Annotated in this window: 206 protein-coding genes, 5 tRNA genes, 1 pseudogene and 1 riboswitch (2 of these 213 cut by a window edge); of the genes and pseudogenes, 92 read left to right on the forward strand and 120 right to left on the reverse strand. The window is 61.9% G+C overall.

Translation table 11 applies throughout. The features are described 5' to 3' along the window. The 9 genes from V3H56_RS20485 to V3H56_RS20525 form a co-directional block, all read right to left on the reverse strand. A protein-coding gene (locus V3H56_RS20485; RefSeq protein ID WP_042729807.1) for a tetratricopeptide repeat-containing response regulator crosses the window boundary here: on the reverse strand, nucleotides 1–673 show its 5' portion. Its footprint begins 935 nt before the window's first position; only the first 673 of its 1608 coding nucleotides appear in the window; the start codon lies at nucleotides 671–673; the stop codon falls past the left edge of the window. Nucleotides 674–993: 320 nt separating this feature from the next. Then, nucleotides 994–1890 (reverse strand): PoNi-like cognate immunity protein, encoded by an 897-nt coding sequence (locus V3H56_RS20490; protein WP_042728501.1) that lies wholly within the window; start codon nucleotides 1888–1890, stop codon nucleotides 994–996. A gap of 74 nt (nucleotides 1891–1964) precedes the next feature. Then, nucleotides 1965–2879, reverse strand: coding sequence for a hypothetical protein (locus tag V3H56_RS20495; RefSeq protein ID WP_234407984.1), 915 nt, complete (start codon nucleotides 2877–2879; stop codon nucleotides 1965–1967). 184 nt (nucleotides 2880–3063) lie between these two features. After that, entirely contained in the window at nucleotides 3064–3660 is a 597-nt protein-coding gene (locus tag V3H56_RS20500) for a DUF1629 domain-containing protein (RefSeq protein WP_042728502.1), read from the reverse strand. A 61-nt stretch (nucleotides 3661–3721) separates the two neighbouring features. Next, entirely contained in the window at nucleotides 3722–4618 is an 897-nt protein-coding gene (locus tag V3H56_RS20505) for a PoNe immunity protein domain-containing protein (protein ID WP_042728503.1), read from the reverse strand. Continuing rightward, the gene (locus V3H56_RS20510) at nucleotides 4619–13696 is read right to left on the reverse strand and encodes a hemagglutinin repeat-containing protein (RefSeq protein ID WP_338473824.1); all 9078 of its coding nucleotides are present in this window, start codon (nucleotides 13694–13696) and stop codon (nucleotides 4619–4621) included. It lies immediately after the preceding gene. A 47-nt stretch (nucleotides 13697–13743) separates the two neighbouring features. Further along, nucleotides 13744–14262: a toxin-activating lysine-acyltransferase gene (locus tag V3H56_RS20515; RefSeq protein WP_042728505.1), complete on the reverse strand. Its 519-nt coding sequence runs from the start codon at nucleotides 14260–14262 to the stop codon at nucleotides 13744–13746. A 9-nt stretch (nucleotides 14263–14271) separates the two neighbouring features. Next, nucleotides 14272–16053, reverse strand: coding sequence for a ShlB/FhaC/HecB family hemolysin secretion/activation protein (locus V3H56_RS20520; protein WP_047736555.1), 1782 nt, complete (start codon nucleotides 16051–16053; stop codon nucleotides 14272–14274). 280 nt (nucleotides 16054–16333) lie between these two features. After that, nucleotides 16334–16410 (reverse strand) — tRNA-Arg (locus V3H56_RS20525). Between the two features lie 525 nt (nucleotides 16411–16935). Between V3H56_RS20525 and V3H56_RS20530 the strand changes: the two genes are divergently transcribed. Beyond that, nucleotides 16936–17262: an Arc family DNA-binding protein gene (locus V3H56_RS20530; protein ID WP_003178899.1), complete on the forward strand. Its 327-nt coding sequence runs from the start codon at nucleotides 16936–16938 to the stop codon at nucleotides 17260–17262. A 131-nt stretch (nucleotides 17263–17393) separates the two neighbouring features. Here the strand turns inward: V3H56_RS20530 and mgtE are convergent, their stop codons facing one another. After that, nucleotides 17394–18836 (reverse strand): magnesium transporter, encoded by a 1443-nt coding sequence (gene mgtE / locus V3H56_RS20535; protein WP_042728507.1) that lies wholly within the window; start codon nucleotides 18834–18836, stop codon nucleotides 17394–17396. Nucleotides 18837–19158: 322 nt separating this feature from the next. Between mgtE and V3H56_RS20540 the strand changes: the two genes are divergently transcribed. Further along, complete coding sequence (locus V3H56_RS20540) at nucleotides 19159–19662, forward strand: cell envelope protein SmpA (RefSeq protein ID WP_338473825.1); 504 nt, start codon at nucleotides 19159–19161, stop codon at nucleotides 19660–19662. 40 nt (nucleotides 19663–19702) lie between these two features. On the opposite strand, the gene V3H56_RS20545 is transcribed toward V3H56_RS20540, so the two are convergent. The 7 genes from V3H56_RS20545 to ltaE form a co-directional block, all read right to left on the reverse strand. After that, a tRNA-Arg gene (locus V3H56_RS20545) sits at nucleotides 19703–19779 on the reverse strand. A gap of 72 nt (nucleotides 19780–19851) precedes the next feature. Continuing rightward, a tRNA-Arg gene (locus V3H56_RS20550) sits at nucleotides 19852–19928 on the reverse strand. 106 nt (nucleotides 19929–20034) lie between these two features. Next, nucleotides 20035–20125, reverse strand: a tRNA-Ser gene (locus V3H56_RS20555). A 62-nt stretch (nucleotides 20126–20187) separates the two neighbouring features. After that, on the reverse strand, nucleotides 20188–20376 hold the full coding sequence (gene csrA, locus V3H56_RS20560) for a carbon storage regulator CsrA (RefSeq protein WP_003178872.1): 189 nt from the start codon (nucleotides 20374–20376) through the stop codon (nucleotides 20188–20190). A gap of 183 nt (nucleotides 20377–20559) precedes the next feature. Then, on the reverse strand, nucleotides 20560–21801 hold the full coding sequence (locus V3H56_RS20565; protein ID WP_042728509.1) for an aspartate kinase: 1242 nt from the start codon (nucleotides 21799–21801) through the stop codon (nucleotides 20560–20562). An 87-nt stretch (nucleotides 21802–21888) separates the two neighbouring features. Further along, nucleotides 21889–24510, reverse strand: coding sequence for an alanine--tRNA ligase (alaS, locus tag V3H56_RS20570; RefSeq protein ID WP_123578419.1), 2622 nt, complete (start codon nucleotides 24508–24510; stop codon nucleotides 21889–21891). Nucleotides 24511–24655: 145 nt separating this feature from the next. Continuing rightward, a complete protein-coding gene (gene ltaE, locus V3H56_RS20575) occupies nucleotides 24656–25660 on the reverse strand; it encodes a low-specificity L-threonine aldolase (RefSeq protein WP_338473826.1) in 1005 nt (334 codons plus the stop codon). Nucleotides 25661–25865: 205 nt separating this feature from the next. Beyond that, nucleotides 25866–26033: riboswitch (FMN riboswitch) on the forward strand. A gap of 100 nt (nucleotides 26034–26133) precedes the next feature. On the opposite strand from ltaE, the gene V3H56_RS20580 reads away from it, so the two are divergent. Then, a complete protein-coding gene (locus tag V3H56_RS20580; protein ID WP_042728512.1) occupies nucleotides 26134–26640 on the forward strand; it encodes a 6,7-dimethyl-8-ribityllumazine synthase in 507 nt (168 codons plus the stop codon). 251 nt (nucleotides 26641–26891) lie between these two features. Here the strand turns inward: V3H56_RS20580 and astE are convergent, their stop codons facing one another. The 13 genes from astE to acs all read right to left on the reverse strand — a co-directional run bounded on the left by astE (nucleotide 26892) and on the right by acs (nucleotide 42087). After that, nucleotides 26892–27899: a succinylglutamate desuccinylase gene (gene astE, locus V3H56_RS20585; protein ID WP_042728513.1), complete on the reverse strand. Its 1008-nt coding sequence runs from the start codon at nucleotides 27897–27899 to the stop codon at nucleotides 26892–26894. 12 nt (nucleotides 27900–27911) lie between these two features. After that, nucleotides 27912–28199 (reverse strand): hypothetical protein, encoded by a 288-nt coding sequence (locus V3H56_RS20590; protein WP_042728514.1) that lies wholly within the window; start codon nucleotides 28197–28199, stop codon nucleotides 27912–27914. Nucleotides 28200–28268: 69 nt separating this feature from the next. Continuing rightward, nucleotides 28269–29615, reverse strand: a complete 1347-nt coding sequence (gene astB, locus V3H56_RS20595; protein WP_042728515.1) for an N-succinylarginine dihydrolase — start codon at nucleotides 29613–29615, stop codon at nucleotides 28269–28271. A 130-nt stretch (nucleotides 29616–29745) separates the two neighbouring features. Next, nucleotides 29746–31215 (reverse strand): succinylglutamate-semialdehyde dehydrogenase, encoded by a 1470-nt coding sequence (gene astD, locus V3H56_RS20600; protein WP_185057644.1) that lies wholly within the window; start codon nucleotides 31213–31215, stop codon nucleotides 29746–29748. Then, complete coding sequence (gene astA, locus V3H56_RS20605; protein ID WP_042728517.1) at nucleotides 31212–32237, reverse strand: arginine N-succinyltransferase; 1026 nt, start codon at nucleotides 32235–32237, stop codon at nucleotides 31212–31214. Before astA ends, astD begins: the two co-directional genes overlap by 4 nt. 43 nt (nucleotides 32238–32280) lie before the next feature. Continuing rightward, entirely contained in the window at nucleotides 32281–33300 is a 1020-nt protein-coding gene (gene aruF, locus V3H56_RS20610) for an arginine/ornithine succinyltransferase subunit alpha (RefSeq protein ID WP_042728518.1), read from the reverse strand. A 212-nt stretch (nucleotides 33301–33512) separates the two neighbouring features. Then, nucleotides 33513–34733 (reverse strand): aspartate aminotransferase family protein, encoded by a 1221-nt coding sequence (locus V3H56_RS20615; RefSeq protein WP_338473827.1) that lies wholly within the window; start codon nucleotides 34731–34733, stop codon nucleotides 33513–33515. Nucleotides 34734–35142: 409 nt separating this feature from the next. Continuing rightward, complete coding sequence (gene argR, locus V3H56_RS20620) at nucleotides 35143–36123, reverse strand: transcriptional regulator ArgR (protein ID WP_042732895.1); 981 nt, start codon at nucleotides 36121–36123, stop codon at nucleotides 35143–35145. 113 nt (nucleotides 36124–36236) lie between these two features. Continuing rightward, nucleotides 36237–37001 (reverse strand): ATP-binding cassette domain-containing protein, encoded by a 765-nt coding sequence (locus V3H56_RS20625; RefSeq protein ID WP_042732894.1) that lies wholly within the window; start codon nucleotides 36999–37001, stop codon nucleotides 36237–36239. A 56-nt stretch (nucleotides 37002–37057) separates the two neighbouring features. Then, nucleotides 37058–37756: an ABC transporter permease gene (locus V3H56_RS20630; RefSeq protein WP_042732893.1), complete on the reverse strand. Its 699-nt coding sequence runs from the start codon at nucleotides 37754–37756 to the stop codon at nucleotides 37058–37060. After that, nucleotides 37753–38442: an ABC transporter permease gene (locus V3H56_RS20635; RefSeq protein WP_047736556.1), complete on the reverse strand. Its 690-nt coding sequence runs from the start codon at nucleotides 38440–38442 to the stop codon at nucleotides 37753–37755. The genes V3H56_RS20630 and V3H56_RS20635 overlap by 4 nt, the downstream gene beginning before the upstream one ends. 90 nt (nucleotides 38443–38532) lie before the next feature. Further along, on the reverse strand, nucleotides 38533–39306 hold the full coding sequence (locus tag V3H56_RS20640) for an ABC transporter substrate-binding protein (RefSeq protein WP_047736557.1): 774 nt from the start codon (nucleotides 39304–39306) through the stop codon (nucleotides 38533–38535). An 825-nt stretch (nucleotides 39307–40131) separates the two neighbouring features. Then, complete coding sequence (acs, locus tag V3H56_RS20645; protein WP_042732387.1) at nucleotides 40132–42087, reverse strand: acetate--CoA ligase; 1956 nt, start codon at nucleotides 42085–42087, stop codon at nucleotides 40132–40134. A gap of 428 nt (nucleotides 42088–42515) precedes the next feature. On the opposite strand from acs, the gene V3H56_RS20650 reads away from it, so the two are divergent. The 3 genes from V3H56_RS20650 to V3H56_RS20660 all read left to right on the forward strand — a co-directional run bounded on the left by V3H56_RS20650 (nucleotide 42516) and on the right by V3H56_RS20660 (nucleotide 44948). After that, the gene (locus V3H56_RS20650; protein ID WP_042732386.1) at nucleotides 42516–42779 is read left to right on the forward strand and encodes a DUF2790 domain-containing protein; all 264 of its coding nucleotides are present in this window, start codon (nucleotides 42516–42518) and stop codon (nucleotides 42777–42779) included. 497 nt (nucleotides 42780–43276) lie between these two features. Then, nucleotides 43277–44524, forward strand: a complete 1248-nt coding sequence (locus V3H56_RS20655) for a ribonucleotide-diphosphate reductase subunit beta (RefSeq protein ID WP_042732385.1) — start codon at nucleotides 43277–43279, stop codon at nucleotides 44522–44524. Nucleotides 44525–44789: 265 nt separating this feature from the next. Next, nucleotides 44790–44948, forward strand: a complete 159-nt coding sequence (locus V3H56_RS20660; RefSeq protein WP_042732384.1) for a hypothetical protein — start codon at nucleotides 44790–44792, stop codon at nucleotides 44946–44948. Between the two features lie 88 nt (nucleotides 44949–45036). Here V3H56_RS20660 and V3H56_RS20665 read toward each other — a convergent pair whose 3' ends face one another. Both V3H56_RS20665 and V3H56_RS20670 read right to left on the reverse strand, forming a co-directional pair. Then, nucleotides 45037–45396: a helix-turn-helix transcriptional regulator gene (locus V3H56_RS20665; RefSeq protein ID WP_338473828.1), complete on the reverse strand. Its 360-nt coding sequence runs from the start codon at nucleotides 45394–45396 to the stop codon at nucleotides 45037–45039. Then, a complete protein-coding gene (locus V3H56_RS20670; RefSeq protein ID WP_338473829.1) occupies nucleotides 45393–46709 on the reverse strand; it encodes a HipA domain-containing protein in 1317 nt (438 codons plus the stop codon). Before V3H56_RS20670 ends, V3H56_RS20665 begins: the two co-directional genes overlap by 4 nt. A 204-nt stretch (nucleotides 46710–46913) precedes the next feature. Here V3H56_RS20670 and V3H56_RS20675 point away from each other — a divergent pair, with 204 nt between their 5' ends. After that, complete coding sequence (locus tag V3H56_RS20675; protein ID WP_123578430.1) at nucleotides 46914–47903, forward strand: hypothetical protein; 990 nt, start codon at nucleotides 46914–46916, stop codon at nucleotides 47901–47903. Nucleotides 47904–47949: 46 nt separating this feature from the next. Here the strand turns inward: V3H56_RS20675 and V3H56_RS20680 are convergent, their stop codons facing one another. Both V3H56_RS20680 and V3H56_RS20685 read right to left on the reverse strand, forming a co-directional pair. After that, nucleotides 47950–48645, reverse strand: coding sequence for a hypothetical protein (locus tag V3H56_RS20680; protein WP_338473830.1), 696 nt, complete (start codon nucleotides 48643–48645; stop codon nucleotides 47950–47952). 22 nt (nucleotides 48646–48667) lie between these two features. Next, nucleotides 48668–49018 (reverse strand): hypothetical protein, encoded by a 351-nt coding sequence (locus V3H56_RS20685; RefSeq protein WP_047736565.1) that lies wholly within the window; start codon nucleotides 49016–49018, stop codon nucleotides 48668–48670. A gap of 148 nt (nucleotides 49019–49166) precedes the next feature. Between V3H56_RS20685 and V3H56_RS20690 the strand changes: the two genes are divergently transcribed. After that, on the forward strand, nucleotides 49167–49484 hold the full coding sequence (locus V3H56_RS20690; RefSeq protein WP_042729484.1) for a helix-turn-helix transcriptional regulator: 318 nt from the start codon (nucleotides 49167–49169) through the stop codon (nucleotides 49482–49484). Between the two features lie 20 nt (nucleotides 49485–49504). Here V3H56_RS20690 and V3H56_RS20695 read toward each other — a convergent pair whose 3' ends face one another. Continuing rightward, nucleotides 49505–50563, reverse strand: a complete 1059-nt coding sequence (locus V3H56_RS20695; protein WP_047736567.1) for an MBL fold metallo-hydrolase — start codon at nucleotides 50561–50563, stop codon at nucleotides 49505–49507. A gap of 186 nt (nucleotides 50564–50749) precedes the next feature. Here V3H56_RS20695 and V3H56_RS20700 point away from each other — a divergent pair, with 186 nt between their 5' ends. Then, on the forward strand, nucleotides 50750–51358 hold the full coding sequence (locus V3H56_RS20700; protein WP_047736568.1) for a TetR/AcrR family transcriptional regulator: 609 nt from the start codon (nucleotides 50750–50752) through the stop codon (nucleotides 51356–51358). A gap of 31 nt (nucleotides 51359–51389) precedes the next feature. Here the strand turns inward: V3H56_RS20700 and V3H56_RS20705 are convergent, their stop codons facing one another. Continuing rightward, nucleotides 51390–51923: a DUF1003 domain-containing protein gene (locus V3H56_RS20705; protein ID WP_042729487.1), complete on the reverse strand. Its 534-nt coding sequence runs from the start codon at nucleotides 51921–51923 to the stop codon at nucleotides 51390–51392. Between the two features lie 86 nt (nucleotides 51924–52009). Beyond that, entirely contained in the window at nucleotides 52010–52957 is a 948-nt protein-coding gene (locus tag V3H56_RS20710) for a LysR family transcriptional regulator (protein WP_042729488.1), read from the reverse strand. A 14-nt stretch (nucleotides 52958–52971) separates the two neighbouring features. Between V3H56_RS20710 and V3H56_RS20715 the strand changes: the two genes are divergently transcribed. Next, nucleotides 52972–53682, forward strand: coding sequence for a CTP synthase (locus V3H56_RS20715; protein WP_338473831.1), 711 nt, complete (start codon nucleotides 52972–52974; stop codon nucleotides 53680–53682). Nucleotides 53683–53717: 35 nt separating this feature from the next. Here V3H56_RS20715 and V3H56_RS20720 read toward each other — a convergent pair whose 3' ends face one another. Next, the gene (locus V3H56_RS20720) at nucleotides 53718–54047 is read right to left on the reverse strand and encodes a DUF2025 family protein (RefSeq protein ID WP_047736573.1); all 330 of its coding nucleotides are present in this window, start codon (nucleotides 54045–54047) and stop codon (nucleotides 53718–53720) included. Nucleotides 54048–54290: 243 nt separating this feature from the next. Here V3H56_RS20720 and V3H56_RS20725 point away from each other — a divergent pair, with 243 nt between their 5' ends. The 3 genes from V3H56_RS20725 (at nucleotide 54291) to V3H56_RS20735 (ending at nucleotide 57055) form a co-directional block, all read left to right on the forward strand. After that, the gene (locus V3H56_RS20725) at nucleotides 54291–55418 is read left to right on the forward strand and encodes a glycerophosphodiester phosphodiesterase (protein ID WP_047736575.1); all 1128 of its coding nucleotides are present in this window, start codon (nucleotides 54291–54293) and stop codon (nucleotides 55416–55418) included. A 138-nt stretch (nucleotides 55419–55556) separates the two neighbouring features. Next, nucleotides 55557–55862, forward strand: coding sequence for a PepSY domain-containing protein (locus V3H56_RS20730; protein WP_047736577.1), 306 nt, complete (start codon nucleotides 55557–55559; stop codon nucleotides 55860–55862). A gap of 170 nt (nucleotides 55863–56032) precedes the next feature. Continuing rightward, a complete protein-coding gene (locus tag V3H56_RS20735) occupies nucleotides 56033–57055 on the forward strand; it encodes a transporter (RefSeq protein ID WP_042729493.1) in 1023 nt (340 codons plus the stop codon). Here the strand turns inward: V3H56_RS20735 and V3H56_RS20740 are convergent. After that, complete coding sequence (locus V3H56_RS20740; protein WP_042729494.1) at nucleotides 57049–57282, reverse strand: hypothetical protein; 234 nt, start codon at nucleotides 57280–57282, stop codon at nucleotides 57049–57051. The two genes, V3H56_RS20735 and V3H56_RS20740, sit on opposite strands and share 7 nt — an antisense overlap. An 81-nt stretch (nucleotides 57283–57363) precedes the next feature. Between V3H56_RS20740 and V3H56_RS20745 the strand changes: the two genes are divergently transcribed. The 3 genes from V3H56_RS20745 (at nucleotide 57364) to V3H56_RS20755 (ending at nucleotide 59078) form a co-directional block, all read left to right on the forward strand. After that, a complete protein-coding gene (locus V3H56_RS20745; protein WP_185057640.1) occupies nucleotides 57364–57507 on the forward strand; it encodes a hypothetical protein in 144 nt (47 codons plus the stop codon). Nucleotides 57508–57543: 36 nt separating this feature from the next. Beyond that, nucleotides 57544–57774, forward strand: a complete 231-nt coding sequence (locus tag V3H56_RS20750) for a hypothetical protein (protein ID WP_080964305.1) — start codon at nucleotides 57544–57546, stop codon at nucleotides 57772–57774. A 104-nt stretch (nucleotides 57775–57878) separates the two neighbouring features. Next, nucleotides 57879–59078, forward strand: coding sequence for an MFS transporter (locus V3H56_RS20755; protein WP_042729495.1), 1200 nt, complete (start codon nucleotides 57879–57881; stop codon nucleotides 59076–59078). On the opposite strand, the gene arfB is transcribed toward V3H56_RS20755, so the two are convergent. After that, nucleotides 59075–59488 (reverse strand): alternative ribosome rescue aminoacyl-tRNA hydrolase ArfB, encoded by a 414-nt coding sequence (arfB, locus tag V3H56_RS20760; protein ID WP_042729496.1) that lies wholly within the window; start codon nucleotides 59486–59488, stop codon nucleotides 59075–59077. The two genes, V3H56_RS20755 and arfB, sit on opposite strands and share 4 nt — an antisense overlap. A gap of 220 nt (nucleotides 59489–59708) precedes the next feature. Continuing rightward, on the reverse strand, nucleotides 59709–61124 hold the full coding sequence (locus V3H56_RS20765; RefSeq protein WP_047736580.1) for an amino acid permease: 1416 nt from the start codon (nucleotides 61122–61124) through the stop codon (nucleotides 59709–59711). Between the two features lie 756 nt (nucleotides 61125–61880). On the opposite strand from V3H56_RS20765, the gene V3H56_RS20770 reads away from it, so the two are divergent. Further along, nucleotides 61881–62018, forward strand: a complete 138-nt coding sequence (locus tag V3H56_RS20770; RefSeq protein WP_042729498.1) for a hypothetical protein — start codon at nucleotides 61881–61883, stop codon at nucleotides 62016–62018. 92 nt (nucleotides 62019–62110) lie between these two features. Continuing rightward, a complete protein-coding gene (locus V3H56_RS20775) occupies nucleotides 62111–63076 on the forward strand; it encodes a leucyl aminopeptidase (aminopeptidase T) (protein ID WP_042729499.1) in 966 nt (321 codons plus the stop codon). Nucleotides 63077–63345: 269 nt separating this feature from the next. On the opposite strand, the gene rluB is transcribed toward V3H56_RS20775, so the two are convergent. The 5 genes from rluB to V3H56_RS20800 all read right to left on the reverse strand — a co-directional run bounded on the left by rluB (nucleotide 63346) and on the right by V3H56_RS20800 (nucleotide 68250). After that, the gene (gene rluB, locus V3H56_RS20780) at nucleotides 63346–64581 is read right to left on the reverse strand and encodes a 23S rRNA pseudouridine(2605) synthase RluB (RefSeq protein ID WP_042729500.1); all 1236 of its coding nucleotides are present in this window, start codon (nucleotides 64579–64581) and stop codon (nucleotides 63346–63348) included. 372 nt (nucleotides 64582–64953) lie between these two features. Then, a complete protein-coding gene (gene scpB / locus V3H56_RS20785; RefSeq protein ID WP_047736581.1) occupies nucleotides 64954–65901 on the reverse strand; it encodes an SMC-Scp complex subunit ScpB in 948 nt (315 codons plus the stop codon). An 11-nt stretch (nucleotides 65902–65912) separates the two neighbouring features. Next, entirely contained in the window at nucleotides 65913–66611 is a 699-nt protein-coding gene (locus tag V3H56_RS20790) for a ScpA family protein (RefSeq protein WP_172679738.1), read from the reverse strand. 132 nt (nucleotides 66612–66743) lie between these two features. Further along, nucleotides 66744–67373 (reverse strand): L-threonylcarbamoyladenylate synthase, encoded by a 630-nt coding sequence (locus tag V3H56_RS20795; protein WP_042729509.1) that lies wholly within the window; start codon nucleotides 67371–67373, stop codon nucleotides 66744–66746. A gap of 13 nt (nucleotides 67374–67386) precedes the next feature. Next, the gene (locus V3H56_RS20800) at nucleotides 67387–68250 is read right to left on the reverse strand and encodes a PHP domain-containing protein (RefSeq protein WP_338473832.1); all 864 of its coding nucleotides are present in this window, start codon (nucleotides 68248–68250) and stop codon (nucleotides 67387–67389) included. Nucleotides 68251–68337: 87 nt separating this feature from the next. On the opposite strand from V3H56_RS20800, the gene V3H56_RS20805 reads away from it, so the two are divergent. The 11 genes from V3H56_RS20805 (at nucleotide 68338) to V3H56_RS20855 (ending at nucleotide 80797) form a co-directional block, all read left to right on the forward strand. Further along, complete coding sequence (locus V3H56_RS20805) at nucleotides 68338–68934, forward strand: septation protein A (protein ID WP_042729504.1); 597 nt, start codon at nucleotides 68338–68340, stop codon at nucleotides 68932–68934. Nucleotide 68935: 1 nt separating this feature from the next. After that, nucleotides 68936–69235: a YciI family protein gene (locus V3H56_RS20810; RefSeq protein WP_042729505.1), complete on the forward strand. Its 300-nt coding sequence runs from the start codon at nucleotides 68936–68938 to the stop codon at nucleotides 69233–69235. A gap of 107 nt (nucleotides 69236–69342) precedes the next feature. Further along, nucleotides 69343–69753, forward strand: coding sequence for a translation initiation factor 2 (locus tag V3H56_RS20815; RefSeq protein ID WP_042729506.1), 411 nt, complete (start codon nucleotides 69343–69345; stop codon nucleotides 69751–69753). Nucleotides 69754–69760: 7 nt separating this feature from the next. Beyond that, the gene (locus V3H56_RS20820) at nucleotides 69761–70438 is read left to right on the forward strand and encodes a response regulator transcription factor (protein WP_338473833.1); all 678 of its coding nucleotides are present in this window, start codon (nucleotides 69761–69763) and stop codon (nucleotides 70436–70438) included. Between the two features lie 288 nt (nucleotides 70439–70726). Beyond that, on the forward strand, nucleotides 70727–71164 hold the full coding sequence (locus V3H56_RS20825; RefSeq protein ID WP_042731587.1) for a Spy/CpxP family protein refolding chaperone: 438 nt from the start codon (nucleotides 70727–70729) through the stop codon (nucleotides 71162–71164). 66 nt (nucleotides 71165–71230) lie between these two features. Beyond that, nucleotides 71231–72571, forward strand: a complete 1341-nt coding sequence (locus V3H56_RS20830) for a HAMP domain-containing sensor histidine kinase (RefSeq protein ID WP_042731588.1) — start codon at nucleotides 71231–71233, stop codon at nucleotides 72569–72571. Nucleotides 72572–72815: 244 nt separating this feature from the next. Further along, nucleotides 72816–74243, forward strand: a complete 1428-nt coding sequence (locus tag V3H56_RS20835) for a di-heme oxidoredictase family protein (RefSeq protein WP_338473834.1) — start codon at nucleotides 72816–72818, stop codon at nucleotides 74241–74243. A 28-nt stretch (nucleotides 74244–74271) separates the two neighbouring features. Further along, nucleotides 74272–75336 (forward strand): imelysin family protein, encoded by a 1065-nt coding sequence (locus V3H56_RS20840; protein WP_042731590.1) that lies wholly within the window; start codon nucleotides 74272–74274, stop codon nucleotides 75334–75336. A gap of 2 nt (nucleotides 75337–75338) precedes the next feature. Further along, a complete protein-coding gene (locus tag V3H56_RS20845) occupies nucleotides 75339–76436 on the forward strand; it encodes a DUF1513 domain-containing protein (RefSeq protein ID WP_042731591.1) in 1098 nt (365 codons plus the stop codon). Between the two features lie 154 nt (nucleotides 76437–76590). After that, nucleotides 76591–77739, forward strand: a complete 1149-nt coding sequence (locus V3H56_RS20850; protein WP_042731592.1) for an efflux RND transporter periplasmic adaptor subunit — start codon at nucleotides 76591–76593, stop codon at nucleotides 77737–77739. A 13-nt stretch (nucleotides 77740–77752) separates the two neighbouring features. Next, nucleotides 77753–80797, forward strand: coding sequence for a multidrug efflux RND transporter permease subunit (locus V3H56_RS20855; RefSeq protein WP_047736588.1), 3045 nt, complete (start codon nucleotides 77753–77755; stop codon nucleotides 80795–80797). A gap of 279 nt (nucleotides 80798–81076) precedes the next feature. Here the strand turns inward: V3H56_RS20855 and V3H56_RS20860 are convergent, their stop codons facing one another. The 5 genes from V3H56_RS20860 to colR all read right to left on the reverse strand — a co-directional run bounded on the left by V3H56_RS20860 (nucleotide 81077) and on the right by colR (nucleotide 84756). Continuing rightward, complete coding sequence (locus tag V3H56_RS20860; protein WP_042729372.1) at nucleotides 81077–81304, reverse strand: hypothetical protein; 228 nt, start codon at nucleotides 81302–81304, stop codon at nucleotides 81077–81079. A gap of 2 nt (nucleotides 81305–81306) precedes the next feature. Continuing rightward, nucleotides 81307–82017, reverse strand: a complete 711-nt coding sequence (locus V3H56_RS20865) for a lipopolysaccharide kinase InaA family protein (protein ID WP_042729371.1) — start codon at nucleotides 82015–82017, stop codon at nucleotides 81307–81309. 4 nt (nucleotides 82018–82021) lie between these two features. Then, nucleotides 82022–82690 (reverse strand): class I SAM-dependent methyltransferase, encoded by a 669-nt coding sequence (locus V3H56_RS20870; RefSeq protein ID WP_042729370.1) that lies wholly within the window; start codon nucleotides 82688–82690, stop codon nucleotides 82022–82024. Between the two features lie 115 nt (nucleotides 82691–82805). Then, nucleotides 82806–84083 carry a HAMP domain-containing sensor histidine kinase gene (locus tag V3H56_RS20875; RefSeq protein WP_042729369.1) on the reverse strand — a complete coding sequence of 426 codons (1278 nt, stop codon included), beginning with the start codon at nucleotides 84081–84083 and terminating at the stop codon, nucleotides 82806–82808. Continuing rightward, nucleotides 84073–84756, reverse strand: a complete 684-nt coding sequence (colR, locus tag V3H56_RS20880) for a two-component system response regulator ColR (RefSeq protein ID WP_024779529.1) — start codon at nucleotides 84754–84756, stop codon at nucleotides 84073–84075. The genes V3H56_RS20875 and colR overlap by 11 nt, the downstream gene beginning before the upstream one ends. 230 nt (nucleotides 84757–84986) lie before the next feature. Here colR and V3H56_RS20885 point away from each other — a divergent pair, with 230 nt between their 5' ends. Continuing rightward, nucleotides 84987–85730 (forward strand): phosphatase PAP2 family protein, encoded by a 744-nt coding sequence (locus tag V3H56_RS20885; RefSeq protein WP_047736589.1) that lies wholly within the window; start codon nucleotides 84987–84989, stop codon nucleotides 85728–85730. A gap of 235 nt (nucleotides 85731–85965) precedes the next feature. On the opposite strand, the gene groL is transcribed toward V3H56_RS20885, so the two are convergent. From groL to V3H56_RS20905, 4 genes are all read right to left on the reverse strand, one after another. After that, nucleotides 85966–87612 carry a chaperonin GroEL gene (groL, locus tag V3H56_RS20890; RefSeq protein ID WP_042729367.1) on the reverse strand — a complete coding sequence of 549 codons (1647 nt, stop codon included), beginning with the start codon at nucleotides 87610–87612 and terminating at the stop codon, nucleotides 85966–85968. A 50-nt stretch (nucleotides 87613–87662) separates the two neighbouring features. Next, complete coding sequence (locus V3H56_RS20895) at nucleotides 87663–87956, reverse strand: co-chaperone GroES (protein ID WP_042729366.1); 294 nt, start codon at nucleotides 87954–87956, stop codon at nucleotides 87663–87665. Between the two features lie 241 nt (nucleotides 87957–88197). Beyond that, nucleotides 88198–88674: an FxsA family protein gene (locus V3H56_RS20900; protein ID WP_047736591.1), complete on the reverse strand. Its 477-nt coding sequence runs from the start codon at nucleotides 88672–88674 to the stop codon at nucleotides 88198–88200. A 66-nt stretch (nucleotides 88675–88740) separates the two neighbouring features. Then, the gene (locus tag V3H56_RS20905) at nucleotides 88741–89472 is read right to left on the reverse strand and encodes a HugZ family protein (RefSeq protein ID WP_047736593.1); all 732 of its coding nucleotides are present in this window, start codon (nucleotides 89470–89472) and stop codon (nucleotides 88741–88743) included. Nucleotides 89473–89630: 158 nt separating this feature from the next. Between V3H56_RS20905 and V3H56_RS20910 the strand changes: the two genes are divergently transcribed. Then, nucleotides 89631–90389 (forward strand): SDR family oxidoreductase, encoded by a 759-nt coding sequence (locus V3H56_RS20910; RefSeq protein ID WP_047736594.1) that lies wholly within the window; start codon nucleotides 89631–89633, stop codon nucleotides 90387–90389. A 126-nt stretch (nucleotides 90390–90515) separates the two neighbouring features. On the opposite strand, the gene apbC is transcribed toward V3H56_RS20910, so the two are convergent. Further along, the gene (gene apbC, locus V3H56_RS20915) at nucleotides 90516–91610 is read right to left on the reverse strand and encodes an iron-sulfur cluster carrier protein ApbC (protein WP_042729362.1); all 1095 of its coding nucleotides are present in this window, start codon (nucleotides 91608–91610) and stop codon (nucleotides 90516–90518) included. A gap of 314 nt (nucleotides 91611–91924) precedes the next feature. Here apbC and metG point away from each other — a divergent pair, with 314 nt between their 5' ends. The 8 genes from metG to V3H56_RS20955 all read left to right on the forward strand — a co-directional run bounded on the left by metG (nucleotide 91925) and on the right by V3H56_RS20955 (nucleotide 98719). Further along, nucleotides 91925–93970, forward strand: coding sequence for a methionine--tRNA ligase (gene metG / locus V3H56_RS20920; protein WP_047736596.1), 2046 nt, complete (start codon nucleotides 91925–91927; stop codon nucleotides 93968–93970). Nucleotides 93971–94098: 128 nt separating this feature from the next. Further along, complete coding sequence (locus tag V3H56_RS20925; protein ID WP_047736598.1) at nucleotides 94099–94671, forward strand: Rnf-Nqr domain containing protein; 573 nt, start codon at nucleotides 94099–94101, stop codon at nucleotides 94669–94671. After that, a complete protein-coding gene (gene rsxB, locus V3H56_RS20930) occupies nucleotides 94668–95687 on the forward strand; it encodes an electron transport complex subunit RsxB (protein WP_042729359.1) in 1020 nt (339 codons plus the stop codon). Before V3H56_RS20925 ends, rsxB begins: the two co-directional genes overlap by 4 nt. Continuing rightward, nucleotides 95674–96660, forward strand: a complete 987-nt coding sequence (locus tag V3H56_RS20935; protein WP_338473835.1) for an RnfABCDGE type electron transport complex subunit D — start codon at nucleotides 95674–95676, stop codon at nucleotides 96658–96660. Before rsxB ends, V3H56_RS20935 begins: the two co-directional genes overlap by 14 nt. Beyond that, the gene (locus V3H56_RS20940) at nucleotides 96657–97268 is read left to right on the forward strand and encodes an RnfABCDGE type electron transport complex subunit G (protein WP_338473836.1); all 612 of its coding nucleotides are present in this window, start codon (nucleotides 96657–96659) and stop codon (nucleotides 97266–97268) included. Before V3H56_RS20935 ends, V3H56_RS20940 begins: the two co-directional genes overlap by 4 nt. Then, nucleotides 97261–97794, forward strand: a complete 534-nt coding sequence (locus V3H56_RS20945) for an Rnf-Nqr domain containing protein (RefSeq protein WP_047736604.1) — start codon at nucleotides 97261–97263, stop codon at nucleotides 97792–97794. The genes V3H56_RS20940 and V3H56_RS20945 overlap by 8 nt, the downstream gene beginning before the upstream one ends. Further along, nucleotides 97791–98429, forward strand: a complete 639-nt coding sequence (nth, locus tag V3H56_RS20950; RefSeq protein ID WP_047736606.1) for an endonuclease III — start codon at nucleotides 97791–97793, stop codon at nucleotides 98427–98429. Before V3H56_RS20945 ends, nth begins: the two co-directional genes overlap by 4 nt. Before the next feature lie 107 nt (nucleotides 98430–98536). Further along, nucleotides 98537–98719, forward strand: coding sequence for a hypothetical protein (locus V3H56_RS20955; protein ID WP_042729354.1), 183 nt, complete (start codon nucleotides 98537–98539; stop codon nucleotides 98717–98719). 71 nt (nucleotides 98720–98790) lie between these two features. Here V3H56_RS20955 and V3H56_RS20960 read toward each other — a convergent pair whose 3' ends face one another. Beyond that, the gene (locus tag V3H56_RS20960) at nucleotides 98791–99417 is read right to left on the reverse strand and encodes a response regulator transcription factor (RefSeq protein ID WP_042729353.1); all 627 of its coding nucleotides are present in this window, start codon (nucleotides 99415–99417) and stop codon (nucleotides 98791–98793) included. Nucleotides 99418–99868: 451 nt separating this feature from the next. Between V3H56_RS20960 and V3H56_RS20965 the strand changes: the two are divergent. Beyond that, a pseudogene (locus tag V3H56_RS20965) lies at nucleotides 99869–100126 on the forward strand (hypothetical protein); the annotation flags it as partial. A 288-nt stretch (nucleotides 100127–100414) separates the two neighbouring features. Here the strand turns inward: V3H56_RS20965 and V3H56_RS20970 are convergent. After that, entirely contained in the window at nucleotides 100415–101632 is a 1218-nt protein-coding gene (locus V3H56_RS20970; RefSeq protein WP_024779511.1) for an argininosuccinate synthase, read from the reverse strand. Between the two features lie 127 nt (nucleotides 101633–101759). Then, nucleotides 101760–102755: an OmpA family protein gene (locus V3H56_RS20975; RefSeq protein WP_047736610.1), complete on the reverse strand. Its 996-nt coding sequence runs from the start codon at nucleotides 102753–102755 to the stop codon at nucleotides 101760–101762. Nucleotides 102756–102946: 191 nt separating this feature from the next. On the opposite strand from V3H56_RS20975, the gene pyrC reads away from it, so the two are divergent. Together pyrC and rnt are read left to right on the forward strand one after the other, a co-directional pair. Beyond that, nucleotides 102947–103993 (forward strand): dihydroorotase, encoded by a 1047-nt coding sequence (pyrC, locus tag V3H56_RS20980; protein ID WP_042729350.1) that lies wholly within the window; start codon nucleotides 102947–102949, stop codon nucleotides 103991–103993. After that, entirely contained in the window at nucleotides 103990–104667 is a 678-nt protein-coding gene (gene rnt / locus V3H56_RS20985) for a ribonuclease T (protein ID WP_003204947.1), read from the forward strand. The genes pyrC and rnt overlap by 4 nt, the downstream gene beginning before the upstream one ends. Nucleotides 104668–104887: 220 nt before the next feature. Here rnt and V3H56_RS20990 read toward each other — a convergent pair whose 3' ends face one another. Then, a complete protein-coding gene (locus V3H56_RS20990) occupies nucleotides 104888–105490 on the reverse strand; it encodes a peroxiredoxin (protein ID WP_042729349.1) in 603 nt (200 codons plus the stop codon). A gap of 316 nt (nucleotides 105491–105806) precedes the next feature. Between V3H56_RS20990 and V3H56_RS20995 the strand changes: the two genes are divergently transcribed. Together V3H56_RS20995 and bfr are read left to right on the forward strand one after the other, a co-directional pair. Further along, on the forward strand, nucleotides 105807–106025 hold the full coding sequence (locus V3H56_RS20995) for a bacterioferritin-associated ferredoxin (RefSeq protein WP_042729348.1): 219 nt from the start codon (nucleotides 105807–105809) through the stop codon (nucleotides 106023–106025). Nucleotides 106026–106224: 199 nt separating this feature from the next. After that, complete coding sequence (bfr, locus tag V3H56_RS21000; protein WP_042729347.1) at nucleotides 106225–106698, forward strand: bacterioferritin; 474 nt, start codon at nucleotides 106225–106227, stop codon at nucleotides 106696–106698. Between the two features lie 223 nt (nucleotides 106699–106921). Here the strand turns inward: bfr and grxD are convergent, their stop codons facing one another. From grxD to V3H56_RS21015, 3 genes are all read right to left on the reverse strand, one after another. Then, nucleotides 106922–107260, reverse strand: coding sequence for a Grx4 family monothiol glutaredoxin (gene grxD / locus V3H56_RS21005; protein WP_047736611.1), 339 nt, complete (start codon nucleotides 107258–107260; stop codon nucleotides 106922–106924). A 91-nt stretch (nucleotides 107261–107351) separates the two neighbouring features. Next, nucleotides 107352–109460 carry a molybdopterin oxidoreductase family protein gene (locus V3H56_RS21010; RefSeq protein WP_042730402.1) on the reverse strand — a complete coding sequence of 703 codons (2109 nt, stop codon included), beginning with the start codon at nucleotides 109458–109460 and terminating at the stop codon, nucleotides 107352–107354. Nucleotides 109461–109591: 131 nt separating this feature from the next. Next, complete coding sequence (locus V3H56_RS21015) at nucleotides 109592–109879, reverse strand: hypothetical protein (protein WP_042730401.1); 288 nt, start codon at nucleotides 109877–109879, stop codon at nucleotides 109592–109594. 405 nt (nucleotides 109880–110284) lie between these two features. On the opposite strand from V3H56_RS21015, the gene argF reads away from it, so the two are divergent. Both argF and V3H56_RS21025 read left to right on the forward strand, forming a co-directional pair. Continuing rightward, a complete protein-coding gene (gene argF / locus V3H56_RS21020; protein ID WP_042730400.1) occupies nucleotides 110285–111205 on the forward strand; it encodes an ornithine carbamoyltransferase in 921 nt (306 codons plus the stop codon). Continuing rightward, nucleotides 111202–112311, forward strand: coding sequence for an ABC transporter ATP-binding protein (locus V3H56_RS21025; protein WP_338473837.1), 1110 nt, complete (start codon nucleotides 111202–111204; stop codon nucleotides 112309–112311). The genes argF and V3H56_RS21025 overlap by 4 nt, the downstream gene beginning before the upstream one ends. A 135-nt stretch (nucleotides 112312–112446) precedes the next feature. Here the strand turns inward: V3H56_RS21025 and V3H56_RS21030 are convergent, their stop codons facing one another. Both V3H56_RS21030 and ybaK read right to left on the reverse strand, forming a co-directional pair. Then, complete coding sequence (locus V3H56_RS21030) at nucleotides 112447–113229, reverse strand: PhzF family phenazine biosynthesis protein (RefSeq protein WP_047736614.1); 783 nt, start codon at nucleotides 113227–113229, stop codon at nucleotides 112447–112449. Between the two features lie 145 nt (nucleotides 113230–113374). Beyond that, entirely contained in the window at nucleotides 113375–113845 is a 471-nt protein-coding gene (gene ybaK, locus V3H56_RS21035) for a Cys-tRNA(Pro) deacylase (protein WP_047736617.1), read from the reverse strand. Nucleotides 113846–114166: 321 nt separating this feature from the next. Between ybaK and V3H56_RS21040 the strand changes: the two genes are divergently transcribed. The 11 genes from V3H56_RS21040 (at nucleotide 114167) to V3H56_RS21090 (ending at nucleotide 126813) form a co-directional block, all read left to right on the forward strand. Beyond that, nucleotides 114167–115018, forward strand: coding sequence for an MIP/aquaporin family protein (locus V3H56_RS21040; protein WP_042730396.1), 852 nt, complete (start codon nucleotides 114167–114169; stop codon nucleotides 115016–115018). Nucleotides 115019–115096: 78 nt separating this feature from the next. Then, on the forward strand, nucleotides 115097–116602 hold the full coding sequence (glpK, locus tag V3H56_RS21045; RefSeq protein WP_338473838.1) for a glycerol kinase GlpK: 1506 nt from the start codon (nucleotides 115097–115099) through the stop codon (nucleotides 116600–116602). Nucleotides 116603–116691: 89 nt separating this feature from the next. Further along, a complete protein-coding gene (locus V3H56_RS21050; protein ID WP_042730394.1) occupies nucleotides 116692–117447 on the forward strand; it encodes a DeoR/GlpR family transcriptional regulator in 756 nt (251 codons plus the stop codon). A 324-nt stretch (nucleotides 117448–117771) separates the two neighbouring features. After that, nucleotides 117772–119310, forward strand: coding sequence for a glycerol-3-phosphate dehydrogenase (glpD, locus tag V3H56_RS21055; protein ID WP_042730393.1), 1539 nt, complete (start codon nucleotides 117772–117774; stop codon nucleotides 119308–119310). 447 nt (nucleotides 119311–119757) lie between these two features. Continuing rightward, a complete protein-coding gene (locus V3H56_RS21060) occupies nucleotides 119758–120672 on the forward strand; it encodes a glutamate/aspartate ABC transporter substrate-binding protein (protein WP_338473839.1) in 915 nt (304 codons plus the stop codon). 195 nt (nucleotides 120673–120867) lie between these two features. Then, complete coding sequence (locus V3H56_RS21065) at nucleotides 120868–121614, forward strand: amino acid ABC transporter permease (RefSeq protein WP_042730391.1); 747 nt, start codon at nucleotides 120868–120870, stop codon at nucleotides 121612–121614. Further along, entirely contained in the window at nucleotides 121614–122285 is a 672-nt protein-coding gene (locus V3H56_RS21070; RefSeq protein WP_042730390.1) for an ABC transporter permease subunit, read from the forward strand. Before V3H56_RS21065 ends, V3H56_RS21070 begins: the two co-directional genes overlap by 1 nt. Continuing rightward, the gene (locus V3H56_RS21075; protein ID WP_003204983.1) at nucleotides 122282–123016 is read left to right on the forward strand and encodes an amino acid ABC transporter ATP-binding protein; all 735 of its coding nucleotides are present in this window, start codon (nucleotides 122282–122284) and stop codon (nucleotides 123014–123016) included. The genes V3H56_RS21070 and V3H56_RS21075 overlap by 4 nt, the downstream gene beginning before the upstream one ends. Nucleotides 123017–123230: 214 nt before the next feature. Continuing rightward, the gene (locus V3H56_RS21080) at nucleotides 123231–125132 is read left to right on the forward strand and encodes an ATP-binding protein (protein WP_047736619.1); all 1902 of its coding nucleotides are present in this window, start codon (nucleotides 123231–123233) and stop codon (nucleotides 125130–125132) included. Continuing rightward, nucleotides 125129–126457 carry a sigma-54 dependent transcriptional regulator gene (locus V3H56_RS21085; RefSeq protein WP_042731007.1) on the forward strand — a complete coding sequence of 443 codons (1329 nt, stop codon included), beginning with the start codon at nucleotides 125129–125131 and terminating at the stop codon, nucleotides 126455–126457. Before V3H56_RS21080 ends, V3H56_RS21085 begins: the two co-directional genes overlap by 4 nt. Nucleotides 126458–126483: 26 nt before the next feature. Beyond that, the gene (locus tag V3H56_RS21090) at nucleotides 126484–126813 is read left to right on the forward strand and encodes a GlpM family protein (RefSeq protein ID WP_170862026.1); all 330 of its coding nucleotides are present in this window, start codon (nucleotides 126484–126486) and stop codon (nucleotides 126811–126813) included. Between the two features lie 315 nt (nucleotides 126814–127128). On the opposite strand, the gene V3H56_RS21095 is transcribed toward V3H56_RS21090, so the two are convergent. Together V3H56_RS21095 and V3H56_RS21100 are read right to left on the reverse strand one after the other, a co-directional pair. Continuing rightward, a complete protein-coding gene (locus V3H56_RS21095) occupies nucleotides 127129–127743 on the reverse strand; it encodes an NAD(P)-dependent oxidoreductase (RefSeq protein ID WP_042731005.1) in 615 nt (204 codons plus the stop codon). A 103-nt stretch (nucleotides 127744–127846) separates the two neighbouring features. Then, nucleotides 127847–128725 carry an MBL fold metallo-hydrolase gene (locus V3H56_RS21100; RefSeq protein ID WP_042731004.1) on the reverse strand — a complete coding sequence of 293 codons (879 nt, stop codon included), beginning with the start codon at nucleotides 128723–128725 and terminating at the stop codon, nucleotides 127847–127849. Between the two features lie 112 nt (nucleotides 128726–128837). Between V3H56_RS21100 and V3H56_RS21105 the strand changes: the two genes are divergently transcribed. The 8 genes from V3H56_RS21105 (at nucleotide 128838) to V3H56_RS21140 (ending at nucleotide 138966) form a co-directional block, all read left to right on the forward strand. Next, nucleotides 128838–129743, forward strand: a complete 906-nt coding sequence (locus tag V3H56_RS21105; protein WP_338473840.1) for a LysR family transcriptional regulator — start codon at nucleotides 128838–128840, stop codon at nucleotides 129741–129743. A gap of 213 nt (nucleotides 129744–129956) precedes the next feature. Next, nucleotides 129957–131465: a sigma-54-dependent transcriptional regulator gene (locus tag V3H56_RS21110; RefSeq protein ID WP_047736625.1), complete on the forward strand. Its 1509-nt coding sequence runs from the start codon at nucleotides 129957–129959 to the stop codon at nucleotides 131463–131465. 425 nt (nucleotides 131466–131890) lie between these two features. Beyond that, complete coding sequence (gene gcvH / locus V3H56_RS21115) at nucleotides 131891–132274, forward strand: glycine cleavage system protein GcvH (RefSeq protein ID WP_042731001.1); 384 nt, start codon at nucleotides 131891–131893, stop codon at nucleotides 132272–132274. A gap of 10 nt (nucleotides 132275–132284) precedes the next feature. Continuing rightward, complete coding sequence (gcvP, locus tag V3H56_RS21120) at nucleotides 132285–135134, forward strand: aminomethyl-transferring glycine dehydrogenase (protein ID WP_338473841.1); 2850 nt, start codon at nucleotides 132285–132287, stop codon at nucleotides 135132–135134. A gap of 105 nt (nucleotides 135135–135239) precedes the next feature. After that, a complete protein-coding gene (locus tag V3H56_RS21125; protein ID WP_047736629.1) occupies nucleotides 135240–136616 on the forward strand; it encodes an L-serine ammonia-lyase in 1377 nt (458 codons plus the stop codon). A gap of 39 nt (nucleotides 136617–136655) precedes the next feature. Next, entirely contained in the window at nucleotides 136656–137780 is a 1125-nt protein-coding gene (gcvT, locus tag V3H56_RS21130) for a glycine cleavage system aminomethyltransferase GcvT (protein ID WP_123578454.1), read from the forward strand. A gap of 394 nt (nucleotides 137781–138174) precedes the next feature. Further along, a complete protein-coding gene (locus V3H56_RS21135) occupies nucleotides 138175–138387 on the forward strand; it encodes a cold-shock protein (protein WP_042728773.1) in 213 nt (70 codons plus the stop codon). 90 nt (nucleotides 138388–138477) lie between these two features. Next, nucleotides 138478–138966, forward strand: coding sequence for an RDD family protein (locus V3H56_RS21140; protein ID WP_338473842.1), 489 nt, complete (start codon nucleotides 138478–138480; stop codon nucleotides 138964–138966). Nucleotides 138967–139152: 186 nt separating this feature from the next. Here the strand turns inward: V3H56_RS21140 and nadA are convergent, their stop codons facing one another. Beyond that, nucleotides 139153–140211, reverse strand: coding sequence for a quinolinate synthase NadA (gene nadA / locus V3H56_RS21145; protein WP_047736635.1), 1059 nt, complete (start codon nucleotides 140209–140211; stop codon nucleotides 139153–139155). Between the two features lie 392 nt (nucleotides 140212–140603). Here nadA and V3H56_RS21150 point away from each other — a divergent pair, with 392 nt between their 5' ends. The 6 genes from V3H56_RS21150 to V3H56_RS21175 all read left to right on the forward strand — a co-directional run bounded on the left by V3H56_RS21150 (nucleotide 140604) and on the right by V3H56_RS21175 (nucleotide 147519). After that, nucleotides 140604–142379, forward strand: a complete 1776-nt coding sequence (locus tag V3H56_RS21150; protein WP_338473843.1) for a copper resistance system multicopper oxidase — start codon at nucleotides 140604–140606, stop codon at nucleotides 142377–142379. 10 nt (nucleotides 142380–142389) lie between these two features. After that, nucleotides 142390–143289 (forward strand): copper resistance protein B, encoded by a 900-nt coding sequence (locus tag V3H56_RS21155; RefSeq protein ID WP_338473844.1) that lies wholly within the window; start codon nucleotides 142390–142392, stop codon nucleotides 143287–143289. 54 nt (nucleotides 143290–143343) lie between these two features. After that, nucleotides 143344–143730: a copper homeostasis periplasmic binding protein CopC gene (copC, locus tag V3H56_RS21160; protein ID WP_042728768.1), complete on the forward strand. Its 387-nt coding sequence runs from the start codon at nucleotides 143344–143346 to the stop codon at nucleotides 143728–143730. A gap of 4 nt (nucleotides 143731–143734) precedes the next feature. Continuing rightward, nucleotides 143735–144646, forward strand: a complete 912-nt coding sequence (gene copD, locus V3H56_RS21165) for a copper homeostasis membrane protein CopD (RefSeq protein ID WP_042728767.1) — start codon at nucleotides 143735–143737, stop codon at nucleotides 144644–144646. Between the two features lie 157 nt (nucleotides 144647–144803). Continuing rightward, the gene (locus V3H56_RS21170) at nucleotides 144804–145991 is read left to right on the forward strand and encodes a cyanate transporter (RefSeq protein ID WP_338473845.1); all 1188 of its coding nucleotides are present in this window, start codon (nucleotides 144804–144806) and stop codon (nucleotides 145989–145991) included. A gap of 97 nt (nucleotides 145992–146088) precedes the next feature. Next, a complete protein-coding gene (locus tag V3H56_RS21175; RefSeq protein ID WP_047736644.1) occupies nucleotides 146089–147519 on the forward strand; it encodes a hypothetical protein in 1431 nt (476 codons plus the stop codon). 150 nt (nucleotides 147520–147669) lie between these two features. Here the strand turns inward: V3H56_RS21175 and V3H56_RS21180 are convergent. From V3H56_RS21180 to V3H56_RS21265, 18 genes are all read right to left on the reverse strand, one after another. Beyond that, a tRNA-Lys gene (locus V3H56_RS21180) sits at nucleotides 147670–147745 on the reverse strand. Between the two features lie 63 nt (nucleotides 147746–147808). Further along, the gene (gene queC, locus V3H56_RS21185; protein WP_185057645.1) at nucleotides 147809–148483 is read right to left on the reverse strand and encodes a 7-cyano-7-deazaguanine synthase QueC; all 675 of its coding nucleotides are present in this window, start codon (nucleotides 148481–148483) and stop codon (nucleotides 147809–147811) included. A gap of 19 nt (nucleotides 148484–148502) precedes the next feature. Then, nucleotides 148503–149150 carry a 7-carboxy-7-deazaguanine synthase QueE gene (queE, locus tag V3H56_RS21190; RefSeq protein WP_042728763.1) on the reverse strand — a complete coding sequence of 216 codons (648 nt, stop codon included), beginning with the start codon at nucleotides 149148–149150 and terminating at the stop codon, nucleotides 148503–148505. 167 nt (nucleotides 149151–149317) lie between these two features. Continuing rightward, nucleotides 149318–150154, reverse strand: a complete 837-nt coding sequence (gene ybgF / locus V3H56_RS21195) for a tol-pal system protein YbgF (RefSeq protein ID WP_123578462.1) — start codon at nucleotides 150152–150154, stop codon at nucleotides 149318–149320. A 6-nt stretch (nucleotides 150155–150160) separates the two neighbouring features. Beyond that, complete coding sequence (pal, locus tag V3H56_RS21200) at nucleotides 150161–150658, reverse strand: peptidoglycan-associated lipoprotein Pal (RefSeq protein ID WP_003178634.1); 498 nt, start codon at nucleotides 150656–150658, stop codon at nucleotides 150161–150163. 52 nt (nucleotides 150659–150710) lie between these two features. Next, nucleotides 150711–151991 carry a Tol-Pal system beta propeller repeat protein TolB gene (tolB, locus tag V3H56_RS21205; protein WP_172679705.1) on the reverse strand — a complete coding sequence of 427 codons (1281 nt, stop codon included), beginning with the start codon at nucleotides 151989–151991 and terminating at the stop codon, nucleotides 150711–150713. A 17-nt stretch (nucleotides 151992–152008) separates the two neighbouring features. Then, complete coding sequence (gene tolA, locus V3H56_RS21210; RefSeq protein ID WP_042728760.1) at nucleotides 152009–153088, reverse strand: cell envelope integrity protein TolA; 1080 nt, start codon at nucleotides 153086–153088, stop codon at nucleotides 152009–152011. Further along, entirely contained in the window at nucleotides 153088–153540 is a 453-nt protein-coding gene (tolR, locus tag V3H56_RS21215) for a protein TolR (RefSeq protein ID WP_161796096.1), read from the reverse strand. The genes tolA and tolR overlap by 1 nt, the downstream gene beginning before the upstream one ends. 23 nt (nucleotides 153541–153563) lie before the next feature. Further along, nucleotides 153564–154259, reverse strand: a complete 696-nt coding sequence (tolQ, locus tag V3H56_RS21220) for a protein TolQ (protein WP_042728759.1) — start codon at nucleotides 154257–154259, stop codon at nucleotides 153564–153566. After that, complete coding sequence (gene ybgC, locus V3H56_RS21225) at nucleotides 154249–154716, reverse strand: tol-pal system-associated acyl-CoA thioesterase (protein ID WP_003205037.1); 468 nt, start codon at nucleotides 154714–154716, stop codon at nucleotides 154249–154251. The genes tolQ and ybgC overlap by 11 nt, the downstream gene beginning before the upstream one ends. A gap of 127 nt (nucleotides 154717–154843) precedes the next feature. Then, the gene (gene ruvB / locus V3H56_RS21230) at nucleotides 154844–155905 is read right to left on the reverse strand and encodes a Holliday junction branch migration DNA helicase RuvB (protein ID WP_042728758.1); all 1062 of its coding nucleotides are present in this window, start codon (nucleotides 155903–155905) and stop codon (nucleotides 154844–154846) included. After that, on the reverse strand, nucleotides 155906–156514 hold the full coding sequence (ruvA, locus tag V3H56_RS21235) for a Holliday junction branch migration protein RuvA (RefSeq protein ID WP_042728757.1): 609 nt from the start codon (nucleotides 156512–156514) through the stop codon (nucleotides 155906–155908). 112 nt (nucleotides 156515–156626) lie between these two features. After that, nucleotides 156627–157151 (reverse strand): crossover junction endodeoxyribonuclease RuvC, encoded by a 525-nt coding sequence (gene ruvC / locus V3H56_RS21240; protein WP_024776477.1) that lies wholly within the window; start codon nucleotides 157149–157151, stop codon nucleotides 156627–156629. A 195-nt stretch (nucleotides 157152–157346) separates the two neighbouring features. Beyond that, nucleotides 157347–158093: a YebC/PmpR family DNA-binding transcriptional regulator gene (locus tag V3H56_RS21245; protein WP_014339920.1), complete on the reverse strand. Its 747-nt coding sequence runs from the start codon at nucleotides 158091–158093 to the stop codon at nucleotides 157347–157349. 118 nt (nucleotides 158094–158211) lie between these two features. Beyond that, nucleotides 158212–159987, reverse strand: a complete 1776-nt coding sequence (gene aspS, locus V3H56_RS21250; RefSeq protein WP_042728756.1) for an aspartate--tRNA ligase — start codon at nucleotides 159985–159987, stop codon at nucleotides 158212–158214. Nucleotides 159988–160062: 75 nt separating this feature from the next. Beyond that, the gene (locus tag V3H56_RS21255) at nucleotides 160063–160284 is read right to left on the reverse strand and encodes a zinc ribbon domain-containing protein (protein WP_042728755.1); all 222 of its coding nucleotides are present in this window, start codon (nucleotides 160282–160284) and stop codon (nucleotides 160063–160065) included. A gap of 140 nt (nucleotides 160285–160424) precedes the next feature. Then, nucleotides 160425–160769 carry a ribbon-helix-helix domain-containing protein gene (locus V3H56_RS21260; RefSeq protein ID WP_042728754.1) on the reverse strand — a complete coding sequence of 115 codons (345 nt, stop codon included), beginning with the start codon at nucleotides 160767–160769 and terminating at the stop codon, nucleotides 160425–160427. A gap of 220 nt (nucleotides 160770–160989) precedes the next feature. Next, complete coding sequence (locus V3H56_RS21265; protein WP_030140806.1) at nucleotides 160990–161463, reverse strand: Dps family protein; 474 nt, start codon at nucleotides 161461–161463, stop codon at nucleotides 160990–160992. 395 nt (nucleotides 161464–161858) lie between these two features. Between V3H56_RS21265 and V3H56_RS21270 the strand changes: the two genes are divergently transcribed. Further along, entirely contained in the window at nucleotides 161859–162464 is a 606-nt protein-coding gene (locus V3H56_RS21270) for a cold-shock protein (protein WP_042728753.1), read from the forward strand. Nucleotides 162465–162535: 71 nt separating this feature from the next. Here the strand turns inward: V3H56_RS21270 and V3H56_RS21275 are convergent, their stop codons facing one another. Continuing rightward, nucleotides 162536–162742: a SlyX family protein gene (locus tag V3H56_RS21275; protein WP_042728752.1), complete on the reverse strand. Its 207-nt coding sequence runs from the start codon at nucleotides 162740–162742 to the stop codon at nucleotides 162536–162538. A 4-nt stretch (nucleotides 162743–162746) separates the two neighbouring features. Continuing rightward, a complete protein-coding gene (locus tag V3H56_RS21280) occupies nucleotides 162747–163172 on the reverse strand; it encodes an HIT domain-containing protein (RefSeq protein ID WP_042728751.1) in 426 nt (141 codons plus the stop codon). 887 nt (nucleotides 163173–164059) lie between these two features. Here V3H56_RS21280 and V3H56_RS21285 point away from each other — a divergent pair. After that, the gene (locus V3H56_RS21285; RefSeq protein WP_047736650.1) at nucleotides 164060–165406 is read left to right on the forward strand and encodes an OprD family porin; all 1347 of its coding nucleotides are present in this window, start codon (nucleotides 164060–164062) and stop codon (nucleotides 165404–165406) included. Nucleotides 165407–165500: 94 nt separating this feature from the next. Here the strand turns inward: V3H56_RS21285 and V3H56_RS21290 are convergent, their stop codons facing one another. After that, entirely contained in the window at nucleotides 165501–166337 is an 837-nt protein-coding gene (locus tag V3H56_RS21290) for a mechanosensitive ion channel family protein (protein WP_042728749.1), read from the reverse strand. A 144-nt stretch (nucleotides 166338–166481) separates the two neighbouring features. Continuing rightward, nucleotides 166482–166967 (reverse strand): YajQ family cyclic di-GMP-binding protein, encoded by a 486-nt coding sequence (locus V3H56_RS21295; protein WP_042728748.1) that lies wholly within the window; start codon nucleotides 166965–166967, stop codon nucleotides 166482–166484. 141 nt (nucleotides 166968–167108) lie between these two features. On the opposite strand from V3H56_RS21295, the gene V3H56_RS21300 reads away from it, so the two are divergent. From V3H56_RS21300 to V3H56_RS21310, 3 genes are read left to right on the forward strand one after another with little or no spacing between them, the layout of a single operon-like run. Further along, the gene (locus V3H56_RS21300; protein WP_047736652.1) at nucleotides 167109–168026 is read left to right on the forward strand and encodes a putative 2-dehydropantoate 2-reductase; all 918 of its coding nucleotides are present in this window, start codon (nucleotides 167109–167111) and stop codon (nucleotides 168024–168026) included. A gap of 46 nt (nucleotides 168027–168072) precedes the next feature. Next, entirely contained in the window at nucleotides 168073–170109 is a 2037-nt protein-coding gene (locus tag V3H56_RS21305) for a HAMP domain-containing sensor histidine kinase (RefSeq protein WP_047736654.1), read from the forward strand. Nucleotides 170110–170111: 2 nt separating this feature from the next. After that, nucleotides 170112–170693, forward strand: coding sequence for a cob(I)yrinic acid a,c-diamide adenosyltransferase (locus tag V3H56_RS21310; RefSeq protein ID WP_047736657.1), 582 nt, complete (start codon nucleotides 170112–170114; stop codon nucleotides 170691–170693). A gap of 150 nt (nucleotides 170694–170843) precedes the next feature. Here V3H56_RS21310 and V3H56_RS21315 read toward each other — a convergent pair whose 3' ends face one another. The 4 genes from V3H56_RS21315 to secA all read right to left on the reverse strand — a co-directional run bounded on the left by V3H56_RS21315 (nucleotide 170844) and on the right by secA (nucleotide 176610). Continuing rightward, nucleotides 170844–171788, reverse strand: coding sequence for a Nudix family hydrolase (locus V3H56_RS21315; protein ID WP_338473846.1), 945 nt, complete (start codon nucleotides 171786–171788; stop codon nucleotides 170844–170846). Continuing rightward, entirely contained in the window at nucleotides 171785–172417 is a 633-nt protein-coding gene (locus V3H56_RS21320) for a glutathione S-transferase family protein (RefSeq protein ID WP_047736660.1), read from the reverse strand. Before V3H56_RS21320 ends, V3H56_RS21315 begins: the two co-directional genes overlap by 4 nt. A 136-nt stretch (nucleotides 172418–172553) precedes the next feature. Continuing rightward, on the reverse strand, nucleotides 172554–173771 hold the full coding sequence (gene argJ, locus V3H56_RS21325) for a bifunctional glutamate N-acetyltransferase/amino-acid acetyltransferase ArgJ (RefSeq protein ID WP_042731598.1): 1218 nt from the start codon (nucleotides 173769–173771) through the stop codon (nucleotides 172554–172556). A gap of 103 nt (nucleotides 173772–173874) precedes the next feature. Continuing rightward, nucleotides 173875–176610 (reverse strand): preprotein translocase subunit SecA, encoded by a 2736-nt coding sequence (gene secA, locus V3H56_RS21330; RefSeq protein ID WP_042731597.1) that lies wholly within the window; start codon nucleotides 176608–176610, stop codon nucleotides 173875–173877. A gap of 307 nt (nucleotides 176611–176917) precedes the next feature. Between secA and V3H56_RS21335 the strand changes: the two genes are divergently transcribed. After that, entirely contained in the window at nucleotides 176918–177373 is a 456-nt protein-coding gene (locus V3H56_RS21335; protein ID WP_042731596.1) for a DciA family protein, read from the forward strand. Nucleotides 177374–177762: 389 nt separating this feature from the next. Here the strand turns inward: V3H56_RS21335 and V3H56_RS21340 are convergent, their stop codons facing one another. Further along, nucleotides 177763–179253 carry a helicase HerA-like domain-containing protein gene (locus tag V3H56_RS21340; RefSeq protein WP_042731595.1) on the reverse strand — a complete coding sequence of 497 codons (1491 nt, stop codon included), beginning with the start codon at nucleotides 179251–179253 and terminating at the stop codon, nucleotides 177763–177765. A gap of 186 nt (nucleotides 179254–179439) precedes the next feature. On the opposite strand from V3H56_RS21340, the gene V3H56_RS21345 reads away from it, so the two are divergent. From V3H56_RS21345 to V3H56_RS21360, 4 genes are all read left to right on the forward strand, one after another. Next, on the forward strand, nucleotides 179440–181329 hold the full coding sequence (locus V3H56_RS21345; protein WP_047736663.1) for a methyl-accepting chemotaxis protein: 1890 nt from the start codon (nucleotides 179440–179442) through the stop codon (nucleotides 181327–181329). 188 nt (nucleotides 181330–181517) lie between these two features. Further along, a complete protein-coding gene (locus V3H56_RS21350) occupies nucleotides 181518–182639 on the forward strand; it encodes a glycosyltransferase family 1 protein (RefSeq protein ID WP_042732170.1) in 1122 nt (373 codons plus the stop codon). A 16-nt stretch (nucleotides 182640–182655) separates the two neighbouring features. Further along, on the forward strand, nucleotides 182656–183423 hold the full coding sequence (locus V3H56_RS21355; protein WP_042732169.1) for a DUF2334 domain-containing protein: 768 nt from the start codon (nucleotides 182656–182658) through the stop codon (nucleotides 183421–183423). Beyond that, on the forward strand, nucleotides 183420–184415 hold the full coding sequence (locus V3H56_RS21360) for a lysylphosphatidylglycerol synthase transmembrane domain-containing protein (protein ID WP_042732168.1): 996 nt from the start codon (nucleotides 183420–183422) through the stop codon (nucleotides 184413–184415). Before V3H56_RS21355 ends, V3H56_RS21360 begins: the two co-directional genes overlap by 4 nt. Here V3H56_RS21360 and V3H56_RS21365 read toward each other — a convergent pair. Both V3H56_RS21365 and purU read right to left on the reverse strand, forming a co-directional pair. Continuing rightward, entirely contained in the window at nucleotides 184396–184593 is a 198-nt protein-coding gene (locus V3H56_RS21365; RefSeq protein WP_042732167.1) for a hypothetical protein, read from the reverse strand. The genes V3H56_RS21360 and V3H56_RS21365 overlap by 20 nt on opposite strands. A 75-nt stretch (nucleotides 184594–184668) precedes the next feature. Further along, the gene (gene purU, locus V3H56_RS21370) at nucleotides 184669–185517 is read right to left on the reverse strand and encodes a formyltetrahydrofolate deformylase (RefSeq protein WP_003178545.1); all 849 of its coding nucleotides are present in this window, start codon (nucleotides 185515–185517) and stop codon (nucleotides 184669–184671) included. Between the two features lie 306 nt (nucleotides 185518–185823). On the opposite strand from purU, the gene mvaT reads away from it, so the two are divergent. Next, nucleotides 185824–186201 carry a histone-like nucleoid-structuring protein MvaT gene (gene mvaT, locus V3H56_RS21375; protein ID WP_042732166.1) on the forward strand — a complete coding sequence of 126 codons (378 nt, stop codon included), beginning with the start codon at nucleotides 185824–185826 and terminating at the stop codon, nucleotides 186199–186201. A gap of 82 nt (nucleotides 186202–186283) precedes the next feature. Here the strand turns inward: mvaT and sbcB are convergent, their stop codons facing one another. Next, nucleotides 186284–187720, reverse strand: coding sequence for an exodeoxyribonuclease I (gene sbcB, locus V3H56_RS21380; protein WP_042732165.1), 1437 nt, complete (start codon nucleotides 187718–187720; stop codon nucleotides 186284–186286). A gap of 238 nt (nucleotides 187721–187958) precedes the next feature. Here sbcB and V3H56_RS21385 point away from each other — a divergent pair, with 238 nt between their 5' ends. From V3H56_RS21385 to V3H56_RS21410, 6 genes are all read left to right on the forward strand, one after another. Beyond that, the gene (locus V3H56_RS21385) at nucleotides 187959–188684 is read left to right on the forward strand and encodes an RDD family protein (RefSeq protein ID WP_042732444.1); all 726 of its coding nucleotides are present in this window, start codon (nucleotides 187959–187961) and stop codon (nucleotides 188682–188684) included. Beyond that, entirely contained in the window at nucleotides 188681–189655 is a 975-nt protein-coding gene (locus tag V3H56_RS21390) for a stage II sporulation protein M (protein WP_042732448.1), read from the forward strand. The genes V3H56_RS21385 and V3H56_RS21390 overlap by 4 nt, the downstream gene beginning before the upstream one ends. After that, nucleotides 189642–191180 carry a DUF4129 domain-containing protein gene (locus tag V3H56_RS21395; protein WP_212802972.1) on the forward strand — a complete coding sequence of 513 codons (1539 nt, stop codon included), beginning with the start codon at nucleotides 189642–189644 and terminating at the stop codon, nucleotides 191178–191180. The genes V3H56_RS21390 and V3H56_RS21395 overlap by 14 nt, the downstream gene beginning before the upstream one ends. Then, complete coding sequence (locus V3H56_RS21400; protein ID WP_338473847.1) at nucleotides 191177–192340, forward strand: DUF4350 domain-containing protein; 1164 nt, start codon at nucleotides 191177–191179, stop codon at nucleotides 192338–192340. The genes V3H56_RS21395 and V3H56_RS21400 overlap by 4 nt, the downstream gene beginning before the upstream one ends. After that, nucleotides 192337–193341 carry a MoxR family ATPase gene (locus tag V3H56_RS21405; protein WP_042732447.1) on the forward strand — a complete coding sequence of 335 codons (1005 nt, stop codon included), beginning with the start codon at nucleotides 192337–192339 and terminating at the stop codon, nucleotides 193339–193341. Before V3H56_RS21400 ends, V3H56_RS21405 begins: the two co-directional genes overlap by 4 nt. A gap of 175 nt (nucleotides 193342–193516) precedes the next feature. Beyond that, nucleotides 193517–194848: a DUF58 domain-containing protein gene (locus V3H56_RS21410; RefSeq protein WP_042728633.1), complete on the forward strand. Its 1332-nt coding sequence runs from the start codon at nucleotides 193517–193519 to the stop codon at nucleotides 194846–194848. A gap of 516 nt (nucleotides 194849–195364) precedes the next feature. On the opposite strand, the gene V3H56_RS21415 is transcribed toward V3H56_RS21410, so the two are convergent. Continuing rightward, the gene (locus V3H56_RS21415) at nucleotides 195365–195724 is read right to left on the reverse strand and encodes a PilZ domain-containing protein (RefSeq protein ID WP_042728632.1); all 360 of its coding nucleotides are present in this window, start codon (nucleotides 195722–195724) and stop codon (nucleotides 195365–195367) included. A gap of 290 nt (nucleotides 195725–196014) precedes the next feature. Then, a complete protein-coding gene (locus V3H56_RS21420) occupies nucleotides 196015–196386 on the reverse strand; it encodes a tetratricopeptide repeat protein (RefSeq protein WP_123578474.1) in 372 nt (123 codons plus the stop codon). Nucleotides 196387–196720: 334 nt separating this feature from the next. On the opposite strand from V3H56_RS21420, the gene pyk reads away from it, so the two are divergent. Then, the gene (gene pyk, locus V3H56_RS21425; RefSeq protein WP_338473848.1) at nucleotides 196721–198172 is read left to right on the forward strand and encodes a pyruvate kinase; all 1452 of its coding nucleotides are present in this window, start codon (nucleotides 196721–196723) and stop codon (nucleotides 198170–198172) included. A 185-nt stretch (nucleotides 198173–198357) separates the two neighbouring features. Here the strand turns inward: pyk and V3H56_RS21430 are convergent, their stop codons facing one another. The 3 genes from V3H56_RS21430 to V3H56_RS21440 are packed head-to-tail and all read right to left on the reverse strand — an operon-like array spanning nucleotide 198358 to nucleotide 201170. Then, complete coding sequence (locus V3H56_RS21430) at nucleotides 198358–199107, reverse strand: enoyl-CoA hydratase (protein ID WP_047736672.1); 750 nt, start codon at nucleotides 199105–199107, stop codon at nucleotides 198358–198360. 28 nt (nucleotides 199108–199135) lie between these two features. Next, a complete protein-coding gene (locus V3H56_RS21435) occupies nucleotides 199136–200071 on the reverse strand; it encodes an iron-sulfur-binding ferredoxin reductase (RefSeq protein WP_047736674.1) in 936 nt (311 codons plus the stop codon). Beyond that, nucleotides 200064–201170 carry a GGDEF domain-containing protein gene (locus V3H56_RS21440; protein WP_042728634.1) on the reverse strand — a complete coding sequence of 369 codons (1107 nt, stop codon included), beginning with the start codon at nucleotides 201168–201170 and terminating at the stop codon, nucleotides 200064–200066. The genes V3H56_RS21435 and V3H56_RS21440 overlap by 8 nt, the downstream gene beginning before the upstream one ends. Before the next feature lie 421 nt (nucleotides 201171–201591). Here V3H56_RS21440 and V3H56_RS21445 point away from each other — a divergent pair, with 421 nt between their 5' ends. The 3 genes from V3H56_RS21445 (at nucleotide 201592) to V3H56_RS21455 (ending at nucleotide 206459) form a co-directional block, all read left to right on the forward strand. Beyond that, a complete protein-coding gene (locus V3H56_RS21445; RefSeq protein ID WP_042728626.1) occupies nucleotides 201592–203115 on the forward strand; it encodes a fumarate hydratase in 1524 nt (507 codons plus the stop codon). A 250-nt stretch (nucleotides 203116–203365) separates the two neighbouring features. Further along, entirely contained in the window at nucleotides 203366–205132 is a 1767-nt protein-coding gene (locus tag V3H56_RS21450) for an ATP-binding protein (RefSeq protein ID WP_042728625.1), read from the forward strand. Continuing rightward, nucleotides 205125–206459, forward strand: coding sequence for a sigma-54 dependent transcriptional regulator (locus V3H56_RS21455; protein ID WP_338473849.1), 1335 nt, complete (start codon nucleotides 205125–205127; stop codon nucleotides 206457–206459). Before V3H56_RS21450 ends, V3H56_RS21455 begins: the two co-directional genes overlap by 8 nt. A gap of 280 nt (nucleotides 206460–206739) precedes the next feature. Here V3H56_RS21455 and ispD read toward each other — a convergent pair whose 3' ends face one another. From ispD to ispC, 17 genes are all read right to left on the reverse strand, one after another. Next, the gene (ispD, locus tag V3H56_RS21460; RefSeq protein WP_338473850.1) at nucleotides 206740–207447 is read right to left on the reverse strand and encodes a 2-C-methyl-D-erythritol 4-phosphate cytidylyltransferase; all 708 of its coding nucleotides are present in this window, start codon (nucleotides 207445–207447) and stop codon (nucleotides 206740–206742) included. Then, entirely contained in the window at nucleotides 207444–207722 is a 279-nt protein-coding gene (gene ftsB / locus V3H56_RS21465; RefSeq protein WP_003184873.1) for a cell division protein FtsB, read from the reverse strand. The genes ispD and ftsB overlap by 4 nt, the downstream gene beginning before the upstream one ends. Nucleotides 207723–207892: 170 nt before the next feature. Further along, complete coding sequence (gene eno / locus V3H56_RS21470; protein WP_042728622.1) at nucleotides 207893–209182, reverse strand: phosphopyruvate hydratase; 1290 nt, start codon at nucleotides 209180–209182, stop codon at nucleotides 207893–207895. A 252-nt stretch (nucleotides 209183–209434) separates the two neighbouring features. After that, on the reverse strand, nucleotides 209435–210280 hold the full coding sequence (kdsA, locus tag V3H56_RS21475) for a 3-deoxy-8-phosphooctulonate synthase (RefSeq protein ID WP_042728621.1): 846 nt from the start codon (nucleotides 210278–210280) through the stop codon (nucleotides 209435–209437). Between the two features lie 4 nt (nucleotides 210281–210284). Next, entirely contained in the window at nucleotides 210285–211916 is a 1632-nt protein-coding gene (locus tag V3H56_RS21480; RefSeq protein WP_042728620.1) for a CTP synthase, read from the reverse strand. A 274-nt stretch (nucleotides 211917–212190) separates the two neighbouring features. Next, nucleotides 212191–213519, reverse strand: a complete 1329-nt coding sequence (tilS, locus tag V3H56_RS21485) for a tRNA lysidine(34) synthetase TilS (protein ID WP_338473851.1) — start codon at nucleotides 213517–213519, stop codon at nucleotides 212191–212193. Nucleotides 213520–213650: 131 nt separating this feature from the next. Continuing rightward, a complete protein-coding gene (locus tag V3H56_RS21490; protein WP_042728618.1) occupies nucleotides 213651–214598 on the reverse strand; it encodes an acetyl-CoA carboxylase carboxyltransferase subunit alpha in 948 nt (315 codons plus the stop codon). Nucleotides 214599–214748: 150 nt separating this feature from the next. Next, nucleotides 214749–218270 carry a DNA polymerase III subunit alpha gene (gene dnaE / locus V3H56_RS21495; RefSeq protein ID WP_042728617.1) on the reverse strand — a complete coding sequence of 1174 codons (3522 nt, stop codon included), beginning with the start codon at nucleotides 218268–218270 and terminating at the stop codon, nucleotides 214749–214751. A gap of 241 nt (nucleotides 218271–218511) precedes the next feature. Continuing rightward, nucleotides 218512–219156, reverse strand: a complete 645-nt coding sequence (gene rnhB / locus V3H56_RS21500) for a ribonuclease HII (protein WP_161796094.1) — start codon at nucleotides 219154–219156, stop codon at nucleotides 218512–218514. Nucleotides 219157–219167: 11 nt separating this feature from the next. Continuing rightward, the gene (gene lpxB, locus V3H56_RS21505; protein WP_042728615.1) at nucleotides 219168–220298 is read right to left on the reverse strand and encodes a lipid-A-disaccharide synthase; all 1131 of its coding nucleotides are present in this window, start codon (nucleotides 220296–220298) and stop codon (nucleotides 219168–219170) included. 2 nt (nucleotides 220299–220300) lie between these two features. Beyond that, nucleotides 220301–221077: an acyl-ACP--UDP-N-acetylglucosamine O-acyltransferase gene (lpxA, locus tag V3H56_RS21510; protein WP_042728614.1), complete on the reverse strand. Its 777-nt coding sequence runs from the start codon at nucleotides 221075–221077 to the stop codon at nucleotides 220301–220303. Beyond that, nucleotides 221074–221514 (reverse strand): 3-hydroxyacyl-ACP dehydratase FabZ, encoded by a 441-nt coding sequence (gene fabZ, locus V3H56_RS21515; RefSeq protein WP_003184897.1) that lies wholly within the window; start codon nucleotides 221512–221514, stop codon nucleotides 221074–221076. Before fabZ ends, lpxA begins: the two co-directional genes overlap by 4 nt. A 105-nt stretch (nucleotides 221515–221619) precedes the next feature. Next, nucleotides 221620–222675, reverse strand: coding sequence for a UDP-3-O-(3-hydroxymyristoyl)glucosamine N-acyltransferase (lpxD, locus tag V3H56_RS21520; protein WP_042728613.1), 1056 nt, complete (start codon nucleotides 222673–222675; stop codon nucleotides 221620–221622). 3 nt (nucleotides 222676–222678) lie between these two features. Next, nucleotides 222679–223182, reverse strand: coding sequence for an OmpH family outer membrane protein (locus V3H56_RS21525; protein WP_003184901.1), 504 nt, complete (start codon nucleotides 223180–223182; stop codon nucleotides 222679–222681). Nucleotides 223183–223227: 45 nt separating this feature from the next. Next, the gene (bamA, locus tag V3H56_RS21530) at nucleotides 223228–225615 is read right to left on the reverse strand and encodes an outer membrane protein assembly factor BamA (RefSeq protein WP_042728612.1); all 2388 of its coding nucleotides are present in this window, start codon (nucleotides 225613–225615) and stop codon (nucleotides 223228–223230) included. A 74-nt stretch (nucleotides 225616–225689) separates the two neighbouring features. Beyond that, nucleotides 225690–227042 carry a sigma E protease regulator RseP gene (gene rseP / locus V3H56_RS21535; RefSeq protein ID WP_047736683.1) on the reverse strand — a complete coding sequence of 451 codons (1353 nt, stop codon included), beginning with the start codon at nucleotides 227040–227042 and terminating at the stop codon, nucleotides 225690–225692. A gap of 52 nt (nucleotides 227043–227094) precedes the next feature. Continuing rightward, on the reverse strand, nucleotides 227095–228197 hold the 3' portion of the coding sequence (gene ispC, locus V3H56_RS21540) for a 1-deoxy-D-xylulose-5-phosphate reductoisomerase (protein WP_123578482.1). It continues 88 nt past the right edge of the window; the window shows 1103 of its 1191 coding nt (coding positions 89–1191); its start codon lies off the right edge, out of view — the gene reads right to left on this strand; the stop codon is at nucleotides 227095–227097.

Raw genomic sequence — 228197 nt, forward strand, 5'->3', positions numbered from 1 at the left:
GTGCCTTTTCGTAGACCTCCTTGGCCTGCGCCACCTGGCCGCGCTTGAACAGCAACTTGCCCAGGCCCGCATAGGCCCAGGGCAGCGGACGGTCGGCCAGGATGGTGTTGTACAGGCGCTCCAGGGCTTCGTTCTGGTTCAGGTCGCGCAACGCGTCGGCCCGATAGCGCAGGCACAGCGGCCCGTAGCGCGGATCCTGCTTGCACAGGGCGATGCAGGCATTGAGCACTTCCAACGGTTTTTCGCGATCCAGCGCCTGGAGGATCGGCTTGAGCAAAGTCTTGCGCTGCTCCAGCCGTTCCAGCCGCTGGGCCAGGCCGGAGCGGTTGAACGGCTTGGTCAGGTACGCGTCGGGCTCATGCTCCAAAGCGCTGAGCACCATCGCCTGACTGGTCTCGGCGGTCACCATGAGGAACACGCTTTCATGGCTGATCAGCTTCTCGACCATCAGGTCTTCAAGCACCTGCTGACCGTTCTTGCGCCCGTCGCCGAGGTGATAGTCCTGCAGGATGAAGTCATAGCGCTTCTGCGAGCACATGCGCAACGCCACTTCACCGGTGTCGGCGGTATCCACGTCCTTGACGCCCAGCTCACGCAACATGGAGCGGATCGAACTGCGGAAATCCGAGAAATCATCGACGATCAGAAAACTTTTTTGGTGGTACGCCAGCATCGAGGATGTCCAGGCAAGTAAAAAAGATGCGCCCAAACGGGTGCTCATCAGCTTATCGGCCGCAAGTGGCGTTCCGTTAACCGATCGTATGGGAGAGGTTTAGTGCGAGAAAGGCGCCAATGCCAGTCCGCCAGAAGGAACTGGCAGCCCCCAGTGGAATCCGTGGCGAGGGAGCTTGCTCCCGCTGGGGCGCGAAGCGGCCCTTGCCTTGTCGGGCCGCTGCGCAGCCCAGCGGGAGCAAGCTCCCTCGCCACAGCGTGCCCACTTTGGATTCGCTGAAACGGCAGTGCCATGCCCGGCTTTGCTCGTCAGATCGTCACTTAGCGACGTCCCAACAGCCTTCCCCAAAATCCCACTTTAGTCTCCGCGACCACTGGCGCAGGTGGCACGATCTCTTGCCTTACCGGATGCGTACTCGGACCATCGGGCCGGAGTAGATCCCCTGGATAATGCTCAAGCCCCAGGCACTGTGAATCATCCAGCCCAAAAGCCTTCACCGCCGCCACAGCTTCCACGCACCAGCGACCGAAATATGCGCCACCTTCAAAATTCTCGTCGCCATAGGTGTACCAGTAGGGATGCTTGTAACTGACTGCCTGGGGATCGGAGCCGGATTTCGCCCCTGTTCGGACTTCCTGATACCAGTGACTGACAAAGGCTTCCAACTTGGAAGCCTGCGTCTCCACCGGCGCATCCACCGCCGCCAACAGTCGTCCATAAGGTTTGGGATAAAGGAGAGCGGCCCCCACTTTGCGCTCGGGACTGCGACTCGCGATGACCCGGTCGAGCAACACGTCCTCGCCTTCATTGCCGATAAGGGCCAGCAGCCTTCGCCATTGATCATCGGGAATCTCCAGAGCCAACCCCAGGCCCACCAGCCAGAAGCAGACGATGTAATGGTCATAGTTGACGCGCCAGCTGTGGCGGGTGAACTGTTGCTCAGGGGTCCAGACCGATGCACCTAGGCGTTCGGCCTCTTCCCAGGCATCGAGTAGCCCAGGGAAATAAGGAGGCAAGTCGGCGACAGGGCATCCGGCAGAGTAGCGACTTAGCATCTGGTGCCAGTGGTCTTGGGCAATGGTATAGACGTACTGCGGCGCGTAGTCGGGATCGCGTGCCGGGGCCCGCGCGTTCTCCAGCGCTCGGGCAATGCGTTCGTCACCATACGCAACCCATTCAGACCAGTAGCGGGAATCTCCCAGTGGTGCCCGAACCATTTAAGTTTCCTTCACAACCCAATATCGTGGAAATTTCTGGCATTTAAATTAGGAACCAGTAACCACTCTCGCTGCTAAAGTACGAAGAAACCCTCGTAGGCTGCCTCCACCCGCTCAACAAGCTGATCAGAAATGATGCCCACGCTCTCTAACTCGGCAGCTTCGGCGAATAACAAAGGACTCGACACAACTGGCGTAGTCAAACCTAATTGTTGTCGCACACGAAAAATTGCGTGAATCTCTAAAGGTAGCAGATCGAAAGGCGCATATTTGAATTCAGGGTCCCACGCCCCACCGCTGTCCTCAAAATTGGAGAGATGATACTTACATAGTTTTTCCAGCGCTTGAGCGAGCCCTTGCTCATTACTCCATTCGTTTATCACCTCTTGATAAACACCTAAATTCATCGACTTAATTTCTGGAAGCGTCTCTCCTTGCGAATAGACTGAATAAAGCCAGAGCATGAAAGGTTCGAATCGACGCTGTTCAAGATAGCTAGCATCGACAGCGCCATTGATAGCCAGCATCCCGGCCAAAACATCGGCTACGGAGGCGGCCAGGTCTCGACGATCAGCCACTATCAATCCTGCCAATAGGCATCCAGCGAGGCTCAATTGATTAGTCAAATTGGGGACAGTTTTGACGCCTTGCAGAAAACTCGTCTTGGAGAAAGCCTTCGCTTTGAGCATCAGGGCCCAATAACGGTACATCATCGAACGCGAGACGTGCTCCCAGCCAGCGGGATCTCGATCACTAATAGCAACTTCTCCCTGAACACCGTAGTAGGTCGCCAGCATCCCCAACGAATCAGCCACGTTGTCCAATCCACCTAACGAGTCGCTAGCCAGATCCTCATCAATGTAGGCAAGCTCTTGAGCCGTCATGTCTCCCGACTGGGATAGCCAACGTCGATGCTGTTCAAGCAGAGTATTGATTTTTTCCATTTCAGTGCGGTTCCCATGTAACTCAAAAACGTCTTGCGTGCCCAAGGAAAACTCTTAGTACTTCTCCCTTCAAATCAACGCCGATCAAATTTCCGCTCACACTTTCAGGTGATTGCCTAAGTTCAGGCGCTTGGCGGCAGCATCAATTAACGGGGAGTTGGTGTCCGGTTTGGTAGGGGCAAGTCCACTTGCTCCCTCGCACAAAAGGATGGTGTCAAGCTTCATCCCATCAGCAAATAACTTCACCCTCACCATTCACCCCCTCCAATAGCATGCCTCTGAGACCCGCACGCTCCAGCCGAAGCTTCACATCCTCGCTAACGATCAATGCTCCCAAGTGTTTCTTGATACGAAAAATATGTTTTCCCTGGGCCTTGGCAGGATCAATGACAAGATTCAGAAAAACGCTGTATTCGCCAGCTCGATCAGGTCGTACGGGATCATTGACCTCATATTTTTTGAAAGCGGAGCGTGATTCGTCTACGCAATCCAATTGGGTCTCGACAATCATCACATAGTAACGACCATGAGCTTGCTCGCCTGCAACCGACACAGGCTCGAGCACGACATTCATATACGGTTCATCAACATCGGGAAAGCCCAACAATGCATCCCTGGCTTTTTCACTCAAAACCGGCACAGAGGCATAGCCAGCCAAGGAAAAATCCAGACTCCCACCTTCCTCAAGAACCTCAAGGGTGTAGGTACACGGCTCCATGTACTCAGAAGGGGGGTCGATGAAGAGCCAGTTGTTGCAGTGCTTTATATCTCCCAAATACCAGCGTTCAGGAAACTGCACATCTTCCCGCAACAAGTAATACTTCATTTCAGCTCATCGCATGTCGTTGCTTAACTGAAAAAGGGGCCTGTAAACCTGCTCGAAACCGCTAACGACGCCCCAACAACTTCGACCAAAAACCAACCTTATTCTCAACAACCACCGCAATAGGCGCTTCAGCGTCCTGCCTGAGCGGGTGTGTACTCGGGCCGTCGGGTCGGAGTAAATCCCCGGGATAATGCTCAAGCCCCAGGCACTGTGAATCATCCAGCCCAAAAGCCTTCACCGCCGCCACGGCTTCCACGCACCAGCGACCGAAATATGCGCCACCTTCAAAATTCTCGTCGCCATAGGTGTACCAGTAGGGATGCTTGTAACTGACTGCCTGGGGATCGGAGCCGGATTTCGCCCCTGTTCGGACTTCCTGATACCAATGACTGACGAACGCTTCCAACTTGGAAGCCTGCGTCTCCACCGGCGCATCCACTGCCGCCAGCAGTCGTCCATAGGGTTTGGGATAAAGGAGAACGGCCCCCACTTTGCGCTCGGGACTGCGACTCGCGATGACCCGGTCGAGCAACACGTCCTCGCCTTCGTTGCCGATAAGGGCCAGCAGCCTTCGCCATTGATCATCGGGAATCTCCAGCGCCAACCCCAGGCCCACCAGCCAGAAGCAGACGATGTAATGGTCATAGTTGACGCGCCAGCTGTGGCGGGTGAATTGCTGCTCAGGTGTCCAGACCGATGCACCCAGGCGTTCGGCCTCTTCCCAGGCATCAAGCAAGCCCGGAAAGTAGCGCGACAAATCAGCTATAGGATTGCCAGCGCTGTAGCGACGCAGGATCTGGTGCCAATGTTTCTTTGCAGTGTTGAAGGCGTATTGCGGCGCGTAATCCGGGTTACCCGCAGGTTCCCTCATGATTCTTTGAGATTCCAGGAGATAGCCGTCATTGTCCTCGACGACCTGATTCCAATAACTGACATTGCCAAGAGGAGCACGGATCATCTACTTGTTTCCTAGAAGCTTGGACGCTGCAACTGGGTCAGCGAAAAACTTTCCGCGGGCATCCAGTACACCCACTGTGACATTACCAAAAGGGTCGGTATGTACTAACCATTTTTCCACCCGCCCAGCCTGCAAGGCGTTTTCAATACTTTGCGCCATTCCACCGTTACCACTGACCGACTCCAGAATACGATCATAATTTGTGGCAGTCCCCTGCAACCAGCTATCGCTCATCTGCAAACCATCCTTGGTCGGTTTCAACGCAGACGAACCAAACTTGTACTCCACGATCAGGTAATCCACACCCGGCTTGTTGACCTTGTACAGGTCATCAATACCAGTCTGCCCGATGTCCGGCGCTCGGCCGATTTTCTCGGCACCCGGCACCAGGGATTTGATCCGCTCGCCGCCCATGACATCACCGATGATGCTCTTCTGCGCGTTGGTCAACGCCCGGAAATCCATCAGCGGCGTGCCATTGGGGTTGAACTGCCCGCCACGGGCGACCAGCTTGTCGAACTTGGCCAGGCCAGCCATCGCCTCAAGCCCTTCGGCCCCGACCCTGATCCCGGCCTTCGCCAGCGCCACGCCACCTTTGGCGGCGCCGCCAACCCCCGTCGCAATACTACCCACCTGCCAAACCAGTTCGCCAAGGTCCTGGCCCAACTGAACAGCGCGGTCGTCGCCGCCATTTTCCAGGGCATCCTTGACGCGATCGAGTTTGGCGTTGAGTTCATTGACCATGCCATCGCCGAACTGCTTGCGGGCCTCGGGGTCGTTGATCAGGGCCTTGAGTCCGTTGATTCCGTCAATCGGATGAAGAAGGAACTGTGCCAGGCCTTCGACGTCGCTCCATCCCGCCTGCACCAGGCCTTTGCCCACGCCGAAGCGGGTCAGTACGTCTTGCTTCTGGTTGATGTACGCCCATTTGGCGATCACCTGCGCCTTGGCCGCCAGCCCATCGGCTGCGCTGTATTCCTTCTCGGCCTGGACCAGTTGCTGGGTCGCCAGCCAGTTGTTGTCCACCGCCGCGCCAGCCGCGCTGTTGGCGGTGGCCGGGTCGAGCGAGGCGCTGCTCGCGGCCAGCCCGGTGACCAGGCTGACGATCAGGTTTCGCTTGGCTTCGCGCTGGGCTTCGCTTTCGTTGGGGCTGGCTTCGGAGAACAGGCCGGTGAGCAGGCTCGACGCCGCCGCGCCCGCTGCGCCACTGCCGCAGCTCTGACTGCTGGCCGCGGCGCCCGCGCAGGCAACGATGCCATGCAGCGCGGCATGCAGCGGCGAGCCTTCGGTGAGTTTGCCGTCCGCCACCAGGTCGCCGATGTAGCCCGCGCCTTGCTGTTGCACGTAGTTGACCACCAGGCTCTGGACGAATGCGCCGTTGCTGCCGCTGATGTTGCCGCTGGCCGCGCCCACCAGGGCGGTGGTGATCTGGCGGTAGGTGCCGCCCGCGCCCCACTTGTCGGCGATACCGCGGGCTTCGACAGTCAGTCGCTGGGAGTTGTTGAGCAACGCCAACCGCTCGGCATCGGTCAGGTTCGCATTCGGATCGAGGGCCTTGGCCCTGTCTTTCTCGGCCTGGTTGCGCTTGGCATCGACCTCCTTGGCCTTGTTGGCGAGCAAAGTGCTGGCTTCGTTGGCGAACGCGCCGACAATCTCGAAACCGGCCCGGATCTCATCTTCGTCGAAGATCGGCTTGAGCGTGTTGCTGGTATCGCGATCGCTGGAGACGTCGCGATTGAGGCTGGCGACGGTTTGCTCGCCATTCTTGCCGGTGCGCTTCTGCTGCTCGGCATCGTCGGTGATGACGACCGTGCCGCCACTGATGCCGCTGCGGGTGACGCTGCTGGCGTCGTCGCTGGCACTGATGGCAATCGGCATGGTGGCGCTGAGCTCATTGCCGTTCTGCGGCAGCCCGGTGCCCGGGGTTTGCGTGCCGCCGCTGGTGGCATTGCCTTGCTGGTCCTTGCCGACTTCGCGATAGCCGCCCCCGACGCTGACGGAGCTGGCGTCGTACTCGGCCTTGTTCTTGATGTCGCGGCTGGTGAGGCTGGCGGTGACCAGGCGATTCTTGCCGTCCTGCACCGCCTTGTCGCTGCTGGCGATCACCCCGCCGACCAGGTCGGTGTTGCCGCCCACGCGAATGTCGAAGCCCTCGTCGCCGGCCTTGATCCCGGATTGCTCGATCACGCTGGCGTAGTTGGAGTCGATGTCCGTGGCCCCGAAGCTGCCACTCATGCCGTTGACCGAACTCATGCCGTAGCAGAACGGCGGGACACACAAGCTGATGCCAACACCCAGGCTCTTCTCATCGACGACGTAGGTGTTGGTGTCTTGCAGGCTTTCGATGTTCAGGTCGCCGCCGACGTCGGCCAGTACCTGTTTGCCACTGGCCACCGCGCCCTTGAGGTTTGTGTCACCGCCCGAGGACAGCAGCAACTGGTTGCCCGCCTGGACATGGGTATTGGTGTGGGTGAGGCCATCGCCGTCTGCCTGGCCACGGCTGCCGGACGCTCCCAGGTCCAGGGTGAAACCGTTGCGAGCACCGAGGGAAAAGCCGATGCCGATGCTCGCGCTGCTGCCTTTGCTGTCGGTCTCCTGCTTGTCGACATTGCGGGCGGCGAGCAGGTTGATGTCGCCGTCCGCCAGCAGGCTGGCGTTGCGTCCGGCCTTGATATCGCTGCCTTGCACGGTGATGTCGCTGGCCGCCCCCGCGCCAGTGGCACGCAGGCGGATGTCGTTGCCGGCGGTCATGGTCGAGCCGGCCGCGCTGTCGCTGGTGTAGGTAGTGGTGCTTTCGTTTTTCTTGGTGCCCAGCGACAGGCTGATGTTGATCCCGCCGGCCGAGCCTGGGTCCATCGCCACGGCGGTGGCGGCGTTGTTGGTCGCCAGCACGGCGGTCGCGGCGGCCAGGGCCTTCATGCGTCCGTCGTCGGTTTTCTCCGAGGCCCGTTTCATCTGCTGGTTGGTTTGAATCGCGCTGATCACCGGGTTGGTCACGGTGAGGGTGAACCCGGTTTGCTTGAACAGGGTTTCACGCTCGCGTTCACGGGTGTTACGGGCTTCGACGACATCAATGGTCTGCGCCGTGACGTCGATGTTGCCTTGGGGCGCCGACACCTGGCTGCCCACCTGACGGTAACCCTTGCCCGCTTCGATCAGCACATCGCCGGTGGTCGAGCCCACGGTGCTTGCCACGGCCGTGTGCTCCGTGGCGAGGTCCTTGACGCTCTGTTTCTGAGTACCGAGGGTCACGGCGATGCCGCCGCCGCTGAACAGGCCGCTTTTCTTGACGGTCTTGTCGTGGCGTTCGCTGCTGCTGGCGGTGGCCGCTTCGATGTTGACGTTGTTGTCCGCCACCAGGATGGTCTTGGTGGTGGAGACCACGTTGCTGCCACTCAGGTTGATGTCTCGACCGGCCTGCACATACGTCTGCTCGCCACTCAGGGTGGAGCCTTCGGCCTGGGTCTGGCTGACGGTGTCACGGGTGGTGGTGGTCTTGCTGGAGAACCACCCACTCTTGCCTTTGACCTTGTGCGCTTCGTCGGCGAACTGGTAGTTCTGGGCCGTGGTGAGGTTGACGTCACGCTTGGCCTCGGCAAACACCGCGCCCTGCTCGCTGGTCACGTGGGCGGCGCGGGCGTTGAGGTCCTGGCCCGCGCTCAGGCGGACATCGCCCTGGCCCTGGATCAGCGAGCCGACTTCGGTCTGGCTGGCGTCGTTGCGCCAGTTGCTGCTGTTCCAGGTCAACGCTTGCTGATGCGCCTCGCCCACGGTGCCAAGGTTGAGGTTGTTGCCGGCCTCCAGCGACGTGCTGCCGCCCTGGCCTGCATTGACGACCTGGGCCCCGGTGAGATTCAAGTCCTTGCCGGCGCTGACATTCATCGTGCCCTGGGCACCGCTGACGAACAGCCCGGCCACCCGTGACAACTGCGTCCGGGTACCTTGGGCGCTGCTGCTGTCGCGACTGCTGGAAATGACGTTGATGTCCTGCCCAGCCTTCACCGACAGGTTGTCCACGGCGCCGATCAGGCCACCGAGGTTGTTGAGGTTGTCCCTGGCGGTGACCGAGGCGTTGTCGGCCTGGATACGCCCACCCAGGTTCTGAATGTTCTGCGCGGTGATCGCCATGACACTGCGCCCGGCCAGGCTGCCGCTGTTGACCAGGTCGCCGGCGATGTTCAGGTTCAGGCGCTGCCCGGCGATCAGCGCACCGGAGCCGTTGAGGTCGCCTTCCTGGACCCGCACGTAGACCTGCGGCACCAGCACGTTGCGGGTGTCGCCGTTAGGGAGGGTCACTTGCTTTTGCACCAGCCAGACGATGTCACTGGTCAGCTGGGCCATCTGCTCGGACGTCAGCGCCACGCCGGGCACCAATTGCCATTGGTTGGCAACAGTGACGGCGTTGTCGATCAGGGCACGGTATTGCAGTTCATCATTGGCGTAGCCATCGAGGAAACGTCGGCCGGTGAGTTGCGCCACTTGCTCGCGAATCAGCTTCTGTTCGTAGAAACCGTCGCCCAGGCGCTGTTGGGTCAGGGCCGGGTCGACTTGCAGGCGTTGCAGCATGTAGTCCGAGGACAACCAGGTGCGGTAGCTGGCAAAGCGCGGGTCGGTTTCGATCAGATAGCCGCCGGTGTTCTGCGGGTTGGTGTTGAACAGGCTGTTGTTCGGCAACGCCAGGGACGGCCCGCCGCTGCGGATCTGCTCAGCCACGCCTTTACTGTTCAGGGTGGTCTGGGCGGCGACCTGGACGATCGGCGCGACCTGGTGGGTACGGCTGCCCGTGGCGTTGACCGCGCCTGTGGCGGCGACCTGCTCGGTGACGCCCTGGGTGGCGCGCGCGGCGATCTGGGTGCCGGTGCCGTTGCCCGCGGTGTTCTCGGCGAACACGGTCGGTTGCAGGGTGATGTCCTGGATCATCGGCGCCGGCGTGTAGTCTGTGACGGCCGTGCCCTGGCGGTCGCGCCCCTTGCGCTGGATGCGATAGAAGTGGGTGGCGGTGCCGCTGTCGGTGGTGGTGCGCTGGCCCGTCAGCTCAGTGTTGGTCAGGCTGCCGATGTCGGCCTGTAGCAGTCCGCCGGCAATGATCCGGCTCTTGTCGTTGAGCACGTCGCCGGCGCTGATCTGCATCGTCCCACCGGAGAGGATCTGCGCCGGTGCCGAGGTGGCGATCTGGGTCTCCGCCACCACCCGGGTGTAGTCGTAGCGGTTCCAGTTGTCCTCGCGGCCTTCGGGGGTGGCCAGGTAGAGCACTTCGTCGCTGCTGACCGAAACCTGGTTGCCCTGGTAGCGGTTCGTCGAACCGGTGAGTTGGAATTCCTGCAAGGCGGTACGACTGACCTCCACCTGCCGGGTGCTGAAATGCTCGTTGGTGTTGCGCACGCTTTGCACGTTCAGCGACAGGTTGCCGAGGGCCTCGATGGTCGCGCTGGCGTTGGTCAGCATCTGGGCGCGGTCCTGGGCCTTGTCAGCCGCGCTCAACGCGCCGCCGATGGCGAGGTCGCCAGCGCTGAAGATCAGGGCCTGCTCGCGGTTGTCCAGGCTACCGGCGCCAATGTCCAGCGACTCGCGGGCGGCGATGGTCGCGCCGATGCCGTTTTCGTCCCGGTTGTTCAGCGTCGAAGCGCTGATCGCCAGGCGGTCGCCGTAGAGCCGGCCCGTGCCCAGGTTGTTGAGCGAGAGGGCCTGCACCCGCACTTGTTGGCCGTCGATCAGGCCACGGTTGGTCAGGCTGTCGTTGACGGTCAGGCGAACCTGGCCGGCGCTGATCTCGCCGCTGCCGGCATTGTCCAGCGTCTGCGCGCGGACCGTCAGCAGGTTGCCGGCCAGTAATTGCCCGTTGTTGTTGAAGGCGCCCTCGGTGCTCAGGTCGACCTGACCGTTGGCCTGGATCTGGCCGCTCAAGTCCAGGCCGCCTTGCAGCCTGAATGTCAGGTCACCCAGGCTCAGGGCCCTGCCGGTGCCACCGTAGTAGGCCGCATTGAGCGACAGCAGGCTGCCCGCGAGCAAGGTGCCGCCCTGGTTGTGCACGGCCTGGCGCCGTTGCGCCGGGTCACGGTCGCTGATGCTCAAGCCGGCGCCGGAGGAAATCAGCCCGCCTTCGTTGTTCAACGCCTGGCTGATCCCCAGGCTCAGCCCCTGGTCGGCGCGAATCGCACCGGACTGGTTGGAAAGCGTATTGACCGCCAGGCTCATGGCGCGGCCTTCGAGGCCTTGCTGGGTGCCTCGGGTGCCGCCGTTGTCGAGCACGTCGGCGCTCACGTCCAGCGTTCCTGCACTGCGGATCAACCCGCCCTGGTTATTGAGCGTCTCCCCCAGCACCATCTGGACATCGCCGAGGCCTTGCAACTGACCGCCGCGATTGTCCACCCGGGCGCTTTCGACCCGTACGGTTTTCTCGCCGATGATCTGGCCGCCGCTGCCATTGCCCAGGTCGGTGGCCTTGAGCAACAGGGAGCCCTTGGCTCCCAGGAAACCCGCACTGTTGTCGAGGCTGGCCGTGCGGATTTCGACGCTGTCCTGGCCGCTGATCCCTTGGGTGGTGCCCGACTGCAGGTTGTTCAGCGCCTGGTTGCCGGTGTCGATGAGCAGCTTGCCCTTGGCCTGGATCAAGCCGGCGGCGTTATGCAATTGGCCGCTGCGCAGGTCGAGGGTCGCGGTGGCGTTCAGCGTGCCCTGGCTGTTGTCCACTCGGTTGCCGTGGCTGTCCAGGTCCAGGGCGCCGCCGCTGATCACGCCACTTTGGTTGTTCAGGCCCAGGGCCGACAGCGTGATGTCACCCAGCGCTTCAAGACGCCCGCCGCTGTTATTCAGCCCATCGCCGGAGACGCTGACCCGCAGCCCGGACTGCACCGAGCCCAGCACGCCATTGGTGTTATTGAATTGCCCGGCGATGATCTCCATGCGCTGGGTGGCGGCCATCGTGCCGCCGATGTTGTTCAACTGATCGAACGTCGCCCGCAACTCGCCTCCGGCACTCACGGTGCCCTGGCTGTTGTCCAGGCGGGCTCCCTTCACCTGGGCGTTGCCGCTGGCGGCCAGGGTGCCTGAACTGTTGTCGATCCGTTGGCCGGCGGTCACCGTCAGCGCCCCGCCGTCGGTGGCGACGACTTTGCCGCCCTGGTTGTTCAGCGTGCCGACATCAAGGTTCACCGCGCCGGGGCTGCTGACGCGCCCGTCCTGGTTGTCGAAGCGCTCACGGGCGGTCACCTGCAAGGGCTGCGCGCCGGTCTGCAGAATCTGTCCGCGCTGGTTGGACAGGGTCTGGGTGTCGAACGTGATCTGCTGGCCCTGGGTCAGGCCATCGTCCACCACCACGTCGGTGGCCTTGATCGTCACCTTGCCGTTGCTGGCCACGCTGCCTTTGCCACCGGCCAACTGGTTGGCCTGGATATCCAGGGTGCCTTTGCCGGCGTGCTCGACCTTGCCCTTGCCGTTGTCCAGACGACTGGCGCCCAGCTTCAGGTTGTCGGCATTGGAGGCGATGCGCCCGTCGCGGTTGTCGAGGGTCGCGCTGGCCTTGATCGAGGTGTCTGCGGTGCCGGTCTGGATCAACTCACCGCCGGTGTTGGCAATGTTCCGGGCGCTCAATTGCAGGTTGCCGGCGTTGACCTTGGCCGCGCCGGTGCGCAGGGTCTTGGCCGCCGTTGCGCTCAGCACCTGGGTGGCATCGACCTGGCTGCCGGCGAGATTGGCGTCGCCCGTGCTGGCGGTCAGGGTGACATTGCGCCCCTGGGTCTGGCTGCCGCTCAGGTCCAGGTCCGCGGCGGCGACGCTGACGTCCCCGGACGCCAGGTTCTGCCCTTGTGCCTTGACCGTGCCGGCCCGCAGCGCAAGGGTGCCCGCGCCGACCAGCTTGCCGTCCGCGCCGACACCCGCCGCCACGCTGGACGCCTGGGTGCTGCGGATGTTGCGGGCGGTCAGCGTCGTGTGGTTCTGGCTGGCAACGGTGCCGCTGTTGTCGATGTCGCCGGTGCTGTCGAGCGTCAAGTCGTCCTTGGCGTAGAGCGTGCCACTGTTGTCGACCTCGGTGGCCTTGATACGGGTCGCGGTGGCGCTGCTGATCGCGCCCTGGTTCTGCAACTTGCCGTCGGCGCTGACGACCACTTCACCGGCCATGGCGCCAATCTGCCCGGCGTTGCGCACACCCACGCCGGACTCGGTGCCCACCAGCATGATTTTGCCGGCGTACATGCCACCCAGCTTGGCGACGTCGATGGCCACGCTGGGCTTTTCCCCGTCGTCACCGGGCAGTGGCGTGGCCTGGGTGTTATCGGCGTTGACCTGGTTGCGTCCGGTCGTGACCTTCAGGTCGTTGGCCCAGACCCCGGCGTTGACCTGCACGCTACGAGCGATCAGGTCCGTGTAGTCGGTCTCGCGAGCATCCAGGCCCTTGCCTTCGATGTTGATCGTCCCGCCCTGTACGGTGTAGCCGCTGATGCGTCCGTTCTCCAACTGCGCCCGACCGGTGCTGAGGGTCGCCCGGTCGGCATTGATGAAGCCGCAGCCGTTGCAAGTAATGCCGGACGGGTTGGCAATCACCACTTCGGCGCGCTGGCCCGCGACTTCGACATAGCCACGCAGTTGGCTGGGGTTGGCGGAATTGACTTCGTTGAGGATGACCCGCGCGCTGCCATTGCCCAGCATCGGGTTGCCTTCGATCCAGCCGCCCAGTTTGGTCTGGCTGTTGGTCGTGGCGTTGTTGAGGATCACGCCACGGTTGTCGACGTCGAACTGGCTGTAGGTATTGCGCGAAACGCCCCCCGCGCTGGGGGCCTGGATATTCACCTGGGGCGTACCGTTGGCGCTTTCGATCACACCGGGACGCTGGCCGGCCGGCGCGCCGGGATCCGCCACGATGGTCGCGGCCCAGGCAGGCGCCACGCTCAAGGACACCAATCCGATCGCCGCCATCACGGCAAAGCGCAACGGCCCGAGCGTCGCCGCGCAGGCCACCGGTCCCGGCGTCGGGCCGCTACGGGTCCCCGGAGCCTTGACCTGACTGGTGACATTCTCGGCCACCACCATCAGCAGTCCGCGAGCCTTGTTGAAAACGATTCGGTACAGGTGCTTGTTCATGGCAATTCCATTTGCGGTTCTGGCCCGCAATTAACTCGGGGTTAGCGTTACGGTGCGACTGCCAGCGGGTGAGCGGCAAACCAGGCCTTGGCCTGTTCAGGGATGACACCGATCCCTTGGAATGTCTTGACCCGCAGGCCGCGTTCCTCGCCTCGGTGATAGAGCGCACGCCCACACCGGTTGGCGAACAACTGTCGATGCAGCAGGCGGGTGACCACGCCGGTGTGGCCGAACGGCGCCACCCAGTCGTTGAGCCAGAGGCGCTCGCCGCTGTTCCAGTCGGCTTCTGTCAGGGTCAGTGGCGATTGCCTTAGGTAGCGTTGCTCGGTGGCCGCGTCGAGGTTGAGCCAGGACAGGTAGAACACCGGTTTTCCCTGTTCGCTGGCGAGCACGAATTGGCGATGCTTGAGGGCCGGCAACAACAACGTCGGCAAGCTGTGCAACGGCGCATCGCGGTGAGCCTTGGAATGCATCCACAGCCAGGTGGCCGAGCCGAACACGGCAGCCTCGTTCCAGGGCTCATCGATCAAGCCGGGGGCAATGATGTCTAGCGTCTCGAACTGCATGGGATCACCTCAGAATGACCAGATGACGGTGAACGCGCTGGTCACGTTGGCCGTTTCGAAGCCATCGGGCTTCTTCAATGGCGTGCCAAACGACCAGTCATAGGACAGGCCCTTGTAGCCGCCCCGCAGACCTACCACGGCCCCCGCCAGGCGCTTGCCGATCAGGAACTCGCTGGAAGGACCACTGACTTCGCCATAGTCGATGCCGGTGTAGAGCTCCTGGCCGGTCTGTCCCAAAAACAGGCCGACTTCGTTGCGCAGGGTCCAGCCACGGTCGGCGGACAGAATGTTTTCCCCGTCGAAGCCCCGCACGCTGTAGCGCCCGCCAATCGAGAAGCGGTCCTGGGGCACCAGCGGCGTCCGGTTCCATTGCGCGCGCCAGCCGCCGATGTAGCGCAGGCGCTGGTCGCTGACCTGGAACGGCACCTGCAACTGGGCATCGGCAGTGATGATCTGCGAGCGTGAAGTGCCTGCGTCGAAATCTTCTTCGGGTGCCCTGAGCGCGTCATGGGCCCCGGTGCCGCGGCGGTAGGCAGCGCCCAGATCGAGAATCGAGGCGCCGATGAACTCGCGATGGTTCAGCCCCAGTTGCCAGCCGGCCATGCGCCGTTTCTGGTTGCCGATCTCGGTGTCATCGATGAAGTTCTCCGAAGAGCGCGTCCACAGGCTGCCCCACGCGGTGGTCTTGCGAACGGCGTCGCGGTACAGCAGGCGTGACAGGCGCAGTTCGTTGTTACGACTCTCGCCACGGTACTGGTAGGTCTGGTTGGCGCCGGCGACGGACTGTTCGTAGTTGTATTCACTGGTGGTGAAACCCAACTGCCAGTAACCGAACGGCAGCGAATAATGCAGGGTGTTGCCATCGGAACCGCGATGGCCGGACTCGCCGCCACCCAGGTCGTGGTTGACGCTGGCGTAGAACAGGTCGTTGAGCGACAGCAGGTTGTCCAGGGACAGCGACACATTGCCCTGGTACTTGCCGGTGGTCTTGCTGCCCGAATTGTCCACCGACAGGCTGACGCGGGCCGGGAACCGCTGGGTCCAGGCAATCACCACGTCGCTCTCACCGGGCTTGGCGTCGGCGGCACGGGCCGGTGCGATCTGGATATCGGCTTCGGCGGTCGGCACGCGCTTGAAGTTTTCCAGCGCCTGCTCGATGTCCCGCAGGTTGAGCAAGTCGCCGGGACTGGCCGGCATCGCATTCCAGGCATTGGCCCGGGAACTGGTGCCCTCCTGGAAGCGAATCTCGCGGATGCGCCCCGGCACCAGGGTCAACACCAGGACGCCACTGTTCAAGTCCTGGGCTTCGGCAAGCACCCGAGTGGTGACATAGCCAGCCTCGATGATCGCATTCTGCATGCGCTTCATCGTCAGGTTGATCCCGGCGCCCCCCAGGCAACGCCCGATGGCCGGGTCATGCTTGGGGTTGGCGGCGCGCAAGGTCCATTGGAATTTTTCCGACGCCTCGCCAATCAGCCGGATGTCATCGATGGCGAAGCAGGGGCTTTCCTTGGCGGGCAGGCGATCGGCACCTTCCGCGACGGGTGCCGCTTGCAGGCGCACATCCGGCCGGGACTCCAACTGATCACGCAGCACCCGCTCACGCTCACGCTGACGCAGCAACTCTTCCTCCGGCCCAGCCGCCTGCGCAAGGCTCCCCGCCCCCACCGTCCAGGCGGCCAGCAACAGCAGCGCAAGCCGCTGGGCGTTGGGTGAAGAAGAACGAGCGCCGTCGACAGGGCGACGAGCAGTGCGTGATTGACGCGTTCGGCAGGGTGCGGCTGCGCGCATGACACATCCTTGTGGCTTGAGTCCAGGAATACGGTGAGCATCGGCACTGATGCCCCTCAAAAAGGCGCGTAATTAGGAAGTTTCCTACAACGTACCGAGACGGTCAGATTGCCATCAGGTGAGAAAGTTTCGCACCAGGCACACACGTTTGTTACACAGCCGAAAAAATGGGCACTGGTTCACAGCACCGGGCCGCAGGAAGGCCGTGCTGAGGCGACGTCACGCCAATCGATCATGTGAATATAAGAAGGGGGATGCGGCAGGAGGCCGGCTGAAGTAATGGTGTCCCAGGGCAGGTTCGAACTGCCAACCTTCCCCTTAGGAGGGGGATGCTCTATCCAATTGAGCTACTGAGACACGAGTCGACCGCGAGAAACGCGGTGCGCGGAACGGCGTGCATGTTAGCGACCTGCCCTGCGTTTGTCATGTCGTCGCTGTTTTTAAGTGTAGGCAAATGGTGCGGCGGGCCCGCTTCGATGATTCCAAGCGTTGAATGGCAGTCGCCATTCATCCGTCCTTGAGCGGTTTAACCTAGTAAATCGGCCAATTGCCACTATCCTATACAAGACAAGGACAGTGCGTGTTTTTTGTACCAGGCGGGTTATCCGCCAGACGGTATGGCACAACGACACGATACGGCGGTCACACATCCTGACCTGTTGATTTTTCCAACCAGTCCGCATTTTTTGACGAAGGGTACTGGCATAACGCCTTTACGCGGATCAGAATTTGTCACAGAATTGGCGCCAATGATCTGGCAATTTTGAGGCATGATGCGGGCCTCTTAACGATTCAGGTTGAACATTTGGCTTTGGAGCTTGTCCTATCGACATCCTGCGGCCAATCCCGAGAACCGCTCCCCTGAACTAACCGGTTAAATATATGCGCCCATTGAAACAGGCAATTTATTCCAGCCGTACGGCTGACAAGTTCGTCGTACGTCTGCCAGACGGAATGCGGGAACGCATTGCCGAGGTGGCTCGCAATCATCACCGCAGCATGAACTCTGAAATCATCGCGCGCCTTGAGCAAAGCCTGATCCAGGAAGGCGCGTTGGGTGAAGAGTTGAGCATGCGCCTGGACAGCCCGGAGCTGTCGTTGCATGAGCGCGAGTTGCTTCAACGCTTCCGACAACTCTCTCACCGCCAGCAAAACGCCCTCGTTTCGCTGATTGCCCATGACGCAGAGATGGCCGCAGACGCGTCCTGATCGAACGCATGAATCAAAAGCCAGCCTTGCGCTGGCTTTTTTTTGCCCGGAATTTGCCCCGGCGCGTACAAGGGATGAATGCAACGGTGGCGAGGGAGCGAACGCCCTCGCCACCGTGAATCAGGCGAATGTCAGAGCAGGAAGATCGTCGCCAACCCCAGGAAGATGAAGAACCCGCCACTGTCGGTCATGGCGGTAATCATCACGCTGGCCCCCATGGCCGGGTCGCGTCCCATCCGCGCCAGGGTCATGGGAATCAAGACCCCCATCAAGGCTGCCAACAACAGGTTAAGCGTCATCGCGGCGGTCATCACCACCCCCAGCGACCAACTGCCATAGAGCAGATAAGCCACCACACCGATCACGCCGCCCCAGATCACGCCATTGATCAAGGCCACCGCCAACTCCTTGCGCATCAAGCGCGACGTGTTGCCGGTGCTGACCTGGTCCAGCGCCATGGCGCGGACGATCATGGTGATGGTCTGGTTGCCGGAGTTGCCGCCAATCCCGGCAACAATGGGCATCAATGCCGCAAGCGCCACCAGCCTCTCGATGGAACCTTCGAACAGGCCGATGACCCGCGAGGCGACAAACGCCGTGATCAGATTGATTGCCAGCCAGGCCCAACGGTTACGCAGGGATTTCCAGACCGAGGCAAAGATGTCTTCTTCTTCGCGCAGACCGGCCATGCTGAGGACTTCGCTTTCGCTTTCCTCACGAATCAGGTCAACCATTTCATCGATGGTCAAACGGCCGATCAGCTTGCCGTTCTTGTCGACCACCGGCGCAGAAATCAAGTCATAACGCTCGAACGCCTGGGCGGCGTCATAGGCGTCTTCGTCCGGGTGAAAACTCACCGGATCGCTGGCCATGACCTCGGCCACCTGTTTTTCCGGATCGTTGACGAGCAGGCGCTTGATGGGCAGCACACCCTTCAACACGCCGTCGTAATCGACCACGAAGAGTTTGTCGGTGTGCCCTGGCAGTTCCTTGAGGCGACGCAGATAACGCAAGACCACTTCAAGGCTGACGTCCTCGCGGATCGTCACCATCTCGAAGTCCATCAGCGCACCGACCTGCTCCTCGTCATAGGACAGCGCCGAGCGCACGCGCTCGCGTTGCTGGCCGTCGAGGGTTTCCATCAGTTCGTGGATAACGTCCCGAGGCAGCTCGGGCGCCAGGTCGGCGAGTTCGTCGGCGTCCATCTCCTTGGCCGCCGCGAGCAACTCGTGATCATCCATGTCGGCGATCAGGGTTTCTCGGACCGAGTCGGACACTTCGAGCAGGATGTCACCGTCGCGGTCGGCCTTGACCAGCTGCCAGACCGTCAGGCGCTCTTCCAGCGGCAAGGCTTCAAGGATGTAGGCGACGTCGGCGGAGTGCAGGTCATCGAGCTTGCGTTGCAGCTCGACGAGGTTCTGCCGGTGGACCAGGTTCTCGACCCGGTCATGGTGCGGACCTTCCTGGCGATGCGTCAGGTCTTCGACGACCCGCTGGCGCTGCAGCAGCTCGACGACTTGAGCGAGGCGGTCCTGAAGGCTTTCTTGTGTTTTCTTTACTTCTACTTGGGTCATAGGCGAACTCCACTCCCAGCAGTGGAGCACGCCGGAAGGATCAATCAGTCAATTCATGATTGGCAAAACGGGATATTGAGTAACTACTGGGTAAGTCCATGGAGATATTCCAAAGCCCCGGCGGGGCTGACGGGCGCAATCATACACCGCTTGACGCTTTAAAACGTTAAAAAATCATGGCAAGAACAAGCGCTTGCGACACAAACCTGAACCCTGGCTGAACCTGTCCCGTTACGACGACTTATCCTGAAAAGAAAACACGCGCCCTGCGGTAAATGTAGCGGCTACCCTTGTTTTTTTCAGCGCCAAGGAGGCCGCCCGGATGCCTGTCCGCCACTACCTGCTTCTGCTCGCCAGCCTGCCCTGCCTGCCCATGTGGGCGGCCGGGCAAACGGTGCATCGCTGCGAGAACAGCGCCGGGCAGGTGACGTACACAACCCTGAGCTGCGGGCCGGGAGAAAACCTTTCGCTGCAACGGATCAATCCGTATCACCCTGGCACGGTCTCGCCGACGACCGAATCGATGCAGCCGGAAGCCGAGCACCGGCAACTATCCGGCAACAAAACGCCGCGCAAGGAACCGACCGTGGTCGGCCAGTTCGAAGACCGCTGCGCCAACCTCATCACCGCCCGGCAACGCCGCGAAGCCATCATAGGCCGAAGGATTCTCGCCGGCATGAGCCAGCAGGATGTGGAGAGCGCCTTGGGCAAGCCGCACTCGATCAAGGTCAGGAATTCGAGCACGCGGTACACCTACGCAACGAAGAAAGGCCGCAGCGCCGAGATCGTGTTCGATGAGAAAGGATGCGTGAAAGGCAAATCGTAGACAGCAAAAAGCCCGCGTTAAACGCGGGCTTTTTGGTGTTTGGTGCACTCGACAGGATTCGAACCTGTGACCGCTCGGTTCGTAGCCGAGTACTCTATCCAGCTGAGCTACGAGTGCAAGTTGTGGTTTTATACCAGATCACAACTGGTTGAAGCCAAGTTATTTGCATCGCTGCAAAAAACTCTTAAATGGTGCACTCGACAGGATTCGAACCTGTGACCGCTCGGTTCGTAGCCGAGTACTCTATCCAGCTGAGCTACGAGTGCATTTGTTGCCGCGCATTATAGGTCGTCAAATCCTTTTGTAAAGCGCTTTTTTCAGTAATTTCAAGCACTTACTAAACAAGCCAGGTTTGACGCACTAAACGAATAATGGCGGAGAACGGGGGATTCGAACCCCCGACACCCTTTTGAGGTGTACTCCCTTAGCAGGGGAGCGCCTTCGGCCACTCGGCCAGCTCTCCGCAACACGGGGCGTATATTAACCACCTTCCTCCCCGTTTGCAAACATAAAAATCGATAAAAATTAATGGCTTGGTTCGTCGTCCTTCTCTTTCTTGATACGCAGGTAAATTTCCTCCCGGTGTACAGCGACCTCTTTCGGGGCGTTGACGCCGATACGCACTTGGTTTCCTTTGACGCCGAGCACGGTCACGGTGATTTCGCCATCGCCAATAATCAGGCTTTCTGCACACCGACGAGTCAGAATCAGCATACCTTTCTCCTCACGCAATTCAGTTCAGGGACAACAGTCGGCAAAAAAAGGCATTGGACCTGCAACCGAAACGGTCGAAGCCTCCAAGCCTAGTATTGACCAGCGCGGGCAAAAGAACAGTTTTGGGACGCGCCATTCAAAAAAACAAAGGGCGCGGCCCAGCCGCGCCCTCAAGGACAACGCTTACTCGCCCTGTCGGGCAGCGGCGTCGAGTTCGAAAGCCGTATGCAGGGCGCGCACGGCCAGTTCCAGGTACTTCTCTTCGATCACCACGGACACCTTGATTTCCGAAGTGGAGATCATCTGGATGTTGATGGTTTCCTTGGCCAGGGCTTCGAACATACGGCTGGCCACGCCCGCGTGCGAGCGCATGCCGACACCGACGATCGAGACCTTGGCGATCTTGGTATCGCCGACCACTTCCCGGGCACCGATCTCGCCTGCGGTTTTCTTCAGGACCGCTTCGGCAGCCGGGTAGTCGTTGCGGTGCACGGTGAAGGTGAAGTCGGTGGTGTTATCGTGCGAGACGTTCTGCACGATCATGTCGACTTCGATGTTCGCGGCACTGATCGGGCCGAGAATCTTGAACGCCACGCCGGGGGTGTCTGGCACGCCACGGATGGTCAGCTTGGCTTCATCGCGGTTGAAGGCGATGCCGGAAATGATCGGCTGTTCCATGGATTCCTCTTCATCGATAGTAATGAGGGTGCCCGGACCCTCTTTGAAGCTGTGCAGGACGCGCAGCGGAACGTTGTACTTGCCGGCGAATTCGACCGCCCGGATCTGCAACACTTTCGAGCCGAGGCTGGCCATTTCCAGCATCTCTTCGAAGGTGATCTTGTCCAGGCGCTGGGCCACAGGCACCACGCGTGGGTCGGTCGTGTAGACGCCATCCACATCGGTGTAGATCTGGCATTCGTCAGCCTTGAGGGCCGCCGCCAGCGCCACGCCGGTCGTGTCCGAACCGCCACGGCCGAGGGTGGTGATGTTGCCGTGCTCGTCCACGCCCTGGAATCCGGCGACCACGACCACGCGGCCCGCCTTCAGGTCGCCGCGAATCTTCTGGTCGTCGATCTGCAGGATACGCGCCTTGTTGTGCGCGCTGTCCGTCAGGATACGAACCTGGTTGCCGGTGTAGGACACCGCCGGCACGCCACGCTTGATCAGCGCCATGGCCAGCAAGGCGATGGTCACCTGCTCGCCGGTGGAAACGATCACGTCCAGCTCGCGGGGAACCGGTTGCTGGTCGCCGCTGATTTGCTTGGCCAGATCGATCAGACGGTTGGTCTCGCCGCTCATTGCCGACAGCACAACCACCAGGTCATCGCCCGCATCACGGAATTTCTTAACCTTGTCGGCGACCTGTTCGATTCGTTCGACAGTGCCGACCGAAGTGCCGCCAAATTTCTGTACGATCAAAGCCATTTCAAAGCCGCCTCTGCCCATGAAGGGCGCCCAATAATCACAACAGCGACCGGGCCCGCCACTAGACCGCGAACCCGGGGCGCTGCCTTAAATACCCTGCTCTACAAATGCAACGGTCTGGGCCAGTGCCGCGTCCAGTGCGCCGACGTCGGTACCGCCGCCTTGCGCCATGTCCGGACGACCACCGCCCTTACCGCCCACTGCCGCAGCGGCCTGCTTCATCAAATCACCGGCTTTGAGTTGGCCAGTCAGGTCTTTGGTCACGCCTGCGACGAGAACGACCTTTTCCTCATGGACACCGCCGAGCAGGATCACTGCGCGGCCGAGTTTGTTTTTCAGTTGATCGACCAGCGCCAGCAGCGCCTTGCCATCCTGGCCATCCAGGCGCGCGGCCAGGACCTTCACGCCCTTGACGTCCACGGCCTGGGCCGACAGATCGTCGCCCGCGGCGCTGGCGGCCTTGGCCTGCAACTGCTCCAGTTGCTTTTCCAGCAAGCGGTTGCGCTCCAGCACAGCCGACAGCTTGTCGATCAGGTTGTCGCGGCTGCCCTTGATCAGGCTTGCCGCTTCCTTGAGTTGTTCTTCGGCCGCGTTGAGGTACGCCAGGGCCGCAGCGCCGGTGACCGCCTCGATACGGCGCACGCCGGAGGCCACGCCGCCTTCGCTGACGATCTTCAGCAGGCCGATGTCGCCGGTCCGGTTGGCGTGGATACCGCCGCACAGTTCCACGGAGAAATCCCCCATGCTCAGCACGCGCACGCTCTCGCCGTACTTCTCGCCGAACAGCGCCATCGCGCCCTTCTGCTTGGCGGTTTCGATGTCGGTTTCTTCGGTCTCTACCGGGGAGTTCTTGCGGATCTCGGCGTTGACGATGTCTTCCAGCGCCTTGAGCTGCTCCGGCTTGATGGCTTCGAAGTGGCTGAAGTCAAAGCGCAGACGCTGGCTGTCCACCAGCGAGCCTTTCTGCTGGACGTGCTCGCCCAGTACCTGGCGCAGCGCCGCGTGCAGCAAGTGGGTGGCGGAGTGGTTCAGCGAGGTGGCATGGCGCACCTCGGCGTCGACATGGGCTGCCACCGGAGCCGCGACCATCAGGCTGCCGGAAGCCAGCACGCCGTGGTGCAGGAACGCGCCGCCGGTCTTGGTGGTGTCACGCACGTCGAAGCGCGAATTGCCGGCCTGCAGGTAGCCGCTGTCGCCGATCTGGCCGCCGGACTCAGCGTAGAACGGTGTCTTGTCCAGCACGATCACGCCTTCCTGGCCTTCGCTCAGGATGTCGACCGATTGCCCGTCCTTGTAGATGGCCACGATCTTGGCCGAACCGGTGGTACCGGCATAACCGGTGAATTCGGTGGCCACGTCGACCTTGACCAGGCTGTTGTAGTCCATGCCGAAGGCGCTGGCCGAACGCGCACGTACCCGCTGGGCTTCCATCTCGCGCTCGAAACCTTCCTCGTCGAGGGTCAGGTTGCGCTCGCGGGCGATGTCGCCCGTCAGGTCCATCGGGAAACCGTAGGTGTCGTACAGCTTGAACACCACATCGCCCGGCACCACGGTGCCCTTGAGCTCGGCCAGGTCCTGTTCGAGGATCTTCAGGCCTTGTTCCAGGGTCTTGGCGAACTGCTCTTCCTCGGCCTTGAGCACACGTTCGATGTGCGCCTGCTGGGATTTGAGTTCCGGGAAGGCATCGCCCATCTCGGCAGCCAGGGCCGCCACGATCTGGTAGAAGAAGCTGCCCTTGGCACCCAGCTTGTTGCCGTGACGGCAGGCACGACGGATGATCCGGCGCAGCACATAGCCACGACCTTCGTTGGACGGCAGCACGCCGTCGGCAATCAGGAAGCCGCAGGAGCGGATGTGGTCGGCGACCACTTTCAGCGAAGCCTGGTTGTCGTTGGTGCAACCAATGGCCTTGGCCGAAGCGTCCAGCAGGCTCTGGAACAGGTCGATTTCATAGTTGGAGTGAACGTGCTGCAACACCGCACTGATCCGCTCCAGGCCCATGCCGGTGTCGACCGACGGCGCAGGCAGCGGATGCAACACGCCGTCGGCGGTGCGGTTGAACTGCATGAACACGTTGTTCCAGATCTCGATGTAGCGGTCGCCGTCTTCTTCCGGCGAGCCGGGTGGGCCGCCCCAGATGTCGGCACCGTGATCGTAGAAGATCTCGGTGCAAGGGCCGCACGGGCCGGTGTCGCCCATGGTCCAGAAGTTGTCGGAGGCGTAAGGCGCGCCTTTGTTGTCGCCGATGCGCACCATGCGCTCGGCCGGGACACCGACCTCTTTGGTCCAGATGTCATAGGCTTCGTCATCGGTGGCGTAGACCGTGACCCACAGCTTGTCCTTGGGCAGGTTCAGCCACTTGTCGGAGGTCAGGAAGGTCCAGGCGAACGTGATGGCGTCGCGCTTGAAGTAGTCACCGAAGCTGAAGTTACCCAGCATTTCGAAGAACGTGTGGTGACGGGCGGTATAGCCGACGTTTTCCAGGTCGTTGTGCTTGCCGCCGGCGCGCACGCATTTCTGGCTGCTTACCGCACGGGTGTAGGCACGTTTTTCCTGGCCCAGGAAGCAGTCCTTGAACTGGTTCATCCCCGCGTTGGTGAACAGCAGGGTCGGGTCATTGCCCGGAATCAAAGAGCTGGAGGCTACTCGGGTATGGCCTTGCTCTTCGAAGAAGCGAAGGAAGGCTTCACGGATTTCTGCGCTTTTCATTAGGTTCTTCCACGGAGGCTGCGGCCAAAGGCCTGTGCAAAACGTCGACAGACGAAGCAACGGCAAAGGGCCGCATTATATCGGCCCTTCGCCTGGGGTACAGCGTGTTATGCGATAGAAACTGTCAATTGGCTCGCTTGGGCGATCAGTTGCCGGAAAATTCGACGAAAGTGGCGATCACCTGGTCGATTTGCGCGCGACTGACATCCAGGTGAGTCACCATCCGCAGACGTGGCGCAGCACTGAGCTTGATGCCCCGCTCGGCGGTAAACGCCTTGAGCGCCTCGGCGCGCTCGCCCATTTGCACGTAGACCATGTTGGTCTGCACCGGCTCGACCTCATAGCTCGCCGCGCGCAAGCCCTCGGCGAGTCGCAGGGCGTTGGCGTGGTCATCGGCCAGGCGCTGGACCTGATGGTCCAGGGCATACAGCCCCGCCGCTGCCAGGATCCCGGCCTGGCGCATGGCGCCGCCAACCATCTTGCGCAACCGGCGCGCCTTGCCGATCAACTCGACACTGCCGCACAGGACCGAACCAACGGGCGCGCCCAGGCCCTTGGAAAGACACACCGAGACCGAATCGAAATACTGGGTGATGTCCCGCGCATCGACCCCAAGCTTGACCGCCGCGTTGTACAACCGCGCGCCGTCCAGGTGCAGCGCCAGGCCGTGCTCGCGGGTGAAACGCCGGGCCTGGGCCAGGTAGTCCAGCGGCAGCACTTTGCCCTGCATGGTGTTTTCCAGGGCCAGCAGGCGGGTCCGAGCGAAGTGGAAGTCGTCGGGCTTGATGGCGGCAGCCACCTGGGCCAGGTCCAGGGAGCCATCGGCTTGCACTTCAAGCGGCTGCGGCTGGATCGACCCGAGCACAGCCGCCCCGCCGCCTTCGTATTTATAGGTGTGGGCCTGTTGGCCGACGATGTACTCATCGCCGCGTTCACAGTGGGCCATCAATCCCAGCAGGTTGCTCATGGTGCCGCTGGGCACGAACAATGCCGCCGCAAAGCCCAAGCGCCCGGCAAGTTCGGCTTCGAGGCGATTGACGGTCGGGTCTTCGCCGTACACATCGTCGCCGGTCGGTGCGCTGGCCATGGCATCGAGCATGCCGGCGGAAGGTTGGGTGACCGTGTCACTGCGAAGATCGATAACACTCATGAATCTGGCCTCGGGTTCTGGTGGCGGGAATTCCCTTTCGAAGGGCAATTACTGCGGTCATGGGCAGGAATAATCAAGCCTGACCCCAGGAAAACACCACCTGTACCTGAAGATTAATCAAAACACTCCTGTGGGAGCGAGCTTGCTCGCTCCCACAGGAGGTTATGTGTTAAAAATCGTTCGCCGCCACACAGCGTGGCGGCACAAACGTTCTCAGGGCGGGGTGTAATTCCCCACCGGCGGTAATTGCACGCAAGGTGCATAGCCCGCGAGCGCTTGGCGATACACGGCTTCTGCGGTGTGGCGGCAAGGTCAGCAGACCCGGTGTGATTCCGGGGCCGACGGTCATAGTCCGGATGAAGAGAGAACGGGATTGACACCCAAGGGCCGCTTGCGACCGTCTGTTCGCGACGTACCCTCGAATCCCCTTCGATTCATGACGCCCTGTTTTTCACACAAACAGGAACCAGAACATGCAACCCACTGCAATCGATAGCAAAACCAAACACTCGGGCGAGCGCGTCGCGTTCATCCAGGCCTGCTGGCACAAGGAAATCGTCGACCAGAGCCGCAACGGCTTCGTCGCTGAAATGATCAATCAGGGCTATCAGGAAAGCGATATCGACTTCTTCGAAGTCGGCGGCGCCTTTGAAATCCCGCTGCACGCCAAGCTGCTGGCCAAGTCGGGCCGCTACGCCGGCATCGTCGCCGCCGGCCTGGTGGTGGATGGCGGTATCTATCGCCACGAGTTCGTTGCCCAATCGGTGATCAGCGGCCTGATGCAGGTTCAACTGGAAACCGAAGTGCCGGTGTTCTCGGTGGTGCTGACGCCCCATCACTTCCACGCCGGGGAAGAGCACCAGAAGTTCTTCTTCGAACATTTCGTGCACAAGGGCCAGGAAGCCGCGAAGACCTGCGCCGACACCCTGCACAAGACCCGGGCATTGCGCCGTACCGAGCCGCGTGCGGTAGCGGTCTGACGACCCCTTCCCTGTGGGAGCGGGCTTGCTCGCGAAAACGGTGTGTCAGCCGTCGCATAGGTGGCTGACCTGACGCCTTCGCGGGCAAGCCCGCTCCCACAGGTTTTCTGCTTGCCGCAGATATCGCAGCTACCGCAAAAGTAAGTGTGGGAGCGGGCTTGCCCGCGAAGGCATTGTGTCAGCCAACTAAAATGTTGCTGTCATACCGCTTCGCGAGCAAGCCCGCTCCCACAGTTGGAATCCGCCGCCCTTCAGGCCAGGTTCTCGTCAGTCGCCGGCACGATCAGGATCCCGGCCCGCAAGCCGTTCTTGACCTTGGGGTTGGGGAAGATGATGCGGGCGCCCTCTTCCTCGATCACCCAGCGGGTCTGGGCGATGTCTTCGGCCAGCACATAGCCTTTTTCCAGTTCCGAGAAGTTCTCGATGTCCGCCGGCAGGTTCAGGCGAAAGTTGTCGCTGTGCTTGATGATTTCCCGCGCCACATTGAACAGTTGCAAGCCGTCGAGCCCGTCATCCAGCTCTGGTTCGTTGCCTTCGATGATCTGTTGCAGGCGGGTTTCCAGCAGGCTGACGTTGACACCGTCGTTCTGCCCGAATGGCCGCGCCTTGCCCAGCTCCAGGGTGAAAGACTCGGCACCCAGCTGTTCGTAGGTGTAGGCGCTGAAGACGATGGAAGGTTTGTTCTGCAACAGCACCGCCTCCATCCCCGCCGCCCGCAGGCGCGCCAGTTCACGGCGTGAGTGCGGGCGACCCTCCTTCCACGGGTACAGGGCAAACTGCTCGATTTTCGAGCCGCGGATGGCGGTGTGCAGGTCATAGTGCAAGCGACTGCGTTCCGGGCGATTGAAGAAACTGGCGGCCAGTCGCTCCAGTTCGCAGGCGCGCAACGCCTCGGGGCCGCCGCTCAGTTCGTGACGCCCGTTGAACAGCCGGTTGACGTCCTGCTCGACGAAACGCTCGCCCCGCCGAATGGCCTCGGGGTTGCCGAACAGGAACAGAATGCGTGCCCGGGGCTTGAGGACTCCACGGGCGATGTCATGCAGCAAGCGATCGAGCAACTCGATCGGCGCGGTCTCGTTGCCATGGATACCGGCCGACAGCAGCAGGTCCAGGCCGTTATCCCGGGCTTCGGGCGGCTTGACCTCCAGCGCGCCTTCGCTCAACCAGCGCATCCGTACGCCTTCGACTGTCAGTTGAGTCTTCTCCGCCGGTTCACGGCCGGCGAGGGTCAGTTCAAGCAGTTTGCCGAGGGCGAGCATAGCGCGGTTTCCTTAATGGTCGTGGCCGCAATCCGGGCCATGGACATGGTCATCGTCGCCGACGTCCGCCGGTTCCATTTCCAGTTGCAGGCTGACCAGGTTGGTCGCCAATGGACGCAACAACAGGTTGGCGTATTCCTCGTCCCCTTCCTCGACGTCCACGCCGATCAGCAACTGGCCGCGGCCGTCCTGCTGGATCCACAGCTCCTTGCCTTGCCACATCACCGCGACGCGGGTGCAGGAGGTTTCCAGTTGGGTGCCATCGGTGTCTTCAAGAATCAGCTGCAGGCCATCGCTCATGTTTTTACGTTCTCGTCTGGGGATAAGGCAACGCGCCCTGCTTTGACTGTAGTCAGGTCGCGCGCGCTTTCAATTGATCTGGAAAGGATAAACCGCGCCAAGTTTAAGGATTTGTGTCAGTTCATCCAGTGCCGCACGGCATTCGAGCAGCAACTGCGGGTCTGCCAGGTCGTTTTCGGTCATGCGGTCGCGGTAGTGCCGCTCGACCCATTGAGTCAGTGACTCGTACAGCGGCGCGGTCATGATAACCCCTGGGTTGACGGCTGCCAGCTCGGTTTCATTGAGCGCCACACGCAACCTCAGGCACGCCGGGCCACCGCCGTTCTGCATGCTTTGCTTGAGGTCGAAGACCTTCACTTCGCGAATCACCCCGCCCGAGGCCAGCAAGCCTTGCAGGTACTGCCAGACGCGCTCGTTGCTGCGGCATTCTTCCGGCACGATCAACAGCATCGAGCCATCGGCACGCGACAGCAGTTGGCTGTTGAACAAGTAGGAACGGACCGCATCATCGACCGTCACCGCCGAACGCGGCACGCACACGGCCTGGAACTTCCCGCCGACCTTGGCGAGCTTGTCGCCCAGCTCGGCCAGCAGCTTGTCAGTCTCAAGGAAGGCATCCTCGTGGTAGAACAGCACTTCGCCGTTGCCGACCGCGATCACGTCGTTGTGAAACACGCCCTGGTCGATCACCGACGGGTTCTGTTGTGCATACACCACACCGTCCTCGCTCAGCCCGTGCAGGCGCGCGACGGCGCGGGACGCTTCGAGTGTCTGGCGCGCCGGGTACTTCTGCGGGGCCGGGTAACGCATGTCGAAGGCGCTGCGGCCGAACACGAAGAACTCCACGCCGGCTTCGCCGTAGGCGCGGCAGAAACGCGTGTGGTTGGCGGCGCCTTCATCGCCGAACTGCGCCACCGCCGGTAAGGCGGCGTGATGGGCGAAGTGTTTCTGGTCGGCGAACATCGCGCCCAGCACGCGACTGGTGGTGGGGTGCTCGATGCTGCGGTGGTACTTGCAGTTCAGGTTGGCGGCGGTGAAATGCACGCGCCCGTCAGCAGTGTCGGCACTCGGGCTGACGGTGGCGGCGTTGGCCACCCACATGCTGGAAGCCGAGCAACTGGCGACCAACAGGGGCATCGCTTCCTTCGCCGCCTGCTGGATGACCTGGGCATCGCTGCCAGCAAAGCCCAACCGACGCAGGGCAGCCACGTCTGGACGTTCTTGCGGCGCCAGCACGCCTTGCGTAAAGCCCATGTCCATCAGCGCCTTCATCTTCGAAAGGCCCTGCAACGCCGCTTCCTTGGGGTTGGAGGACTGCTGGCTGTTGCTCTGGGACGCGACGTTGCCGTACGAGAGCCCGCCGTAGTTATGGGTCGGCCCCACTAGACCGTCAAAGTTGACTTCATAGGATTTCATCAGCGAGGCTCCACGAGAATCTGTTTTTATAGGCATCAAATAACAACCGCGGCGCGGCTATCGCGAGCAAGCTCGCTCCCACAGGGCCTTGCACTGTCCTTGCGGGAGCGAGCTTGCTCGCGATCGGGGTTCACACCATTCTCACGCCGGGGGTCAGGGCAGCCGGCATGACGAGGCTCGGCGTTTCCAGGGATGCCACCGGGTATGCGCAATAATCGGCCGCGTAGTAAGCACTGGCGCGATGGTTGCCCGAAGCACCCACACCGCCGAACGGCGCGCTGCTGGCGGCGCCGGTCAGTTGTTTGTTCCAGTTGACGATACCGGCACGGCTTTGCAGCCAGAACTGCTGGTAACGTGCCTCCGAGTCCGACAGCAACCCGGCGGCCAGGCCATATTGCGTGTTGTTGGCCTCGGCGATCGCCGCGGGGAAATCCGCGTAGCGAATCACTTGCAGCAACGGCCCGAACAGCTCTTCGTCCGGACGCTCGGCCACGGCCGTCACGTCGAGGATGCCTGGGGTCAGCAAGGCCGCCTGGGCCTGGGGCTGGGTCATGGCCAGCAGCGGCACGGCGCCCTTGCCCAGCAGGTGGTTCTGCGCATCCATCAGCGCTTTCGCGGCGCCGAGGGAAATCACCGAGCCCATGAACGGCGCCGGTTGCTGGTCGAAGGCCCCCACCTGCAGGGCCGCGCTGACCGCCACCAGGCGCGCCAGCAACGCATCGCCCCAGGCGCCTTCCGGCACCAGCAGGCGGCGCGCGCAGGTGCAGCGCTGCCCGGCAGAAATGAAGGCCGACTGGATGATGGTGTAGACCGCCGCCTCGACGTCCGCCACCTCGTCCACCACCAGCGGGTTGTTACCGCCCATTTCCAGCGCCAGGATCTTGTCCGGGCGCCCGGAGAATTGTTGATGCAGCAGATTGCCAGTGCGGCTCGAACCGGTGAAAAACAACCCGTCGATGCCCGGGTTCGCCGCCAGGGCGATGCCGGTTTCCCGCGCACCTTGCAGCAGGTTCAGCACGCCCGCCGGCAGGCCGGCCTCGACCCAGCACTGGACCGTCAGCTCGGCGACTTTCGGCGTCAGCTCACTGGGCTTGAACAGCACGCTGTTGCCCGCCAGCAGTGCCGGCACGATGTGCCCGTTCGGCAGGTGACCGGGAAAATTGTACGGGCCGAACACCGCCACCACGCCGTGAGGCTTGTGCCGCAGCACGGCCGTGGCATCGCCCAGGGGGGCGCTCTTTTCCCCGGTGCGCTCACGGTAGCTCTGGATCGAGATCGCCACCTTGTTGACCATGCTGGTGACTTCGGTGGCCGCTTCCCACAACGGCTTGCCCGTTTCTTCACCGATGCAGCGGGCCAGTTCGTCGGCGCGATTTTTCAGGGTCGCGGCAAAGGCTTCCAACACCTGGATGCGCTCATCCAGCGAACGCCGGGCCCACTCCGGGAACGCCTGGCGCGCCGCCTGCACGGCCGACTCCACTTGCGCCGCCGTGGCACCCTTGCCTGCCCACAACACCTGCTGGGTCACCGGGTTCAACGACTCGAAGACGTCACCCTGGCCTTCCAGCCAACTGCCTGCGATGTACAGCGAATTCATTATTTCGACTCCCGAGCAGCGGACAACGCAACGGCACGTACCTGGTCGCCGGCGTTGAGTTGAAGGCGTTTGGCGGTCAGCGGATCGACCACCAGGGTGCCCGCGGCGAAGCGCGCCGGGGCTGCCGTGATGCGGCAGTCTTCGCGCTTGCGGTTATGGATGAGGAACGGCGTGGCGTCATCGCCCGGGGTGCCGATGGCGAGCACCAGCGCCTGGCTGTCGCGAATCGCGCGGATCTTGCCGGTCTCGCATTCCACGGCCGGGCCGGCGTCGAAAATGTCGACGTAGCCCTGGTAACTGAAGCCTTCGCTCTTGAGCATCGACAGCGCCGGCTCCGTGTCCGGATGCACCTGGCCAATCACGGCCCGGGCGTCTTCGGACAGGAAGCAGGTGTAGAGCGGGAACTTGGGCATCAGTTCGGCGATGAACGCCTTGTTGCCCACCCCGGTCAGGTAGTCGGCCTGGCTGAATTCCATCTTGAAGAAGTGCCGGCCCAGGCTTTCCCAGAACGGCGAGCGGCCGTGGTCGTCGGACATGCCGCGCATTTCGGCGATGATCTTGTTGCCGAACAGATGCGCGAATTCGGCGATGAACAGCATCCGTGCCTTGGCCAGCAGGCGGCCGTTGAGGCCATTGCGGTAGTCGGCGTGCAGGAACAACGAGCAGAGTTCGGAATTACCGGTCAGGTCGTTGGCCAGGAACAGCGTCGGGATCTCCCGGTAGATGTTCAACTCCTGGGAAGCGCTGACCGTCAGGCCGACCCGGAAGTTGTACCAGGGCTCACGCAGCCCCACGGCACCGGCGATGGCGGAGATCCCCACCACCCGACCGTCGTCGTCTTCGAGCACGAACAGATAGTCCGCGTCACCGCGCCCCGCTTCACCGCGAAAGGTCTTCTCGGCCCAGCCGACCCGATGGGCCAGGCGCTCTTCGTTGGCCGGCAAGGTGGTCAGGCCGGTGCCGGTGCTACGGGCCAGGGCGATCAGAGCGGGTAAATCGCTGCTGCGTACGGGACGAACGATCATGCTATCTCCTCAGACGGGCCGCTCACGCCACCCGCGAAACTCATTAAACCGCCACCAGGCGTACGCTGGCACCTTCGCCGACACCCAGGGCCTCGGCCGCTTCCATGTCCAGCGTCACAGGCTTGCCCGGCGCGTAATCCAGCTCCAGCAGCACAGCGCGGTAATCCTGCAACAGGGCATTGGCCACCAGGTATTGCCGGCCGGCGCCCTTGACCGGTTCGCCGATCTTGACCGGCACCACGCGGCTCTGGGCAATCGAGCGGATCCCCGAGACACGGGCATGCAGGGTCGGGCCGCCATCGAAGATGTCGATGTAGTGATCGGTCTCGAAACCCTCGCGCATCAGGATGTCGAAGGTGATCTGCGCGCGCGGGTGGACCTGGCCCATGGCTTCCTGGGCGGCGTCCGGCAACAGCGGCACGTAGATCGGGTAATGGGGCATCAGCTCGGCGAGGAAGGTGCGGCTTTTCAGCCCGCACAGACGCTCGGCGGCGGCGTAGTTGAGGTCGAAGAAATTGCGCCCGATGGCGTCCCAGAATGGCGAATCACCGTTCTCGTCGCTGTAGCCGACGATCTCGGTCACCACCGAATCGGCGAAGCGCTCCGGGTGGCTGGCGACGAACAGCAGGCGTCCACGGGAGTTGAGTTCCGACCACGGCGAGCCGACCAGTTCCGGGACCACGTAGAAGCTGGTCAGCAGGCTGTTGCCGGTCAGGTCGTGGCACTGGGAGAGCACGTGGATCTTGTTGTGGATCTTCAGCTCACGGGAGGCGTGGACGAAGGTTTCATTGCGAAAGCTGTAGAACGGTTCGGAATAGCCCGCCGACGCGACGATCGCCGAACAGCCCGCCAACTTGCCGGTGGCGGTGTCTTCAAGAACAAAGAAATAGCTCTCCTCGCCGTTGAAACTGACTTCGGCGGCAAACGAGGCTTCGCTCGCGGCGATCTTGTCGCTCAAGCGTTCCACGTCATCCGGCAAGGAAGTGACACCGATCGGACTGTCCGCAGCCAGACGCTGTACCTCGCCCAGATCAGCCATTTGCGCGGGGCGCATCACCAGCATGGTGTCACTCCTTAACTTGAAATAAAGGGTTCGACCGAAAGGATCGATACACAAGAAAAAATACCGGGTTTACTGCCCGTCTGTGACCACCGCCCTCTGTGGGAGCGAGCTTGCTCGCGATGGCGGTGGCACATTCAACATTGATGCAAGCAGGACCACCGCTTTCGCGAGCACGCTCGCTCCCACAGTGGACCCGGTTCAGCTGAAATGGATCAAGCCTGGGTCAGCTTCGCCGCAGCCTTCTCGAAACGGTCCAGGCCGGCGTCGATGTCGGCGTCTTCCACCACCAGGCTCGGGGCGAAACGAATCACGTCCGGGCCGGCTTGCAGGATCATCAGGCCTTCCTGTTCGGCGGCGTTGAAGATGTCCTTGGCCTTGCCTTTCCAGGCATCGTTCAGCACGCAGCCGATCAACAGGCCCAGACCGCGCACCTCGGTGAACAGGCCGTACTTCTGGCCGATCTGCTCCAGGCGGGTCTTGAACTTGTCATGCTTGGCCTTGACGCCGCCGAGCACCTGCGGGGTATTGACCACGTCGATCACCGCTTCGGCCACCGCGCACGCCAACGGGTTGCCGCCGTAGGTGGTGCCGTGGGTGCCAACCACCAGGTGCTTGGCCAGCGCCTCGGTGGTGAGCATCGCCGCGATCGGGAAACCACCGCCCAGGCTCTTGGCGCTGGTGAGGATGTCCGGGATCACGTCGTAGTGCATGTAGGCGAACAGCTCGCCACTGCGGCCCATGCCGGTCTGCACTTCGTCGAACACCAGCAGTGCATTGTGCGCATCGCACAGCTCGCGGGCGCCTTGCAGGTAGGCCAGCTCGGCCGGCAGCACACCGCCCTCGCCCTGGATCGGCTCCAGCACCACGGCGCAGGTCTTGTCCGAAACAGCCGCTTTCAACGCGGCCAAGTCGTTATAAGGAACGTGGGTGATGCCGGTGATTTTAGGCCCGAAACCGTCGGAGTACTTCGACTGTCCGCCGACGTTGACGGTAAACAGCGTGCGGCCATGGAAACTGTTGAGTGCAGCGATGATTTCGTACTTCTCGCTGCCATAGCGATCGAACGCCACGCGACGGGCCAGCTTGAAGGCGGCCTCGTTGGCTTCGGCGCCGGAGTTGCAGAAAAACGCGCGCTCGGCGAAGGTCGCGTCGATCAGCTTGTGGGCCAGGCGCAGGGCCGGCTCATTGGTGAATACGTTGGACACGTGCCACAGCTTGTTGGCCTGCTCGGTCAGTGCACCGACCAGCGCCGGGTGGGCATGCCCCAGCACGTTGACTGCGATACCGCCGGCAAAGTCGATCAGCTCGCGACCAGACTGGTCCCACACGCGCGAACCGGCGCCACGCACAGGTATGAAGGCAGCAGGGGCATAGTTGGGCACCATGACCTGGTCAAAATCGGCGCGTTGTACCGCGGCTTGCTCAACGGACATCGGAGTCTCCTGAAGAGAAACACTCGCCTGGAATGGCGAGCGATGAAGGGATTGTAAGGACAGTTTTCAGCCCGGCCTTGTCGCCAAGCGACAACTTCTTATAGCGCCAACCCACGTTTTCAGCGGGTTTACGGCAATGCGACAAATTGCGTCGCAAAGGCGCAGTTTAAACGTTGCCAGGGGGTTTGAGGCACTCGCTTCCACATTTCCGCTGCCAGACACAACTGGAGTCGAGAAGAGCTATCTGTGGCGAGGGAGCTTGCTCCCGCTGGGGCGCGCAGCGTCCCCCAGAAAAGCCACCCGTTCAATCTGACGCGCCGAAGTTACCGTTTGGGTCCGCTTCGCGGCCCAGCGGGAGCAAGCTCCCTCGCCACAGGTAAGTTGCCTTACCACAGGAGCCTCATCTGCCCTAGCCGCGCTCGGACGGCACCGACGACAATTCGAACGGGCTGCTGCTGCGTCGCTGGTTGCGGTCTTCGCGGGGGGTCGCGCCGAAGAAGTTGCGGTAGGCGCTGGAGAAATGCGGGCCCGAGGAGAACCCGCAGGACAAGCCGATCTGGATGATGGATTTGCTGGTTTGCATCAGCATCTGCCGGGCCTTGTTCAGGCGCAGCTCCAGGTAATACTGGCTGGGTACGCGGTTGAGGTACTGCTTGAAGATCCGCTCCAGTTGCCGTCGGGACACGCACACATGCTGGGCGATTTCGTCGGTGGTCAGCGGCTCTTCGATGTTCGCTTCCATCAGCAACACCGCCTGGGTGAGCTTCGGGTGACTGGAACCGAGGCGGTTCTGCAACGGGATGCGCTGGCGCTCGCCGCCCTCGCGGATGCGCTCGACCACCAGCTCTTCCGACACCGCACCGGCCAGTTCCGCGCCGTGGTCCCGGGCCAGCACCGCCAACAGCAGGTCGAGCACCGACATGCCGCCGCAGGCGGTCAGGCGATCGCGGTCCCAATCGAACAGATGGCTGGTGGCAATGACCTTGGGAAAGCGTTCGGAGAAATCATCCTGCCAGCGCCAGTGCACGGCAGCGCGGTAACCGTCGAGCAGCCCCAATTGGGCCAGGGGATAGACACCGGCGGACAAGCCCCCGATCACGCACCCGGCCCGCACCAACTGCTTGAGGGCGCTGCCCAGGGAAGAGGCGAGCACGGTCGGCGGCTCATCGGCCAGCAGGAACAGCTTCTGGAAGCCTTCGAGCTTGCCGGCCCAGGGTTCGCCGGGCAATTGCCAGGCGCCTTCGACCGCCGGCTCGGCTTGCAGGAACGAGAGCTCGTAGACCACCTCTGGATGCACCCGCTGGGCAACACGCAAGGCCTCCTCGGCCAGCGCCAGCGTCAAGGCTTTCGTGCTGGGCCAAATCAGGAAACCAATTCGATGGGCGGTCATGGCGGGCAATCCAAAGCGAAAACAGTGTTAAAGCCAGAAGCGGCTGCAACCAAGTTAGACCATCTGGCGCGCGGTGCGCAGCATGACCTAAATCGGGTGCGAAACGGGAGCGATTACTTGAGGCTGCCCGAAAGAAATTGCTGCAGGCGCTCCGATTGCGGATTGACCAGCACTTCACGCGGGTTACCGCGCTCTTCGACGATACCCTTGTGCAGGAACACCAACTGGTTCGACACTTCGCGGGCAAAGCCCATTTCGTGGGTCACCACCACCATCGTCCGCCCTTCCTGGGCCAGGGCCTGCATCACCTTGAGCACATCACCCACCAGCTCCGGGTCGAGGGCCGATGTCGGCTCATCGAACAACATCACTTCCGGCTCCATCGCCAGCGCCCGGGCAATCGCCACGCGCTGTTGCTCGCCGCCGGACATGTGGCCCGGGTAGGCGTCCTTGCGATGAGCCACGCCCACTTTGTTCAGGTAGTGCTCGGCCTTCTCGCGGGCCTCGGCCTTGGCAACGCCCAGCACATGCACCGGCGCTTCCATGATGTTTTCCAGGGCGGTCATGTGCGACCACAGGTTGAAATGCTGGAACACCATCGACAGCCGCGAACGCATGCGTTGCAGTTGCTTGGGGTCCGCGGCCTTCATCGCGCCATCCTTGCCCGCCACCAGCTTCAACTCTTCGTTGTTGAGCAGGATCTTGCCGGCATGGGGTTGCTCAAGCAGGTTGATGCAACGCAGGAACGTGCTCTTGCCGGAGCCACTGGAGCCGATGATGCTGATCACATCGCCAGCGGCAGCCTTCAGGGACACGCCCTTGAGCACTTCGTGACTGCCATAGCGTTTATGCAGGTCTTGGACTTCAAGCTTGTACATGCGGTCGGTTCTCACAAAACGTCATTCGTTGAGCAGTCGATCGGATCGATGCGTTATCAGTGCTTGCGCGGGGCCAGGTAAACCAGCCAGCGGCGTTCGGCCAGTTTGAACAGGCGCACCAGGATGAAGGTCAGGCACAGGTAGAAGACACCGGCCGTGATGTAGGCCTCGAACGGCAGGTAATACTGCGCATTGACCGTGCGCGCGGCACCCGTGATGTCGATCAGGGTCACGATGGACGCCAGGCTGGTGGTCTGCAGCATCATGATCACTTCGTTGCTGTATTGCGGCAGCGCCCGGCGCAGGGCCGACGGCAGCAGGATCCGGCGATACAGCGTGAAGCGCGACATGCCCATGGCCTTGGCCGCCTCGATTTCACCGTTGGGCGTGGCCCGCAGGCTGCCGGCGATGATCTCGGCGGTGTAGGCACTGGTGTTGATGGCGAACGCCAGGCACGCGCAGAAGGTCGCACTGGACAGCCAAGGCCAGAGGAAGCTCTCGCGCACGAACTCGAACTGTGCCAGGCCGTAGTAGATCAGGAACAACTGCACCAGCATCGGCGTGCCGCGAATCACGTAGGTGTAGAGCCAGGCGCTCATGTTCACGACCGGCTGCTTGGACACCCGCATCAGCCCCAGGGGCAGCGCCGCCAGCAGGCCGAAGAACAGCGACAGCGCCAGCAGCTTGAGGGTGGTCAGCAAGCCACTGAAATACAGCGGCAAGGCTTCATAGATGACGTTGTAGTCGAAGATCATAGATCAGCCGCCCTTACGCCTACCGAGTAGCGCTTCTCAAGGTGACGCAGTGCCAGCAACGAGACGCTGGTGATCACCAGGTACATCGCCGCCACCGCCAGGAAGAAGGTGAAAGGCTCGCGAGTGGCATCCGCCGCCTGCTTGGCCTTGAACATCATGTCTTGCAGGCCCACCACCGAAATCAGCGCGGTCGCCTTGGTCAACACCAGCCAGTTGTTGGTGAAGCCGGGAATGGCCAGGCGAATCATCTGCGGCACCATCACCCGGAAGAACACCTGCAAGCCGCTCATGCCATATGCCATGCCCGCCTCAGCCTGCCCCTTGGGGATGGCCATGAACGCGCCGCGAAAGGTTTCCGACAGGTACGCACCGAAGATGAACCCCAGGGTGCCGATACCGGCCGCCAGCGGATTGAGGTCGATGTAATCGTCATAACCGAGCATCGGCGCCAAGCGATTGAGCAGGTCCTGGCCGCCGTAGAAAATCAGCAGAATCAGCACCAGGTCGGGAATGCCGCGAATGACCGTGGAATACAGGTCGCCCAGCCACGCCAGCCAGCGCACCGGCGAAAGACGCAACGCGACACCGATCAGCCCCAGGACGATGGCCAGGGCCATGGACGACAAGGCGAGCTGAAGCGTCAACCATGCGCCATCGAGGATGACAGCCCCGTAGCCTTTCAACATGATTCAGGTCCTCGAAAATGGGATGAAAAAATGGCGCAAACCGCAGGGAGCCTGGTGCTTGCGCCATTTCTCACGAGTGGCGGGACGGTGTTACTTGCCGTAGATGTCGAAGGTGAAGTACTTGTCCTGGATCTGCTTGTACTTGCCGTTCTCGCGAATGGCGGCAATCGCACTGTTGATCTTGTCTTTCAGGGCGTCGCCCTTGCGCACCGCGATACCGATACCGTCACCGAAATACTTCTCATCGGTGAAGGCCGGACCAACGAACGCGAAGCCCTTGCCGGCGTCGGTCTTCAGGAAGCCGTCATCCAGCAGCGTTGCGTCGGCCACGGTGCCGTCGAGACGACCGGCAGCGACATCCAGGTAGATTTCGTTCTGCGAGCCGTACGGTTTGATCTCGGCACCCAGCGGGGCCAGGACTTCACGGGCGAAACGCTCGTGGATCGAACCGCGCTGCACGCCGATGTTCTTGCCCTTGAGCTCGGTCAGGCCTTCGCTGACCTGGGTGCCGGCCTTCATGACCAGGCGGGCCGGGGTGTTGTAGTACTTGTTGGTGAAATCAACGGATTTCTTGCGGTCTTCGGTGATCGACATGGACGACAGGATCGCGTCGATCTTGCGGACCTTGAGCGCCGGGATCAGGCCGTCGAACTCTTGCTCGACCCACACGCACTTGACCTTCATCTCTTCGCACAGCGCATTGCCGATGTCGTAGTCGAAACCGACGATGCTGCCGTCCGGGGCTTTCGAGGCGAACGGAGGGTACGCCGCCTCGATACCGATCTTCAGGGGCTTTTCATCAGCGAATGTCGGCAGGGACAGCACGGACAGTGCCAGGGCGCCAAGCAGCACGAGTTTCTTCATCTTGGAACTCCATCGGTAAAGGGCAAAAACGGCAGAGTGAGCAACAGCCCAATATGCGAATGAGTGAAACGAATTCCGGTGCTGCGTCCTAGGAAGCGAACGTTTTATTCAACGCACGCCACGACGAGCGAGTGATCGGCATTCTAACGACAGGCCCGAGGCCGATATTTCTTCAATGCGACAACAAATTACAGAAGCACCGAGAAAGCCTTTCAAGGACATTGACAGCCCCGCAAATTCATGCAAGAGCAAAAGAAGGGAAACCGATCTATGCTGCAAATTGCGGGCCCATTATTCGCAAACCCTTCTAATCCGGCAAGCACAGCGTGTCGGCTAATTTTGTCCACGGGCTGAAAATGCCCTGGAACAGGGCTCGGCGTTTCCCATCGCCTCGGACTGGCGCGTTTGGTTACACATTTCGAAACATCGGTAACGCCTGCAAGCGTCTGACGTTGAAGATCGATATTTATTCATTCCTCCTGTGGCGAGGGAGCTTGCTCCCGCTGGGTTGCGCAGCAGCTCCAAAGCCAGATGCCAGATGCCAGATGCCAGATGCCAGATGCCAGATGCCAGATGCCAGAGTCTTTCGGACACCGAACCCTGTGGCGAGGGGATTTATCCCCGCTGGGCTGCACAGCAGCCCCAAGACAGGCGGCTCAATCTGTCTGGCAGACCGAGGTGTCAGGGTTTAGGGCCGCTTCGCAGCCCAGCGGGGATAAATCCCCTCGCCACAAAAGCATCCTCGCCACATGGGAATGCGCACATACAAAAAAAGCCCGGAACGGCTCACACCGTTCCGGGCTTTCAGGGATCACAAATCCGCCGTCAGGCGACGTTCATGGTCTTGTGCGTCTCGATCAGGTGCGCCACCACGCCTGGGTCGGCCAGGGTGGAAATGTCACCCAGCGCGTCGTATTCCGCCGTGGCGATCTTGCGCAGAATGCGGCGCATGATCTTGCCGGAGCGGGTTTTCGGCAGGCCCGGTGCCCACTGGATGACATCTGGCGAGGCGATCGGACCGATTTCCTTGCGCACCCAGTTCTTCAACTCCAGGCGCAGGGCCTCGCTGCTTTCCTCGCCCGCATTGAGGGTCACGTAGACGTAGATGCCCTGCCCCTTGATGTCGTGCGGCACACCCACCACCGCCGCTTCGGCGACTTTCGGGTGGGCGACCATGGCGCTTTCGATCTCGGCGGTGCCCATGCGGTGGCCGGACACGTTGAGCACGTCGTCCACGCGACCGGTGATCCAGTAGTAGCCGTCCTCGTCGCGACGCGCACCGTCACCGGTGAAGTACATGCCACTGAAGGTCTTGAAGTAGGTGTCGACGAAGCGGTCGTGGTCGCCGTACAGCGTGCGCGCCTGGCCTGGCCACGAATCGAGGATCACCAGGTTGCCTTCGGCGGCGCCTTCGATCAGGTTGCCGAGGTTGTCCACCAGCGCCGGCACCACGCCGAAGAATGGACGAGTGGCCGAGCCCGGTTTCAACGCCGTGGCGCCCGGCAATGGACTGATCAACACGCCACCGGTCTCGGTTTGCCACCAGGTGTCGACGATCGGGCAACGTTCCTTGCCGACATTCTTGTAGTACCAGTCCCACGCTTCCGGGTTGATCGGCTCACCCACCGACCCCAACAGGCGCAGGCTGCTGCCATCGGCGCCTTCGACGGCGGCGGTGCCCGACGCCATCATCGCGCGGATCGCGGTCGGCGCGGTGTAGAGGATGCTGACCTTGTGCTTGTCGATGACCTTGGCCACCCGAGTGATGTCCGGGTAGTTCGGTACGCCTTCGAACAGCACCGTGGTCGCGCCATTGGCCAACGGGCCATAGACGATGTAGCTGTGGCCGGTGACCCAACCGACGTCGGCGGTGCACCAGTAGACTTCGCCCGGCTTGTAGTCGAACACGCGCTCGTGGGTCAGGGCCGCGTAGAGCAGGTAGCCGGCCGTGGTGTGTTGCACGCCCTTGGGCTTGCCGGTGGAGCCGGAGGTGTAGAGGATGAACAGCGCTTCTTCGGCGCCCATTTCCTTCGGCGCGCAAACGGTGCCGGCGACTTTCATCAGGTCTTCGTACCAGATATCCCGGTGCTGGTTCCACTTGATGTTGCCCGCGGTGCGCTTGCACACGATGACTTTCTGGATGCTGCTGGTTTCCGGGTTGGTCAGCGCGTCGTCGACGTTGGCCTTGAGCGGGATCTTCTTACCGGCGCGAATGCCTTCGTCGGCGGTGATCACCACTTTGGATTTGCAGTCGATGATCCGGCCGGCCAGGGCCTCGGGGGAGAAGCCACCGAATACCACCGAGTGGATCGCGCCGATCCGGGCACAGGCCAGCATGGCGACCACAGCTTCCGGGATCATGGGCATGTAGATGGTCACCACGTCGCCGCGGTGCACGTCCTGGCCACGCAGGGCGTTGGCGAACTTGCAGACTTCTTCATGCAGTTCGCGATAGGTGATGTTGCGACTCTCGGACGGGTCATCACCCTCCCAGATGATCGCGACCTGGTCGCCACGCTCGGCCAGGTGGCGGTCGAGGCAGTTGTAGGAAACGTTCAAGGTGCCATCGGCAAACCACTTGATGTCGACATGGTGATCGTCAAAGGACGTCTGCTTCACCGTGGTGAAGGGCTTGATCCAGTCCAGGCGCTTGGCCTGCTCGCGCCAGAAGCCATCCGGGTTGACGACTGACTGCTGGTACATCGCCTTGTAGGTCGCCTCGTCAGTCAACGTACTGGCCGCAACCTCGGGGCGAACGGGATACAGAGAAGCCGCACTCATGTTTCTTACCTCGGTGACATAGTTGTTTTTGTATGGTCCCGTTGTAGCCTGGGGCGGGCCTATAGAACCATTCGACGATGGTAGTAACAAGTCCCTACAAAATGTCGGTACTAACGTGCAAGACCACTTTCACAGCCCATTCCCTGTGGGAGCGGGCTTGCTCGCGAAGACAACAGCACAGCCAGAACAGATCCAACAGCCAGCCTCCAACACCAGTCGATTATTACCAAATCAACCAAAAGTCTTTATCAAAACCCAGTCTGTTTGCATCCACCCTGCCCCTCTAGAATCAGCCCCGCCAACCGGCAAACACGATTGACGCAACACAGCCCCCACGAAGGCCGTTGATCAAATTTCCAATACTTGCTCCACACGCAACCCCAAAAAGGTTGCGTGACCCCACTCGACCTCAAAAAAGGTGAAATCAGATGAAAGCTTTATGGGTTCTGGTCCTCGGCAGCCTGTGCGCCACCGCGATGGCAGACGAGGCCCCGAGCGATGTCGCCCAGCAAAAACCCGCCGTTGAGGAGTACACCTACTCCACTCACCTGGACATCGCCAAAGTCATTTCCATGAGCGAGATCCCGAATGTCTGCGAAGTAGTCCCGGCGAAGATGGTCTACGACGATTCCAAGGGCCAGCGCCACATCCTGCGCTACAGCGTGATGGGCAACGGTTGCTCCAACGGCTGATCACTACCGGTATTTTCCAGGGCCCGATTTCGATCGGGCCCGGTTGTGTCTGGAGCCGTCGAAAACCCTTTTCAAACACAACATGTAGTGTAAAAAGGCAAAAACAGCTCATTTTTTGAGCAAAAAAGCCTGCCATCCGACCCAGGCAAAAAAAATCTTCGGCAGCCGGATCCGGCCAAAGCCTTGTAAACCCTCGCTCCAACGCGGATGAGCCGTCCGTCAGCTCCTCCGTGGGCGATTTCGCCGCACCACGTAGGCAAAAAAGTCCTTATAATGCCGCCTTAAACGGGCCTGCAATATTCCCTTACAGGGGATCAAGCCAGCCTGAAGCCCACGCCAAGACCCATGACCTCTTCGCGTTCACCGCCGCTTCAGCACGACCCGTACATTTTTCTGTTTATTGCCTGCGTCAGCTGCAACAAACGATTTTTCCAAGATCCACCGCCGCCAGCCGACCTCCCCCGGGTTGCTGGCCCTCACGCAGGAGACGACACGTCATGCTGAGCTGGGACGAATTCGACAAAGAAGACGGCGAAGTCGCTGTAAAAAGCGCCAATGCCGGCCACGCTTCTGAAGCCAACATGGACCGCCTCGACAGCGCCGGCGGTGCCGCCGCGCTCGAAGCCCGCGCCGTGACGGCCAGCGACTCGGCCGCGATCATTCGCGCCAAGGCCGCCCTCGACAAACTCGACATCGCCGAAGGCCTCGCCGAACTCGAAGGCGCCTCCGCCCGTGTCGCCGTCGATGAAAAGCGCATGATCAACTGCCGCGCCGACCTCAACCAGCTCGTGCCCTTCAAATACGACTGGGCCTGGCAGAAGTACCTGGACGGCTGCGCAAACCACTGGATGCCGCAAGAAGTCAACATGACCGCCGACATCGCCCTCTGGAAAAACCCGGAAGGCCTGACCGACGACGAGCGCCGCATCGTAATGCGCAACCTGGGCTTCTTCTCCACCGCCGACTCCCTGGTGGCCAACAACCTGGTCCTGGCCGTGTATCGCCTGATCACCAACCCGGAGTGCCGCCAGTACATCCTGCGCCAGGCGTTCGAAGAGGCGATCCACACCCACGCCTACCAGTACTGCATCGAATCGCTGGCCATGGATGAAGGCGAGATCTTCAACATGTACCACGAGATCCCATCGGTCGCGAAAAAAGCCGCCTGGGGCCTGAAGTACACCCGCTCGATCTCCGATCCGAAGTTCGAAACCGGCACCCCGGAAACCGACAAGGAGTTGCTGCGCAACCTGATCGCCTACTACTGCGTCCTGGAAGGCATCTTCTTCTACTGCGGCTTCACTCAGATCCTCTCCATGGGCCGCCGCAACAAGATGACCGGCGTCGCCGAGCAGTTCCAGTACATCCTGCGCGACGAATCCATGCACCTGAACTTCGGCATCGACGTGATCAACCAGATCAAGATCGAAAACCCGCACCTGTGGGATGCCGAGATGAAGGAAGAAGCGACCCAGATGATCCTGCAGGGTACGCAGCTGGAGATCGAATACGCCCGTGACACCATGCCTCGCGGCGTATTGGGTATGAACGCGGCGATGATGGAGGACTATCTGAAGTTCATCGCCAACCGTCGTCTGTCGCAGATTGGCCTGAAAGAAGAGTATCCAGGCACGACGAACCCGTTCCCTTGGATGAGCGAGATCATGGACTTGAAGAAAGAGAAGAACTTCTTTGAGACTCGGGTGATTGAGTATCAGACGGGTGGGGCGTTGAGCTGGGATTGATAAATCCTAAGTTGGACCCTGTCATTTGACGCTCGACTAAAAACCCCGTGAAAGCGGGGTTTTTTGCATTTAACTGCCATCGGCGGCGTCATCTTGCCAGTGTTCGGGAGGCGTTTACCTTGTCGCTGTATGAGAGGGTTGGGCGGCTGGTTGTTGAGTGACTACATTTAGTTAAAGAGGGTCTGCTGCGCAGCCCAGCGGGAGCAAGCTCCCTCGCCACGGTGATGGAGCAAGGCTTCAGTCCAACTTCTACTGGAGATATTGAATGGCTAACGCGTTTAAAAGTGAGGCCTTCGAGTCGATTCACAGTTCGGCAGAAGCACTGCTGAAAATCGGCGCTATCGACGAGGCCGCCATGGGCGAGTTCGACGAGGCCTGCATTGGCGAGGCGCCCGCTGAAATCCCGCCTGCTCAGATTGAGTAAGTCTGGCTAGTAGGTGAGGAAGGGCCCTTTACTCATCCGATTAAGCCCTTCCATTCAATTGGCTCGCAGAGCAACCACTCCGCGGAGCTCAACCCGTCGACTTGCGCCGAGGCTTAGCCCCACGAGTCAGCGCGTAAGTGGCCGGCTTGTGCGGCTCAGGCTGCGGCGCATAAATGGGCTGGAGCGCTGTGGTCAGCCCCAGGCGAAGACCGAATTTCCGCAAGATGGATTCGATGGTGCTGAGGGTCGGATTGCCCTTGTCCTTCTCGATCTGGTACAGGGCTTTGGTCGACATCTTGCACATCAGCGCGAAGGTGTCCTGATCCAGACCGGTTACCTCGAGCCTTAACCGGCGAACAGCGGTTCCGAGGGTTTCATTCCCCAGCGCATGCTGCATCGCGATGTCTTCGATAATTTCCTTGCGCCGTTCGGGGGTGTTATCTGTCATCGAAGCCCCCACTCGGCCAGGCGCTTGTCCAGATTGTTCATCGGAATAGACTGAGCGCGCCTCACTTCGTCTGGAAGATCGACCAGCAGATCCGGCAACGCCCGAAACGTCTCAGCCGCTCCGCGCAGACGTTCGAAGAGCACGTCTGTGCTTACCAGGTCCTGAAAGTATCCGCAGATCGTTTTCCAGTCGGGACTTCCCATGTGCTCGGACTCCCATTTAGTGGCTCGCGTAACGCCCTCCGGGTCGAGCACCATCGGCGCGAGGTCGTAGATCGGCGCCAGATCGAATCTGCCTCGATATCTGAAAATGGCCATGTTGCGTCCATGATTGTCCGAGTTCCCAAGGATGCGGTTAAGCACGTCACGGCGCAGATACTCGAACACCAAATCCTCAAGCTCTGCGTCCTGCCCGTTCATGCGCCACAGATTCACCAGACGGCGGAGCACGTCCTCATGGTTCATCCTCGAGCCCGGTTCGGTGTTCCCGCACACCGAATAAATCGACTCGACTGGAATCCTTTCTACCTCGCCGTCAGCGACCCGCCGATCAAAACGTGGCATCCACAGGCTCGGCTTGTCGGCTTCCTCAAGCACCAGCCCATCTGTGGCTATCGTGTTCAAACCAAGCTGAGAGATCGCTTTGTAATAATGGTATTCCGTTCGCAGGATGTTCTTGTCGCGTTCAGTGCCCTGGTTGCGAGCAAACTTTACCAGCCAATGACGGCGCGCATGCTCGTCGCAAAGCATGGCGTCGGCATATAGGTCGCCATCCTCTCCTTCGACCATAATCAGCTTCGGCGCTTCGCCCTGGGCGCCAGTGGCACCGCCTAGGGCAGCGCCGGACTCATAAGCGTATTCGAGAAAATCACTTGTCCTCTCTACGACCTCTTTGCGGGCAAAGGCCTCCTTGCGGGTCTGATCGATTTGCTCGAAAGACTCCTTCACGCGCAAGTGCCCTATAGGCGAAGGGGTGCAGCGGCTCAAAAGGAAAAAGCCCATGTCCATCCCAACCGGTCTTTCTCCACCAAATCGCCGCTGCAACGATTTACGGGCGGCGCCGGCCGGTATGATGTCGTACACAAACGGGGGGTACCCTTTGCTATCGACAGGGTTCCAGCTCAACGGAAGGTTGACGCTGACGGCAGGCTCGAAGAGCGTCTCGAATTTATCGATGAATTCGACCAGGTAACTCTGAGCGTAAGATGCGGCGCAACGCGACTCATCGACCTTTTGAGCGTCCGATACAGAGAGCACCATTGCGTCGTGCCAATGGCCTTTGATATAGGCCTGGATCGTGAGCTGTCCTACCATAGCGCGCCATACAATCGGAATTATGATGCCGACTAATGTGACTCATACAGGCTTTCTCAGCAATATAATTCCGACTAACGACATGCATTTGGAGTTAATCGGCATTTTGATACCGACTCACCTAAGCTCGATAGCCAAATCATTCAGTACTCCCCCACCACCCGCTATTAATACCCTCCCCCCACTCAAGGACCCGAGCCCCTCATGAAATTCGACCTCGCCTACTGCCGCAGCCTCGACGACAAGCTGTCGATCTATGACGTGCGCGATTTGAATTTCGACGAGACGGTGGGCTTCGATTCCGCGAAGGAACAGTTCCAGTGCCCCAACGACGCCTGTCGGGCGGCGTTCGATGCGGCGAATGTGTTGGGGACGTTCAACGCCAAGAATGTGAACTACGTGCGCACGCCGCACTTCAAGAACATTCCCAGCACGCGGCATGTCGAGGGTTGTCCTTATGCGAGCCTGAAAACTCCGACTACCGGCCTGGAGGCGGATGCTGCGCAATTGGATGACGGTCGAGAGGAACACTTCCCTTCGGAGCTATTGCTGACCCGGCGTGAGTATCTGCGTAAGCCGTCCAGCCCGGCAGTGGCGGCAGACGTCATGCGCGAGGAGCGAGTGCCTTCAGCCGACAATAACGTCGAGCACCCGAGCCGTGATTCAGCGCCGGACAAAACCCATGTGTTCGCCCATCCAGTGGAGTGTTTTGTCTCGAACTTCGCGGACAAGGACCTGCTCAAGCGCATGCCGTTGAAGATTGGCGAGCACACGGCGCCCTATGCATCGTTCTTCAAGAAGATCGAATATTTGCTGGATAACAAGGGGCTGATCTACTGGGGCAAGATCAAGAAGATCGAGGATTATCACAGCGCCAGTTTTCGCGTCGATTTCGAGCAAAAGGTCTGGACCCAGCTACCGGGCGAGGTGAAGAAGAAGCCTTATTCGGTCAACGTTTACCTGAGCAAGAAGCTGATCGACAGCTACCGCAAGCGCAAGGCGTTTCTGGAAGAAATCAAGCATGCCGCCGAGAGCGAACGGGATCTGTATTGCTTCTTCTATGGCGTGACACCGGAGCTGAAACAGGTGCCGAGCAAGAAAAACCCCGAGCAGACGTTCGGGGTGTTCAGTGCTCAGATTGAGAATCTGGACCACTTCATTATCCGTGAAGCGCCTGGGTTGGCCGATAACTGATCTCGGCTTGGGCTGACAGCAACCCTACACGCGCCGGTGTTTCAGTTCATAGTCCATCTTGGACAAGCTGCCGCTCAAACGCCCGCATCTCCCGTTTCACTTCCATCCGTCGTTCACGGGCTTTCTGAACGCTGGGCTCATCCAGTCCACCATAACGCCGCAACCAGTGAACAATCATTTCCTCATCTGGGAAGTAATAGTCCTTGTGCCCCTTGCTGCCTCTCGGGGTGTTGTTCATATCACCATCAAAGCGGCCTGCGGAGAATTCATCAGAAGGCAACGTTCCCCACTCAGCGGCGCAATCCTCGAAAACCCAGGAGATTTCATTGATGTGCTTTTGCGCACCGCGATGGCCGCGCTTGTAAAAAACGGACTCATGACAACTTTCCTGGAAGCGGGCCATCATTGGCTCGTCATCGACCCAGTGCAAAAGGTCATATTGCCCGGCGTGGCGCATCAAGCCGTTGATCCAACGCTCGGAAAACCGATGAATAAAACCTTCCACGTCAGCTTTTTTGGCGTCAGCGAAGATCATGCAATAACGGGTTTGCACATGGATGACGAACAACACATGTTTACGTTGGACAGTAATGGCATGGACCAACCACTGTTCTGCGAATCCATCCACCTCATCGTCCTCGATAACGGGTGACGGAGGCTTCTCCACTGGAGTGATTTTCTTGCCTTTGTGCACGCGGCTAAAGAAGTTACAAGCCGCTTCGGTGCAATTGAAGATCAACATGGTGTGCTCTGCTTGAAAAGGACTATGCGTCTGTGGCCCATTCTATTTCATAGGGCTGACGAACAGCGTCGGAAATCCGTTCTCGTAACTCGTCGCTCAGAACCATCAGCTCCTGATCGCTCAGCAGGTCATAGGCGACCATCAGCCTCAAAGATAGGGAAACTTCTTTGCGTCGACGTCCGTTGAAGGCCATCGACAGGTCTTTGTCTCGATTGCGTATGAGACCATACAGCGTTGCGTATCGAGCGTGGGCCGATAAAGTTTCGTTCTGAGCGATCGTCTGGGCATCAGCAAGAACCCCTTTGCAGAAGCGGTCCAGCGCCAGTTCGTAGAGCTCGTTGTAACTTTTCCAGTCACTATCGGAAATAGACATACCACCCCTCCTCCGTTAGACGCCAGGGTACACCGAGCGCTTGGCTGAAGCCGACCACTGGTCACCCATCAAAAAAATGAGATTGATCCGGTTTCAAAACAACTGTACAAAAACACAGTATTTTGAATCCACTGCTTTGGAGCATCCCATGGCCTCTCTCGCACTCAAAACCACCCTGGAACGCATCGCTGTCTATCAATTCACCCCTGCCCACAGCGCGCAAGCCCGCGCCATGCTGGGGTGGAGTGTCGAGGAGTTGTCCCGTCGGTCGGGCGTCTCGGTACCCGCCATCCAACGCTTCGAAGCCGGGGGTGAACTGCTCGATGTAACCCGACTGGCGCTGGCGTTTCGCTTTGAAGCCGAAGGCCTGGTGTTCTTCCCTGGCTTTGCACCGGGGCGTGGCATGAACATCAAGGGTGCTACACCGGACCCGATGGGACGGGCCGACTACGCGATGATCGAATAGCCGGGCCGCTGCGGCGGGCGTCAGGCCGCGCCAGTCTGGTTCTGATAGGCCGACGCCTCTACCTCCAGCCACCAGGCCCGGCCACGGTGCGGATGGGTCAGGGTGAAGGCTTCGCCCATCTGTGGCGTGGTAATGAGCACGTTGCGCTCCCAGGCCAGCGCCAGGATGCGGTCGAAGGGTTCAAACCAGGCATGCATCGCCAGGTCGAATGTACCGTTGTGGATCGGCAGCAGCCAACGCCCACGCAGGTCGATATGAGCCTGCAATGTCTGCTCGGGCTGCATGTGCACGTGAGGCCAGTCGACGTTATAGGCGCCGGTTTCCATCAGGGTCAGGTCAAAGGGGCCGTATCGCTCGCCGATGCGCTTGAAACCGTCGAAGTAACCGGTGTCGCCGCTAAAGAAAATCCGCGCGCCGCCATCGATCATCACCCAGGAAGCCCATAACGTGCTGTTGCCGTTGAACAGCCCGCGACCGGAAAAATGCTGTGATGGTGTGGCGATGAACTCGATACCGTCCACTTCGGTACTTTGCCACCAATCCAGCTGACGCACCTTGCTGGCCTCGATACCCCATTTGACCAGGATGTCACCCACGCCAAGGGGTGTGAGGAAGTGCCGGGTCTTGGCGGCAAGCTTGAGGATGGCCTGATGGTCGAGGTGGTCGTAATGGTCATGAGACAGGATCACCGCCTCGATCGGCGGCAGATCCTCCAGGCTGACGGGCGGCTGGTGGAAACGCTTGGGGCCGGCCCATTGCACGGGCGATGCACGGTCGGAGAACACCGGGTCGGTGATCCAGAACTTGTCGCGCAGTTTGAGCAGAACCGTGGAGTGGCCGAGACGGAACACACTCTGGTTCGGTGCTGCCAGCAGCTCGGCGCGGGTCAGCGGCTGGACGGTGATGGCCCCTGCCGGACGGGTGGTACGGGGCTTGTGGAGGAGCATGTTCCAGATGATGCGCAGCATCTGGCCAAACCCTTCTCGCGGTGTATGGGCGTGATTGTGATACTTCCCTTGTTCGTGTCGGGAGGCCGGGTTGGCAGCTGCGTTATCGGTCGTGGAAGAAGGAATACTCATGGTGCGATAACTCCAGGAACGTCGTCGAATTACGCTTCGTCTTTGTAGGACGTTTGATGGCTGCGACGTGCACGCTCAGCCGTTCGCGACAAAACTACACCACTCGGTGTAGTTTCTAGATTGCATGAATCCCGGGAGCAAGTAAACTGCCGAGTGTAATTTGCCCTTCTCAACCGACGAATGCCCATGACCGTACCGCAGCGCCTCACCGAACGAAAACGCGAAGCCATCCTCCAGGCCGCGATTGCCGAATTCCGCATCAACGGTTTCGAGATCACCAGCATGGACAGGATCGCGGCGACGGCCGGCGTGTCGAAGCGCACGGTGTACAACCACTTTCCGAGCAAGGAAGAGCTGTTTGCCGAAATTCTGAGTCGGCTATGGGAGAGCATCACCGCTGAACAGGAGATGGCCTATGACCCGTTGGAGCCTTTGCGTGAGCAGCTACGTCGGTTGCTGCAAGCCAAGCTACAACTCTTATCGGAGGAAAACTTCCTCGATCTGGCGCGTATCGCCATTGCCGCAACCATTCACTCACCCGAACGTGCCCAAGACATGGTGTCGCGCATGGGCCAGCGTGAAGAGGGCCTCACCACCTGGATTCGCCAAGCCCAGGTCGATGGCCGGCTAAAGCCGGTGGAGCCGGAATTCGCTGCCCAGCAAATGCACGGTTTGATCAAGACCTTCGCCTTCTGGCCACAGATTTCCATGGGGCAACCAAGCCTGACCCATGAGGAGCAAGTGCAGGTGATCGAGTCAGCCCTCGACATGTTCCTGGTTCGCTATCAGGCTTGAGTGCCCACCACCGGGAGTCGCGTCACGAGGGTCATTGCGCCGAGGAAGTGTTCACGAATTTCTGATGCATTTCGGTGGTCAGGCTGTCGATGCGCTCGGTCAGTGCCTTGGTCATTTCCGTCAGGCGGGTGTTCTGCTCCAACAACTCGAGCAACTGCGCCGTATTGTGCGCGGCCTGGGCTTGGCGCTCAGTGTTGGCAATGGCCAGGGCTTCGCGATGTTGCGCATCGGCTTCCGCCTGGGCTTTGTCGCGAGCGGCCTGGCGAGTTTGCGCCAGCAGGATCAGCGGGGCGGCGTAGGCCGACTGCAGACTGAACGCCAGATTGAGCAAGATGAACGGATAAGCGTCGAAATGCACGATGCCCGACAGGTTCAAGCCTACCCAGATCAGCACGATCAGGGTTTGTGCGCCGAGGAACATCGGCGTGCCGAAAAAACGCGCGAACGCCTCCGCTCGCAACGCAAAGCGATCATTCCCGAAGGTGGGTGCCAGATGCGCGTGAGGCCGATGAAAACGCAAGTGATCCACGGGGGCCGCGGGGGTGGATGGGTAAGGGGTCGCCATGATGTTCTCCGCCTGGGGCTGGTGCTGAAGGCACTATAACCGCTGGGCGATCATCATCTATCTCGGCACGCTTGGCTCATGAAACATCAGCGCTGCCGCAAATTACGCCCCAACTCGTCGAACAATGTCACCACCGAACGCAAGGCGCGGCAGTCTGGTCGTGTCAGCAGCCAGAGCGACGTGTCATACCCCGCCAACGGTTCGCCGAAGGGGATCAAGCCCTGGCCTTCACCGATCAGAAAATCCGGCAAGGCGGCGACACCCAGGCCGGCCCGCGCCAACTCGGCGACCGAGAGCATGCTGTTGCAGCGATAGGCTGGCATCACGGCGGGCAGATGTTGTCGGCGCCAGGCCACGGTGGGGTGATCGGGGAGGAAGTCGTCCGGCGCAATCCAGGTCAGGGACGCCAAGTCATCCAGATTCGCGCCGGACAGGAAGACCGGACTCCCGCAGACTCGGTAGACGACACCACCAAGGTGCCGCCCCACCAAATGTTCCGGCGGCGAGCGGGTCAGGCGCAAGGCGATGTCAGCATCGCGACGGCTCAGGTTGGCGAAGTCGTTCGACGTACTCAGGTCCAGGTTCAACGCCGGATACGCGGGCATGAACCGCGCCAGCGCCGGCAACAACAGCACCTGCAGGACCGAGTCGGAGCACGTCAGGCGCACCGTGCCGCTGACGACCTCGCCGCCCTGCTCCACGCCGATGCGTGCCGCCTCCAGGGCCTGTTCGGCGCGCTCAGCCTGCTCGGACAGCGTCTGGGCCAAGCTCGTGGGCAGATACCCGGCACGGCTTTTTTCGAACAGGGGTTGGCCCAGGGCCGCCTCGAGTCGGCGCACCGAACGAAACACGGTGGACACGTCTACGTCCAGCAACCGCGCCGCCCGAGCCAGCGAGCCTCCACGCACCAACGCCAGGATCAGGGAGAGGTCGGGATAGTCCAGTCGATAGTGCGTGGATGCATTGAACACTTGGGTAAACGCCAATATTGATTGCGTGAACGCCAATCTATAGTGGCCGCCAGCAATCAACAAGCGGCGAGATTTCCATGGAAAACCAGCGTCCTTTGCACATCGCCCTGGTCGGCGATCATGACCCACAAATCACGGCCCACCGGGCGATCCCCCTGGCCCTTGAACAGGCCAGCCAGCAAACAGGCCACGGGCCTCGTTTTCAGTGGCTGGCCACCGACCTGATCGAGCACAGCACGCTGATGAACGACTTCGACGGCATCTGGTGCGTACCGGGCAGCCCTTACCGAAATGAAGACGGCGCTTTGCACGCCATTCGGTTTGCCCGTGAACAACGTCGTCCGTTCCTCGGCACCTGCGGCGGTTTCCAGCATGCGGTGTTGGAATACGCGCGCCACGTGATGGGCTGGACCGATGCCGCCCACGGCGAGAACTCCCCCGAGGCTGAACGGCTCGTGGTGACGCCGCTGAGCTGCGCCTTGATCGAAACCCTCGACAGCCTTCAGTTCGACGCGGGGTCACTGATTGCCCGGGCCTATGGACGCCAGACAGCGTTCGAAAGCTATCGCTGCCGCTTCGGGCTCAACCCGGCCTTCGAAAAAGACCTGCTCGGCCAGCGCCTGCACGCCGTCGCCCGGGACTCGACCGGTGACTTGCGCGCGGTGGAACTGCGCGATCATCCGTTCTTTGTCGCGACATTGTTTCAGCCCGAACGAGCCGCGCTGGAAGGCCGCACGCCGCCGCTGGCGAAGGCATTTGTCGAGGCATGCGCCAAGACCCGCGCCTGAGTGTCACCGGGTATCGATCAACTGATCCGTGGGGATCAGCCCTCCACGACCAACTGCCGCACCGCTACGATTTCAGGCAGGTCGGTGCGGGCCATGTAGACCCGCAGCGGATCAGTGAGGTTGATCCGGTCGTCGACATGCTGGTCCAGCAGCAGTTGGATCCGCTCGCGCTTGAGGGCCATGGTGCCGTCTGCCACCGGCCCCCAGACAAATTCACAGGTGGGGATGATGCCGTCGTCGGCCACGTCCATGCCGAAGGCGTCTTCGCTGAAACGCACGATGTACTGGCCGGTCTTGCGGTTCAGGCCGACAAAACCCTTGAGCTGGTCGGCGGCCTGGCAGATGAGTGTCGAAGTGGTGCGCATGGTAAACCTCATGGATGCGTCCCCTGGGGACGGCTGATCGATGGTTTACACGCAGGGCGGCGAATGCTGATTCAAGGTCTCCCTCTGCCGGGGAAACTGGTGCGACCAAGGGTACTGCAAAGCGGTGCGCCAATGCGTGGGAAAAATCTGCTTCGCACGCATTTATGTCGGTATGGCGATAGCGCCGACGGCGTTCAGTTGTTAAAAGATAGGTTTTTGCACACCCACGAAAGGAACTCGAGCATGCCTGTCACCTTCACCCGCAGCGCCTTGATGCTGAGCCTGGTGCTCGGCTTCGGCCAGGCCCACGCCGCCGAAGCGTTGAGCCCCAAGGCCCTGGCAGCTCGCCAGGGCATCCCTCATCCAGCGGTCATCGCCCACCGTGGCGCCTCGTTCGACGCGCCGGAATCCACCGCGGCTTCCTACACGCTGGCTCGCGACCTGGGGGCGGACTACCTGGAACTGGACCTGCAACGCAGCAAGGATGGCGTGTTGTTCGTGCTGCATGACGACAGCCTGCTGCGCACCACGGACGTCGCGAGCAAATTTCCCGAGCGAAAGGACAGCACCGCCAACGCCTTCACCATGGCAGAGCTCAAGACCCTGGACGCCGGCAGCTGGTTCAACACGACCTACCCGGACCGCGCGCGCCCCTCGTTCGCCGGCCTGAAGATCCTGACCCTCGATGAAGTGATCGACATTGCCGAAGGCAACCCGCAGCACAAACCGGGGCTGTACATCGAAACCAAGGAGCCGAAGCTGTTCCCCGGCATCGAGCGTGACCTCAAGGACAAGTTGCAGGACCGTGGCTGGCTGAGTCCGTCCGGGTCCAAGCTTGCCAAGAGCGCCACCGGCGTCGGCCAAGGCAAGGGCAAGGTGGTCTTGCAGACCTTCGAGAAGAGCAGCCTCGAACTGTTGCAAAAAGAGATGCCGAAGGTGCCGAAGATCCTCTTGCTGTGGGTCGGCGAAGGCAACATCGAGCCCAAGTCCAAGGTGCCGTTTGCCGAGTCCGGGGAAACCGACAAGGCGGCCTACTACGCCAAACAGGAACCCAAAGACAAGGCCGAGTTCGAGAAATGGGTCCAGTACGCCAAGGCCCAGGGCGCCATCGGCACCGGGCCGTCCGCCGCACTGACCCATGGCGGTAGCCAGAGTTACGCGGACCTGGTCAAACCCTGGATGAACCAGTACACCCATGACCAGGGCCTGCTGGTGCACGTCTACACCGTGGATGAGGCAGTGGACTTCAAGAAAGTGCTGGATGCCGGCGTCGATGGCATCTTTACCAACCGCGCCAGTGAACTGCTCAAGTACTTCAAGCGTCCCGAGACTGGCAGCGTGGCACAACTGCTGAAAAAGAACGGGTATTGAAACCGAAGAGGCCTTTGGGGAACCACAGGCCTCTGGGTGCATTCCAAGTTATTGCAAATTAAGGGTGAATTAAGTTGCCAGCGTTAGCCTGAACCCACTTAAACGAATCACCCCTTTAATGACACAAGGAAAGCACTTATGAAAACGTTGACTGCCCTCTTTACCGCCGCTGCCCTGACCCTCACCGCCGGCCTGGCACAAGCCGACGTCCGGATCGACCAGATTCCCCAGTTGGTCAAGGAAGGCAAAATCAAGTCCCTTGAGTCGATGAACGCAGAAGCCCTGAAGTTGCACCCGGGCGCGACCATCACCGACACCGACCTGGACAATCACTTCAACGGTTATGAATATGAAGTTGAACTGAAGACCGCTGACGGCAAAGAGTTCGACGTCGACTTCGATGCCACCACTGGCGAAGTTCTGAGCAACAAGCAAGACACTTGATTGACCTGCAAAAAGAGCCGCGCAACTTCCCGTTGCGCGGCTCTTTTTTTTGCCTGGATTTAAACCTGTCGGTCCCCTCACAACTGTCACAAAACCATCAAGAAAGCTTGCGATGATGCCACTCAAGTGAACCTGTAGCCGCGACAGGCACTTCCCGCCAGCGAGCCTTCATGAATCACAGCATCGATCAAAGCCACCGCGATCCGGACCTGTTCGGCCTGCTCTACGGGTTTCGTTTCCGTCCCGGCCAGCGTGGACAGGAAATCGACTCGGCCCAAGCCCTGCGAAGCCTGCAACACCCCCAGGACGCCGATGAGTTCCTCTGGCTGCACCTGAACCTGGCCCATGCCGCGTGCGAGCGCTGGATGAAAAGTCACCTGGCCTTGCCACAGGAATTCTTCGAAGCCCTGCATGAAGGCTCGCGCTCGACCCGCATCGAACACGTGGATTCGGCGTTGCTGGCGGTGGTGAACGACGTGGTGTTCAACCTCAGCAACCTGGTGTCTTCGGACGTCTCCACGTTGTGGGTGTGCGTTCACAGCCGTTTGATCGTCAGCGCCCGCCTGCAACCCCTGCACTCGGTCGACAAGCTGCGCTCCTCGGTCAAGGCCGGCGAATGCTTTCGCTCACCACTGGAGTTGCTCGTGCACCTGCTGCGCGACCAGGGTGAAGTACTGACCCAGATCGTGCGCAAGACCAGCCTAGGCGTCGACCAGATCGAAGATCAGTTGCTGTCTTCGCGCCTGTCCACCAATCGCGCCGAGTTGGGCAGCCAGCGCCGGGTGCTGGTGCGCCTGCAGCGCCTGCTGGCGCTGGAGCCCGGTTCGTTGTTGCGCCTGCTCAACCGCCCGCCGCAATGGTTGCAGAAAGAAGACGTCAAGGAACTGCGCAAATCCACCGAGGAATTCGCCCTGATCATCAACGACCTGACCGCGCTGGGCGAGCGGATCAAGCTGTTGCAGGAAGAGATCGCCGCCAACCTCAATGAACAGAGCAACCGTACCCTGTTCACCCTGACGGTGGTCACGGTGCTGGCCTTGCCCATCAACATCATTGCCGGTTTCTTCGGCATGAACGTCGGCGGCGTGCCATTGGCCACCGATCCCGAAGGTTTCTGGATCCTCGTGGCACTGGTGGCGACCTTCACCCTGATCGCCGGTCGATGGGCGTTTCGCAAGCGACGCGACTATTGAGCCGGTGGCGCGGGCGTTGGCTGCTCGATGCGCCTCTTGATGTTCGCCGGGACGCCTTGTTCACGCGCGATCAACTCACCCAGGATGCCCTGGACGTCGTGCTGGCGTTCCTCGAATGGCTTCATCCGATTGTCGGCGGCCTTTGCAAGCCTGTCGACAAGCTTGCCTTGACCTGTCCAGACAATCCCATCTGTCGGTGCAACAGGATTTAAACGTCTTTTTGTCATTTCTCCTGCTGTATCCTGCCCAGGCTTTTTTAAAAGCGCGGATCTACCAGATCTATCCACAGACTTTGCGAGGAGCGCGATATGCACGAGATCCCTAATCTCCCCTTCCCAAGCCTGCACGACACTGAGCAGACGACCACGCTACAAGCCGGGGGGCCGGCAGACGCCCAGCAACCCGAACCCAAAGAAGCCACTGAACGCCGCCAGGCCGACAGCCAAGACTGATCCACCGCGTAACCAGACCGTGTGGAAAGCGCTAAGATGCGCTTTCCACACTGCCTGAATCCGAGCCCTGCGATGACCGATGACACCTCCCCCTTCAGCGAAGCCCAGGCCAGCGTACTGATCGGCACCGCCGAGAAAATGGTCGAGATCTGGACGCGCTTGTCGCCTGAAAAACAAGCCGCGCTGCTGGCCCGTTTCGGCACCGAGGAAAACGCCCTGGCCGCCCTGGTCACCAGTCACCTGGTCAGCGAACAAGGCACTGACTGAACAAGCCGCCGGGCAAATAGTTTTACTTTTCCGCACCCTGCCCCCACGGTCGCCGTTATCATAAGCAGCCTATCTATTGTTGCTGCTCCGTGGACCCTTTCCCCATGTCAGATTCTCAGCGCCCCCTGGCGGTCACGCTGCAAGTTGTTTCCATCGTCCTATTCACCTTCATTGGTTACCTGAACGTCGGTATCCCGCTCGCCGTGCTGCCCGGGTACGTCCATGGCGAGCTGGGTTTCGGTGCGGTCATTGCCGGGCTGGTGATCAGCGTCCAGTACCTCGCCACCCTGCTCAGCCGCCCTTACGCGGGCCGGATCATCGATAACCTGGGGAGCAAGCGCGCGGTCATGATCGGCCTGGCCGGTTGCGGGCTGAGCGGGGTGTTCATGCTGGTGTCGGCCTGGACGCCGAGCCTGCCGATGCTCAGCCTGGCCAGCCTGTTCATCGGCCGCCTGGTGCTGGGCAGCGCCGAAAGCCTGGTGGGCTCGGGCTCCATCGGCTGGGGGATTGGCCGGGTCGGCGCGGCGAATACCGCCAAGGTCATCTCCTGGAACGGCATTGCCAGCTACGGTGCGCTGGCGATCGGCGCGCCGCTGGGGGTGTGGCTGGTCAATACGCTGGGACTGTGGAGCATGGGCGTCAGCATTATCCTGCTGGCCTCGTTGGGCCTGGCATTGGCCTGGCCGAAACTGGCCGCGCCCATCGTCGCCGGTGAACGCCTGCCCTTCATGCACGTGCTGGGTCGCGTCCTGCCCCACGGCTGCGGCCTGGCCCTGGGCTCCATCGGATTTGGCACCATCGCCACCTTCATCACCCTGTACTACGCCACCCAGCACTGGGAAAACGCCGTGCTCTGCCTGAGCCTGTTCGGCGCCAGCTTCATCGGTGCGCGGCTGTTGTTCGGCAACCTGATCAACCGCCTCGGTGGCTTTCGCGTGGCGATTGCCTGCCTGTCGGTGGAGGTCCTGGGGCTGTTGCTGCTATGGCTGGCGCCCGATGCCCACTGGGCGTTGGCGGGGGCGGCGTTGAGCGGTTTCGGTTTTTCCCTGGTGTTCCCGGCGTTGGGCGTGGAGGCGGTCAACCTGGTGCCGGCGTCCAGTCGCGGCGCGGCGGTGGGTGCCTATTCGTTGTTCATCGACCTGTCACTGGGGATCACCGGTCCCTTGGCCGGTGCCATTGCCGCAGGCTTTGGCTTCGCGTCGATCTTCCTGTTCGCGGCGCTGGCCGCCTTGGGCGGGTTGGCCCTGAGCGTGTACTTGTACCGGCAAGCGCCAAGGCAGCGCGAGGCACGGACGCGCAACTAGAAATCCACCTTGCCGCGTCCGGCCTTGATCGAGCCGCGCTTGGTCTTGGATTCCAGCCGACGTTTCTTCGAGCCCAGCGTCGGTTTGGTGGGACGCCGCTTCTTCTCGACCTTGGTGGCCCCGAGGATCAGTTCGACCAGGCGCTCCAGCGCATCGGCCCGGTTCTGTTCCTGGGTGCGGTATTGCTGGGCCTTGATGATCAACACACCGTCGCTGGTGATGCGGCTGTCGCGCAGGGCCAGCAACCGTTCCTTGTAGAACTCGGGCAAGGACGAAGCCGGGATGTCGAAGCGCAGGTGCACGGCGCTGGACACCTTGTTGACGTTCTGCCCCCCGGCGCCCTGGGCGCGGATGGCCGTCAGCTCGATCTCGGCGTCGGGAATGTGCACGGTGTTGGAAATCGCCAGCATTGGGAAAAGGTCCGGTATTCAGGCCGCCAAGAATACCCCGAATCGCCAGCGCAACACCCATCCTGCTGTGGCATCGGGCTTGCTGGCGACAGCGCTGTGTCAGTCGACGAAGCATTGAATGTAACGACGCTTTCGCGGGCAAGCCCGCTCCCACAAAGGATCGCGTGAGCCAGAAAAACCAGACCCGGCACGCGGCCGGGTCTGGTGTGTTTCGGGGCGCCTACTTGGCCGCTGCCACAGCCAGTTCCTGACGGGCACTGCGCTTGTTCTTGATCACGTAGCACACCCCCATGAACGCCAGCCACACCGGAATCGCGTACACCGAGACCTGGATGCCGGGGATCAGCAACATCACGCCAAGGATGAACACCACGAACGCCAGGCAGATGTAGTTGCCGTAGGGATACCACAGCGCCTTGAACAGCGGCACCTGGCCGGTCTGGTTCATGTGCTGGCGAAACTTGAAGTGTGAGTAGCTGATCATCGCCCAGTTGATCACCAGGGTCGCGACCACCAGCGACATCAGCAGCTCCAGCGCGTGTTGCGGGATCAGGTAGTTCAACAGCACCGCCACCAGCGTGATCGCCGCCGACGCCAGGATCGAGCGCACCGGCACGCCGCGCTTGTCGATCTTGGCCAGGGCCCGTGGAGCATCGCCCTGCTCGGCCATGCCCAGCAGCATGCGGCTGTTGCAGTAGGTGCCGCTGTTGTACACCGACAGCGCAGCGGTCAGGACCACGAAGTTGAGGATGTGCGCCGCCGTGTTGCTGCCCAGCATCGAGAACACCTGCACGAACGGGCTGCCGCTGTAGGCGTCGCCGGAAGCGTTGAGGGTGCTCAGCAGGCTGTCCCAAGGCGTCAGGGACAACAGCACCACCAGGGCGCCGATGTAGAAAATCAGGATCCGGTAGATCACCTGGTTGATGGCCTTGGGGATCACGGTTTTCGGCTTGTCGGCCTCGGCGGCGGTGAAGCCGAGCATTTCCAGGCCACCGAAGGAGAACATGATGATTGCCATGGCCATCACCAGGCCGCTGACGCCGTTGGGGAAGAACCCGCCGTGCGACCACAGGTTGGTCACCGACGCTTGCGGCCCACCATGGCCGCTGACCAGCAGATAGCTGCCCAGGGCAATCATGCCGACAATCGCCACCACCTTGATGATGGCGAACCAGAACTCGGCCTCGCCGAACACCTTGACGTTGGCCAGGTTGATGGCGTTGATCAGGATGAAGAACGCGGCCGCCGAAGCCCAGGTCGGAATGTCCGGCGCCCAGTAGTGGATGTACTTGCCCACCGCGGTCAGCTCGGACATGCCCACCAGGATGTAGAGGATCCAGCAGTTCCAACCCGACAGGAAGCCGGCGAAACCGCCCCAATACTTGTGGGCAAAGTGACTGAAGGAACCGGCCACCGGCTCTTCGACGATCATTTCGCCCAACTGGCGCATGATCATGAAGGCGATGAAGCCGCAGATGGCGTAGCCGAGGATCATCGACGGACCGGCCGACTTCAGCACCCCGGCCGAACCCAGGAACAGACCGGTACCGATGGCGCCGCCGAGGGCGATCAATTGGATATGGCGATTTTTCAGGCCGCGTTTCAGCTCGCCTGAATGCGAGTTTTGTCCACTCATGAAAAGGGTCTCACGCAAGGTTTGATGATGTTCGTAGGACGTTGCCGCTCAAATGGATTTCAAGCAGCGCCCATCAAACCCCAGCGCAGGCACCAGGAATTCAGCGTATTTACAACGGTCATGCGTCACCTGTTTGTTTTTATCTGTGACGAAATCGAACCCGACACGCTTGTGACGTGGCGGAATGAGCAAGGCGGATAACCTTGAAGGTGCGTGGGTACGCGAAGGGTCACAGTAAAACGCGGCGCATTGTACACCGCCGACCTTTTGCCGCCAGACACCCTCACAAGGCATGGCACGCATCTGACCCTGCCCCAGGAGCGGAAACAAGGCGCCCCATTCCCTGGAAAACTCCGTTTGAAGGGCTTGATGGAAGCTTTTTCTTACATTCGTCGGTACAGGTGTTTGGGATCGACGCGGCACTGGCTTTTCGTCAGCTTTTCTTTACAAGGCGTAACGCATTTTTTCCATGTAGGAAATTTCTGTCATCCGTCTGGAAATTGACGGTAGGAAGCTAGCTAATGAATAAACCTCACAGCCAATTGTTTTACCTCAGCAAAAAAACCCGCCGAAAATGGAACAAAAAGTTCATCTGAAAAAATAAAAATTATTTTTTGCATTCCAAAAAACCCTCGACTAGGTTTTCACCGACTTGCCAAGGCATCGTGCCGACAAGTTTTGCGGTGCCCCCTGCGGCCAGTTTCCACTCGCCGATCGGCCCGCTCATTTCCGTAAAAGTCCTCTAGGAGATTCACTATGCAAACACTGGACAAAGACTTGGAAACCGAACTGCAACTGGACGAATGGTTTGAAGCGCCAACCCATGAAGCCGCTGTTGAAATGATGCAAGCCGACGCGGTCGTTCCGTTCGGCACGGCGATGTGGCCTCTGTAGGCACAGCCCGGCGGAGGCGGTCCGGCCGGTCGACTCCGCCACTTTTTGCCGTTGTCAGGGAAGCCAAATAGATTTGTCAGGGAAGAACAAGCATGGACACACAACGAGCCATCTCACATTTCCTTTACTACCTCGATCACCATCCAGCCCTGGCCGGCATCCAGCCCGCCAAGGTCTTGCTCGGCCACACCGCCGACTACGAGGCACTGACCGGCGCCATCGTCGAACAGGCGGGCAGCGGTTCACCTTTGCAGTTCAGTGCCATGCGCCTGGACCTCGAATCCACGGAGCGCCTGTCCAAGGCCATTGCCGACAGCGATCTGTACATTTTCTTCTACGACTCCTCCACCCTGCCCAACCCCCGCCCGGACGGCCCGGACTTTGTTCGCGCGCTGCAAGGCGTGATGGCGGACAACTGGAGGAAATCGCTGCTGTTCAAGGACTACGGCGATTATTTCTACGACACCTTCAGCGTCATCCCCCAGCGGATCGCCGGGCTCAACAGTCACCTGATCCGGCGCATGTCCCAAGCCACGACGTTGAGCTTCCAGGATGAGCACGGCTCGTATTTCGACACGGCCCTGGACAGCGTGAAGAAGTGGACCGACATCAACGGCGTGGGCAACTACGACCTGGCCCCCGGTGAAATCGCCACTCACAGCGACACCATCAACGGCCGGGTCAAATTCGTCGGCACGTTCCTCAGCACCATCCCGTTTGCGCGCAAGTACGGTGTGCTGCAATCGCCGCTGGAGCTGTGGATCGAAGACTCCACCATTCAGAAAATCGCCACCGACGTGCCGGGCCTGGAACACGACTTCAACAAATACCTGGACGCCAATCCGTCCAACCGTCGCATCGAGGAACTGGGAATCGGCACCAATGAAGGGATCAAGAGCCTGTACGCGCGCAACGCCGGCTTCGAGGAACGTCATTGCGGCCTGCACCTGGGGCTAGGCGGCGGGGCCAAGGGCAGCCATCACCTGGACCTGATTTTCGAAAGTGGTGTGCTGGCGCTGGACAATGAAGCGATGTTCGATGGGCGGTTTGTGCTTTAGAAGCCGCTTTAAGGGCAGCTTCGAGCGGCAAGCGAGGGAGGTCTGGCAAAGAGTGGTTGAGGCGGCTGGCCCCTTCGCGGGCAAGCCCGCTCCCACAGTTGATCTCAGTGAATGGAAGATCTTTGAACGCCGCCGCCCCAATGTGGGAGCGGGCTTGCCCGCGAAAGCGGTTTCATCAGCACCCCACCCCTTAAGCCAACCCAAAAAAAACGCCAACCCAACGGTTGGCGTTTTTTCTTGCCGCTTGCAGCTAGAACCTCAACGCGGCCTCACTCGGGCTTGCGGCGCCCGAAGCCTGGACGCTGTCCCGAACCGGCCGGTGCCCCACGACGCTTGCCCGAAGGCGCGTCACGGTCCACCAGCGCGATGCCAGGGCGCTTCTTCGGCGCCGGCTTGGCTGGACGCTTGGTGTCGGCCGGGCGATCGGCAACTGGGGTGCCACGACCTGCCGGAGCACTGCGGCCTTCGCCGCGCTCGGCCCGACCGTTAGCCGGACGCGGGCTGCGTGGGCCGCGCTCGCCATCCTGGCGAGGCGCCGGTTTGCGCGCCGGACGCTCGCCTTCGATCTGCGGCTCGCGCGAAGGACGCGGGCCAGGCGCCGCACCTTCGACTGGCGGACGCAGGGTGCGCACGCGTTCGGTCTTGGCCATCGGCCGCGAGGACTTGCGCTGCATCCGCTCCAGCTTGTCCTTGCTCTTGGCGGTCATCTGCGGCATTGCCACGGGCGTGAGGCCCACTTCGGCAGCCAGGATGTCGACTTCGTACTGGCTCATTTCACGCCAGCGGCCCATCGGCAGGTCGGAGTTGAGGAACACCGGGCCAAAACGCACGCGCTTCAGGCGACTGACCACCAGCCCCTGGGATTCCCACAAGCGGCGCACTTCACGGTTACGGCCCTCCATCACCACGCAGTGGTACCAATGGTTGAAACCTTCACCGCCGGGCGCCTGCTTGATGTCGGTGAAACGCGCCGGGCCGTCTTCCAGCACGACGCCGGCCTTCAGGCGCTCGATCATCTCGTCATCGACTTCGCCCCGTACACGCACGGCGTATTCGCGGTCCATTTCGTAGGACGGGTGCATCAAGCGGTTGGCCAGCTCGCCGTCGGTGGTGAACATCAGCAAGCCGGTGGTGTTGATGTCGAGGCGACCGATGTTGATCCAGCGACCTTCCTTGGGACGCGGCATCTTGTCGAACACGGTCGGACGGCCTTCCGGGTCGTCACGGGTGCAGATCTCACCGTCGGGCTTGTTGTACATGATCACGCGGCGCACCGTTTCGGCGGCCTCTTCGCGCTTGATCACCTTGCCATCGATGGTGATGGCGTCATGCATGTCGACACGCAGGCCCAAGGTGGCGTCTTTGCCGTTGACCTTGATGCGGCCCTGAGTGATCCAGGTTTCCACGTCACGGCGCGAACCGACGCCGATACGGGCGAGGACTTTCTGCAGTTTCTCGCCGGCTGGACGGATTTCCTGGCTGTCGTTCTGGTCTTGGTCTTTCATTCTGGGCACCTCCCGGTGTGGTCGGCCAGGCGTGGCCTGACGCGTTGAAAACAGGTCCATGGCGAAGGGATCGCCAAAGGGTCGCGAATCATACGCTCGTTGAGACGTTTGCGCATCAGAGACTAGCTGATCAATGCAGGCCCGGCGCGTTTTCCGCCGATCGGTGATAACGCCGCACCCTCCAATGTGGGAGCGGGCTTGCTCGCGATAGCGTCATTACCCTCACCCTCTTCGTTGACTGACCCACCGCTATCGCGAGCAAGCTCGCTCCCACAAGGGTTCTGTGGGTATTCGGACCCCATGAACACTGAAGATCAATTGTGGGAGCGAGCTTGCTCGCGATGGCGGAGGTCTAATCACCAAAAAATCGGATCAGTCGTCGAACTCGCGCCGTTCGTTTTCGATCGCTTCAGCCAGGGCGCGGGCTTCGGCTTCTTCGTCGCTCAATTCGAGTTCCGGCGGTTGAAGGGCGGCGACGGCGGCCAGCAGTTTTTCCCGGGCTTCGGCCACGCCGAGGATGTCTTCTTCCGGCTCTGGCTCTGGCTCAGGTTCCGACTCGCTGTCAGGCTCAGGCAACTCATCCGTCTCGCCTTCAGGCCCCGGGCCCTCGCGCAGCAGGTCGTCGAAATCGGTCTTCAGGCCCTCCTCCATGGTGTCCAGTTCCAGCAGCAATGAGTGGAAACTGGTCTCCTCCTTGGGCTCCTCCGGCTCGGCGCTGGCATCGGCCAGGTCCTGCAGGCCCTGGGGCACAGGTGCATCGTCGAACTCCAGCACCGGCTCAGGCTCGATTTCCCGAAGCTCGGCCAAGGGCGGCAAGTCATCCAGGTTCTTCAGGTTGAAATGATCGAGGAAGGCCTTGGTGGTGGCGAACATCGCCGGTTTGCCCGGCACGTCGCGATAGCCGACCACGCGGATCCACTCCCGCTCTAGCAGCGTCTTGACGATGTGGCTGTTGACCGCCACCCCCCGCACATCCTCGATCTCACCGCGGGTGATGGGCTGGCGATAGGCAATCAGCGCCATGGTTTCGAGCATGGCCCGGGAATAGCGCTGCGGCCGCTCTTCCCACAGGCGCCCGACCCAGGGGGCGAACTTCTCGCGGATCTGCAGGCGATAGCCGGACGCCACTTCCTTGAGCTCGAAGGCCCGTCCCTCGCAGGATTTACCCAGCAGCGCCAGGGCCTTCTTGAACACGGCCGGCTCTGGCCGCTCGCCTTCCTCGAAAAGCTCGAACAGGCGCTCCATCGATTGCGGCTTTCCCGAAGCCAACAGGAAAGCTTCAAGCAAGGGGGCCAGCTCGCGGGGTTCAGTCAGATTCATTGATTTGCTCGTTATTCGGCTCGTGCCCGCACGTGGATCGCTGCGAACGGCTCATTCTGCACCAGCTCGACCAAGGATTCCTTGACCAATTCCAACACCGCCATGAACGTCACCACCACGCCCAGCCGCCCTTCCTCGGCGGTGAACAGCTCGACGAACGGCACGAAGCCGCCGCCTTTAAGCCGCTCCAGCACGTCGCTCATGCGCTCGCGGGTGGACAGCGCTTCGCGGCTGACCTGGTGACTTTCAAACATATCGCCTCGGCGCAGGACCTCGGCCATGGACATCAGCAGCTCTTCCAGGCTGACATCCGGCAACAACTTGCGTGCCCGGGCCTCGGGCGCATCCAGCTTGGGCACCAGCACGTCGCGGCCGACACGGCTCAAGCCGTCGATGCCTTCCGCCGCCACCTTGAAGCGCTCGTACTCCTGCAAGCGGCGGATCAATTCGGCGCGCGGGTCGTCCTCTTCTTCCTCGACCTCGGCCGAACGCGGCAACAGCATCCGCGACTTGATCTCGGCGAGCATGGCCGCCATCACCAGGTACTCGGCCGCCAACTCCAGGCGCACCGACTGCATCAGCTCGACATACCCCATGTACTGGCGGGTGATTTCCGCCACCGGGATGTCGAGGATGTTGATGTTCTGCTTGCGAATCAGGTACAGCAGCAGGTCGAGCGGGCCCTCGAAGGCTTCGAGGAACACTTCCAGCGCGTCCGGCGGAATGTACAGGTCCAGGGGCATTTCCAGGACCGCCTGGCCGTAGACCATGGCGAACGGCAGCTCCTGTTGCGCACCGGCCTGGCTGTCCGCGCTGTCCACAGGGGTTTGCACAGCCGACATTCAGGCCTCGGCCATGAACGGGGCCGGATCGCCGCAGCCGACCCGCACCACCTGCGGCTCGCCGTCGGCCAGGTTGATCACGGTGGACGCCTTCATGCCGCCGAAGCCACCGTCGATGATCAGCTCGACCTGGTGCTCGAGCAACTGGCGAATCTCGTAGGGGTCGGTCATCGGCTCGGTGTCACCGGGCATGATCAGCGTCACGCTCATCAGCGGCTCGCCCAGCTCGGCCAACAGCGCCAGGGCAATGGGGTGGCTCGGCACCCGCAGGCCGATGGTGCGTTTCTTCGGGTGCAGCAACAGCCGCGGCACTTCCCGCGTGGCGTTGAGAATGAAGGTGTACGGCCCCGGCAGGTGGGCCTTGAGCAGGCGGAAGGTGCCAGTGTCGATCTTGGCGAACAGGCCCAGCTGGGACAGGTCGCTGCAGATCAACGCAAAGTTGTGCTTGTCGTCGAGCTGGCGCAGGCGTCGAACCCGTTCGACGGCGTTCTTGTCACCGATCTGGCAACCGATGGCGTAGGCCGAGTCGGTGGGATAGACCACCACGCCACCGCTACGAATGATCTCAACGGCCTGTTTGATCAGGCGCGGTTGCGGGTTTTCCGGATGAATCTGGAAAAATTGACTCACGTGTTCTACCTGTTCAGACGGCGGCGGTAACGGGATCATGTTTGAATCTACACCATAGTGGCGGCAGATCTTCCGGCAACGGGCGGTATTCGCCGATCTCGGACCAGCCCCCAGGGCCATGGAAATCACTGCCGGCGGTCACCAGCAGACCGAACTCACGGGCCAGGATCGCCAAGCTGCCCACCTGCTCGGCGGGCTGATGGCCGTTGACCACCTCGATGGCATGGCCCCCTGCTTGAATATAGTCGGCAACCAGGCGGCGACGCTTGCTACGGGTGAAATCATAGTGCCACGGATGCGCCAGGCTGACCCAGGCACCCGCCGCTCGCAGGGTCTGGACGGTCTCTTCCAGGGTCGGCCAATGCTGCTTGACGTCTCCCAGCTTGCCGGCCCCCAGCCATTTGCGAAACGCCTCGGCGCGATCCTTGACGAACCCTTCGCGCACCATCCAGTCGGCAAAGTGCGGCCGGGCCGGTGCGTTGCCGCTGTCGCCCAGCTCCTGCTGGATCTGCCGGGCGCCGTCCAGCGCACCGGGCATGCCCTTGAGCGCCAGCTTGCGGCTGATCTCTTCGGAACGCAGCCAGCGCCCGTCGCGCAATTGTGCGATGGCCTCGACCAGCGCCGGCGCATTGACATCGAAACCGTAGCCCAGCACATGGATGGTCGCCCCGCCCCAGGTACAGGACAATTCGACCCCATTGACCAGCTGCATGCCCAGCGCCGTGGCGGCACTGCGGGCCTCGTCGAGGCCTTCGAGGGTGTCGTGATCGGTCAGGGCCAGGACTCGCACGCCGTGCTCGAACGCCCGCGCCACCAGAACCGCAGGCGCCAGGGCGCCATCGGAGGCCGTGCTATGGCAGTGCAAATCAACATTCACGAGAGTTTGTTACCTCAAATCAGCTGGCCCTATCGCGGCCAAGGATGTTTGTTATTATGCCGCCACATCCCGCTCCTGGCTGCCACTGTGAAACAATTCATCGATTTCATCCCGCTGCTGCTGTTTTTCGTCGTCTACAAACTTGATCCGCGCAGCGTCGACATCGCCGGTCAATCCTTGACCGTAGGCGGTATCTACAGCGCCACCGCGGTGCTGATCATCAGTTCCCTGGTGGTCTACGGCGCGCTGTTCATCTCCCAGCGCAAGCTGGAAAAGAGCCAGTGGCTGACCCTGATCGCCTGCCTGGTGTTCGGCAGCCTGACGCTGGCCTTCCACAGCGAAACCTTCCTCAAATGGAAAGCCCCGGTGGTCAACTGGCTGTTCGCCCTGGCCTTCATCGGCAGCCACTTCATCGGCGACCGCCTGCTGATCAAGCGCATCATGGGCCACGCCCTGAGCCTGCCGGACGTGATCTGGACCCGGCTGAACATCGCCTGGATCGCCTTCTTCCTGTTCTGCGGGGCCGCCAACCTGTTCGTGGCGTTCACATTCCAGGACTACTGGGTCGACTTCAAGGTCTTCGGCAGCCTGGGCATGACGCTATTGTTCCTGATTGGCCAGGGCATCTACCTGTCCCGTCACTTGCACGATACCGACACCACCACGCCAAACACCGAGGACTGACATGCTCTACGCAATCATTGCCACCGACGTCGCCAACTCCCTGGAAAAACGCCTGGCCACTCGCCCCGCGCACCTTGAGCGCCTGCAACAGCTCACGGCCGAAGGCCGCGTCGTGCTGGCCGGCCCGCATCCGGCCGTAGACAGCAATGACCCGGGCGCCGCCGGTTTCACCGGCAGCCTGACCGTGGCCGAGTTCGACTCCCTCGCCGACGCGCAAGCCTGGGCCGAGGCCGACCCGTTCGTGAAGGCCGGTGTCTACGCCAGCGTCGTGGTCAAGCCGTTCAAGCAAGTCCTGCCGTAAATCCCCCAGGTGCAATGAGCCTGCACGGCTCATTGCGCTCAATTGCTCATTGTTCTCGTTTGCCTGCCGACAACCTGTCTAATCTCGATTGGAATCCAGGAGTTGCAATGCGCAAAGGTCCGTTGTGCCTGTTGTTGGTCACGTTGGCGATCGGGGCCCCCGCCCATGGCGAGGAAAGCACCGAGGGCAGTCATTCGGCGCCCCTGTCCCTGAGCGCCGGTAGCCAGATCGCCGAGCTGCAACAGCGCTTGAAAGACAGCGAGCGCCAGCGTGAAGAACTGAGCAAACAACTGCAAAACGCCGACGGCGAGCGCGAAAGTGCCTTGCTGGGCCGGTTGCGCCAGGAAAACCAGCGCCTGAAACTGCAACTCAAGGAAGCCCAGGCGAGCCCGCTGCCGCGGCTGCTGACCGATCAGCAACAATGGTTCGTGATTGGTGCCGGGGTAGCGCTATTGGCCCTGCTCTGCGGTATCTTTGCCAGCGGTGGACGCAGACGACGTCGGCAATGGCTAAATTGAGTGAGTCATGAGCGAGCTGTTACTGATAGATGATGACCAGGAGCTGTGTGAGCTCCTGGTGAGCTGGCTGGACCAGGAAGGTTTTCAGGTCCGGGCCTGCCACGATGGCCAGAGTGCCCGCAAGGCGCTGGCCGAGGCCTCCCCCGCGGCGGTCGTGCTGGATGTGATGCTGCCCGATGGCAGCGGCCTGGAACTGCTCAAGCAATTGCGCAACGACCACCCGGAATTGCCGGTGGTGATGCTCTCGGCCCGGGGCGAACCGCTGGACCGCATCCTGGGCCTGGAGCTGGGCGCCGACGATTACCTAGCCAAGCCCTGCGACCCACGTGAACTCACCGCCCGCCTGCGCGCCGTGTTGCGCCGCAGCCACCCGACGGCAGTGTCCAGCCAGATCGAACTGGGCGACCTGACCTTCAGCCCGGTACGCGGCGTGGTCAGCATCGACGAACAGGAACAGACCCTCACCGTTTCCGAAAGCCGCCTGCTCGAAGCCTTGCTCAAGCAACCGGGCGAGCCGCTGGACAAGCAGGAACTGGCGCAGATCGCCCTGGGCCGCAAGCTGACCCTCTACGATCGCAGCCTCGACATGCATGTCAGCAACCTGCGCAAGAAAATCGGCCCCCACCCCGACGGCCGCCCGCGCATCGTGGCGCTGCGCAGCCGGGGTTACTACTACAGCCTCTAGAAAATCCCCGATCCCCTGTGGCGAGGGAGCTTGCTCCCGCTGGGCTACGAAGTAGCCCCAAAATCTCACCCTGTGGCCCATCAGGCCAAACACCGTCATTGCATGGGGAGGGCTTCGCCCTCCAGCGGGAGCAAGCTCCCTCGCCACGGGGTTTGTACCGATCGTTTTGTCAGGATCATCCCAAACCGTCTTTACCCAAGCTTTACCCAGCCCTGACCGCCGCTGACCTTGCTCTGCGTAATCTGCACACATCCGGAACTGACCGGGAACGAGACAAGGAGAAACACCATGCGCAAGACCCTTATCGCTCTGATGTTCGCAGCTGCCCTGCCCACCGTTGCCATGGCCATGCCTGAAGGCCCCGGCCCGATGGGCCCGATGGACGGCCCGCGTCACGGTGGCCAGATGCACGACAAAGGCCCGTACAGCCAACTGGACCTGAGCCGCGAACAGCGCCAGCAGATCCGCAAGATCATGGACGAACAACGCCACGAACGCCGCGAGCTGGTAGAAAAGTACCTGGCCAAGTTGTCGCCCGCCGATCAGAAGGCCATGCAGGACGAAATGGCGGCCCGGCATGAAAAAGTCGACGCCCAGATCCGCGGGCTGCTCAAGCCTGAACAACAGAAAGAGTTCGACGCGATCCAGAAGAAACAGGCCGAGCGTCGCGCCGAATGGGCCGAATTCAAGGCCTGGAAAGCGCAACAGCCGCAAAAAGCGCAATAATGCGCTGAAGTCATCCAGCCCAACGGCAAACCGCCGTTGGGCTTTCTTTGTTTTCGAGGATTTACCGTGCGTTCATTGTTCTGGCGCATCCTGGCCAGTTTCTGGCTGGCCATCGCCCTGGTTGCCGGGCTGTCTATTCTCATGGGCCACATGCTGAACCAGGACGCATGGATCCTCAGTCGCCACCCGGGGCTCAACACCCTGGCTGAAGAATGGACGCAAACCTATGAAAGCCAGGGCGAGGACGCCGCGCAGGAGATCCTGCAACAGCGCAAGCGCCAGTACCACATCGACGTCCAGGTGCTCAACGAAAGCGGCGACCCGGTGGTGCGCGGCACCTTCCCGCGTCGCGCCGCGGCGTTCGAGGCCCGGCAGAACAACGACGACCGGCGCCTGCCCTGGCGGCGGCTGACCGACGAATTCACCAGCGCCAAGAGCGGCGACACGTACCTGTTCATCTATCGCATTCCCCACCCCGAACTGGATGCCTGGCACCGTGGAAGCCTGCTCTGGCCCCTCAGTGCCCTGGGAATCGCGCTGGTGGTGCTGACCTTGTTCAGCCTGCTGGTGACGCTCTCCATCACTCGCCCATTGAGCCGCCTGCGGGGCGCAGTGCACGACCTCGGCCAGGCCACCTACCAACAGAACAGCCTGGCCAAGCTGGCCGCCCGGCGAGACGAGTTCGGCGTGCTGGCCACCGACTTCAACCGCATGGGGGCCCGCTTGCAAAGCCTGATCGGCAGCCAGCGGCAACTGTTGCGCGACGTATCCCACGAGTTGCGTTCGCCCCTGGCGCGACTGCGCATTGCCCTGGCGCTGGCGGAACGGGCAAGCCCCGAGGAGCGCGAAAAACTCTGGCCGCGCCTGACCCGCGAATGCGACCGCCTGGAAGCGCTGATCAGTGAAATCCTGGTCCTGGCCCGGGTCGATGCCGACAACGCCAGCGCCGAGGACATCGAGCTGAACAGCCTGTTGGTCAACCTGCAAAAAGATGCGCAGTTGGCGTCGACAGAACAAAGCGTGCAGTTGAACGCTGAGCCGAACCTGAACCTCAAGGGCTGGCCGACCATGATCGAACGGGCCGTGGACAACCTGCTGCGCAACGCCCAGCGCTTCAACCCCGTCGGCCAGCCGATCGAAATGCGCGCGCTGCGCCAGGGGGAGCGGATCATCATCAGCGTGCGTGACCATGGGCCGGGGGTGGAAGCCGAACACCTGGGCCAGTTGGGCGAACCGTTCTACCGCGCGCCCGGGCAGACCGCCGCCGGCCACGGCCTGGGCCTGGCCATCGCCCGCCGCGCCGCCGAGCGTCACGGTGGCGCGCTGGTGCTGGCCAATCACCCTGGGGGCGGCTTCATCGCCAGCCTGGAGCTGCCATTGGTGCCCGGCGCGGTCGTTCAGCCTTAAGCGATTGGCTACGCTGCTCCACACAGGGCCTGCGGCGAACGCGGCGCCCTGTGGGAGCGGGCTCGCTCGCGAAGACACCAGCGCAGCCAGCATCCACGCAACCTGACCCACCGATTTCGCGAGCAAGCCGCCCCCACATGAAACCGTGTCCGTCGCACTGAACCAAACGATAATCCCTCTTATTCAAACTGCCCCGCCCTGTTAGACTCTGCGCCCTCGTTTCATTCATCTCCCAGGTTGCCCGATGCCGTCGTTGCCTCTTCGTCTATGCGCACTGTTCATGGCCCTGGGCCTGAGTGCCTGCGACGATGCCCCGCGTTTTACCCAGGCCGAGCCCGGTGAAGCGCGGTCCGGTGGCGCAGCGACGGTCCGCAAGACCGACCAGAACGCCTTCTCCCTGCCCTCGGCCAACCTGCCGCCGTCGAGACGTGTGGATTTCAGCGTCGGCAACAGCTTCTTCCGCAGCCCCTGGGTGATCGCCCCGTCGACCACCACCGCCCGCGATGGCCTCGGGCCGTTGTTCAACACCAACGCCTGCCAGAACTGCCACATCAAGGACGGTCGCGGTCATCCACCCGCGCCGGACGCCACCACGGCGGTGTCCATGCTGGTGCGCCTGTCGATTCCCGACGCGCCGCCCTACGCCAAGGTCATCGAACAGTTGGGGGTGGTGCCCGAACCGGTCTATGGCGGCCAGTTGCAGGACATGTCCGTGCCCGGCGTGGTGCCCGAAGGCAAGGTGCGGGTCGACTACAGCCCCGTCCCGGTACGCTTCAAGGACGGCACCCTGGTCGAACTGCGCAAGCCCACCCTGCAGATCACCCAGCTCGGCTACGGGCCGATGCACCCGGACACGCGTTTCTCCGCCCGCGTCGCACCGCCGATGATCGGCCTTGGGTTGCTGGAGGCCATCCCCGAGCAAGCCATCCTGGCGAACGCCCAGGCCCAGGCGCAGGCGAAGAACGGCATCGCCGGCCGCCCCAACCAGGTCTGGGACGATGCCCAGCAGAAAACCGTCCTGGGGCGATTCGGCTGGAAGGCCGGGCAACCCAACCTCAACCAGCAGAATGTCCACGCCTTCTCGGGCGACATGGGCCTGACCACCCGCCTGCGTCCCTTCGACGACTGCACCGAACCCCAGGTCGATTGCCGGCGAGCGCCCAATGGCAACGGCCCGGACGGTGAGCCGGAGGTCAGCGACAACATCCTTCGGCTGGTGCTGTTCTACAGCCGCAACCTCGCCGTGCCAGCCCGCCGCGAGGTGAATTCGCCCGACGTGCTGGCGGGCAAGAATCTGTTTTTCCAGGCCGGCTGCCAGTCCTGCCACACACCCAAATACACCACGTCCGCCAATGCGGCCGAGCCGGAGCTGGCCAACCAGGTCATCCGCCCCTACACCGACTTGCTGTTGCACGACATGGGTGAGGGCCTGGCTGACAACCGCAGCGAATTCAAGGCCGGTGGCCGCGACTGGCGCACGCCGCCGTTGTGGGGAATCGGCCTGACCGAAACCGTCAACGGCCATACCCAGTTCCTGCATGACGGGCGCGCCCGCAACCTGCTCGAAGCCGTGCTGTGGCATGGCGGCGAAGCACAAGCGGCGCAGCGCCAGGTTCTATCGTTCGATGCCGGGCAACGCGCCGCGTTGCTGGCCTTCCTGAATTCCCTTTAAACGTATTCTCCGACCACGGGAGCCCGACATGTTCCGTCCCAAGCTGTTGTTCACCAGCCTCGCCGCCCTGGCCCTCGGCGCCTGCTCGCCCCAGGACCCGCAAGCGGTCACCTCGGCGGCCATCGCCAAGCAAGTGATCCTGCCGACCTACAGCCGCTGGGTCGACGCCGACCGGCAGTTGGCGAGCAGCGCCCTGGCGTTCTGCCAAGGCAAGGAAACCCTGGAAACCGCCCGCGCCGATTTCCTCAAGGCGCAAAAAGCCTGGGCCGAGCTGCAACCGCTGCTCATCGGCCCGCTGGCCGAAGGCAACCGTGCCTGGCAGGTCCAGTTCTGGCCGGACAAGAAAAACCTGGTGGGCCGTCAGGTCGAGCAACTGATCAACAGCGAACCGCAGATCGACGCCGCCGGCCTGGCCAAGTCCAGTGTCGTGGTCCAGGGCCTGTCGGCCTACGAGTACCTGCTGTTCGACGCCAAGATCGACATGGCCGACGCCGCGCAAAAGGCCAAGTACTGCCCGTTGCTGATCGCCATCGGCGAACGCCAGAAACAACTGGCCGAAGAGATCCTGTCGCGCTGGAACACCAACGACGGCATGCTCGCCCAGATGAGCAAGTTCCCGAACCAGCGTTACGCCGACTCCCATGAAGCCATCGCCGATCTGCTGCGGGTCCAGGTCACCGCCCTCGACACCCTGAAGAAAAAACTCGGCACGCCAATGGGCCGCCAGAGCAAAGGGGTGCCGCAACCGTTCCAGGCCGACGCCTGGCGCAGCCAGTCCTCGCTGCAAGGCCTGGAAGCCAGCCTGAGCGCGGCCCGGACCGTCTGGGCAGGCGTGGACAACAAGGGTCTGCGCGGCCTGTTGCCCAGCGAGCAGAAGCCACTGGCCGACAAGATCGATGCCGCCTACGATGCCTCACTGAAACTGTTCGCCAGCAGCCAGCGTTCGCTGACCGAAATGCTCAACGACGACGCCGGACGCCAGCAACTCAACGATTTGTACGACAGCCTCAACGTCGTCCACCGCCTGCACGAAGGCGAACTGGCCAAGGCGTTGGGCGTTCAACTGGGCTTCAACGCCAACGACGGTGACTGATCATGCTTCGACGTCAGGCCCTGGCCCTGGGCAGCTTGCTGCTCGGCGCCGTTACCCTGGGTGGCTGGACGCTGTTCAAGCAAAAGGACAAGCAACCGCTGCTGCTTTCGGCGCGGGACGATGGTGATGGCCGGCATTACGCCGTGGGCTATCGACTGGACGGCACTCGGGCGTTCGCCACCCAGGTCGGCCAGCGCTGCCACGACATCATCAACCACCCCACCCGGCCGATCGCCTTGTTCGTCGCCCGTCGCCCAGGCACCGAAAGCTACCTGATCGACCTGCGCGACGGTACGCTGCTGCAAACCGTCACCTCGCTGCCCGACCGGCATTTCTATGGTCACGCAGTGATCCACCGCGGCGGCGAGTGGTTGTACGCCACCGAGAACGATACCCGCGATCCGGGGCGCGGCCTGTTGGGCGTGTACCGATTCGAAGGCGAACGGCTGGTCCACAGCGGCGAAATCCCCACCCACGGCATCGGCCCGCACCAGGTGTCCTGGATGCCCGACGGCGAGACCCTGGTGGTGGCGAACGGTGGCATCCGGACCGAAGCCGAGAGCCGGGTCGAGATGAACCTCGATGCCATGGAACCGAGCCTGGTGCTGATGCAGCGTGACGGCACGCTGCTGAGCAAGGAAACCCTGCCCCAGTCGATGAACAGCGTGCGGCACCTGGGCATCGCCAGCGACGGCACCATCGTTTCCGGCCAGCAGTTCATGGGCGATGCCCACGAGTCTTCGCAACTGGTGGCGATCAAGCGACCGGGCGAGCCGTTCCAGGCCTTCCCGGTGCCCGAGCAGCAATTGCAGGCGATGGGGCACTACACCGCCAGTGTCGCCGTGCACAGCGAGCTGCGCCTGGTAGCCCTGACCGCACCCCGTGGCAACCGTTTCTTCATCTGGGACCTGGACACCGGTGAAGCGCGCCTGGATGCCCCCCTGCCAGACTGCGCGGGCGTGGGCGCCGTGGCCGACGGTTTCGTCGTCACGTCGGGCCAGGGGCGTTGCCGCTACTACGATTGTCGGCAGACACAACTGGTTGCAAAGCCGCTCGATCTGCCCGCGGGGCTCTGGGACAACCATTTGCATCTGGTCTGAAGCCAATGTGCAGCTTACGGGCGCCAAGCGCCCGTAAATCCAGGAATAATCCCACACGACACAGCGCCCATGTCCGTCTGGAAACCCCGCCGCACTCGGAGTAATGTGCCCGCCTGATTGTCTTTTCTCTCGGTTCTTTCCAAGGAAGTGGAACATGCTGCGACGCCGCATGCTGATCATGTTGGGTGTTGTCCTGCTGGTGGTGCTGTTGCTGGCCGGCTACAAGGCCTTCTCCGTCTACCAGCAGATCCAGATGTTTTCTGCGCCGAAACCACCGGTCAGCGTGGCCGTGGCCACGGCTACCGAGCAGCCCTGGCAGGCCCGCCTGCCCGCCGTCGGCAGCCTAAAGGCCCTGCAAGGCGTCGACCTGAGCCTGGAAAATTCCGGGACCGTGCAGAAGGTGCTGTTCCAGTCCGGCCAGAAGGTCAAGGTCGGCCAACCGCTCCTGCAACTCGACAGCGACGTCGAAAGTGCCTTGCTGCAAACCGCCGAGGCCGATCTTGGCCTGTCGCAACTGGACTTCGGACGCGGCCGACAACTGGTCGGCAGCCAGGCGATTTCCAAGGGCGAGTTCGACCGACTCTCGGCGCAAATGAAAAAGAACCAGGCCACGGTCAATCAACTCAAGGCCTCGCTGGCCAAGAAACAGATCCTCGCGCCCTTCAACGGCACCATCGGCATTCGCCGGGTGGACGTCGGCGACTATCTGGCCAGCGGCACGGTCATCGCCACCCTGCAAGACCTCAGCAGCCTGTATGTGGATTTCTACGTGCCCGAGCAAACGGTGCCCAGGCTTGCCGTTGCCCAGCCGGTCAATGTCACCGTAGCGGCCTATCCCGGGCAAACCTTCGTCGGCGCCATCAGCGCGATCAACCCCAAGGTCGAGGACAGCACCCGCAACGTGCTGGTGCGCGCGACCCTGGCCAACCCCGATGGCAAGCTGCTGCCGGGCATGTTCGCCGACCTGCAGGTGATCCTGCCGGAGGTGGCCAATGCTGTCGTCGTGCCGGAAAGCGCCGTGACCTACACCCTCTATGGCAACTCCATGTACGTGGTCACGCAAAAGAAGGCCGCCGATGGCAGCGTCGAGAAGGATGACAAGGACCAGCCGGTGCTGATCGCCGAGCGGCGCTTCGTCGAGACCGGTGAGCGCCGTGATGGAAAGGTCCTGGTTTCCAAGGGCGTGCAGAGCGGTGAACAGGTCGTGATCGCCGGCCAGATCAAGCTCGACAACGGTACGACCATCGCCATCGGCGACGACAAGACCCTGACCGAACAGAACAGCCCGCCGCGCGCGGACTGATCAAGGAATCCCCATGGCTTTTACCGATCCGTTCATCCGCCGCCCGGTGCTCGCCACCGTGGTCAGCCTGTTGATCGTGCTGCTGGGCTTCCAGGCCTGGAGCAAGTTGCCCTTGCGCCAGTACCCGCAGATGGAAAACGCCCTGATCACGGTGACCACCGCCTACCCCGGGGCCAACGCCGAGACCATCCAGGGCTACATCACCCAGCCGATGCAGCAAAGCCTGGCCAGTGCCGAAGGCATCGACTACATGACCTCGGTCAGTCGCCAGAACTTCTCGGTGATCTCGGTCTACGCCCGCATCGGTTCCAACAGCGACCGGCTCTTCACCGAACTGCTGGCCAAGGCCAACGAGGTCAAGAACCAGTTACCCCAGGACGCCGAGGACCCGGTACTCAGCCGTGAGGCCGCCGACGCCTCCGCGCTGATGTACATCAGCTTCTTCAGCAAGGAACTGAACAACCCGCAGATCACCGACTACCTGTCACGGGTGATCCAGCCCAAGCTGGCGACGTTGCCGGGCATGGCCGAAGCCGAGATCCTCGGCAACCAGGTCTTCGCCATGCGCCTGTGGCTCGATCCCGTCAAGCTCGCCGGTTTCGGCCTGACCGCCACCGACGTGACCAATGCCGTGCGCCAGCAGAACTTCCTCTCCGCCGCCGGCGAGGTAAAAGGCGAGTACGTGGTCACCAGCATCAACGCCAACACCGAACTCAAGTCAGCCGAGGCCTTCGCCGCGATCCCACTCAAGACCGAGGGCGACAGCCGCGTGTTGCTGCGGGATGTGGCGCGGGTGGAAATGGGCGCCGAGAACTACGACACCATCAGCTCCTTCGGCGGTACGCCGTCGGTGTACATCGGGATCAAGGCCACGCCGGGCGCGAACCCGCTGGACGTGATCAAGGAGGTGCGCAAGCTCATGCCGGAGCTGGAGGCCCAGCTACCGACCAACCTCAAGGCCGAGATCGCCTACGACGCCACCCTGTTCATCCAGGCCTCCATCGACGAAGTGGTGAAGACCCTGTTCGAGGCGGTGCTGATCGTCATCGTCGTGGTGTTCCTGTTCCTGGGCGCCCTGCGCTCGGTGCTGATCCCGGTGGTGACCATCCCGCTGTCGATGATCGGCGTGATGTTCTTCATGCAGTTGATGGGCTACTCGATGAACCTGCTGACGCTGCTGGCCATGGTGCTTGCCATCGGTCTGGTGGTGGACGATGCCATTGTGGTGGTGGAAAACATCCACCGGCACATCGAGGAAGGCAAGAGCCCCTTCGACGCCGCATTGGAAGGTGCACGGGAAATCGCCATGCCGGTGGTCTCGATGACCATCACCCTGGCGGCGGTGTATGCGCCGATCGGCCTGCTCGAAGGGCTGACGGGGGCCTTGTTCAAGGAGTTCGCCCTCACCCTGGCCGGGGCGGTGGTGATTTCCGGGATCGTCGCCCTGACGCTGTCGCCCATGATGTGCGCAATGCTGCTGCGCCACGACGAAAACCCCACGGGGTTGGCCCACCGCCTGGACATGGTCTTCGAACGCCTGAAGGGCCGCTACCAGCGCATGCTCCATGGCACCCTCGATGCGCGCCCGGTGGTGCTGGTGTTCGCCGTGATCATCCTGCTCCTGATCCCGGTGCTGATCATGTTCACCAAGTCCGAACTGGCCCCCGACGAGGACCAGGGCATCATCTTCATGATGGCCAACTCCCCGAAGACGACCAACCTCGACTACCTGAACGCCTACACCGATCACTTCATCACGATCTTCAAGGAGTTCCCCGAGTACTACTCCTCGTTCCAGATCAACGGCTACAACGGCGTACAGTCCGGCATCGGCGGCTTCCTGCTCAAGCCCTGGAACGAGCGCAGCCGCACCCAGATGGAAATCCTGCCCGAGGTCCAGGCCAAGCTCGAAAGCATCCCCGGCTTGCAGATCTTCGGCTTCAACCTGCCATCGCTGCCGGGCACCGGCGAAGGCCTGCCGTTCGCCTTCGTCATCAACTCTCCGAAGGATTACGCCACCCTGCTGCAAATCGCCGAACGGGTGAAGAACCGCGCGATGGCGTCCGGCAAGTTCGCCTTCATGGACATCGACCTGGCGTTCGACAAACCTGAAGTCGTGGTCGATATCGACCGCGCCAAGGCGGCCCAGATGGGCGTCTCGATGCAGGACCTGGGCGGCACCCTCGCGACCCTGCTGGGGGAAGCCGAGATCAACCGCTTCACCCTCGAAGGACGCAGCTACAAGGTCATCGCCCAGGTTGAACGGCCGTTTCGCGACAACCCCGACTGGCTGAACAACTACTACGTGAAGAACACCCAGGGCGAACTGCTGCCGCTGTCGACCCTGATCAAGGTCAGCGACCGGGCACGGCCACGGCAGTTGAACCAGTTCCAGCAGCTCAATGCGGTCACGATCTCGGGCTTTCCCGTCGTGAGCATGGGCGAAGCCATCGAGACGGTCCGCCAGATCGCCCGGGAAGAAGCGCCGGCAGGGTTCGCCTTCGATTACGCCGGGGCTTCGCGACAGTTCGTACAGGAAGGCAGCGCCCTGTGGGTCACCTTTGGCCTGGCCCTGGCGATCATCTTCCTGGTGCTGGCCGCCCAGTTCGAAAGCTTCCGCGACCCGCTGGTGATCCTGGTGACGGTGCCTCTGTCGATTTGCGGCGCCTTGATTCCGCTCTTCCTGGGCTGGTCAAGCATGAACATCTACACCCAGGTGGGCCTGGTGACGCTGATCGGCCTGATCAGCAAGCACGGCATCCTGATCGTCGAGTTTGCCAACCAGTTGCGCAAGGAACAGGGCCTGAGCCCAAGGGAAGCCGTGGAACAGGCCGCCTCGATCCGTCTACGGCCGGTGCTGATGACCACCGCGGCAATGGTATTCGGCATGGTACCGCTCATCCTCGCGACAGGCGCCGGGGCGGTGAGCCGCTTCGACATCGGCACGGTCATCGCCACCGGGATGTCGATTGGCACCTTGTTCACCCTGTTCGTGCTGCCCTGCGTCTACACGCTGCTGGCCAAACCGGACAAGAACCGAGAACACGCCAGTCTCTGATCTTTTGCGCTGGGGCCTCTAGCTCTTGGCTCTGGCTCTGGCTCTGGCTCTGGCTCTGGCTCTGGCTCTGGCTCTGGCTTTGGCTCTTGTGGCGAGGGAGCTTGCTCCCGCTGGAGCGCGAAGCGGTCCCCTCCGACCAACGGTCTCCCCACGGCAACGGCTTCGCAGCCGAACGGGAGCAAGCTCCCTCGCCACAGGTCCAGCCGTCACGGTTGAAAATCAAACGCCCAAAGATAAAGGCCTCGCATATGCGAGGCCTTTATCTAGACGTCATCATCCTCAACTCTGCGGCCTCATCCCTTGGGAAAGACTGAACATGAACAGCAGCAGATCATTGTCCGGCCGGGTCACTTCGCTGACCTTTGCCACCCGTGGCAAAGGGCACTGCGCATCCACCTTGGAAACGTTGAGGATCTGCGAGCGTGGCTGCTCCCACACAGCCACCGCCATCGACGCAACTGCCAGGGCTCCAACTAAAAACACACCTCTAGCAATTTCTAGTTTCATCGCTATAAACCTTTGATAGCGCTGCCAAACGCCGTCTCGTAAAAGTAGACGAGTTTTTTCCAGTCGGCGTCGCTGAACGACGAATGGCGCCGCAACTGCTTCATGTCATGGGAGGCCGCCTGCCGGGCCGTCATGCGCCGGCGGCACTTCTCCAGGTCCAGCAGCGCCACCTCCGGCTTGGCCGCCTCGCCCTCCCCAGTCACGCGCACGAAGACGTGCTTGATGTAGATGCAGCTGTGTTGCCAACGCCCCCTGTGCATGCGGGCCAGGTTCCCGGCCAGTTCCTGGAGGATCTGGTCATGCACCGCTTCGCCATGACGCTCGCGACCGCCACCGGCATACCAGTGTTCGATCTCCTCGAAACCTTCGAGCGCACGGGTCACCAATAACGCCCGCCATTTATGCTCGGGGTCCGGCTGGGCTCCACAGAACACCAGCTCGGGCACCCGGACATTGAGTCGAGGCAACGCCAGGAGCGCGTCCTGCTCGCGTAATACCGTCGGACGCCCGAACGGGTGCAGCCAACTGCGATAGATGTGCCCGGTCTGGCGCTTGGCATACAGCAACTCGCCGTCCTTGCTGGTGATCCGTTGTACGCCGCTCTCGCCGCCACGTCGTACGTTGGGCTCCTCCACCCACTCACCCTGCAAGCTCCAAAAATAATCGAAACTGTCGCGGGGGATACCTGATGCCTCTGCTACCTGCACAACCATGCTTTTACCTCTTGCGTAATACATAAACTCGCCACATGGCATAGAGCGGTAGGAAATCCAGTCGTTCCTGAATACGGAACCCAGCCTGGCGAAATTCCTCTTCTACTGTAGCAACCGGTAACACAAATCGATTTTGGTAGTCTTTCTGCCCACGGGTGCGTTCCTGGCGCTTGCGTTTCCAGGCCTTGAAATTACCGTCGACCCACAATGAAACAATCACGCTGTCGCGGCTGACCCGCTCGAATTCCTTGAGGATCGCCAGGCGGTGCGCGGATTCACCGATGTGGTGCAGCAGCCGCATGCAAAAAATGCTGTCGACGGCGTTATCAGGCAAGGCAATGTCGAACGCAGATGTGTGCAAGGGTTGTACCCGTTTCACCACATCGGCCGGTTGAGATGTCATGGCCGTCTTGAGCATGGCCTCGGAATTGTCGGCGCCGATGATCACCCGGTTCGGTTTTTCGGCCAGCAAAGGCCAGAAACGCCCGGCACCGCAAGGCAGGTCCAACACCAGCCCCGGATCGCCGACAAGCGCCAACGCTCGGCGAGCCAGCTGTTGATCCCGCTGGTTGGACAGGCGACGGCTCATGCCGCTGCGATGCTTATGGAAATATTTGCGAGCATGCTGCTCGTCGTATTTCTCGGAAAAATCCAGCTTGATGGGTTTGGACATTGAGGGGGCCTCCATTACAGATGGGCCCCACCTTATGAATCGGCATGTCATCTCTTTGTGAAAACAAAGTCATGTTGATGCCACCAATAGTTACAAGATTTGTCCACAAGCCCCCTTATCCCGTCGGGTTCAACTGCACTTCAAAACGGCAGCCGTTAGGCTCCATCGTGCTGAGGCTCACGGTCCAGCCCTGGTTTTCGCAGATCCGCTGCACCAGCGACAGCCCCAGTCCCAAGCCCTCGCCGCGCTGCTCGTTACCGCGCACGAACGGCTCGAACATCGCCTCGCGCTTCTCTTCGGGGATGCCCACGCCGCTGTCTTCCACCACGAAACCGGTGGCGGTCAGCGAAAGACGGATAAACCCCTGGTCGGTGTAGTGCAGGGCGTTGCGTAGCAGGTTTCCCATCACGGCGGTCAGGAAGGTGGCGTTGTAGAGCGTCTCAAGGGTCTGCCCCGGTTCGAAGATCAGCGTCAGGCCCTTGGATTCGATGGGCGCGCGCCACACCCCGAGAAGGTTCTCGGCCACCTGCGCGAGGGTCGCCCGAGGTGACATGCCGTTGTCTTCGCGCCGAGCCCTGGCGAGCATCAGGAAGGTCTGGACCAACTCTCGCATTTCCTCACTGGCGCGGTTGATCCGCTCGACCTGGGTGCGACCGCGCTGATCCAGCGCCGGGTTTTCCAGCAACAGTTCGCACGAGGTCGCCAGGACCATCAACGGCGTACGCAACTCGTGGCTCACATCACTGGTGAACAAACGCTCGCGGGTCAGGGCCTGGCGTAGCTGGCCCAGCGTGGCGTCGAACGCCACGGCCAGTTCGCCCACTTCATCGGCCGCGTAATCCGGCGCCAGCGGTGGGGCCAGACCAAGCAACTGGTCGCGGTGCCGCACTTGCCGGGCCAGGCGAACCACAGGCGCCATGACCCGACGGGCCAGGACCCACCCCAGGAACACCGCCAGCGCCAGGCTGAGCACAAAGCCCACCAGCACCACGGCGAACAGCACCCGTTCGCGCTCTTCGAAGTCGCTCTGGTCCTGGAGCAGGACGTAGTGGCGGCCGTCCACGATCTCGACCATGGCGTGATAGGACAGCTGTTCGCGAAACACTTCGTGGAACCCGCGCTCCAGATGGCGCAGGTCCTTGGGCAGCTCGAAATCCCCGGGGCCGCCGCTGAAATAGAACAACTGGTCGGGTTCCGGGCGATGGTTCCAGTCCGAGACGCTGTCCATCAACAACAGGCGCTGCAGGTCGCCACCGAGCCCGGCGGAAATCAGTTTTTCTTCAACCAGGTGGACCGTCGCCACGATCCCCATGGCGAACGCCCCTGCCACCAATGCGCTCATCAACGCAAAGGCGATGATGATCCGCTGGGCAAGGCTTTGCTTAAACTCCATCGCGCCCCTCGGCCAAGCGATAACCGACGCCGTGCACAGTGTGCAGCAAGGGTTTTTCGAACGGTTTGTCGATCACCTGGCGCAGTTGATGGACATGGCTGCGCAGGCTGTCGCTGTCCGGACAATCATCGCCCCAGAGCGCTTCTTCGAGGATTTCCCGGCGCAACACATGGGGGCTTTTCTGCATCAGCACCGCCAGCAGCTTCAGGCCGACCGGGTTGAGCTTGAGCAGCTTGCCTTCGCGGGTCACTTCCAGGGTGTCGAGGTCGTAGCTCAGGTCACCGACCTGCAACGCCCGCCGTCCACCCCCCTGGGCCCGGCGCATGACCGCCTCGATCCGCGCAGCCAGTTCCGACAGGGCAAAAGGCTTGATCAGGTAATCGTCGGCCCCGGACTTGAAGCCTTGCAGGCGATCGTCCAACTGGTCCCGGGCGGTGAGCATGATCACCGGCGTGTCGCGGCGGGCGTCTTCACGCAGGCGCTTGCACAAGGTGTAGCCGTCGATGCCCGGCAGCATGATGTCGAGCACGATCAGGTCGTAGTGCTCGGTCGCCGCCAGGTGCAACCCCGACAGACCGTCCTGGGCACAATCGACGGTGTAGCCCTTGAGCCCCAGGTAGTCGGCCAGGTTGGCCAGGATGTCGCGGTTGTCTTCGACCAATAGAATTCGCATGGGCACCTCTGCGTATACGGGGAACGGCCGTCTTGGCCCGCGCAGCTTACGGCCAAGTGTGGCTCACCGCTAGGATTGTGTCTGCTCGTGTCTTCACTGGACCGCTCCCGAACACAGCCTTGGGCAAGCCTTGACGACTTTTTCACCCAACCTTCACACCCCTCCCACGCAACACCGGTCAGACTGCGCGAAACGCGCTGTTCATCGAAGACTCCCAGAAAGGTACTTTCATGGTTTCCACCGCCATCCGCCCTGCTTCCAGGCCGCTTAACCTGCGGATCGCCCTGGGGCTGCCCGCCGCCGTCGCGGTCATCCTGGTGCTATTGGAACTGACCACCCTGGACATGGGTCTGGCCCACTTGTTCTATGACGCCACCGGTGGCGGGTTCATTGGCCGACACAGTTACTTTTTGGAAGACATCCTCCACGACCGTGCCAAGGAGGTAGTCATCGCCTTTTCCGTGGTGGCGGTCCTGGGGTTTATCGCCACGTTCTTCAACGCTCGACTCAAGCCGTTCAAACGCGAACTCGGCTGCCTGGTCCTGTCCCTGGCGCTGGCCACGTCGTTCGTCACACCGATGAAGGCCGTGACGGCCGTGCAATGCCCCTGGAGCCTCAAGGAGTTCGGCGGCAAGGAAACCTACAGCGAATTGCTGAGCCCGCGACCGGCCACCGACAAGCCTGGGCGATGCTGGCCCGGCGGCCATGCCGCGACCGGCTTCACCCTGTTTGCCCTGTTCTTCGTCCTGCGTGACCGCCGGCCACGCCTGGCCAGACGCGCGTTCGTCCTGGCCCTCGGCCTGGGCACGGTGTTTTCCATCGGCAGGATGATGCAGGGGGCGCACTTCTTTTCCCACAACGTCTGGACCGCGGTGTTCTGCTGGCTGATTTGCCTGGGTTGCTACTACTTCATTCTTTACCGACCCGCCGCCACGACGGATCGCGTAGCCCTGCCCGCCCCCGCCCGGGGCTGAGGATCTTTCAGAGGGGGGCGAGCCTGCGATAACGATGCTGGGGCTGCTGGCCCTTCGCGAGCAAGCCCGCTTCCACAGGGGACCAGGGTGGGCGCAAATCCGGTGATCGCCCAAGATCACCTGTGGGAGCGAGCTTGCTCGCGAAAGCGGCGTAACGCTCGCTCCCCAATAAGCGGCAATAAAAAACCCCGCCTGCTTTCGCAGGCGGGGTTTTTCGCTACAGGGTAAGGCTGGCTTACATCATGCCGCCCATGCCACCCATGCCGCCCATGTCTGGCATACCGCCGCCAGCTGCACCTTCTTTCTTCGGTGCGTCAGCCACGGCTGCTTCGGTGGTCAGGATCAGACCGCCGATGGAAGCCGCTGCCTGCAGGGCCGAACGGGTGACCTTGGTTGGGTCCAGGATACCCATTTCGATCATGTCGCCGTACTCGCCCGACGCAGCGTTGTAGCCGAAGCTGCCTTGGCCGTTCTTGACCTTGTCGACCACGACGCTTGGCTCGTCGCCGGAGTTGGCAACGATCTGACGCAGCGGCGCTTCAACAGCGCGACGCAGAACAGCGATGCCCACGTTCTGGTCAGCGTTGTCGCCCTTGAGTTCGGTCAGGGCTTCCAGTGCGCGGATCAGCGCAACGCCACCGCCAGGTACCACGCCTTCTTCAACGGCTGCACGGGTAGCGTGCAGGGCGTCTTCAACGCGGGCTTTCTTCTCTTTCATTTCGACTTCGGAACCGGCGCCAACCTTGATCACCGCAACGCCGCCGGACAGCTTGGCCAGGCGCTCTTGCAGTTTTTCACGGTCGTAGTCCGAGGAAGTTTCGGCAACCTGGGCACGGATCTGGCTAATGCGCGCTTCGATGTCACCTTGAACGCCAGCACCGTCGACGATGATGGTGTTTTCCTTGGACAGGGTGACGCGCTTGGCGTTACCCAGGTGCTCCAGGGTGGTGCTTTCCAGGCTCAGGCCGATCTCTTCGGAGATCACGGTACCGCCGGTCAGGACGGCGATGTCCTGCAGCATGGCCTTGCGGCGGTCGCCGAAGCCAGGGGCCTTGACCGCAGCAACCTTGACGATGCCACGCATGTTGTTCACGACCAGGGTCGCCAGGGCTTCGCCTTCAACGTCTTCGGCCACGATCAGCAGAGGACGGCCAGCCTTGGCAACGGCTTCCAGCACCGGCAGCATTTCGCGGATGTTGGAGATTTTCTTGTCGACCAGCAGGATCAGCGGGCCGTCCAGCTCGGCCACCATGGTGTCCGGCTTGTTGACGAAGTACGGCGACAGGTAGCCGCGGTCGAACTGCATGCCTTCGACGACCGACAGTTCGTTTTCCAGGCCCGAGCCTTCTTCAACGGTGATCACGCCTTCTTTACCGACTTTTTCCATGGCTTCGGCAATGATGTCGCCGATGGAGTTGTCGGAGTTGGCGGAGATGGTGCCTACCTGAGCGATGGCCTTGAAGTCAGCGCAAGGCTTGGACAGGCCCTTGAGCTCCTTGACGATGGCGATGGTCGCCTTGTCGATGCCGCGCTTGAGGTCCATCGGGTTCATGCCGGCAGCGACGGCTTTCAGGCCTTCGTTGACGATCGACTGGGCCAGGACGGTGGCGGTGGTGGTGCCGTCGCCGGCGTCATCGTTGGCACGGGAGGCAACGTCTTTGACCAGCTGCGCGCCCATGTTCTCGAAACGGTCTTCCAGTTCGATTTCCTTGGCTACGGAAACGCCGTCCTTGGTGATGGTCGGAGCGCCGAAGCTCTTCTCGATGATCACGTTGCGGCCTTTCGGGCCCAGGGTCGCTTTTACTGCGTCAGCCAGGACGTTGACACCGGTGAGCATTTTCTTGCGGGCGGAATCGCCGAATTTAACTTCTTTAGCAGCCATGATCGATATTCCTTAAATACTGTGTAGTAGCGGGAAAATGAGCGGGGAAATCAGCCTTCGATAACAGCGAGGATCTCGTTCTCGCTCATTACCAACAGGTCTTCGCCGTCGACTTTCACGGTGTTGCTGCCGGAGTAAGGGCCGAACACAACCTTGTCACCCACTTTCACGGCCAGCGCACGCACTTCACCGCTGTCCAGCACGCGGCCGGTACCTACAGCGAGAACTTCACCGTGGTTGGCTTTTTCAGCAGCCGAACCTGGCAGGACGATACCGCCAGCGGTTTTCTTCTCTTCTTCGCTGCGACGGATGACGACGCGGTCATGCAGAGGACGAAGCTTCATTGTCGATCTCTCCTAATTTTGGGTTTTCATCGGCCGGTGTAGTCCCGGCGGGTTTAACAAAGCCGGCGAAGCCGGTTGCGGTTCGTCAGTCGAACCGCGGAAGTCTGTCCGGTGTTGCCACCGGAAACCTTGCGGTGACCCATACATAGGGGCGCGCAAGGCGATTACAAGGGCCGGGTGGAAAAATTTTTACGTCCACGCCTGAACGAACACGGCGCCCGAAGGCGCCGTGCTGAAGGGTTTACTTGGAGTCGCGGTGTTCGAATTCACCTTCGATCACCGTCGGCTCGCGGCCCACCGGCTCTCGTGGGGCCGGGCCGCCACGGGGCTGGAGGTCATCGGCGAACGCGCGCTGACGCATCGCCTGCTCCTCGGCGCGCTGGCGCATCTTGTTGGCGAGCATGCGCCGGGTGAACGGCAGCAGCAGGACCAGGCCCAGCACGTCGCTGATGAAGCCTGGCAGGATCAACAGGCCGCCACCCAGGGCCAGCATCAGGCCTTCGAGCATGGTCTGGGCAGGCAGTTCGCCGCGGTTCAGGCTTTCACGGGCACGCAATGCCGTGGCGAGGCCGGCGATGCGCAGCACGAACACGCCGAGCATCGAGCCGAGAATGACCAGCAGCAGCGCCGGGAAAAACCCGACCGCACCGCTGACCTTGACGAATACGAACAGCTCCAACACCGGGAACAGCAAAAAGAGCAACAAAAAAGGGCGCATCAAAAGGTTCCTCAACGCAAGAATGCCTTGCTATCAAACCCTAAATGACGTCGTCCTTTCGTGAATTCAAGCGTTCGCCTCTGCATTTTTCGGCCATTGCTCGGCGTGAGCCAGGTAAACCAAGGCTTCGCGCACTTGTGTCGGCGTGTTGCAAGGACTGGGAAACGCCAGCCAGTACAGCCCCTGGCCAATGCGCAGGTGCATGCCTTCGCTGTCGATGCCGACCATCTGTGCCGGCTCGCAGTCCGGCAGTCCGGCCAGTGTCACGTAATGGGCGATGGCCTTGGCGTGATCGGCGTTCATGTGTTCGATCATGCTCGCCTCGGCCTGGCCGGCAAAGGGATTGGCCAGGGTGACCTGGTCGATCCAATGAATCGCACCGAAGCCGCCGATGTAGCGATGACGCACCGGGTCGAGCACCCAGAAGTCGAAATCGTGGGCCTTGTGGTAGTTCTGCGATTCGGGGAAATAACGGTAATAGCGCTCGGCAGCGGCCTCGATGGCGGCGCTGTCCTGGAGTTTGCGTGCCTGTGCCATGCATGTCAGGCGCCCCACGGCCTGCACGTCTTGCGCCCCTCGCTCGCCCACCAGCATCGAACACTTGGGGTCTTTCTGCAGATTGTGGGTGTGCTGGGCAATGCGGCTGATCAGGATCAGCGGCTGGCCCTGCGCATCCAGGCAATACGGCACGACGGAGCCGAACGGGAAGCCGGGCATGGATTTGGAATGGGTGGATAACACTCCACGGTATTCCTTGAGCAGCAGCTCTCGGGCAAGCTTGGCAGCTTCAACGCTCAATTTATGACTCCTTCGACTAAATTCGTCTTGAATACGATCAGGCAGCTGGACTATGTTTCCAGGTGCCATCGGGCAACTCTATGCCGCGCTCCAGCCGCTACAGAAGAGAGGCCCGCAACCGAACTCCCTCAACCGCTCCGCCATCCCGGGACACGCACATGCAACTCACTGACAAAGTAATCATTATCACTGGCGGTTGCCAGGGCCTGGGGCGCTCCATGGCCGAGTACCTGGCGGGCAGGGGCGCGAAGCTTGCCCTGGTCGACCTCAATCAGGAGAAGCTCGACCAGGCCGTGGCCGCGTGCGTGGCCAAGGGCGTCGAGGCCCGGGCGTACCTGTGCAACGTGGCCAATGAAGAACAGGTGAGCGACATGGTCGCCCGAGTGGCCGAGGATTTCGGCGCGATCCATGGTCTGATCAACAATGCCGGGATCCTGCGCGACGGCCTGCTGCTCAAGGTCAAGGACGGCGAAATAAGCAAGATGAGCCTGGCCCAATGGCAAGCCGTGATCGACGTCAACCTCACCGGCGTGTTCCTGTGCACCCGCGAAGTGGCGGCGAAAATGGTCGAGCTGAAGAACAGCGGCGCGATCATCAACATTTCCTCGATTTCCCGCGCCGGCAACGTCGGCCAGACCAACTACTCCGCCGCCAAGGCCGGCGTGGCCGCCGCCACCGTGACCTGGGCCAAGGAACTGGCGCGCTACGGCATTCGTGTCGCCGGCATTGCCCCGGGCTTCATCGAGACTGAAATGACCCTGGGCATGAAACCCGAGGCCCTGGAAAAAATGACCTCGGGCATCCCGCTCAAACGCATGGGCAGGCCCGAGGAAATCGCCCATTCGGCGGCGTACATCTTCGAGAACGACTACTACACCGGCCGGATCCTGGAAATGGATGGCGGGTTGCGGATCTAAGGTCACCGCAACCCAAATGTGGGAGCGAGCTTGCTCGCGATAGCGTCAGTTCAGTCAGCCTTGATGCGACTGATACGCCGCTATCGCGAGCAAGCTCGCTCCCACAGTGGGTAGGGTTTCACTCTATCAGTCGTCGCTGATGGTGATGTTCGGCATCGCCGGCATGGCGGCTTCCTGCAACACGATCCGCGCGCCTACGTGGCGAGCCAGTTCCTGGTAGACCATAGCGATCTGGCTGTCCGGCTCGGCGCTCACGGTGGGCTTGCCGCCGTCGGCCTGCTCACGGATCAGCATCGACAGCGGCAGCGAGGCCAGCAGTTCGACGCCGTACTGGGTCGCCAGTTTTTCCCCGCCGCCTTCGCCGAACAGATGCTCGGCGTGCCCGCAGTTAGAGCAGATGTGCACGGCCATGTTTTCCACCACGCCCAGCACCGGGATGTTGACCTTGCGGAACATCTCCACGCCCTTGCGCGCATCCAGCAGGGCCAGGTCCTGGGGCGTGGTGACGATCACCGCGCCGGCCACCGGGACTTTCTGCGCCAGGGTCAGCTGGATATCGCCGGTGCCTGGCGGCATGTCGATCACCAGGTAATCCAGGTCGCCCCAGGCGGTCTGCGTCACCAGTTGCAGCAAGGCGCCAGACACCATCGGCCCGCGCCAGACCATCGGCGTGTTGTCATCGGTCAGGAACGCCATGGACATGACTTCCACGCCATGGGACTTGAGCGGCACGAACCATTTCTGGTCCTTGACCTGCGGCCGGGTACCTTCGGCGATACCGAACATGATGCCCTGGCTCGGGCCATAGATATCGGCGTCGAGGATCCCCACCCTGGCCCCTTCACGGGCCAGCGCCAAGGCCAGGTTGGCGGCGGTGGTGGATTTGCCCACGCCGCCCTTGCCGGAGGCCACGGCGATCACGTTCTTGACGTTCGCCAGCCCCGGCACCTGGGCCTGGGCCTTGTGGGCGGCGATCACGCTGGTGATGTCGACTTGGGCGGCCGCCACGCCATCCAGGCCTTCGATCGCCATCTGCAGCATTTGCGCCCAGCCCTTCTTGAACAGGTCGGCGGCGTAGCCGATTTCCAACTGGACGTGGACGCGATCGCCCTGGACATCGATGGCACGCACGCATCCGGCGCTGACCGGGTCCTGGTTCAGGTAGGGGTCGGTGTACTGGCGAAGGACGGCTTCCACCGCTGCGCGATTGACGGCGCTCATGGGCAACTCCGATAGCAAGACTGGAAAAACAGGCGGCTATCCTACGCCGCCCATTCTTTTGTGGCGACCCAAACACTGCTGTGTGAATGTCCCTCTGGCGAGGGAGCTCGCTCCCGCTCGACTGCGCAGCAGTCGCACCAAGGCTGACGTTGTCAGGGTACACAACCTTTTTAAGGGCGGCTTCGCCACCCAGCGGGAGCAAGCTCCCTCGCCACACAGGCCCTGCCAGCATCCGGAAACAGGCTCATAGGGTGAAAAAAAGCCGCCGGCGCTTTATAGTGGCCGACCTCCGTTTCATCAAGTAGCCGAGCCCCATGTCCGAGCCACGCAAGATCCTCGTCACCAGCGCCCTGCCCTATGCCAATGGTTCGATTCACCTCGGCCATATGCTGGAATACATCCAGACCGATATGTGGGTGCGCTTCCAGAAGCATCGCGGCAACCAATGCATCTATGTCTGCGCCGACGACGCCCACGGCTCGGCCATCATGCTGCGCGCGGAAAAGGAAGGCATCACCCCGGAACAACTGATCGCCAACGTCCAGGCCGAACACAGCGCCGACTTTGCCGAGTTCCTGGTGGACTTCGACAACTTCCACTCCACGCACGCCGAGGAAAACCGCGAGCTGTCGAGTCAGGTCTACCTCAAGCTGCGTGATGCCGGGCACATCGCGACCCGCTCGATCACCCAGTATTTCGACCCGGAAAAGAAAATGTTCCTGGCCGACCGCTTCATCAAGGGTACCTGCCCGAAATGCGGCACCGAGGACCAGTACGGCGACAACTGCGAAAAGTGCGGCGCCACCTATGCACCCACTGACCTGAAAGACCCGAAGTCGGCGATTTCCGGGGCCACGCCGGTGCTCAAGGATTCCCAGCACTTCTTCTTCAAGCTGCCGGATTTCCAGCAGATGCTGCAAGCCTGGACCCGCAGCGGCACCCTGCAGGACGCCGTCGCCAACAAGATCGCCGAATGGCTCGACGCCGGCCTGCAACAGTGGGACATCTCCCGCGATGCGCCGTATTTCGGCTTCGAGATCCCGGATGAGCCCGGCAAGTACTTCTACGTCTGGCTGGATGCGCCAATCGGCTACATGGCCAGCTTCAAGAACCTGTGCAACCGCACGCCGGAGCTGGACTTCGACGCGTTCTGGGGCAAGGACTCCACCGCCGAGCTGTACCACTTCATCGGCAAGGACATCGTCAACTTCCACGCCCTGTTCTGGCCCGCAATGCTCGAAGGCGCGGGTTTTCGCAAGCCGACCGGCATCAACGTCCATGGCTACCTGACCGTCAACGGCCAGAAAATGTCCAAGTCCCGCGGCACCTTCATCAAGGCCCGGACATACCTGGACCACCTGTCCCCGGAATACCTGCGCTACTACTACGCGGCCAAGCTGGGCCGTGGCGTCGATGACCTGGACCTGAACCTCGACGACTTCGTGCAGAAGGTCAATTCCGACCTGGTGGGCAAAGTCGTCAACATCGCCAGCCGCTGCGCCGGTTTCATCCACAAGGGCAATGCCGGCGTGCTGGTGGCAGGCAATGCGGCACCAGAGCTGACCGAAGCGTTCCTGGCCGCCGCGCCGAGCATCGCCGAAGCCTACGAGGCTCGCGACTTTGCCCGGGCCATGCGCGAGATCATGGCCCTGGCCGACCGCGCCAACGCCTGGATCGCCGACAAGGCGCCGTGGTCGCTGAACAAACAGGAAGGCAAGCAGGAAGAAGTCCAGGCGATCTGCGCCCTGGGCGTGAACCTGTTCCGCCAACTGGTGATTTTCCTCAAGCCGGTGCTGCCGTTGCTGGCCGCCGACGCCGAGGCGTTCCTCAATGTCGCGCCGCTGACCTGGAACGATCACCAGACCCTGCTGAGCAACCATCAACTGAACGAGTTCAAGCCGTTGATGACCCGCATCGACGCCGCCAAGGTGCAAGCCATGACCGACGCCTCCAAGGAAGACCTGGCCGCCAGCCAGACCGACACCGGCGCCCTGACCGGCAATGGCGAACTGGCCAAGGATCCGCTGTCGCCGGAAATCGAGTTCGACGCCTTTGCCGCCGTGGACCTGCGCGTCGCGCTGATCGTCAAGGCCGAAGCCGTCGAGGGTGCCGACAAACTGCTGCGCCTGACCCTGGACATCGGCGATGAACAGCGCAACGTGTTCTCCGGCATCAAGAGTGCCTATCCGGACCCTGCCAAGCTCGAAGGCCGGCTGACGATGATGATCGCCAACCTCAAGCCGCGCAAAATGCGCTTCGGCGTGTCCGAAGGCATGGTGATGGCGGCGGGCCCTGGTGGCGAGGAAATCTACCTGCTGAGCCCCGACAGCGGCGCCAAGCCAGGCCAGCGGATCAAGTAACGCGACCGCACGCTGCACCGATCCCACAGTCGCTTTGCAGGCGGCTGTGGGATTTTCATATCTGGCCCGCCCTGCCCGCGTGGCGGATAATGCCTCATCGTGTAACAGGCCCTTTCACCCATACGCCCATGACCGACCTCCTTCTTACATTGTTCAGCGCGGCCCTGATCAACAACCTGGTGTTGCATTGGCCGCTGGGCGTCGATCCGCTGCTGACGACCGATGGCAGGCGGCGGGTGCACGCCCTGGGGCTGGCGACGACGTGCCTGATGCTGGTGGTCGGCACCCTGGGCTATCTGCTCGATCACTGGTTGCTGGCGCTGGCCCAACTGACGGCGTTGCGCCTGCTGGTCTGGCTGCCCTTAAGCGTATTGCTCATCGCCCCCCTGCTGCGCGGGCTGGCACGTTGGCGGCCGACATGGCCGTTCGACGGCTTGTGGCCATTGCTGCTGGGCAATGCCGGCGTCCTCGGCGTGACGCTGCTCAATGGCGAGGACGACCAGGGCCTGGGCCACGCCGTCGCCCTGAGCCTGGGCGCCGGGCTGGGCTTCTGGCTGGTGCTGGGCCTGTTCGAGGACCTGCGCCAGCGCACCTTCACTCACGCTATTGCCCTGCCCTTCCGCGGGCTGCCGATTCAGTTGATCAGCGCCGGACTGATGGCGGTGGCCTTTCTTGGATTGCGCGGGCTGGTCAAGACATGAGCCTGATTCAACGTATCGACGCGCTGCTGCCGCAAACCCAATGCGGCAAATGCGGGCACCCGGGGTGCAAGCCTTACGCCGAGGGCATTGCCCAGGGCGAGCCGATCAACAAGTGCCCACCCGGCGGCCAGGAAACCATCGCGGCCCTGGCCGAGCTGATGAAAGTGCCCGTGCTGGAATTGGACACCAGCCGCGGCGCGGCCCCGGCGCAAATCGCCTTTATCCGTGAAGCCGAATGCATCGGCTGCACCAAGTGCATCCAGGCCTGCCCGGTGGACGCGATAGTCGGCGCGGCAAAGCTGATGCACACCGTCCTCATCGACGAATGCACCGGTTGCGACCTGTGTGTAGCGCCTTGCCCGGTCGATTGCATCGAGATGCGACCCCTGCCGACAGCCAGCGTGCTGCCGATTATCGGCGGCCTGACCTCAAGCCTTGAGGAGCAACAAGCGCGCGCGGCCAAACGCAACCATGCCCGACGGCGCTTCGAGCAACGCAACGCCCGTTTGCGGCGTGAAGAAGAGCAGCGCCAGGCCGAACGCCTGGCCCGCACCCAACGCGCCGCCCAGGCCCCGGCTCAACCCCAGGCGCTCGACCCGGTTCAAGCCGCGCTGGAACGGGTGCGCGCGCAGAAAGCCGCCAACGCCGATGCCGCCCTGAAAAAGGCCAAGGTCGACCTGGCCATGAGCCGGGCGCAATTGAACAAATCCTTGAAGGCCTTCGGTCATCCGCCGACCTTCGAGCAACAATCGCAACTGATCGTGCTGCAACGCCAGTTCGAAGCGGCCGAGCAAGCCCTGATACAACTGGAAAGCGCCGCACCGCAAACCGCGCCAGCACCAGCCCCGGCACCCGCGCCGAACGCCGAGCTGAAACGGGCCAAGATCCAATTGGCCATGCGCCGCGCCGAGCTCAGCAAGGCCCGCGCGGCGGCGGCCCCGGACGACCAGGTGTTGGCATTGGAGCAAGCGGTGAAGGACGCCGAGCGCCAGGTGGACGCCCATGTCACGCCCTGAGCCCATGGACGAACGACTGCGCCAGGCCATGCAGCGCGTGCTGCTGGCGACGCTGCCGGGCGCGTTGGCGCTGCTGTGGTTCCAGGGCTGGGGCATTTTGCTGAACCTGGCGCTGGCGGCGCTCACCGCACTGGCGATCGAAGCCGCGGTGCTGCGCCTGCGCCGCCGATCACTCGCCCCCGAGCTGTTCGATGGCAGCGCGCTGGTCAGCGCCACCCTGCTGGCCCTGGCCTTGCCGGCGTACGGTCCCTGGTGGCTGACCGTCACGGCGGTGGCCTGCGCCCTGCTCTTTGGCAAACACCTGTGGGGGGGCGTCGGCAGCAACCCATTCAACCCGGCCATGCTCGGCTATGCCCTGGCCCTGGTGGCGTTTCCTGCCCACATGAGTCAATGGCCTGCGCCCCACGCCGTGGGCTTGCTGGAAGGCCTGCAACACGTGTTCGGCACACCGCCAGCACCCGACGCCTGGGCCGGGGCGACCGCGCTGGACAGCCTGCGGCTCAACCGGAGCCTGACCATCGACGAGCTGTTCGCCCACAACCCGGCGTTTGGCCATTTCGGTGGCCGGGGCGCTGAATGGGTCAACCTGGCGTTCCTGGCCGGAGGCCTGTTTCTGCTGCAACAACGGGTGTTCAGTTGGCACGCACCGGTGGGCATGCTGGCCAGCCTGTTCCTCGTCAGCCTGATCGGCTGGAACGGCTCAGGCTCCGATTCCCATGGCTCGCCGCTGTTTCATCTGCTCACCGGCGCAACCATGCTCGGGGCGTTCTTCATCGTGACCGAACCGGTTTCGGGCGCCAAGGCGCCACTCGCTCGACTGCTGTTCGGGTTCGGCGTGGGACTGCTGACTTACACCATACGCACCTGGGGCGGTTACCCCGACGGCGTGGCATTTGCGGTGTTGCTGATGAACCTTGGCGTCCCCGCACTGGAGCGCCTGGCCGCTGCACGGCAACGGCGGCAACCGGCATGAACAATCCCGGCGGCGTGGCCCTCCTGATCGCACTGGTTGTCCTCGGTAGCGGTGCCACTTACCTCACGCACCTGAGCACCGCCGGGCGCATTGAGGCGCAACGACAAGCACAGCAGACCCGCGCCCTGCTCGACGTATTGCCCGTCGAGCGCTACGACAATCAGCCATTGGCGCAGCCGGTGATGACGACCGCCGTGCCCCTGGCCCATAGCTCGTTGCTACAGGCCTACCGGGCCACTCGCGCCGGCCAACCCAGCGCGGTGCTGCTACGCAGCCAGACAACGGGGTATGAAGGCAGCATCGAACTGCTGATCGCAATCGACGTGCAAGGCCGCCTGCTGGGCGTGAAAACCCTGCATCAGTCCGAGACCCCCGGACTGGGCGCGGCGATTGCCGGTTGGCCAAATGCCTGGCTGCAAACCTTCACCGGCCAATCACGCCAGCAGACTGACGACAGCGCCTGGGCCCTGAAAAAGGATGGCGGACGATTCGACCAATTGGCCGGCGCGACCGTGACCTCCCGAGCCGTCCTGGAGGCGGTTCACGATACGCTGCGTTACTTCGACGAGCACCAGGCTCAACTGACCGGAGTGGTCGCGGATGAATAAGCCATGGGCCCTGACGCGCGGGCTGTTGCTCGTCCCATTGGTCGGCGCGAGCGACTCGCTGGCCGGTGCGCTGGGGGTATGGTTGGCCTGGGCATTGATCGTCGTTGCGCAAGACGCGGCGATGGGAAGTGTCCGACATCGCCTGAGCGCGTATCAACGCGTGCTCGCCTGTGCCGTGCTGGCGGCTACCCTGGCCGCTTGCACAGGCTTCGTGCTCCAGGCCTGGGCGCCGCAGCCGTTCCGGGTGTCGAGCCTTTACCTGGGCTGGATCGCCTTGAGCGGCGTGGTGCTGGAACAACAAGACGCCCTCGTTGAGCGGCGTCTGTCCGCTCGCCTCAGGCTTGCTGGCCTGTTCGGCCTCTGGATGCTTGGCCTGGGCGCCCTGCGCGAGCTGATCGCCAGCGCCCTGCCCCTGGCCGCGCTGGCCCCGGGCGGGTTCATCCTGCTCGGCTTGCTGCTGGCGGCCCGCCAGGCCTGGACGGCCGCCAGCCCTCATTCACCTACCAAGGACACGCCGCGCCCATGAACGCCGCCAAACGCCTGGAAATATTTCGTCGCCTTCACGAAGACAACCCGGAACCGAAAACCGAACTGGCCTACTCCTCGCCGTTCGAGCTGTTGATCGCGGTGATTCTGTCGGCCCAGTCCACCGACGTCGGCGTCAACAAGGCCACGGCCAAGCTGTTTCCGGTGGCCAATACGCCGGAGGCGATCTACGCCCTGGGCGTCGAAGGGCTGTCCGAGTACATCAAGACCATCGGGCTGTACAACAGCAAGGCCAAGAACGTCATCGAAACCTGTCGCCTGCTGATCGAGCGCCATGACAGCGAGGTCCCGCAGACCCGCGAAGCCCTGGAAGCGCTTCCGGGCGTCGGCCGCAAGACCGCCAACGTGGTGCTCAATACCGCGTTCCGGCAACTGACCATGGCGGTCGACACGCACATCTTCCGCGTCAGCAACCGCACCGGGTTGGCGCCCGGCAAGAACGTGGTGGAAGTGGAGAACAAGCTGATGAAGTTCGTGCCCAAGGCGTTCCTCCTGGATTCCCACCACTGGCTCATTCTTCACGGGCGCTACGTGTGTCTGGCACGCAAGCCCCGATGCGGCAGCTGTCGGATCGAAGATTTATGTGAATACAAGCACAAGACCTCCGACGATTGAGGCGCTATTGGTTTTATTGATCTGTCGATTGAAAAAATCTTTTTTACCCGCCCGTGGTTTATCGATATAAGGAGCGCCAATGGCAGTCTTAGCCTGGAGTCGAACCCATGAGTACTGGCAAAGAACAACTGGATGTAGAAGACGAATTCATCGCCGTTGAGTCCGACGACGCGGAACCCGTGGTCGTGGAAGTGGCGAAAACCAACCTGAGCAAACGCCGCACCATTGATAATCTGCTGGAAGAACGCCGCTTGCAGAAGCAGTTGGCCGATTACGACTTTGACCTTTGACCGCTTGCCCCCAAACACCTAAAAGCCTCCCCGATGGAGGCTTTTTTATTGGCTATGGGTGACCGCCTGACTCACACCAACCCATTGCGTTGTGCCAGCTCGATCAGATCGACCAGCGAACGCGCGTTGAGCTTCAACAATAAACGCGTCTTGTAGGTACTGACCGTCTTGTTGCTCAGAAACATCCCATCGGCAATTTCCTTATTGGTTTTTCCGCGCGCCAGTTGTTGCAGCACCATCATTTCCCGTCCGGACAGCCGATCGACCATGTCCGACTCGCTGGCGTTACCCAGGCTGGAGCGCACGGTATGCAGCGCCTGGTTGGGGAAATAACTGTAGCCGGACAATACGGCCTTGATCGCGCTCAACAACTCGGTCAAGTCCTGTTGCTTGCACACATACCCGGCCGCTCCCGTCTGCATGCAACGCATGGAGAAATGCCCGGGCGACTGGGACGTCAGCACCAAGACTTTCATTGCCGAGGGAATGGCGCTCAGGCGGGCAATAACCTCCAGGCCATCCAACTTCGGAATACCGATATCGAGAATGACGATATCGGGCATAAGTTCCCGCGCAAGTTGCAACGCATCGACGCCGTTATCCGTTTCGGCCACAACTTCATAACCATGACGCTCCATCAGCAGACGTACAGCAAGACGAATGACGGGGTGATCATCCACGATCAGCACTTTATTCATGGGCAAATCCAACTTCGCTGTTCGAATTTTTAGAGCACGCACAATAGCCTAGTCATTTCTACCTTGGCATGCCGCCCCCCCCTGGCCGCTCGCAGCGAAAGACGAAACCTACAAGCTATACAGAAAAATCCTACAAATTCACCCGAAAAAAATGTGTCATGAATTTTTCGACGGCCCGCAAGCGACCTTTCTTAACCTCCCGGTAACCTCTGGACAAATCGTATTACGCCACGCTTCCACTCCGAGGCCGGTGGTTCAAGGCATGTGGCTAATAGGATCGTTAAAGCCTTGGTTAAATAGCCTCGCATCGAAGTGCCAGGCGCGTTCAATATAAAAAAACAGAAATCAAGGCAGCGTCCATTCACGCCTTGCCAGCGCCGCGGTATTGGACTAGTTATTAATAACCCTATCCATCAACTGACTCACCGAGCATATTGTATGAGCAACCCATATGAACAAACCCTTGAAGACCATTACCAACCCCATGACCCTCATCGCTGTATTTGCCACGCTATCGGAAACTTCCGCGGCCATCTCCCTGCCGTTTCTGGACGATGACGATCGCGAATACTATCTTTGGTTTTTGATCAGTTTTCCGTTTTATCTGTTATTGCTGTTTTTTACCACCCTGAACTTCAACTACCGCTCGCTGTATTCACCTTCCGACTTTCCCAAGGGCAAACATTTCCTCAAGACCCTGGATGATTCGCTCGGCCGGCGTAAACGGACGTTGCGCCGGACAAACAAACACCAGGTGTTGCCGACGCAATGTCATCGCCCCGGACGCAAGCGGCGGCGCCCCGGGTGCGTGGTGTGCGGGCAATCGCAACGCCCACGGTCCAAACGCGACAGACAAGCCACCCGCATCATCGTCTACGTCATTTACCGGGGCGCAGGCGAGGCCACGGCCAGGCAGGATGGATAATCCCTGCACAGAAAAGGGAGCCCCCAAAAAAAACGGCCTGCGCAGGGCAGGCCGTTTTTTACACAGGCAGGGTCAGAACAGCTTGCGACCCTTGTTCGCCGCAATGCGCATGCGCAGGGCGTTGAGCTTGATGAAACCGGCCGCGTCGGCCTGGTTGTAGGCACCGCCGTCTTCTTCGAAGGTCGCGATGTTGGCATCGAACAGCGAGTCGTCGGACTTGCGCCCGGTCACGATCACGTTGCCCTTGTACAGCTTCAGGCGCACGACACCGTTCACGTTGACCTGGGAAGCATCGATCATCTGTTGCAGCATCAGACGCTCAGGGCTCCACCAGTAGCCGGTGTAGATCAGGCTGGCGTACTTGGGCATCAGCTCATCCTTGAGGTGAGCGACTTCACGGTCCAGGGTGATCGATTCGATGGCGCGGTGGGCGCGCAGCATGATGGTGCCGCCCGGGGTTTCGTAGCAACCACGGGACTTCATGCCGACGTAGCGGTTCTCGACGATGTCCAGACGGCCGATGCCGTGCTCGCCACCGATGCGGTTGAGGGTCGCCAGCACGGTGGCCGGGCTCATTTCCACGCCGTCCAGGGCGACGATATCGCCATTGCGGTAGGTCAGTTCCAGGTACTGCGGGGTATCCGGGGCCTTCTCCGGGGAGACGGTCCAGCGCCACATGTCTTCTTCGTGCTCGGTCCAGGTGTCTTCCAGCACGCCACCTTCATAGGAGATGTGCAGCAGGTTGGCGTCCATCGAGTACGGCGACTTCTTCTTGCCGTGACGCTCGATCGGGATCGCGTGCTTCTCGGCGTAGTCCATCAGTTTTTCGCGGGACAGCAGGTCCCATTCGCGCCACGGGGCGATGACTTTAACGCCTGGCTTGAGGGCGTAGGCGCCCAGTTCGAAACGAACCTGGTCGTTGCCTTTGCCGGTGGCGCCGTGGGAAATGGCATCGGCGCCGGTTTCGTTGGCGATTTCGATCAGGCGCTTGGCGATCAGCGGACGGGCGATGGAAGTACCCAGCAGGTACTCGCCTTCGTAGACGGTGTTGGCGCGGAACATCGGGAACACGAAGTCGCGGACGAACTCTTCGCGCAGGTCATCGATGTAGATCTCTTTGACGCCCATGGCCTGAGCCTTGGCGCGTGCAGGCTCGACTTCTTCGCCCTGCCCCAGGTCAGCGGTGAAGGTCACCACTTCGCAGTTATAAGTGTCCTGCAGCCACTTGAGGATCACCGAAGTGTCCAGGCCGCCGGAATACGCCAGAACGACCTTGTTTACGTCCGCCATGCCATCACTCCACGGGTTCTACGGAAAGCCGTGAAGTCTAACGTCCAACGCGGATAATTTACAGGGGCGCGACAGCTTATGACGACGAAGCGACAGATTATGTCGAACGCGCGACGACCACGCGGGATCAGGACGTGCGTGCAGTGGCCCCGGCAGGCGCCTTGGCCGGCGCAGCGGCGGGGGCCGGAACCTTGGCAGGCGCGGCGGCCGGTGCGGGTGGCGCAGGGGCCGGTTGCGCAGCCGGCACCGGTGCTGGTGTCGGTGCCTGGGCAGGCTCCACACGCGCCAGTTGCACGACCACGCGACGGTTCTTGGCCCGGTTGGCGGCGGTGGTGTTGGGTGCCAGAGGGTAACGCTCACCGTGGAAACGCACGGTGATCTGCGATTCCTGGAAACCGTTGGCCTTGAAGAATTCCTGCACGGCCAGGGCCCGGCGGCGCGACAGCTCACGGTTGGTCAGGCGGTTGCCGCTGTTGTCGGAATGACCGTCAAGCTCGACATGATTGACGCTCGGGTCGGCCTTGATGAAGTCGAGCATCACCTGCAGTTGCGCCTTGGCACGGGCATCGAGCTCGATGGACTCACCGGGAAATGCGATCTGGGTCTGCTTGATCTGTTCGAAGTTCTTTGGCAACAGTTTGGCCACGCAGCCTTGATAGTCATTGAAGGCCTTGTTGAAGCGCACCGGCAGCAAGCGGACTTCCGAGACGCGCCCGTCCTCGCTGTTGCGGCGTACCACAGGGCTGCGACCTTCCATCAGCCCGCTGATCAGTCGCCCGGCCTGGACCTGAGAACTGTTGAACAGCACGTCGCCGCTGCCGATCCTCACCGAACCCAGGTTGATGTCTCCACGTCCCGGCTGCCAGGGTGAGGCCGCCGCCAGCAAGGTGGCGGAACCGCCGCCCAGCATTGGGTTGTAGGCCTTGAGACGGAACGTGGCCTGCTCGCCCGCCCGGCGCACGAATTCGCCGCTGCCGAAATCGGTGATCGGCTGGCTCAGCCGGCACTCGAACTTGTCGCCTTCGACCGTCCACTCAATGCTCTCCAGACGGGTCTGGAAAGTGAGCGCCATCGCGGGAAGGCTGGCAAACACACTGAGCAAGGCTAGATAACGCTGGCGCACGGGAGGCTCCACTGGCTTTATTACAAAGTTCGACACCTACTGAGAGTCTGACGCAGGTCCCAGGCACCCCACGGATTCGTGGCACACCTGTAGGGGCTATCGGTCGCCGGCGCCAGAACTTGATAGCGGGTGCCTGAATCGGTCTTTTCCGGTAGCATTCCCCAGAGTTTGACCCGCCTGGAAGCCCCCCAATGTCCGACCGCCTGACCCTGCTGCGTCCCGACGACTGGCATATTCATCTTCGCGATGGTGCTGTGTTGACCCATACCGTCGCCGATGTCGCGCGCACCTTCGGGCGCGCAATCATCATGCCTAACCTGGTTCCGCCGGTGCGCAACGCCGCCGAGGCCGATGGCTATCGCCAGCGCATCCTCGCGGCGCGCCCGGCTGGCAGCCGCTTCGAACCGCTGATGGTGCTGTACCTCACCGACCGCACCCAGCCCGAAGAGATCCGTGACGCCAAGGCCAGTGGCTTTGTCCACGCCGCCAAGCTGTACCCGGCCGGCGCGACCACCAACTCGGACTCCGGCGTCACCCGCATCGACACGATCTTCCCGGTGCTGGAGGCCATGGCCGAAGTCGGCATGCCGCTGCTGATCCACGGCGAAGTGACCCGCGGCGACATCGACGTCTTCGACCGCGAGAAAATCTTCATCGACGAGCACATGCGCCGCGTCGTGGAACGCTTCCCGACCCTCAAGGTGGTGTTCGAACACATCACCACCGGCGACGCCGTGCAGTTCGTCAACGAAGCCCCGGCCAACGTGGGCGCGACCATTACCGCGCATCACCTGCTGTACAACCGCAACCACATGCTGGTGGGCGGGATCCGGCCGCACTTCTATTGCCTGCCGATCCTCAAGCGCAACACTCATCAGCAAGCCTTGCTCGACGCCGCCACCAGCGGCAGCGCCAAGTTCTTCCTCGGCACGGACTCGGCGCCCCACGCCCGCCACGCCAAGGAAGCTGCCTGCGGTTGCGCCGGCTGCTACACCGCGTACGCCGCCATCGAGATGTATGCCGAGGCATTCGAGCAGCGCAATGCGCTGGACAAGCTCGAAGGCTTCGCCAGCCTGCACGGTCCGCGCTTCTACGGCCTGCCGGTGAACACCGATCGCATTACCCTGGTCCGCGACGAATGGACCGCCCCCGTCAGCCTGCCGTTCGGCGAGCAGACCGTCATCCCGCTGCGCGCCGGTGAAAAACTGCGCTGGCGCCTGCTGGAGGAAAACGCGTGAGTGAAGATCATTTCGACGACGAACTGGACGGCAATGGTGGTTCGGGCGGTGCCCGTCACCCGATGGCAGCCCGGTTCCGCGGCTACCTGCCGGTTGTCGTCGACGTAGAAACCGGCGGCTTCAACTCCGCCACCGATGCCCTGCTGGAAATCGCCGCGACGACCATCGGCATGGATGAAAAAGGCTTCGTGTTCCCGGATCACACCTATTTCTTCCGCGTCGAACCGTTCGAAGGTGCCAACGTCGAAGCGGCGGCCCTGGAGTTCACCGGGATCAAGCTTGACCACCCGCTGCGCATGGCCGTCAGCGAAGAGACGGCCCTGACCGACATCTTCCGCGGCGTACGCAAGGCGTTGAAGGCCAACGGCTGCAAGCGCGCGATCCTGGTCGGGCATAACAGCAGCTTCGACCTGGGCTTCCTCAATGCCGCCGTCGCGCGCCTGGACATGAAGCGCAACCCGTTCCACCCGTTCTCCAGTTTCGACACGGCCACCCTCGCCGGCCTGGCGTACGGCCAGACCGTCCTGGCGAAAGCCTGCCAGGCCGCCGACATCGACTTCGATGGCCGCGAGGCCCACTCGGCCCGCTACGACACCGAGAAGACCGCCGAGCTGTTCTGCGGCATCGTCAATCGGTGGAAAGAGATGGGTGGCTGGCAGGATTTCGACGACTGACATCCGCCTGGCTTGGCTCTCTTGTGGCGAGGGGATTTATCCCCGTTGGACTGCGCAGCAGTCCCAGAAGGATGAGCCAGGCAAACTCAATTGGCAGGTTTGGGGGCCGCTTCGCGGCCCATCGGGGATAAATCCCCTCGCCACAGGATTGTGCTCTGCTTTAGAACACCCCCCAAAAAAAACCGGCCCATCAAGGGCCGGTTTTTTATGCCAGGTTCGCTTACAGCTTGTCGCTGTGCTCGCCCAGGTAAGCGGCAACGCCTTCAGGCGATGCGGTCATGCCCTTGTCGCCTTTTTTCCAGTTGGCTGGGCAGACTTCGCCGTGCTCTTCGTGGAATTGCAGAGCGTCGACCAGACGGATCAGCTCTTCCATGTTACGGCCCAGTGGCAGGTCGTTGATGATCTGCGAACGAACCACGCCTTTGTCGTCGATCAGGAACGCACCACGGAAAGCCACGCCACCTTCGGACTCAACGTCGTAGGCCTTGGCGATCTCGTGCTTCATGTCGGCAGCCATGGTGTATTTCACCTGGCCGATACCGCCATTGTTGATCGGGGTGTTGCGCCAGGCGTTGTGGGTGAAGTGCGAGTCGATCGAGACAGCGATCACTTCGACGTTGCGCGCCTTGAAGTCGTCCATGCGGTGATCCAGTGCGATCAGCTCGGACGGGCAGACGAAGGTGAAGTCCAGTGGGTAGAAGAACACCAGGCCGTATTTGCCTTTGATGGCCGAGGACAGGGTGAAGCTGTCGACGATTTCGCCGTTGCCGAGGACGGCTGGAACGGTGAAGTCAGGGGCTTGTTTGCCTACGAGTACGCTCATTGGATATCTCCTGGTGTAGTAACGTGAAAACAAGGTCCGGGCCAGCCTGTCACCCTCAGGCGACAGCCCTGTGACACGAACCCGCTTTGCAAGGACCGACCATCATACACCGGGCATTTGGACTGTCTTCAACGGTTTTTCCGCGACATTGAAAAATCAATGTTTCGCCTCATGATCGTGCAATGATCCTCGCGCAGAACCGTTCGTCAGGCAGGCACCGCTCTGGCCCGAGGGTTTCAGAAACCACTTTGACAATCATTCTCGTTAACATTAAGATCCGTCTCAATTGAGTCACAACCAGCGACGGTTCTCACTTATGTATGTATGCCTCTGCACTGGCGTCACCGACGGACAAATCCGCGAAGCAATCTACGAAGGTTGCTGCAGCTATCGCGAAGTCCGCCAGGCCACCGGCGTAGCCAGCCAATGCGGCAAATGTGCCTGCCTGGCCAAGGAAGTGGTACGTGAAACCCTCGCCAAGGTGCAGACGGCACAAGCCGCCATTCCCTACCCGGTAGAATTTACCGCCGCGTAATAAACAGCACTTCAAGGAACCGGACACCATGTCCGGTTTTTTTATGCCTGTAAATCAATTGGTTAGCGTCAAGACGCGGAACACAAACATTCTTATTCCGATTAATTTTCATTTATTATTCAATAACTTAGGTTTGACACTGGTCAATACGCGGCTCAAACTCTGCCCCATACACAGCTATTACAGGGCAGGCCTCATCATGAAAGGCGACATTACAGTCATCCAGCATCTCAACAAGATCCTTGCCAATGAACTGGTCGCGATCAACCAATACTTCCTGCATGCGCGCATGTACGAAGATTGGGGCCTGAACAAGCTGGGCAAGCACGAGTACCACGAATCCATCGACGAGATGAAGCACGCGGACAAGCTGATCAAGCGCATCCTGTTTCTCGAAGGCCTGCCGAACGTCCAGGACCTGGGCAAACTGCACATCGGTGAACACACCCAGGAAATGCTGGAGTGCGACCTGCGCATCGAGCGCACCGGCCACGCCGATCTGAAAGCCGCCATCGCCCATTGTGAAAGCGTTGGCGACTTCGGTAGCCGTGAACTTTTGGAAGACATCCTCGAATCCGAGGAAGAGCACATCGACTGGCTGGAAACCCAATTGGGCCTGATCGATAAAGTGGGCCTTGAGAACTACCTGCAATCGCAGATGGGCGAAGAGTAACTTCCCCCCACCTGCCACTAAAAAGCCCCGCCCTCTTGTGAGAGGCGGGGCTTTTTATTGCCTGGACTTCCAGGCATGCCAAATCCAATGTGGGAGCGGGCTTGCTCGCGAAAACGCCATATCAGATAAACAAACGCTGACTGACCCTCCGCATTCGCGAGCAAGCCCGCTCCCACAAGGTTTCGTGTTCACCACAACCAGTGTGGTGAACAGACGTCCATAATCAGGCTTCGGTCTTGTTCGCTGCTTTTTCCACAGCGGCCTTGATGGTGGCCTGCAGCGAACCGTCAGCCGCCATCTCGGTCATGATGTCGCTGCCGCCAATCAACTCGCCACCCACCCACAGTTGCGGGAAGGTTGGCCAGTTGGCGTACTTCGGCAGGTTGGCACGAATTTCCGGGTTCTGCAGGATGTCTACGTAGGCGAACTTCTCGCCACATGCCATCACCGCCTGGGCAGCCTTGGCCGAGAAGCCGCATTGCGGAGCATTCGGCGCGCCTTTCATGTAGAGCAGGACGGTGTTGTTGGCAATCTGGTCTTTGATCGTTTCGATGATATCCATGGAGCACCTCGGCTTGAACTTCTGCGACTTAAGTCGTCGACACGGTGACGCATTGTAACGGAAAGCCGAGCACGCTGTCCCAGGGACAAATTCACGCAGCCGCGACCTTCACCGGTACGCCATTGAGTGCCGCGTTGCCGGACAACTCATCCAACTGGCACTCATCCGTCAGGTCGTTGGCACTGGAGCCCGGCTGGCCGCTGGCGATGCTCATCTGCACACCTGGCCGGGCATGACCCCAACCGTGTGGCAAGCTGACCACACCTTTCATCATGTCCGCGCTGCCCTGGACTTCCACTTCGATGGTGCCCACCCGGGAGCTGACTTTCACCCGCTGGCCATCGACCAGGCTGCGGCTGGCCAGGTCATCCGGGTGCATCAGCAGTTGATGACGTGGCTTGCCTTTCACCAGCCGATGGAAGTTGTGCATCCACGAATTATTGCTGCGCACATGACGACGGCCAATCATCAGCAACTCATCCGGTGCGGGCGCCTGCACGGCGGCAAAACGCTCGATATCGGCCAGGATCACGGCCGGCGCGGCCTGCACGCGCTGGTTTTCGGTCTTCAGCCGTCCCGCCAGGTTGGGCTTGAGCGCACCCAGGTCGATGCCATGGGGGTGATCGAACAGCGTTGCCAGGGACAACTTGTGTGGCGACGCATCGCCATACGCCCCCGCCCGCAAGCCGAAATCGATCATTTGCGCCGGCGGCAGGGTGGGCTTGAGTTCCTTACCAGTCCTGGCGGCGAAGGCCTTGGCCAGGCCGACGAAAATTTCCCAATCGTGCAACGCGCCTTCGGGCTTGGGCAGGATCGCCCGGTTGAAACGGGTCACGTTGCGCACCGCGAACACATTGAACGTGGTGTCGTAATGGTCGTTTTCCAGCGCCGACGTCGAGGGCAGGATCAGGTCGGCGTACCGCGTGGTTTCGTTGATGTACAAGTCGACGCTGACCATGAACTCCAGGCCGTCGAGCGCCTGCTCCAATTGACGCCCGTTCGGCGTGGACAGCACCGGGTTGCCGGCCACGGTGACCAGCGCACGCACCTGGCCCTCTCCTTCGGTGAGCATCTCTTCGGCCAGGGCCGACACCGGCAACTCCCCGGCGTACTCGGGGCGCCCGGACACCCGGCTCTGCCAGCGATTGAAATGCCCGCCCGACGTGGTCGCCACCAGATCCACCGCAGGCTCGGTGCACAAGGCCCCGCCCACGCGGTCAAGGTTGCCGGTGACCAGGTTGATCACCTGGATCAGCCACTGGCACAGCGTACCGAAGGCCTGGGTCGAAACGCCCATCCGCCCGTAGCAGACCGCTGATGGCGCGGCGGCGAAGTCCCGGGCCAACTGCCGGATCTGCGCCGCCGGCACCGCGCAGAGCGGGCTCATCGCTTGCGCCGTGAACCGCTCGACGGCTTCACGCACCCGATGAAGGTCGTCTACCGGCAGATGGCTGTCGCGGGTCAGGCCTTCATCGAACAAGGTATTGAGCAAGCCCAGCAACAACGCAGCGTCGCCACCGGGGCGTACGAAGACATGCTGGTCGGCAATGGCCGCTGTCTCGCTGCGGCGTGGATCGACCACCACCACCTTGCCGCCACGGGCCTGGATGGCCTTGAGGCGTTTTTCCACGTCCGGCACGGTCATGATGCTGCCGTTGGACGCCAGCGGGTTGCCGCCCAGGATCAGCATGAAGTCGGTGTGGTCGATGTCCGGGATCGGGATCAGCAAGCCATGGCCGTACATCAGGTGGCTGGTCAAGTGATGGGGCAACTGGTCTACCGACGTCGCCGAGAAACGGCTGCGGGTCTTCAACAGGCCGAGGAAATAGTTGCTGTGGGTCATCAGCCCGTAATTGTGCACGCTGGGGTTGCCCTGGTAGACCGCCACCGCGTTCTGGCCATGACGTGCCTGGATGTCCGCCAGGCGCTCGGCGACCAGGGCGAAGGCAGCGTCCCAGGCAATGGGCTGCCATTCGTTGCCGACCCGCTGCATGGGCTGGCGCAAGCGGTCCGGATCATTCTGGATATCCTGCAGGGCCACCGCCTTGGGGCAGATATGACCCCGGCTGAAGCTGTCCAGCGCATCCCCCTTGATCGAGGTGATCGCCAGGCCCTGGCCTTCGGTTTCGGTGGTTTCGAGGGTCAAGCCACAAATGGCTTCGCACAGATGGCACGCACGGTGGTGAAGAGTCTTGGTCATGGCCAGCCTCTGTTTTATTCGTAGCGGGCACTGTCGGCCGCGGGAACAAAACTATGGCGCGTGATCCCCGGCGGCGCCAGCGACGTTCGTCCTGTGAATTGGCGGGCATCAGGCCCGCCGATGAAGTGCCGTCAAGACCGGTCGGGCGGCGGTGCCAGCAACTGGATCTCCTCGACGGTTTCCACCAGTTCCTGAGTGATCGGGTCGCCGGTCAACTCACCAATCAGCCGCCAGTGTTCATCGATGCCGCCGCTGATGGTGGCCATGCGATCGATCATTCGACGGGCCGCCGCCTTGGTTACCTCATCCTCGCTGCGCAGCAACTCGAATGACATGGACGTCACCGAAGCGGTCAGGTGCGTCAGCGTGCGTGCCGTCAGCCCTAACAATTCCATCAGTTGCTGCTCTTTCGAATCCATTTCGGGGCTCCTGTGTCACGCGGGGTTCATTTATAACCCAGGCCCTTGCATTAGGAAATGTTTCACAGCCACCGGTGGGCGGGTGGGCGCCTGCCCGGGGCAGCGAAACGCTCTTCCGGGTCGCCCAAGCCCCGTCCCGCTTGATTGCCAAGCGACGCGACAGCAGTGTACAAAGAGGCGCTGCTGTCAGGAAAACGGCCCCCAACCCGCCATCGCAACCACGGCGATGGCCTCGCTGAATCCCCAAAAACCGTAGCCCTATTGGTAAGACGCGACATTTAATGTCAATATCGCGCCTTCCCCTATTTTCGTCGCCCCGTGCGGCTTTTGCCGCAGGTCTCGCCCGTTGTCCCTGAACAAGGCTTTGAGCATCTGCGGTCAGTAACAAAAAAAAGGTAGTCAATCATGAGCGCAAGGCACTTTCTCTCCCTGATGGATTTCACGCCCGATGAGTTGCTCGGCGTGATCCGTCGAGGCGTGGAGCTCAAGGACCTGCGTAACCGCGGCGTACTGTTCGAGCCCTTGAAAAACCGCGTGCTGGGGATGATCTTCGAGAAATCATCGACCCGCACCCGCATCTCTTTCGAAGCTGGCATGATCCAACTCGGCGGCCAGGCGATCTTCCTGTCGCCGCGTGACACTCAACTGGGCCGTGGCGAACCCATCAGCGATTGCGCCATCGTCATGTCGAGCATGCTGGATGCGGTGATGATCCGCACCTTTGCCCACAGCACCCTGACCGAGTTCGCGGCCCATTCCCGCGTGCCGGTGATCAACGGTCTGTCCGATGACCTGCACCCCTGCCAACTGCTGGCCGACATGCAGACCTTCCTCGAGCACCGTGGCTCGATCCAGGGCAAGACCGTGGCCTGGATCGGCGATGGCAACAACATGTGCAACAGCTATATAGAAGCGGCGCTGCAATTCGACTTTCAACTGCGCATTGCCTGCCCCGAAGGCTACGATCCCGACGCCAGGCTGGTCGCCAAGGCCGGGGACCGGGTGACAATTGTCCGCGATCCGAAACTGGCCGTGGCCGGCGCGCACCTGGTGAGCACCGACGTCTGGACCTCCATGGGCCAGGAAGAAGAAACCGCCAAGCGCCTGGAGCTGTTCGCGCCGCTGCAGGTCAACCGCGCCCTGCTCGACCTGGCGGATGCCGACGTGCTGTTTATGCATTGCCTGCCGGCCCACCGTGGCGAAGAAATCAGCGTCGACCTGCTGGACGACCCGCGCTCGGTGGCCTGGGACCAGGCAGAGAACCGCCTTCATGCACAGAAGGCCCTGCTGGAGTTCCTGGTCGAGCCGGCGTACCGCCACGCATGAGCCAGCCCCTGCTGCTGAATCTGCACAACCTGGCGTGTGGTTACCAGGACCAACGGGTTGTGCAGAACCTCAACCTGCACCTCAATGCCGGTGACATCGGTTGCCTGCTCGGTTCGTCTGGCTGCGGCAAGACCACCACGTTGCGGGCTATTGCCGGTTTCGAGCCGGTGCACGAAGGCGAGATCCAACTGGCCGGGCAAACCCTCTCCCGCGCCGGTTTCACCCTCGCCCCGGAAAAACGCCGCATCGGCATGGTGTTCCAGGACTATGCGTTGTTCCCCCACCTGAGTGTGAGCGAGAACATTGCCTTTGGCATTCGCAAGCATCCGAACAAGGCGCGGGTAGTGGAGGAACTGCTGGAGCTGGTGAACCTGAAGAACCTTGGCGGGCGTTTTCCCCATGAGCTCTCCGGCGGCCAGCAACAGCGCGTCGCCCTGGCCCGCGCGCTGGCGCCGGAACCGCAGTTGCTGTTGCTCGACGAACCGTTCTCCAACCTCGACGGCGAGTTGCGACGCAAACTCAGCCATGAGGTCCGGGCCATCCTCAAGGCCCGCGGCACCAGCGCGATCCTGGTCACCCACGATCAGGAAGAAGCGTTTGCCGTGAGCGACCATGTCGGGGTGTTCAAGGAAGGTCGACTGGAACAGTGGGACACGCCCTACAACCTCTATCACGAACCCCTGACGCCCTTCGTGGCCAGCTTCATCGGACAGGGTTATTTCATCCGTGGCCGCCTCGAAAGCCCCGAGTCGGTGCAGACCGAGCTGGGCATCCTGCGCGGTAACCGGGCCTACACCTGGCCGATTGGCGCCGCGGTGGACGCATTGCTGCGACCGGACGACATCGTCTACGCCCCGGACAGCCCGCTCACCGCCCAGATCGTCGACAAGACATTCCTGGGCGCATCGACCTTGTATCGCCTGCAATTACCGACGGGCGCCCAACTGGAGTCGATCTTCCCGAGCCATGCCGACCACCAGGTCGGCGCCCGTGTCGGTATCCGCGTGGCGGCAGAGCACCTGGTGCTGTTCCAGGCCTCGGGCAGCACGGCGGCGCATCTGCCTGCGATGGAAAGCGGCGTGCGGCGGTACAGCGCAACCCACTGATCATCGATTGTTTGGATGGCTTTGTGGCGAGGGAGCTTGCTCCCGCTGGGGCGCGTAGCGACCCCAAAAAACATGCGAGCGCTGCGCACTCGAGCGCGAGCTTGCTCCCTCGCCACACAAGCGCCTTCGCGCTGATCAGCCCAGTGAAAGGGTCCCGCTGGCCACCAACCTCGCGTCGCCGCCAATCCGCACCCGCTCCCCTTCCAGCCGGCAGAACAGGGCTCCGCCCCGGGCCGAACACTGGTAGGCCGTCAGCCCTCGCTTGCCCAGGCGCTTGGACCAGTAGGGAATCAGGCTGCAATGGGTCGAACCGGTCACCGGGTCTTCGTTGATGCCGATCGCCGGGGCGAAATAGCGCGAGACGAAATCATGCTTACTGCCCGGCGCGGTCACGATCGCACCCGGCCAAGGCAGTTTTGCCAGGGCGGCCATGTCCGGCTTGCAATCGAGCACCGCCTGCTCCGACTCCAGCACCACGAACAGCTCATTGGAGCTCAGCACGTCCACCGCTTCGACGTTCAGCGCGCTCTGGACCGCCAGGGACACACCCAGCTCGGTAGGCACGATGGCCGGGAAGTCCAGCCATAAGCGGCCCTGGTCGCGGGTGACACTCAATGGACCGGACCGGCAAGTGAACTCCAGGCGCTCTGCGGTTTCGTGGTAGACCTCGAACAGCACATGGGCACTGGCCAGCGTCGCGTGCCCGCACAGTGGGACTTCCGTGGTGGGCGTGAACCAGCGGATATGCCACTGCTGGCCTTCACGCACCACAAACGCGGTTTCCGCCAGGTTGTGCTCGGCGGCGATCTTCTGCATCAAATCATCGGCGAGCCAGGCGTCGAGCCGATAGACCATCGCCGGGTTGCCGCCAAACGGGCGGTCACTGAACGCATCGACCTGATGAAACGCAAGCTGCATGGCCCTTCTCCTTTTTATTGATGCGCCAGCATGAAGGGCGGCAACGGTGGTATCCAGTGACAGATCAGCAGAATTTTCACCCTACACCGCATGCGCCCCTGACAAGCAGGCTAGCCTCCGCTTGGACGCTGTGCTCATCCTGGAATCAGGCGCGGCCGATCTCGGCGAACTTCGCCCCGGTGTGTTCTGCCAGCACCGAAGGCGCCAGCTCCACTTCCAGCCCGCGCCTGCCGGCACTGACGAAGATGCTGTCGAACTGTTCAGCAGACGTATCGATGAACGTGCGCAGGCGCTTCTTCTGCCCCAGCGGGCTGATGCCGCCGAGCAAATACCCGGTCGAACGCTGTGCCGCCGCCGGGTCGGCCATCTCCACTTTCTTCACGCCTGCCGCGTGGGCCAGGCCTTTCAGGTCCAGGCTGCCTGCCACCGGCACAACCGCCACCAGCAGCTCACCTTTTTCACTGGCGGCCAGCAATGTCTTGAACACCTGGGCCGGCTCCAGTCCAAGTTTTTCCGCCGCTTCCAGGCCGTAGGACGCTGCCTTGGGGTCGTGTTCATAACTGTGGATACGATGTTCGGCGCGCACTTTCTTCAACAGATCCAACGCGGGGGTCATGACCGCTCCTGACAGGGAAATCAAAAAGAGTGGATGGATTCTAAGCCATCACTGGCCAAAAGGCTGTGGGCCGCAGTGTCGCTGTCGATGAGGGCTTGGCAAAGAAGCAGACATTCACGCCACGAATAGTTGAAATGTGACCGACGGTTCACTTTCGACCTTTGACACCAGCGTTTCTTGTCTATATTTTTTCGAAACTGAAAGCCATAACGCATGTCTCAAGCAACAACCCGAGGCCAAGGACTGCATCCTGCCTCGGCGGAAATCGCGCTGTAGAGCTTGCTCGAACGCGCCCGGAAAAAAACAAAAACCGAGGTTCGAATGACCATTGCTTCACAACAGCCGTCCCTTTCCAGCCAATGCCTGGCCGAATTCCTGGGGACAGCGCTATTGATCTTCTTCGGGACCGGTTGCGTTGCAGCGCTCAAGGTCGCGGGTGCGAGTTTCGGCTTGTGGGAAATCAGCATCATCTGGGGCGTCGGCGTCAGCATGGCGATCTACCTCAGTGCAGGCATCTCCGGCGCGCACCTGAACCCTGCCGTCAGCGTCGCCCTGTGCCTCTTCACTGACTTCGAAAAGCGCAAGCTGCCCTTCTATATCATCTGCCAGGTCGCCGGCGCCTTCTGCGGCGCGTTGCTGGTGTACACGCTGTACAGCAACCTGTTCTTCGATTTCGAACAGTCGCGACACATGATCCGTGGCACCGAGGCGAGCCTCGAGCTGGCGTCGGTATTCTCCACTTATCCACATCCAGCCCTCTCCACTGGCCAGGCCTTCGTGGTGGAAATGATCATCACCGCCATCCTGATGGGGGTGATCATGTCCCTCACCGATGATAACAATGGCTTGCCCCGCGGCCCGCTGGCGCCGTTGTTGATCGGCCTGTTGATTGCGGTGATCGGCAGTTCGATGGGGCCGTTGACCGGCTTCGCGATGAACCCGGCTCGGGACTTCGGCCCTAAACTGATGACTTTCGTCACAGGCTGGGGTGAAATTTCCCTCACCGGTGGGCGCGACATCCCATACTTCCTGGTTCCGATTTTTGCACCGCTGCTGGGTGCATGCCTGGGTGCTGCGGCCTATCGCGGGCTGATTGCCCGCCATCTGCCCAGCACCACGACAGCTATAAAGGATGCAGAACCGGCCATTGACGGCAAGCCCAGAACATCCTGAAAACAGTCGGCGCACGCTCCTGCCCGTTCGAGCGTGCGCCATGGCCTCAGCCCTTATTTTCGTCCCAAGGCAATCGACATGACCGACCTCCAGAACAAGAACTACATCATTGCCCTCGACCAGGGTACGACCAGCTCGCGCGCGATCATTTTCGACCGTGACGCCAACGTGGTCTGCATCGCCCAGCGCGAATTCGCCCAGCACTACCCCCAGGCCGGCTGGGTCGAACACGACCCGATGGAAATCTTCGCCACCCAGAGCGGCGTGATGGTCGAAGCCCTGGCCCAGGCCGGCCTGCACCATGACCAGGTAGCTGCCATCGGCATCACCAACCAGCGCGAGACGACAGTGGTCTGGGACAAGACCACCGGCCGGCCGATCTACAACGCCGTCGTCTGGCAATGCCGTCGCAGCACTGAAATCTGCCAGCAGCTCAAGCGCGACGGCCACGAGCAATACATCAGCGACACCACCGGCCTGGTGACCGACCCGTACTTCTCCGGCACCAAGCTCAAGTGGATCCTGGACAACGTCGAAGGCAGCCGCGAGCGTGCCCGCAACGGCGAGTTGCTGTTCGGCACCGTCGACAGCTGGCTCATCTGGAAATTCACCGGCGGCAAGGTCCACGTCACCGACTACACCAACGCCTCGCGCACCATGCTCTTCAACATCCATACGCTGGAGTGGGATGCGAAGATGCTCGAGATCCTCGACATCCCCCGGGAAATGCTCCCGGAAGTGAAGTCGTCCTCAGAGATCTACGGCCGCACCAAGAGTGGCATCGCCATCGGCGGTATCGCCGGCGACCAGCAGGCCGCCCTCTTCGGCCAGATGTGCGTGGAGCCGGGCCAGGCGAAAAACACCTACGGCACCGGCTGCTTCTTGCTGATGAACACCGGGAACAAGGCGGTCAAGTCCAAACACGGCATGCTTACCACCATCGGTTGCGGCCCACGCGGCGAGGTCGCCTACGCCCTCGAAGGCGCGGTGTTCAATGGCGGCTCCACGGTGCAGTGGTTGCGCGATGAGCTGAAAATCATCAACGACGCCCTGGACACCGAATACTTTGCCAACAAGGTCAAGGACAGCAACGGTGTGTACCTGGTGCCGGCCTTCACCGGCCTGGGCGCGCCGTACTGGGACCCCTATGCCCGGGGCGCGTTGTTTGGCCTGACCCGGGGCGTGCGGGTCGATCACATCATCCGTGCGGCCCTGGAGTCCATCGCCTACCAGACGCGCGACGTGCTCGATGCCATGCAACAGGACTCCGGTGAGCGTCTCAAGGCCCTGCGTGTGGACGGCGGCGCGGTGGCGAACAACTTCCTGATGCAGTTCCAGGCCGACATCCTGGGCACACGGGTCGAGCGTCCGAAAATGCGCGAAACCACCGCTTTGGGCGCGGCCTACCTGGCCGGCCTGGCGTGCGGTTTCTGGGGCAGCCTGGAAGAGCTGCGCGGCAAGGCAGTGATCGAGCGCGAGTTCGAACCGCAACTGGACGAACCGGCGAAGGAAAAGCTCTACGCCGGCTGGCAGAAAGCGGTCAGCCGCACCCGCGACTGGGAACCCCACGAAGACGCCGAATAAGCCGACCCTGAGCAACACCTGGGTCTGAACTGGTCGGGAGCAGATTCCTGCGGCATCATGGGCATATTTCGGCAGCCCAAAGGACGCCCATGAATCTGCCTCCCCGTCAGCAGCAAATCCTCGAACTGGTCCGCGAACGCGGCTACGTCAGCATTGAGGAAATGGCGCAGTTGTTCGTTGTAACCCCGCAAACCATCCGCCGAGACATCAATCAACTGGCGGAGGCCAACCTGTTGCGCCGCTACCACGGCGGCGCCGCCTACGATTCCAGCGTGGAAAACACCGCCTACGCCATGCGCGCCGACCAGATGCGCGACGAGAAGCAGCGCATCGCCGAAGCCATTGCCGCCCAGATCCCCGATCACGCCTCGCTGTTCATCAACATCGGCACCACCACCGAATCCATCGCCCGGGCACTGCTCAATCACAACCACTTGAAGGTCATCACCAACAACCTGCACGTGGCATCGATCCTCAGTGCCAAGGACGATTTCGAAGTCCTGGTCGCCGGCGGCAACGTGCGACGAGACGGTGGCGTAGTGGGCCAGGCCAGCGTCGATTTCATCAACCAGTTCAAGGTCGATTTCGCCTTGGTGGGCATCAGTGGCATCGATGAGGATGGCAGCCTGCTGGATTTCGATTACCAGGAAGTGCGGGTGTCCCAGGCGATCATCGCCAACGCCCGGCAAGTGCTGCTGGCGGCCGACTCCAGCAAGTTCGGGCGCAATGCCATGGTGCGCCTGGGCCCGATCAGCCTCATCGACTGCCTGGTGACCGACCAGCAACCGGTGCCAGCCCTGGTGCAGTTGCTGAGCCAGCACAAGATTCGACTGGAAGTGGTTTAACCCCTCCCCCAATACCCTGTGGCGAGGGGATTTATCCCCGTTGGGCTGCGCAGCAGCCCCCTTCAGTCATTCAGCTTGTCTGAGATACCGAATCGCCGGGTTTAGGCCTGATTCGCGAGCCAGCGGGGATAAATCCCCTCGCCACAAGTGCACGCCGCGCCTTGAGCGTTATTTTTATGTTCGAAAATTTTCCTTTCAGCTTCCCTTGATCAGTTTTTTCAATCGAAATCGACTGGCCGTTGCTGTCCTTATGGGCTAGTATTTTCGCAAATGAACATTAATGTTCGAATTCAAATATTACGAAAAAAAGCCCGAGGCCAGCCGATGCCCACTTCTACCTTGCCTACGCCCCCTCTCGCCGAGGTTTACGATGTCGCCGTGATTGGCGGCGGTATCAACGGCGTGGGGATTGCCGCGGACGCTGCCGGTCGCGGTCTTTCGGTGTTCCTTTGCGAAAAGGACGATCTGGCCAGCCACACGTCGTCGGCCAGCAGTAAATTGATTCATGGCGGCCTGCGCTACCTCGAACACTACGAGTTCCGCCTGGTGCGCGAGGCACTGGCCGAACGCGAGGTGCTGCTGGCCAAGGCGCCGCACATCGTCAAGCAAATGCGCTTCGTGCTGCCCCACCGCCCGCACTTGCGTCCGGCGTGGATGATTCGCGCCGGCCTGTTCCTCTACGATCACCTCGGCAAGCGTGAACAGCTCGCCGGCTCCAAGAGCTTGAAATTCGGTGCCGACAGCGCGCTGAAAAGCGAGATCACCAAAGGCTTCGAATACTCCGACTGCTGGGTCGACGACGCCCGATTGGTAGTGCTCAACGCCATGGCCGCCCGGGAAAAAGGCGCCCATATCCACACCCGCACCCGTTGCGTGAACGCCCGTCGCAGCAAAGGCCTGTGGCACCTGCACCTGGAACGTGCCGACGGCAGCCTGTTTTCGATTCGCGCCAAGGCACTGGTGAATGCCGCTGGCCCGTGGGTGGCCAAGTTCATTCGCGATGACCTGAAGATGGAATCGCCCTACGGCATCCGCCTGATCCAGGGCAGCCACCTGATCGTGCCGAAACTCTATGAAGGCGAACATGCGCACATTCTTCAAAACGAAGACCAACGCATCGTGTTCACCATTCCGTACCTGAACCAGTTCACCCTGATCGGCACCACCGATCGCGAATACACCGGCGATCCGGCCAAAGTGGCCATCACTGAAGGCGAAACCGATTACCTGCTGAAAGTGGTCAACGCCCACTTCAAGAAACAGCTCAGCCGCGACGACATCCTGCACAGCTATTCCGGCGTGCGTCCGCTGTGCAACGACGAATCCGACAACCCGTCGGCCGTGACCCGGGACTACACCCTGGCGCTCTCCGGCGGTGGCGAAGAAGCCCCGTTGCTCTCGGTGTTCGGTGGCAAGCTGACCACCTACCGCAAGCTGGCCGAGTCGGCCATGGCGCAACTGGCTCCGTACTTCACCCAGATGCGCCCGAGTTGGACCGCCGTCGCCACGCTTCCTGGCGGCGAAAACATGACCACCCCGCAAGCGCTGTGCTCGGCCATCCGCGACAAGTTCGACTGGCTGCCCACCGACATCGCCCGGCGCTGGGCCACCACCTATGGCAGCCGCACCTGGCGCATGCTGGAAGGCGTGCAGACGCTCGCCGACCTGGGCGAACACCTCGGCGGCGGCCTCTATACCCGCGAAGTCGACTATCTGTGCAGCGATGAGTGGGCCGTCGACGCCCAGGACATCCTTTGGCGTCGTAGCAAGCTGGGCCTGTTCACCACTGCGGCCGAACAGCAAAAGCTTCAGCAGTACCTGGAAAAGGTCGAGCACAACCGCCGCAAGATCGAAGCGGCCTGAAGGCAAGACTGCAATGACCCAAGCCCCTGAATCATGCGATTCAGGGGCTTTTTGCTATCTGGCGTCCACCAATGCCCCTGTTGGAGCGAGCTTGCCCGCGATGACGCCTGCACATTCAACATCTATATGACTGGCACACCGCATTCGCGAGCAAGCTCGCTCCCACAATGGATTAATGCGACCTCAGGGCATTCGGTTTTCCGAACAAGACCCATCAGTCAGTTCGGCCAGCCGGATAAACAACCGGCAAATAAACCTGAAACAAAACATTAATTACTTTATAAAACATATAGTTAACCTGTATCGACTGGCCTGGCACGAGTCATGCTCTACACTCCTTCGAGACGAATGCCTGCATGCCAACACAACAGGAGCTGCCAGGCGTTTCGAAGCACTCAGGGCCGACGTACCGGCTGAAATAAAAAAAACAATGTCGAGGAAACATCGATGCGCATCGTTCCCCATCTTCTGGGCGCAGCCATTGCTGCCGCTCTGATCAGCACCCCGGTTTTCGCCGCCGAACTGACCGGCACGCTGAAAAAGATCAAAGAGTCCGGCGTCATCACGCTTGGGCATCGCGACGCTTCCATTCCGTTCTCCTACATCGCAGACGCTTCCGGCAAGCCGGTGGGCTACTCCCACGATATCCAGCTGAAAGTCGTCGAAGCACTGAAAAAAGACCTGGACCTGCCGAACCTGCAGGTCAAGTACAACCTGGTGACCTCGCAAACCCGCATCCCGCTGGTGCAGAACGGCACCGTGGACCTGGAGTGCGGCTCCACCACCAACAACGTCGAGCGTCAGCAACAGGTTGATTTCTCCGTCGGCATCTTCGAGATCGGCACCCGCCTGCTCTCCAAGAAAGACTCCAAGTACAAGGATTTCGACGATCTGAAGGGCAAGAACGTCGTGACCACCGCCGGCACCACCTCCGAGCGCCTGCTCAAGGCAATGAACGCCGACAAGCAGATGGGCATGAACGTCATCTCTGCCAAGGACCACGGCGAGTCCTTCCAGATGCTGGAATCGGGCCGTGCCGTCGCGTTCATGATGGATGACGCCCTGCTGGCCGGCGAAGCGGCCAAGGCCAAGAAGGCCGACGACTGGGCCGTCACCGGTACACCACAGTCCTACGAGATCTACGGCTGCATGATGCGCAAGGGCGACGAGCCGTTCAAGAAAGCGGTCGACGAAGCCATCAAGGCGACCTATGCCTCGGGCGAGATCAACAAGATCTACGACAAGTGGTTCACCCAGCCCATCCCACCGAAAAACCTGAACCTGAACTTCCCGATGAGCGACGAGCTCAAGGCATTGATCGCCAATCCGACCGACAAAGCGGCTGACGACAAGAAGTCCTGATTTTTCTGACTAACCTTATCTCCTGAAGGGGCCCCGCCCTTTCAGGGGATGGTCACTCCCTGCTGGCATATCTGGAAACACTCGAGGCGGTGGTTGTCGAGCCGATCGCGTGTGCCTGGCCTTTACAGGCCAGGACGGGAACGGAGCTTCCCCAGGCGGGCATTTGCACATCGAACGATCTGAGGGGAGACCCTAATGAATTACAACTGGGACTGGGGCGTGTTCTTCAAGTCCACCGGCGTGGGCAGCGAGACTTATCTCGACTGGTACATCGCCGGCCTGGGCTGGACCATCGCCATCGCCGTCGTCGCCTGGATCATCGCCCTGATGCTGGGCTCTATCCTGGGCGTGATGCGCACCGTGCCGAACCGGCTGGTGTCGGGCATCGCCACCTGCTACGTGGAGCTTTTCCGCAACGTGCCGCTGCTGGTTCAGCTGTTCATCTGGTACTTCCTGGTGCCCGACCTGCTGCCCGAAAACCTGCAGGAGTGGTACAAGCAGGACCTGAACCCGACCACCTCGGCCTACCTGAGCGTCGTCGTGTGCCTGGGGCTGTTTACCGCCGCCCGGGTCTGCGAACAGGTGCGCACCGGTATCCAGGCGCTGCCGCGCGGCCAGGAATCCGCTGCCCGCGCCATGGGCTTCAAGCTGCCGCAGATCTACTGGAACGTGCTGCTGCCCCAGGCGTATCGGATCATCATTCCGCCGCTAACCTCGGAATTCCTCAACGTCTTCAAGAACTCCTCCGTGGCCTCGCTGATCGGCCTGATGGAACTGCTCGCGCAAACCAAGCAGACCGCCGAGTTCTCCGCCAACCTGTTCGAAGCCTTTACCCTGGCGACGCTGATCTACTTCACCTTGAACATGAGCCTGATGCTGCTCATGCGCATGGTCGAGAAGAAAGTCGCGGTGCCCGGCCTGATCTCCGTGGGGGGTAAATGATGGAATTCGATTTCAGCGGTGTCGTCCCGGCCATTCCCGGCCTGTGGAATGGCATGGTGATGACCTTGAAACTGATGGCCCTGGGTGTCGTCGGCGGGATCATCCTGGGGACGATCCTGGCGTTGATGCGCCTGTCCCACAACAAACTGATCTCCAACATCGCCGGCGCGTACGTCAACTACTTCCGCTCGATCCCGCTGCTGCTGGTCATCACCTGGTTCTACCTGGCGGTGCCGTTCGTGCTGCGCTGGATCACCGGCGAAGACACGCCGATCGGGGCCTTCGGCTCCTGCGTCGTGGCCTTCATGATGTTCGAGGCGGCGTACTTCTGCGAAATCGTGCGCGCCGGCGTGCAGTCGATCCCCAAGGGCCAGATGGGTGCGGCCCAGGCCCTGGGCATGAACTATGGCCAGACCATGCGCCTGATCATCCTGCCCCAGGCGTTCCGCAAGATGACCCCGCTGCTGCTGCAGCAGAGCATCATCCTGTTTCAGGACACCTCGCTGGTCTACACGGTCGGCCTGGTGGACTTCCTCAATGCTTCGCGGGCCAATGGCGACATCATCGGCCGCTCCAATGAGTTCCTGATCGTCGCAGGTCTCGTGTACTTCACAATCAGCTTTGCCGCCTCGCTGCTGGTCAAGCGTCTGCAAAAAAGGTTCGCCGTATGATCTCTATCAAGAACATCAACAAGTGGTATGGGGACTTCCAGGTACTGACCAATTGCAGCACCGAGGTCAGCAAGGGTGAGGTCGTGGTGGTGTGCGGCCCTTCGGGTTCGGGCAAGTCCACGCTGATCAAGTGCGTGAACGCCTTGGAGCCATTCCAGAAAGGCGACATCGTGGTCGACGGCACCTCCATCGCCGACCCGAAGACCAACCTGCCGAAATTGCGTTCGCGGGTGGGCATGGTGTTCCAGCACTTCGAGCTGTTCCCGCACCTGACCATCACCGAAAACCTGACCATCGCGCAGATCAAAGTGTTGGGCCGCAGCAAGGAAGAAGCCACCAAGAAAGGCCTGCAACTGCTCGAGCGCGTCGGCCTGTCGGCCCATGCCCATAAGCACCCGGGCCAGCTCTCCGGCGGCCAACAGCAGCGCGTGGCGATCGCCCGGGCCCTGGCGATGGACCCGGTGGTGATGCTGTTCGACGAACCCACCTCGGCCCTCGACCCGGAAATGGTCAACGAAGTGCTCGACGTGATGGTGCAACTGGCCCACGAAGGCATGACCATGATGTGCGTGACCCACGAAATGGGCTTCGCCCGCAAAGTGGCGAACCGGGTGATCTTCATGGACCAGGGCCAGATCATCGAAGACTGCAAGAAAGAAGAGTTCTTCGGCGACATCAGCGCCCGCTCCGAACGTGCGCAGCACTTCCTTGAGAAAATCCTGCAGCACTAAGCGTCGCCTTCTTTTAGACGCACTTGCTCTTGTGGCAAGGGAGCTTGCTCCCGCTGGGTCGCGCAGCGACCCCAAACCGGTAAATGCATTGCATCTGGCACACCGCACGAACCGTTTTGCGACTGCTTCGCAGCCGAGCGGGAGCAAGCTCCCTCGCCACAGAGCCGCGTTCGAAGGACGACCGCAGCACACTGGTTGACCCAAGGCTTCTGTGATGAAATGCGACCCCACCCTCTATCGCGCCGCGCCGCCATCACTTGCCGTGAAACCCCGCCTGATCCGCCACCTGTTCCTGCCGCCGCTGATCATCGCGTTGATGATCGGCCTGGGCTATCTCGGCTTCTGGATCAGCGAACACTATGGCGTGCGTGGCCTTGCCGAGAACGGCGAGCGCCAGCTGGAGCTGCATGCCCGGGCGGTGGAGAGTGAAATCAGCAAGTACACCTACTTGCCGAGCCTGCTGGAGCTTGAATCGAGTGTCTCGACGCTGCTCGACGACCCGACACCCGAACACCGCAAGACCGTCAACGAATACCTCGAAGGCCTGAACCGGCGCAGCCGCAGCCGGGCCATCTACGTGATGGACACGACCGGCCGCGTCATGGCCACCAGCAACTGGCGCGACGTCGACAGTTACCTGGGTGAAGACCTGTCCTTTCGCGCCTATTTCCAGAACGCCGTGCGCGGCCAGCCGGGTCGCTTCTATGGCATTGGCAGCACCAACGGCGAACCCGGCTACTACCTGGCCCACGGCCTGGAAGAACAGGGCAAGATCATTGGCGTCGCCGTGGTCAAGGTGCGCCTCGAAGCCCTGGAGGAACGCTGGCAGCGGGCACGCCTGGAAGCGTTCGTCAGCGATGAAAACGGCATCATCATCTTGTCCAGCGACCCGGCGCGGCGGCTCAAGTCCGTGCGCCCCTTGAGCGACGAGACCAAGGAACGCCTGGCCCGCAGCCTGCAATACTACTGGTTCCCACTGAACGAACTGGTGCCCCTGGCCCGGGAGCGCCTGGCCGAAGGCATGGAGAAACTGACCTTCCCGGCCAACACCGAACTGGTGTCCGACGAACGCGCCATCAGCTATTTGTCGCAGACCCGGCCACTGAGCGACACACCGTGGAACTTCACCCTGTTGACGCCGCTGGAAGACCTGCGCCGCCAGGCGATCAACCAGGGCATCCTGGTGGCCGTGGCCTTCGCCCTGGTGGCGTTCCTGCTGATCGCCTGGAACGAACGGCGCAAGGTCATCGCCACCCGCCTCGCGGCCCGGGAAGCCTTGCAGGAAGCCAACAGCCAGCTCGAACGTCGGATTACCGAACGCACCACCGACCTGCGCGCCAGCAACGAACGGCTCAAGAGCCAGATCCGTGAGCGTCGACAGGCCGAAGAGACCCTGCGCCGGGCCCAGGACGAACTGGTCCAGGCCGGTAAGCTGGCGGCCATCGGCCAGATGTCCACCAGCATCGCCCATGAACTCAACCAACCGCTGGCGGCCTTGCGCACGTTGTCTGGCAATACCGTGCGCTTTCTCGAACGCGGGCAACTGGACATCGCCAGCACCAACCTCAAGACCATCAACGAATTGATCGACCGCATGGGGCGCATCACCGCCAGCCTGCGCGCCTTTGCCCGACGGGGCGACGATCAGGGCCGGGCGAGCCTGGGCAAGGCCGTCGAGGCCGCGCTGCAATTGCTGGGCGGGCGTCTGGAAAACCGCAACATCCAGATCCACAACGGCTACGCCGACGTCCAGTTGCAAATCGACCAGACGCGCCTGGAGCAGATCCTGGTGAACCTGATCGGCAACGCCCTGGATGCCATGCAGACGCAGCCCGAGCCACAACTATGGCTCGACGGTGAAAGCAGCCACGGCAAGTACCGCCTGCGGGTGCGGGACAACGGCCATGGCATCGACCCCGAAGCCCGCAAGCATTTGTTCGAACCCTTCTTCACCACCAAGCCCGGCGAACAGGGCCTGGGCCTGGGCCTGACGCTCTCGGCGAGCCTGGCCGCCGCCGCGGGCGGGCACCTGGGCGTCGAATTCCCGGTCGAACGTGGCACCACCTTCGTCCTCAGTTTACCGTTGGTAAGCCTTCCCCCAGCCGAGCAACCATGAACAACGACCTGAGCGTACTGATCGTCGAAGACGACCCCCACGTCCTGCTGGGTTGCCAGCAGGCCCTGAGCCTGGAGGACATCCCGTGCATCGGCGTGGGCAGCGCCGAAGAAGCCCTGGAACAGGTGGGCGATGACTTTGCCGGCATCGTCATCAGCGACATTCGCCTGCCGGGCATCGACGGCCTGGAACTGCTGACCCGTCTCAAGGCTCGGGACAGTCGCTTGCCGGTGGTGTTGATCACCGGCCACGGCGACATTTCCATGGCCGTCGGCGCCATGCAGAAAGGCGCCTATGACTTCATGGAGAAACCCTTCTCCCCCGAACGCCTGGTGGACGTCGCCCGGCGCGCCCTCGAACAGCGCAGCCTGGCCCGCGAAGTGTCATCGCTGCGCCGCCAGTTGGCCGAGCGCGACTCCCTGGAAGGCCGCATCATCGGCCGCTCGCCGGCCATGCAGCACCTGCGCGAACTGATCGCCAATGTCGCCGACACCTCGGCCAACGTGCTGATCGAAGGCGAGACCGGCACCGGCAAGGAACTGGTCGCTCGCTGCCTGCATGACTTCAGCCGGCGCCACGGCAAACAGTTCGTCGCGCTCAACTGCGGGGGCCTGCCGGAGAACCTGTTCGAAAGCGAGATTTTCGGCCATGAAGCCAATGCCTTCACTGGCGCCGGCAAGCGCCGGATCGGCAAGATCGAGCATGCCGATGGCGGTACGCTGTTTCTCGATGAAGTGGAAAGCATGCCCCTGCCCCTGCAAATCAAGTTGCTGCGGGTGTTGCAGGAACGCACCCTCGAACGGCTGGGCTCGAACCAGAGCGTGGCGGTGGACTGCCGGGTGATTGCCGCGACCAAGTCCGACCTGGACGAAATGGGCCGCGCCGGCCAGTTTCGCAGCGACCTGTATTACCGCCTCAACGTGGTGACGCTGGAACTGCCGCCCCTGCGCGAGCGGCGCGAAGACATCCTGCAACTGTTCGAACATTTCCTCCAGCAATCGTCCCTGCGTTTCGACCGCACGGTGCCGCAGCTGGATAACCAGACCCTGTCGAACCTGATGAGCCATGATTGGCCGGGCAACGTGCGCGAATTGCGCAACGTCGCCGAGCGCTATGCCCTCGGCCTGCCTGCCTTCAAGAAAACCGGTGCCAGCAGCGGCGGCCAGGGCCTGGCCTTCGCCGAAGCGGTGGAAGCGTTCGAACGCAACCTGTTGGTGGACGCCCTGCAACGCAGCGGCGGCAACCTGACCCAGGCCAGCCAGGAACTGGGGATGGCCAAGACCACCCTGTTCGACAAAGTCAAAAAATATGGCCTGAGCCATTAACAACGGGGCAATGACCTGTGGACCTGATTTTCAAGGCGGCGCTGGGGGCTGCCGTGGTGGTGATCCTGGCGATGCTCGCCAAGACCCGCAATTACTACATCGCCGGGCTGGTGCCGCTGTTTCCCACCTTTGCCTTGATCGCCCACTACATCGTCGGCAAGGGCCGCTCGGTGGACGACCTGAAGACCACCATCGTGTTTGGCATGTGGTCGATCATTCCGTATTTCGTGTACCTGGCGACCCTGTATGTCATGGTCGACCGGATGCGCCTGGAAGCATCCCTGGCGGTGGCGGCGGTGGCGTGGCTGATGGCCGCCACGGTGCTGGTCAGCGTCTGGGTAAGGGTTCACGGCTAAGGGCACAAGCGTGCCTTATCTCCCCTGTGGGAGCGAGCTTGCTCGCGAAAGCCGGGGGATCAGTCGACGCATCTGTTGGACAGGCCCGGCCTCTTCGCGGGCAAGCCCGCTCCCACACATTGATCGTTGGCGAGCACAGGATGTGTGTTCACCATAGATCCCCTGTGGGAGCGAGCTTGCTCGCGAAAGCGGTGTATCAGTCGACGCATCTGTTGGACAGGCCCGGCCTCTTCGCGGGCAAGCCCGCTCCCACACATTGATCGTTGGCGGGCACAGGATGTGTGTTCACCGTAGATCCCTTGTGGGAGCGGCGAATCAATAACCGACGGTGAACCGCGTCCGCGAAAACTGCGGCGTCTGCACTTCGTCGATCATCGCGATGGCGTAGTCGGCGAAACTGATCCAACTGCGGCCTGCCTCGTCGAACAGCAAGTGATCCTTGCCAAGGCGAAAGTGCCCGGTGCGCTCGGTCTCGACGAACTCCGCCGAAGGAGAAAGGAACGTCCAGTCCAGGTCCTGCTCCTGGCGCAGCACATCCAGGAACAAAGCTCCGGCCGTGGCTTCGGCGAGGTATTCCTCGGGGAAACCATCGCTGTCGATCACCCGGCTGTTGTCCGGCAGCAGCAGCGAGCCGGCCCCACCCACCACCAGCAGGCGCTTGACCCCCGCCGCTTTCAACGGCGCGATGATCTTGTCGGCCGGTACGGTGGCAAAGTGCGCGGCACTGATCACGGCATCGTGACCGGCGACGGCGGCAGTCAGCGCTTCGCTGTCCAACACATCCAGTGACTGGCTGACCACGCCAGGCCTGTCACCGATGCTTGCAGTGTTGCGGGCAATGGCCGTCACGCTGTGGCCACGACGCAGGGCTTCTTCCAACAGTTGGCTGCCAGCACGACCGGTGGCGCCGATGATTGCGATCTTGCTCATGATGTTCTCCAGTGATTACTCATAGATACCGGGCATGCAACCCCTTGTAGCGAGGCAGCCAAGCTGATTGATTGCGGCAAAGGTGTCATCGGCCGTCAGGCACTCACCACTTCATTTCCCCCTTGGCCACCTTGGCACTGAGCTCGAGCGAGCTGTCTTCGCCCAGGTCCGGGTAGCGTTGTTTCATGGCGGCGATCAGGGCGGCGGCGTCCTTGGCGCGGGCGGTTTCTTCGTCGAAAGCCTTGATGTAGCCGGCGGTGAACTTGACCGACGCCAGGGAGCGGGTGCTCTCGCCCAGGTAATGGCCGGGGATCACGCTGCGCGGCTGCAGCTTCTCGATGCTGTCCAGGGTCGCCAGCCAATCCTGATGGGACTGCGGCGTCTGGGTGTCGGCCATCCAGACATGGATGTTCTCGGCCACCACCACGCCCCCGACCACGGCCTTGATCGATGGTATCCAGACGAAACTGCGCTCCGGTTGCGGGCCATCCAGGCCGATGACCTGCAAGCGCTTGCCCTCCAGGGTCAGGCTGTCGCCCTTGAGCACCTGGGGCACGATGGCGTTGTCGGGTGCATCAGCCTTCAGGATCGGCCCCCAATATTTCAGCTTGCCGTCCATCGTGTGCTTGATGTGTTCGACGGTCGGCTGGGTGGCCAGCACCTTGGCCTCGGGGAAAGCGGCCGTCAGGGTCTGCAAACCAAAATAGTAGTCGGGATCGCCGTGGCTGATGTAAATCGTGGTCAGTCGCTTTCCGCTGGCGCGGATTTTTTCCACGACCTGCTCGGCCTGGGATTTACCGAACTGGGCGTCGACCAGGATGGCGTCGTGCTCGCCACTGACCAACACCGAGGACACCGGAAAGACCGCCGCGGCGCCAGGGTTGTAGACATCGAGTGTCAAGTCGGCTGCCCAGCTATGGGCCGCGAACGCCAGGGATGCGGTCGCCAGCAACAAGCGCTTGAGTGGGGTGAATCCGGTCATGCTGTACTCCGTTGTCCAAAAGCCCGTAGGCATTGAGACGAAGCTTAGTAGTCTGACTCGTCCTAAAAAATGCGATGATTCAACATAGTTTGTTTCTGAAAACGGGCAAATCATGGATCGTCTTCAAGCAATGCAGGTGTTCGTCACCGTGGTGGACCTGGGCAGCCAGTCGGCGGCGGCCGAGCACCTGGACCTGTCGCGACCGGTGGTGTCGCGGTATCTGGCGGAGCTGGAAGACTGGGTCGGCGCCCGACTGATGCACCGCACCACCCGCAAGCTGAGCCTGACAGCCGCCGGCACGGAAATCCTGCCGCGCTGCCGGCAGATGCTGGAGCTGTCCGGCGACCTGCAAGCGGCTGTCAGCAAGCCGGACGACGCACCACGGGGCCTGCTGCGCATCAGCACCAGCACCTCCTTTGGCCAGGCCCAACTGACCAAGGCCATGGCCGAGTACGTCAAGCGCTACCCCGGGGTGAGCGTCGACCTGCAGATGCTCGATCGCACCGTGAACCTGGTGGACGAGCGCATCGACCTGGCGATCCGCATGAGCAACGACCTGGACCCGAACCTGATCGCCCGCCGCCTTACGGTGTGCCGCTCGGTGATCTGCGCCTCGCCCGGTTACTTGCAGGAAAACCCGACACCCCAGCGGGTCGAGGACCTGAGCCAGCACAACTGCCTGACCCACGCCTACGTGGGCAAGAGCCTCTGGCATTTCGAGCAGGACGGCGAGCAGGTCTCGGTGCCGGTGCAGGGCAATATCAGCAGCAACGAAGCCACCACCCTGTTGCAGGCGGCCATGGCAGGCGCCGGCGTGGCCATGCTGCCCAGCTATCAGGCCGGCCCCCACATCAGGCGCGGCGAGCTGGTACGCCTGGTGCCCCATGCCGAGCCGCGGCAAATGAACATGTACGCGGTCTACGCCTCACGCAAGCACATGCCCTCGGCACTGCGCAGCCTGCTGGATTTCCTGGTGCAGAAATTTCCCGAGACGCCGGAGTGGGATGTGGGGTTGTAAGCCGTGTCAGCTTCACCGAACACGTTGTGGGAGCGGGCTTGCTCGCGAAGGCGTCGTATCCGCAAAACATAGGTTGACTGATACGCCGCTTTCGCGAGCAAGCCCGCTCCCACAGGGGCCCGGTACGCCTCAAGTGCCGCGGCAGGATTCCACCAACAGCCCGCCCCAAGGCATACTTGCCACCCTCCATACGCCAGAACCCTAAGCCGCCCCATGCGTATCCACGTCAGTTTCATCGACCGCGTCGGCATCACCCAGGAAGTCCTGGCCTTGCTCGGTGGGCGCAATCTCAACCTGGATGCCGTGGAGATGGTGCCGCCCAACGTCTACATCGACGCACCGACCCTCAGCCCGCAAGTGCTGGACGAATTGCGTGACGCCTTGTTCAGCGTGCGGGGCGTGCAGGCGGTGACGGTGGTGGACATCCTGCCGGGCCAGCGCCGGCACTTGCAGCTCGATGCCCTGCTGGCGGCCATGACCGACCCGGTGCTGGCCCTGGACAGCGCCGGCAATGTGCTGCTGGCCAACCCCGCGCTGATTGCCCTGTACGGTCGGGAGCCGGCGGGGGAAAGCGTGACCGAGCTGTTCGGCGACGAGGCGCTGCTCAGCACGTTGCTGGAGAACGGTTTTCGCCTGCCACTGCGGGAAATCACCCTCAATGGCCAGACCCTGCTGTTGGACGCCACCCCTATCACCGACGCCGGCGCCCTGCTGACGCTCTATCCGCCGAACCGCATCGGCGAACGCTTGTCGGCGCTGCATCACGACCACGCCGAAGGTTTCGACGCATTGCTCGGCGAATCCCCGGCAATCCGCACCCTCAAGGCCCGGGCCCAACGGGTCGCGGCCCTCGACGCACCGTTGCTGATCCAGGGCGAAACCGGAACCGGCAAGGAACTGGTGGCCCGCGCCTGCCACGCCATCAGCGCCCGTCACAGTGCTCCATTCCTGGCCCTGAACTGCGCCGCGTTGCCGGAGAACCTGGCCGAGAGCGAACTGTTCGGCTATGCCCCCGGCGCCTTCACCGGGGCGCAACGGGGCGGCAAGCCAGGGCTGATGGAACTGGCGAACCAGGGCACGGTGTTTCTCGACGAAATCGGCGAGATGTCACCGTACCTGCAAGCCAAGTTGCTGCGGTTCCTCAACGATGGCAGCTTTCGCCGGGTGGGGGGCGATCGCGAGATCAAGGTCAACGTGCGGATCCTCAGCGCCACTCACCGCAACCTGGAAAAAATGGTCAGTGAAGGCTCGTTCCGCGAGGACCTGTTCTATCGCCTCAACGTGCTCAACGTCGAAGTCCCGCCGCTGCGAGAGCGCGGCCAGGACATCCTGCTGCTGGCCCGTTACTTCATGCAGCAGGCCTGTGCCCAGATCCAGCGCCCGGTCTGCCGCCTCGCCCCCGGCACGTACCCGGCGCTGCTGGGCAATCGCTGGCCGGGCAACGTGCGGCAATTGCAGAACGTGATCTTCCGCGCCGCCGCCATCTGCGAAAGCAGCCTGGTGGACATTGGCGACCTGGACATCGCCGGCACCTCTGTCGCGCGCCAGGGCGACGTGGAGGTCGAGAGCCTGGAACAAGCCATGGAAGCCTTCGAGAAACACCTGCTCGAAAGCCTCTACGTCAACTACCCTTCGACCCGCCAGCTCGCCAGCCGCTTGCAAACCTCCCACACCGCGATCGCCCACCGGTTGCGCAAGTACGGGATTTCCAACAAGCCCTAGCTTGACTCGGTCCCTGTGGGAGCGGGCTTGCCCGCGAAAGCGGTGTGTCAGTCGACGTCAACCTGGCTGGCACACCGTCTTCGCGAACAAGCCCGCTCCCACAGGGTTCTGAGTCGTGGTCGAAATCGCGCCAAAAGCGACCTCTACCTGTACTGAAAGCGCTACAGTGGAACGATATCGCTACATCAAGCGGTAAGCTGCGCTGGATAAGGCTTTGATCCGGCAATGATTTTATCCAGGCATGCAGCTGTAGCGATTTCGCTACAGCGTCACCGCTCAACGCCGCTTCAATTCTCTTCAACTCATTGATCCATAAGCCCTTTTAAACATTGGCCGCATTCTTGCTATGGGTATAGCCATTCGGCCGGGCCAAGTCCCGCGCCTTTCTTCGCGTCCACCAGACGAATCTGGCCCCAGGAGTTTCCATGAGCGAGTTGCGTTTCACTGAAGATCACGAATGGCTGCGCACCGAAGCCGACGGCAGCGTTACAGTCGGCATCACCGCGTTTGCCCAGAACGCCTTGGGCGATGTGGTCTATGTTCAGTTACCGGAACTGCAAACCTACGCCAAGGGGGCTGAAGCCTCGACCGTGGAATCGGTGAAGGCCGCCAGCGGTGTCTACATGCCATTGGACGGTGACGTGCTGGAAGTCAACCCGGCCCTGGAAAGCAATCCGGAACTGGTCAACGAAGATCCGCTGGGCGAAGGCTGGTTTTTCCGCTTCACGCCGGCCAATCCCGCTGAAGTTGGCCAACTGTTGGATCAGGATGCCTACGACCGCCTGATCAAAGCCAACGCCCAAGCCTGAGGAGCGCCACATGACCGTTAATCTGGGCACCGCCAACGAATTCATCGCCCGTCACATCGGCCCACGGGCCAGCGACGAGCAAGCCATGCTCGAGCGCCTGGGCTACGACTCCCTGCAAGCCCTGAGCGCCAGCGTGATCCCTGAAAGCATCAAGGGCACCAGCGTGCTGGACATGGGGGACGGCCAGAGCGAAGCCGACGCACTGGCGTCGATCAAGGCCATTGCCAGCAAGAACCAACTGTTCAAGACCTACATCGGCCAGGGCTACTACAACTGCCACACACCGGCGCCGATCCTGCGCAACCTGCTGGAAAACCCGGCCTGGTACACCGCCTACACCCCGTACCAGCCAGAAATCTCCCAGGGCCGCCTCGAAGCACTGCTGAACTTCCAGACCCTGATCAGCGACCTCACCGGCCTGCCGATCGCCAACGCTTCCCTGTTGGACGAAGCCACCGCCGCCGCCGAAGCGATGACCTTCTGCAAGCGCCTGAGCAAGAACAAGGGCAGTAACGCCTTCTTCGCCTCCGTACACAGTCACCCGCAAACCCTCGACGTGTTGCGCACCCGTGCCGAGCCCCTGGGCATCGACGTGGTGGTCGGCGACGAACGCGAACTGAGCGACACCAGCCAATTCTTCGGTGCGCTGTTGCAATACCCGGCCAGCAACGGTGACGTGTTCGACTACCGCGCCCTGACCGAGCGTTTCCACGCCAGCAACGCCCTGGTCGCCGTCGCGGCCGACCTGCTGGCCCTGACGCTGCTGACCCCGCCGGGTGAATTCGGCGCCGACGTGGCCATCGGCAGTGCCCAGCGCTTTGGCGTGCCCCTGGGCTTCGGTGGCCCGCACGCGGCCTATTTCTCCACCAAGGACGCCTTCAAGCGCGACATGCCGGGCCGTCTGGTCGGCGTGTCCGTGGACCGTTTCGGTAAGCCGGCGCTGCGCCTGGCGATGCAGACTCGCGAGCAACACATCCGCCGCGAGAAAGCCACGAGCAACATCTGTACCGCCCAGGTGCTGCTGGCCAACATCGCCAGCATGTACGCCGTGTACCACGGTCCCAAGGGCCTGGTGCAAATTGCCAATCGCATCCACCACCTGACCGCAATCCTCGCCAAAGGCCTGGGCGCGCTAGAGCTGAGCGTCGAGCAAGAGAGCTTCTTCGACACCCTGACCTTGCGCACCGGCGCGCAAACCGCAGCCCTGCACGACAAGGCCCGCGCACAGCGCATCAACCTGCGCGTGGTGGACGCGCAGCGCCTGGGCCTGTCCCTGGACGAAACCACCAGCCAGGCGGACGTCGAAGCACTGTGGAACCTGTTGGCCGACGGCAAGGCCCTGCCGGACTTCGCCGCCCTGGCCGCCTCGGTGCAAAGCCGCATCCCGGACGAGCTGACGCGCCAATCGGCGATCCTCAGCCACCCGGTATTCAACCGCTACCACTCCGAAACCGAGCTGATGCGCTACCTGCGCAAGCTCGCCGACAAGGACCTGGCCCTGGATCGCACCATGATCCCGCTGGGTTCCTGCACCATGAAACTCAACGCCGCCAGCGAGATGATCCCGGTGACCTGGGCCGAGTTCGGCGCCCTGCACCCGTTCGCCCCGGCCGAGCAGAGTGCCGGTTACCAGCAACTGACCGATGAACTGGAAGCCATGCTGTGCGCCGCCACCGGTTACGACGCGGTGTCGCTGCAACCCAACGCCGGTTCCCAGGGTGAGTACGCCGGCCTGCTGGCGATCCGGGCCTATCACCAGAGCCGTGGCGAAGAGCGCCGCGACATCTGCCTGATCCCGTCCTCGGCCCACGGCACCAACCCGGCCACCGCCAACATGGCCGGCATGCGCGTGGTGGTCACCGCGTGCGATGCCCGTGGCAACGTCGACATCGAAGACCTGCGCGCCAAGGCCATCGAACACCGCGAACACCTGGCCGCGCTGATGATCACCTACCCGTCCACCCACGGCGTGTTCGAGGAAGGCATCCGCGAAATCTGCGGCATCATCCATGACAACGGCGGCCAGGTGTACATCGACGGCGCCAACATGAACGCCATGGTCGGCCTTTGTGCACCGGGCAAGTTCGGTGGCGACGTGTCGCACCTCAACCTGCACAAGACCTTCTGTATTCCTCACGGCGGTGGCGGCCCAGGTGTCGGCCCGATCGGCGTCAAGTCGCACCTGGCGCCGTTCCTGCCGGGGCACGCGAACATGGACCGCAAGGAAGGCGCGGTGTGCGCGGCGCCGTTCGGCAGCGCGAGCATCCTGCCGATCACCTGGATGTACATTCGCATGATGGGTGGCGCCGGCCTCAAGCGCGCTTCGCAGCTGGCGATCCTCAACGCCAACTACATTGCCCGACGCCTGGAAGAGCACTACCCGGTGCTCTACACCGGCAGCAACGGCCTGGTGGCCCACGAATGCATCCTCGACCTGCGCCCGCTCAAGGACAGCAGCGGCATCAGCGTCGATGACGTGGCCAAGCGCCTGATCGACTTCGGCTTCCACGCCCCGACCATGTCGTTCCCGGTGGCCGGCACGCTGATGATCGAACCGACCGAAAGCGAATCCAAGGAAGAGCTGGACCGCTTCTGCGACGCCATGATCTGCATCCGCGAAGAAATCCGCGCCGTGGAAAATGGCAGCCTGGACAAGGACGACAACCCGCTGAAGAACGCCCCGCACACCGCGGCGGAGCTGGTCGGCGAGTGGACCCACCCCTACAGCCGCGAGCAAGCGGTGTACCCGGTGGCCTCGTTGATCGAAGGCAAATACTGGCCGCCCGTGGGCCGGGTCGACAACGTGTTCGGCGACCGCAACCTGGTGTGCGCTTGCCCGTCGATCGAAAGCTACGCTTAAGAAGCAGCGACAAGTGACAAGCCGCAAGCTGCAAGTAAGAGCCACTCGGCTTTTAACTTGCAGCCTGTAGCTTGAAGCTCGTAGCTGCTCCCCCAGGAGCCCCCTATGTCGTTAAGCGTGTTCGACCTGTTCAAGATCGGTATCGGCCCTTCGAGCTCCCATACGGTCGGCCCCATGCGTGCCGCTGCCCGTTTTGTCGAGGGGCTGCGCCGTGATGATTTGCTTGAAAGCATCACCAGCGTCAAGGTCGAGCTCTATGGTTCCCTCGGCGCCACCGGCAAGGGCCACGGCAGCGACAAGGCCGTGCTGCTGGGCCTGGAAGGTGAGCACCCGGACACCGTGGACACCGAGACCGTCACCGCCCGCCTGCAGGACATCCGCAGCAACGGACGCCTGAATCTGCTCGGCCAACACCCCATCGAATTCAATGAAAAGCTGCATCTGGCGATGATTCGCAAGCCGCTGGCCTTCCACCCCAACGGCATGATCTTCCGCGCGTTCGACGCCGCCGGGTTGCAAGTGCGCAGCCGCGAGTACTATTCGATCGGCGGCGGTTTTGTCGTGGATGAAGGCGCCGCCGGCGCCGACCGGATCGTCGAGGACGCCACGCCCCTGACCTTCCCGTTCAAGAGTGCCAAGGACCTGCTGGGCCATTGCAGCACCTATGGCCTGTCCATCAGCCAGGTCATGTTGACCAACGAAAGTGCCTGGCGCCCCGAAGCCGAAACCCGCGCCGGCCTGCTGAAGATCTGGCAAGTGATGCAGGATTGCGTGGCGGCCGGTTGTCGCAACGAAGGAATCCTGCCCGGTGGGTTGAAGGTCAAGCGGCGGGCAGCGGCGCTGCACCGTCAACTGTGCAAGAACCCGGAAGCGTCCCTGCGCGACCCACTGTCGGTGCTGGACTGGGTCAACCTGTACGCCCTGGCGGTCAACGAAGAAAACGCCTACGGCGGACGCGTGGTCACTGCACCCACCAACGGTGCGGCGGGGATCATCCCGGCCGTGCTGCATTACTACATGCGCTTCATTCCGGGTGCCAACGAAGACGGCGTGGTGCGATTCCTGCTGACCGCCGCCGCCATCGGCATCCTGTACAAGGAAAACGCATCCATCTCCGGGGCCGAAGTCGGTTGCCAGGGTGAAGTCGGCGTCGCCTGCTCCATGGCCGCCGGGGCGCTCTGCGAAGTGCTGGGCGGTACCGTGCAGCAGGTGGAAAACGCCGCCGAAATCGGCATGGAACACAACCTCGGCCTGACCTGCGACCCCATCGGTGGCCTGGTGCAGGTGCCGTGCATCGAGCGCAACGCCATGGGCTCGGTGAAAGCCATCAACGCGGTGCGCATGGCGATGCGCGGCGACGGGCACCACTTCGTCTCCCTCGACAAGGTCATCCGCACCATGCGCCAGACCGGCGCCGACATGAAAAGCAAATACAAGGAGACCGCCCGCGGCGGTCTGGCGGTCAACATCATCGAATGCTGACGCGTGCTTCCCTGCCCTCTACCTCTTCCAGGAGCTGATATGTCCACCGAACCACTGCGCAAGACCCCGCTGCACGCGCTGCACCTCGAACTCGGCGCCCGTATGGTGCCGTTCGCCGGCTACGACATGCCGGTCCAGTACCCGTTGGGCGTGATGAAAGAACACCAGCACACCCGCGACCAGGCCGGGTTGTTCGACGTGTCCCACATGGGCCAGATCCGCCTGAGCGGCGCGGGTGCCGCCAAGGCCCTGGAGACCCTGGTGCCGGTGGACATCATCGACCTGCCGGTGGGCATGCAGCGCTACGCCATGTTCACCAACGAGCAAGGTGGGATCCTCGACGACCTGATGGTGGCCAACCTGGGCAACGACGAACTGTTCCTGGTGGTCAACGCGGCCTGCAAGGACCAGGACCTGGCCCACCTGCGCAACCATATCGGCAACCAATGCACCATCGAGCCTTTGTTCGAAGCGCGCGCCTTGCTCGCCCTGCAAGGCCCCGCCGCCGTCACCGTGCTCGCACGCCTGGCGCCAGACGTGGCGAAGATGACCTTCATGCAATTTCAGCGTGTCACGTTGCTGGGCGTGGAGTGCTTCGTCAGCCGTTCCGGCTACACCGGTGAAGACGGCTTCGAGATCTCCGTACCCGCCGCCGACGTGGAAACCCTGGCCCGCGCCCTGCTGGCCGAGCCGGAAGTCGCCGCCATCGGCCTCGGCGCCCGTGACTCCCTGCGCCTGGAAGCCGGCCTGTGCCTTTACGGCCATGACATGAACACCGAGACCACCCCGATCGAGGCGAGCCTGCTGTGGGCCATTTCCAAGGTTCGACGTGCCGATGGCGCCCGTGCCGGTGGCTTCCCCGGCGCTGAGACCGTGTTTGCCCAACAACAGGGCACAGTGAAGCGTAAACGCGTGGGCCTGCTGCCCCAGGAACGCACACCGGTGCGCGAAGGCGCTGAAATCGTCAACGAGGCGGGCGAGACGATCGGAACCGTATGCAGCGGCGGTTTCGGCCCGACCTTGGGCGGCCCGTTGGCCATGGGTTACCTGGACAGTGCCTATGTCGCGCTGGAGACGCCTGTCTGGGCCATTGTTCGTGGGAAAAAGGTGCCTTTGCTTGTAAGCAAAATGCCATTTGTTGCACAACGCTACTATCGCGGATGATTGACTGTTTCTATAAGTAACGCGATTGCGTTATACGTGCACTAATGTGTAACGCAATCGCCATAAAAAGGTGCATCTAATTGTCGCGGGCATCTTGCTTATAACAGTCAAGAAGTACCCAACTCGCCTTTCGAATAAGCCCACGCCAGCGAAGCGCTTAAATGCCAGCAACGTTAGCAAATACGGGCCCCTCAGGGGGGTTGTTTTTTTGTTGGTGGTTGGCGTAGAGTTTGGCCACTGTGTTTGCATGGGTCGCTTGGAATCGTGACCTGGGCAGTAGCTTATGAAGTTCGCTACATCCCGCTCGACGTCTCTTACTTTCCTGCAACCCAGCCCCAGTACTCTTTCATGTGAAAGAGGCTGTCATCAATTTTAGCGTCAAGGAAATAAGAAAATGTCGAATCGTCAGAGCGGTACCGTCAAGTGGTTCAACGACGAAAAGGGTTTTGGTTTTATCACCCCTGAAAGCGGTCCGGATCTGTTCGTGCACTTTCGCGCGATCCAGGGCAACGGCTTCAAGACCCTGAAAGAAGGCCAGAAGGTCACTTTCGTTGCGGTGCAAGGCCAGAAAGGCATGCAGGCTGACGAAGTACAAGCAGAAAGCTAATTTTCTGAAATGAAAAAGCCCCTGATTGATATCAGGGGCTTTTTTATGGGCGCAATTCCGTAGAATGCCTTCTTTTTTTCCGAGGCCACCATGCCCAAGCACCTGCTCAATCCCCAGGGCGACTTCCCTCCCGTCGGTCTGGGCCGTCGCCTGGCGGCGATGTTCTATGACTTCCTGCTGTGCACGGCGCTGTTGATCGTCACCAGTGGCGCCTACAAGATGATCCAGATGGCAATCATCGGCGAAGAGAAGATGCGCGCCCTGACCGAAGCCGGCACGCTGGACGGTGACCCGTTGCTGTCTACCGTGCTGCTGTTCGTATTGTTCGGTTTCTTCGCCAAGTTCTGGACCCACAACGGCCAGACCCTGGGCATGCAGGTATGGTGCATTCGCGTGCAGAACGCCGATGGCACGGCCATCAGCCTGTGGCAGGCACTGTTGCGCTTCGTGGTGTCGATTGCGTCATGGCTGCCGCTGGGGCTGGGCTTCATCTGGGCGCTGTTCGACAAGCGCAAGCGCAGCTGGCATGACATCTACTCGGACACGCAACTGGTGCGGATTCCGAAGAAGACCAAGTAAAGCCTGCCTACTTGGCCAATGAAGCCCCCCTGTGGCGAGGGAGCTTGCTCCCGCTCGGCTGCGCAGCAGCCGTATATGGGCTGAAAATCACCCCGCCCACAGAGAAGAAGGGCTGCTACGCAGCCCAGCGGGAGCAAGCTCCCTCGCCACAACAAGCTCCCTCGCCACAGCCTTACGCCAAATCGATCAGGCGTTCCCCGCCAATTTCATCCGTGCGGCCTGGGTAAAGTCCAGCATGCGCTTGAGCGGGCGAATGGCCTGGGGAATCAGGGCCGGGTCGACGAAGATCTCGTTGGCACCTTCCTGCAAGCTCTTGAGCGTGCGCTCCAGAGTGTTCATCGCCATCCACGGGCAATGCGCGCAACTGCGGCACGCCGCGCCGTTACCGGCGGTTGGGGCCTCGATGAAGACCTTGTCCGGGCACAGCTGCTGCATCTTGTAGAAGATGCCGCGGTCGGTGGCGACGATCAGCGTCTTGTTCGGCAGGCTCTGGGCCGCAGCGATCAACTGACTGGTGGAACCCACTGCGTCCGCCAGCTCGATCACCGACGTCGGCGACTCCGGGTGCACCAGGATCGCAGCGTCCGGATACAGCGCCTTCATGTCCTCCAACTGCTTGGACTTGAACTCCTCGTGGACGATGCAGGCACCGTCCCAGAGCAGCATGTCGGCTCCGGTCTTGCGCTGGATGTAGGTCCCCAGGTGCTTGTCCGGGCCCCAGATGATCGTCTCGCCGTTGTCCATCAGACTCTCGACGATCTCCAGCGCGCAGCTGGATGTCACCACCCAGTCAGCTCGGGCCTTGACCGCCGCCGAGGTGTTGGCATACACCACCACCGTGCGCTCCGGGTGCTGGTCGCAGAACGCCGAGAACTCGTCCACCGGGCAACCCAGGTCCAGGGAGCAGGTGGCTTCCAGGGTCGGCATCAACACGCGTTTTTCCGGGTTGAGGATCTTGGCGGTCTCGCCCATGAACTTGACCCCGGCAACGACCACGGTCTTGGCCGGGTGGGCATTGCCAAAGCGGGCCATCTCCAGGGAGTCGGACACGCAGCCGCCGGTTTCCTCGGCCAGGGCCTGGATGATCGGATCACAGTAGAAATGCGCGACCAGTACCGCGTCCTGAGCCTTGAGCTCGGCGGCGATGGCGGCGCGGTACCAGGCTTCCTGTTCGGCGGACAGCGGCTTGGGCTGCTTGGCGTCAAGGTGGGCCTGGACCAGAAGGCGTTCAGAAATTTGCGTCATGTTCGCAAGACCTGCAAGCGCGTTTAGCGCGAAAGTCGAGTATACACCCGGCTCCGGACCACTCGGGTACCGCCGGGAAAGTGGGTATCAATCAGGCACGGGACAGCGTGAAGCCGGCAAGGCTACAGAATATCCCGGCGATGCAAAAGATCATTCTGACCTGTGCCCGACCTCAGCCCCGAACGCGATCCACCGTGGCGAGGGAGCTTACTCCCGCTGGGCTGCGAAGCAGCCCCAAACATGGCCGGCTCAAATCGACCGCCAACTTGCGTTCCCCTCAAGCTGACTGAAATGTAATCACTTGCCCCACTCGCCTGTGTCATCTTTTCGTTCAAACCTGCCAAGGAGATTGCTCCGGGCACGTGGCGAATCGACTGACGGACCTCCATCGTATGCAAACCAAAACTTCCCGGCGCACCTTCGTAAAGGGTCTGACTGCCGGCGGCATCCTCGGCGGCCTGGGCTTGTGGCGCGCGCCTGTCTGGGCGGTCACCGGCCCGGGCCAGCCCAACGTCCTGAGCGGCACCGAGTTCGATCTGTTCATTGGCGAAAGCCCGGTCAACTTCACCGGCACCCCACGTACCGCCCAGACCATCAACGGCGGCATTCCCGGCCCGCTGCTGCGCTGGCGTGAAGGCGACACCGTCACCCTGCGGGTGCGCAATCGCTTGAAGGATACAACCTCCATCCACTGGCACGGCATCCTGCTGCCAGCCAACATGGACGGCGTTCCGGGGTTGAGTTTCAAGGGCATCGAACCCGACGGCATGTATGTGTATCAGTTCAAGGTCCGGCAAAACGGCACCTACTGGTACCACAGCCATTCAGGCTTCCAGGAGCAATCCGGGGTCTACGGCCCGCTGGTGATCGACGCCAGGGAACCGGAACCCTTCCAGTACGAACGGGACTATGTGGTGATGCTCACCGACTGGACCGATGAAGACCCCGGCAACATCCTTCGCAAGCTCAAGAAACAGTCGGACTACTACAACTACAACAAACGCACCGTCGGCGACTTCATTGACGATGTGGGCAAGAACGGCTGGGCCAGCACTGTGGCCGATCGCAAGATGTGGGCCGAGATGAAGATGAACCCCACGGACCTGGCCGACGTCAGCGGTGCCACCTACACCTACCTCATGAACGGCCAGGCGCCGGACATGAACTGGACCGGCCTGTTCAAGCCTGACGAACGTCTTCGCCTGCGCTTTATCAACGGCTCGGCCATGAGCTATTTCGACGTGCGCATTCCCGGCTTGAAGATGACGGTGGTGGCGTCCGACGGCCAATACGTCAAACCGGTGAGTGTCGATGAGTTTCGGATCGCCGTGGCCGAAACCTATGACGTCATCGTCGAACCGACCCAAGAGGCCTACACCCTGTTCGCCCAGTCCATGGACCGCACCGGCTATGCCCGCGGCACCCTCGCGGCCAGGGCCGGGTTGTCGGCACCGGTGCCGCCCCTGGACCCGCGGCCATTGGTGACCATGGACGACATGGGCATGGGTGGCATGGACCACGGCTCGATGCAGGGCATGGCCGGGATGGACCACAGCCAGATGCAGGGCATGGATCATAGCCAGATGCAGGGCATGGGCGACATGTCCGGTATGGATCACGGTGCCATGCAAGGCACGGACGGCATGCTGTCGCACCCCGACACCGAGAAAGACAACCCTCTGGTAGACATGCAGGCCATGAGCGTCAAGCCCAAGCTCGACGATCCCGGCATGGGGCTGCGCGACAACGGCCGCAAAGTGCTGACCTACTCAGACCTGCGCAGCACCTTCCCCGACCCCGACGGCCGCGAACCGGGCCGTACGATCGAGCTGCACCTGACCGGGCACATGGAAAAATTCGCCTGGTCATTCAACGGCGTGAAATTTTCCGACGCCGCGCCGCTGCTGCTCAAGTACGGCGAGCGACTGCGCATCGTGCTGATCAACGACACCATGATGACCCACCCCATCCACCTGCACGGCATGTGGAGCGATCTGGAGGACGAGAACGGCCAGTTCATGGTGCGCAAGCACACCCTCGACGTACCACCGGGCGCCAGGCGCAGCTACCGCGTCACCGCCGATGCCCTCGGGCGTTGGGCGTATCACTGCCACCTGCTGTACCACATGGAGATGGGGATGTTCCGTGAAGTTCGGGTGCAGGAATGAGGAGCCGAGCATGACCACTGTTTTTCAATACCCCCTGGCACTCATGGCCAGCCTGACCCTCGGCGCCACCTCGGCCTGGGCGGCGGGCAACGACATGCAAGGCATGGATCACAGCCAGATGCACGGGATGGACCATAGCCAGATGCAAGGTATGGATTCGATGCAGCGCATGGAACCCATGCAATCAGCGCCGACCACCAGCCGCACGCCGATCCCGGAACTGACAGCCGCCGATCGCGCCGCCGTCTACGAGGATCACGGCGGACACGCGGTGCATGACAGTGCAATCAATTCGTTTTTCCTCATTGACCAACTGGAGTGGCAAGACGCCGATGACGGCAGCGCCCTGAGCTGGGATGCCTCCGGCTGGATCGGTGGCGACATCGACCGTTTGTGGCTGCGCTCCGAAGGTGAACGCCTCAACGGCAAGACCGAAGAGGCGGAACTTCAGGCCCTGTGGGGCCACGCCATCAGTCCTTGGTGGGACGTGGTGGCCGGCGTACGCCAGGACTTCAAGCCGGGCGATGCGCAAACCTGGGCCGCCTTCGGCGTGCAAGGCATGGCGTTGTACAACTTCGAAGCCCAAGCCACCGCGTTCATCGGCGAAGGTGGCCAGAGCGCGGCGCGACTGGAAGGTGACTACGACATCTTGCTGACCAATCGGTTGATCCTGCAGCCCACCGCCGAGGTCAACTTCTATGGCAAGAACGACCCCGCCCGCGGTGTCGGCTCAGGGCTGTCGGACACCGAACTCGGCGTACGGCTGCGTTATGAAATACGCCGCGAGTTCGCGCCCTACATGGGTATTACCTGGAATCGGGTCTATGGCAACACCGCCGACTACGCTCGCGAAGAGGGCGAAGACCACAGCGAAGCCCGTCTGGTGTTGGGCGTGCGCATGTGGTTCTGAGCCATTGACCTGTTTCACAAAAAAACTAAAAAACCGAGCTGTAGGAGTCCTTGCATGTCACTCATCAAAACTGCTGTTGTTGCTGTCGCCTTGTCCACCGGCCTGTTGGTCAGTGGCCTGGCCCAGGCGCACCCGAAACTGCTGTCCTCTACCCCCGCCGAGGGCGCCGAGGGTGCGGCACCGCCAAGGATCGAGCTGCACTTTTCCGAAAACCTGATGACCCAGTTTTCCGGAGCCAAGCTAATGATGACCGAGATGCCCGGCATGGCGGCGCATTCGCCCATGCCCATGCCAGCCAAGGTCTCCGGCAGCGATGACCCGAAAACCATGGTCATTGTCCCAAATGGCCCTCTCACCGCCGGCACCTATCAGGTCCAGTGGCGCGCGGTGTCGTCCGACACTCACCCGATCACCGGTAACGTCACGTTCAAAGTGAAGTGAGTTGATGAGCGACTCGATCAACATCGCCCTGCGTTTTGCCCTGTATTTGGATCTGATGTTGCTGTTCGGCCTGGCCGCGTTCGGGCTCTATAGCCTGCGAGGCCAGGAGCGGGTGTCGGGCACGCAGTTGCCGTTCACACCACTGCTAGTGACCACGGCGGTGTTGGGCGTGCTGCTCTCCTTCGCCGCCATGGCGTGCATGGCCTGGGCCATGAGCGGAGTTTCAGACTGGGCCGAACTGTGGCCGCACATTGAAATGATGGTGTTGGAGACCGACTTCGGCTCGAGTTGGACACTGCGGATAGCGGCGCTGCTGCTGGCCGGGGTCGCCGTGACGCTCAATAAACGTTGGCCGACTGCCAGCCTGGGCCTGGTCACGCTCGGTGGGGCCGTGGCCTTGGCGACGCTGGCCTGGGCGGGGCATGGCGCAATGGACGAAGGCACACGCCGCAACTGGCACTTCATCACCGACTTCCTGCACTTTTGGGCGGCGGGAGGCTGGGTCGGGGCCTTGGCCGCGTTTGCCCTGCTGCTTCGCCAGGCCAAACCGCAGTTGGCGGTACTGGCCCGGACGTTGACCGGGTTTGAAACCGCCGGGGCGGTGATCGTGGCGGTCATCAGCGTGACGGGGGTGGTGAATTATCTGTTCATCGCCGGCCCAAGCGTCGAAGGGCTGCTGGACAGTACCTACGGTCAGTTGCTGGCGCTCAAGCTCATCTTGTTCGCCGCCATGCTGGTGTTCGCCGCGTTGAACCGCTTTCACCTGAGCCCACTGCTGGAGCGGGCTCGACAGAGCGGCGAGCACAAAGTCGCGGTGAATGCCCTACGGAGCAGCATGGTCCTGGAGTTCGCTGTGGCGGTGATCATTCTGGGATTGGTGGCGTGGCTGGGGACGCTGAGCCCGGAGATGGAATAACCGACTAGCGCCCCCACTGAATCCGTGGCGAGAGGACTTGCTCCCTCGCCACAAAAGCGAGCAGCATTTAATTATTAAATAAGCCTCACCAGTTTTCAGTTTGCCCATTGCAAGGTGCCCTGGCCTAAATGGGGCTTTATCCAGCCAAGGCCCTGTTATGGAAAGCATTCGAACCTCAACCACCCACGCCATCTGGCTGATGGTCAGCATCGTTTTGGTAGCGCTGAACCTGAGGCCTTCGATGGCAGCGGTCGGGCCGTTGTTATCGGCCATTCGCGGCGAGGTTCCCTTGAGTTTCAGTACCGCCTCGCTGCTAACCATGTTGCCCGTCATGGCGATGGGCCTGGCGATGTTCCTGGGCATGCGCATCGCCCTGCGCATTGGTGAACACCGCACCATCGTGCTGTCGCTGTTGATCATTGGCATCGCCACGGCCTCGCGCTTGTACCTGGACAGCGCCGCCGGGTTGATCGCCAGTGCGATCGTGGCCGGGCTTGGGATCGCGTTGATCCAGGCAGTGATGCCGGCACTGATCAAGTCACGCTTCGCCGACAACGTCTCTCTGTTCATGGGCTTGTACGTCACCGCCATCATGGGCGGGGCGGCGATTGCTGCATCGTTTTCACCCTTTGTCCTGACGCAAACGGGCAGTTGGCGCGTCGGCCTGGCGATCTGGGCATTGTTGGCGCTGGTCGCCTTGGGCTGCTGGTACGCCCAGCGATCGAACATCACGCCCTTGTCCGAAACAGCGCCCCGGCATCACGAAGCGTTCTCCAGCAACGCCCGGGCCTGGCTCCTGGCGATTTTCTTTGGCCTGGGCACCGCTTCCTACACCTGCGTGCTGGCCTGGCTGGCACCGTACTACGTGGAAAAGGGCTGGAGCGAACAGCACGCTGGCCTGCTGCTGGGGTTCCTCACGGCAATGGAAGTGTTATCCGGCCTGGTCACCCCGGCGATTGCCAACCGCAGCCGGGATAAACGCTTGGTCCTGAGCGTCCTGCTGGCCCTGATCATCGGCGGCTTCTGTGGCCTGATCCTCAGTCCGGAACGCTTCAGCCTGCTCTGGGCCTGCCTGCTGGGGCTGGGTATCGGCGGCCTGTTCCCCATGAGCCTGATCGTATCCCTCGACCATCTGGACAACCCACGCCGGGCCGGTGGCCTTACTGCGTTCGTGCAAGGTGTCGGCTATCTCATCGCCGGCCTCTCGCCATTGATTGCCGGGATGATCCGCGACCAACTGGGGAGTTTTGAGTGGGCCTGGTGGTCGCTCACGGCGGTCATGGCGTTGATGATGGTGATGGGATTGCGCCTGGACCCGAAACATTACGGACAGCACATCCGCTGAGTTTCCAGTAGGAGGACTTGATAGGTTGAAGATTTAGCGGGTGCGACTTGACGTTACTATACCTGCCAGGATTTTTACCTCGTAAGGGAGCTACGCCTTGTCCGTCATTCCTGACAGAACCTTCGCTGAAGTGCTCAAGCACACCGTCAAACGCATTCTTTCCTATTGGACCCAGATCACCGTCACGTTAGGCCTGCTCGCGACAGGGCTAGGGTTCATCACGTTGTACCTGTATACCCGGACGATTGGACGAATCGATCTGTTCATGCCGTCCATCGATGTGAAGTCTGCACTGTTGGTCTGGGTCGTGCTCGTCCTGCTGCTGATGCTGTCGTATCTGTTCATCCTGGGGGCAACAACGTGGATGTTCGGCTGGTCGGTTTCGCTTTTTTCAAACATGAAGGACAACCAACCGAAGATTGTTTTCTATCTGGTGTTCCCCACGGTTGTGGGATTTAGCGCGTTCATCGGCGCCACTTTCTTTCTGTCCACATTGAACACCTGGATGATATTCGTGGCGTTACTCCTGATCGTCTTCGTTGCGTGCTTTCTCATGTACGCGCTCACGCCGTTCAAAAGAATCATCAGGAAAAGCACACTGGTCCAAGCCAGGCTGGAGCGAGCCCGCTTGAAACGCCTGGCAGCCCATCAACAAATAAAGCAGAAAAAGCTGCAGAAAAATAAGCCTGCCCGCCCCAAGAAGGCCTGCCTGCAAAAATGGCTCACCTATTGGCAGGCGTTCAAAGACAAGACGACGCCAACGTGGCTGCAGCTAAAAGAAAAATGGCAGCGGCTACAGTCGTGGGTAAGGGCTCGCAAAGCGTTCTGGCTCGTCACCCTGGTCTCGATCTTCATATTTGTCACCGTGATCTTCGCCGCCTTTCCAATCCTGCTGACGATACGTTCATACATGGAGAAAGAAACCCCTGACACCGTCCCCTACGTGGCGGGCCTGTCCTGGCTGACACTCATCTTCACCCTGTTACCGGTCGTCGTATTTTATTGTTTCAAGGGGGATATCTACCGGCGGACCTTCAATGGCCTGATCGCAATGATCCTGGCCTTCTGCGCCTTCACAATGCTCTCGCCGGGCAGTCTGAGCCAGATCACCTACATCGCAGCACAAGGCTTATCCGTTCGCCAACAAACGGCGGAGCGATACGCCTTGCCAGAAGAGATAAAACTGCAAGACCTGAGCGCGACCCTGTGGAAAACACGTCAGGTTGCTGCGCAAAAAATAGAAGTCGAGGCCTTCCAGTTGTATTCCTTTGGGGACGTATTGTTACTGTGCCCAAAAGACATGCTGTCACTTGAACTCAAAGAACTGAAAAACTACTCGAAGTTCTGTATCAGCACGCTCAATAGCAAGGTTGTGCGCAAACCGCCGTTACCGGTATTCGCCAGGAAATTACAGAAAGATTGGGCTTGCCGGGTGCCCTCATGGCAGATCCAGGCAGGACGCTGGCTCGCTTGGGAAGCGCTGGTTCCAGGCGTTTACCGCTCCGCGTCGGGCGAGAAAAAGGGCTGAAGGCCCTGGCAGTCGTGAGCATGGCGACTGCGCCACGACAGAACGGCTGACTCCCTGCCCTTGGGCGGGGGGGACACTTAATTTCAGGCAAAAAAAAATCTGGAAATCCTCACTTTCGTGGGCCTTCCAGACTTTTAAAACTGCTAAAAATGGTGGGTCGTGTGGGATTCGAACCTACGACCAATTGGTTAAAAGCCAACTGCTCTACCAACTGAGCTAACGACCCGCTGTGTGGTGGCGCGTATAATACTGATTTCTAAGGACTATTCAACACCTAATTTGAAATAAATCAAAAATAAGGTGTTGGGTCGCTCACGCCCGCCGCCGCGAAGCCTTCGGCACGCAGGCGGCAGCTGTCGCATTTGCCGCAGGCACGGCCCTGATCGTCGGCCTGGTAGCAGGAAACGGTCAGTCCATAGTCCACGCCGAGCTTTACGCCGGCCTTGACGATGTCGGCCTTGCTCAGGTTCTGCAAAGGCGCCTGGATGCGGAACCCCTGCCCTTCCACGCCGGCCTTGGTCGCCAGGTTAGCCATGCGCTCGAACGCTTCGACGAACTCCGGACGACAATCCGGGTAGCCGGAATAATCCACCGCATTGACGCCGATGAAGATGTCACGGGCGCCCAGCACCTCGGCCCAACCCAGGGCGAGAGACAGGAACACCGTGTTGCGGGCCGGTACATACGTCACCGGGATCCCTTCGCTCGGCGCTTCGGGCACGTCGATGGAACTGTCGGTCAGGGCCGAACCGCCGATCCCGTTGAGGTTCAGGCCGATCACCTTGTGCTCTACCACCCCCAGGTCCCGGGCAACCCGCTCGGCGGCCTGAAGCTCGGCGCGGTGACGCTGGCCGTAATCGAAGCTCATGGTGTAGCAGCGGTAGCCTTCGGCCCGGGCCATGGCCACGACCGTCGCCGAGTCCAGGCCACCGGACAACAGGATGACCGCGCGTTTTTCTGTAATGTTCGTCTGTTCAGTCATCTCAGCGCCCCGGCTCGTCGTTCCAAAGATATTTGTGCAACTGCAATTGCAGGCGCACCGGCAGGTTATCCGCCACCACCCAATCCGCCAGGTCACGGGCATTCAAGTCATGATGGCTGGGCGACACCAAAACCTCCCCGGCCCGCTCGTCAAGCCGATACTGGATCAACTTGGACACGGCCCAGTCGTAATCTTCCCGCGAGCAAATGACGAACTTGACTTGGTCGTTGGGCGTCAGCAGTTCGATGTTCTCATAACGGTTGCGATGCGCTTCCTTTGAACCTGGGGTTTTCAAATCCACGACGCGGCTGACACGCGGGTCGACGGCCGAGATGTCCAAGGCGCCACTGGTCTCCAACGAGACCTCGTAGCCGGCATCGCATAGCTGCTTGAGCAAAGGAATGGCATTGGGTTGTGCCAGTGGTTCGCCGCCCGTGACGCAGACATAGCGCGGGCGGTAGCCGGCGACTTGCTCAAGGATGTCGTCGAGGGTGCGCAAGGTGCCGCCACTGAAGGCGTAGGCGCTGTCACAGTATTGGCAACGCAACGGACAACCGGTGAGGCGCACAAATACCGTGGGCAGCCCGGCCGTTCGTGTTTCACCCTGTAACGAGTAAAAAACTTCGGTGATTCTCAATGTGTCTTGCATAGTCGCCACGGGCGTAACAGCTAAACAGGCTGTCCGCCTCCGTCAGGCACTTCAAGAAACCCCGCCAACGCGTAGATCCCAGGAAGCGTGTTTCAGAAAAAGGGCGTGAATTCTAACGAAAAAACCCGCGACAGGCGCGGGTTTCTTCAATACGGGCTCAAACCGGCTTACATGCGCTGCAGATCGCGCTGAGCCAGTTGGGCGGCGGAGGTGCCCGGGTACTGGGCCACCACTTGCTGCAAGATGCCCTTGACCTTGTCGGTGTGACCGAGGCGGCGCTCTACGTCAGCCAGCTTGTACAGCGAATCCGGCACCTTGGCGTGCTTGGGATACAGCTGGGAGACCTTGGCGAACGCCTGTCCAGCGCCTTGCAGGTCGCCTTTGGCCAGGTTCACTTCGCCCAGCCAGTATTGAGCATTGCCCGCGTACTGGCTGTTGGGGTACTTGCGCAGGAAAGCGGCGAAGGCCTGGCTGGCCTTGTCGAAATCCTTGGCCTTGATCAGGTCGAAGGCGGCATCGTAGTAGAGCTTTTCCTTCGCCGGGTCAGCCGGTTCGCCGCTGGCGGCAGGTGCCGGAGCGGCTGCCCCAGCGCCTGCGGCAGGTGCTGCACCGGGGGCGTTCAAGTCGCCACCGGTACCAGAATTCTCAGGAGTGGCGGCAGGTGCAACGCCGGTTCCTATGCGCCGATCAAGATCCTGGTATCGCTCCAGGTTTTCCTGCTTCATGCGCGAAATATCATTCTGCAGAACTTCGATCACGCCTTGCTGGCGCGACAGTTGATCCTGCATTTGCTGGAGCTGGTTGAACAGCTCGCCCTGTGCCGAGACAGGGGCCGAAACCCCTCCCCCGGCATAGGCGCCGTTCGTACCGTAACCTGCAGGCGGATTACTGCTCCCGCTATTGCTATAGCCGGCATCGTTATCGACCACAGGAACCGCAGCCCACGCCGCAAGCGGCGCGAGGCTGAGAGCCAGAACAGTTACAGCACGACGGCACGTTCGCATGACGAATTACTTACGCAGTTCGACGCGACGGTTTTGAGCCCAGGACTGCTCGTCGTTGCCGGTAGCAACTGGACGCTCTTCGCCGTAGGAAACCAGTTCCAGCTGAGCTGGGGAAACACCTTGCAGTACCAGGTAGCGTTGAACGGCTTTCGCACGACGCTCGCCCAGTGCCATGTTGTACTCACGAGTACCACGTTCGTCGGTGTTGCCTTCCAGAACAACGCGAGCGCCGTTTGCTTTCAGGTCTTTGGCGTGAACGTCCAGAGCGCGCATGGCTTCTGGCTTCAGGTCCGAGCTGTCGTATTCGAAGTAGAAGGTGGTGATTGCGCGCAGAGCAGCTTCTTCGCTCAGGGAGCCATCAACTGCACCAGTGTTAGCGCCGTAACCAGCGTTTGGATCAACAGCGCCTTCACCGGCGTTGTCGCCGCCTTTGGACGAGCAACCTACAGCTACAGCCATGGCCAGAGCCAGCGCAGCAAATTTACCAAACTTCAGCATTTCCATCGTGAAACTCCTAATGAACCCCAGTGTGTTAAGTAAAACGTATTGCGCCGCGTCAGTTCAGGTAAGGGGACCAGGACGGTTCTCTGACTTCGCCTTGTGCGGTAGGAAGCGGGAGCCTCACGCGTCCATTAATGGACACGAGCATCAAGACTCCCCGGCCCTGCTGGCGGGTGGCGTAGATTACCATGGTGCCGTTGGGCGCAACAGTAGGTGACTCGTCCAGAGTGCTATCAGTGAGGATTTTTACGCTACCGCGCTGCAAATCCTGGGCCGCCACCTTGAAATTGGTGAAACCGTCCTGGCGATGGATCATCACCAGGGTCTTTTCATCTGCCGACAGTTTAGGGTTGGCGTTGTAGTTACCCACGAACGTCACGCGTTCAGCACCGCCGCCACCAGCACTGGTCTTGTAGATCTGAGGCTTGCCACCGCGGTCGGAGGTGAAGTAGATGGTCGAGCCATCCTTGCCCCAGAACGGTTCGGTGTTGATGCCCGGGCCATTGGTGACGCGGGAGATCGAGCGCGAGGCCAGGTTCATCACGTAGATGTCAGGGTTGCCGTCCTTGGACAGCACGAACGCCAGGCGCGAACCGTCCGGCGACCACGACGGCGCGCCATTGAGGCCTTCGAAGTTGGTGATCTGCTCACGACGACCGGTGTCGATGTGCTGCACGAAGATCCGAGGACGCTTCTGCTCGAACGAAACATAGGCGATGCGCTTGCCATCGGGGGCAAAACGCGGCGACAGGATCGGCTCGCGCGATTGCAGCAGGGTCACCGCGCGGGCGCCGTCATAGTCGGAGCGCTGCAGGGTGTAACGGGTGTTGTTCTCGGAGAAGCGCTCGGCGGTCACGTAGAGCATGCGCGTGGAGAACGCACCCTTGATGCCGGTGAGTTTCTCGAAGGACTGGTCGGCGATGTAGTGCGCCATGTCGCGCAATTGATCGACGCCGCCCGACACGCTGCCGGTCAGCACTTGCTGCTCGGTGGCGACGTTGAACAGGGCGTACTGCACCTGCAGGCGACCGCCGGCCGGGACAATGCTGCCCACCATGATGTACTGGGCGCCCAGGGCCTTCCAGTCACGGTAGATGACTTCGCTGGCCTGGGTCGGCAGGCTGATCATGTTCTGTTTCGGAATCGGCGCGTAGTAACCCGAGTTGCGCAGGTCGTTGCCGATGATCTCCGCCATGTCGTCCGGCAGGACGCTACCGCCCTGCCAGCCGAACGGTACGACGGCGATCGGGGTCGCCCGGTCGCTGCCGCTGGTGACCAGAATGTTCTTTTCCTCTGCTACCGCCATCCCTGCCAGGCAGCAGATAACGACAAGCATTGATCGAAGAATGTTTCTCACAAGGCTAGATCCTCAGGTGTGAATGTCATCTTGAACGAACGATAGGGAGCAAAGTCGCTCGGTTTCATTCCTTGCATTTCCGTCAGTCGTCCAATGTTCTTGACCGCCGCGACCGCCGAAGCGTCGAACGGACCGTCACCGCTGGACTTGGCGACGCTGACCGAGGTAACCGTACCGTCGGGCAACATGCCGATTTGCAATACTACCGTCATGCCTTTGCGCGCCGAAGGTGGACGGGCCCAACCTTCTGCCGCCCGGGCACGAATCAGATCATCGAAACTGCCGGCGACTTCATCGCCCTGCTCGTCGGCCAAGGCCTGCTGGCGCTCCGGCTTGTCGGAAAGCAGGTCTGCCAAGGCCTGGGCCTTCTTGTCTTCGGCAGATTTACGCGCTGCGTCCTGGGCCTTTTTCTTGGCGGCGTCGGCGGCGGCTTTCTTCTTCGCTTCTTCGGCGACCTTTTTCTTCGCCTCTTCAGCTTCGGCTTTCTTCTTGGCGTCTTCGGCCGCTTTCTTCTTCGCGTCCTCGACAATCTTTTTCTTCGCTTCTTCAGCGGCCGCTTTCTTGGCCTCTTCTTCGGCGGCTTTCTTGGCTTCTTCCTCGGCCTTCTTCTTGGCTATATCAGCCAATTGTTTCTCTTCTGCCTTCTTGGCCTCGGCCGCCTTCTTCGCGTCGTCGGCTTTCTTGGCTTCATCAGCCTTTTTCGCCTCGTCCGCTTTCTTCGCCTCATCGGCCTTCTTGGCTTCCTCGGCCTTTTGAGCCGCTTCCTCTTTCTTTTGTTCCGCGGCCTTGATCGCTTCCTGCTCGACCTTTTTCTGCTCCATCTGCTCGACTTCGGTCTGGCGCGCGGCGGATTTCTTCGCCTCGCCCGCAAGCTTCTGGTTGGTCTGGGTGGTGGCCTGGCTTTTGGACTTGAGCTGGTACAACGTCGCCTGCACGATCGGCTTGGCCGGTGGCAGCTCCGGTGTCATGGCAAAACTGACGAACAGCATGCCGAACACCAGCACGTGCAGGCCGACGGCCAGGACAGTGGGCCAGAAGTAGCTTTCCGAGGCGGACGGCTCTCGCTGTTGCTGCATCAGGGGGCCTCGGTGATCAAGCCAACATTACCGACCCCGGCTTTCTGCAGACCGCCCATGGCGCCCATCACGGCACCGTAGTCGACGGTCTTGTCGCCGCGAATGAAGACCTGCGTACGCTTGCCGGCGTCATTGCCGACACGAATGATCTTGGTCACCGCATCGGTCATCTGCGGCAGGGTCATGGCCCGGTCCTGCTGCTTCTCGGTGTCGACTTCGCTGCCAAGGTTCCAGTAGTAGGTCTTGTCAGCCTTGATCGAAATGGTCAGGACCTGGGTGTTGTTGTCCTGCGGCAAGGCTTCGCTGGAAACCTTGGGCAGATCAACCTTCACGCCCTGGTTGAGCATCGGCGCGGTCACCATGAAGATGACCAGCAGCACCAGCATCACGTCGATGTAGGGCACCACGTTCATCTCGGCAACCGGCTTGCGCTTGTTTCGGGCTCGAGCGATTAAAGCCATCGGGAAATACCTGCTTATTCTTCGCTGGTGTGCACTTTGCGGTGCAGGATCGCCTGGAACTCATCGGCGAAGGTGTAGTAACGGCCGATCAGCGTTTCGCTGCGGGCAGCGAAGCGGTTATAGGCAATGACGGCCGGGATGGCCGCGAACAGGCCGATGGCGGTGGCAACCAGGGCCTCGGCGATGCCCGGGGCCACGGTGGCCAGGGTCGCTTGCTGGGCCGATGCCAGGCCACGGAAGGAGTTCATGATCCCCCACACGGTGCCGAACAGACCGATGTACGGGCTGACCGAACCGACGGTGGCGAGGAACGGCAGGCTCTGCTCGAGCTTCTCTTCCTCGCGGGAAATGGCCACGCGCATGGCACGGGCCACGCCTTCCATCACCGCTTCAGGGTCGACGCCCGGCTGCTGGCGCAAGCGGGAGAACTCCTTGAAGCCGGCGCGAAAGATCTGCTCGACGCCCGAGTCCGGGTCCGGATTGCTGCCCGCCTGGCGGTACAGCTTGGACAGGTCGATGCCCGACCAGAAGCGCTCTTCAAAGCTCTCCAGGGCTCGGCGACCGGCGCGCAGCAGGTTGCTGCGCTGAAAAATCATGATCCATGAGGTCACCGATGCGGCTACCAGGGTCAGCATTACCAGTTGCACCACGACGCTGGCATTGCTGACCAGGCTCCACATGGAGGTATGGTCGACGACGTTAGCTTCCACGCTTTATCTCCTGCTCTGAGTGTGTACCCGCGCCGCTCACGCCGGCAAAGGCCGCACGTAGAGCTTCGGGAATGGCCCGGGGTTTCAAACTATGGGTGCGCACACAGGCCACCAGGAACTGCCCTTCACAGAGCAGCACATTATCCGTAGCCCGCCTGACCTGCTGCTTGAAGCGCAGGCTGACACGGTTCAACTCGATGACATCGGCACTTACCACCAGTTCGTCGTCCAGTCGCGCCGGCGCGTGGTAGCGCGCTTCGCTGGAATGCACGACGAATAACAGGTCCTCCCCTGCCAGCGCGGATTGGGCGAAACCCAGTTCCCGCAGCCGTTCGGTTCGAGCCCGTTCCATAAACTTGAGGTAATTGACGTAGTAAACGATGCCGCCGGCATCGGTGTCCTCGTAATAAACGCGACAGCGATGTGCGAACGACTCCAGCCCGTTTTGCGCGCGCATACTCTAGTGCTTACTCCTCAGGTTGCCAATCGGCCAGGCAACTGTTTTTTCATTCTCGAATGCATTGACGCTCCAGACGTCGTCTGGGACAGCACGAGCCGGAAAAAAGTCAGCCTATCGAGCGCGTTCAATCGTCCACGGCATCGAGGAATTCGTCTACTACCGGCATCTCGCCCATTCGTGTCGGGATGTTTAAGCCAAAGTGCAGGTAAGCATGGCGGGTCACCACGCGCCCGCGCGGGGTGCGCATGATGTAGCCCTGCTGGATCAGGTACGGCTCCAGCACATCCTCGATGGTGTGGCGCTCTTCGCTGATGGCGGCGGCCAGGCTGTCGACGCCCACCGGGCCACCGTCGAACTTCTCGATCATGGTCAGGAGCAAACGCCGGTCCTGATGGTCGAAGCCACGCTCGTCAATGTCCAGCAGGTTCAACGCCAGGTCGGCAATCGGCTTGGTGATGTGGCCCTTGGCACGGACCTCGGCAAAGTCCCGGACCCGCCGCAGCAGTCGATTGGCGATCCGCGGCGTGCCTCGCGCCCGACGGGCGACTTCGTACGCGCCGTCCGGGTCCAGCGGCAATCCGAGGATGCCCGCCGAGCGACTGACAATCGTCGCCAGGTCGGCATTGCTGTAGAACTCCAGGCGCTGGACGATGCCGAAACGGTCCCGCAGCGGGTTGGTCAGCATGCCGGCCCGGGTGGTCGCCCCCACCAGGGTGAACGGCGGCAAATCCAGCTTGATGGAACGCGCCGCCGGACCTTCGCCGATCATGATGTCGAGCTGGAAATCTTCCATGGCTGGGTACAGCACTTCTTCGACGATCGGCGACAGACGGTGGATTTCGTCGATGAACAATACGTCATGGGGTTCGAGATTGGTCAGCAACGCCGCCAGGTCGCCCGGCCGCTCGAGAACCGGCCCCGAGGTACTCTTGATCGACACGCCCATTTCCTGGGCAATGATGTTGGCCAGGGTGGTCTTGCCCAGGCCCGGCGGGCCGAAGATCAAGGTGTGGTCCAGCGACTCGCTGCGCCCACGGGCCGCCTGGATGAACAACTCCATCTGCTCGCGCACGGTCGGTTGGCCAATGTAGTCAGCCAGGCTGACGGGGCGAATCGCGCGGTCCTGGATTTCCTCGCGGTCACGGGGCGCGCCCGTGGCGGCGATCAGACGGTCAGCTTCAATCACTTAGATCATTCCCTTCAGGGCACGGCGGATCATGTCTTCAGTGCTCAGGCCTTTTTCCTTGATGGCGGAAATCGCCTTGCTGGCTTCCTGCGGCTTGTAACCCAGGGAAATCAGCGCGGTAACCGCATCGTTCTCGGCGCTGACCGCCGGGGCCGGCGCGTCCGGCTGGTTCGGCACCAGGGCGAACATGGCCGGCACCGTTTCCCAGGCCTTGAAGCGGTCCTTGAGTTCCACCAGCAGGCGCTCGGCGGTCTTCTTGCCAACCCCGGGCACCTTGGTCAGCGCCGAGGTGTCCTGGGACTGCACGCAGCGCACCAGTTCATCGACCTCCAGGCTCGACATCAAGGCCAGGGCCAACTTCGGGCCGACGCCATTGAGGCGGATCAGCTCACGGAAGAAATCCCGCTCGCGCTTGCCAATGAAGCCATAGAGTAACTGCGCATCCTCGCGCACGACCAAATGGGTGTGCAGTGTCAGCGGCTCGCCGACCGACGGCAGGCGATACAGCGTGGTCATGGGCACTTCGAGCTCATAACCGAGCCCGTTCACATCCAGAATCAGGTGCGGCGGCTGTTTTTCAGCCAGGGTGCCGCGCAAGCGTCCAATCACGTTTCAGATCCTTGGGCGTTGGCCAGCCGTGGGCTGGCGAATAACGGCCCGGCATAAGGGCCGACGACGCGGCGCACCCTACCCGGGTTCACGAATGAGTGCGCTGATGCTATCAGAGACGCAGGCGCCCGCCACGACTGCGTGCAGTGCCCAAGCCGTGCGGCAGCAGGCTGGAGCGGGTATGCGCATGGCAAATGGCGATGGCCAGGGCGTCGGAGGCGTCGATCTGCGGCTTGCTGACCAGCTTCAACAGGTGCATCACCATCATTTGCACCTGTTCCTTGTTCGCCGCGCCCGTTCCGACGACCGCCTGCTTGACCTGGGTAGCGGTGTATTCGGCGATTTCCAGGCTTTCCTCGGCACCGGCAACAATGGCCGCGCCCCGGGCCTGGCCCAGCTTCAGGGCCGAATCGGCGTTACGGGCCATGAACACTTTTTCGATGCCCATGGTGACCGGCCCGTAGGTCTGGATGACCTCCCGCACGCCGCGATAAACAATCTGCAGGCGCTCGTGCAACTCGCCCGCCCCAGTGCGGATACAACCGGAAGCCACGTACACGCAGCCACGCCCGGTATCACGAACCACGCCGTAGCCGGTGATGCGTGAACCGGGGTCGATGCCAAGGATTAAAGTCATAACGCCTGCGAAAAAAAGTGCGATGGCAAGAAGATACAACTCATCAAAGGCCTGCAGTGAACCCGTGGCGAGGGAGCTTGCTCCCGCTGGGCTGCGTAGCAGAGCTTTTTTTGGGAGCGCTTCGCACTCCAGCGGGAGCAAGCTCCCTCGCCACAATGGTTTCAAACAAACCTTAAGTGAGCAGCATTACACCTGTCAGCCCAGTTGCTCTGCCACCGACTCTGGAATGTCAGCATTGGAATAGACATTCTGCACGTCATCCAGGTCTTCGAGCATGTCGATCAGCTTGAGCACTTTCTCGGCGCCGTCCAGGTCCAGCTCGGCGCTGGTGGTCGGCTGCATGACGATTTCCGCGTCGGCCGGCTTGAACCCGGCCGCTTCCAGGGCATTGCGCACGGCATAGAAGCTGGCGAACGAGGTAAACACGTCGAACGATCCGTCTTCATGACTGACCACGTCGTCGGCGTCGGCTTCCAGGGCGGCTTCGGTCAAGGCGTCTTCATCCAGGCCCGGCGCGAAGCTGATCTGCCCCTTGCGCTCGAACAGGTATGCCACCGAACCGTCGGTGCCCAGGTTGCCACCGCATTTGCTGAAGGCGTGACGCACGGCCGCCGCGGTACGGTTACGGTTGTCGGTCATGCATTCGACCATGACCGCCACGCCACCTGGGCCATAACCTTCGTAGGTCAGTTCTTCAACGTTGTCGGCCTCGGTCGCACCGGCGCCACGGGCGATGGCCCGGTCGATGATGTCGCGGCTCATGTTGGCACCCAGTGCCTTGTCCAGGGCCAGGCGCAGGCGCGGGTTGGAACCCGGATCACCGCCACCCTGGCGGGCCGCGACCGTCAGCTCACGGATCCACTTGGTGAAGATCTTGCCCCTCTTGGCATCCTGACGTTCTTTGCGGTGCTTGATGTTCGCCCACTTGGAATGACCTGCCATAACTCGCTCCGGTTTTTCTTGAAACGTTGCCCGCCCTGCAACGATGCAGAGGCAGGCAAGCAGAAATATCGACACCAACGAAAAGGCGCATCCGAAGATGCGCCTTCAGGTGTCAGCCTTACTCAGCCTTGGGCTGTTCACGCAGACGGATGTGCAGCTCGCGCAGTGCCTTGGCATCCACCACACCCGGAGCCTGGGTCATGACATCGGCCGCGCTCTGGGTTTTCGGGAAAGCGATCACTTCACGGATCGACTGGGCGCCGGTCATCAGCATCACCAGGCGATCCAGGCCGAAGGCCAGGCCACCGTGAGGCGGTGCGCCGAACTTCAGGGCGTCGAGCAGGAAGCCGAACTTCTCTTCCTGTTCCGCTTCGTCGATGCCTAGCAGGCGGAACACCGCCTGTTGCATTTCCTTGCGGTGGATACGGATCGAACCGCCACCCAGCTCGGTGCCGTTCAGGACCATGTCGTAGGCACGCGACAGCGCGGTAGCCGGGTTGGCCTCCAACTCCTGCGGGGTGCATTTCGGCGCGGTGAACGGGTGATGCAGCGCGGTGAAGCTGCCATCTTCGTTTTCTTCGAACATCGGGAAGTCAACGACCCACAGCGGCGCCCATTCGCTGGTCAGCAGTTCAAGATCGTGACCGACCTTGATGCGCAATGCGCCCAGGGCTTCGCTGACGATCTTGGCCTTGTCGGCGCCGAAGAACACGATGTCGCCATCGACCGCGCCAACGCGATCGAGGATCACGTTCAGGTTGGCCTCAGGGATGTTCTTGACGATCGGCGATTGCAGGCCTTCGACGCCCTTGGCGCGCTCGTTGACCTTGATGTACGCCAGGCCCTTGGCACCGTAGATGCCGACGAACTTGGTGTAGTCGTCGATCTTGCTGCGCGGCATGCTCGCGGCGCCCGGCACGCGCAGGGCGGCAACGCGGCACTTCGGATCGTTGGCCGGCCCGCTGAAGACCTTGAATTCGACGTCCTTGAGCTGGTCGGCCACGTCCACCAGTTCCAGCGGGATACGCAGGTCCGGCTTGTCGGAACCGTAGCGGCGCATAGCCTCGTCCCAGGTCATGTGCGGGAAGTCGCCGAATTCCAGACCCAGCACTTCCTTGAACAGGTTGCGGATCATGCCTTCGGTCAGGCCCATGATGTCTTTTTCGTCGAGGAAGCTGGTCTCGATGTCGATCTGAGTGAACTCAGGCTGACGGTCGGCACGCAGGTCTTCGTCGCGGAAGCACTTGGCGATCTGGTAGTAGCGGTCGAAGCCGGCCACCATCAGCAGTTGCTTGAACAACTGCGGCGATTGCGGCAGGGCAAAGAAGCTGCCGGGGTGGGTGCGGCTCGGCACCAGGTAGTCGCGGGCGCCTTCCGGCGTGGCGCGGGTCAGGATCGGCGTCTCGACGTCGAGGAAACCGTTCTCGTCCAGGTAGCGACGGATGCTGGTGGTCATGCGCGAACGCAGGCGCAGCTTCTCGGCCATTTCCGGACGGCGCAGGTCGATGAAGCGGTAGCGCAGGCGGGTTTCTTCGCCCACGTCGGAAAATTCGTTGAGCGGGAACGGTGGGGTTTCCGCTTCGTTGAGCACTTCCAGCTCGTGGCCCAGCACTTCGATCATGCCGGACGCCATGTTGGCGTTGCCAGCACCGGCCGGACGCAGGCGCACCTTGCCGGTGATCTTGACCACGTATTCGCTGCGCACGCGGTCGGCGGTGGCGAAGGTTTCAGCGCGGTCCGGATCGAACACCACCTGGGCCAGGCCTTCACGATCACGGATATCGAGGAAAATCACCCCGCCATGGTCACGGCGACGATGAACCCATCCGCAAAGAGTAACTTCCTGACCTTCCAGGCTTTCGTTCAGTTGGCCGCAATAATGGCTGCGCATCATGGTAGTGGTTTCACTTCTCGTAATTCGACATTCGGTTGGAGGCCCTGCCCATGCAAGAACTCGCGCGTATTCAACTCAGTCTGCTTTGTCGCCACCGGCCAGGTTCTTCTTGGCGCCGGTTTTGAAGTCGGTTTCATACCAGCCCGTACCGCCGAGGCGGAAACCAGGCATGGACAGCATCTTTTTCAGTTCTGGCGCCTGGCAGGCAGGGCAGTCGACCAGCGGTGCCTCGCTGATCTTTTGAATGACTTCCATCTGATGACCACAGGAAGCACATTGATAGTCGTACATCGGCATGGGGTTGTCTCGGCGATCAGGTTACTCGCGCAAAGGCGGGCTTTGCGGCAAAGGGCGAGATTATATCCATTAAATGCAGCCTGTGCAGCCGTAAGACCGCACAGGCCGCTCCCGGCCCGTTTCAAGCACTGGCCTGGGCCTCAGTGCCGTCCGACGACCTCCAGCCCGGTTTCCTTCAGACTGTGCACAACGCAGACCACGCGCACCAGGCCACTGAAATTGCGCACGCCACCATGGCGCAAGTGCACCTCCCGGTCCACATGGGACAGCAAGGTGCTGATGGAACAGCGGTTGAGCCGGGCCATGTCGGCGAGGATATCCCAATAGACCTGCTCCAGACGCAGACACGTGGCAAAGCCATTCAGGCGGATGGACCGGGCCCAGGGCCGAGCCAATTGCATGTCGAAGCCCCTGACGAACGGATCGACGTGGATGGGCTGACAGCGCCCGCGCGCGCCCTCGCCGGGTTCTTTTCCTTGAATCATACCGTTGACACTCCTTTGCCAGACGAACCTTTCAGGTGGAACACTCCACCTGTGGCGCTTATTGGAAGCTCAACGGCATCGGCAGATCCAGACGACTTTATGGCCATCGACGTAGGACAAGCCGACAGCCGGCAGGCGACGAATTACGCCGTCCTACCCGCTGCCTACAAATCCCGGCGCCCTGCTCCCGGAGAGCAAGGGCTCGGCAGCCCTGCCAGGCTTATTTATCTTCCAACAGCGAGCGCAGCATCCATGCGGTCTTTTCATGAACCTGCATGCGCTGGGTCAGCAGATCGGCGGTGGGCTCGTCGCTGACCTTGTCCAGGAGGGGAAAGATGCCACGGGCGGTACGCGTCACCGCTTCCTGCCCTTCCACCAGTTGCCGGATCATATCCTCGGCACCGGGCACGCCCTCTTCTTCCTTGATGGAAGACAAGCGCGCGTACACCGAGTAGGCACCCGGCGCCGGGAAACCGAGGGCACGGATGCGCTCGGCGATCAGGTCCACCGCCAGCGCCAGTTCGTTGTATTGCTCCTCGAACATCAGGTGCAGGGTGCGAAACATCGGCCCGGTGACGTTCCAGTGGAAATTGTGGGTCTTGAGGTAGAGCACATAAGTGTCCGAAAGCAGGCGTGAAAGCCCGTCGACGATGGACTTGCGGTCTTCTTCACTGATACCGATATCAATGGCCATGTTGATTGATCTCCTGACGGTGATGAATGAGACAGCGGCTCCTCCACTGTAGTGGTTTTTGCCGCCGGCAGCCTGCGACAGATCGCCGGCCCTCCTGAACCGACAAGCCGGGACGCCGGGCGGTTCCGACACACGGGCCCCTTCAACGGCGCTCGCCTGGCCCCTGCAAGCGTCCACCGGGTGGCTGGCCGACGAACAGCGCGGTATGGGTCCGCGACGCGTTTGAGAAGGCCAAGGCTTTACTGTTAAATAGGCAGTGTGTCGCTACGCCTATTTTCCAGGACGTGGCGCATAGGCTGGTTCGAATACGTGTCCAACGCCTCTCCATTTTTCCGAAGCGAACCGTCCTCGACCCGCTCTTCCTTGTGATCTGTCTTAACCGTGAGCCAATTAAAATGTTGAAAATCGTCCACTTGCTAATGGGCGCAGCTGCCTTGCTGCTGTCCTTCATCCCTAGCCTGGGTTCCGAAGCCACACCTTACCTGCAACATCCCGATGCACTGTACCTGGCCTTTTTCGGCCTGCTCAACCTGACCCTCGCGCCCGTCATTCCTTACTGGAATAAAGGCCCCCGTCATCAACTGCAAAACCTCGTCAGCGTCCTGCTGGTACTGGCCGTCGCCCTGCAAACCCTGGCGTTGCTGGCCCCCATGCCGGAAATCGCCGGCCAACCGGCCATTGCGTTCAGCCTTGGCTGTGCGTTGCTGGCCGTGGCCGTGCACCTGGGCGTCAGCTTCTACAAGAAGTCGTCGCCCGCTGCTGCCTCGCAGAACTACGACATGTCCAACCGCGATACCGGCACCGTGAAGTGGTTCAACACTTCCAAAGGCTTCGGCTTTATCTCCCGCGATTCCGGCGATGACATTTTCGTGCATTTCCGGGCCATCCGTGGCGAAGGCCATCGCGTCCTGGTGGAAGGCCAGCGCGTAGAGTTTTCCGTGATGAACCGCGACAAGGGCCTGCAGGCCGAAGACGTGATCGCTGCGCTGCCGCGCCGCTGATACTGCCGTAAAAAAACCGCGATGCAGCCTCGCTGCTCGCGGTTTTTTTTGGGCCTGGCACTCGGTGCCGGTCAGTAATGAGGAGGCGGTGCCTCTTCTTCGAAGGATTCGAACTGCCCAGCCATCTCTTCCTGGCGCTTGAGCAACGCCGCCATCTGCAACTGCAGCCGCTCGACCACGCGCTGCTGCTCCACCAACACATCATTCAATGCCTGGATGGTGTCATCCTGAAACGCCAGGCGACTTTCCAGATCGGTTACACGGTCTTCAAGGTTCATGGTTTCAGCCCTCCAGAAACTTGAAATCATCGGTCAATGCCACGCGCAAGCGTTCGCGAATGGCCTTCACTTGCACGTCATTATAAGGCTGTGCCGGGTGTTTGCCCCAGACCGGTGCCGGCCACGCGGCATCATCGCGTTTGCGCACGATGACATGCATGTGCAATTGACTGACAACGTTACCCAACGTCGCGACGTTCAGCTTATCGGCGTCGAACGAGTCCTTGAGCGTTTCGGCCAGGGCCGTGGTTTCTTTCCACAGTTGCTGCTGGTCCATGTCATCCAATTGAAATAATTCGCTGATATTTTCCCGCCGCGGTACGAGTATGAACCACGGATAGTTGGAATCATTGGACAAGAGCAACCGACACAGCGGGAAATCGCCGATCGGCAATGTGTCTTGTTGCAGTCGTGGATCTAAGGCAAACACCGCGCGCACTCCTGATGGTTGATCGGTCCGGTTTCCGGGCACAGGCCGCGCCGGACACAGACCGGCAGCATACCTGCGAATGCCGGAGGGTTCACGGGGCACTCGTTCGACACGCCTGCATCGCCTTTTTGTTCACCGCTCTTTCAAGAACCGGTATGAACGAGGGCGGGCGTTGCACCAACACGGCGCAGGGTCCAGGGTGCAGTCCGACAGCAGCGTCCCAGGGCCTGGCAAATGCACCGGAGCTGTCAGATTTTCGTACAGCTTGAAAATTTTTTGCACCAAAACAGCACAGTGGGTCTACGCTCAGTGCACGAAGCATCCGGGATTTACTCACTCGATGGGGTGAACCGGTAACGTTTTTGGTTGTCGCGCACCGTTTCAAGACGTTCAACACGAGGGCCGCGCAGCCGTCAACCCTATTTAAAACAAGGCCTTTGGAGCCCGGTTTCATGAGGTTTCACCGCGTCAACCGGTAGAATGTGAAAAAAATGTAAACGAAATTCGGGTTTGTGCATGCTTGTTGCATTCATCCGCACATCGTCCAAGGGCTTCGCCGGAAGCGAAAACCCGCAGACCTATAAATTAAAGTGGCAAGGCTGCCCTCAGGAGCTTCAAGCGCGGTAATGACGGACTCTTTACACCAATGCCGGAGAGAAAAAACAACCTTAGAAGTTGTGAATCCGATTGCGTTGGTTCAGCCGAAATACGACATGGATCGAGCCATTGGCGACACGGTCGTAAAGAAGCTGAAAGGTTGTATGGGCAAGTATCGCCAATAGGGTCGGCGTGATATAAGTTTGCGCCGACACAAAAAGAAAGAGCCGCCCAGATAATAAAACAGGTGGGACGGCAGTACTCTTCTAAAACCAAAGGAGCAAATCACGATGCGCGTGATGAAGTGGAGCATGATCGCACTGGCCGTTGCTGCAGCAGCCAGTACTCAAATGGCTACGGCCGCACCTTTCGTAAGTGACCAAGCTGAAGCCAAGGGCTTTGTCGAAGACGCCAAGTTCGACTTGCTGCTGCGCAACTATTACTTCAACCGTGACCGCAAAAACGGTTCAAACGACCAGAAAGACTGGACTCAGGGTTTCTGGGGCAACTTCAGCTCCGGTTACACCCAAGGCACGGTAGGGGTCGGTGTTGATGCATTCGGTTATCTGGGCATCAAACTGGACGGCGGCGACGGCACGGCAGGTTCGGGCAACATGAGCCGCAACTCCCAAGGCCACAACGAAGACGACTTTGGTAAGGCCGGTGCAGCCGTCAAGCTGCGTATCTCCAAAACCGAACTGAAATTCGGTCAAATGCAGCCTAGCACCTCCCCAGTGTTCGCTGTCGGCGGTTCCCGCCTGTTGCCTCAAACCGCTACCGGTTTCCAACTGCAAAGCAGCGAAATCAAGAACCTGGATCTGGAAGCAGGTCACTTCTACTCGGCCTCCAGCCAGGACGAGATGAACAGTGACGGTGAGCTGCACGCTACATACGCATCCGGCGACAGCATTGCCGTTACCGGCAAGACCATGGATTACGTTGGTGGCAAATACGGCATCTCCGACGATCTGAGCGTTTCGCTCTACGGCTCCAAATTCGAAGATATTTGGGACCAGTACTACGCCAACGTGAACTACACCATCCCTATGGGTAACGACCAGTCGCTCAATCTGGATGGTAACATCTACCGCACCGTCGATACCGGTAGCGCCAGAGCGGGTGATATCAGCAACACCACGTTCTCGCTGGCAGCTGCGTATTCGTTCCTGAAAGCGCACACCGTTACCGTGGCCTTCCAGAAAGTGGACGGCGACACTCCATTCGACTACGTCGGTGTGGGTGACAACAACCGTGGCGGCGACTCGATCTTCCTCGCCAACTCCATCCAGTACTCTGACTTCAACGCCCCTAACGAGAAGTCTGCTCAGGTTCGTTACGACCTGAAGATGGCTGAGTACGGCGTACCAGGCCTGAGCTTCATGGCCCGTTACGTTAAAGGCTGGGATATCGACGGTACCAAGATGGATGCCTCCAGCCCATACAACCAATACGGCTATGGTGAAGATGGCAAGCATCACGAAACCAACGTCGAAGCCAAGTACGTGGTTCAGAGCGGCCCTGCCAAGGACCTGTCGTTCCGCGTTCGTCAAGCATGGCACCGCGCCAACACCGACCAGGCTGAGGGCGATATCAACGAGTTCCGCCTGATCGTCGACTACCCGATCTCGGTTCTGTAATTGCCGAAAGTTAGTTCGCGGTAATCAAAAAAAGGCCCATCTTCGGATGGGCCTTTTTCATTGCTGGCTATTCATGAATAGTCTGACCAACAGGTCAAACAGACTCCTGAACCACCCGAATCACACGTTGTGGGAACGGAATATCGATCCCCGCATCCTTCAACCGGTCCCGAGCCTGTTCATTCAACATGAACATCACGCTCCAGTAATCGGCCGTCTTCACCCAGATCCGCAACGACACTGTGATCGAACTGTCACCCAAGGTGGAAATCACTGCTTCAGGCGCCGGATCAGCCAACACGCGCTCATCCTTCGCCAGGTCCAGCAACACCTGCCGGGCCTTCTGCAGATCCGCCTGGTAATCCACACCCACGTCGAATACCACTTTGCGGGTCGGCTGGCGGTTGGTATTGGTGATGATGCCGTTCGACAGGTTGCCGTTGGGCACGATGACCGTCTTGTTGTCGCCGGTGCGCAGTACGGTGTGGAAGATCTGGATCGCATCGACCGTACCGGCAACGCCCTGGGCCTCGATCCAGTCACCGATGCGGAACGGGCGGAACAGCAGGATCAGCACGCCACCGGCGAAATTCGCCAGGCTGCCCTGCAATGCCAGGCCAATCGCCAGGCCGGCCGCACCGATGGCCGCGACGAACGAGGTGGTTTCCACGCCGATCATCGACGCCACGCTGACGATCAGCAGCACTTTCAGAATGATGTTCGCCAGGGTGCTGATAAACCCTTGCAGCGCCAGGTCCGCGTTGCGCAGGGCCAACAGCGCGCCCAGTTTCTGCGTGACCTTGTTGATCAGCCACCAGCCGATGGCCAGGGTGATGATCGCCAGCAGCACCCGGCTGCCGTACTCCATGATCATCGGGATCCAGGCCTGGGAAGCCTTGACCAGGTGGTCCACTTCAGCGTTCAAGTCCATCGTTGTCTCCTTTTCCTGTTACACGCGGCATTGTGGTGAGGGAGGATGCTCGCGCTTGGGTGCGTAGCGCTCACCGATAAGGGGCTGCTAAGCAGCCAGCGGGAGCGAGCGCCCTCGCCACAGGGTCTCCAAGCGACTGAAATATCAGTCGCGGAAGTTGTTGAATTGCAACGGCATGCCGAATTCCTTGCCGCGCAGTGCCGCAATGGCCTCTTGCAAGTCGTCACGTTTCTTGCCGGTCACCCGCACCTGCTCGCCCTGGATGGCGGCCTGAACCTTGAGCTTGGCGTCCTTGATGTGGGCAACGATCTTCTTCGCCAGTTCCTTGTCGATGCCTTCCTTGAGCACGGCTTCCTGCTTCATCAGCTTGCCCGAGGCGAAAGCGTCCTTGACCTCGAGGCACTGTACGTCGATCTTGCGCTTGACCAGCGCGAGCTTGAGGATCTCGATCATCGCCTCGAGCTGGAAATCGGCTTCGGCGGTCAGGTTGACGGTCAGGTCCTTTTCCTTGAACTCGAAACTGCCCTTGCCCTTGAGGTCATAGCGACGGTCGAGTTCCTTGACGGCGTTTTCAACGGCGTTGGTGACTTCGTGTTTGTCCAGTTCGGATACCACGTCGAATGACGGCATGTAGTGTTCTCCAATAAAAAGGCGCGCCGGTAACAAAGGCGCGCGCTTGGCTTGTGGTTAAAATCGGGCTCATTATAACGGGTCTTTCCCCACTGACACTGCGAGCTCCCGGATGCCTGCGACAAACCGAGTAAAAAACTGATGCCCACCACCTGGCATGTCCTGGGGGCCGGCAGCCTCGGCACGTTGTGGGCCGCGCGCCTGGCCCGGGCCGGCCTGCCAGTGAGGTTGGTACTGCGCAATGCAGACCGCCTGCAAGCCTATCAAGCCGCCGGCGGGCTGACGCTGGTGGAACAGGGCCAGGCGCAGTGTTACCCGGTCCCCGGCGAAACGGCGGACCACCACGAGCCGATCAAGCGCCTGTTGCTGGCCTGCAAGGCCTATGACGCCGAGGCCGCCGTCAGCTCGGTGACCCACCGCCTGGATGCCGACTCGGAACTGATCCTGCTGCAGAACGGCCTCGGCAGCCAGGACGCAGTGGCCAACCGCGTGCCCCTGGCCCGTTGCATCAGTGCCTCCAGTACCGAAGGGGCGTTTCGCGACGGTGACTGGCGCGTGGTGTTCGCCGGCCATGGCTACACCTGGCTCGGCGATCCGGCGCACCCGGTGGCCCCGTTCTGGCTGGACGACCTGGTGGCCGCAGGCATTCCCCACGAATGGAGCGCCGATATCCTCACCCGCCTCTGGCGCAAACTGGCGCTCAACTGTGCGATCAATCCACTGACGGTGCTGCACCACTGCAAGAACGGCGGCTTGCAAAGCCACCACTGCGAAGTCGCCACCCTGTGCGCGGAACTCACCGATCTGCTCGAACACTGCGGCCAGCCCGCCGCCGCCGAAGACCTGCAACCGGAGGTCGAGCGGGTGATCCAGGCCACCGCTACCAACTACTCCTCGATGTACCAGGATGTCAGTAACCGGCGCCGCACCGAGATCAGCTACCTGCTCGGCCACGCCTGCAAGGTGGCCCAGCGGCACCGGTTGGCGGTACCGCACCTGGAACAACTGCGCCAGCGACTGATTGTCCACTTGGACAACCTCGGATTGCCCAGCGACTGAGCAGCGGCTACGCTGGCCCTCGTGTTCCTTTTTAGCGACCAGTCTGATGCCATTGCGCCAGCGCCTTGAGAACCTCCCGGTCGGCCAGAAGCTGCTGGCCGCCCTGTTGGTGTTATTGACCACTGTCCTGCTGGTGGCCAACCTGACCTTTATCAGTGCCGCCTACTACATCTCCCAGGAGAGCATGGCGCCCCAGGCCTTGCAGACCATTGGCCGGCTGGTGGCAAACCCGAGCCTGATCTCCGATGCCGTGCAGTCGCCGCAGAGCGCCAAGCGCCTGCTCGACGAACTCAACAGCTACGCACCGCTTCGGGCGGCGGCCCTGTACGACGGCCAGGGCGAACGCCTGGCACAACTGCAACAAGGCGAAAAGCTCAAGCTGCCGGACCACTTTCGCAAGATGCAGGCCTGGCAGGCCGGTGAGTTTCGCAGCAACCAGGTCATCACCCTGCCCCGTCCCGGCATGGAGCCCGGCCATCTGCTCCTGGTGGCCAGCAGCGAACTGCCGACCGCGTTCTACACCGGCACGCTGACCGCCAGCCTGGGCATCCTGATCTTCAGCGTGCTGCTGTGGCTGGTCATCGCCCAGCAGATCAAGCGCCTGATTACCCAGCCGATCCACCAACTCGAAGAGCTGTCACGCCAGGTCACCCGCGAGGAAAACTATGCCCTGCGCGCCGCCAGGGGCAACCACGATGAAATCGGCAGCCTGGCCGAGGCGTTCAACACCATGCTGTCGCGGATCGAAGCCCGGGAGCAACAACTCAAGCGCGCCCGGGACGATTCCCAGGCCGCCTACGACCAGGCCCAGGGCCTGGCGGAAGAAACTCGTCACACCAACCGCAAGCTGGAGCTGGAAGTCCAGGTGCGCAGCAAGATCGAGAAGAAGCTCACCGGCTTCCAGAACTACCTCAACAGCATCATCGACTCCATGCCGTCGGCGCTGATCGCCCTCGACGAACAGCTCTACGTCACCCAGTGGAACCAGGAGGCCAGCGCCCTTTCCGGCACGCGCCTGGATGAAGCCCTGAACCAGCCGATCTTCCTCGCCTTCGAACCGCTCAAGCCCTACCTGCCCCAACTCAAGCAGACCGTCGAGCAGCACACCGTGGCCAAGATCGAACGCGTCACCTGGACCAAGGACGACGAGGCTCGCCACTACGCCCTGACCTTCTATCCGCTGATGGGCGGCGCCGGCCGCGGGGTGGTGATCCGCATCGACGACATCACCCAGCGCCTGTCGCTGGAGGAAATGATGGTGCAATCGGAGAAGATGCTCTCGGTCGGCGGCCTCGCGGCGGGCATGGCCCACGAAATCAACAACCCCTTGGGGGCGATCCTGCACAATGTGCAGAACATCCGCCGACGCCTGTCGCCGGACCTGCCGAAGAACCTCGAACAGGCCGAGCAACTGGGCATCGAGCTGCAGGTGGTCAATCGCTACCTGGAAGGCCGGGAGATCCCGCAGTTGCTGGACGGCATCCAGCAGGCCGGCGCCCGGGCCGCGAAGATCGTCACCCACATGCTCAGTTTCAGCCGCCGCAGCACGCGGCAGATGGCGCCTTGCGACCTGCCCGCGCTGATCGACCAGGCAGTGGAAATCGCCGGCAACGACTTCGACCTGGCGATCGGTTTCGACTTCAAGGGCCAGGCGATCATCCGTCAGTTCGACCCGAACCTGGGCCCGGTCCCCGGCACCGCCAACGAGCTGGAACAGGTGCTGCTCAACCTGTTGAAAAACGCCGCCCAGGCGATCCACCAACGCCAGGACGACAGCGAGCCGGGGCGTATCATCCTGCGCACGCGGCTGAACCCGCCGTGGGCCGAGATCCAGGTCGAGGACAACGGCATCGGCATGAGTGAGAACGTGCGCAAGCGCACCTTCGAGCCGTTTTTCACCACCAAGGAAATCGGCCAGGGCACGGGCCTTGGGCTATCCGTGTCGTACTTCATCATCACCAACAACCACAAGGGCCAGATGGAAGTGCAATCGGCACCGGGCCAGGGCACCTGCTTCACCTTGCGCCTGCCCTTGGCCGGCACGTCCCTCACCCAGCAGGAAAACATACAACTGGAGCGCTGAGCATGGGCTTTCGCCTGTCGAAGATTTACACCCGCACCGGCGACACCGGTGAAACCGGGTTGGGCGATGGTCGCCGCGTGGCGAAGGACCACCCACGGGTCGAGGCCATCGGCGAAGTGGATACCCTGAACAGCCAACTGGGGTTGCTATTGGCTGGACTTGCCGCCGAAACCACGCACTACCCGGCGCTGAAGGAAGTCAGTGACGTGCTGGCACCCTGTCAGCACCGGCTGTTCGACCTGGGCGGCGAACTGGCGATGCCGGCCTATCAGGCGTTGAATGCGGCAGAAGTCGAGCGACTGGAAACGGCGATCGATGTCTGGAACGAGGAATTGGGACCGTTGGAAAACTTCATCCTGCCCGGTGGCTCGACGCTGATTGCCCAGGCCCACATCTGTCGCAGCCTGGCCCGCGGTGCCGAGCGTCGTTGCCAGCAGTTGAACGCCGTGGAACCGCTGGCGGGGCCGGGGCTGGCTTATATCAATCGGTTGTCGGACCTGTTGTTCGTGGCGGCGCGAATCATCGCCCGGCGGCAAGGGATAGCAGAGGTGCTGTGGGAGGCGGCGGCCAAGCCTGGGGGGTGATCAAAAGAGATGTATCGCCGGTCAGGCCGCCTTCGCGGGCAAGCCCGCTCCCACAAGGTGATCGGTTGTGCCCCCTGACTTTATGTCTGACGCAGATCCAATGTGGGAGCGGGCTTGCCCGCGAAGGGGCCAGCAGCCCCACCACAAAAATCATGCCCCAGGCCAGAACGCCCGAATCCCCGCCACACCCTGAGCCCCGGCTTCCCAGGCCTGCTGCCGTTCAGCGGGGCCGACCCCACCCAACAGATAGACCGGCTTGTTGAAGCCCTCGATCAGCCGGGCCGCCTCCTCCCAACCCAACGGCTGGGCCTCGGGATGGGTCTGGGTCGGCTGGACAGGCGAGAGCGTCACGAAGTCCACGTCCATCTGCTGCGCCAGGGACAACTCCTCGGCGTTATGGCAGGAAGCCGCCAGCCAGCGATCCTTGCCGAACGGACGACCGGCCGCCGCATGCTTGCGCAACTGCGCGGCGGTGATGTGCCAGCCAGCGGACGGGAAATCCCCCAGCCATTCGAACGGGCCCTTGAGCATCAATTGCGCCTTGCCGGCGCACAGCCCCACCGCATCCACCGCCAGGTCGCGGTACTGCGGATCGTAGCCGTTGGGCGCGCGCAGCTGGACCAGCTTGATCCCACCGGCAATCGCCTTCTGCAGGCCGCGCAACAAGGCCGGTGTTTCCAGGCCGTCGGGGGTGATCAGGTATTCGCCAGGCAAACGGGCGGCGGCCACGATCGGCTGATTGGCCGCCGGAAATTCATAGCCCGTCAGCTCGCGAGCCGTCACCCAGGCCAATGGCTGTCCTTCGGCACCGTGGGGTTCGCCGGTGAACGCCGAGACTTCCCAGACGTCCAGCAACACCTGTTTGTCCGGGTAATCGTGGCGCACCTTGATCAGCGGCCGGGCGGCGCCGACCACAATGCCCAGCTCTTCATGAAGCTCCCGGGCCAGGGCCGCCTCGACGGACTCATCCGCCTCGACCTTGCCGCCGGGAAACTCCCACAAGCCACCCTGGTGCTGGGTGTCGGCCCGACGGGCGATCAGGATCCTGCCGTCGGCGTCGCGAATGACCGCCGCCGCTACGTGTACTCGTTTCACCGCGCTGCTTCCTCCAGGCCGGCCTGTTGCCAGGTCTTGAAGGCCGGCCATTGGTAAAGGGTTTCAACATAGGCCGCATCGATCGCCGGCAGTTCCACTTGGTAGGTGCGCAGGCGCACGGCAACCGGCAGGAAAAACGCATCCGCCAGGCCCAAGGTGCCGAACAGGTAAGGCCCGGCGTCGGTCGCCGCAGCCCGGCATTCGGCCCACAGCGCCAGCATCCGTTCGATTTCCGCCTGGACATCGGCCGGCATGGGCGACAACGGCGCATCATGGGCCAGGTCAAATGGCATGTGGGTGCGAAGGGCGAAGAAACCGCTGTGCATTTGCGCACATGCCGACCGCGCCTGGGCCCGGGCCGCTACATCCCTGGGCCAGAGGCCCGCCTCGGGAAACTGCTCGGCCAGGTACTCGGCGATCGCCAGGGAATCGGCAATGACGCCCGATTCGGTCTTGAGCAGCGGAACCTTGGCGGTGGCCGAATACTTGAGCAGCTTCTGCCGCGTGTCGGGTTGATAGAGCCTGACCAGTTCTTCAGTGTACTTCGCGCCAGTCAGCGTCAACGCCAACCAGGCACGCAGGGACCAGGAAGAGATTTTCTTGTCGCCGATGATCAGGTGCAGGCTCATGTCTGGAATCCGTTCTTAGGGGTACAGAAATTGGCTGTTGTCTATCGGGCCGCCTTCGCGAGCAAGCCCGCTCCCACAACGGCATCCCGTAAACGCCTGTGGGAGCGGGCTCGCTCGCGAAGAGGACGGCTCGATGTTAAGTCCGGTACTCGGCGTTGATCTTCACATACTCGTGGGACAGGTCGGTGGTCCAGATCGTCTCGCTGCACTCACCACGGCCCAACTCGATGCGGATGGTGATCTCTTCCTGCTGCATCACCGCCGCCCCCTGGGCCTCGGTGTAGCTCGCGGCACGAGCGCCCTGGCTGGCGATGCAGACGTCGCCGAGGAACACGTCGATCTTGCTCACATCCAGGTCTGGCACGCCGGCACGGCCGACGGCGGCGAGGATCCGGCCCCAGTTCGGGTCCGACGCGAACAGCGCGGTCTTGATCAGCGGCGAGTGGGCCACGGTGTAGCCAACATCCAGGCACTCCTGGTGATTGCCACCGCCATTGACCTGCACGGTCACGAACTTGGTCGCGCCTTCGCCGTCACGGACAATGGCCTGGGCCACTTCCATGCACACCTCGAACACGGCTTGCTTGAGCGCGGCGAACAGCGGGCCGCTGGCTTCAGTGATCGGCGGCAGGTTGGCCTTGCCAGTGGCGATCAGCATGCAGCAATCGTTGGTGGACGTGTCACCGTCGATGGTGATGCGGTTGAACGACTTGTTGGCGCCGTCGAGCATCAGGTCTTGCAGCACTTGCCGGGAGACATTGGCGTCGGTGGCGATGTAGCCGAGCATGGTCGCCATGTTCGGGCGAATCATGCCGGCGCCTTTGCTGATGCCCGTCACGGTGACGGTCACGCCGTCATGCTCGAACTGGCGGCTCGCGCCCTTGGGCAGGGTGTCGGTGGTCATGATGCCGGTGGCGGCAGCGGCCCAGTTGTTTTCCGACAGGTCATCGAGGGCGGCCTGCAACGCGCCTTCGATCTTCTCGACCGGCAGCGGCTCGCCGATCACACCGGTGGAATACGGCAGCACCTGGCTGGCGTCCACGCCCGTCAACTCCGCCAGCTTGGCGCAGGTGCGCTCGGCGGCGGCCAGGCCTGGCGCGCCGGTACCGGCGTTGGCATTGCCGGTGTTGGTCAACAGGTAGCGCACCGGCCCCTGCACGCGTTGCTTGGCCAGGATGACCGGAGCGGCGCAGAAGGCGTTGAGGGTGAAGACACCGGCAACCGTCGAGCCCTCGGCGCAACGCATCACCACGACATCCTTACGCCCGGGGCGCTTGATGCCCGCCGAAGCGATACCGAGTTCAAAACCGGCAACCGGGTGCAACGTTGGCAACGGACCAAGACCAACAGCCATGAATGCGCTCCTTAAATAAAATGTATGTCTGAATCAAATGGCAAAACGCCGCGACGGTCGGAAACCGGTCGCGGCGCAGGTCGTTCAGCGTTGGAAACGGGTGTTACTGGATCTGCCCGTGACAATGCTTGTATTTTTTGCCCGAACCGCAGTAGCACAGTTCGTTACGGCCCAGCTTCTGCTCGTTGCGCACTGGCGCGGTCGCCAGGGCAACATCCACGTCGACGCCCTCTTCGGCGACAACGTCCAGGCCAGGGGCTTCGGCGTGTTCGAACTGCATGCGCGCGGCCAGGGCCTCGGCTTCCTGACGCAGGCGCGCCTCTTCCTCGGCCGGGTCTTCGCGGCGGACTTGAACGTGGGACAGCACACGGATCGAGTCGCGCTTGATCGAATCCAGCAGGTCGGAGAACAGCGTATAGGACTCGCGCTTGTACTCCTGCTTCGGGTTCTTCTGGGCGTAACCGCGCAAATGGATGCCGTGGCGCAGGTGGTCCATGGTCGATAGGTGGTCTTTCCACAAGTCGTCCAGGACCCGCAGCACGATCTGCTTCTCGAAGGAGCGCAGCGCTTCGGCACCGGCCTGGTCTTCCTTCTCGTTGTACGCGGCGATCAGTTCGGCGAGCAGCTTCTCGCGCAGGGTCTCTTCGTACAGGTGATCGTCTTCGTCGAGCCACTGCTGGATCGGCAACGACACGCCGAAGTCACTGCGCAAGGCCGCTTCCAGGCCAGCGATGTCCCACTGCTCCGGCAGCGATTGCGGCGGGATGTGGGCGCTGACGGTCGCGTTGAGCACTTCCTGGCGGAAATCGGCGATGGTGTCACCGATGTTGTCGGCGGCCAACAAGCTGTTACGCATGTGATAGATCACTTTGCGCTGCTCGTTGTTGACGTCGTCGAACTCCAGCAATTGCTTGCGGATATCGAAGTTGCGGCCTTCGACCTTGCGCTGGGCCTTCTCGATGGCGTTGGTCACCATGCGGTGCTCGATCGCCTCGCCCGGCTGCATGCCCAGGGCCTTCATGAAGTTCTTCACCCGATCAGAGGCGAAGATGCGCATCAGGCTGTCTTCCAGGGACAGGTAGAAACGGCTGGAGCCAGCGTCACCCTGGCGACCGGCACGGCCACGCAGTTGGTTGTCGATGCGGCGCGACTCGTGACGCTCGGAGGCGATCACCTGCAAGCCACCGGACTCGAGCACCTGCTGGTGACGCTTCTGCCAGTCGGCCTTGATCTGCGCGATCTGCTCGGGGGTCGGGTTTTCCAGGGAGGCGACTTCCACTTCCCAGTTGCCGCCCAGCAGGATGTCGGTACCCCGACCGGCCATGTTGGTGGCGATGGTCAATGCACCTGGGCGACCGGCCTGGGCAATGATCTCGGCTTCCTTCTCGTGGAACTTGGCGTTGAGGACCTTGTGCTCGATGCCTTCCTTGTTCAGCAAGGCGGACATGTGCTCGGACGTCTCGATGGTGGCGGTACCCACCAGGATAGGACGGCCCTGGGCCATGCCTTCCTTGATGTCGTTGATGATCGCCGCGTACTTCTCTTCGGCGGTCAGGAACACCAGGTCGTTGTAGTCCTTACGGGCCAGCGGCTTGTTGGTCGGGATCACCACCACTTGCAGGCCGTAGATCTGGTGGAACTCGAACGCTTCGGTGTCAGCGGTACCGGTCATGCCGGACAGCTTGTTGTACAGGCGGAAGTAGTTCTGGAAGGTGGTCGAGGCCAGGGTCTGGCTCTCGGCCTGGATGTTCAGGCCTTCCTTGGCTTCGATGGCCTGGTGCAGGCCCTCGGACAGGCGACGGCCCGGCATGGTACGGCCGGTGTGCTCGTCCACCAGCACGACCTGGCCGTCCTGCACGATGTATTCGACGTTGCGATGGAACAGCTTGTGGGCGCGCAGGCCGGCATAGACGTGGGTCAGCAGGCCCAGGTTATGCGCCGAGTACAGGCTCTCGCCCTCGGCCAGCAAGCCGACGCGGGTCAGCATGTCTTCGATGAACTGGTGACCGGCTTCGTTGAGTTCGACCTGGCGGGTCTTCTCGTCGATGGTGTAGTGACCGGCCTGGGTGACCTGGCCCTCGACCTCCTCGACGTGCAACTTGAGCTGCGGGATCAGTTTGTTGATCTCGGTGTACAGCTTGGAGCTGTCCTCGGCCTGACCGGAAATGATCAGCGGGGTACGGGCTTCGTCGATGAGGATGGAGTCGACTTCGTCGATCACGGCGAAATTGAGTTCACGCTGGAATTTTTCTTCCATGCTGAACGCCATGTTGTCGCGCAGGTAATCGAAACCGAATTCGTTGTTGGTGCCGTAGGTGATATCGGCGGCGTAGGCGGCACGCTTCTCTTCCGGCGGCTGGAACGGCGTGACGACGCCGACGGTCAGGCCGAGGAATTCATAGAGCGGACGCATCCAGTTGGCGTCGCGGCGGGCCAGGTAGTCGTTGACCGTCACCACGTGCACGCCCTTGCCGGACAATGCGTTGAGGTAGACGCCCAGGGTTGCCACGAGGGTCTTGCCCTCACCGGTGCGCATTTCGGCGATCTTGCCTTCGTGCAAGGTCATGCCGCCGATCAACTGGACGTCGAAGTGACGCATGCCCATGACCCGCTTACCGGCTTCGCGGGCAACCGCAAAGGCTTCGGGCAGGAGCTGGTCGAGGGTTTCTCCCTTGGCGATGCGGTCCTTGAATTCGGCAGTCTTGGCGCGTAACTGATCGTCCGAAAGGGCCACCATTTGCTCTTCGAAGGCATTGACAGTCTGTACCGTCTTGAGCATGCGCTTGACTTCACGCTCGTTCTTGCTTCCAAAGAGTTTCTTTAACAAAGGCGCAAACATATCGGCAGGATCTTCCACACTAAAGGGATGGAGGGCGGCCCCGTGAGTCGCCCGTGCAGCCCTCATGGCCGCATGCGAACGAGCATTCTACCCGGAAACGATGGAGAGGAAAGTGGCGTTATTCCACGATGCTGGCACAGCGCTGTGACGGGGCTTGCTTAAAATAAGGGCTTTTGCGCGAACTTCAACCCACAAAACGCAGAAGTTAAGCGTTGATTGCCCAGGCAAAACGCCCCAGACCACAGGGCCCAGGCGCCTGCGATGCTTTCTGTTACCATGGCGCCTCTGTCACTTGCGGTATTCATTCATGGCCTTTCGCCCCCTTACCGCCAAGGCGCCCGCCATCCTGCTGCGCGAAGCCAAGCCGCTGAAAGCCATCTTCGGCCATGCCAGGCGCCTGGGCCACCTGCAGCGGCTGCTGGACAGCCAACTGCAACCTGCCGCTCGCGAGCATTGTCACGTGGCGTCCTGGCGCGAAGGCAGTTTGTTGCTGATTGTCACCGACGGCCACTGGGCCACGCGCCTGCGCTACCAGCAAAAACGCCTGCTGCGCCAGTTGCAGGCGTTCGAAGAGTTCGCCGGCCTGGTGCGGATCCAGTTCAAGGTCCAGCCGCCTACCGTGCAGGTCGGTGCCAAGGGGCACACGCTGGACCTGTCCCAGGATGCCGCCGCGACCATCCAGTCCACGGCCGAGGGCATCAGCGATCCCAACCTGCGGGCGGCGCTGGAGCGCCTGGCGGCGCACGCGCGCCCCAAGACTTGAGACGTTGCTTCGTCCAGTCGATCGCCTTCGCGAGCAAGCTCGCTCCCACAAGCGTTTTTCAGCGGCCATAAAAATTGTGTTCACCTCGGCCCTTCTGTGGGAGTGGGCTTGCCCGCGAAAGCGGTCTGTCATTATAAGAATAAGTGGCTGCCCCAACGCCTTCGCGAGCAAGCCCGCTCCCACAAGCGTTTTTCAGCGGCCACAAAAATTGTGTTCACCTCGGCCCTTCTGTGGGAGCGGGCTTGCCCGCGATAGCGGTCTGTCATTTAAGAATAAGTGGCTGACCCAGCGCCTTCGCGAGCAAGCCCGCTCCCACAAGGGATTGCGTCGAGCAAAAATCCTGTGTCGGCAAAATTCCCCTGCTGGCGAAGGGCGCGACTCGGCCCTGACTACCGGCGGCGCTTGCTGCCGCCCAGCAATGAGCCCATCAACCCGCGCACCAGTTGACGGCCCAACTGGTTGGCCGCCTGACGCATTGCCGACTTGAGCGCCTGCCCCGCTGCCGTGCCGAGGAACTCCCCGGCCCTGTCGGCAAGGCTCGGCTGTTCAGCCGCCGGTTTGTCCGACGCGGCCTCGGCTTCAGGCTCCAGCCCTTTGCGCCCCATCAACACTTCATAGGCCGACTCGCGATCAATGGGCTTGTCGTAGCGCCCTTGCAGTGGCGAGCGGGCGATCAACGCGGCGCGCTCGGCCTCGCTCAACGGCCCGATGCGCGATTGCGGTGGTGCCACCAGCACGCGCTGGACCATTTCCGGCGTACCTTTTTCCTGCAGGGTGCCCACCAGGGCTTCACCGATGCCCAGCTCGGTCAGCACCGCCAAGGCATCGAACTGCGGGTTCGGGCGGAAACCGTCCGCCACCGCCCTCAGGGATTTCTGCTCCTTGGCGGTGAAAGCCCGCAAGCCGTGCTGGATACGCAAGCCCAGTTGCGCCAGTACATCGTCTGGTAAATCGCCCGGCGACTGGGTCACGAAATACACCCCGACACCCTTGGAACGGATCAGCCGCACCACTTGTTCCAGGCGTTCCTGCAAGGCCTTGGGCGTGCCGGCGAACAACAGGTGCGCCTCGTCGAAAAACAGCGCCAATAGCGGTTTGTCCGCATCGCCGCGCTCGGGCAACTGTTCGAACAACTCGGCCAGCAGCCACAGCAGGAAGGTCGCGTAGACTTTCGGCGCCTCATGGACCAGCCGACTGGCGTCCAGCAGGTGGATGCGTCCCCGGCCATCGCTGGCCGGTTGCAAGATGTCTTCGAGCTGCAAGGCCGGCTCGCCGAACAACGCTTCCGCACCTTGCTGCTCCAGGCTGGACAAGCGTCTTAGCAAGGCCTGGCTGGAACCGGTGGTCATCAGCGCCGCGTCGTCCCCCAGCAACTCGGGGTTGTCCCTGAGGTGGTTGAGCAACGCCTTGAGGTCCTTGAGGTCAAGCAGCAACAGCCCTTCACGGTCAGCCACCTTGAACGCGGCGTACAGCGCCGACTGCTGGCTGTCGGTGAGCTCCAGCAGGCTGCCGATCAGCAACGGGCCCATTTCACTCAAGGTGGTGCGCAGTGGATGACCGGATTGGCCGTGGATGTCCCACAACGTCACCGGATAGGCCTGGGGCGTGTGGCCGAGCCAAGGCATGCCGGCGATCCGCTCGGCCACTTTGCCCTGGGGGTTGCCGGCAGCGCCGAGGCCGCACAGGTCGCCCTTGATGTCCGCCGCGAACACCGCCACACCCGCATCGCTGAACGCTTCGGCCAGGCGCTGCAAGGTCACGGTCTTGCCGGTGCCGGTGGCGCCCGCCACCAAGCCGTGGCGGTTCGCCAGGCGCATCGCCTGGGAGAGGGGTTGGCCGGTCGGGTCGGCGCCGATAACAAGCTTGAGTGAGTCAGGCATTTCGTCACCTGTGGTTAATCTGTGGCCCTGCTTGGCCGATACCTGGAATGACAGACCCTACTGAAAACAAGGTCGGATAATTCCCAGGGAGATGGAAATATCAGCTTTTTTCAATACGGCGATATTTAGCGAACTTTCCATATAAAAGCACGCCCAGAGCCATAAGACTCAGCGGAACCTCGAACCATGAAGAAAAACCTGCGTTTCAGCCATAAAATCCTCCTTGCCGCCGCCCTGATCGTCGTTGCCGCCTTCGCCTCCTTCACGTCATACAACGATTACCTGCAACGCAACGCCATCCGCGACGACCTCGACGGCTACCTGCATGAAATGGCCGAGGTCACCGCGAGCAACATCCAGACCTGGCTCAGCGGGCGGATCCTGCTCATCGAAAACCTGGCCCAGAACATTGCCGCCAGCCCGGACTCCGCCAGCGTCACCCGGCTGCTGGAGCAGAAAGCACTGACCGCAACCTTCATGGCTTCCTACCTGGGCGACGCCCAGGGCAGCTTCATCATTCGCCCCGACGCGAAGATGCCCGACGGCTTCGACCCTCGCGTACGCCCCTGGTACAAGGGCGCGCAGAGCAGCAGCACCTCGACCCTGACCGAACCGTACATCGACGCCGCCAGTGGCGGGCTGATCATCTCCATTGCCAGTGCTGCCCGGAACGCCACACAGACCGTCGGCGTCGTGGGGGGTGACCTGAGCCTGCAAGCCATTGTCGACAACCTCAAGACCGTGGACTTCGATGGCATGGGCTATGCCTACCTGGTCAGCGCCGATGGCAAGATCCTGGTGCACCCGGACAAGGCCCTGGTCATGAAAACCCTGGCCGAAGCCTACCCAGGCAACACGCCGAAAATCAGCGAACAGATCACCGAAGTCGAGGTGGACGGCCACTCGCGCATTGTCACTTTCGTGCCGATCAAGGGCCTGCCTTCGGTGAACTGGTACGTCGGGGTCTCGGTGGATAAAGACCTGGCCTACGCGATGCTCAGCGATTTCCGTACCTCGGCAGTCGTGGCGACGATCATTGCCGTGATCTTCATCATCGCGCTGTTGAGCATGCTGATCCGCCTGCTGATCCAGCCGCTGCACACCATGACCCGGGCCATGGAGGACATCGCCGACGGTGAAGGCGACCTGACCAAGCGCCTGACGATCCAGAACCAGGACGAATTCGGCATTCTGGGCATCGCTTTCAACCGTTTCGTCGAGCGCATCCACGGTTCGATCCGCGAAGTGTCCTCCGCCACCGAACACGTCAATGAAGTCGCCCTGCGCGTGGTGAGCGCGTCGAACTCGTCAATGGTCAACTCCGACGAACAATCGAGCCGCACCAACAGCGTGGCCGCCGCGATCAACCAACTGGGCGCCGCCGCCCAGGAGATCGCCCGCAATGCCGCCCAGGCGTCCCATCAGGCCAGCGACGCCCGTGGCCTGGCCGAGGACGGCCAGCACGTGGTAGACCGCAGCATTGCCGCGATGAATCGCCTTTCCGAGCTGCTGAGCACGTCGAGCAACAACGTCGAGACGTTGAACAGCAAAACCGTGAACATTGGCCAGATCCTGGAGGTGATCACCAGCATTTCCCAGCAGACCAACCTGCTGGCCCTCAACGCCGCGATCGAGGCCGCTCGGGCCGGTGAAGCCGGACGCGGGTTTGCCGTGGTGGCGGACGAGGTGCGCAACCTCGCCCACCGCACCCAGGAATCGGCACAACAAGTGCAGACCATGATCGAGGAACTGCAGGTCGGCGCCCGGGATTCGGTCATGACCATGAACGACAGCCAGCGCCACAGCCAGGAAAGCGTGGAGATCGCCAACCTGGCCGGCGAGCGCCTGAACAGCGTGACCCAGCGCATCGGTGAAATCGACGGCATGAACCAGTCCGTGGCCACCGCCACGGAAGAGCAGACGGCCGTGGTGGAATCGATCAACGTCGACATCACCGAGATCAACACGCTGAACCAGGAAGGGGTGGAGAACCTGCAATCGACCTTGCGCGCCTGTGCCGACCTGGAGCGGCAGGCGGCGCGGCTCAAGCAGTTGGTGGGCAGTTTCAGGATCTAAAGCGCCTGAACTGGCCTCATCGCGAGCGAGCTCGCTCCCACAGGGATTTGCGCTAACCCTGTGGGAGCTCGCTCGCGATGAGGGCCTGTCAAATCAAGCAACACTCCACTGACACCCCCGCCCCACCGCAACCCAACCGAACATCTATTCTTCATAAAGGTCAACAAAGGAGAACACAGACCGGAGGGATGTTCATCGTGCATATAGCGGACATAACCATGTTCTACGCCCCTGCCAGCGGCGGCGTGCGCACTTACCTGGATGCCAAGCACCGGCGCCTGGGCGATCGGCCCGGTATTCGCCACAGCCTGCTGATTCCCGGCGCACATTTGAGCGAGCACGACGGGGTCTACAAGGTCCCGGCCCCGGCGCTGCCTTTCGGCAAGGGCTACCGCTTCCCCCTGCGCCTGGCGCCCTGGCGCAATGTCCTGCGTGATCTGCAACCGGACCTGATCGAAGTCGGCGACCCCTACCTCACCGCCTGGGCCGCCCTGGATGCCCGCCGCCAGCTCGACGTGCCCGTCATTGGTTTCTATCACTCCGACCTGCCACTGCTGGTGAGCAACCGCATGGGCAACTGGTTCACCCCCAATATCGAAGCGTATGTCAGCAAGCTGTATGGCAACTTCGACCGGGTCCTGGCGCCCAGCCAGGTCATGGCCGACAAGCTGACCGGGCTGGGGGTCAGGAATGTCCACGTGCAACCCCTGGGCGTGGATCTGCAAACCTTCACCCCCGCCGCCCGTGACCCGGAGCTGCGGGCGGAACTGGGGATCGCCGAAGACACCCGCCTGCTGATCTTCGCCGGTCGCGGCTCCAAGGAAAAAAACCTGCCGGTGCTGCTCAAGTGCATGAAGCGCCTGGGCGAGCGCTATCACCTGCTGCTGGTGGGCTCATCGATGCCGGCGCTGGTGCCGGACAACGTCACCGTGGTGGATGAGTTCTGCCCGGCACCGCAAGTCGCGCGGCTCATGGCCAGCGCCGACGCGCTGTTGCATGCCGGCGACCAGGAAACCTTCGGCCTGGTGATCCTCGAGGCGATGGCCAGCGGCATCCCCGTGGTGGCCGTGGCAGCCGGCGCGTTCACCGAAATCGTCCATGAAGACTGCGGCCTGCTGTGCACACCGAACAATCCACAAGCCATGGCCAACGCCGTGCGGCAACTGTTCGCCGAGGGCTGCCAGCGCCGTGGCGTGCTGGCGCGCCGGCACGTGGAGCGTTATTACGCCTGGGATTCAGTGGTCAACAACCTGCTGGGGCATTACTACGCGGTGCTCGGCGAGCAGATGCCACTGCTGGCCAATGGTTGAAGCGAGGACCGTGCCGATGAATACCTCGCCCAGCGTGCTTTTGGTGCTGCACGACGTAGCGCCGCAAACCTGGCCCGACTACCAGCCCTTCGTCGAAGCCGTCGACGCCCTGGGCGATGTGCCGCTGACCTGGCTGGTGGTGCCGGATTTCCACCACACCAATGCACTGCAGGACCACCCCGACTTCCGGTGCCTGCTCGACCGACGCGTGGAGCGCGGCGACGAACTGGTGTTGCACGGTTATTACCATTGCGACGATGGGCCGGCGGCTCGCCACCCCAAGGACTGGTTCATGCGCCGGGTCTACACACATGAAGGCGAGTTCTACAGCCTGGGCGAAGAAGCCGCCCTCGCCCGCCTGCGCGCCGGCATCGAAACCTTCGAGCGCTACCAATGGCCGCTGGAAGGCTTCGTCGCCCCGGCCTGGCTGATGAGCGAAGGCACGCGCCGGGCCTTGCGTCAGTTACCGCTGAGCTACACCAGCGACACCCAGCACCTGTATCGCCTGCCCGACTTTACTCCGCTCGACGCTCCCGGGCTGGTGTGGAGCGCCCGCAGCGCCTGGCGCCGGGGGCTGTCGAAAGTCCTCAGCGACCAACGTGAACAGCGCTGGCGCCAGGCACCGGTGATTCGGCTGGGCCTGCACCCAGTGGACATGCGCCATCGGTTTTCCCGGGACTACTGGCTGCAGACCCTCGAACGCCTGCTCAATGAAGGCCGCGTGCCAATGACCAAGGTCGACTGGCTGGCCACCCAGGGCCTGCGGGTCAGCAGCGCGGCATGAAGCGGCTGCTCTGGCTGGCCGCCGCGCTGCTCATGGCCTTGCTGGTCCCGCTGTTGGTGGGCGGCACGGACATGTGGGCACGGGTACAGCGCTTTCCCTTGTCCTTGCTGCTGATCATGCTCGGCATGATCGTGCTGTGCTGGGCCCTGAACTCGCTGCGCCTGCGCCTGTTGCTGGGTGAGCACCGGGGGCGCCTGGGCCGGTTCAAGAGCCTGGGGGTGGTGATGTCCACCGAGTTCGCCATGTGCGCGACACCCGGCGGCAGTGGCGGGCCACTGACCTTGATGGCCCTGCTGGCGCGCAATGGCGTACGGCCGGCCCACAGCAGCGCAGTGTTCGCCATGGACCAGTTGAGCGACCTGCTGTTTTTTCTCTGCGCCCTGGTGGGCATCCTGTTCTACGCGCTGTTCCAGAACCTCAGCCAGCGCATGGAATGGATGCTGGCCGTGAGCGCTGTTTCATTGTTTGGCGGGCTGTTCGGCTGCGTGCTGGTGGCGCGCTATCACCGCCGGTTGATCCTGCTGGGCGCGCGCCTGCTGCGGCATCTGCGAGTGAAGACCGCCACCCGCCATCGCTGGGGACGCAAGATCCTGCATTTTCTCGCAGCGTTCACCGACACCCTGAAACTGCCACGCCAGACGCTGTTCCAGGTATTCGGCCTGACTTGCCTGCATTGGGCGTTGCGTTACAGCGTGCTGTACCTGGCCTTGAAGGGGCTGGGGGCGGACTTGCAATGGGCCTGGAGTTTCCTGATCCAGATGCTGTCCTTGAGTGCCGGGCAATTCAGCCTGCTGCCGGGCGGTGCGGGGGCGGCAGAACTGACCTCGGCGGCGCTGCTGGCGCCGATGGTGGGCAAATCCACCGCGGCCGCGGCCATCCTGATCTGGCGGGCGGTCACCTATTATTTCTATCTGGTGGCCGGTGGGCCGGTGTTCTTGCTGATGGTCGGGCGACCATTGATCAAGAAGCTGATCAGCCTGCGTCAGGCGTGAGGGCTGGCTGCTCGGGATCGGGATGATCTTCGGGATGGGTCTGTTTCCACAGTTCGGCGGCGTCGGGAAACTCCGTACCGTCTTCCGGGCCCAGCTCCTCGGGATCGTAGCGGCTCAGGCAACCCTCACCGAGGGTGGCCGGCGCCTTCGAAGTGGCTTTGTCCAGTGGATCGGTCATGGTGCACCTTCGGTAAACATCTGGCGGGCATGCTGTGGTGAGGGCGCTTGATCCCCCACCACGATGGCCGTTCGGTCAGAACACCACAGTCTTGTTGCCATGCACCAGCACCCGGTCTTCCAGGTGATAACGCAAGCCCCGCGCCAGGACCATTTTCTCCACGTCACGCCCGAAACGCACCATGTCTTCGATGCTATCGCTGTGGCTGACGCGGACCACGTCCTGCTCGATGATCGGACCGGCGTCCAGCTCCTCGGTGACGTAATGGCAGGTGGCGCCAATCAGCTTCACGCCGCGCATCGAGGCCTGGTGGTACGGCTTGGCACCGACGAAGGACGGCAGGAAGCTGTGGTGGATATTGATGACCTTGTGCGCGTATTCGCTGCACAGGGCCGGCGGCAGGATTTGCATGTAGCGGGCCAGCACCACCACCTCGGCATCGTGCTGCTTGACCAGGCGCGAGACTTCGGCGAATGCCGGCTGCTTGTCCTGCGGGTTGACCGGTACGTGGTAGTACGGGATGCCGTGCCACTCGACCATGCTACGCAGGTCGTCGTGGTTGGAAATCACACAGGCGATATCGCAATCGAGCTCATCGCTGTGCCAGCGGTGCAGCAAGTCTGCCAGGCAGTGGGACTCGCGGCTGGCCATCAGCACCACGCGTTTTTTCTGCGCGGTGTCGGTGATGCGCCAGTCCATCGAGAACTCTTCGGCAATCGGCGCGAAAGCCTCGCGAAAAGCCTCGATGCCAAAGGGCAGCGAGTCGGCACGAATCTCGTGACGCATGAAAAACCAGCCGCTCTGATTGTCCGAGTGATGGCTTGCTTCAGTGATCCAGCCGTTATGGGACGCCAGAAAGTTACTGACTTTAGCAACGATACCGACGCGGTCCGGGCAAGCAATCACCAGCCGAAAAGTGCGCATTAGGGGAACTCCAGAACTTCGCAAAGGCGGCTATTCTAGCCATTGCGCGGCAAAACTGCAGTATCGATCAAGCAATCGGTGCCCCACGCGCCCCTGAGCCGCGCAAGGCGCAGCTCAGGGCGGCTAGCTATATGTGTGAACGGGCGTGAAGTCGGCGGGACGGTATTTAACTGCAATAGCGATTTTTGTGGCACAGCACTAATTAATTAAATAAAACATCGGTTAAATGTTTACTTGATGAAACTGTCTGATTACTATTGCCGCACTGTGCCCTTGTCACCCCAAGCCCTACATAAGGTAGTCCACATGTCCCTGATCAATGAATACCGTGCCACCGAAGAAGCCATCAAAGAACTGCAAGCCCGTCTGAAAAACCTGTCCCAGGACGACAAGCTGCAGACCGAGCTGGAATTCGAAGGCAAACTGCGCACGTTGATGGGCGAATACTCCAAGTCCCTGCGCGACATCATTGCCCTGCTGGATCCGGATGCCAAGTCGAGCAAGGCTCCACGTGGCGCCGTCAAAACTACCGGCACCAAACGTGCTCGCAAAGTTAAGCAATACAAAAACCCGCACAACGGCGAAGTCATCGAAACCAAAGGTGGCAACCACAAGACGCTGAAAGAGTGGAAAGCCAAGTGGGGCGGTGACGTGGTTGAAGGCTGGGCAACCCTGCTGGGTTAAGCCTCACCGGCTCGCACCGTTCCTTGCGAAAAAAAAACGCCAGCATTGCTGGCGTTTTTTTATGCCTGTCATCTTGCTTACTTCACGACAAATCAAGGCTTAAACGTTTACGCAATTGCTGGCTGTAGCCTTGCCATTGCATGAGTACTTCTCGCTGTAAGGGTGTCGCCAGGGACAGCCACTCTGCCATTGCCACATCAAAACTTTCCAGGGTATTAGGCGCGCCCCATTGCGGGGAAGACAGGCGTTGTTGACAGAAAACTCTCCAACGCTGCTGCTCTTCAGCATTCAATGTGTCCGGGAAGTTGCGCGCACGATAACGGAACAGTAGTTCCGGTAAACGCTCATCGTCGAACGGCCAGCGCTCTTGTGCCAATTGTGCCGGATCGGCCAGTCGGACTTGTTCACATAAACGCCGGTCACGATCGCCAATGAAGCCTGCGTATAACTGTTGCTCGGGATCGTCGCTGGCGGCGAAATCCTCCCGTGCGTAAATGGCCTGAAGTTTGTCCTGCCAAACTTGTTGCGCGTCCGTCAGTTGTAACGCCCGCTGCTGGTAGCCGGCCATGTCCAGTTGCAAGCGCTGCTGGTCCTCGGCCCGCAGCACCGAGAGCGGCGCGACCACCGGGCATTTGTTGATGTGGATGAGCTTGAGCGGCACCGGCAGCTCGCCTTCGAGCAGCGCTTCGCGGCGGGTGTACAGACGCTGGCGCAGGGTTTCGGCGTCGTGGTCCAGCAACCCCTGGGGATCAAGGTGCAAGTCGCAGACAATCAGCGCGTTGCGGTTTTTCGGATGCCAGGCCAGCGGCAGCACCACACCGATAAAATTTCGCGCGGCCGAGAAGCGCCCGGAAATGTGCACCATCGGCTGTAACAGGCGCACCTGGTCCATCACCTTCTGTTTGCTGCGCAGCTGGAACAGCCAATCGTAGAGCCGGGGTTGCCGCTGGCGAATCAGGCGGGCCAGGGCGATGGTGGCGCGCACGTCCGACAACGCATCATGGGCCTGGCCATGATCGATGCCATTGGCGGCGGTCAGGCGCTCGAGCTTGAGAGTGACGCGGCCATCTTCCTCCGGCCAGACGATGCCGTCCGGGCGCAGGGCATAGGCGGCGCGCACCAGGTCGATCAGGTCCCAGCGGCTGTTGCCGCCCTGCCACTCACGGGCATACGGGTCGAAGAAATTGCGATAGAGGCTGTAGCGGGTCATCTCGTCGTCGAAGCGCAGGGTGTTGTAACCGGCGCCACAGGTACCCGGCGCGGCCAGTTGGGCATGGACGCGGGTCATGAAGTCGGCTTCGCTCAAGCCGTTTTCCGCCAGGCAGTCCGGGGTGATCCCGGTGATCGCACAGGCCGCCGGATGAGGCAGGATGTCGTCGCTGGGCCGGCAATACAGGTTCACCGGCGCGTCGATTTCATTGAGTTCGAAATCGGTACGGATCCCCGCCACCTGCAAGGGCCGGTCGCAACGCGGGTTGATGCCGGTGGTTTCGTAGTCGTACCAGAAGATGGAAGTCACGGGCTGTTCCTGAACTGTAGACGGGCGAAGTCTAGGCGCTCGACCCTACCGCCGGCCAGCACTGTGCCTGTTTTGGAAACACTTCTGAGGGGCGCGAGCCTGCTCGCGAAGGCAGCGCCACCATCCGCCTCGACATCACCCGCCTCACCGCGTTCGCGAGCAGGCTCGCGCCCACCGTTTTCTGCTAGCATCGACGCCGACATCGACCGTTCGACCCGGCCCATCACTCAGGTTGCCCATGCTCGAGACACCAGCACTGCAAAGGACCGCGACGCTGCCACCGCCATTGGACACGCGGTATCAGGTCGAGACACCCGAAGGCATCGACCTGCCATTGCGCCCGGCGGGGTTGATGCCCCGTTCACTGGCGTTTGCCATCGACCTGGCGATACGCGGCCTGGTGTTGGGCCTGCTGTTCATCATCCTGGCGTTCTTCGGTGAGCTGGGGATTGGCTTGGGCTCCATCCTGCTGTTCGTCATCAGTTGGTGGTACATGGTGCTGTTCGAAGTGCTGCACCAGGGCCGCTCCCCCGGCAAACAGATCATGGGCCTGCGCGTGGTGCAGGACGACGGCCGGCCCATCGGCTGGTCGGCGTCGCTGATCCGCAACCTGCTGCGCTTTGTCGACATGCTGCCCTTCGGCTATACCTTCGGCGCGATCAGTTGCCTGCAGCATCCGACCTTCAAACGCCTGGGCGACCTGGCGGCCGGCACGCTGGTGGTGTATCGCGAGCAACCGGTCAAGCGCCCGGCGCTGCCCATGGCAACGCCGATCCGCCCGCCTTTTGCCCTGAGTGTCGATGAGCAACGTACCGTGCTCGGTTTCGCCGAACGCCAGGCCGAACTGTCCCAGGCACGGGTCAGCGAGCTGGCCGCTATCCTGGCCGAGCCCTTGAATGTCCAGCCGCCACGGGCCGTGGCCGAACTCAACGGCATTGCCCGTGGCCTGCTGGGGCCTACATGAAGCAAAGTCTTTTCGAAAGCCGTCACCAAGAGGAATGGGACCGCCTGTCCCGGCAGCTCGACCAACTGGAACGCAACCGCCGCGTGCCCCAGGACAGCGACTTCCCGCCCGCCTACCGACGGCTCTGCCATCATTTGGCGCTGGCCCAGGCCCGGGGCTACAGCAGCTTGTTGGTGGATACCCTGCAACAACTGGCGTTGCGCGGCCACCAGCAACTCTACCGGGACCGCAGCCGACCGTCGGCGAGCCTTTCGGACTTTATCCTGGCCGGTTTCCCGCGACTGGTCCGCGCGCAATGGCGCTTCGTGCTGGCGGCGAGCGTAATGTTCCTCGGCAGCCTGATCGGCATCGGGCTGCTGGTGTACCTGTTTCCCGACCTGGTCTACAGCATCCTGGGCGCCGAGGAAGTCAGCCAGGTGCGCGGCATGTACGATCCGGCCGCCGGACACCTGGGACGCTCCGTCGAGCGCGCCTCCAGCGAAGATTGGATCATGTTCGGCTACTACATCATGCATAACATCGGCATCGCCTTTCAGACGTTCGCCAGTGGCTTGATGTTTGGCTTGGGCAGCGCGTTCTTCCTGTTTTTCAACGGACTGACCATCGGCGCAATCGCCGGTCACCTGACCGAGATCGGTTCCGGCGGGACGTTCTGGCCCTTCGTGATCGGCCACGGCGCGTTCGAACTGACCGCCATCGCCTTGGCAGGCGCCGCCGGCCTGCAATTGGGCTGGGCGTTGATCGCTCCGGGCCGCCTCACCCGGGGCGAGGCGCTGCGGCTCGCCGCCGGCAAGAGCGTGCAGATCATTGCCGGGGTCATCCTGTTCCTGCTCATCGCCGCGTTCATCGAGGCCTATTGGTCTTCCAGCGCCGTGACGCCTGCCACCAAGTACACGGTCGGCGCACTGCTGTGGCTGCTGGTGATCAGCTACCTGTCGCTTGCCGGACGAGCCCGCCATGCGCCTGAGTGACGCCACCGTCGTGATCCGCCCCCGCACCACCTGGGAAGCCATGGACCTGGGCGTGCTGATGAGCCAGCAGCATCGACGGCTGCTGATGACCAGTTGGGCCATCAGCACCCTGCCCGTGTATGCGTTGCTGACGCTGTTGTTGTGGAAGTCACCAAACCTGGTGATGTTCCTGTTCTGGTGGCTGAAGCCGGCCTTCGACCGCCTGCCGTTGTACATTCTGTCCAAGGCGCTGTTTGGCGAAACCCCGACATTGCGCCAGGCCTTGCGCCAATGGCCAGCGCTGCTCAAGCCACAGTTGCTGGCAAGCCTGACCTGGCGTCGGCTGAGCCTGAGCCGCAGCTTCCTGATGCCCGTGGTGCAATTGGAGGGCCTGGCCGGCGAGGCCCGGGAGCAGCGCTTGCGGGTGTTGTTGCAACGCAATGGCGGCGCCGCGCAATGGTTGACCGTCATCGGCGTGCATTTGGAGACCGCCCTGTGGTTCGGCCTGATGGTCCTGTTCTATCTGTTCGTGCCGCAACAGGTCGAACTGGAATGGGACTGGCAGAAGCTGATAACCGCGACCGAACAGGACTGGTTGTGGTTCGAGCACCTGGTCAACGTTCTTTATCCCCTGCTGCTGATCGTCTGGGAGCCGATCTATGTCGCCTGCGGCTTCAGCCTCTACCTGAACCGGCGCACGATCCTCGAGGCCTGGGACATCGAACTGGTGTTCCGACGCCTGCGCCAGCGCCTGCTCGGCGTCGCGCCATTGCTGCTGTTGCTGGCCTTGACGCTCGCGCCCATGCCCCCTGCGGCCTGGGCCGACGAAGACAGCAACGCTCCCGAGCGCCCACGCCTGCTCAACCAGCCTCTCACCAGCGAAGCCTCCAGGGACAGCATCAAGACGATCCTGCAAGCACCGCCGTTCAAGAACCCGGAAACGATCACCCGCTATCGCTTTGGCGAAGAGAAAAGCCAATCACCCGAGGCCGAGGCCAATCCGGACTGGCTCAAAGGGTTGTTCAAGTGGATGGCCGGCCAGCGTTTCGACCTCGCCGCCGGGCTGATCCAGATCCTGCTCTGGGCCTGCCTGGCGAGCGCGATCGTCTGGCTGGTCTGGCGCTATCGGGAACGACTCAACCTGTTGATGGTTCGCCGCCCGGCCAAACAGCCCCACTTGGACCGACCGGCTCCGACGCAGATGTTCGGCCTGGATATCCGCGAAGAAAGCCTGCCGGTGGATGTCGCGGCCAGCGCCGAGCAACTGTGGTCGGCCCATCCCCGGGAAGCGCTGGGCCTGCTCTACCGGGCACTGCTCAGCCGCTTGCACCATGACTTCAAGGTGCCCTTGAAAGCCGCCGACACCGAAGGCCAGGTGCTGCACCGGGTCGAACAGCTTGAGCATGAACGCCTGCTGGGGTTCAGCAAACGCCTGACCCTGCATTGGCAGAACATCGCCTATGGGCACCGGACGCCACCGCCCGACCTGCAACAGCAACTGTGTGACGACTGGCGTGGGCTGTTCGGCCCGGGAGCCACCCCATGAGCCGGCGCGCCGCTTGGCTGACCCTGGCCCTGGTGGCCGCGCTGCTCGCGGCGCTGGTGAGTTACCTCAGCGCCAAGGCCGTGCCGTACCAGGAAACCGTCGATCACGGCCCGTCCCCTGAAGCCCAGGCCAACCCCTACCTGGCCGCCGAACAGTTCTTGCGCCAGCAAGGCATCAACGTCGCGCACGCCAACAACCTGGATGGGCTGCCGGCCCTGGAACCGCGCCAGAACAGCCTGCTGTTGCTGGGCGAACGCACCAACATGACGCCCCGCCAGGTCGAGCAACTGCTGAACTGGACCCGGGCCGGTGGCCGCCTGTTGTTTGTCGCCGAGGCCCTTTGGGATGACAGCACCGGCAGCAGCGGCGATCTGCTGCTGGACCGCGTGCGCTTGCGCCAGTCCTTGAGCAAGGATCTCAAGCAAGCGCCACCCGAACTCATCAAAGACCGCTATCCCGAGCTGACCAAGCTGTACCTGGAGGACGAAGAGGCCCCGGCGTATGTCGGCTTCGACACCGACTTCCACCTCGAAGACCCGCACAACCTGGCCCAGGCCTGGGCGAACAGCGCACAGTCCACCCACATGATGCAACTGAACCATGGCCTGGGTTCGATCACGGTGATCACCGACGCCGAGTTGTGGAAGAACGATCAGATCGAGCAGTACGACAACGCCTGGTTGCTCTGGTATCTGACTGCCGACACCGATGTCACGCTGCTGTTCAACACGGACCACGACAGCCTGCTGACCTTGCTGCTGCGCTATTTCCCCCAGGCGCTGGTGGCACTGCTCGCACTGGTTGCGCTGTGGCTCTGGCGCTCGGCGGTACGCCTGGGCCCGATCCAGCCGCCGGCGCCCAAGGCCCGGCGTCAGCTGGAAGAGCACTTGCAGGCCAGCGCCGGCTTCCACATGCGCCACAATGGCCGGCAGTACTTGCTGCAGGCCTTGCAGCAGGATGTGTTGCGCCGCGCCAGGCATCTTCATCCGGGCTTCGAACAACTGGCGGTTGCCGACCAATGGCAGGTGCTCGCCCGCTTGACCCGCCAGCCCACGCGAGCCATCAGCCAAGCCTTGAGCCCGCGGCCGAAACAGCGCCTGTCCAACGCGGAGTTCTGCCGTCAGGTCGCCCATTTGCAAACCCTCAGGAATGCCCTATGACTGAACAGAACGAACCTGTCGACGGCCAGGCCCACGCCGTCCAACAGCGCCAGCGCGCCAGTCAGTTGGCCCAGGCCATCCGTACCGAACTGCACAAGGCGGTGGTCGGTCAGGCGGCGGTGATCGACGATGTGCTCACGGCGTTGATCGCCGGCGGTCATGTCCTGCTCGAAGGTGTTCCGGGCCTTGGCAAGACCTTGCTGGTGCGTGCGCTGGCCCGCTGTTTCGGTGGCGAGTTCGCGCGCATCCAGTTCACCCCCGACCTGATGCCCAGCGATGTCACCGGTCATGCGGTGTACGACTTGCAGACCGAGCAATTCAAGCTGCGCAAGGGGCCGGTGTTCACCAACCTGCTGCTGGCCGACGAGATCAACCGCGCGCCGGCCAAGACCCAGGCCGCGCTGCTCGAAGCCATGCAGGAACGCCAGGTCACCCTCGAAGGCCGCGCCCTGCCCATCGCCCAGCCGTTCATGGTGCTCGCCACCCAGAACCCCATCGAACAGGAAGGCACCTACCCGCTGCCGGAAGCCGAGCTCGACCGCTTCATGCTCAAGGTGCGGATGGACTACCCCGACGCGGAGCGGGAGTTGGACATGGTTCGCCAGGTCAGCCGCTCGACCCGTGCCGACATGCTCGACGTGCAGCCGCTGCGCACGGTGTTGCAGGCCAAGGACGTGCAGGTGCTGCAACGTATCGCCAGCGACCTGCCGATGGACGATCAGGTGCTCGACTACGCCGTGCGCCTGGCCCGCACCACCCGCAGCTGGCCGGGCCTGACCCTTGGTGCCGGACCTCGCGCCTCGATCGCGCTGGTGCGCTGTGCCCGAGCCCGAGCATTGTTGCGTGGGGGCGAATTCGTGGTGCCGGACGACATCAAGGGCTGCGCCCTGGCCGTGTTGCGTCATCGGGTACGGCTGGCACCGGAGCTGGACATCGAAGGGCTCTCGGTGGACCAGGTGCTCGGGCAACTGCTGGACCAAGTGCCGGCGCCGCGGTTGTGAGTCACACCAACATGATCAGGAACACCTTTGTGGTGAGGGGATTTATCCCCGTTGGGCTGCGAAGCGGCCCCCGGATTCCGACTGATACACCGCAAAGGGCCGCTTCGCGGCCAGCGGGGATAAATCCCCTCGCCACAAAAGCTCGCTCTGCATTTCTTTCGCAGGAAACGTTCCGATGAAACCCTCCCGCCTGCTGCTGACCTGGCTCGCCGTCCTGCTGGCCGTGAGCATCCTGCTGGGTGCATTGCGGGCATTGGGCGTGGCGCTGCCGGCGACGCTGCTGTCGATCGACTGGGGCTTGATGCTGGCCCTGTTGGCCCTGGCGCTGATCGACGCCGTGCGCCTCAAGCGCTTGCCCTCGCCGCGGGTGCAACGGCAGATGCCGGGCAGTCTGGCGCTGGGACGCTGGGGTGAAGTCCGGTTGGACATTACCCATGATTTTGCCCAGCCCTTGCAGATTCAGCTTTTCGACCACGTACCGGACGGCCTGGATTTCGACAACCTGCCGCTGTCGGTCGAGCTTCAACCCGGCCAACGCAGTCAGATCGGCTACCGCCTGCGCCCGCTCAAGCGCGGCCATTTCAGCTTCGAACACTGCGAGGTCAGCCTGCCGAGCCCACTGGGTCTGTGGTCTGACCGGCGCCTGCTGGACGCCCTCGACGCCACCCGCGTCTACCCCGATTTCGCCCGACTCTACGACGGCCAGTTACTGGCGGTAGACAACTGGCTCAGCCAGCTCGGCATACGCCAACGCCAGCGGCGGGGCCAGGGCCAGGAATTCCATCAACTGCGGGAATTTCGCGAAGGCGACAGCCTGCGGCAGATCGACTGGAAAGCCACCGCCCGCCATCGCACGCCGATTGCCCGGGAGTATGAGGACGAGCGCGACCAGCAGATCATCTTCATGCTCGATTGCGGCCGCCGCATGCGCAGCCAGGACGGCGAACTGTCGCATTTCGATCACGCGCTCAACGCCTGCCTGCTGCTCAGCTACACCGCGCTGCGCCAGGGCGACGCCGTGGGCCTGAGCACCTTCGCCAGCGACCAGGCTCGCTACCTCGCCCCGGTCAAGGGCAGCGGCCAGCTCAATGTCCTGCTCAACGCCGTGTACGACCTCGACAGCAGCCAGCGTCCCGCCGACTACCAGGCAGCCGTCACTCAACTGCTGGCCCGGCAAAAGCGCCGGGCGCTGGTGGTGCTGGTGACCAACCTGCGCGATGAAGACGACGAAGAACTGCTGGCCGCGGTGAAACGGCTGGGCCAACAGCATCGGGTCCTGGTGGCCAGCCTGCGTGAAGAAGCCCTCGACCGATTGCGTCAGGCGCCGGTGCAGACCCTGCCCGAAGCCCTGGCCTATTGCGGCACGGTGGATTATTTGAATGCGCGGGCCCAATTGCACCAGCAGTTGAGCGCCCACGCCATTCCCACGCTGGACGCCCGCCCCAGTGAGCTGGGCGCGCAACTGGTGACCCAGTACCTGGCCTGGAAGAAGGCCGGAACCGCTTAGACCGGATCTGTAAGAAAGGTCCGGGCGACTACTGCGCCGTGCGCAACGGACTACAGACCCGCCAGAATCCGCCGACTTGTGCGCCTTGGCCTTGCCCCGTAACTTGATTCGCGTCGCTGATTTCCAGCGATCGGGTTTAGTCGCCCGGTGGTAAAGGTGATGCGCACAGGCTTCATCCAGTCGGGTCCCCCTATCCCCGCACTTGATGGTGTCTGTTCGCAGGGCGCCCTCGGGCGCGCCGGGCTTTCGCTTTTCCACCGGTCGACTAACCTGCGTTCAGCCGCCACAACTCGTTTAGTCGCGAGTGTCTGGCAGCCCACCACGCGAAGGTCCAGCGCTGACTTGCAAAACTGGAGAACGATGAAGGACCTGTGGGAGCGGGCTTGCTCGCGAAGGCGGCGTGCCAGGCAATACATGTGCAGTTGCCCCACCGCCTTCGCGAGCAAGCCTGCTCCCACAAGGGGTCGCCTGTGACCGCTAAACCCATGACGATTCCCTCGTTGGCTCAGGTATGGATCAGGCCGACGCTGGCAACGTGTGGAAACTGAAATACTGGCGCAACGCATTGACCAGTTGGCTGTACTCCGGCGGCGCCCAATGCAGGCTGAAGCCGGCGTCGAAGTGTTGCGGCGTCACGTCTTCGTGGCACCACAGGCAGGTGGCTTTCAACTTGATGTTCAGCGACGGCCCCTCATCGGCCGGCAGCTTGAGGAGCAAGTCAAAGTCTGCCCCCACCATCAACGGCAGATGGCTGATCAACATCAGGCCATCCTGAGAGACATTACCCAGGAATCCGAGGGGCTTGTCATTGACGCCGTTAAACACTTTCAGGAAGTACGGCAGCTGTTGCCGTTCGATACGCCTCTTTTTGTACATGTCTTGTATCGCTTTTTGGACGACCCCGCGCAGGGGCTACCGATACTTCGGAACGAGCCAAACGACCTGCTCGCTCTCCCCGATCCCGGTGCCAGACGCTCGCCAGCGCCTAAGCCTAATTATTGCCGGTCACAGGTGCCCCTTGTTTTAGAGGGTTAGCTCTAATGCGACTTGTACAACTATAGCCGAAGGTTTCGACGCGGCCAGTACACGCGCCATGTTTAATGTAGGACAACACGACAACGCGCACGTGGCCGGGAATTTCGCCGGCCATGCGCCAGGGGCAGGAATCAGGACGCAGGACGGATCGCCGCGGCACTGCGCGTCGGGTAATGTCCCAGGCTCTGCAAGGTTTCAAGACGGGCGCGGGCGCGGAATGCATATTCGCTGTAAGGGTATTGCGTAATGATGAACTGATACGTTTGCGCCGCATCGATGAACAGCTTCTGGCGCTCCAGGCACTGGCCACGCAGCATCGAGACTTCCGGCTGCATGTAGCGGCGGGCACGGCTGGCGCGGTCGACCTGGGACAGCTCGAGCATCACCTGCTCGCAATTGCCACGGTCATAGGCCTTGTAGGCCAGGTTCATGTGATGGTTCATCGACCAACGGGTGCAGCCCGTGATACTCAGGGCCAGGGCAATAAAAAGCACGAATCGCATGGGGAGGTTCTCCTGTCTTGAGCTCTGTATCGACCTGGGCAAGAAAATCTTCAGCCTCAAAACATCTACCTTAGGTAAATGCAAATCCCGTGGCGAGGGAGCTTGCTCCCGCTGGGCTGCGCAGCAGCCCCCTAAGAAACCGGGCCGCTTCGCGCCCCAGCGGGAGCAAGCGCCCTCGCCACAACAGCAATGTTCGGCCTTCGTGCTTAACAGGCGCAAAAATTTTCAGGAATGTTCATTTCGAAAAAGAAACGAATAAGTAGTGCATATGAACAATGACTACACCCAAAGAGCATAGTAGCCTTCGCTGGCGCTTGAACTTGAGGAGTCTTGCATGTCCGTCCGTCGCACCAAAATCGTCGCTACCCTTGGCCCGGCCAGTCACTCGCCGGAAGTTCTCGAACAGCTGATTCTGGCTGGCCTGGACGTCGCCCGCCTGAACTTTTCCCACGGCACCCCCGACGAGCACAAGGCTCGTGCCAAGCTGGTGCGCGACCTCGCCGCCAAGCACGGCCGCTTCGTTGCCCTGCTGGGTGACCTGCAAGGCCCCAAGATCCGTATCGCCAAATTCGCCAACAAGCGCATCGAGCTGAAGATCGGTGACACCTTCACCTTCTCCACCAGCCATCCGCTGACCGAAGGCAACCAGCAGGTGGTGGGTATCGACTACCCGGACCTGGTCAAGGACTGCGGCGTGGGCGACGAGCTGCTGCTCGACGACGGTCGCGTGGTGATGCGCGTCGCTACCGCCACGGCCACCGAACTGGTCTGCACCGTGATCATCGGCGGCCCGCTGTCGGACCACAAGGGCATCAACCGTCGCGGCGGTGGCCTGACGGCGCCGGCCCTGACCGAAAAAGACAAGGCCGACATCAAGCTGGCCGCGGAAATGGAAGTCGACTACCTCGCCGTGTCCTTCCCTCGTGACGCTGCCGACATGGAATATGCCCGTCAACTGCGCGACGAGGCCGGTGGCACCGCCTGGCTGGTGGCGAAGATCGAACGCGCCGAAGCCGTGGCCGACGACGACACCCTCGACGGCCTGATCAAGGCATCCGACGCCGTGATGGTGGCCCGTGGCGACCTCGGCGTGGAAATCGGTGACGCCGAGCTGGTGGGCATCCAGAAGAAAATCATCCTGCACGCACGCCGCCACAACAAAGCGGTGATCGTGGCGACCCAGATGATGGAGTCGATGATCCAGAACCCGATGCCGACCCGCGCCGAAGTCTCCGACGTAGCCAACGCCGTGCTCGACTACACGGACGCCGTGATGCTCTCGGCCGAAAGCGCCGCCGGCCTCTACCCGCTCGAAGCGGTGCAGGCCATGGCCCGTATCTGCCTGGGCGCCGAGAAGCACCCGACCAGCAAGACCTCCAGCCACCGCATCGGCAAGACCTTCGAGCGGTGTGACGAGAGCATCGCCCTGGCGACGATGTACACCGCCAACCACTTCCCGGGCGTGAAGGCGATCATCGCCCTGACCGAAAGTGGCTACACCCCGCTGATCATGTCGCGCATCCGTTCCTCGGTGCCGATCTACGCGTTCTCCCCCCATCGCGAAACCCAGGCCCGTGCCGCCATGTTCCGTGGCGTCTACACCGTGCCCTTCGACCCGGCCGCCCTGCAACCGGGCGAAGTCAGCCAGGCGGCGGTGGATGAACTGGTCAAGCGCGGCGTGGTGCAGACCGGCGATTGGGTGATCCTGACCAAAGGCGACAGCTACCACACCATCGGCGGCACCAACGGGATGAAAATCCTCCATGTTGGCGACCCGATGGTCTGAGTGACCGGCTGAAAAACAAAAGCCCTGCCATGTGAATGGCGGGGCTTTTTGGTTTTCGGCCTTGGAAATATGTCGCTCCCACTGGCGTTTTCGCGAGCAAGCTCGCTCCCACAAAGGTTATGCATACGCAGGCTTTTGTGGGAGCGAGCTTGCTCGCGAAGGCGTCGACCCAGGCGCCGGAGAGCTCAACGCCGCTCGATAAACCCCGACAACGCCGCCATCGCTTCCGGCGAGCGCAGTCGCTGGATGAACAAGGCACCCTCCTCCTCGATCGCCCGGCGCAACGATTCGCGACCCGGTGCCTTCATCAACTGCTTGCTGATGCGCACGGCTTCAGGCGGCAGCGACTCGAACCTCAGCCCCACCTCACGCGCCTTGGCCAAGGCCGCGTCCCCCGTGTCCAACGCCTCGGTGGCCAGGCCCCAGGCGACCGCCTGTTCACCACTGAAGCCCTCGCCCAGCAACAACAATTGCGCCGCCCTGGCCTGGCCCAGCAATCGCGGCAGGATCAGGCTGGAGCCGAACTCCGGACACAGCCCCAGGTTGACGAACGGCATCCGCAGCCGCGCATCCCGGCTGACGTAGACCAGGTCGCAATGCAGCAACAGCGTGGTGCCGATGCCGACCGCCGGCCCAGCGACGGCGGCAATCACCGGCTTGCGGCACTCCAGCAGGGCGAGCATGAACTGGAACACCGGGTTATCGAGATCGTCCGGCGGCTGTTCGAGGAAGTCGACGATGTCGTTACCGGCGGTGAAGCAGTCGCTGGAACCGGTCAGCAGGACCGCGCGAATCTTCGGGTCGGCGTCGGCCGTCGCCAGGGCCTGGGCCAATTGACTGTACATGGCCCGGGTCAGGGCGTTTTTCTTGTCCGCACGGTTCAGCCGCATCGTCAGCAAGCCGCGCTCGCGGTCAAGTAACAGGGTTTCGCTCATGGTCGGTCTCGCGTCTGGAAATCAGCGCTCAACCACGGGGCAGGAAGACGTCGGCCAGCAGTTGATTGCGCGGCAGGCCGGCCAGGTACAGGCGCTTGGCAAAGGCCTCGACCCGGTCGGGATGGCCGCAGAGTAAGGCTTGGGTTTGCCGGGAAACAAGCCGCAGTTGCGTCAACACGGATGGCGCCTCGGTCGCGGTCAGAAGCTCCACGTCCAGGTTTGCATGCTTGGACGCCAGTGCGGCCAAGGGTTTGGCCAAATAGTGCCCGGCTTCATCATGAGCCACGTGAATAAGGCGGATGGCGCCCTGGTGATGCTGGCGCAAGGCTTCGCGAAGCAGGCCGAACAGCGGCGCCAGCCCGGTGCCGGCGGCGAGCAACCAGAGCGGCTTGTCGGTCCAGTCGGGGTCATAGTGCAGGGCGCCGCCACGCAGTTCGCCGAGGCGGATCGGGTCACCGACCTTCAACTGTCGAGCCGCATCGACAAACTGGCCGGGCTCGCGACAATCAAGGTGAAACTCCAGGAAACGGTCTTCCTCCGGCAGGCTCGCCAGGGAATACGGCCGTGCCACCTCGCCGGCCCACAGCACCAGGTGCTGGCCGGCACGGTAGCGCAGTGGTCGCTCGGGGGTGATCCGCAGGCGCAACACATCGGCGCCCAGCCAATCCACCGCCGCTACCTGAGCCGCGCGACCGTCGCGTTGCGGGTCGAAGGTGTGGACCTGCACATCCTCGACCACCTGGCACTGACAGGCCAGCCGCCAGCCCTGATCACGCTGGGTCGGGCTCAGGGCATCGGGCCGGCTGTCACGCACATCGCCGCTCAGGCATTGCACCAGGCACGCATGGCAACTGCCCGCCCGGCAACTGTAGGGCACCGCCACACCGGACGCATTCAATGCGTCCAACAGGTTACTGCCCACCGCCACCGTCCATTGCCGGCCAGCGACTGTCAGTTCAGGCATCGACGCTCTCCCAAGCGGCAGCGCAACGATTGCGGCCGTCTCGCTTGGCACGGTACAGGGCCTGGTCGGCGCGTTGCAACGCGTTGTCCAGGTCATCGCCCATTTCCAGCATCGTCATGCCCGCCGACAAGCTCAGCGCCCCGACCTGCAGCCCGACCAACTCGACCTCGGTGAACGCCAGGCGCAATCGCTCGCAGCAGGCCGTCAGACGCGACGGGTCGCAGGCAGGCAGGAGCATGACGAACTCCTCGCCGCCGTAACGGGCCAGCACATCGCCTTCGCGCAGGCAGGCCGTGGCGACACTGGCGAACGCTTGGAGCACCTGGTCGCCGGCGGCGTGGCCGTGCAGATCGTTGATGCGCTTGAAATGGTCGAGGTCGATCAACGCCAGGCCATGGGCAACGCCGGGCCGCAGGGTGTTGAGCTCGCGGGACGCCAGGCGCAGGAAATGCCGGCGGTTGAACAACCCGGTGAGCTCATCGGTGGCCACCAGGTCTTCGAGCTGGCGCATCATGCCGCGCAACGTGTCCTGGTGCGCCTGCAAGGCAAACCGTCGCTGGCGCATGCGCTGGCGCGAGGTCTGGACGTAGCGCGCGTAGAACACCAGCCACACCAGCACCATGAACAGCACGCACACCTGCAACCCGGCCAGCGTGGGGTCGGGGAGCCGGAAGAAATAGCCATCCCAGAGGGTAATGCCGGTAAAGCTGAAGAACACCAGCATCGCGCAGCGCACGAAGACCCGGCGTGTCAGGTGGAACAGGCCGAACAGCAGGATGAGCACGTAGAACACCAGGAACACGCCTCGGGCCTGGTCCAGGTGCGCCATCATCCAGGTCTGCCAGCCGAGGCCGATCAACACTTGTATTTCGGTCAGGCTGGGGTCCGCGAAGCGCAGGTTGCGACCGGTGATGAACAACGCGAACAACCCTGCCTGGCACACCACCACGAGCAAGCTGCCGATGACGACACCGCGCAACGAATCGAGGTAGTGACCACTGAAAAATGCCAGCCACAACAACACCAGTGCCAGCGCGTAAGTCGCAGCCGCCAGAGCGAAGCGTTTCAGCAAAAGACGTTGGATGGCGTTATGGGTCAATCGTTGACTCACCATGGGAAAGAGAAACTGACAGGAGGCGTCCTACGCTACAGGCCAGACGCCACTTTAGTGGCGTGCAGGCCAAATGACCATTCAATTCTGGAGCAGAAAAATGGCGTCAAAGCAATGGCCTGGATTGACGCGTTTGATGCCCCCTGTGGCGAGGGAGCTTGCTCCCTCGCCACAGGTTTTCACCCACGCACCTGTTCAATCCGTCGCTATCGCGAGCAACCTCCCCCACAGGGTGCCTGCCTGCGATATACTGCCGCGCCTTTTTAGCGTCGCGCCAGCATGCCCGACGAAAGCTTCGAGCCCCAAGCGGCAAGCTGCAAGCTGTGCGTATTGCTTCAACTTGCCGCTTGAAGCTCCAAGCTTGAAGCTGCCCCATAGAATGTTCCCGTCTTTTAGAGGAGCGCGACTCATGACCGTGATCAAGCAAGACGACCTGATTCAGAGCGTTGCCGACGCCCTGCAATTCATTTCCTACTACCACCCCGTGGACTTCATCCAGGCGATGCACGAGGCCTACCTGCGCGAAGAATCGCCGGCGGCCCGTGACTCCATGGCGCAGATCCTGATCAACTCGCGCATGTGCGCCACCGGCCACCGGCCGATCTGCCAGGACACCGGCATCGTGACCGTGTTCGTGCGCGTGGGCATGGACGTGCGTTGGGATGGCGCGACCATGAGCCTGGACGACATGATCAACGAGGGCGTGCGTCGCGCCTACAACCTGCCGGAAAACGTCCTGCGCGCATCGATCCTTGCCGACCCGGCAGGCGCCCGCAAGAACACCAAGGACAACACGCCAGCGGTCATCCACTACTCCATCGTCCCGGGCAACACCGTGGAAGTGGACGTGGCGGCCAAGGGCGGCGGCTCCGAGAACAAGTCCAAGATGGCCATGCTCAACCCGTCCGACTCCATCGTCGACTGGGTACTCAAGACCGTTCCGACCATGGGTGCCGGCTGGTGCCCGCCGGGCATGCTGGGCATCGGCATCGGCGGTACCGCCGAGAAAGCCGCCGTCATGGCCAAGGAAGTGTTGATGGAATCCATCGACATCCACGAGCTGAAGGCGCGCGGCCCGCAGAATCGCATCGAAGAAATGCGCCTGGAGCTGTTCGAGAAGGTCAACCAGCTGGGCATCGGCGCCCAGGGCCTGGGTGGCCTGACCACCGTGCTCGACGTGAAGATCATGGACTACCCGACCCACGCCGCCTCCCTGCCGGTGTGCATGATCCCCAACTGCGCCGCCACCCGTCACGCCCACTTCGTGCTCGACGGCTCGGGCCCGGCGGAGCTGGAAGCGCCACCGCTGGACGCCTACCCGGAAATCGTCTGGGAAGCCGGCCCTTCGGCTCGCCGCGTGAACCTCGATACCCTGACCCCGGAAGAAGTGCAGAGCTGGAAGCCGGGCGAAACCGTACTGCTCAACGGCAAGATGCTCACCGGACGCGACGCGGCGCACAAGCGCATGGTCGAGATGCTGAACAAAGGTGAAACCTTGCCGGTGGACCTCAAGGGCCGCTTCATCTACTACGTCGGCCCGGTCGACCCGGTGGGTGACGAAGTCGTGGGCCCGGCAGGCCCGACCACCGCCACGCGGATGGACAAGTTCACCCGCCAGATCCTCGAGCAGACCGGCCTGCTGGGCATGATCGGCAAATCCGAGCGCGGCCCGACCGCCATCGAAGCGATCAAGGACAACAAGGCCGTGTACCTGATGGCCGTCGGCGGCGCCGCTTACCTGGTGGCCCAGGCGATCCGCAAATCCAAGGTCCTGGCGTTCGCCGAGCTGGGCATGGAAGCGATCTACGAGTTCGAGGTCAAGGACATGCCGGTGACGGTCGCCGTGGACAGCCAGGGTGAGTCGGTGCACATCACCGGCCCGGCCATCTGGCAAAAGAAAATCAGCGACAGCCTGGCGGTAGAAGTGCAGTAACACGCCCTTCGATGCGCTGAAAAAGGCCGGTGAGCTCAATGCCCACCGGCCTTTTTCGTACCCGGATACCGCCTTGAACCCTGTGGGAGCGGGCTTGCTCGCGAAGGCGGTGCATCAGTGGACATCGTGGTTAACCGCTACACCGCCTTCGCGAGCAAGCCCACTCCCACAAGGGTTTTTGGTTGTCTGCGAAAACGGTGTTCAAGCCATGCTATGGTGCCCGCCCGACTTTCAATCTGTTCACGCCAGCATGTTGCCAACCACCCGCACCTTGCGCCTGTCGCTGTACACCTTGCTGATCCTTGCCGGCGCGGCAGTCGCCGCCACCCTCGCCATGCGCCACGCCGAGCGTGCCGCCCTGGAAGAGGACGCTCACCGGGCGAGCCAGCAATTGGCGCTGTACGCCAACTCCCTGCACACCCTGATCGAACGCTACCGCGCCCTGCCCGCCGTGCTGGCGCTGGACCCCGAGTTGCGCTCGGCCCTCAAGGGGCCGGTCGAGGGCGCGCAGCAGGACGCCTTGAATCGCAAGCTGGAGCAGATCAACGGTGCCGCCCAATCGTCCACCCTGGAGTTGCTCGACCATAACGGCCTGGCCGTCGCGGCCAGCAACTGGCAACTGCCCAGCAGCTATGTCGGACACAACTACGGGTTCCGGCCCTACTTCATCCAGACCCGCACCCAGGGCACCGGGCGCTTCTATGCGGTGGGCGTCACCAGCGGCATACCGGGTTATTTCCTCTCCAGCGCGGTGACCGGCGACCACGGCGAATTCCTCGGCGCCATGGTGGTGAAACTGGAGTTTCCAGAGCTTGAACGCGAATGGCGCCAGGGCAGCGACACCCTGCTGGTCAGTGATGCCCGGGGCATCGTGTTCATCGCCAATCGGCCGGGCTGGCGCTATCGCCACTTGCAGCCGTTGACCGACAGCGACCGCGCCGAACTCAAGACTACCCGCCAGTACGACAAGCAACCGCTGCAACCGTTGGCCATCGAATCGCTACGACGCTTTGACGACAACAGCCACCTGGCCCGTGTCGCCGCCCCCAACGGCACTGCCGACTACCTTTGGGAATCCCTGCCGTTGAGCGCCGAAGGCTGGACGCTGCACCTGCTGCGCCACCCGCAGATCGCCTTCGAGGACCTGCGCAACGCCGGGCTTGCCGCCGCCGGATCATGGCTGGCGCTGGTGTTCCTGCTGCTGTTTCTCAACCAGCGCTGGCGCCTGGCCAAACTTCGCCAGCGCAGTCGCGAAGAGCTTGAGCGGCTGGTGGAAGTCCGTACCCGAGACCTGCGCACGGCCCAGGACGGCCTGGTGCAATCGGCCAAGCTGGCGGCCCTGGGGCAGATGTCCGCGGCCCTAGCCCACGAGATCAACCAGCCACTGACCGCCCAGCGCATGCAACTGGCCACCTTGCGCCTGCTGCTGGACCATGGCCGGGTCGACGATGCCTACAAGGCCCTCAAGCCGGTGGACGACATGCTGACCCGCATGGCCGCCCTCACCGGCCACCTGAAAACCTTCGCCCGCAAGAGCCCCAGCGGCCTGCGCGAACGGCTCGACCTGGCGGCGGTGGTGGACCAGGCCCTGCAATTGCTGGACACCCGGCTACGGGACGAACAGGTCAGCACCGTGCTCCACCTGACGCGTCCGGCGTGGGTGCGCGGCGATGCGATCCGCCTCGAACAGGTATTGATCAACCTTCTGCGCAACGCCCTCGACGCCATGGCCGGGCAGCCCCTCAAGCGCCTGGAAGTGCGCCTGGAGGCCGATGAACAACTGTGGCGCCTGTGCGTGAGCGACAGCGGCTGCGGGATCGCCGAGGAGCACCTGGCCCAGGTGTTCGACCCGTTCTTCACCACCAAGGCAGTGGGCGACGGCCTGGGGCTGGGGCTGGCGGTGTCGTTTGCGATCATTCATGAGTCGGGTGGGCGCCTGACAGCGGACAACCATGAACACGGCGCGGTATTCTGCGTGACCTTGCCCATCGACCAGGAGGCGCAGTTGCATGCTTGATTCAGTCATGGTCGTGGATGACGAAGGCAGCATCCGCAGTGCCGTCGAGCAATGGTTGAGCCTGTCGGGGTTCCAGGTGCAGTTGTTCAGTCGCGCCGAAGACTGCCTGGCGCAATTGCCGGAGCACTACCCCGGGGTGATCCTCAGCGATGTGCGCATGCCCGGCCTCAGCGGCCTGGACCTGCTGGCCGAAGTCCGCCGCCGCGACCCGGACTTGCCAGTGATCCTGTTGACCGGCCACGGTGACGTGCCGATGGCCGTGGAAGCCATGCGCGACGGCGCCTACGACTTCCTGGAAAAGCCTTTCAGCCCCGAAGCCCTGCTCGGCAGCCTGCGCCGGGCCCTGGACAAGCGCACCCTGGTCCTGGAGAACCGTCGCCTGCACGAACAGGCCGACGCCAGGGCCCGCCTCGACGGGACGCTGCTGGGCGTGTCCCGCGCCTTGCAGAACCTGCGCCGCCAGGTGCTGGACTTGGCCGCGTTGCCGGTCAACGTCCTGATCCGCGGCGAAACCGGCAGCGGCAAGGAATTGGTCGCCCGTTGCCTGCACGACTTCGGCCCGAGGGCGAGCAAGCCTTTTGTCGCACTGAACTGCGCGGCCATTCCCGAACCGTTGTTCGAAGCGGAACTGTTCGGCCATGAAAGCGGTGCGTTCACCGGCGCCCAGGGCAAGCGTATCGGCAAGCTCGAATACGCTCACGGCGGCACGTTGTTCCTCGATGAAATCGAGAGCATGCCCCTGGCCCAGCAGGTCAAGCTGCTGCGGGTGCTGCAGGAACAGAAGCTCGAACGGCTGGGCTCGAACCAGAGCATCCACGTCGACCTGCGGATCATCGCCGCGACCAAGCCCGACCTGTTGGATGAGGCCCGGGCCGGGCGCTTTCGCGAAGACCTTGCCTATCGCCTGAACATCGCCGAGCTGCGCTTGCCACCGCTACGGGAACGGCGCGAGGACATCCCGCTGCTGTTCGAACACTTCACCCACAGCGCCGCCGAGCGCCTGGGCCGCACCGCCGCGCCCCTGAGCGGCCCGCAGTTGAATCACCTGCTCAGCCATGCCTGGCCGGGCAACGTGCGTGAACTGGCCAACGTCGCCGAACGCCAGGTACTGGGGCTGGACCAGCCGCACACCCTGGACAGCGAGCCCGGGCAGTCACTGGCCGCCCAGCAGGAGGCCTTCGAAGCCCAATGCCTGCGCGCCGCCCTGACACGGCACAAGGGCGACGTGAAAGCGGTGCTCGAAGAGTTGCAACTGCCGCGCCGCACCTTCAATGAAAAGCTGCAGCGCCATGGCTTGAACCGGGAAATGTTTTTGCAGGACAACTGATGGCAGGTCGACCGGGCCGACGCCTTCGCGAGCAAGCTCGCGCCCACATTGGACTGTGTACACAGCTTCCTGTGGGAGCGAGCTTGCTCGCGAAGCGGGTTAACTGGAACAGGACATCCCCGGTACTGGCGTAATGCTGTTCACTTGAGGTTCATCACTTATCGTGGCGAGGGAGCTTGCTCCCGCTGGAACGCGCAGCGGTCCCAACCTTTTAGGGCTGCTACGCAGCCCAGCGGGAGCAAGCTCCCTCGCCACGGAGCGGTGACGTCCTTATACGGTACTAACGGCGATGCACCCAACGCTGGCGCAGCCACTCCAGGTCTTCAGGGCGGGTGATCTTGATGTTGTCGGAACGCCCCTCGATCAAGCGAGGCGCCTGCCCCGCCCACTCCATGGCCGAAGCTTCATCGGTAATGAGCGCATCCGCCACCAGGCTGTCGGCAAGGGCCCGGTGCAGCGCGCCGAGGCGAAACATCTGGGGCGTGTAGGCTTGCCAGATCACGCTGCGATCTACGGTTTCCACTACGCGGCCCTGTTTGTCGACGCGCTTTAAGGTGTCCCGGGCCGGAACCGCCAGCAGGCCCCCGACCGGATCGTTCACCAACTCGCCGAGCAAGGTGTCCAGGTCATCGCGGGACAGGTTGGGCCGCGCCGCATCGTGCACCAGCACCCAGTCATGATCGTCGGCGCCCTGCCCGTGCAGATGCAACAAGGCATTGAGCACGGAGTCCGCACGCTGCTCGCCGCCGTCCACGCGCTGGATGCGCGAATCGCTGGCGCAAGCCAGGCTCGGCCAGTAGGGATCATCATGGGCAATGCTCACCACCACGCCCTTGACGGTGGGGTGATCGAGGAAACAGCCGAGGCTGTGTTCAAGAATTGTACGTCCGCCCAGTTGCAGGTACTGCTTGGGTCGGTCCGCGGCCATCCGGGCACCCACGCCCGCGGCAGGAATCACGGCCCAGAAGGCCGGCAAACGAATACTCATTGGGCCAACTGGTAGAGGGTTTCACCCTCCTTGACCATGCCCAATTCATGGCGAGCCCGCTCTTCGACGGTCTCCATGCCTTTTTTCAACTCTGTGACTTCGGCGTCCATTACCCGATTACGCTCCAGCAACGCCTCGTTTTCGGCATGCTGGTCGGCAATCTGCTGAGTCAGGTCGGCCACTTGCGCCAGGCTGCCATTACCCACCCAGAGGCGGTACTGCAAGCCGGCCAGCAACAGGAGCAAGACAAGAAACAACCAATTGGGACTGCGCATCGAATATCAGTATCCAGTGAAAAAAGACCGCCATGCCAAACTTTGCAGCGTCTGATAGCACGAAGCCTGGAAAACCCAGGCTTGTGCTTGATAAGGCATCAGATTAGAGGGAAAAGCGCCGCATGGGCGACTTTTCCGACATAACCCGCTGTCTTTTTACCATCTACCGCTTAACCGCGAAACTCGGCGCGACCGTTGTACTTGGCCTTGCCGTTCAACTGCTCTTCGATACGCAGCAGTTGGTTGTACTTGGAAACGCGGTCGGAACGGCACAGCGAACCGGTCTTGATCTGGCCTGCCGCGGTGCCCACGGCCAGGTCGGCAATGGTCGAATCTTCGGTTTCACCGGAACGGTGGGAGATCACGGCGGTGTAGCCGGCGGCCTTGGCCATCTGGATGGCTTCCAGGGTTTCGGTCAGGGTGCCGATCTGGTTGAACTTGATCAGGATCGAGTTGGCGATCTTCTTGTCGATGCCTTCCTTCAGGATCTTGGTGTTGGTCACGAACAGGTCGTCACCCACCAGCTGGGTCTTCTCGCCGATCTTGTCGGTGAGGATCTTCCAACCCGCCCAATCGGACTCGTCCAGGCCGTCTTCGATGGAGATGATCGGGTAGCGCTCGGTCAGGCCCTTGAGGTAGTCGGCGAAACCTTCGGCGGTGAACACCTGGCCTTCGCCGGACAGGTTGTACTTGCCGTCTTCGAAGAACTCACTGGCGGCGCAGTCCAGGGCCAGGGTCACGTCGGTGCCCAGCGTGTAGCCGGCGTTGGCCACGGCTTCGGAGATCACTTTCAGCGCGTCTTCGTTGGACGCCAGGTTCGGGGCGAAACCACCTTCGTCGCCAACGGCGGTGCTCAGGCCACGGGCCTTCAGCACAGCCTTGAGGTGATGGAAAATCTCGGTGCCCATGCGCAGGCCTTCGGAGAAGGACTTGGCGCCCACCGGCTGCACCATGAACTCCTGGATGTCGACGTTGTTGTCGGCATGTTCGCCGCCGTTGATGATGTTCATCATCGGCACCGGCATCGAATAGACGCCCGGCGTACCGTTGAGGTTGGCGATGTGGGCGTACAGTGGCAGGTCCTGGTCCTGGGCGGCAGCCTTGGCGGCAGCCAGGGAAACGGCGAGGATCGCGTTGGCGCCCAGGGTAGCTTTGTTCTCGGTACCGTCGAGCTTGATCATCGCCTGATCGAGGGCTTTCTGGTCGGCAGGGTCCTTGCCCAGCAACAGGTCACGGATCGGACCGTTGATGTTGGCGACGGCTTTCAGCACGCCCTTGCCCAGGTAACGGCCCTTGTCGCCATCACGCAGCTCCAGCGCTTCGCGCGAGCCAGTGGAAGCACCGGACGGCGCGCAGGCGCTGCCGATGATGCCGTTGTCGAGAAGCACGTCCGCTTCAACAGTGGGGTTGCCACGGGAGTCGAGAACCTCACGACCTTTGATGTCGACGATTTTTGCCATTGTTGTAAACACTCCAAAGTTGACTAGAACGTTGCAGAAAACTTGCTCACCCTCAGCTGCGATTCAGCCAAAAGAGACCGAATGGGAGCGCTTCGCACTCCAGCGGGAGCAAGCTCCCTCGCCACAAGAGCACGGCTTGTCGGCGATGGGGGCCTCAAGGGCGCCATCGCTGGCAAACCATGCTCCCACAAGAGCAGTGCGGCCCGCAGGCCAGAGCGATAAACGAGCGGTACTTTACCGGAGAAAACCGCCTTACGCGGTTTCTATCGTCGCAAAACCCTTGACCAGCTCGTCCAACGCCTTGAGCTGAGACAGGAAAGGTTCCAGCTTGTTCAAGCGCAGGGCGCAAGGACCGTCGCACTTGGCGTTGTCCGGATCCGGGTGGGCTTCCAGGAACAGGCCCGCCAGGGACTGGCTCATGCCCGCCTTGGCCAGGTCCGTGACCTGGGCACGACGACCACCGGCGGAGTCGGAACGGCCGCCAGGCATCTGCAAGGCGTGCGTCACGTCGAAGAACACCGGGTATTCGAACTGCTTCATGATGCCGAAGCCGAGCATGTCCACCACCAGGTTGTTGTAGCCGAAGCTCGAACCGCGCTCGCAGAGGATCAACTGGTCATTGCCGGCCTCCTCGCACTTGCTCAGGATGTGTTTCATTTCCTGGGGCGCGAGGAACTGGGCCTTCTTGATGTTGATCACCGCGCCGGTCTTGGCCATCGCGACCACCAGGTCGGTCTGGCGCGACAGGAAGGCCGGCAGTTGGATGATGTCGCAGACCTCGGCCACGACCGCCGCCTGGGCAGGCTCGTGGACGTCGGTGATGATCGGCACGCCGAAGGCTTGCTTGATGTCCTGGAAGATCCGCATGCCCTCTTCCAGGCCCGGGCCACGGTAGGAAGTCACGGACGAACGGTTGGCCTTGTCGAAGCTGGCCTTGAAGACGTAGGGGATCCCCAGTTTCTGGGTGACCTTGACGTACTCCTCGCAGACCTGCATCGCCATGTCACGGCTTTCCAGCACGTTCATGCCGCCGAACAGCACCATGGGCTTGTCGTTGGCAATCTCGATGTCACCGACGCGGATGATCTTCTGGGCCATCGTCTTATGCCTTTTTCTGGTGTTGGGCCAAAGCGGCTTTCACAAAACCGCTGAACAGCGGATGACCGTCCCGTGGCGTCGAGGTGAACTCGGGGTGGAACTGGCAAGCCACGAACCATGGGTGATCCGGCGACTCGACCACCTCGACCAGCGCGCCGTCACCGGAGCGGCCGGAGATCTTCAGGCCAGCCTCGATCAGTTGCGGCAGCAGGTTGTTGTTCACTTCGTAGCGATGGCGGTGACGCTCGACGATCACGTCCTTGGCGTAGCACTCGTGCACCAGGGAACCGGCTTCGAGCAGGCATTCCTGGGCACCGAGGCGCATGGTGCCGCCCAGGTCGGAAGATTCGGTGCGCACTTCAACGGCGCCGGTGGCGTCTTCCCACTCGGTGATCAGGCCCACGACCGGGTGGCCGCTGGCGCGATCGAATTCGGTGGAGTTGGCGTCTTTCCAGCCCAGCACGTTACGGGCGAACTCGATGACCGCCACTTGCATGCCCAGGCAGATCCCCAGGTAAGGCACCTTGTTTTCGCGAGCGTATTGCACGGCGGTGATCTTGCCTTCCACGCCCCGCAGGCCGAAGCCGCCCGGCACGAGGATCGCGTCGGCGCCTTCGAGCAGGCCAGTGCCCTGGTTCTCGATGTCTTCGGAATCGATGTAGCGCAGGTTGACCTTGGTGCGGTTGCTGATACCGGCGTGGCTCATCGCTTCGATCAGCGACTTGTAGGCGTCCAGCAGCTCCATGTACTTGCCGACCATGGCGATGGTGACTTCGTGCTCAGGGTTGAGCTTGGCATCGACCACGGCGTCCCACTCGGACAGGTCGGCACCGGCGCACTGCAGGCCGAAACGCTCGACGACGAAATCGTCCAGGCCCTGGGAGTGCAGGATGCCGGGGATCTTGTAGATGGTGTCGGCGTCTTCCAGGCCGATCACCGCACGCTCTTCAACGTTGGTGAACTGGGCGATCTTGCGACGCGACGACAGGTCGATCGGGTGATCGGAGCGGCAGATCAGCACGTCCGGTTGCAGACCGATGGAGCGCAGCTCCTTGACCGAGTGCTGGGTTGGCTTGGTCTTGGTTTCGCCAGCGGTGGCGATGTACGGGACCAGGGTCAGGTGCATCAACATCGCGCGCTTGGCGCCGATTTCGAAACGCAACTGGCGGATGGCCTCGAGGAACGGCTGGGACTCGATGTCGCCCACGGTGCCGCCGATCTCGACCATCGCCACGTCGGCGTCGCCAGCACCCTTGATGATGCGGCGCTTGATTTCGTCGGTGATGTGCGGGATGACCTGGATGGTCGCGCCCAGGTAGTCACCACGACGCTCCTTGCGCAGCACGTGCTCGTAGACACGGCCGGTGGTGAAGTTGTTGTTCTGGGTCATGGTCGTGCGGATGAACCGCTCGTAGTGGCCCAGGTCCAGGTCGGTCTCGGCGCCGTCATGGGTGACGAACACTTCACCGTGCTGGAACGGGCTCATGGTGCCCGGGTCGACGTTGATGTACGGGTCCAGCTTGAGCATGGTGACCTTAAGTCCCCGCGCCTCCAGGATGGCCGCCAATGAAGCCGAGGCAATGCCTTTCCCCAATGAAGAAACAACACCGCCCGTGACGAATATGTAGCGCGTCATGAAAAACCCTAGAAGTCTGCGTTAAAGCGGTCCGAGCCGCCGGGGAAAGCGAAGGAAGGCCGAAGCCCCCGATCACCTGCATTAATCACAGTGCACCTTTCAAAAAAACCGCCGCGTTGGGACAGACCGGAAGTGAAATCACCGGTACGTTGCTCGCTACACATTTTTTGGAATCGCCCAGCAAAGACTGCTTGGTAATCGGCAACTCCTGCAATTCAGGCGAATCCACAGAAGTTGTATCAAGAAGGGAGCGTAGTCTACCGGAAAGCCCCTTTCAGCTCAAACCCCGATCTTGGCTTCCTGGCTGCCAGACCAATTGCCAACTGCCATCTGCCGCGCAGTCGAGCCCGCCCAGATTAGCCACCGCCAGCAATCGCTGGCCCTGGTACAGCAGCGGCAATCGGCCGCGAACGAAGGCCGGCACCGCGCGCTCATTGAGCAAACGCTTGAGGTCGCGATGCCCACGGCCCGGCAATTGCAGCACCTCGCCGCCTTGACGATAGCGGATCCACAGGGGCCCCGCCGGCCGCTGGCCGTTGAGCGTGACTCGGCCATTGCCCGGCAAGTACAACGCGGCCGCCGGATCCGGCCATTGAACAGCGCCGGCGACCGGGCGCAGCCAGTGGTCGGATAACCACCAGGCTCGCCCGCCACCACGGTGTAACTCACCTCCGGCCAGGCGCCAGATCGGCCGGGCGTCGTGCGCCGCATCGCGCAACGCGTCCCAGCCGGACCAGTGATCGCTGTCGGGCAACAGGGTCAGCGCCGCCAGCCAATGGCTCAATGCGTTGCGCTGGCGCGCCGCAGACAGGGCCTGCAAGGGCGCCAGTTCAAGCGACGGCACACCCAGCCAGTCGAACGCGTCCGGGCTCGCGGCAGCGGCCAGGTCGAGCCGCGCCAGGTCGCTCAGCAAATCCTGGGCTTCGCTCATGTGTGCGGCGCTGCGAGCCAGGCTCATGGACGCCCGAGGCCAGTGCTCGGCCAGCAGCGGAAACACCCGCCGGCGCAAGTAATTGCGCGAATACCGCAGGTCGTCGTTGGAGGGGTCCTCGATCCAGTTCAAGCCCTGCTGCGTCGCGTAGGCCTCCAACGCCGCCCGGGATACCTCGAGCAGCGGGCGCAACAAATACCCGTGCCCGAGGGGACGCTGCCGGGGCATCGCCGACAAACCGCGCACGCCCGCCCCGCGCAGCAAGCGGAACAACAGGGTTTCGGCCTGATCATCCTGGTGCTGGGCGGTGAGCAGCACTTCGTCGGCCTGGAGCGTTGCAGCAAAGGCCGCGTAGCGCGCCTCCCGGGCAGCGCGTTCGAGGCTGGCACCCAGGCAAACCTCAACGCTCACCACGTGCAACGGCACGCCCAGTGCCTCACACACCCGACGGCAATGTTCCGGCCAGGCATCGGCCGCAGCCTGGAGCCCGTGATGGACGTGCAGCGCCCGGATCGGGGGCAGGGTGTGATGTTTGGACAGCGAAACGAGCAGGTGCAGCAGCACGGTGGAATCGAGGCCGCCGGAGAAGGCGATGTGCCAGGCGGTAGCGTTGAGCCAGGGGGACAGTTGGGTGAGGAGCCCGGTGGGGAGATCAATCCTGGATTGATTCATGGACATGGGCCTTCACACCAATCAAATGTGGGAGCGGGCTTGCTCGCGTATGCGCAGTGCCAGTTAACATTATGTCGACTGACACTGCGCATTCGCGAGCAAGCCCGCTCCCACAGGGTACTGCCGTCAGATCAGAGACCGTAGCTCATCAGACGATCGTAGCGACGGGTCAGCAATGTGTCGTGGTCGAGTTTCTTCAGCATCGACAATTGCGAACTCAGTTCGGCACGAATCAGCGCGGCGGCAGCGGCCGGGTCGCGGTGGGCGCCGCCCACGGGCTCGTTGATCACCTTGTCCACGATGCCCAGGCCCTTGAGGCGCTCGGCGGTGATGCCCATGGCTTCAGCGGCGTCCGGGGCCTTCTCGGCGGTTTTCCACAGGATCGAGGCGCAGCCTTCCGGCGAGATCACCGCGTAAGTGGAATATTGCAGCATGTTCAGCTGGTCGCAGACACCAATGGCCAGCGCACCACCGGAACCGCCTTCGCCGATGACGGTGGCGATGATCGGGGTCTTCAGGCGTGCCATGACCCGCAGGTTCCAGGCGATCGCTTCGCTCTGGTTGCGCTCTTCGGCGTCGATGCCCGGGTAGGCACCCGGCGTGTCGATGAAGGTCAGGATCGGCATCTTGAAGCGCTCGGCCATTTCCATCAGGCGGCAAGCCTTGCGGTAGCCTTCAGGACGCGGCATGCCGAAGTTGCGACGTACCTTCTCGCGCACTTCACGGCCCTTCTGATGGCCGATGACCATCACCGGCTGGTCTTCCAGGCGAGCCACACCGCCCACGATCGCGGCGTCGTCGGAGAAGTGACGGTCGCCGTGCAGTTCGTCGAACTCGGTGAAGATGTGCTCGATGTAGTCCAGGGTGTAGGGACGACGCGGATGACGCGCCAGGCGCGCGATCTGCCAGCTGGTCAGCTTGCCGAAGATGTCTTCGGTCAGCGTACGGCTCTTGTCCTGCAGACGAGAGATTTCATCGCCGATATTCAGCGAATTGTCATTACCGACCAAGCGCAACTCTTCGATCTTGGCTTGCAGGTCGGCGATCGGCTGTTCGAAATCTAGAAAATTCGGGTTCATAGGCGTCCGTCTTGGGTCGACGTCCAAGAGAGCTTGGGCCGGCCGGTTGTCTATTCGCGCCTACCTTAAGGGAGAGGCGCGTTCAGGTCGAGATTAAAAATCCGGGTCGAGATCAGGGGGCACTCGGGTTTGCGAGGTGGCCCCTGGCCGTCAACGGTATTGGAGGAAGACGTTGTCTTTGCCGAACTGGTCACGCAAGGCTTGAATCAACGCATCCGCCGGGTCGATCCGCCAGCCCTCGCCGAACTGCAACACCGCCTTGGCGTCGGGCCGCATGTACTCCATGGTGATCGGACAGGCGCCGCGATGGCGCTTGAACAATTCGCCCAGCCAGCGCAACTGGTCACCCTTGAGGTCCTGGGTCTGCAGCTTCAGGCGCAGGCTCTCGGCCAGGTTGGTCCGGGCGTCCTCCATGCTCATCACCCGCTTGACCCGCAGCCGCAGACCACCGGAGAAGTCATCGTTGCTGACCTCGCCTTCGACCACCACCATCGCGTCGGTCTGCAACAGCGACTGCGCCGAATGGAACGCATCGGCGAACAAGGACGCCTCGATACGCCCGGAGCGGTCGTCGAGGGTGATGAAACCCATCTTGTCGCCCTTTTTGTTCTTCATCACCCGCAGGGCAATGATCATACCGGCGACGGTCTGGGTGTCCCGGGCCGGCTTGAGGTCGATGATGCGCTGACGGGCAAAACGGCGGATCTCGCCTTCATACTCGTCGATCGGGTGCCCGGTGAGGTACAGGCCCAAGGTGTCTTTTTCACCCTTGAGGCGTTCCTTGAGGGTCAGTTCCTTGGCCTTGCGATGATTGCCGTAGACGTCGGCGTCCTCCTCGACGAACAGCCCGCCAAACAGGTCGGCGTGGCCACTGTCGTGGGTGCGGGCGGTCTGTTCGGCCGCCTTGATGGCTTCTTCCATGGCCGCCAGCAACACCGCGCGGTTGCGGTCGATGTTGGCCTGGTAGGCCTTGGGTTCATCATGGAAATAGGGGCCGAGCCGGTCCAGCGCGCCGCTGCGGATCAAGCCATCGAGGGTGCGCTTGTTGATGCGCTTGAGGTCGACCCGGGCGCAGAAGTCGAACAGGTCCTTGAACGGCCCGTCCTGGCGCGCCTCGGTGATCGCTTCCACCGGCCCCTCGCCCACGCCCTTGATCGCGCCAAGGCCGTAGATGATGCGGCCCTCTTCGTTCACCGTGAACTTGAACTCCGAGGCGTTCACGTCCGGCGCGTCGAGGCGCAGCTTCATGGTCCGCACTTCTTCGATCAAGGTCACGACCTTGTCGGTGTTGTGCATATCCGCCGAGAGCACGGCGGCCATGAACGGCGCCGGGTAATGCGCCTTCAGCCAGGCGGTCTGGTACGACACCAGGCCGTACGCGGCGGAGTGGGATTTGTTGAAGCCGTAACCGGCGAATTTTTCCACCAGGTCGAAGATGTTACCGGCCAGGTCCGCATCAATGCCGTTGTTCGCACAGCCTTCGATGAAGCCGCCGCGCTGCTTGGCCATTTCCTCGGGCTTTTTCTTACCCATCGCCCGACGCAGCATGTCCGCGCCGCCAAGGGTGTAGCCGGCCATCACCTGGGCGATCTGCATCACCTGTTCCTGATACAGGATGATGCCGTAGGTCGGTGCCAGCACCGGCTTGAGGCCGTCGTACTGGTAGTCCGGGTGTGGGTAGGCCAGTTCGGCGCGACCGTGCTTACGGTTGATGAAGTCGTCCACCATGCCCGATTGCAGCGGCCCCGGACGGAACAGGGCCACCAGTGCGATCAAGTCTTCCAGGCAGTCGGGCTTGAGCTTCTTGATCAGCTCCTTCATGCCCCGGGATTCAAGCTGGAACACCGCCGTGGTCTCGGCCTTCTGCAACAGGCTGTAGGTCGGCTTGTCGTCCAGCGGGATGAACGCGATGTCCAGTGGCTCTTCGCCGAGCTTGGCCCGGTCGCGGTTGATGGTCTTCAGCGCCCAGTCGATGATCGTCAGGGTCCGCAGGCCGAGGAAGTCGAACTTCACCAGGCCCGCTGCCTCGACGTCATCCTTGTCGAACTGGGTGACCAGGCCGTCGCCCTCTTCATCGCAATAGATCGGCGAGAAGTCGGTCAGCTTGGTCGGGGCGATCACCACGCCACCGGCGTGCTTGCCGACGTTACGCACCACGCCTTCGAGCTTGCGGGCCATCTCCCAGATTTCCGCGGCCTCTTCATCGACCTTGATGAAGTCCCGCAGGATTTCTTCCTGCTCGTAGGCTTTTTCCAGGGTCATGCCGACTTCGAACGGGATCATTTTCGACAAGCGGTCCGCCAGGCCGTAGGACTTGCCTTGCACCCGCGCCACGTCCCGCACCACCGCCTTGGCGGCCATGGAACCGAAGGTGATGATCTGGCTCACCGCATTGCGGCCGTACTTCTCGGCCACGTAGTCGATCACCCGGTCGCGACCATCCATGCAGAAGTCGACGTCGAAGTCGGGCATGGAAACCCGTTCCGGGTTGAGGAACCGTTCGAAGAGCAGGTCATATTCCAGCGGGTCGAGGTCGGTGATCTTCTGCACGTAGGCCACCAGCGACCCGGCACCCGACCCCCGGCCCGGACCGACCGGCACGCCGTTGTTCTTGGCCCACTGGATGAAGTCCATCACGATCAGGAAGTAACCGGGGAAGCCCATCTGGATGATGATATCCAGCTCGAAATTCAGCCGGTCGATGTAGACCTGGCGCTTGGCTTCGTAATCCTCGGTGGTGTCCTTGGGCAACAGGACGCTGAGGCGCTCTTCCAGGCCATCAAACGACACCTTGCGGAAATATTCGTCGATGGTCATGCCATCGGGGATCGGGAAGTTGGGCAGGAAGTGCTTGCCCAGCTTGACCTCGATGTTGCAACGCTTGGCGATCTCGACGGTGTTTTCCAGCGCCTCAGGCAGGTCGCTGAACAACTCGGCCATTTCCTCGGCGCTCTTGAGGTATTGCTGGTCGCTGTAGTTCTTCGAGCGGCGCGGGTCGTCAAGGGCACGGCCTTCGCCGATGCAGACGCGGGTTTCGTGGGCCTCGAAATCCTCCGGCTTGATAAAGCGCACGTCGTTGGTGGCCACCAGCGGCGCGCCGAGCTTGTCGGCCAGGGCCACGGCGGCGTGCAGGTGCTCTTCGTCATTGGGCCGATTGGTGCGCTGCACCTCGATGTAGAAGCGGTCGGGAAACACCGCCATCCAGTCCCGGGCCAATGCCTCGGCCTCCTCGGGGTTGCCGCTGAGCAGGGCCAAGCCGATCTCACCCTCCTTGGCCGCCGACAGCATGATCAGGCCTTCGCTGGCCTCGGCCACCCACTCGCGTTCGATGATGATCGAACCGTTGCGCTGGCCATCGATGAAGCCCCGGGAAATCAGCTCGGTGAGGTTGCGATACCCCACCGCATTCATGACCAGCAGGCTGATGCGGCTCAACGGCGCATCCGGGTCCTTGTTCGACAACCACAGGTCGGCACCGCAGATCGGCTTGATCCCGGCGCCCATGGAGGCCTTGTAGAACTTGACCAGCGAACACATGTTGTTCTGGTCGGTGACCGCCACGGCAGGCATGTTCATGCCCACCAGGGTCTTGACCAGTGGCTTGATCCGCACCAGACCGTCGACCAGGGAATATTCAGTGTGCAGGCGTAGATGAACGAATGAAGCCGGCATAGTGATCCTGCGTTAAGTCATGAAAACAACAAGGCCCGGATTGTACCGGGCCTGGGGTAAAACATCAGCCATGAGTGTCCGACCTTGAACATACGAACACGGCCTTTGTGGCGAGGGGATTTATCCCCGCTGGGGCGCGAAGCGGCCCTTAAACCTGACAACCCGTTGCGTCTGACAGACTTCGGGACTGCTTCGCAGTCCAACGGGGATAAATCCCCTCGCCACAAAAGCAGCGTTTGTCTCAAGAAACAGGGTACTGACTGTTTATGATCAACCCTTCACGCGCCTCATAAGCCAGCCGCACCGGAGCGAACGAGCGCCGGTGGATCGGCGTTGGCCCGAGGCGTGCCAAGGCTTCCAGGTGCACGGGGGTCGGGTAGCCCTTGTGGCCGCCGATGCCGTAGCCCGGATAAATCAGTTCGAAGGCGCTCATTTCCCGATCGCGGCTGACCTTGGCCAGAATCGATGCGGCCGCGATGGCGGGCACCTTCGCGTCGCCCTGGACCACCGCCTCGGCGCGCATCGACAGTTTCGGGCAGCGATTGCCGTCGATCATCGCCAGCTTCGGCGTGATGTGCAGGCCCTGCACCGCTCGCTGCATGGCCAACATGGTGGCGTGGAGGATGTTCAGCTCATCGATCTCTTCGACCTCGGCCCGGGCAATGCACCAGCTCAGGGCTTTCTCGCAAATCTCGTCGTAGAGCTTTTCGCGACGGGCCTCGGTGAGCTTCTTGGAATCGTTGAGGCCCAGGATCGGCCGGTTCGGATCGAGAATGACCGCGGCCGTTACCACGGCGCCGCACAACGGGCCACGGCCCACCTCGTCGACACCGGCGACCAATTCTTCCACTTCGGCGACCAGATTGAAGTCCAGGCCCATCTGCAGTTTCGAGTGGCTCATGATTGTGCGCCGATCAGGGTCAGCACCGCGTCTGCCGCCTGATTGGAGGCGTCGCGGCGCAGGGTCCGGTGGATTTCGTCGAAGCCGCGGGTCTGCTCCTCGCCGCCGTCGATCAACGGCGCAAGTGTATTGGCCAGGGCGTCGGCCGTGGCCTCGTCCTGCAGCAACTCCGGCACCAGCAGGCGCTGGGCCAACAGGTTCGGCAGGGACACGTAGGGGCTCTTGACCATGCGCTTGAGGATCCAGAACGTCAGCGGCGCCAGGCGATAGGCAACCACCATCGGGCGTTTGTACAGCAACGCCTCAAGGGTAGCAGTGCCGGAGGCAATCAACACGGCGTCACAGGCAGCCAGCGCGTCATGGGAGCGACCGTCGAGCAGCGTGACCGGCAGATCGCGCCCCGCCAGCAGCGCTTCAAGCTGCTCCCGGCGCTGCGGGCTGGCGCACGGCAGGACAAAACGCACGTCGGGGCGCATCGCCCGGAGGCGTTCGGCGGCGTCGAAAAACAAGCCACCCAGGCGACTCACTTCACCGCCACGGCTGCCGGGCATCAATGCCACCAGCGGCCCATCGACCAGGCCCAGCGCCTGGCGAGCCGCCTGGCGATCGGCCTGCAGGGGAATGGTGTCGGCCAGGGTATGCCCGACAAACCGCACCGGCACGCCCTTCTCTTCGTAAAAGCGGGCTTCGAACGGCAGCAGCGTCAGCATCAGGTCGCAGCCTTCGCGAATCTTGAGCACCCGCTTCTGCCGCCAGGCCCAGACCGACGGGCTGACGTAATGCACGGTCTTGATCCCGGCCTGACGCAGCTTGAGCTCGATGTTGAGGGTGAAATCCGGGGCGTCGATGCCGATGAACACATCCGGCTTTTCGTCGATCAGGGTCTCGATCAGCTTCTTGCGCCGGGCCAGCAATTCGCGCAGGCGACCGAGCACCTCCACCAGCCCCATCACCGACAGGCGTTCCATCGGAAAATAGGAGACCAGCCCTTCGGCCTGCATCAACGGGCCGCCAACACCCATGAACTCCACCGCAGGATGCTGCGCCTTGAGCGCACGCATCAGACCGGCGCCCAGAATGTCGCCGGAAGCCTCTCCGGCCACCAGCGCAATACGCAGATTAGCCATGGTTAACGGGTGATGCCGCGAGTCGAAGACTGGATGGAATCGCGGAACGTCGCGACTTCCGGGTACTGCGCCGAGGCCTCGGCCAGTTCGGCGAGTGCCTGCTCGACGGTCAGGCCCTGGCGATACACGACCTTGTAGGCACGCCGCAACGCGGTGATCGCCTCTTCGCTGAAGCCCCGACGGCGCATACCCTCGAAGTTCATGCTGCGGGCTTCGGCCGGGTTGCCGAACACCGTGACATAGGCGGGAACGTCCTTGCCGATGGCGGTGCCCATGCCGGAGAAGCTGTGGGCGCCGATGTGGCAGTACTGGTGCACCAGGGTAAAACCGGACAGGATCGCCCAGTCATCCACGTGCACATGACCGGCCAACGCGGTGTTGTTGACCAGGATGCAATGGTTGCCGATCACGCTGTCATGGCCGATGTGAGCGTAGGCCATGATCAGGTTGTGGTCGCCCAGGGTCGTTTCGGAGCGATCCTGGATGGTGCCACGGTGAATGGTCACGCCTTCGCGGATCACGTTGTGATCGCCGATGACCAGGCGGGTTTCTTCACCCTTGTACTTGAGATCGGGCGTGTCCTCACCTACCGAGGAAAACTGGTAGATGCGATTGTGACGGCCGATCCGGGTCGGCCCCTTGAGAATTACGTGGGGGCCGATCACCGTACCCTCGCCGATTTCCACACCTGCGCCGATGATCGACCACGGGCCGACCTCGACATCGGCGGCCAGGACGGCCGTCGGATCGATGATTGCGCGAGGGTCAATCAAACTCATAGCTTGCGTTCCGCACAGATGATTTCAGCGGAGCAGACTGGCTTGCCGTCGACCGAAGCCTGGCATTCGAACTTCCAGATCTGGCGCTTGCAACTGATGAACTTGGCTTCGAGGATCAATTGATCGCCCGGAGTGACCGGCTGGCGGAAACGCAGCTTGTCGGAGCCCACGAAGTAGTAGAGCGTGCCGTCGGCAGGCTTTACGTCGAGCATTTTGAAACCAAGGATCCCGGCAGCCTGGGCCATCGCCTCGATGATCAGCACGCCCGGCATGATTGGGTGCGCGGGGAAGTGACCATTGAAGAACGGCTCGTTGATGCTGACATTCTTGTAGGCGCGAATGCGCTTGCCTTCAACATCCAGGTCCACCACCCGGTCCACCAGCAGGAACGGGTAACGGTGAGGCAGGTATTCGCGAATCTCGTTGATGTCCATCATTTCGGGAGGAAGCCTATGTAAAGATTGGGAGCGCACGGGCAACGCGCACTCCGCTAGCAAATCAAGGAGCCCTAACGGCTGTGCACACTTGATATGGAAATGGTATCAGCCATCTGATGAAGCATTACCGTCAGGGGTCACGTCCCCTACACGCTTTTCCACCTGGCGCAGACGTCGCGCGATGTCGTCTAGCTGACGGATACGGGCCGCGCTCTTGCGCCATTCGGCCGCCGGTTGCATCGCCGTACCGGAAGAATAGGCGCCCGGCTCGGTAATCGAGTGGGTCACCATGGTCATCCCGGTCAGGAATACGTTGTCACAGATATCGATATGGCCCACCAGGCCGACGCCGCCGGCGAGCATGCAGTGCTTGCCGATCTTGGTGCTGCCGGAAATGCCCACGCAGGCGGCCATGGCGGTGTGGTCACCGACCTGGACGTTGTGGGCGATCTGGATCTGGTTGTCGAGCTTGACGCCATTGCCGATGACCGTATCGGCCAGGGCACCCCGGTCGATCGCGGTGTTGACGCCGATCTCGACGTCATCGCCGAGGGTGACCCCACCGATCTGGGCGATCTTTTGCCAGACGCCCTTCTCGTTGGCGAAACCGAAGCCTTCACCGCCCAGCACCGCGCCGGACTGAATCACCACCCGCTTGCCGATGCGCACGTCGTGGTACAGGGTCACGCGCGGAGCCAGCCAGCCACCTTCGCCGACCTCGCTGCGCGCACCAATGACGCAATGAGCGCCCAGGGTGACACCGGCACCAATGCGGGCGCCGCTTTCGATCACCACGAAGGGACCGACGCTGGCCGTGGGATCCACCACCGCATCCGCCGCGATCACCGCACTGGGATGAATACCCGCAGCCGCCTTGGGCTTGGGATCGAACAAGTGGGAAATGCGCGCATAGGCCAGGTACGGGTCGGGCACGATCAAGGCGTCGCCGGCAAACCCTTCGGCATCGGCGGCCTTGAGCAACAACGCGGCAGCCCGGCTGTCAGCCAGGTACTTGCGGTATTGGGGATTTGCCAGAAAGCTCAACTGAGCTGGGCCAGCCTCTTGCAAAGTGGCTAGCCCAGTAATTGCCCTCTCCGGGTCGCCACGCAGGGTGGCGCCGAGGAACTCGGCCAACTGGCCGAGCTTGATAGTCGCTGTCATGGATTACTTCAGCTGATTCATGCGCTCGATCACCTGGCGCGTGATGTCGTACTGAGGCTTGACATCGATCACGGCGCCACGCTCGAACACCAGGTCAAAACCACCTTTCTTGATGACTTCTTCCACGGCGCTGTCGAGCTTGGGCTTGAGCTGCTTGAGCATTTCACGGTCGGCAACGGCTTTCGCTTCGTTCAGTTCCTTGGACTGGAACTGGAAGTCACGAGCCTTCTGCTTGAATTCCAGCTCCAGGCGTTCACGCTCGCCCTGGGCCATTTTGTCGCCACCGGCGACCAGACGATCCTGGATACCCTTGGCGCTGCTTTCCAGGCCCTTGAGCTTGGTCAATTGCGGGCCGAACTTCTTCTCGGCATCCACGGCGTATTTCTTGGCCGCGTCGGATTCCAGCAGGGCCATCTGATAGTTCAGCACGGCAATCTTCATGTCGGCGAACGCCGGGCCTGCGACCAGTACGGTCGCCAGGAGAACCAATTGAGTCAACTTACGCACGATGCACTCCTACAAAATCCATTGTCGTTGTCATGGGACAGACGCTTAGAACGTCTGGCCGAGGGAGAATTGGAACACTTGGGTTTCAGCGTCATCCGGTTTCTTGATCGGCATCGCCAACGCGAAGCTCAAAGGACCCAGCGCGGTCACCCAGGTCACGCCCAGACCGACGGAACTGGCCATGTTGCTCAGGCTGATGTCGTTGCACTTGGCGTTCGAGTTGGTGCCATTGGTGTTGGTCGTATTATCGCAGCTAGAGTCGAAAACGTTGCCCACGTCCCAGAATACCGAAGTACGCAGCGAGCGCTGGTCCTTGACGAACGGCATCGGGAACAGGACCTCGACACCCCCCTGGATCAATACGTTGCCACCGAACGGCAGCGGATCCTGGTCTGGGTCGGCCAATGTACCTGCGTTACCGGTGGCAGCCGCGCCACGGCTCGGCGTACTGCGCGGGCCAAGGGTGCTGTCCTTGAAGCCACGCACCGAGTTGAAACCACCAGCGTAGTAGTTCTCGTAGAACGGCAGGCCGTCGGTCGAACCGTAGCCATCGCCATAGCCCAGCTCGGTGTGCAGGCGCATGGTGTAGGTGTCAGTCAACGGCTGGAACAGCTGGCCACGGTAGTCGAGCTTGAAGAACGACAGGTCGCTGCCAGGAATGGTGCTTTCCAGCACCAGGCTCTGGGAATGGCCACGGGTCGCCAGCACGCCCTTGTTCAAGGTCGACTCGGACCAGCCGGCAGACGCCTTGAAGTTCAGGTAGCTGTCGCCTTCCCGTTTAACGAAGTCGAAGATCTCGTCGACGGTGTAGCGACCGGTGTTGATCTTGTCCTGCTGGGCGGTGAGGCCGAAGGTCAGGCGCGACGTCTCACTGATCGGGTAGCCGATGTTGGCACCCACACCGTAGCTGTCCACCGCATAGCTGGAGATGTCCGAGTCGAGCTCGTCATAGTCGGTGGTGCGATAGAAGGCGTTATAGCCCAGGCTCACACCGTCGGCCGTCCAGTAGGGGTCCACGAAACCGAAGTTATAGCGGGTCTGGTATTCACTGCGGGTCAGGCCAATGCTGACCTTGTTACCGGTACCCAGGAAGTTGTTCTGGGTGATCGAGCCACCGAGGATCAGGCCGGCGCTCTGGGCGAAGCCGACGCTGGCGGTGATCGAGCCGGACGCCTGCTCTTCAACGCTGTAGTTCACGTCGACCTGGTCATCGACACCCGGTACGGCCGGTGTCTCGACGTTGACTTCCTTGAAGAAGCCCAGGCGCTCGAGGCGGGTCTTGGACTGATCGATCAGGTAGGTCGAAGCCCAGCCACCTTCCATCTGGCGCATTTCACGGCGCAGCACTTCGTCCTCGGACTTGGTGTTGCCACGGAAGTTGATGCGGTTGACGTAGGCACGCTTGCCCGGATCCACGGCGAAGGTGATGTCGACGGTATGGTCGTCATCGTGGGGCTGCGGCACGCCGTTGACGTTGGCGAAGGTGTAGCCCTCGTTACCCAGGCGACGGGTGATCAGTTCGGAGGTGGTGGTCATCAGCTTGCGCGAGAACACCTGGCCCTTCTGCACCAGCAGCAGCGACTTGACCTGGTCTTCCGGCACCTTCAGGTCACCGCTGAGCTTGACGTCACGAACGGTGTATTTCTCGCCTTCGTTGACGTTGACGGTGATGTAGACGTGCTTCTTGTCCGGGGTGATGGACACCTGGGTCGAAGCGATGTCCATGTTGATGTAGCCACGGTCCAGGTAGTAGGAACGCAGGCGCTCCAGGTCACCGGAGAGTTTTTCACGGGCGTACTTGTCGTCGTTCTTGAAAAACGACAGCCAGTTGGTGGTCTTGAGTTCGAACAGGTCGATCAGGTCTTCGTCCGGGAAAACCGTGTTGCCCACCACGTTGATGTGCTGGATGGCCGCCACGGTACCTTCGTTGATGTTGACCTTCAGGCCGACGCGGTTGCGCGGTTGCGGCACCACTTCGGTGTCGACGGTGGCCGAGTAGCGGCCCTGGGCGACGTACTGGCGTTGCAGTTCGTTACGCACGCCTTCGAGGGTGGCACGCTGGAAGATCTCGCCCTCGGCCAGGCCGGATTGCTTGAGGCCTTTCATGAGGTCTTCGGTGGAGATCGCCTTGTTGCCTTCGATCTCGATACTGGCAACCGACGGGCGCTCGACTACCGTGATGACCAGGACGTTGCCGTCACGGCCCAGTTGGATATCTTGAAAGAAGCCGGTCTTGAACAGCGCACGCGTGGATTCCACCAGGCGCCGATCATCCGCCTGCTCGCCGACGTTCAACGGCAAGGCACCAAAGACGCTACCCGCGGAGACCCGCTGGAGGCCGTTGACGCGAATATCAGAGATAGTGAAGGACTCGGCGTGAACTTCGGCGATCATCAATACGGTGAGAACCGCAGTTAGCAGCAGACGTTTCATGAAGTCCTTTCTTATTCCAACTGGCAATAAACAAACTGCCGCAAAATGCGGCAGATTCGCAATTCGGCGAAGCGTTACAAACGACCCAGATCGTTGACGAGGGCAAGCAGCATGACCCCGACCACCAAGCTGATACCGATCTGTATCCCCCAACCTTGCACCCGATCCGACAAGGGACGACCACGCGCCCACTCGATCAGATAAAACAGCAGATGCCCCCCATCCAGTACCGGAATGGGCAGCAAATTCAGAACCCCCAGGCTAATGCTCAGATAAGCAAGGAAATTCAGGAAATCAGCAACGCCCGACTGGGCAGAAGCGCCCGCCACTTTAGCAATGGTTATCGGTCCACTCAAGTTTTTTACCGAGAGCTCGCCGAACAACATTTTCTTCAGTGAGTCGAGGGTCAGGACACTCATGGTCCAGGTACGACGCGCACCCTCGCCAATGGCCGCCACCGGACCGAAACTGACTTCGCGGATCATTTCCGGCGGCCAGTCGACGGCCTTGACGCCCGCCCCCAGGTAACCGGTCTGCGCCTTGCTTTCGCCACGGGCACCCAAGGTGACCGGGACGTCGATTGGAGCACCGTCGCGCTCCACGCGCAGCACAATTTTGGTATCAGGACGTACACGAACCGAATCGACCACCTGTTGCCAGTCGCTGACCGACTGGCCGTCGAGGGCAAGCAAACGGTCGCCGGTCTTCAGGCCTGCGGCCTGGGCCGGGCCTTTCGGATCGAGTTCGGTAAGCACCGGCGGCAGCGCCGGACGCCATGGGCGGATGCCCAGGGACCGGATCGGGTCCGGCTCGTCGGCGCCCTTGAGCCAGTTGTCCAGCACCAGCTCACGGGGCGAGTCGACGGTGGAGCCCTGCTCGCGCACCCTCAACTGCAGCGAACCGCTTTCACCCAGCCGACGCACCAACTGCAAATTGACCGCCGCCCAGCCCGACGTCGGCTCACCGTCGATCGCAACGATTTCCTGGCCCGCACCAAGCCCGGCCCGGGCGGCAACGCTACCGGCCTCCACAGAACCGATGACCGGTCGCACCTGGTCGCTGCCAAGCATGGCCAACGCCCAGAAAAACACCATGGCCAGCAGGAAGTTGGCGATCGGCCCCGCCGCCACGATGGCGATACGTTGGCGAACACTCTTGCGATTGAAGGACTGGTCGAGCTGGTCGGCGGGAACCTCGCCCTCGCGCTCGTCGAGCATCTTCACGTAGCCGCCCAGCGGGATCGCCGCCACGACGAACTCGGTGCCCTGCTTGTCGTGCCAGCGCAGCAAAGGCATGCCAAAGCCTACGGAAAAACGCAGCACCTTGACGCCACAGCGACGCGCGACCCAGAAATGACCGAATTCGTGAAAGGTGACCAACACCCCCAGTGCAACCAGGGTGCCGACAATCATATAGAGCGCGCTCATCTGTTTTCTCCGCAATCCTGCCCAGGGCAACCCTGGCTAACGTATCGCAGCGTCAACGCCCGTGGCGCTGCAGCCATTGCCCCGCCAACTCACGGGCCCTGGCATCCGCCGTAAATACCGCGTCGAGGTCATCGACCGAAACCACCGCCTCGAGATTCAAGACTTCCTCGATCATACTCGCGATCTCGGGGTAACGAACACGTCCATCGAGAAACGCGGCGACCGCCACTTCGTTGGCCGCGTTCAACATGGCCGGGGCACTGCCGCCCGCCTCGGCCGCTTGCCGCGCCAGGCGCAGGCAGGGGAAGCGCTGCTCATCCGGCGCCTGGAAATCCAGGCGGGCGATGGCGAACAGGTCCAGCGGGGCGACGCCGGAGTCGATTCGCTCCGGCCACGCCAGGGCATTGGCGATCGGGGTGCGCATGTCCGGGTTACCCAACTGGGCCAGCACCGAACCGTCTACATAGTCCACCAGCGAATGAATCACGCTCTGTGGATGAATCACCACTTCGACCTGGGCCGGCTTGGCGTCGAACAGCCAGCAGGCCTCGATCAACTCCAGCCCCTTGTTCATCATGCTCGCCGAATCCACGGAAATCTTGCGCCCCATGGACCAGTTCGGGTGAGCACAGGCCTGCTCGGGCGAAACATGCAGCAACTCTTCCAGCGGCGTCTGACGGAACGGCCCACCGGAGGCGGTCAGGAGAATCCGCCGGACTCCCACGGCTTCCAGACCGCGGGAAAAATCCCGCGGCATGCACTGAAAGATCGCATTGTGTTCGCTGTCGATGGGCAGCAGCACCGAGCCGCTTTGGCGCACGGCCTGCATGAACAGTGCGCCAGACATCACCAGCGCTTCTTTATTGGCCAGCAGGATCTTCTTGCCGGCCTCCACCGCCGCCAGCGTCGGACGCAAGCCGGCCGCCCCGACAATCGCCGCCATCACCGCGTCGACATCCGGATCGGACGCCACCTGGCACAGCCCGGCCTCCCCCACCAACACCTGCGTGGGCAAACCCGCTGCGCGCAGGTCATCCTGCAACGCCTGCGCCGCACCGACCTCAGGCACCACCGCAAACTTTGGCGCATGGCGAACGCACAGGGCCAACAGCTCGCTCAGGCGCGTGAAGCCGCTGAGAGCAAAGACCTGGTAGC

This window comes from Pseudomonas sp. MS646 (assembly GCF_036693845.1).
Lineage (GTDB): Bacteria > Pseudomonadota > Gammaproteobacteria > Pseudomonadales > Pseudomonadaceae > Aquipseudomonas > Aquipseudomonas chlororaphis_E.

Excerpts from the sequence above, each read along its gene's own strand:
- V3H56_RS20735 (WP_042729493.1), top strand. The coding sequence starts at position 56,033 with ATGAATCACAGCATCGATCAAAGCCACCGCGATCCGGACCTGTTCGGC.
- bfr (WP_042729347.1), top strand. The coding sequence starts at position 106,225 with ATGAAAGGCGACATTACAGTCATCCAGCATCTCAACAAGATCCTTGCC.
- gcvP (WP_338473841.1), top strand. The coding sequence starts at position 132,285 with ATGACCGTTAATCTGGGCACCGCCAACGAATTCATCGCCCGTCACATC.
- V3H56_RS21285 (WP_047736650.1), top strand. The coding sequence starts at position 164,060 with ATGCGCGTGATGAAGTGGAGCATGATCGCACTGGCCGTTGCTGCAGCA.
- V3H56_RS21350 (WP_042732170.1), top strand. The coding sequence starts at position 181,518 with ATGTTCATCGTGCATATAGCGGACATAACCATGTTCTACGCCCCTGCC.
- V3H56_RS20840 (WP_042731590.1), top strand. The coding sequence starts at position 74,272 with ATGTTCCGTCCCAAGCTGTTGTTCACCAGCCTCGCCGCCCTGGCCCTC.
- V3H56_RS20955 (WP_042729354.1), top strand. The coding sequence starts at position 98,537 with ATGAGTACTGGCAAAGAACAACTGGATGTAGAAGACGAATTCATCGCC.
- V3H56_RS21385 (WP_042732444.1), top strand. The coding sequence starts at position 187,959 with ATGCTCGAGACACCAGCACTGCAAAGGACCGCGACGCTGCCACCGCCA.
- V3H56_RS20960 (WP_042729353.1), bottom strand. The coding sequence starts at position 99,417 with ATGAATAAAGTGCTGATCGTGGATGATCACCCCGTCATTCGTCTTGCT.
- V3H56_RS21050 (WP_042730394.1), top strand. The coding sequence starts at position 116,692 with ATGAATCTGCCTCCCCGTCAGCAGCAAATCCTCGAACTGGTCCGCGAA.
- V3H56_RS20690 (WP_042729484.1), top strand. The coding sequence starts at position 49,167 with ATGGCCTCTCTCGCACTCAAAACCACCCTGGAACGCATCGCTGTCTAT.
- astA (WP_042728517.1), bottom strand. The coding sequence starts at position 32,237 with ATGATCGTTCGTCCCGTACGCAGCAGCGATTTACCCGCTCTGATCGCC.
- V3H56_RS20925 (WP_047736598.1), top strand. The coding sequence starts at position 94,099 with ATGACCGACCTCCTTCTTACATTGTTCAGCGCGGCCCTGATCAACAAC.
- V3H56_RS21040 (WP_042730396.1), top strand. The coding sequence starts at position 114,167 with ATGACCATTGCTTCACAACAGCCGTCCCTTTCCAGCCAATGCCTGGCC.
- csrA (WP_003178872.1), bottom strand. The coding sequence starts at position 20,376 with ATGCTGATTCTGACTCGTCGGTGTGCAGAAAGCCTGATTATTGGCGAT.
- V3H56_RS21400 (WP_338473847.1), top strand. The coding sequence starts at position 191,177 with ATGAGCCGGCGCGCCGCTTGGCTGACCCTGGCCCTGGTGGCCGCGCTG.
- V3H56_RS20775 (WP_042729499.1), top strand. The coding sequence starts at position 62,111 with ATGGACACACAACGAGCCATCTCACATTTCCTTTACTACCTCGATCAC.
- V3H56_RS21105 (WP_338473840.1), top strand. The coding sequence starts at position 128,838 with ATGGATCGTCTTCAAGCAATGCAGGTGTTCGTCACCGTGGTGGACCTG.
- V3H56_RS20945 (WP_047736604.1), top strand. The coding sequence starts at position 97,261 with ATGAATAAGCCATGGGCCCTGACGCGCGGGCTGTTGCTCGTCCCATTG.
- V3H56_RS20815 (WP_042729506.1), top strand. The coding sequence starts at position 69,343 with ATGCGCAAAGGTCCGTTGTGCCTGTTGTTGGTCACGTTGGCGATCGGG.
- V3H56_RS21435 (WP_047736674.1), bottom strand. The coding sequence starts at position 200,071 with ATGCCTGAACTGACAGTCGCTGGCCGGCAATGGACGGTGGCGGTGGGC.
- V3H56_RS21450 (WP_042728625.1), top strand. The coding sequence starts at position 203,366 with ATGTTGCCAACCACCCGCACCTTGCGCCTGTCGCTGTACACCTTGCTG.
- tolA (WP_042728760.1), bottom strand. The coding sequence starts at position 153,088 with ATGCAGCAACAGCGAGAGCCGTCCGCCTCGGAAAGCTACTTCTGGCCC.
- V3H56_RS20530 (WP_003178899.1), top strand. The coding sequence starts at position 16,936 with ATGCGCCCATTGAAACAGGCAATTTATTCCAGCCGTACGGCTGACAAG.
- V3H56_RS21405 (WP_042732447.1), top strand. The coding sequence starts at position 192,337 with ATGACTGAACAGAACGAACCTGTCGACGGCCAGGCCCACGCCGTCCAA.
- V3H56_RS21415 (WP_042728632.1), bottom strand. The coding sequence starts at position 195,724 with ATGTACAAAAAGAGGCGTATCGAACGGCAACAGCTGCCGTACTTCCTG.
- V3H56_RS21310 (WP_047736657.1), top strand. The coding sequence starts at position 170,112 with ATGGGCTTTCGCCTGTCGAAGATTTACACCCGCACCGGCGACACCGGT.
- V3H56_RS20660 (WP_042732384.1), top strand. The coding sequence starts at position 44,790 with ATGGCTAACGCGTTTAAAAGTGAGGCCTTCGAGTCGATTCACAGTTCG.
- V3H56_RS20630 (WP_042732893.1), bottom strand. The coding sequence starts at position 37,756 with ATGATCTTCGACTACAACGTCATCTATGAAGCCTTGCCGCTGTATTTC.
- V3H56_RS20655 (WP_042732385.1), top strand. The coding sequence starts at position 43,277 with ATGCTGAGCTGGGACGAATTCGACAAAGAAGACGGCGAAGTCGCTGTA.
- V3H56_RS20820 (WP_338473833.1), top strand. The coding sequence starts at position 69,761 with ATGAGCGAGCTGTTACTGATAGATGATGACCAGGAGCTGTGTGAGCTC.
- V3H56_RS21290 (WP_042728749.1), bottom strand. The coding sequence starts at position 166,337 with ATGGACTTGAACGCTGAAGTGGACCACCTGGTCAAGGCTTCCCAGGCC.
- V3H56_RS20875 (WP_042729369.1), bottom strand. The coding sequence starts at position 84,083 with ATGGAGTTTAAGCAAAGCCTTGCCCAGCGGATCATCATCGCCTTTGCG.
- V3H56_RS20755 (WP_042729495.1), top strand. The coding sequence starts at position 57,879 with ATGTCAGATTCTCAGCGCCCCCTGGCGGTCACGCTGCAAGTTGTTTCC.
- V3H56_RS20490 (WP_042728501.1), bottom strand. The coding sequence starts at position 1,890 with ATGGTTCGGGCACCACTGGGAGATTCCCGCTACTGGTCTGAATGGGTT.
- V3H56_RS20565 (WP_042728509.1), bottom strand. The coding sequence starts at position 21,801 with ATGGCTTTGATCGTACAGAAATTTGGCGGCACTTCGGTCGGCACTGTC.
- V3H56_RS21300 (WP_047736652.1), top strand. The coding sequence starts at position 167,109 with ATGCCCACCACCTGGCATGTCCTGGGGGCCGGCAGCCTCGGCACGTTG.
- V3H56_RS20590 (WP_042728514.1), bottom strand. The coding sequence starts at position 28,199 with ATGAGCGATGGCCTGCAGCTGATTCTTGAAGACACCGATGGCACCCAA.
- V3H56_RS20845 (WP_042731591.1), top strand. The coding sequence starts at position 75,339 with ATGCTTCGACGTCAGGCCCTGGCCCTGGGCAGCTTGCTGCTCGGCGCC.
- lpxB (WP_042728615.1), bottom strand. The coding sequence starts at position 220,298 with ATGGCTAATCTGCGTATTGCGCTGGTGGCCGGAGAGGCTTCCGGCGAC.
- purU (WP_003178545.1), bottom strand. The coding sequence starts at position 185,517 with ATGCGCACTTTTCGGCTGGTGATTGCTTGCCCGGACCGCGTCGGTATC.
- ybgF (WP_123578462.1), bottom strand. The coding sequence starts at position 150,154 with ATGCGAACGTGCCGTCGTGCTGTAACTGTTCTGGCTCTCAGCCTCGCG.
- V3H56_RS20970 (WP_024779511.1), bottom strand. The coding sequence starts at position 101,632 with ATGGCGGACGTAAACAAGGTCGTTCTGGCGTATTCCGGCGGCCTGGAC.
- pyk (WP_338473848.1), top strand. The coding sequence starts at position 196,721 with ATGTCCGTCCGTCGCACCAAAATCGTCGCTACCCTTGGCCCGGCCAGT.
- argJ (WP_042731598.1), bottom strand. The coding sequence starts at position 173,771 with ATGGCTGTTGGTCTTGGTCCGTTGCCAACGTTGCACCCGGTTGCCGGT.
- aspS (WP_042728756.1), bottom strand. The coding sequence starts at position 159,987 with ATGATGCGCAGCCATTATTGCGGCCAACTGAACGAAAGCCTGGAAGGT.
- V3H56_RS20765 (WP_047736580.1), bottom strand. The coding sequence starts at position 61,124 with ATGAGTGGACAAAACTCGCATTCAGGCGAGCTGAAACGCGGCCTGAAA.
- lpxA (WP_042728614.1), bottom strand. The coding sequence starts at position 221,077 with ATGAGTTTGATTGACCCTCGCGCAATCATCGATCCGACGGCCGTCCTG.
- ftsB (WP_003184873.1), bottom strand. The coding sequence starts at position 207,722 with ATGCGCAGTCCCAATTGGTTGTTTCTTGTCTTGCTCCTGTTGCTGGCC.
- V3H56_RS20885 (WP_047736589.1), top strand. The coding sequence starts at position 84,987 with ATGGTTTCCACCGCCATCCGCCCTGCTTCCAGGCCGCTTAACCTGCGG.
- groL (WP_042729367.1), bottom strand. The coding sequence starts at position 87,612 with ATGGCTGCTAAAGAAGTTAAATTCGGCGATTCCGCCCGCAAGAAAATG.
- V3H56_RS20900 (WP_047736591.1), bottom strand. The coding sequence starts at position 88,674 with ATGCGCCCTTTTTTGTTGCTCTTTTTGCTGTTCCCGGTGTTGGAGCTG.
- V3H56_RS21445 (WP_042728626.1), top strand. The coding sequence starts at position 201,592 with ATGACCGTGATCAAGCAAGACGACCTGATTCAGAGCGTTGCCGACGCC.
- V3H56_RS20850 (WP_042731592.1), top strand. The coding sequence starts at position 76,591 with ATGCTGCGACGCCGCATGCTGATCATGTTGGGTGTTGTCCTGCTGGTG.
- glpD (WP_042730393.1), top strand. The coding sequence starts at position 117,772 with ATGCCCACTTCTACCTTGCCTACGCCCCCTCTCGCCGAGGTTTACGAT.
- V3H56_RS20670 (WP_338473829.1), bottom strand. The coding sequence starts at position 46,709 with ATGGTAGGACAGCTCACGATCCAGGCCTATATCAAAGGCCATTGGCAC.
- V3H56_RS21010 (WP_042730402.1), bottom strand. The coding sequence starts at position 109,460 with ATGACCAAGACTCTTCACCACCGTGCGTGCCATCTGTGCGAAGCCATT.
- V3H56_RS21335 (WP_042731596.1), top strand. The coding sequence starts at position 176,918 with ATGGCCTTTCGCCCCCTTACCGCCAAGGCGCCCGCCATCCTGCTGCGC.
- V3H56_RS21060 (WP_338473839.1), top strand. The coding sequence starts at position 119,758 with ATGCGCATCGTTCCCCATCTTCTGGGCGCAGCCATTGCTGCCGCTCTG.
- V3H56_RS20520 (WP_047736555.1), bottom strand. The coding sequence starts at position 16,053 with ATGCGCGCAGCCGCACCCTGCCGAACGCGTCAATCACGCACTGCTCGT.
- V3H56_RS20855 (WP_047736588.1), top strand. The coding sequence starts at position 77,753 with ATGGCTTTTACCGATCCGTTCATCCGCCGCCCGGTGCTCGCCACCGTG.
- V3H56_RS21125 (WP_047736629.1), top strand. The coding sequence starts at position 135,240 with ATGTCGTTAAGCGTGTTCGACCTGTTCAAGATCGGTATCGGCCCTTCG.
- V3H56_RS20860 (WP_042729372.1), bottom strand. The coding sequence starts at position 81,304 with ATGAAACTAGAAATTGCTAGAGGTGTGTTTTTAGTTGGAGCCCTGGCA.
- V3H56_RS20540 (WP_338473825.1), top strand. The coding sequence starts at position 19,159 with ATGCCTGTCCGCCACTACCTGCTTCTGCTCGCCAGCCTGCCCTGCCTG.
- rsxB (WP_042729359.1), top strand. The coding sequence starts at position 94,668 with ATGAGCCTGATTCAACGTATCGACGCGCTGCTGCCGCAAACCCAATGC.
- pyrC (WP_042729350.1), top strand. The coding sequence starts at position 102,947 with ATGTCCGACCGCCTGACCCTGCTGCGTCCCGACGACTGGCATATTCAT.
- V3H56_RS20770 (WP_042729498.1), top strand. The coding sequence starts at position 61,881 with ATGCAAACACTGGACAAAGACTTGGAAACCGAACTGCAACTGGACGAA.
- V3H56_RS21155 (WP_338473844.1), top strand. The coding sequence starts at position 142,390 with ATGACCACTGTTTTTCAATACCCCCTGGCACTCATGGCCAGCCTGACC.
- grxD (WP_047736611.1), bottom strand. The coding sequence starts at position 107,260 with ATGGATATCATCGAAACGATCAAAGACCAGATTGCCAACAACACCGTC.
- ybaK (WP_047736617.1), bottom strand. The coding sequence starts at position 113,845 with ATGACCCCCGCGTTGGATCTGTTGAAGAAAGTGCGCGCCGAACATCGT.
- V3H56_RS20895 (WP_042729366.1), bottom strand. The coding sequence starts at position 87,956 with ATGAAGCTTCGTCCTCTGCATGACCGCGTCGTCATCCGTCGCAGCGAA.
- ispD (WP_338473850.1), bottom strand. The coding sequence starts at position 207,447 with ATGAGTATTCGTTTGCCGGCCTTCTGGGCCGTGATTCCTGCCGCGGGC.
- glpK (WP_338473838.1), top strand. The coding sequence starts at position 115,097 with ATGACCGACCTCCAGAACAAGAACTACATCATTGCCCTCGACCAGGGT.
- ruvC (WP_024776477.1), bottom strand. The coding sequence starts at position 157,151 with ATGACTTTAATCCTTGGCATCGACCCCGGTTCACGCATCACCGGCTAC.
- V3H56_RS21275 (WP_042728752.1), bottom strand. The coding sequence starts at position 162,742 with ATGAACCTTGAAGACCGTGTAACCGATCTGGAAAGTCGCCTGGCGTTT.
- V3H56_RS20745 (WP_185057640.1), top strand. The coding sequence starts at position 57,364 with ATGCACGAGATCCCTAATCTCCCCTTCCCAAGCCTGCACGACACTGAG.
- V3H56_RS21340 (WP_042731595.1), bottom strand. The coding sequence starts at position 179,253 with ATGCCTGACTCACTCAAGCTTGTTATCGGCGCCGACCCGACCGGCCAA.
- ybgC (WP_003205037.1), bottom strand. The coding sequence starts at position 154,716 with ATGCGCGCGCAAAACGGGCTGGAGTCGTTCGCACATCGCTGTCGCGTT.
- V3H56_RS21170 (WP_338473845.1), top strand. The coding sequence starts at position 144,804 with ATGGAAAGCATTCGAACCTCAACCACCCACGCCATCTGGCTGATGGTC.
- V3H56_RS21025 (WP_338473837.1), top strand. The coding sequence starts at position 111,202 with ATGAGCCAGCCCCTGCTGCTGAATCTGCACAACCTGGCGTGTGGTTAC.
- argF (WP_042730400.1), top strand. The coding sequence starts at position 110,285 with ATGAGCGCAAGGCACTTTCTCTCCCTGATGGATTTCACGCCCGATGAG.
- gcvT (WP_123578454.1), top strand. The coding sequence starts at position 136,656 with ATGTCCACCGAACCACTGCGCAAGACCCCGCTGCACGCGCTGCACCTC.
- lpxD (WP_042728613.1), bottom strand. The coding sequence starts at position 222,675 with ATGACAGCGACTATCAAGCTCGGCCAGTTGGCCGAGTTCCTCGGCGCC.
- fabZ (WP_003184897.1), bottom strand. The coding sequence starts at position 221,514 with ATGATGGACATCAACGAGATTCGCGAATACCTGCCTCACCGTTACCCG.
- V3H56_RS20675 (WP_123578430.1), top strand. The coding sequence starts at position 46,914 with ATGAAATTCGACCTCGCCTACTGCCGCAGCCTCGACGACAAGCTGTCG.
- copC (WP_042728768.1), top strand. The coding sequence starts at position 143,344 with ATGTCACTCATCAAAACTGCTGTTGTTGCTGTCGCCTTGTCCACCGGC.
- acs (WP_042732387.1), bottom strand. The coding sequence starts at position 42,087 with ATGAGTGCGGCTTCTCTGTATCCCGTTCGCCCCGAGGTTGCGGCCAGT.
- V3H56_RS20685 (WP_047736565.1), bottom strand. The coding sequence starts at position 49,018 with ATGTCTATTTCCGATAGTGACTGGAAAAGTTACAACGAGCTCTACGAA.
- V3H56_RS21295 (WP_042728748.1), bottom strand. The coding sequence starts at position 166,967 with ATGCCGTCATTCGACGTGGTATCCGAACTGGACAAACACGAAGTCACC.
- V3H56_RS20665 (WP_338473828.1), bottom strand. The coding sequence starts at position 45,396 with ATGACAGATAACACCCCCGAACGGCGCAAGGAAATTATCGAAGACATC.
- V3H56_RS20725 (WP_047736575.1), top strand. The coding sequence starts at position 54,291 with ATGCCTGTCACCTTCACCCGCAGCGCCTTGATGCTGAGCCTGGTGCTC.
- V3H56_RS20750 (WP_080964305.1), top strand. The coding sequence starts at position 57,544 with ATGCGCTTTCCACACTGCCTGAATCCGAGCCCTGCGATGACCGATGAC.
- V3H56_RS20505 (WP_042728503.1), bottom strand. The coding sequence starts at position 4,618 with ATGATCCGTGCTCCTCTTGGCAATGTCAGTTATTGGAATCAGGTCGTC.
- alaS (WP_123578419.1), bottom strand. The coding sequence starts at position 24,510 with ATGAAAAGCGCAGAAATCCGTGAAGCCTTCCTTCGCTTCTTCGAAGAG.
- V3H56_RS20990 (WP_042729349.1), bottom strand. The coding sequence starts at position 105,490 with ATGAGCGTACTCGTAGGCAAACAAGCCCCTGACTTCACCGTTCCAGCC.
- V3H56_RS21395 (WP_212802972.1), top strand. The coding sequence starts at position 189,642 with ATGCGCCTGAGTGACGCCACCGTCGTGATCCGCCCCCGCACCACCTGG.
- V3H56_RS20635 (WP_047736556.1), bottom strand. The coding sequence starts at position 38,442 with ATGTTGAAAGGCTACGGGGCTGTCATCCTCGATGGCGCATGGTTGACG.
- V3H56_RS21255 (WP_042728755.1), bottom strand. The coding sequence starts at position 160,284 with ATGCCGATGTACGACTATCAATGTGCTTCCTGTGGTCATCAGATGGAA.
- copD (WP_042728767.1), top strand. The coding sequence starts at position 143,735 with ATGAGCGACTCGATCAACATCGCCCTGCGTTTTGCCCTGTATTTGGAT.
- rluB (WP_042729500.1), bottom strand. The coding sequence starts at position 64,581 with ATGAAAGACCAAGACCAGAACGACAGCCAGGAAATCCGTCCAGCCGGC.
- astB (WP_042728515.1), bottom strand. The coding sequence starts at position 29,615 with ATGAAATCCTATGAAGTCAACTTTGACGGTCTAGTGGGGCCGACCCAT.
- V3H56_RS20995 (WP_042729348.1), top strand. The coding sequence starts at position 105,807 with ATGTATGTATGCCTCTGCACTGGCGTCACCGACGGACAAATCCGCGAA.
- mvaT (WP_042732166.1), top strand. The coding sequence starts at position 185,824 with ATGTCCCTGATCAATGAATACCGTGCCACCGAAGAAGCCATCAAAGAA.
- V3H56_RS20580 (WP_042728512.1), top strand. The coding sequence starts at position 26,134 with ATGCAACCCACTGCAATCGATAGCAAAACCAAACACTCGGGCGAGCGC.
- V3H56_RS20640 (WP_047736557.1), bottom strand. The coding sequence starts at position 39,306 with ATGAAGAAACTCGTGCTGCTTGGCGCCCTGGCACTGTCCGTGCTGTCC.
- V3H56_RS21150 (WP_338473843.1), top strand. The coding sequence starts at position 140,604 with ATGCAAACCAAAACTTCCCGGCGCACCTTCGTAAAGGGTCTGACTGCC.
- V3H56_RS21135 (WP_042728773.1), top strand. The coding sequence starts at position 138,175 with ATGTCGAATCGTCAGAGCGGTACCGTCAAGTGGTTCAACGACGAAAAG.
- V3H56_RS20515 (WP_042728505.1), bottom strand. The coding sequence starts at position 14,262 with ATGCAGTTCGAGACGCTAGACATCATTGCCCCCGGCTTGATCGATGAG.
- scpB (WP_047736581.1), bottom strand. The coding sequence starts at position 65,901 with ATGAATCTGACTGAACCCCGCGAGCTGGCCCCCTTGCTTGAAGCTTTC.
- V3H56_RS20910 (WP_047736594.1), top strand. The coding sequence starts at position 89,631 with ATGCAACTCACTGACAAAGTAATCATTATCACTGGCGGTTGCCAGGGC.
- V3H56_RS20680 (WP_338473830.1), bottom strand. The coding sequence starts at position 48,645 with ATGTTGATCTTCAATTGCACCGAAGCGGCTTGTAACTTCTTTAGCCGC.
- V3H56_RS21095 (WP_042731005.1), bottom strand. The coding sequence starts at position 127,743 with ATGAGCAAGATCGCAATCATCGGCGCCACCGGTCGTGCTGGCAGCCAA.
- rseP (WP_047736683.1), bottom strand. The coding sequence starts at position 227,042 with ATGAGCGCGCTCTATATGATTGTCGGCACCCTGGTTGCACTGGGGGTG.
- gcvH (WP_042731001.1), top strand. The coding sequence starts at position 131,891 with ATGAGCGAGTTGCGTTTCACTGAAGATCACGAATGGCTGCGCACCGAA.
- V3H56_RS21430 (WP_047736672.1), bottom strand. The coding sequence starts at position 199,107 with ATGAGCGAAACCCTGTTACTTGACCGCGAGCGCGGCTTGCTGACGATG.
- V3H56_RS21390 (WP_042732448.1), top strand. The coding sequence starts at position 188,681 with ATGAAGCAAAGTCTTTTCGAAAGCCGTCACCAAGAGGAATGGGACCGC.
- V3H56_RS21015 (WP_042730401.1), bottom strand. The coding sequence starts at position 109,879 with ATGGATTCGAAAGAGCAGCAACTGATGGAATTGTTAGGGCTGACGGCA.
- nth (WP_047736606.1), top strand. The coding sequence starts at position 97,791 with ATGAACGCCGCCAAACGCCTGGAAATATTTCGTCGCCTTCACGAAGAC.
- V3H56_RS20510 (WP_338473824.1), bottom strand. The coding sequence starts at position 13,696 with ATGAACAAGCACCTGTACCGAATCGTTTTCAACAAGGCTCGCGGACTG.
- V3H56_RS21355 (WP_042732169.1), top strand. The coding sequence starts at position 182,656 with ATGAATACCTCGCCCAGCGTGCTTTTGGTGCTGCACGACGTAGCGCCG.
- V3H56_RS21260 (WP_042728754.1), bottom strand. The coding sequence starts at position 160,769 with ATGATTCAAGGAAAAGAACCCGGCGAGGGCGCGCGCGGGCGCTGTCAG.
- V3H56_RS20720 (WP_047736573.1), bottom strand. The coding sequence starts at position 54,047 with ATGCGCACCACTTCGACACTCATCTGCCAGGCCGCCGACCAGCTCAAG.
- astE (WP_042728513.1), bottom strand. The coding sequence starts at position 27,899 with ATGCTCGCCCTCGGCAAACTGCTTGAACTGACCCTCGCCGGCCGTGAA.
- V3H56_RS20865 (WP_042729371.1), bottom strand. The coding sequence starts at position 82,017 with ATGGTTGTGCAGGTAGCAGAGGCATCAGGTATCCCCCGCGACAGTTTC.
- V3H56_RS21070 (WP_042730390.1), top strand. The coding sequence starts at position 121,614 with ATGGAATTCGATTTCAGCGGTGTCGTCCCGGCCATTCCCGGCCTGTGG.
- V3H56_RS21320 (WP_047736660.1), bottom strand. The coding sequence starts at position 172,417 with ATGAGCCTGCACCTGATCATCGGCGACAAGAAAATCTCTTCCTGGTCC.
- bamA (WP_042728612.1), bottom strand. The coding sequence starts at position 225,615 with ATGAAACGTCTGCTGCTAACTGCGGTTCTCACCGTATTGATGATCGCC.
- V3H56_RS21245 (WP_014339920.1), bottom strand. The coding sequence starts at position 158,093 with ATGGCAGGTCATTCCAAGTGGGCGAACATCAAGCACCGCAAAGAACGT.
- apbC (WP_042729362.1), bottom strand. The coding sequence starts at position 91,610 with ATGAGCGCCGTCAATCGCGCAGCGGTGGAAGCCGTCCTTCGCCAGTAC.
- V3H56_RS20825 (WP_042731587.1), top strand. The coding sequence starts at position 70,727 with ATGCGCAAGACCCTTATCGCTCTGATGTTCGCAGCTGCCCTGCCCACC.
- V3H56_RS21455 (WP_338473849.1), top strand. The coding sequence starts at position 205,125 with ATGCTTGATTCAGTCATGGTCGTGGATGACGAAGGCAGCATCCGCAGT.
- V3H56_RS21345 (WP_047736663.1), top strand. The coding sequence starts at position 179,440 with ATGAAGAAAAACCTGCGTTTCAGCCATAAAATCCTCCTTGCCGCCGCC.
- V3H56_RS20500 (WP_042728502.1), bottom strand. The coding sequence starts at position 3,660 with ATGAAGTATTACTTGTTGCGGGAAGATGTGCAGTTTCCTGAACGCTGG.
- argR (WP_042732895.1), bottom strand. The coding sequence starts at position 36,123 with ATGACCGCCCATCGAATTGGTTTCCTGATTTGGCCCAGCACGAAAGCC.
- V3H56_RS21490 (WP_042728618.1), bottom strand. The coding sequence starts at position 214,598 with ATGAACCCGAATTTTCTAGATTTCGAACAGCCGATCGCCGACCTGCAA.
- V3H56_RS21140 (WP_338473842.1), top strand. The coding sequence starts at position 138,478 with ATGCCCAAGCACCTGCTCAATCCCCAGGGCGACTTCCCTCCCGTCGGT.
- V3H56_RS20935 (WP_338473835.1), top strand. The coding sequence starts at position 95,674 with ATGTCACGCCCTGAGCCCATGGACGAACGACTGCGCCAGGCCATGCAG.
- V3H56_RS20870 (WP_042729370.1), bottom strand. The coding sequence starts at position 82,690 with ATGTCCAAACCCATCAAGCTGGATTTTTCCGAGAAATACGACGAGCAG.
- dnaE (WP_042728617.1), bottom strand. The coding sequence starts at position 218,270 with ATGCCGGCTTCATTCGTTCATCTACGCCTGCACACTGAATATTCCCTG.
- V3H56_RS21080 (WP_047736619.1), top strand. The coding sequence starts at position 123,231 with ATGAAATGCGACCCCACCCTCTATCGCGCCGCGCCGCCATCACTTGCC.
- nadA (WP_047736635.1), bottom strand. The coding sequence starts at position 140,211 with ATGACGCAAATTTCTGAACGCCTTCTGGTCCAGGCCCACCTTGACGCC.
- ltaE (WP_338473826.1), bottom strand. The coding sequence starts at position 25,660 with ATGAGTGTTATCGATCTTCGCAGTGACACGGTCACCCAACCTTCCGCC.
- mgtE (WP_042728507.1), bottom strand. The coding sequence starts at position 18,836 with ATGACCCAAGTAGAAGTAAAGAAAACACAAGAAAGCCTTCAGGACCGC.
- V3H56_RS20835 (WP_338473834.1), top strand. The coding sequence starts at position 72,816 with ATGCCGTCGTTGCCTCTTCGTCTATGCGCACTGTTCATGGCCCTGGGC.
- arfB (WP_042729496.1), bottom strand. The coding sequence starts at position 59,488 with ATGCTGGCGATTTCCAACACCGTGCACATTCCCGACGCCGAGATCGAG.
- V3H56_RS21265 (WP_030140806.1), bottom strand. The coding sequence starts at position 161,463 with ATGGCCATTGATATCGGTATCAGTGAAGAAGACCGCAAGTCCATCGTC.
- eno (WP_042728622.1), bottom strand. The coding sequence starts at position 209,182 with ATGGCAAAAATCGTCGACATCAAAGGTCGTGAGGTTCTCGACTCCCGT.
- metG (WP_047736596.1), top strand. The coding sequence starts at position 91,925 with ATGTCCGAGCCACGCAAGATCCTCGTCACCAGCGCCCTGCCCTATGCC.
- V3H56_RS20715 (WP_338473831.1), top strand. The coding sequence starts at position 52,972 with ATGGAAAACCAGCGTCCTTTGCACATCGCCCTGGTCGGCGATCATGAC.
- V3H56_RS21305 (WP_047736654.1), top strand. The coding sequence starts at position 168,073 with ATGCCATTGCGCCAGCGCCTTGAGAACCTCCCGGTCGGCCAGAAGCTG.
- colR (WP_024779529.1), bottom strand. The coding sequence starts at position 84,756 with ATGCGAATTCTATTGGTCGAAGACAACCGCGACATCCTGGCCAACCTG.
- kdsA (WP_042728621.1), bottom strand. The coding sequence starts at position 210,280 with ATGGCCCAGAAGATCATCCGCGTCGGTGACATCGAGATTGCCAACGAC.
- pal (WP_003178634.1), bottom strand. The coding sequence starts at position 150,658 with ATGGAAATGCTGAAGTTTGGTAAATTTGCTGCGCTGGCTCTGGCCATG.
- V3H56_RS21075 (WP_003204983.1), top strand. The coding sequence starts at position 122,282 with ATGATCTCTATCAAGAACATCAACAAGTGGTATGGGGACTTCCAGGTA.
- V3H56_RS21110 (WP_047736625.1), top strand. The coding sequence starts at position 129,957 with ATGCGTATCCACGTCAGTTTCATCGACCGCGTCGGCATCACCCAGGAA.
- V3H56_RS21065 (WP_042730391.1), top strand. The coding sequence starts at position 120,868 with ATGAATTACAACTGGGACTGGGGCGTGTTCTTCAAGTCCACCGGCGTG.
- secA (WP_042731597.1), bottom strand. The coding sequence starts at position 176,610 with ATGTTTGCGCCTTTGTTAAAGAAACTCTTTGGAAGCAAGAACGAGCGT.
- tilS (WP_338473851.1), bottom strand. The coding sequence starts at position 213,519 with ATGAATCAATCCAGGATTGATCTCCCCACCGGGCTCCTCACCCAACTG.
- V3H56_RS21480 (WP_042728620.1), bottom strand. The coding sequence starts at position 211,916 with ATGACGCGCTACATATTCGTCACGGGCGGTGTTGTTTCTTCATTGGGG.
- V3H56_RS21030 (WP_047736614.1), bottom strand. The coding sequence starts at position 113,229 with ATGCAGCTTGCGTTTCATCAGGTCGATGCGTTCAGTGACCGCCCGTTT.
- V3H56_RS20625 (WP_042732894.1), bottom strand. The coding sequence starts at position 37,001 with ATGTACAAGCTTGAAGTCCAAGACCTGCATAAACGCTATGGCAGTCAC.
- V3H56_RS20695 (WP_047736567.1), bottom strand. The coding sequence starts at position 50,563 with ATGAGTATTCCTTCTTCCACGACCGATAACGCAGCTGCCAACCCGGCC.
- V3H56_RS20700 (WP_047736568.1), top strand. The coding sequence starts at position 50,750 with ATGACCGTACCGCAGCGCCTCACCGAACGAAAACGCGAAGCCATCCTC.
- V3H56_RS21085 (WP_042731007.1), top strand. The coding sequence starts at position 125,129 with ATGAACAACGACCTGAGCGTACTGATCGTCGAAGACGACCCCCACGTC.
- V3H56_RS21410 (WP_042728633.1), top strand. The coding sequence starts at position 193,517 with ATGAAACCCTCCCGCCTGCTGCTGACCTGGCTCGCCGTCCTGCTGGCC.
- aruF (WP_042728518.1), bottom strand. The coding sequence starts at position 33,300 with ATGCTGGTGATGCGCCCCGCGCAAATGGCTGATCTGGGCGAGGTACAG.
- V3H56_RS20740 (WP_042729494.1), bottom strand. The coding sequence starts at position 57,282 with ATGACAAAAAGACGTTTAAATCCTGTTGCACCGACAGATGGGATTGTC.
- V3H56_RS20730 (WP_047736577.1), top strand. The coding sequence starts at position 55,557 with ATGAAAACGTTGACTGCCCTCTTTACCGCCGCTGCCCTGACCCTCACC.
- V3H56_RS20615 (WP_338473827.1), bottom strand. The coding sequence starts at position 34,733 with ATGTCCGTTGAGCAAGCCGCGGTACAACGCGCCGATTTTGACCAGGTC.
- V3H56_RS21360 (WP_042732168.1), top strand. The coding sequence starts at position 183,420 with ATGAAGCGGCTGCTCTGGCTGGCCGCCGCGCTGCTCATGGCCTTGCTG.
- V3H56_RS20810 (WP_042729505.1), top strand. The coding sequence starts at position 68,936 with ATGCTCTACGCAATCATTGCCACCGACGTCGCCAACTCCCTGGAAAAA.
- queE (WP_042728763.1), bottom strand. The coding sequence starts at position 149,150 with ATGCAAGACACATTGAGAATCACCGAAGTTTTTTACTCGTTACAGGGT.
- V3H56_RS21365 (WP_042732167.1), bottom strand. The coding sequence starts at position 184,593 with ATGACCGATCCACTGGACAAAGCCACTTCGAAGGCGCCGGCCACCCTC.
- V3H56_RS20650 (WP_042732386.1), top strand. The coding sequence starts at position 42,516 with ATGAAAGCTTTATGGGTTCTGGTCCTCGGCAGCCTGTGCGCCACCGCG.
- V3H56_RS21270 (WP_042728753.1), top strand. The coding sequence starts at position 161,859 with ATGTTGAAAATCGTCCACTTGCTAATGGGCGCAGCTGCCTTGCTGCTG.
- V3H56_RS20940 (WP_338473836.1), top strand. The coding sequence starts at position 96,657 with ATGAACAATCCCGGCGGCGTGGCCCTCCTGATCGCACTGGTTGTCCTC.
- V3H56_RS21100 (WP_042731004.1), bottom strand. The coding sequence starts at position 128,725 with ATGACCGGATTCACCCCACTCAAGCGCTTGTTGCTGGCGACCGCATCC.
- tolB (WP_172679705.1), bottom strand. The coding sequence starts at position 151,991 with ATGCTTGTCGTTATCTGCTGCCTGGCAGGGATGGCGGTAGCAGAGGAA.
- V3H56_RS20705 (WP_042729487.1), bottom strand. The coding sequence starts at position 51,923 with ATGGCGACCCCTTACCCATCCACCCCCGCGGCCCCCGTGGATCACTTG.
- V3H56_RS21420 (WP_123578474.1), bottom strand. The coding sequence starts at position 196,386 with ATGCGATTCGTGCTTTTTATTGCCCTGGCCCTGAGTATCACGGGCTGC.